Origin of the sequence: Thalassospira sp. GB04J01 (assembly GCF_000751115.1) — a bacterium.
In the GTDB taxonomy this organism is placed as follows: Bacteria; Pseudomonadota; Alphaproteobacteria; order Rhodospirillales; family Thalassospiraceae; genus Thalassospira; species Thalassospira lucentensis.
In genome coordinates, this window is record NZ_CCDX020000008.1 from 1 (window position 1) to 230,686 (window position 230,686).

A 230,686-nucleotide genomic window follows, 5' to 3' on the forward strand; every position below is an offset into this window, starting at 1 on the left:
GATCCAGTTCGGCCATTTAAACCCTTTGCATTAATCTGATCCATTTTGAAGGGGTCGCTTTCTGCGCGGCAAGGAATAGAACTTGCGCGCCACGGGGCTAAGGGCGCTCACTCCTAGGGCAGAAGAACTCTATCCGAAGGACTTTTTTGGCAGCGTTACAGCGTTTGATCGAAACGCCACACCGCTCTTCACGCTACTCGCTGCCAAAGGAAAACTCAAAAAAAGAAAAATGAACTGGATGTAATGTAATAGGACTTATTGGTGGCCCCAAGACGCACATTATTCAAACAGTATAAGAATTTTGCTCTGTACCTTATGCGCTTAGAAAGTTAGTTATTCAGCCTTCTGCATAAATTTATGTGTCTCGACTAAAGTTACAAAAGTGGGCACCATTATCCAATGAAAAACATACTTGTTACCGGTGGCGCAGGTTACATCGGTTCACATATTTGCTTGAGATTACTGGAACATGGATATTGCCCGGTCGTTCTCGACAATCTTACAAATGGTCATAGGGACTCGGTCCCGATCGAAGCTTCATTTGTTCGTGGAGACATACGTGATCGCGCAACGTTAGATCATATTTTTATAGATTATAAACCGATTGCCGTAATTCATTTAGCCGGGTTAATCGAAGCAGGTTTGTCGATGAGGACACCTGAGGACTTTTACAATGTTAATGTAACAGGATCACAAGTTCTGTTTGCGTCAATGCGCGCCAACGAATGCTATAGTATAGTATTTTCTTCAACCGCAGCCGTTTATGGAAATTGCTCCCAACAATTGATAGACGAGGAGCAACAGATAAGACCAACCAACCCTTATGGACGCTCCAAAGCCATCGTAGAAACAATCTTGCAAGACTACAGCGAAATATATGGCTTCAAAGCACTTGCACTTCGTTATTTCAACGCTGCGGGTGCCGACCCCAATGCACGTGCAGGAGAAAGACACACTCCAGAAACGCATCTGATTCCTCTAGCGCTTCAAGCGGCCGCTGGCATTACTTCTGGGATGCAAGTATTTGGAACGGATTATAACACCTTGGACGGAACCTGTATCCGGGACTATATTCATGTCGATGACCTTGCTAAAGCACATATTGATGCTCTCAATTTTGTTACCAACCAGCATCAACCAAATTTTGACTACATAAACATTGGCACGGAGTCAGGTGCATCCGTGCTGCAAGTTTTAGAACTATGCCAACAGATAACTGGGAAAAGTTTCGAGATTAACTATCAAAAACGTCGAGACGGAGATCCTGAACGCTTGGTTGCAAGCGCCCAAAAAGCTAAAAGGTTGCTTAACTGGACGGCAAGGTTCCGAAACCTTGAAGAAATCATTTCCCATGCTTGGAGCTTTTTCGAAAGCCAATCAAAATGACGCAAAAATTTATCCCATATGGCCGACAATCAATTGATCAGGATGATATAGAAGCCATCGTTAAAGTGCTTAAGTCCGATTACCTTACAACCGGCCCAGCTGTGAATGAGTTTGAAGGTCTGCTTGCAGATAAAACGAGCTCCAATTACGCAATTGTATGCAACTCTGGTACGGCCGCACTGCATATGGCAGCTCATGCAATCGGTCTTTCTAAGAACGATGCTGCCATTGTCCCATCAGTAACATTTCTAGCCTCTGCCAACGCAATGACATTTACTGGAGCTAAAGTCATTTTCGCGGACTGCGATCCAGCAACAGGGTTAATGACCAAAGATCACCTAGAAAATGCCATTCTTCGTGCAAAGAAAGCTGGCCTGTGCCCCAAAGTTGTAGTGCCTGTGCATTTAGCCGGGCAACTCTGTGACATGGAAGCAATAAGCAAAGTTGCGCGGCGCGAAGGCATGTTTGTCATCGAAGATGCATGTCACGCGATAGGCACAACTTATGGCCCCAACCTCGAACACGTCGCAGGTGACTGCAAGTGGTCAGACTTGACAGCCTTTTCTTTTCATCCTGTGAAGACCATTGCGATGGGTGAAGGTGGAGCGGTTACGACCAATTCGAGTGACTTTGCAAAGAAGCTTGAGCTTTTTCGGAATCATGGGATCACCCGTAAGCCAGAAGAGTTTATCTCAGAAGATGCAGGCAAGGACCGCTCGGGCGAATGGGGTAGTTGGTACTATGAAATGTCTCAACCAGGCTACAACTACAGGGCATCTGACATTCAGTGCGCTCTTGGCAGCAGCCAGCTTAAAAAGCTCGATATGTTCGCAGCCAAGAGAAGAGAGTTACGGGAAAAATACTATTCTCTAGAGAACAGCCTGCCGGAAGGGATTAGGCTAGCTAATCGCGTTCCCAATTGCTCGCCATGCCCTCACTTAATGATTGCACTCTTTGACAACGATTTTCTAGGTAAAGGGCGTAATCACGTGATGGAAAAACTGAAAAATGATGGAATTGGTACTCAAGTTCACTACATCCCTGTTCATCTTCAGCCTTACTATCGCACACAAACAGTAGGAGTTGATTTTTCAGGCACACTAAGCTTTTACAATTCCTGCCTTTCACTTCCGATCCATACTTCAATGTCCCCAAGAGACATTGAAGCCGTGGTTTCGTCTTTAAAAAGCCTGTAACTCCCTATTTGTCTGGGTACGGGGAAAAAAGATAAACTATTTCTTCTTAAAACGGGCGGAATGCGCTCGAGAGAATAACGTAGAAACCAAAAACCTGAACAGGGTTTTTGGCAGAAGACGATACAGAGCTTCCCAACCGAAATATAAGAACAACGGTCTAGTTGACCCAGAGTGACGCCATATTTTCCACATAGCGAACAGCTCCTTGCCGGAGTAGAGACCTGCATGTTTTTCACGAATAAACATCCACAAGTCGACATGTTTCCGTCGAGATATACTGGCTAGCATCGCCGTTGATTGCACTCGGTAGTGGAATAACGGGCGCTTAATGACCCCCCCCTTATAACCAGCCTTGCCTAACCGGATATTCCACTCCCAGTCTTCATACCCTTTGCGCATCAACTCATCATAGCCCCCCAAATCCTCCCAAATTTTTCTGGGTTGAAGAATGCAGTAGGGAAGTTGATTTAAGAACAACTGTTCAAAAAAGTTATAATGCTTTTCCAAAACTCCAGATGACTCTGCCTCCAGAGACATCCAAGAAAACATGAAGTCGATACCTTCATTCTCAGTAATCAACTTCAAACCCATCTCCAAGAATTCAGGCTCTAACCAATCATCGCAATCAAGGGGAAGAATGTATTCTCCTTTAGCAGCAGCGAACCCTACATTGCGAGCACGCGGCAAACCTTTGTTTTCCTGCCTTATGAGAAGCACCCTACTTGAAATTTCGTCCAGGAACTTGATGGTTTCGGGATTGTCGGAACCATCGTCTACAATGATGATTTCCAAGGGTTTGACTGTCTGGTTGAACACAGACTGAACAACCTGATCCAGGAAAGCGTGCCCATTATAGCAAGGAATAACGACAGAAACTGAAGGCAACATCCCTCATTGTCCCGTTGGTTTATCGGGATGACAAACTGCCCATATTTCGCCCCAAATTGTTTTCAAGCTATCAATTTGAACTCTGGCACGCTGTAACTCACCCTCGAACTCGGCGACAGTATGCTCAACAAAATGAGTCCGATCGTTAAAATAAGTTATCCCAAGTTCCTTTCTAAGTGGAACATGCCACTCACGCTGAAAAGCGGGGACACGGATCAGAATTTCCCCTGGAGACAGGACATCAATAATTCGACTTAGAAAGGCTTGACGATCCTCGATATGCTCCAATACATTTGAGAGAATAACAACATCAGCGGCTCCTTTCGGCAGAACTTGAAACGCATCACCAAATATGAACTCGAGATTTTTAGGGTTATCAGCGGATGCTGCCTGTCTAAAACGGTACTCATCCATCTCGACACCGCAGACTTCACTACCAGGTACATTCAACGCTATAGATCGTGCAACTGCTCCATTTCCACAACCAATGTCAACAACACGACTACCCTGCTGAATGTTTTCGACGAAGAAGTCATGATATCGCATTAAACGATGCTTGGGATGAATTCCCCCCTCGTATGACATTGCCCGCTCAGACAACAATCGCTCCAAGTTATCCTTTATGGGGTACAAACGTCTTAACGCTGCGGCTGGCTGCCCTATACGGGACTCAATCATAAGCAGTCCAAAGATCAGCCCCCCCCTCGCCTTTCCTGGAATTAAACGAAATATCCATGAGACAGCTACGACGATCCACAAGACAAATGAGCGCATTATAAAAATCCAAAAATTGGTGTTTATATAAATCAAATCGAAATTAGGAATCCAAACTGAATGTTAGTACTATCCCAAAAATAAGATTACACTCTTACTAATGAGAAGCTTCCGATCAACATCAAATTTTCCTAGCGGATCAATTGTGATCCAATTGACGAATTCCCGAAAAAGTCACTATGCTTTATGCTTCCCAAACGAGACAAGTGCACTAGCTTTCAAAAATTCGAGCTACAAAACAGGCCTGCAAATGGCATATTGCTAATAGCTAATTCGAGAATTTAGGCTCATTTCTACATAAATTTACACCCATTAATTGGTGATGACTATTGTCGAATTTGTTAATCATTGTTGTGGCTGCACGCATATCTGAGTGGATCACGAAAGGTGAAACACCTTATTCATATCTCAACCCTGGTGGGAAATTCTCCAGAGTAGCAATAATATCTCTTTGCCCAGATGCACCTGATACGGAAGAAATAAAAAAACTTTGCGGAAGTGCATATGCCGAATTCTATACAACTAATCTTATGACTTTCCAAGGAATGCTAACAACATTATTTATCCCACAACTTATTAAAAAGTACATAAACAAACACTTGGACCTAAGCTTTCATGACGTAAAATCTGTATCAGTCAGAGCTTACGGAGATACTTTTGCGGGAACTGTCGCCGCAATCATTGGCAAACAATACGGATACAGAAGTGTTGCCAGCATTCACACCTGCCATTTAACCCTGCCAAAAACTGAAGCCATATCCATAAAACATCGTTTGATCCGATTTTTTGAGTATTTTCTCAGGCGATACACTCATAAAAACATTGATTTTCTGGCGCCAGTTTACAGCCCAGCAGTTAACACCATTTCAATGAAGTACAGAGAAAAAACTGTTCTTATCCCTAATTCGGTTGGCGTTCGGGACTGCGATACAAAGCGTTCCTATGTTCGGAAATCTTCTTTTCGATTAATTACTGTTGGTAGACTTATTGATGGAAAATCAGTATTTCCAATTTTGAACGCAATCAAGAATTGTGAGAATTTTCATCTCACAGTAGTGGGTGATGGTCCGAATAGGTTTCAAGTGGAGCAATGGATAGAAAGATATAACATGTCACAAAGGGTGACTCTAATTCCACGAATACAAAACATTATACTTGTTGAACAATTAAAAAATTTTGACGCCTTCATCGCCTTCACTCTTTTTTCAGAAGTCCCAAAAACAGTAATTGAAGCTGGTTTGGTAGGCCTGCCTATTGTACTGAATGAACTGCAGCAAGGACGTCCAATCGAATACAAGGATGCCTCTATAGTGTGGTGTTCTGGCACCCCGCAAAGCTTCCTGTCTGCTCTCGTTGAACTGGCTAGTGATGAACAAAAATCAGAACTATATGGGCAAAAGACAAAGAACGCTTTTAAACGAATTTTTGCCCCCGCGACTTGCAACGAAAAGATGTATCACTTGCTGACAAATGAGATGGAAAAGACACAAAAAGCTATTCCCCGACATGAAGAGGCCCAGACAAGATGAATAAAATTGCGATTATCGCAGGAACACGCCCAGAATTGATAAAACTAGCTCCAGTTGTTCGGGCCCTCCATATCTTAGTCGGCAAGAACAACGTCACCTTTTACTGCACAGGGCAACATCGAAAACTTCTAGATCAAGCGGTTGATAGCCTGAATATACACGTAAATATCGATTTCAAATTGATGACAAATACGCAATCATCGGGCGATATTCATAAAAGAGTTTTAACTGTACTTGAAAAGGAGTTCGCGCAGAACCGTCCAGAAATTCTAATAGTTCAGGGAGATACCGCATCAGCGTTTGCAGGAGCGATGTCCGGTTTTCTGCTAAACATTCCCGTGGTTCACGTTGAAGCCGGATTACGAACCCATGACTTAACCAACCCCTGGCCCGAAGAGGGGCTAAGGCAAATGATAGCACGCATAACATCCCTACATCTAGCGCCGACAGATCAAGCCAAGGATAACTTAGTCAAAGAGGGCATTCATTCCGACAAAATTCATGTTGTTGGCAACCCCGGTATCGACAGCCTTGTGCTTGCGAGACAAGAACCAAATGCTCAACTTCTCTTAAAGCCAGTCAAGGGCGGCAGTAAGGAAAAGCTTATACTTATAACTATGCATCGCCGAGAAGCTTTGGATGGTCATCTGGATCAGTTTTGCGTCGAATTGGCTAAAACCATAAAGCAACACAGCGACAATAGATTTGTATGGCCACTACATCCAAATCCTAAAGTGCGTGAAACGGTTAGAAGACATTTTCCTGAAGGGGACAAGCATTTAAATTTACAACTTATAGAGCCCTTACCATATCAAGAAATGATCACTATGCTCGACTTTGCAGATTTAGTGATCAGCGATTCTGGTGGAATGCAGGAGGAAGCACCATATTGCGGTGTTCCGATCATCGTGGTCCGAGACGTCACGGAACGCCCCGAAATCATAGACCTTGGACTAGGGTGCCTCATAGGGTCACAAGCTAAAAACCTGAGTGAAGCCGTAACAAATCACCTGAGTGTTCGCCCACAACCGAGCGCCACAGAAAAATGGCAAAAAATACAGGGGCACGGCAAGGCCGCAGACCGTATAGCAGAGCATATCGTCAACTTTGTAAACCAGAGTCAGACAAGTGCTTGTAAACACAATAAACACCGCCATAAAACAGAATAAATAAACATGCCGATCCAACTAAAATTTCGTTGTTTCCGCTTAATTGAAGAATTTGGACCAAATATTTAACTAAGCCGAATACAACAGCGTTGACGGCAAGAATGATGAAGGACGGTAGTGTCTCCCATACGGCACCTGGGAATCCATTTCGGTTGGCCAACACACAATAAGTAAATGCCAAAATCACCTTCCCTGAGAGAACGCCCAGCGCAATTCCTGCTATGCCCATACTCGGGCCAAGATAAATCGCTATTGCAAACCCCAACAATGAACTGATCAGGGTTGAAAACATCAATCTTTTGCCTGAAGAAACGGATACAATGAAGTACTCCCAACCTGTCGCAAGTTGATTTACAAATACTGCAGCACCAAGCAGAAAAACGACGCCTGACATATCCGTTGCATTGCTGTTCACCAACAGGGAAATAGCGGGGTCTGCGATTAAAGCGAGCAAAAATAGTGTAGGTAACCCAAGCTCAACAAAAGTCATGGTGCGCTGCTGAACAATTTCACGACAACGCTGATAATTCGAATGATGTGTTTGCTGAACTATCTCTGGAAACAACAACCACCATAATGGGGCGCCGAGCGCAACAATTACAGAAAGAAGCATTACGGCCGCTGTATACTGCGCAACCACCTCCGCCCCCAAGTAATTCCCTACGATCAAGCGGTCCCCTAAGTTTCCAGCCCATTCAGCAAACCCTGCAAGCATAAAAGGAACACCTGAAATCAATACTCGCCAATTTGGATTCTGACAGCGTCCATTGTCCGATTTTGAGTACAGCAAGAACATTACGATCATTACCACTGCGATCACGCAGAGCTTTGTGAGCACTAAAACTGCAAGTGCAGACCACAATGAAAGACTACCCGCAAGAAAAACAAGAGCTAGAACACATAGATGCAAGGCTAAAGCGCTTAGCTGCACAATCAACGAATAACGCACCCATCTCATCGCCCTAAAGTACTCTTGAACAAGAGCTTCTATTGCGACGACCCATGCTAACGCTGACACTGCGAGAACAACGGAAGAGGATTTAACAGCCATACTTAGGGAAATCAGTGAATTGATTTCTCCAGAAAACACTAACATTACGCCAGCAAGTAACACGCAAAGCAAAGAAACAAAACTGATCGAAAAAACTAGTAAGCCCCACCCCTGTTGCGGCTTTGGTCCGGCAGCAACTTGTCGAATAACCGTATAGCCGAGGCCGGCAGAAATGATTGGCACGAAAGCAAAAGAAAGACTGAGAATTTGAGTGTAGCCACCGAACACTGCTGCCCCTAGCGTCCAAGACAGCAACGGTGTAACAACAAAGCCGCTACCACGTGCTGCAGCCTCTGCTATAAATCTTAAACCAAGATCACTTTTCCAGAACCGCAACAATCGTCTTGCGCAGGGCGTCTTCACTTAGCCGCCTTTCTTTCTCAAAACCAGATAGTAGCGATTTGCAAATATTGGGAGCAATTTACTACATCGTCCATCCAAGTCGGGGTATGCGCCTTTCTTATGTATCCTGTCACGCAATCTTGTGACTTTATCAATATAAGGAAGTAGCAATATCTGACTGAGGATACCCGTTGGTATATCCTCTAAGGTCTGACACCCAAGCGCATGAACCAATTTACCAATTTGGCGCCGCGACATGGGGAAAATGCCAGGAAAACCACGTTTTAGATAAAACCGTCGCCAGTATAACCAACCAAGATTCCAAACATTACCAATATCAAGGATTACAATCCCACCCGGCTTAACAATCCTGACCATTTCTGAAATTGCAGTTTGCTGATCAGGAATCAACAATAGCGTTGCGTAACTCCAGGCAAGGTCGACAGTTTCATCATGAATCGGCAACTCCAGGGCCGATGCCACGACAGGAGTTGGGCGACTTTCTACTTCAGCCAAAAGATAGTCGGGCCGCTGTTTCAGCTGTTTAAGCATGCCCTCACTAATATCCACGCAAATTGTTTCACAGGCAACTTTCAGAGCAGCGTCAAGAGCGTGACGACCGTTTGCTCCACCTATATCAACCACCCGGTCACCATGCTTCGCGTATTTCTCTATGAGATGCCATTTGAGCCACTGCGGATATTCTTCACCAATTTCGGTCTCATATACACTGGCACAGGCATCAAAGTGCTGTTGCTCAACCTTATTCATGTAGCAGCGCCCCCCGATCGAAACTGCCGAAGTATTTCGAGCACGCCCTCCAGGACTGGTTGATAGACGATTTTCCCACGATAGTAGGGATACAGCTCTCCTCCGAATGACTTCTTAAAGTCGTTCAGACCTTTCAGCTTCCCATTTGGCGCTGAAGGAAAGGCCTCCCCGCATTCTAGGTATTCCAAACCAGCCTCACTAAAATGCTGTATTGACTTCCACATTCCATAGTCGTTCGCGCACAACTTAAGAGCGTCCTCGTGACTGGCAACGGTCCAGTAAAGTGCTGTATTTTTATAGATCAAAAAATTTTGGATCGTGAGAAGATTACCATGGTCGCGAACAACACAACTCTTACATAGCCCTGCATCAGCGACTTCTGAAAAAAGAGACTGAAAGTATGCCTTCGGATGCGGAGAGATAGAGTTGCGCATGCAAGTTCTGATATGAAGGTCATAATACTGATCGCAAATATTTGAGTTTGGAACAACAATATCTGCCGTAAGACCATTGCGTTCGGCCTTTTTAATTTGCTTCCTGCTTCGATGCTCAAGACCATTCCATAATCCTTCTAGCGCCCTCTCCCTAATCGATAACACCCAAGACTGTGTCGATGTATCCTTGATACCAAAATAGCACATTGGATTTGGGAATGGACGATCGATGCACAGTAACTGAGGAACAAGCGGAGCATTTGAAAAATCACATCTACGAACCTTCAGAGAAATTGCGAGAGAGCGGATGGTAGCTTGGATTATTTCCTGTACCTTTTTCAAAGAACGTCTTGGTAGTTCCGAAGATAATGCAGGCCCACCTGTACTCTCAAAGTGCCCCCCGACGCATGCGTTAAGAAACCTCGGCCTTACAACAACTAACGGCACTATTGCGACAATCTGGTCCGAACGGGATCTATCCCGCACACAAAAACTGTGATCCTCCGTCCGCAACCACTGACTTCTTGCGTTTAACAATTCTGTTCGGTGCCACGCCCAGGCAGACGTGAATGTATCAGCGGCTGTGTCCCAACATGCCCTGTCACAATCAGAACGTAAGACGACCTCATACATCAGGTTTCAATCCTTCTGCGACATCGACGCTGAAAAGCAGAACTCAGCCCCAGAAGGAAAAAGAGAATTAAATGGATATAATGAAACCTCGTAACGCTCAGATCAAACAACTCAGCAACCAACAGGCCGAACACGACTGCATTCAAACATAACGTTTGCAAATCCTTTGAATGTTCAGCCGTAGTTACCTTATCTCCAGAAATAAGCGGCCTTACCCATAGAGCAGAAATTAAAATTGCACCTAAAAAACCTGTCTCAACTATTGCATTCAGAATGACCGAATGAATTGCCATTACATCTGCTTGTTTTCCAAATACCACCTCAGCACCCAGACCGAAACCACTTCCTATGAACCAGTTCTGCGAGGCTATCTCAATTGCTTTAAGAAAACCATTTCCTCTCTCACCCAAGCTTAGAAATTCTTGTCTACTTCCATCAAACATGTTTGAGATTTCTTGTGAAAACTCAGCCCAAACAAAAATAAGAACAATTGAAAATAAAAAGACTAATATAGCCGAAGGCACGTTGAATATTTTTGTTCTTAAACGTGGAGAAATAATAAAGTATGCGTATGATGAAATTACGAGTAACAACGACATTCTGGACCCAGAAAGCAATAGCCCTAAAACCATCATAACCAAAAGAAACACATAATTTTTAGGCATATCTTTTTTAATTAAAGTCAAAAAAATCAAACAAATTGCAGACATTATTCCAATTCCATTTGGGTTCGGGTAGAAACCAGAAAATCTCTGCAATTCAATCAACTCGTTGTTAAATAAAATGCGCCTCTGACCAAGAGACTGAGAGAATTCGAGCCCAAATAAAAAAAATGTGCCATGTCTTACGTTGGGATCAGTATTCGTAATTTCTGCGATCCAACCGGCCAAAGCGTAAAAAATAGAAATTAGTGTGATCAAACACATCCCAAGAACAAAACCTTTTAATATTTTTCTTGGATCTGCACACGAATACGCCGTGAAGTAAACCAAGCAAGCTGGAACAAGCGCCAGTGTTGCTCTTTTTAGAGAAAGTATAGGGTCCTGCCCCACAAAACTGGAAATTACAGCAACAGCACACCATAAAAGGAAAAGAAGGCAACTTTGGTTTAATGAGAGACATTTAAACTCAGAAAATAATTCAGAAAATCTAAAATTGGCAAAGGCTATCAGCCCCACAAAAAGCCCCACAAACACAATGAATTGCAGTGCACCAGATAACTCAATGTATTCGTAGTTAACGCGAACACGCATAAACGGTAGTAGAGTAATAACCCCAATGAAAGCTCCCAACACAATTGGGGGAGCACTATTATTTTTTAGAAACTTTCTCATCTAGCAAACATCCAACCAAGTCCCGAAATTTTCGCCCGACACAACTAGCTTCGTAGTTAGATAGAGTTAATGCGGATGGCGAATATTGACACTCTCTGGCATTTAACCAATTTCGGATCGCTCCAGAGATACCATATACGTCTGAGGGATCCGCAACTATCCCGTCTGCCTTTCGAGTAATGTCGCACACCACCCCGGAGCGGCAAAGAGATAGGATAGGCGTACCGCTGCCTAAATAATCAACAAGCTTCGAAGGAAGATAAAAACTACTCCCTTTCCCAGGAGCATCCACAACTACGAGTAAATCTGCATCCTGCATCTCGCGCAAAGCATCCAGATGAGGGATTTGGCCCATGTACCTGACATGCTTTTTTTTACGTCCACCATTCTGATCTTCAAGCTCGACATAGGATGGATGCCAAGCACCAAACACTTCAAGAGTGATGTTAATTTGACTTTCGAGGTTCAGTCGATTTATGGCCGAAAATAATGCATCGGGCGTCCTAGCTCCATAGAACGACCCAAACAGCCGAAGCGTGACAGATGAGCCAAAACTTTTTCTTGGGGACTTTTTCCTCGCATAAAGGGAGGCATCGAACGAGTGAGGTAAGATCGAGGACTTCGCATTCAGCGCAAAGTCACCATTTGTAAAGTGATCTCGTAAACCTTCCGTCGGGAAAATAAGGCAATCAGCACATTCTAATACTTTTCGCTCCTGCATTTCGCTCCAATTTGAAAACACCGGAACGCTCACTTGATGATCTGCATTCGACCAAGGATCTGAAAAGCACGCAATCCAAGGAATCTCCGGATTTCTTCGTTTAAGCTTTAATCCAACAAGGTGTGAGGAGTGATATTGTGAGCGCGTCACGAAACAATCATATCTCTCCCGAAGCAAAAGTTTTCGCGCTTTGGAGGAAACGACATTATTAAGTACAATCCAGCGGTCAGGCCGAAACGGCAAGCGCGGAAAATTGCTTATTTTTCGAATTAATGTTGACGCACCAACTCGAATCACTCGGCCGGATATTTTCTCGGCATAATTCCCCATTTCACTGTCAAGAAATGGGCCGATCAAACCATTATCGAGCGTTAAAACATCAATCTTACAATCAGGTACATTTCGCAACAGTTTTGCAGTTACAAAGCCTTCCGGACTGACCGTAGGGGGATAACAATACCCGAGGATAAGCAAACGGGGCATATTAGTAACGGACATCATTTCCCTGTATGAGCCAAAGACAAAAATTCGCAGTCATCTAGAGTCATGCAGCTAAACTCTGAAAAACACGACAACGCATGCAGCACATCGGGCTCATTCACAATATCTGCCGGATCAAAGTAGAGGTTTAAGACTATTGGTAATTCGGCTTCAAACAGCTTCCTGTAACTTTCCAATTCTCTGAGCAGCTTTTGCTTTCCGAGCGCATCCGGTGCCGACAAAAAACCCCAACTATCCATCAACTGTGCTGGTTTACTTAGGCAACCATTCAATGGCAGCTCAACGAGACCTTCTCCACAGTTGTAAACGCTACCGTTCAACATTCCGAACACAGGCTTGGTGGAACTTGAAACACGATACCCCAATGAAGCAAGAAAAGAGTACATCTTAGAAAGTTGCTCTTTCTTGTTAAACTCTCCAAAATGTGGCGTTCTAAAGACTGTGGGCGGAGTGCCTGTCAACTTCGTTAGCACGTCATGCCCAAGCAAAATGTCATTTTTCCAAACATCATCGGGTACGTTGCCATAAGTAAATGTTGAAAACGGCTTTCCTGTCATCTCATTAATATCTGCATGACGTCTATAGCCATGATTTACGAACTGAGCCCCCAAGTCGAGGAGCTTAAAGTATTCCCCCCAATACGTTTCAAGCAGTTCTCCCGGCACAGCATAAAATGCTGTCATGCCAAATTTCTGAAGATACTCTTGAACTCGCACTGCCGCTTCAGCATCACGATCGGTGTCGCAGTCAAAAGAAAGTAAGATTACAGGCCCAGCCAAGCCGGCACGCCGCGCCCAACTCAAGAGCTTCATCCTATAAAACATCGGCCAAACACGGTTTACCGCTCTCAATGCAAGCATATGTGAGTGGTATATCATTTCAGAAAAACCCCAGAAGAACCAAACGGACGGCACACAAAAATACGTTAACAATCACATCATTTTAGAATGACCCAGCGAACGATAAACTGAACGATATCCTTCTGCTGATTGCTCAATAGAAAAACATTCTCGGACACGTTTTTTACCCGCAAGCCCCATTTCCTTAGCAACTCTTGGGTTTTGAAGTAAATAAGCTATCGCCTTTGCAAGTTCTTTTGGTGCTTTCGCGGGGACCACCAAACCTGTTTCTCCATGTACTACAGCTTCTGGATTCCCTCCTACATCAGAAACAATCATAGGCAAGCCTGCCGACATTTCTTCGATTACTGCGTTTGAAAAACCTTCCTCATGAGATACCAGCACTCCAATATCTACAGCCGCAAGGTAATGATTGACGTCAGTTCTTTTGCCAACAAAATGTAACCTTTGATTGACACCCAACCTCACGGCCAGATTTTCTAACTCTTTCTTCATACCAACGCTGTCGTTACCAATTACAATCAAGTGCCAATCCGGTAGCGTTGGGAAACTCTTAGACAGGAAGCCGCATGCCTCAATGAGGTCTTGATAACCCTTGTATGGAAGCAGGTTAGCAACAGCTGCAAGCACAACAGCATCCAATTTTATTCCAAGATCGGCTCTTACGGCAACATCTCGCCTACTGACATTTTCTGTCTCGTCAATACCGTTATATACGAGCCGCAGTTTTTCAGCAGGCACATTTTCCATGTATTCTAACTGCTTAAGGACCGCTCTTGAATTGGCGAGGACGACTGACATCTTTTTGTGCAGAAAGAATTCTACTTTGCGAACCCATTTTGGATACTTTTCGAGATATTTGTTCATACTGCGACGACTCATAATCTTTTTGGAGCCCACATGCAGTAACGAAATAGGGGCCAACATCAGGTATGAAGCTGGTAAGAAAAAATGGACAACATCGGGGCTGCGAAGGAACAGATACCAACAAAAAAAAGCACAGGTCCAAATAGTGGTAAGCGGCTTAAATATAATAGGAATATGTGCGAACCAGCCGCTGATCGGGGGCGTAACAACTTCAATTCCACATCGTCGCATTTCCCCAGATAACTCTCCAGGGCGTTCAAAGCAGAATATCGACATACTAAACTGACTGCCCACAACCATAGGCAGAGTTCTAAGCAAATGAGTTTCAGTCCCCCCCCGCTCTAGAGATCTAATTACAATAGTAATTTTCATAGAATCAGTCATCTGGGTTATTCCGGACAATACATGTCGACATACCTATAATCCGTCATTCATTTTGGCAACCTTAACTGCCTCAAACGAGGCTAACATTAAAAAATGCCGTTTCCCTGCGACTTTCGGTTACTTTACAATCTTTATAGCTCATACAAAAACTTACTTTTGTCATCATCAAGGTTTCACTTCATACCTCCGGTGTGTTTATGATCAAACTCTAATTATATCAATAAGTTTAATGATAGCTTGAATTGTTAGCCAGCTTAGAAATAGCTAACTGTTTGATACTACAAAACTTGGTTAAACATGGACATGGGCTAGACACTTATGATTAATTTATAAAAATCATATCTCCAGTCACCATTCGGTCAATGTTTCCTTCCCCTAAACACACCAAGTAACTGAATTCAGCATTTTATAACCGAACTCGGCGTTAGAGAAATTATGAACTAATATTGATGTTCTTTGCGAAGCTGTCAGATGATCGAAACCAAAGAAATAAAATCATGTTGTGTTATGTTTTGTCCATATATAGATCTCTCATCCTCCATTCGAGACAAAGCTCAAAAAAACTCAATACGAAAAGGCCCGTACAAACTCGATTAAAGTTGACGCGATTAGCGCACTAGTGAGCAGTATGTTAATTTTTCTGGCATTTGATTCTATTGAAAATTTATTGTAGACCCGGCGAAAGTAGAGGTTCATTTCTTAAGTATAATGTCTATTTTCCCATGCAACAAAGATCCACAATCACACGCTGACATTCCTTTTGCTCTATGTCACAGTTCACACTAAAAGTGAGTCCAACACCTTAAACTGATCGAGTATCACAATGCGTGCCGACTATGCAAAAAGAGCTGACTTAGCCTTAAGCGAAGAACAACAATTAGACAATCACTGGACTGAGAACTGGGAGAAGATAGGAAACAAACGCCGGTCTCAATGGAGAATTAAAGTCCGACCTGAGTACAAGATTGTTCGTAAATTCGCTCCGCCGGCAGGAAAGAACATCCACGTACTCGATGGAGGATGCGGCCTTGGGGAATGGTGCCTTTTACTTCGTGACTTGGGATATGAACCTTATGGACTAGATCTGAGTACGCCTACAGTTGAATCCTTGAGGGCTGAGTTCCCTACAATGAATTTTGTGAGAGAAGATATCCGGCATACCTCTTTTGATGATAACTTCTTTGACCTTTATATTTCCTGGGGGACTTTCGAACACTTTGAGAATGGACTCCAAGGATGCTTCAAAGAAGCACACCGCGTATTGAAACCCGGTGGAACTTTGATTATTAGCGTACCATTTTACAATAAACGACTTATGGAAATCGATGCTAAACAAGGTAAACCAGAAAAAAGCGGTGAAAACGAATTTTATCAGTGGCGCCTAGAACCTGATGAACTAAGCGAAGAATTCAAAATTAATGGCTTTGACTGTAAACATGTAGAACCGATTTATACCAGAGAGGGTATCGGACGGCATCTGCATCATAAGTATGGTATCCCGTACGGCAATTTCACGCGATTTACGTCTATGATTCTAAATCCATTTGCTAGTCCAAATAAATTTGCTCATATGCTGATAGGCGTAGCGACCAAAACATAAATCGGCGCTCAAAGAACGAGCCTCGCGTGCTCTTTAGTATCTCTGTCACGATGTAGGTGCGATACCAGACGACGTTTTCGTCAGCATCAAATAGCGTGTCACACAGGGCTGTGTATTCGGCCATGTCTTGCATGTGCAGGATTAGAACGCCGGTGACCTCGCCTGTCACCAGATAGCATTGCCGGACAGCGGCGAGTTCGCGGGTTTTGCGGATGAAATCGCGGCGGTATTGATTGCCGTGGCGGTGGAACTCAAGATTGATCACCGCCGTGAGCGGCCGCCCGACCAAGGCCGGATCGACCACCGCAACGGTTTTCAAAATCACGCCGGTTTCGCGCAGCTTGGCGACGCGCCGCAAACAGGCCGATGGCGACAGGCCGATTTTTCCGGCCAGATCGGCATTGGGAATATCGGCGTTTTCCTGTAACAAACGCAGGATTTTGGTATCGATCTGATCCAGTTCGGCCATTTAAACGCAACTCCAAAGCACAAAATAATTAAACAACGCTGTCACATTGTGGAGAATTGCGCAAATTCGGCGCGAATGCCCGCAGGCAAAGCCCTACTACACCATGCTGCCCCATCACTGGCTGTGCAGGACTCCGTCAGGCATCGATCTTGATTTGGCCGATCGGGTTGGAGCAGCAGGCAAGGATGTAGCCGTCTTCGATGTCTTCGTCCGTGATCCCACCATTATGGACCATATGCACCTGTCCCTCTGTCTTGCGCACTTTGCATGTGCCGCAAATTCCCATCGAACAGCCAGATGGGATGACCAGCCCGGCACTGCGCGCCGCGGCAAGAACCGTATCGGTTTGCGTGCAGTTTGCGGTGATACCTGATGCCAGAAACTCGATCACCGCATCGGTTTTCTCGTCTGGAATCACATCATCGGGGGTTTCTTCTGCGTTGATTTCCGGTGCCTGGAAGCTTTCCTGATGATAGCGATCCATATCGAACCCAAGACCGATCAACACTTCGCGCACGGCCTGCATAAAGGGTTCCGGCCCACAGCAGAACACTTCACGTTCCAGATAATCCTGCGCCATCAAGCCCAGCATCAGCTGATTGAAGGTCCCGAGATAGCCGGTCCACGGCTTGAAAGGATCGGTTTCCTCGACAACCCATTTCAAGTCGATGCCATTAATTCGCGACGCCATATGTTCAAGCGCTTCGCGGAAGATGATATCGGAAGGTCGCCGCCCGCAATTGACAAACACAATGTCAGGATCACGCCCGGAATCATACAGATTTGTGGTCATCGACATCATGGGCGTAATGCCAGACCCCGCAGAAATAAACAGGTATTTTGGCGCCGAATGATGCACCAACGAGAAGTTCCCGGCCGGGCCCTTGGCGCGCAGGCGCATCCCCGAACGCAGGTTATCAAGCATCCAGCGTGTGCCAACCGATCCGGCCTGTGCCTTGACCGTCACAGTCAGTGATGTCGGCCGGGAGGGCGAGGAGGAAATCGTGTATGTCCGATAAAGCGGCCCCCCGGGCACCGGAAGTTCCAGTGTAATGAACTGCCCCGGATCATAGCTGAACAACGCGCCAGAAACCGACTGGAAACAGAACGTCATCACGTTGGGGGCTTCTGGCAGGAAGGAAACACATTCGAGTTCTTCGGAATCAGACCAGAATGCAAGTTTTGGTTTGTCCATTACCGACATCAGATTACTCCGCTGCGATCTGTTCGGCAGCGCCGAGCTTGTCTGTCAAAGTTTTGAGGTACCAGTCAACGAACTGAATAACCCCGCCTTCCTGTGCAACGGAGTAAGGACCGACCTGATACGCCGGTGTCAGGATTCCACGCTGGTTATTCTCGACAACTTCCTGATCCTCGGCATTTGTTGCCAGCCACACCTCGGTCAAGCGTTTCAGATCGTAATCACGCCCTTCCTCGGCATCCTTATGGACCAGCCATTTGGTGCAGACCTCGGTTTGTGTCGGGCTGATCGGGGTGACCCGGAAGACAATCGCATGATCGGCCAAAAAATGATTCCATGTCGTCGGATACAGGTATTTCAGAAGTGACCCGGCATCCTTGAACGGAATGGACGAATTCGGACGGGCCACCGCGGCCTTGGTATCAAGCGTATAGCTTTCAGCCGCCCCGACCAGCGGCACGCGGACAAAACGCCATTCGCCGCCATCTGCTTCCTTAAAGGCCGACGGCACACCGACGGCCTCGCACCGAGTGACGTGGTTATCAAGCTCGGATGCCAGTTCGCCGTCGCCGCTATTGCCGATTTTACGCGCATCCTCGGGGAAAGAGCGGCACAAAGACGGATGGTTACCCCCGCAGTGATAGCATTCGCGATTGTTTTCCCAGACGAGCTTCCAGTTCCCATTTTCAACAATGGTGCTTTCGAACGCGACCTTTGAGTTTTCCAGATCATGGGGTGCCAAGTATTGTCTGGCCATGGTTTCAAATTCCGTCAGGTCCGGTGCCTGGTCTGCCAGACAAATATAGACCAGCCCATGGATCGTCCGACAGTGGACCGGCATCAACCCGAACTTGCCAGCATCAAAATCCGGCCCCATTTCGCGCGCCCATAGCAACGTTCCGTCAAGATCATATGTCCATTGATGATACGGACAGACCAGTTTGGGGTTCCGTCCCTTTTTGGCCTTGCACAGAATGGATCCACGGTGACGACAGGAATTGTGGAAAGCGCGGATGACGCCATCATTGCCGCGCACGATCACAACCGCATAGGCGCCGACCTCATAGGTCACATAATCGCCCGCCCGGGGAACCTCGCAGCTTGGAATGGCGAACAGCCACTCCTTGTAGTGGATATGTTCCAGGTCGAGATCAAAGACCGAACGGGACGTGTAAAAAGGTTGTTCCATGGAATATCCGGGGACATGACGCGCCAAGATATCTTGAATCGAATGCGGGAAAGCCAGCATGGCAAACATCCGTCTGCTAAGGGTTCAAATCAACCAAAAGTGTGGACTTCATGGGTGTTTTTTCAATAGTATTAATTTTCATGCTGGTTTAGCTGAACTAACCTGAGATGCATTTCGGCACGACGTGATGTCATGTGCCCGATTTTGGGAGCCACACGTGCAACGGCCCTATGATCTTTCATCAATCAATGCCTTGATCTGTTTTGAAGCTGCGGCACGCAACCTGAGCTTCAAAACAGCCGCACAGGAAATGAATGTCACGCCTGCGGCCATCAGCCATCAGATCAAGGCCCTTGAAACGGATCTTGGCATCAGTCTGTTCACCCGACGCAATCGCGGCGTTGAGTTGACGGAAAAGGGGGCATATTTACTGTTCGCCCTGCAACGCGGGTTTGAAACGATATCAGACACAGTCACGCAGTTGCGCGATCAACCCGAAACCGTTGACGTCACCATCCGCACCACAACAGCGGTCAGCTCATTGTGGTTAACGCCAAAGATTTCGGCATTCTGGCGGTTTTACCCCAACATCACCGTTTCACAGATCGTCAGTGACGTCCCGGGCATGACGGGACGTTGCGATTTAAGCATCCATTACAGCAACCCAGACGACGGCAGCGACGGTTATCACAAACTGTTTCAGGACAACATCATTGCGGTTGGAACCCCGACCTTGCAGGCCGAACACAATATACAGACCATCGAAGACCTTTTGAACGCGCCGCTTATTCATGTTCACAATGATGAGTCGGGCTGGACAAGCTGGTCAGACTGGTTTGCGCAATTGGGATACCCCGCACCAAAAGGACGCAGCTTTCATCTCAACAATTACATGATCGCCCTGCAAGCCGCCCAGGAAGATGTCGGTGCGATGCTAGGGTGGGACGGGCTTATCGGTCCTTTTTTGGAAGACGGACGGCTTGTCCGGCTTGTTACGCAAAACATGCCATCCCCAATGGAATTTTACTTGCAGGTCCATCCCCGCGCATCGGAAAAAGCCCGTATCTTTGTTGACTGGCTGGTTGAAGCTGCGTGATGTCACACATGCCGGGCATCACCGGTCGCACCAGATTTCTGCTCCATCAGATCAATATAATTAATGTCAACATCGCGGTCCTTACCCCGCGCCTGTGGCCACTGCAATCCCCTTTAAGTTGAAGCCTTTCATTTTGGGACGCTACCACGTTTACGCAATTCAAAAGCGCTATATACTTGTAAAACGCTTAGATATTGTGTGAATTTGCGCAAAATCGCTGCCACGGGGGCATGCCCGTATGGCATCATCTGCGCAGTTAAACCGCCCTCGCCCGCCTACGAAAAAACCGATATACACAGCCCCACACACAGTCGATAGCCCCACCTGCGAAAGCCCCACGCATGACACGTACCCTGCAACGTTATATTTTTGATCTTATCAACCGCAGCCAAAAGCTGTTTGTCACCCTGATGAAGGTGATGTTGCCGGTGATGGTGATTGTCCGTATTGCGCAGGAATTTGGCGCGATTGATGTGGCATCTGAACTGCTGACCCCGGTAATGTCCTTGATTGGCTTGCCACCCGAGGCCGGTTTGATCTGGGCGACCTGTGCACTGGTTAGCATGTATGGCGCTGTCGGCGCCTTTATCGGATTGGCCGGAACCCTTGATATGACGGCCGCACAGCTCAGTGCGCTGTGTGCGATGATGCTGTTTGCCCATGGGTTGCCGGTCGAACAGGCGATTGTCAAACGCGCCGGTGCCAGCTTGATTGCGACCACCGCACTTCGTATCGGGGCGGCGATTGGCTATGGCGCGCTGGTAACATGGATCAGCAATGCGACCGGATGGTTGTCCCAACCAGTTGATTTTTCATGGATGGCCGGGGGCGACGTTGCCAGTGCGGCAACCGGGCTTGCCGGTTGGGGTGAATGGCTTATCCAGACGCTTAAATCACTTGTCGTCAGTTTTGCGGTAATTACCGGGCTTCTGGTGATTTTGGATGCCATGAAGGTCACTGGCCTGACCGATAAATTCACCCTTGCGATGTTGCCCATCCTGCGGGTATCGGGCCTGTCGCGCGATGTTGCGCCGGTGACAACGATTGGGGTGTTGCTGGGCCTGACCTTTGGCGGGGCGCTGATCATTGATGAAGCACGCCGAAACAACTATCCGCCGCGTACTCTTTTCCTGTCGTTAAGCTGGTTGTCGCTGTCGCATTCACTGATTGAGGATACAGCAATCATGTTGGCCCTTGGGGCCGATATCTGGGTCATTCTGGTCGGGCGGGTGATATTGACCCTGATCATTATTGCCCTTCTGGCACGATTGACCCTGCGCTGGGACCGCAAACCCGATCAGCTGGCAACCGATACCGCCTGAGCCGCATCAGGTTTATTGCGCCAGCCATTCGACCAGCGGCTGCCATGTTGATTTTTCCGCCCGTGATCCGACCATCATGCCGATGTGCCCGGCGGAGGGGTGCAGTTCGGAGCGGATGTCTGCGGGCAATGCATCAAACAGTGCCTTGGCACTTTCGGGCGGAACAATCCGGTCACTTTCGGGGATGACGGCAAGCGTTGGACAGCAGATGTCGGCCGGATTGATATCAATGCCGTCAATCTGCCACTGCCCGCTGGCCGGTTTGTTTTCGACATACCAGCCGATCAGACAATCAACCGCCACCCGGCGCGTCAGCGGCACGCCATCATTAAGCCAGTCTTCCAACCCAACGAAATCACGTGCCTTGGCCGATTTGGCGGGCATTTGTTCGAACCGGCGGAACTTTTCGCCAATCATGAACGGATCAAGGCTGGCAAACAGGCTTTGCAGCACATCAACCGGCAAGATGTCGTGAATGGCCAGCATATGGGGCAATGAGGGTGCGAAGGCTGCGGCAATACGCGATTGCGCTGGACCGGCGGCCATGAAATCCCACGGGGTGGCCAGAAGGGCGAGTTTTTTGACCTGTGCCGGATCGAGCAAGGTTGCCGCCAAGGCCAAAACACCGCCCATGCAGTAGCCAATCATCGGCACCGGGCCACCATTCATGTCAGCAACGTCTTGCAGGGCCATGACCAGACGTCCGGCGATATAATCATCAAGCCCGAAATTCACCTCATCCTCGCCGGGATATCCCCATTCGACCAGAAGCGGTCGATAGCCCGATTTGGCCAAGAAGCGCGCGAAGCTGCGTTTTTCATTCAGATCAAGGATATAGCCGCGATTAACCAAGGACGGCACGAGCAAGACAATCCCGTTGGGATTCTTGCTGTTTTTCGGGGCAGTGACGCCGTAATCAAATATCTGCGTTGAGCCGTCTTCCCAGATCACCGGCACATCATCGGCATTACGCCGATAGTCATGACGTTGATAGGCGCGCACCCCGTCATGAAAGGCCGCATGGCGGTCAAAGGCGACACGGTCGAGCGCCTGTGCCACATCATCAGGGTGATAGGCTTCAATCTCGCTCAGAAGGGTCTTTGCCTGTTCCCGAAGGTCGGCCTTCCAGGGCAGCAATTGTTTCTGAAAGATCGGTAATGCGGCGCGCGAGCTGAGCCAGCTCGTCATCTCGACTGCCATGTGCATCGGAAGCGGCCTTGGCCCTGCCCGTCTTTGATTTTCCCGTTTGGGTGGCAGTTTCTTTTGCCGTTGCGGGTTGATCATTTTTTCCCTGCCCCTTTGCCGGTGTTGTGCGGCCTGCTTTTGCGGTTGGTATGGCGTCTGATGTCACATCATCCTGGCTGTCGGTGCCTGACGACGTCTTGGTCGTATTGTCTGTCGTGTCTTCTTCTGGCGTTTTCGGCCCTGTCGTGCCCGGCGATCCGGAACCGGACATGCCGGTCATGTTGGGCGGAAATGGCATTCCCGGAAACGGGACACCGGGAAATGAACCACCGGCAAACGGCGGCACAGGAAGATCGCGCGCGGCTTTGGCCATCTGGTCCATCATTGCCTGCAACGGATTGTCCACCGGCAGTCCCGCGATCGGGTTTGCGGACATGCCGGGCATTGCCCCCCCGAGTTGCTGGCCCATTGCCATCTGACCGATCAGATTGCCCCATGCCTCAAATCCTTCGCCCATGCGCGAGGTATCAGCCCCAAGGGAGGCATAAAGACGCCCAATCGCACTGGCGGCCTGCGTGCCATCGACAGTTGTTGCGACCTGTTGACGCCATAGATCAAGAAAACGCTGTGCCAGTTGATCAAGATGATCATCCCCGTCAAGCTTTTGATCTGGTGATCCGGCAAGCTTTTGATCCGGTGCCGGGTCCGTGTTTGTGCCCGACCGTTCTTTGCGGGTCGCGGTGCCTGTCTGTTTGCTGGTGCTAGCACTTGCTGTGGTACTGACCTTGGTACTGGCGTCGGTACTGGTTGTCTTGTTTGACACCCTTGCCGCCTCCTGATGCTGTGTGGCAGATCTGCTCTACTATAGAAGGATGCGACGCACGGGAAAATGAAATCCCTTGCTGTGCCGCAACAAACTGTATTCGGGGTTGTTTTTCGCAGCGCACTCCACGTTGAAGACTGGACACATTGAAAAAATCACGTCACTGTCATAGTTGCCTGAGCAAATGCAAAATTGAAAATGCTGCGCAACATCGCGATGTGTGCATGCGCAAACCGGGGCAGAAACATGCCCCTAATGAAAATGCCAGGCAGATGTCCGGGAAACAGGGAAGCAGGAATCCTCGCCATGACCAACAAGAAATCAGACGATCAAGACCGCATCGTCATCAAGAAATATGCGAACCGCCGCCTCTATAACACGGCGACGAGTTCCTATGTCACGCTTGATCATCTGTCGCAGATGGTCAAGGAAAACACCGACTTTGTCGTTTACGATGCCAAAACGGGCGATGACATCACGCGCCCGGTCCTGACCCAGATCATTGTCGAAGAAGAAAACAAGGGGCAGAACCTTCTGCCGATCAGTTTCCTGCGTCAATTGATCGGATTTTATGGCGACAGCCTTCAAGGGTTGGTTCCGACCTATCTTGAACAATCGATGCAGGCCTTTGCCCATAATCAGGAACAGATGCGCGAATATATGCAAGGCACGATGCATGGCATTTTCCCGTTTGGCCAGTTAGACGAAATGAACAAGCAAAACATGGCCTTGTTCGAACAGACGATGAAAATGTTCTCGCCATTTGCCAAAGACGGTGAAAACGGACATTCCGGTGGTACGGGCGGCACTGGCGCGGCATCCCCGTCAGCCGCAGCAAGCGGCAAAGCAGACGCATCACTTGATGATCTTAAAAGCCAGCTTGAAGCCATGCAGGCCCAGCTCAATACGCTGGCAAGCGGCAAGACCGACAAGTAAGACCTTTACAGGTTACGACCCCAAATTCCAAAAGGCGGAGCATCGCGATAGGCGGCTCCGCCTTTTTTGTCTTTCCAAACAGCTCTAACCGATATGTCACATCCCAATTATCAGGGTTGCCGGGAAAACAATGCCGTCCCCGCACCGCCTAGCGGGTCATCACGGCCATCTGATCTTCGCGCCATATCCGGCGAGTGTCCGGTGTGCCCCGACTCGCGCGGGTTTACTCGGCACGGCATCAATCCTGCATAAACTTTTTATTAACTCTTTCGAACCGCCCGACAGTGCTGTCAGGCGGCAATTTTTGCCGGGTGCATCACCCAAACATACCAAAAGCACGGAGTCTGCGCACAAACAGTCAAATTTAGTCAAACAACATCAGAAAACATGACAGCCATTACACCGATTTCCATGCTCCCGGCCCGCAGGACGGATTCTGCGAGCAGCGGAACGGATGGTCCTGCCGGGATCGGAACAGTTTCAACTGCGCGTATTTCGCCTGTACGGGAAATTGCGCAGAACGGTGGCGCATGGCTGCAACCCCATGATCTTGTGGGCAGCGCAGCATTCTGGACCCAGCTTTTAGGGCAGCTCTTACCTCAGGAAAACCTTTTACAACCGCCGGTCATTCAGGAAATGCATGCCAGCTATGCACAGCATTCCACACCTTACAGCATAGAAACCCACGACTTTTTTTCGCCTTCTGCACTAGACAAAGACAGCTCAATTGACCTATATAGCTAGCTTCTGGCGGATTGCTGTAACGATTACCTGACCAATGTTCAGATACATTTCAACACATCGCAGGTCAAAAATGATCCTGCGACAAGTTGTTAATTGGGCAAAAACAAATAAGCCCAACAGCGTCCAAAGTGGGGTTAAATAACTGGCGGTTGATAACGGATTATATCATGACTGAGATTATCTCAAAAGAAGAACCAAAACGCGCAAACCGCGCAACTGACACTGACCGTTATGTTGGTCAGCGTATTCGCGAACGTCGCATCATGCTGGGCTTCTCCCAGCAGCAGATGGCTGACCTTATCGGCGTTACCTACCAGCAGGCACATAAGTATGAGCGCGGTATCAACCGTATCTCTGCTGGTCGTCTTTACGAAATCTCCCAGGTCCTGGGTGTTCCTGTCAGCTACTTCTACGAAGGCCTCGACGGTAACCAGGCTTCCGAGCTTAATGCACGTCAGCGCATGTGCCTTGAACTGGCCCGTAACTTTGCCAGCATCAAGCATGAAAAGCATCAGGAAGCTCTGAGCCAGATGGCCCGTGCTCTTGCTGATCAGGCTGCGTAAGTCCGGTTTCCGGATTTAGCGCCACCGAAAAAAAGGCTGCCCCCATCATAGGGGCAGCCTTTTTTTTTGTGCCTTGTGAATTATGCATGTCTCTGTGAAGCTTAGGGTTCAGACCTTAGCCACACCGTCTTTGAAATGATGGAGCGTGACCAAGCGGGCCCCATTCCGGTAAAGCACATGAGCTTGTCGGCATTGCCAAGACGGCGGCAACTGATGAAGACAAAGATGACATGACCCGTAACGGCGATATTTCTTTCTGGCACACGGATATGGGTGGACTGCCGCCCTATCGTCCTGCCTTGCCGGGCGACCGCGCTGTAGATGTTTGCATCATCGGGGCCGGGTACACTGGTCTGTGGACGGCGTGGTACTTGAAAAAAGCAGCCCCCGATCTGTCAATCGCTATCGTCGAGCGCGATTTCGCGGGCTTCGGTGCGTCAGGCAGGAATGGCGGTTGGCTGACCGGTGCGTTTTACTGGAACCGGGATCGGTATGCCAAGTCGGGCTCGCGCGAAGGCGTGATATCGCTTGAGCGGGCCTTACGCGGCACCGTGGATGAGATCATTCGAGTCACAGAATCCGAAGGCATCGACGCTGATATTCACCGCACAGACGAGCTTATCGCGGCCTGCACTCCGGCACAGATGGCCCGGTTGCGCGACGACTACGAGACCGCGATGGATTGGGAGGTACCACAGGAGCGTATGCAACTGATCGGTGCCAGTGACATGACGGATCGGATCCGAGTTCAAAATGCCGTTGGGGCGCTTGTTTTGCATGGCGTGGCGCGGGTTCAACCGGCCAAGCTGGTGCGCGGGTTGGCGCAGATCGTGGAACGGGCGGGCGTTTCCATTTATGAACAGACAACAGTGACGGGGATGTCCAAAGGGCAGGTCACGACGGATCACGGCACCATCCGCGCCGAAAAAATTATTCGTGCGACAGAAGGCTATACCGCCAGCCTGCCGGGACAGGGCCGCGATATGCTCGCAATGAACAGCTCCATAGTCGTAACGGAACCTTTGCCCGATCTGATCTGGGACCAGATCGGCTGGCATGGAGGCGAATTGCTGGGAGATGCCGTGCACGGCTATTGCTATGCGCAGCGTACTGCAGGCAATCGGATTGCAATGGGTGGCAGAGGCGTGCCTTATCGGTTTGGCAACGCGATTGATGATCGCGGACAAACCCAGCAAAAAACCATCGCGATGTTACAGGCGATCATACATCGCTTGTTACCGCAGGTGGCAGATATAAAGCTGGACCATGCGTGGTGCGGGGTTTTGGGCGTGCCACGTGATTGGTGTGCGCGTGTCGATTATGACCCGACCTCTGGCATCGGTGCCGCGGGCGGGTATGTCGGTCTGGGGGTGTCCACGTCGAACTTAGCCGGCCAGACGCTTGCCGATCTGGTGCTGGAGCGCGACACAGAACTGACCAAACTGCCTTGGGTAAACCGGCCTAAACGCACATGGGAACCAGAACCCCTGCGGTGGTTGGGCGTACATGGCATGTATCATCTTTATCACATGGCCGACCGTCGTGAAGCCCAGCGCGATACGCCACAGACCTCACGTCTGGCGCGCATCGCCAACTATTTGTCAGGGCGATGAACAAAGAGAATAACGATGATTGACCTATCTACATTTTTAACCTTGGCGGATATTCCGGAACCCTATTGCAGATGAACGTGGCGCCGTCTTAAAGGGACATGGGCGTGCCGCAGACATCCGGCTTGAAACCCGGACAGGTGATGTCCGGGAATGGCAGCTTTGCGCTGTCAGACATGCGCATGCAGTCGCATTACCATCCGGACGCCAAATAACCCCTAAACGGCTTTGGCCTTAGAGGGTTTTACCCCTCTGCGACCACCAAATCGTCCGAATGGATCACAGCATTTCCGCGGGTAAAGCCAAGGGTGGCTTCGATGTCGGCGGAGGCATGGCCCATCAATAGGCGGGTTTCTTCGGCACTGTAGGACGTGATGCCGCGTGCGACCTCATGACCCTTGTCATCGAGCACGCGCACAGCGTCGCCATGCTTAAAACCGCCATCAACGCCACTGATCCCTGCTGCCAGAAGGTTTTTGCCTGCCCGCATCGCATTGGCCGCCCCGTCATCGACAATGATCGCACCGGGGGCCGAAAGCGACGTTGCGATCCAGTGGCGGCGTGCGGCAAGCGGGCTTTCGCTGGGCAAAAAGACCGTATTGGGTGCGCCTTCAAGCTGGGCTTTGAGCGGATGATAGATCGTGCCGCGCGCGATGATCATGCGACAGCCCGATTTCATGGCGATTTCAGCCGCCTGCAATTTGGTCACCATCCCGCCCGAGCTATACATGGTCGGGGCCGCACCGGCCATGGCCATGATATCCGGGGTCAATTCGCGGACTTCGGGGATCAGTTTTGCGTCCGGGTTCTTGCGCGGGTCGGCGGTATAAAGACCATCGATGTCGGACAACAACACAAGCGTATCGGCCGAGATCATATGGGCGACCTTTGCCCCGAGACGATCATTATCGCCAAAACGGATTTCTTCGGTCGCGACGGTATCGTTTTCATTGATCAGGGGGACAGCACCATGGGCAAGCAGCGCATTTAAGGTGCCGCGCGCATTCAGATAGCGACGGCGGCCTTCCATGTCTTCTAACGTCACAAGCACCTGCGCCATGGTCAGGCCATTGCGGCCAAGGGCCTCCTGCCAGACTTGCGACAGGCTGATTTGCCCGGTGGCTGCGGCGGCCTGTTTATCGGCCAAGCTGATGGTGCGGTGATCAAGCCCCAGCAAGCGTCGGCCCATGGCAATGGCACCACTGGACACAACAATGACCTCAACCCCGCGTTCGCGCAAAAGGGCGATGTCATCGGCCAGGGCTTCGAGCCAGGCACGGCGAAGCTTGCCGGTGGTTTCATCGACCAGAAGGGCCGAGCCAACCTTGATGATCAGACGTTTTGCGTCCGCGAGTGCAGCCTGCATTTTTGAGACCCCGATCTTACGGTTGGTAGACGTTATCCCCGCGACCTTCCATGGCGCGGCGTTCGCGCTCGCCATCGATATAGGCGCGGACTTCGCGGTGGATGTCCGTAACGCCTTGCTGTGTCACACCTGAGACGACATAGACCTTTTTGCCGATGCCTTTTTCAAGGATCTCGCGCTGTTCTTCGACCATTTCGGGCAGAAGCTGATCGGCCTTGGACAGCACGACGATTTCGGGCTTGTCGATTAGGATATCAGCGTAACCTTCGAGCTCTTCACGCACTGTCTGATAGGTTGCGACCGGGTCTTCCTCGGCACAGTCGATCAGGTGCAACAGAACTTCGCAGCGTTCGATATGACCGAGGAAGCGTGTGCCGATCCCCTTGCCTTCGGACGCACCTTCGATCAGACCGGGAATATCGGCCAGAACGAATTCAGTGTCATCGATGCTGACCACACCCAACTGCGGATGCAAGGTGGTAAACGGATAATCGGCAATTTTCGGACGTGCCTGCGACGATGCGGCGAGGAAGGTAGACTTGCCCGCATTGGGCAGACCAACCAGACCGGCATCGGCGATCAGTTTCAGGCGCATCCATATCCACATTTCCTCGGCTGGGAAGCCTTCTTCGGAACGGCGCGGGGCCTGATTGGTGGAGGATTTGAAACGCGCATTACCACGCCCGCCGTCACCGCCCCGACACAGCAGATGGGTTTGGCCAGCTTTGAGCATATCGACAATCAGGGTTTCGCGGTCTTCGGCAAGAATCTGGGTGCCGACCGGGACCTTGATGGTGATGGAATTACCCGAACGACCGGTGCGGTCGCGGCCCATGCCATGCATACCGACTTCGGCCTTGAAATGCTGCTGATAGCGGAAATCAATCAGGGTATTGAGGTTTTCGACTGCCTCTAGAATGACATCGCCACCACGCCCGCCGTCACCACCATCGGGACCGCCAAACTCGATATATTTTTCGCGCCTAAAGCTTACCGCGCCAGCACCGCCGCGGCCACTGCGCACATAAATCTTGGCTTGGTCGAGAAACTTCATAACCGGTCCTTTGGGCAGTGCCCGTTTTTGTATTTGCGATCCCGGCGCGCAAAAGAGGCTGCGCTTCGACGGGAAATCTATATTACATAAAACAAGGGAGGAATGATTGCTCATTCCTCCCTCGAAAATCTTGCTACGTATCGCGCAGCCGACGGGAGGCTTACGCCTCTGCCGGAACGATCGTTACGTAAGTACGACCCTTGTAGCCCGACTTGAACAGGACGGAACCGTTCACAGTCGCAAACAGGGTGTGGTCTTTGGCGAGGCCGACATTGTCACCGGCATGGAACTTGGTGCCACGCTGACGAACGAGGATGTTGCCTGCTACAACTGCCTGACCACCGAATTTTTTCACGCCGAGACGGCGACCTTCGGAGTCGCGACCGTTGCGCGAACTACCACCAGCTTTCTTATGAGCCATGAAACTCTCCTAAAACTGCATCTCAACCTGATAAATCAGGCGTTGATGTCCTTGATGCGCAGAACAGTCAGGTTCTGGCGATGACCATTTTTACGACGGTAGTTATGCCGACGCTTTTTCTTGAAAACGATCACCTTGTCGCCCTTGGCCTGTTCGAGAACTTCTGCGGTAACAGAAGCACCTTTGAGCAACGGAGCACCGACTTTTGGCGCGCCGTCGCCAGCAACCATGAGAACTTCTTCAAGTTTCACAGTGTCACCGGCCTGGGCAGCGATCTTTTCGACTTTGATAACGTCGTTGGCAGCAACTTTATACTGTTTGCCGCCAGTTTTGATGATTGCGTACATCTAAAACTTCCTGAAAAATCATTCTGGAATCAAAACGCGCGCTTCGGTGTCGCTGCTAACTGATACCGAACCGCTGCGAAGAACGGGTGAATTACCGTTTTTGGCCCCAAGAGTCAACTCCAAAGCGTGATGCCGCGCGGGCTTTGCATGGCCTTGGTGCGCATGGCTGCCCGGCAAACCGTGCAGCCATAATCCCGCAGGGGAAATCCACCGCGCACTCAACCCGGCATTTGAGGCGCAAGCCGCCCGGCTTCAGTTAACCAGCGGCATAAGGGCTGGATTGAGACAGCATGCCTAGATTGAGACAGCATGCACCGGCACGAACCCGACGACGATCCAAAAGAGTTGGCCCAAAATGCGTTTTCTCTCTTGCATTCTGGCGCGAGGATGGGTAAACACCGCCTCGAACGCCAAGACCACACATGCGGAGAGGTGCCGGAGTGGTCGAACGGGGCGGTCTCGAAAACCGTTGTACTAGCAATAGTACCGTGGGTTCGAATCCCACCCTCTCCGCCACTCTTCTGATTAACTCCATAGAAAATATTACTTAGCTAGCATAATCACTCACTTCGAGTGCACTGTCTGGTTAGACTAACCGCTGAAATGCTTATTCCCAAAGGGCTATTTCCCTTTGGAAATAAGCTTAAAGACAGTGCGATGACGGCCTATCCAATTCCGAATATCAAAAGCCTTCATCGCATGTTCACGCGCAGCTGATTGACGCCCTGAAAGCCCGCTGAGTATCTCTTTTAAACCCTCCGCAATGGCTTCAACATCAGGCACATCGACCTTGTCATATCCGTTTTCAACAGAAAGACCGACACCCGATTTTTTAGATACTAGTTCCGGCACACCGCCAGAGTCCGAATACAAAACGGGAAGTCCACATGAAAGCGCCTCGATAACAGCGCTTGGACAGGCGTCGTTAAATGTCAGTGTAACATACGCATCCGCAGCGCTATAGACTGATGGGGCGCGGCCTTGATCATAAGGCCCTGTAAACGACACACGGTCTTCCAATGCAAGTTCTGAAAGCAAAACAGTAGCTTTCCTTTGAACATTCAAGTCCATCCAGCCAGCAATCCGCAACTCCGCATCCAACCCCCGACCTCGCGCTAGGGCAAATCCGCGCAGAAGTGCTTCAACACGATAGAACATGTGAGTCACCAACTTTCCAGTATGCAGAAAAACTGGGCGGACATTATTGCGTTTTGGATCAGGTTTAAAGTGCTCTATATCGACAGCATTGAAAAGAACTTCGCCCGGACCGGCGCGCACTCCGAGAAACTTTTCAGCAGTCACCTTACAGAAGTTACTCTGATAGAACACATAATCGGCCAGATGCCATGCCTTGGCCATTTCACGATTTTTGCTTGCACAATCTCCATCAAACCAAGCACGATAATATACGCCATTTTGGTTTAAAATGATCGGGATACCGCGCCATTTTAGCCAACGCAATGCCCAACCAGGAAGATATGGACAGTTTGACAAGAGATAAGCATGGCTAAAAGAAGTTCGACAGTCTGGAAAAAACTCCTTTAACCGCTGGACTTTCACCAATGGCCCACCAATATCACCAGCCCTAGCACCGGCATACCAGACGCGCAGCACGCTGCGGCTTCCAACACTACCGGCGATAGCAATAATTCCTTGAAGCAGTCGGAAAGACGCACGTAAACACCGCTTATAAACAGGATCAATTGCTGACACGAAGTTTCCTTTGGGGTTTTCGATAGGTAGCTTTTAGCACAACGAAAAAGGGAGAGCCTCACTGAGGTTATCGGAGCGGCGCAAAATCAAAAAAGGGAATTACCACTGGAATATTTGCATCCAAGATACGTCACTTGATAACCATCCAAGTCTAACAAAAAATGTATTTCATCAGCTGACAACAAGCTTACTGTACACTTGATCCCAATGAGCTTGAGCCACTCGGCCCCAGTCAACCCGCTCCACTTCCTGCCTGCCTTCCACGCGAACGCGATCAATATGCGATTGATCACTCAGCATACAGAGGGCCGCTTCGACAAAACTATCCGCACTGTAGTTGGCGATCAATCCCCCAGAAAGCCCACCAACCAGCAAATCCGGCGCCATACCGACAGCGGTCGATATTACAGGTACACCTGAGGCCATGCCCTCCGTCAAGCCCATTGGCCCGCCCTCCTCACGCGACGTCATCAAATACAAATCCAACGCCCAATAACATTCGACTAGACCTGTGTGGTCTTTAGGATATTGATGGATGTATTCAATTCCAAGCTTTTCTAGACCGCTCTTAACGTATCCTCTGGCAGGTCCAGTAAGAAAAACTTTCACCGGATACTCTTTAGCCAATCGGAAAACCACATCGACAAAGCGGTCAGGTCCCTTGATAAGTTTGGGTTCCATCCCGTCGCCCCAGCCGACACCATCCTTCTGAAATGAGCCAATGACAATTTCTCCAGGTTTTATCCCAAACTTCTGACGGGCAACTTCTTTCTGCGCTTGTGATGGGGGAACAAACTTTTTGGTATCAACACCAATTGGAATATGGTGGATTTTTGATTGAGGTACCCCCCATTCCACCAATCTCTTCTCGACAATGCTTGCGCCTGTTACGATTTTGTCAAGCGCAGTGCTGCTCTTGACAAAATCTTCAATATGCTGCGCTACATCAGGGCCATCTTCTGGTTTTCCATGAAAGAATGATGTTACATATCGATTTCCGCGTGGCATATGTTTGTGCCATGTAAGCCACATGTATTGAGAACCGAAATGCACCACGCGATTGGTGTCCTTGTATGGTTCTGTTGTCATCTCAAAAACGTTTGGCATCTCATGATTTAGATGCGAACCAATGTTTTCTCCGACCGTTTGGATAGCCCAGTTGATACGCTCTGAGACAAATTTGACCGGTGCCCCGTGGCCTTGCCATATTCCCGTTGCTGCAGCGACCTGCCAAGGCAAAGCTTGTGCAACATTTTTTGTTGATCGAAGTGCATTCTTCATGACCAAAGCCCGAGACCGTTAAAATTCGCTGGATCCTGTATACGTGACAGCTCGGCTCTGACAAGACGTAACGCTACTTCCGACATTTCCACCTTGGCAGACCAGTCAAGAATTTGGTGCGCTTTTCTCGCATCACCAAAGCCACATCGGATTTCCGATGGCCGCAAGAATTGTCCATTGACGCAAACGTGATCACGCCAATCCATACCCAATTCCCCGAACACATGCGCGACAAAGTCTTGAAGGCGAGAAACTTTTCCAGTCGCAATTACGAAATCTTCTGGGCTGTGCAATTGCAGCATTGCCCACATTGCCTCGACATATTCCGGTGCCCATCCCCAGTCACGCATTACAGACAAGTCACCAAGTTCCAATATGCCGCCACCATTTTTGTAAATGCTTACTGCGCCAGCTACAATTTTTCGGGTAACAAAGCGGTGTGGCCGCAAAGGAGACTCATGGTTGAACAGGATGCCCGTACAAGCGAAAAGATTGTAGCTTTCCCGGTAGTTAACGACCTGCCAGAAGGCCGTCGCTTTTGCTACAGCATAAGGGCTTCTGGGATGAAACGGCGTGTCCTCGCTCGCAGGTTTTTCACCTGTATCACCGAAACACTCTGAAGATCCTGCACTGTAGAACTTAGCGTTAACCCCCAGAAATCGAATCACCTCAAGGATATTCAAAGTCGCTGTTGCGATACTCTCAAGCGTCTCCACAGGCTGATGGAACGACAAACCAACGGAGCTCTGCCCCGCAAGATTGTATATTTCATCCGGCGCCACGCGATCAACGGCCTGAAGAACGCTTCGAAAATCAGTCATAACGGTCGAGTGAAGGTGGACTTGTTCTTTAACGCCCAGTACCTTCAACGCATCAAAAGAGCTTGTTTCAGAATCTCTTGATGTTCCATGGACCTCATAACCCTTTTCCACCAAAAGCTTCGCCAGCAAAGAACCATCTTGTCCGGAAACTCCGAAGACAAGGGCTTTTCTTTTGTTAAATGTCATATGTAGCGCTCAAGGTTCACAGTACATAACCCTCTCTACTCTGATCAGGCTTTACAGAGAAAGTTGATTTCTTAACATCAGCCATGGATTACGCCACAACTTCCTGCGCTTTACAATCTCGTCACGTCGAGACACCAGTTCTTCAAAAAGTTTGATATAATCTGCGCACGTCCGAGAAGCCCAATGTGGCCACCTCTTGAGGCTTTCTGCGTGAATGTCATACTCAGCAATCATTTTCTCCAAAGCCTGCTCAAATGTCTCGAACTCGAACTGAATGCCGAATCCATCACAGTATTCTGGTAAACAACCGCTGCTTCGATAGAGAAGGGGCAATCCGCATGCTCCAGCTTCGTTTTGATGGTTTCCGCCGGGCTCGCAAATTGATGCTGTCACATAGGCATGTTTCGACGATAACTCGTCGCAAAGCGCCTCGCCATTGAGGGGCTTAATAACCCTTGCATTCTTGAATTCAAACCCCTCAGGCAGATTACCGATATAAGTGAATTCAATCTTGTATTTCCACTTGGGGTTAACAAGCATTTCGTCGAGCTGTTTATAAACATCGAAGCCCTTCATCCAATTCCCTCCCCAATGATGAGTTACAAGACGGAGAGGCTCTTCATGGTTCCAAGGTACGAAACACGATGAATTGAACGTCTCTGCATCTGCTCCATTTAAGATAACAGAGTAAGGGGTGCGCAGAGACTCTATCCAAGTTGGCAAATCAACCAACCAACTACCTACAAACACAGTATGATCAGCGCAGTAATTTGCACGTCCCAAAAGAGCATTAATGAAATTTGTATTTTTCCGTTCATCGCACTCATTAATTCGATGAACAACCACAGCATTTTTATTCTTGAAGGCTAGGTATCTCAATATTGAACCTGGTCCAAAAGAAACATTCGAAGCACGTGCTCTTGGGTCTGTTAGAAGAACAACGTCAACATCCGAATCCTCTAATGTAAAGACCACTTTGTGGCCTCTTTGTTCCAACGCTTGGGCAAGTGACTTTGCAAAGCGATTCCCCCCGCCCCACGGACCATCCTTTATATGATAACCAATAGCAACTTTCATGCAAACCATCCAACTTTCAACATCAATCTTACATTCAAGTTTCCTCAGCTTGTATATCGATAAACTTGTTCCGGCGACCAGATTTCCAAGATTGAGACAATCAGCTTAGAGAAATAGTGATACAACTCCTGACGAAATATCATCCATTTTCGCACACAATAAAAACATCACTTCCTCAATAAAGAAAAAAACAAAATTCCCTAAGTAGACTTACCAAAACCACAGATATGCAGATCACGATTTTTTTATTATTTAAACTTTTAGTAATTTCACCTATCTTATAATGATATACATCACCCTTACTTGGTTATCTATTTATCCAACACGAGTCATAAAACATTTAAACTGGCAGACACCCTAACGTACATAAAATAATATTTAGACATCCTGGACAATTCCATGAGAAGTGAAAATCAATGGAATTCAGCCGCAAGATGTATCTCAATAAATCGCATCAAACTTTTAGCCATAACTTTACAATTTAAATTTTCAGCAACAACTTCTCTGGCATTTCTGCCTATTTCTTCAAGGTCGCGAGGCCGATCAAGGAATTCAGATACAGTATCTGAAATATCTTTTACGCAGCCAGGCTTACCAATAAAAACGCACGTTTGCCCTGAAATCATAAAGTCCTTGTTCCACAGCCCAGCAAAATCAGTAAGTAAAACTGCCTTACCACATGCCATAGATTGAAGTGCCGTACTTTGCCCGGACGGCTGAACCGTATCCCGTATAGGTAAAATCGTACAGATAGCGTTATTGACCATACGCCGTATCTCAATATCACTCAAAGCTTGCCTGTGCCAATCGCCATGAATGACCTCAACATTAGCTGTTTGCGGCGAGACTTCGAGTTTTGTAACTATTTTTAGCTTAGGAAACCAAGGCCTCCAAGCCTGAACTAGCGAGGAATAGTCTCTGTGCCTGTCGTTGCCTATACTCAGGATGTACTTTTCAACAGTTTCAGTTTGAGCTTCAATTGAAGCCCCCCAAAAATCGAAATCTACTCCAAAAGGTATGTATGGAACTTCTCTACCTATCATTGTCGACAGTGCTTCAGCATCCCTTTGAGCAAGAGCCAGTACTCCACAGTTAGCCAATGCCCAGCGATAAACCACCTGCCATCTCTTTGGTGTACTTGCCTCTACAAGCCCCATAGCGATAAAAATCAGCTTACAAGGCAATAACTTCAAGCGCAGAAGAACAGCCAAGCAAACACCAAACGTGTTTGTTGTAACAACTACAACATCACTCTTTTCAAAGAGTTTCCGCTTTAAGTAAAGACGCCACAAAGACCAGCCAGGTATCCCAACAATCCAATAGAGTAAGGTATTTAAATACCGCTTTAAAAAATTGGGAGAAACGTCTAAGTCGAATTCCCTGTCAGCTAGCATACCCATATCAAGACCCAAGCCTTGCAGTTCTCGATAACCATAAAGAAGCTCACTTGGAGCCTCTGCATCCAACAATCTTGACTGTCTCCCACCTTTGACCAGATAGGTAATTTTTGGTTTTTTTTTCACCACATCAACCACGGGCTTCATCGTATCTAGAAAGGATGAATTCGACCAACTCCAAATCCCACTTAGTATCAATACTTACATGATTGCCCTTAACCACCAACCCTGCTGTATTACTACCTTTAATGGCAAGCTGATTTAACAAACAGTCCCGCGTAATAGCATAAGCTATGCCATTACGGTGATAAACAGGTTGAAGTTGCTGACGAGCAATAATATCTTCTCCCTTGGGATCATAATATTCAAGAGCCCCATTCTCCCCCAAAGTCAGCTGCTTTAATGGGTGCTCTTTTGAATCTGTCTCAGAAACCGTCCAGACTGCATCACGCTTTTCAAGCACAAGTTTTTCGATACAATCAATAACATTGCTAGCGGTTCTTAAGGGAGATGTTGGCTGCAGCATTACGATCACGTCATACGTAGTCGAATCCTGGTTTTCCATTTCATGTAAAGCATGGCTCAACACGTCAAGGTCCCCTATCCTGTCACCAGATAAGTGTTCAGGCCTTTCGAAAGGAACTCTAATGCCCGCAGCTTCCGCAACTGCAGCGATATCTGGGTGATCTGTTGAAACCACTGATCGGTCGAACAATTTTACTTGTTTAATTACATCTCCGACCAACGCAACAAGAGGCACTCCCCGCACTAGTTGCAGATTTTTTAGCGGAATACCTTTACTTCCCCCTCGTGCCGGGACAACTGCGAGAATTCTTTTTCCACCGAACATCAGATTTTCGTTATCTTTCCATGATTACAAAGTCACCAATTGACCTATTCACAATTATTGCACGAAAAGATAGCCCTTAATATTATAATCAGAGAAAACATGAGGCTCATTCGTTACTCGTTTTTCCAGACAATTCTTTGAAAAAATTCTCTATCTCTACATTTAAATTTTCGCGATATCCACCGTCAGAAAATTCGACAAAATACTTTGAAAACACTTCTATTTGAGAGGAAAAATCCGAGACCAACAAATTCCTATTCAACTTTCTAATAGACTCAATTAAGTCAGAATGACTCAAGCAAGTTATCACCATCTTAGATTTAAAGATCTCATCAAAGTGAGGAAGTCTCTTTACATTCTTTTTCCACAGGCTACTCCCTTCCTCTTCCTTCGGGTAAAAGCACATAACTGGCTTTCCATGAAGAGCACCTTCGATAATCACGGTGGAAAGAGGAGAAACAACCATGTCAACCGAAGATAGAATGTCGTGCGTTCTAGCGTATTCGGCCATATAGAATGCACCGCTTTTTCCATCTTTTGCGCAACTTTTCATAAAGTCATACATGGAATTTTCCACCACGACATTCTTCCAGTCCGATGAAAGTATCTTCTGCGCTTGATCTTGTTGAATTCCCCATGGATGCGGTCGATAAACCACCTTCATCATCGGAAGATCACCTTCCTCAATTGCGCGATTTATCCACTCTAAATGTAACGATTCCTGCGTGCCTCTACTTGACCCCGCATATAAAAGCACTATGTCACGGGGGCTTAGACCATGCTCTGACCTAAATTCGGAAGGAGTGATTCGAGGAGCAGATCTGTAGACTTCAAACTGCGCTGCGCCCAGCACAATAATATGGTGCCTAGGGATTCCAGCAAACTTTTGAGTATGCTTGACAGTCTGCTCTCCCCAAACACCAACCCGATCCGGCTCGCCTGACATTGCTCTCTTAGAACTTGGATTGTCCCAAGAGTTCATTATTAGGAACGTTGGAACACTGAGACGCTTTCCCAAGTCGACAAAGTCGTTAACAAAATACCCTCCAAAGGTACTTGGATGTATAACGATATCTGGTTGAGTTTCTTCAACCAATAGATCTAAATCTTTGCACGGGAACTTAAGCAGCTCAGCATGCAATCTTTTTTTAACTACATCACAAATTAAGGGTAAGTTTCCCAAGCTGAAAAGTACCCCCGCCTTCCAGCCAACCACACCCCACCAGCTGAGCCATAGACCAAGCCAATCCAGATCTAGTCGGAAACGCATCTGATTAAGGTGATACAAGCGCTTCCAAATAGCCAATCGTCTTTCTGGTATTCGGACTCTTCGAACAGGAACACCCAACTTAAGGCCTTCCACATCTGCCTTTAGACGCTTGTAATTCTTAGGAGGAAGAACTAGCTCAACATCATGCTTTTCAAATAATAAATTTAGAGAACCGCTATGGAGAAAGTTCCGAACCTCAGGATCGGATTCCATAAAGCAGAGAATTTTCAGCTTCGCCATTAACTAACCTTAACTAGGTATTATTTCGCCTTCAGAACCGCATAAATGCAATCGCTCTTGCCTATCGTTTCTAAATAGCCAACCCAAAAGCTATCCGCCAAATTATCAATTCCCTTCAAAGGCAAGTTCCCAGTCGGCTTTCGGTCTCGCAGCCAACGCAAAGCGTTACTCATTGAATATCGATGAGAGAACTTAATTTCTTCGACCTCATACCCTGCACGCTGTGCACACTCGGCAATCGAAGCTGCATCAAAATACCAACGGTGCACCACCCGATAGAAGAACTTAGGAAAGTCATCCGGCAAAAGATCAAAAAGTATATCTTCTCGGTTTGGCGTACTAATGATCAGGCGGCCATTGCTACTTAGCAAGGGCTTGATATCAGAAAGAAATTGTCGAGGGTCTTCCGTGTGTTCAATGACTTGAATGCTTAATGCCAAGTCTACTTTATTTGACCACTCATCTATAGCATCAACAACATAAGGATATACTTCGTAACCGTTCCTACTTAATTCGGATCGATATAATTCATAAGGTTCAATACCGATCTGCTGCTTTGTCCAGCCCTTTAGATGATCCATTAGGGCGCCGCCGCCGCAGCCGATATCTGCAATTACGGCATCACGAAGGAAACGAGGCCAAATTGCCTTTAAAGTATGAATCTGCAGTATGTCATGCTCGGTAAAGTAGGCGCTGCTATCAAGCCCCTTTGCAAGCTTCTCACGATAATCCTTTGTTTCGTAAAAACTGACATCAGGACATAGGCTTTCATCAAGTTCCTCTACACCACATCCCCCGCACCGATATATCGTAGCCTCTTCTTTTAAAAGACCAAATACACCGTCTCTAATGGGACCGTAGTAAGCGGTTTCGCTTTCGGTAGAACCACAAATTCTGCACGTTTTTGGCTTAGACATAAGACCTTCTCGTTCAGCTTAGGCTAGTGACCTATGATTCCAAATCAAATGTTCAAAATTTGATAAGCTCAACAAACATATCAAACTTCAAAATCGGCCATTCCACAGTCGACAACACTTCAATCAATGCAAACAATTATACAGAATAGTCAGTTGGCTCAAAATGATGCAGATTTTGTTTTATCCAATCTACTGTCTCCTCCAAGCCTTCCCTGAAACTATGTTCTGGGCGCCAGTTTGTCATAGACGTAATACGGGAGTTATCTGCAATTAGCCTATTAACTTCACTATTCTTTGGACGGACCCGTTCGTTGTCGCAGGTAATTGGCGTTTCAACACCAACAATTTCCATAAGAATCCTAGCAGTTTCCTCAATAGACCACTCTAATCCTGTTCCAATATTGACTACTTGCCCTTCTGCAGAGTCGCAGCCAATCAAGCTACACATCGCTCGAGCTGTATCTAATACATATGTAAAGTCCCGCGTAGGTGTTAAGGCTCCCAACTGTATCGAAGAGCACCCCGAAAGCAACTGGCTCGCAATAGTAGGAATTACTGCCCTTGCCGTTTGACGCGGCCCAAACGTATTAAACGGTCGAGCTGTAACCACAGGAAGTGCAAATGAATGATAGTAACTTTCCACTAACTTATCAGCGCCAATTTTTGTCGCCGAGTACGGAGACTGCCCAACCAATGGATGATCTTCTGAGATGGGGACAGTTTGCGCCGTTCCGTACACCTCAGATGTTGAAGTATGCAAGAGCCGCAGAAGAGAGCTTGAGTTTCGGCACCCCTCAAGAACGTTCAGCGCACCCGTAATGTTTGTATCCAAGTAAGAACGTGGCGACGAATACGAATAAGGGATTCCGATAAGGCTTGAAAGGTGAAATACGTATTCACAGTTCCTGATGGCTTTGTGAATGAATTCAGCATCCCGTATATCCCCTCGTAACACCTCTACAGAATTCAAGATTGACTGAGGAATGTTAGAAAGCCAACCGATACTGTTCCAAGAGTTATAGTATGTCAGTGCTTTCACTGAGGCACCTTCTCTTACAAGGCGCTCTACCAAATGACTTCCGATAAAGCCATCCGCCCCAGTTACAAAAACCTGTTTCCCATTGAAATCTGTGCTCATTTAGCGATCTCCAAACATTTTTTGAGCTATAGCGAGATCACTCGGACTGCCAATATCTGTCCAATATTCATGGACCGGAAATACGCAAACTTTTTCCCCAATAGCGATCGCAGCGTCAATTACATCTGTCATATTGAAAAAACCATCCTTTGGGATAAGCTCTAGAGCTTTAGGTGACAAGACATACATCCCAGCATTGCACAGATAACTTTGAGATGGCTTTTCCTGTAAGGCCGTAGCAAAAACCCCTGATGTTTCAATAACACCAAATGGTATTTCAATATGATACTCAATCGCCGCAACAGTCATCAACGCGCTATTGTTATCGTGAAAATCAAGCATTCGTCCATAATCACTCGTGGTTAGGACATCACCATTGATAACCAGTATTGGTCCGTCTGGACGCTCGGGCAACAACGACAACGCCCCTGCAGTACCTAGCTTTTTGTCTTCTTTCAAATACGCAATACGGGCACCTATATCACTTCCATCACCAAAATGATCTTCGATCAAGTGACCAAGATAGTTAGTTGAGATGAATATGCGCTTCAAACCACGCGAGACCATTCCTCTGATCTGCCGCTCCAGAAGAGGTACTCCACCAACAGTCAACATAGGCTTCGGCATATTCTCGGTAAGAGGCCGTAAGCGGCGCCCCTCCCCACCAGCCATTACAACGGCTCCCCAAAAAAGATCTGCGCTGCTAGCAACACTTCTGATTTCCGTCTCATCATTCACTTGAGCAATTCGAACAAAGCGATTGCATTCATCCACTAAAGGTAGGGCTGCAACCCCAAGGTCAAGCATCTTCTTCTGGAGCACCTCGGCGGGATCATCTGCCCGCCCAAGAATTGGCTTTTCAGTCATTGCAACTGTAGCAAAATCATCTAGCGTTTTGTCTGCAAGAAGAGACCTTCTGATGTCCCCATCGGATATAATTCCCAGTAACTTTCCATTGGCGTCTACAACTGCAGCAATGAACCGCCGAGTGTGCTCAATAACGTCAATGGCATCTCGAATAGTACTGGTAGGCAAAAGCATTGGTTCTATCATTGATACCAACCGTCCTTTACATCTCCACGTAATGTCATCTTCTTACGAATAAGACGCTGGTCAATATCGGCTTCAGCAAGGATATTAGCAATTTTGAGCCCCGCGTCTCCCTGCCAGTAAGGGTTGAACGTTGACCTTGCAATTTCGCGAAACTCCGTATCATAACAACAGCGTTTAATGGCATCCGCTATTTCAGTCGCATCGTAGTTCGTATCGATAACATTATTACCCCGTAGCCGTCCCTCTTGACGCGAACCAACGTTAACGGTTGGACAACCAAACGCAGGCGTCTCTTTAATTCCAGATGAAGAATTACCTACACAGACCACTTTGAACTTAGGATTTCGGGAAAGCGCCAATACTCCGTGATACAGATACCGCCCCAAAGAGCTATGAAGCTGCACATTACGATGAGATTTCTTATGCCAATCATTGAGACGTTCAATAATTTGACGGCCTCCAGCATCGTTATTTGGATAGGTGACTAGTATCTGCGCCCCCTCTTGAGCTAGTGCCTTAAGGGCAGTCAATGATGGCTCAAGCTGCGTTACAGAACTATCGAATTCGGTAGTCACTGAGTGCTGAGTGAACAACACAATCGGCTTATCTGCGCTAAGTTTGAGCTTATTCAAAATTTCGTCTGGTTTCGCAAAATTTTGATTTTGAATCAGATCAATGGCAGGAAACCCAACTGTATGGACACGCCAGCTTTCTTCCCCCATCGCCATAACCCGGTTTGAGGCCTGCTGGTTTGTTGTAAAGTGAAGATGTGCCAACTTGGTCATAGCGTGTCGAACAGAATCGTCCAAAGCACCACCTTCCGTCAAATCTCCACCTTCAATATGTGCGGTAGGAATATTCATCTGAGTGCTTGCGATCACGGCAGCGAACCCTTCGAAACGATCCGCGTAAACAACAAGCATATCAGGTTTCAGCTCAGAAAGAGCCTTTGCGATTTCACTAACCCCGGAACCTATCGCAATAGCTGTTGCGAATAGAGAATCAGCAGGCATCTCAATCTCGACCTCACGAGAAACTATGAACCCATCTCCTTCAATTTCTTTCCGAGTGTGACCGAAATTGGGGTCCAAGTGAGCTCCTGATACAATCAATCGATATTCGAGGTCAGGATGTTGATCAATCGCCTTTAGAACAGGAAGCTGCAATCCATATTCAGCGCGATTTCCGGTAAAAACGGCGATTACTTTTTTGGACATATCATACCTGTATTATAGCATCATTCAGAATGCATATTTAGCTTAAAGTTAGCTGCTTTATTTCAGAACAAAGGGCCTGGTTCGTGTTCAAATAAGCCCACGATCTCGCATTAGCATTATAAGACCTTCTTCAATTGAGGTCTGCGGTTCCCATTTCAATTTACTCTGAGAAACCTCGAGTTCCATTTGAAGGCAAGATCGAGCGGCATCCTGATTATTTTCTCTTAAAGTTCGTCCGTTTTGCCCGGAAAGGTTCAGTGCCATTTGACAGAGATCCCGAACACTTACAGCAGGTGCCTGGCCAATGTTAAAAATTCCAGAAGCCGAGTTCAAAACCGCTAGCTTCAAGGCATCCGCGGCATCCTCAACCCAAAGAAAGTTTCGAACTGTCGATAAATTACGCACGGTCAGTGGCCCACTAGAGCGAATTTGACTGAGAATATCAGACAAAACATTATTACTGGACATTCCTGGCCCAAAAATGTTTGAGAACCTAAGAGAAGCCCCACTACAAGATGTTACTAACCCTTCACACGTTTTCTTAATTTTCCCATACAATTGAGTTGGGTTTACGTCATCATCAATCTGATGCAGGCGACAAGATTTATCCTCATATACGGCTGACGAAGATGCATAAACCACGTGAGACCATTCTCTTGCAAGAAGCTCACATGTAGCTGATCGCACTTTGGAAACGTGAGCAACGGGATCGAGACTTTCAGCCTGGCTTAAAGCACGGCTTTCAGCCAGATGCACTAGCCGGGCAGACCGAGGAGGCACAAAGTCTTCGTAAGCTGCAACCTTCTCCAACCGTACATTGCTAGGATAAACACTATGTGGTGGGGCAGATCTATAAAGGCCTATAATATCTAAGTCACAAGCAGAAAGTCTACGGAGTAAGGCCTCCCCAACGAACCCTGCAGCACCTGTAATAACAATTCTTGGGAAAACCTCGTCAATCATATCCGATTACATCAGAGATTTTCACATGAGTTTCCGCGTCGATATCTCGTGACGCTGTTTTACCCACAACCTCATGGTACCTATCCGCATGTATCTCTCCTGTTCCGGGCCGCTTGACCCACGAATTCTCTTTACTAAACACCTCGCCCTTTTTGATAGGCGCAATCGCGACGACTGTTGCGTAAGCAAACTCAATGACAGGTTGCTCTTCTGGTAAAACATCCTTCTCTCCACCTCGAGCTTGCCAAACAGCTTTACTACCGTCGATCAAATCCTTCAGTTCATCAGGTTCGATCGATATTGCTGTATCAGGGCCAGGCCAAGCTCTGGAAATCGTAAAATGCTTCTCTAAAAGAGATGCTCCTAAAGCCGTCGCACCGAGGCAGGTCCATATATTTAACGAATGATCCGACAGCCCAACAGGAACATCAAAGTCCTCGATTAGTTGAGTTATAGCCGCTAATCTTACTTTATCATAAGGTGTTGGGTACATTGAAGTACAGTGCATCAATGCAAACGGAACACGCCCAGCTATCACGGCAACAGTTCGCTTAACTGACTCCAAATCATTCATACCCGTTGAAATTATCATTGGCTTCCCAAAACCGGCTACGTGTTCAAGAAGCGGTAAGTTATTGCATTCTCCAGAGCCGATCTTAAAGGCGGGCACTCCCATATCATTGAGGCGGTCAGCAGCCTCTCGACTGAAGGGAGTTGACAAATAAATTATTCCCTTTTGCTTACAATAGGCTTGAACTTCCCGTTCTTCATCTTCGGTCAATTCGCAGCGTTTAATGATATCCCACAACCGGTCGTTCGATATTTCCCCAGGGGTCATATCTGTAGGGACCATTTCTTTATCAGTAATATGACATTGAAATTTTACAACCTCAGCCCCCGAAGCTACAGCAGCATCAACAAGCCTTTTCGCTTTCTCAACATCCCCTTCGTGGTTGATACCTACTTCAACCAAAACCAACGGAGGGTGGTCGGGCCCTACCTTACGACCCGCAATATCTAACTCGCGCATTTGGAACCTACAATCGACATTTACGGTTGGTAACATTAAGCTTCAAAAATACTTTCGACTTTTTCAAGCGCATCTTTTTTGACTAGTAATCTTTCCCCCGGTAGAGCAAGCACTTCCAAGGCTGACAGAGACAACGTTCTTGCCGCATCTGCAATGCTACAATTCATCGGATCACCATGTAAGTTGAGAGAGGTATTCAGTAACGCTGGCACATCGGTAATCTCTTTGAACGCATGAATCAGCTCCCAGTATTCCGGATTGATCTCCTTACTCACGAACTGCGGTCGCGCAGAGAAATCCCCAGGATGAACCGCCGCAATTAAATCACGTTTTGCGCGATCTGTGGTCTCAAACCCAATTGTCATGAACGGAGATACTACCTTCTTCGGATTTAGAAGATATAGATCGGTATCCTCCTTCAAAATGCTGGGAGTAAAGGGCATCCAGAAGTCACGGTTCTTTATGGCGTCATTTATGCGCTTCAGATTTCCAACGTCGGATGGGTTAGCCAAAATAGATCGGTTACCTAACGCTCTTGCTCCGAATTCCATCGGTCCCACACATCGAGCGACAATAACGTTGTTAGCCAGTAGTTTTGCCAAACCTTTGGCTTCAATATTTTGCAGTTCCAAGTAGTTATCAGGATCATCATTCGCAGCCTGGACACCAAACTGCCACTTATCCTCTTCCCCCATCACACCATTAACATGCCCAAGATAAGCACTTTTGATTGGCGTAATTGTTTCGCCTTCTTCTATCGCTGCGGCAAAACATGCTCCGATGGAGCCACTTTCATCACCACCCGACGCAGGCACACTCATCCAATCAATTTCAGGCAAAGAAAGAAGGTCCCCATTGGACTTTATGTTCATAGACAAGCCACCGGAGAAGCACACATTGCGAGAAGACGTTTTCTCAAGCCAGTACTTCATCCAGTCACCTGTTACGCGTGTGGCCCAATTTTGAACCGCAAATGCTATATTATCAAACCGATGCCCCTCAAGGCGCTCTTTCAAATCAAAGTAACTCTCTTTAAGCGGTTTTGGACTTACAAAAATTCCATTCTCGAAGGTCAGAATTTCATCGAAAATATCTTCAACTGCCCTTGTGTACTTACTGTGGCGACTATAACCTGAGAGGCCCATCACCTTGTATTCATGTTCGTTTGGCTTCATACCTAAAATGAGCGTTACAAATCTGTAGACCCGTGCAACCGAATGATCCTTTCCCCCTCCAATCTTATTAAGTCGACCTTGTTCATCAGACAAATACGCTGACCAATTTTGGCCGTCTCCCCATGAATCTGCGGTTAAAACCAATGTTTCACCTTGGATAACTTGGGGGAGCTTAGAGCCGTAAAGCGCATATGTTGCGTGGCAATAGTGATGATCATAAATAGAACAAGGTCCGCCAAAGCGAAACTTATCACGCAATGTCGCTATACGCAGTTCATCGCTAACGTAACGGGTCAAATCCTCTAACGAGCCAGAAGACTTCATATAATCTGTATCAAGCCCTTGATTTTGATTGAGCTTCTCGCCGTTCACATACATATCCCGCCAGTACTTACCGTCATTAACTGCGGAATCATAGAAAACAGGCTTCCAATATTCTTTGTTCTCGTTGATATGATCCAAGACTGAAAAATCTGAATATCGGGAGATTGCGAGGCCAATGGGATCTACATTTTTAGTAAACATTGCAACATGGTCAAGCAAACTAATGTCACCGCCAAGGTGAGCATCAACAAGATTTCGTATCGATTTCTCGGGAAACGCGACTTGATTTTTACACTTCGTAAATCGCTCTTCCTGAACAGCACCGACAATCACACCATCTTTCATCAGTGCGGCAGATGAGTTATGACCACAATGAAGCCCGAGAATTATCATTTTAAAGTTCCTTTGGGTCACTAAACGTTTGTTAATTGGAAAGATTTTGCATGCATCATCTTAAACGTATGCGAATACATGTGACCTGATAGATACCAGGATTTCAGGCTCTCGCTCTCTTTGTCCATACCCTCTGGATTATCGACAAGCAAAGAAAGAATGTCGCTATACAATTCTTCTTGTCGAGAATCATCCCCGAGTAAAAATTTTCCTTGCCATGAAGGTGCGCAGAACCACCACCCAGCGAAAAGCTCCGCATTTTTCTGAGCTTCCCTTCTACCGTAGTCACTCCACCAAGTGGTCGATAATAGTTCAAGATAGTGCTGGCGATTATTTGCAACTTTGGCGAAACCGCAATCATGATACTTGCCCCTATCTGGTAACAAAACAGGTTTACCTAGCGACGCAAATTCAATGCCTGCGGTACCATGATAAGTAACCATTGCGTCAATGCATTCCATGACCGCCGCATTATTCCAGTTTTTGTCAGCAAGCCCTATGTGAGAACTATTAGGGAGCTCCCTCATGATCTCTTTTAACGAAACACCTCCAAACCACTCTTCGCAAGGATGAGGTTTGAATAACCAGTTGAACTCAGATGTTTGAGATGCAACATCGAACGTTTTCTCTGTCCAATCTAAGAAATCCCTGAACTGAGTCATTCCTAGCTGATGAGGCCAGTCATACCAATTGGACGCATAGAAACCAACTATGGGTTTCACTGGATCCCATCCAAATTTGAGGCAAAGTGATGCTCTATCAATACGCTGAGAGTTTTTATTAAAAGCATACACCGATGCCAAATCGTCAGCACGGCCATCAAGGCGTCCTTTGAGATATTGAACACCGGCTCGCCTCATCTTGTCAGCTGTATCGACAGGCAAGCACTCTATGTCCCGCCTCTTTGGCCGATCGTAAAAGTCAGTCAGGTCTTCTGGATGTTGCATATGTACCATTCTCAGAACACCGAAAAGCCCGAATGGCACTATCACCTTGATACCACGCGTTAAGGCAAACCACGCTATCAAGCCATATTCGAAATTAACTGGATGGCTAACGACCACCAATTTAAAATCCCGCATTCCGATAAGGCGATCTGCTTTAGCAGCAAGCACTAAACCTTCACGGACAATTTGCCAGAAATCACTTCTAAAAATATCAACTGAAGCTAGCCGCTGTCTCTTAAGGATGGCATCATAAAATAGAGAACCAGGTACCTCTCCCTCCAACTTCCATTTTAGAATATCTTCAGACGACTTAGTGATTCTTTTCAGATTGTTCACTTGCTTCAAAACAAGATTTTCATCGTACTCTATGTCCCGAATACGAATTACTTCTTCAATTCCCATTGACTTAAGGGTTCGACTACACTCTGAGTGTTTGAAGCGCCCTGTAACACCTACTTCAAAACCATTTGGCAGACCAAGAGCCTTTCTCAACAGCGTTAACCTAAGCCAATAGTTGGGATTATCCCATTGCCCATCAATTAAAACGTCACCTTTAAATCTGTCGCTATCCCCTTGGCAAAACCGAGCCAGAAGACTCTCAACCTTTCGTCTACGATCACTGTTTACATTCCTTTTCCACCTATACTTCGGCGAACAACGCCTAACCCCCTGCAGAAGTACATTTGCGAGTTCTCTTAGCAACGATTTCAAGTGGAATACTGATAGCAGCCCCATAATTTAGTAACCAAGCCTATCGGATATAAAAGCTAGCAAGCTTTCAGCCAGAATGAAGTCCTCAGGAATATCAATGTCAATGTCGTCAAAAGGTCGACCAGTCAGAAAAGGTAAAACCTTTGTTCCGGAAAGAGATCCATTAAGCAAACACGCGATTGAAGTAAGATAGAGCATCCCATTTTCAAACGTAACCGGATAAGTCAACCTAGATTGCTGACCAAAATCATAGTTGGGGCGGTAGAACCCGTTATCAATATGCCCACACTTAAGTCTCCGCTCGCTCACCGTCAACAGTGAATCACACTCATTTGTTTCGAACATATTGACTGCTTCCCGCAACATGCTAAGTGGCCTGAACGGATTAGTAGGCTGCAGAGTAGCAATACAAGACACATTGTGACGGTTATCTCCCATAGATTCCCATGCGTGGAAGATGGCATCGTATGTCGGGCTATTGTCTTGCGCGAGCTCCGTTGGCCTCATTACAACTTCGGCAGCCGCGCCTTCCGAGACTTCCGCAATGGCATCATCATCCGTTGTTACCAAAACTATGTCGAAGAGCCCGCTCTTTTTTGCCGCTTCGATCGACCAAACAATTAGCGGCCTCTCTCCAAGCAACCGCAAATTCTTACCTGGCAACCTCTTAGAGCCCCCTCGGGCTGGAATCATAGCTACCCGCATCATTGGCCCCCATTCTCGGTGTCCGTCGAAAGCCTTCTAAAAAGCTCACTACGCCTTTGCAGCTCACTATAAGTGCCTACATCACTAATAGCCCCATCCTTTAACAGGATTATCTCGTCACATTCCTTCAAGGCTCGCACACGATGCGACACAACAATAGTCAACCGATCCCCAGAATCTCGATGAAGTTGATTCAGCACCCGTGCTTCTGTTGGCTGATCCAAAGCACTTGTTCCTTCGTCGAGGATCAGCACATCAGGACATCTGTACAAGGCCCTAGCGATGGCAATTCTTTGCTTCTGCCCACCAGAAACCCCTTGACCATCTTCCCCCAACGTAGTGTTAATTCCGTGGGGCAATTTGGCAATAACATCAGCTAAGGCACTGCATCGGAGCACTTCGTCCAGCGCATATTCCCCATTCTCTTGGTCATGACCAAATTCAATATTCTCTTTCACTGTCCCTGCAAGCAGAAACACCTCCTGTGGGACATACGCTAGCCTTTGCAACCAACTCTCGGGATCGAAATTGTCTCTTGACGTACCATCAATCTGTATCTCACCAGAAGTAGGAGAGAAAAGGCCCAAGAATAAATTAATCAACGTACTTTTTCCAGCACCGGACTCTCCGACCAGACCGTAGAACTTTCCTTTCCTCAAAGTAAGGTCAATACCTTTAAGCACGTCACCCTGGCTCGGGTAGGAAAAATTCACATCATTAAAACGAATGCTTTCCCAAGCGGAACACTCCTTCAATCCTGGACCTCCGACACCCTCGATCCATCCTATATATGACCTAGCCCCATTTATGCTATCTCGTATGCTTGCAAGGAAAGGCATTGCTTGGTCTATACTTGTTATTGATGAATTGAATTTATTTGCAGCTGGGAGAACTCTGCTTACCACAACCCCAACCAAAGCAATTTGCGCGGTGATCTCCGCAGCAGAATAATCCAACCCCCACAGCACGACCGCAACACAAATAAATGACACTTGACCACAGGCCGAAAGCGCCGGACCAGGAAGACTAGACATTGACTTTATGAGATAATTTGATCTTGCTGACTTTAAAAAAGTTGTTTTCAACTGGGAGAGAAAATAACTTGACCCACTCTCCACCTTAATATCTCGAACGCCTCGAACGTATTGACTCAATACAAAAAATAAATTCGTTTCGTTTTTTCTCGCCTCTACTGCGCCTTTCTTTAGCGGTTTTCTCACAAAATGCATCATGATTGTAGACACAACACCTAGTGTTATAATAGAGTAAACCCCTTCTAAAGGAGATATTATAATAGCAGAAATACTTGTAAACAGTATAATAATAACGGACTGAATAGCAAGCAACACTGACCTAACTACATCACGACGCCATCTCCTAATATCGTTTCGGAACACGTGTTCAATATCACTGTTTCGTTGACTCACTATCCATGAGTACGGAGATCCACTGAAAATCTCGTAATAATCTAAAGAAAACCTAGCAATAGATACCTCGCTATACTTCTCACTTAAATAAACATACAACGCATTCAGCAATGCACCAAATAAAATAATTGCAACAACACCCCCTCCTAACACAGGAAGAAGACCTTCTACCGATACATTGAAATATGCCAAAAAATCATCCAAATATGGAATTTCTTTGAAATAAAACGGATCCATCATCAAATATACGAAAGGAAAAACAGACGCGACAACTAGGCTTTCCACAAACCCCAATACTATTGAGATAAATAAAATTACAATTAACTGTTTTTTCTCTACTGAATTCAATAAAGAAAATGCATACTTCACATCAGAAAAAATTATTCTTTTAAACAACAAACCCATCCACTATTATCAAAAATTTAGTTCCGAACCATTTATCTTTCGTAGCTGAGCTCGTACCACTCCCCATTTAATGAGTAGATTATAGGTTTATCACCTATTTTCCTCCACACATCAAATTCTCATTCCTGTGTCCCTTGTTTATTGAATGTATTTTCCTGTAACAAGTGACAATATATAAAGTCCTGTGAATTTCCAGCGAGAATAGGGTACTTCACTAGCCATCATTAGCGAGTCAAAAAACATGACACCACACATCGCCCCCGCGGGATTTCCTTTTTTGGAAAAGCAACAGAAAATCAACTTAGGAATCATTGGAATCTCGGAAGGTAACGGTCACCCCTACTCCTGGTCTGCAATTTTGAACGGCTACGACCCGGAGCATATGGTCAAGTGCGGTTTCCCAGCGATCCCGCAATATCTTGCAGAGCAAAACTGGCCCGACGCCAAGCTCAGTGACGCAGAAGTGACCCATATCTGGACACAGAATGAAGAGAGGTCAAGACATATCGCACAAGCTTCTCTAATACCTCACGTCACTAAAAATGCATGCGACATGATAGGGAAAGTAGATGCCATACTTCTAGCCCGTGACGACGCTCAATCGCATTCGGCACTTGCTAAACCGTTTCTAGAAGCAGGCTTACCGATTTATATTGATAAGCCGTTTGCCCTGTCGCGTGACAGTGCAGTTGAGCTTTTTCAGCGGCAGCTGTATGACGGGCAAATATTCACCTGCACGGCCCTAAGGTTTGCGCCCGAACTCCAACTAAGCCCTGCACAGGCACACGATATCGGGCCCATACGATTTATCAATGCAACAACTCCAAAATACTGGGACACTTACGCAGTCCACCTCATTGAGCCAACTTTAAGAATTATCGGTTTTACATCGGAGGTGACTGACAAAAACTTGCTTATATCTAAAGGAGTTCACCAACTTAGTCTGCTTTGGAAAAATGACATAATTACGAGCTTCACCGTTACTGGGAGAATACTGACGCCAGTTTCTATCTCAGTTTTCGGGGAGAAAGATAAGGTAGATTTAGAGTTCCACAATTCATTTAGGTGCTTCCGAAACACTCTAGAAGAGTTTTTAACCTCTATAAGAGAACGAAAACGGAAAATTCCCGAACACGAAACTTTAAAAGTAGTGGAGGTTATAGAAAATGGAAGAAACTAGAAAAACAATATTAATTACCGGCGGGAGCGGACTTATTGGAAAGGAACTAACCCATCACTTCCTTAAATCTGGCTGGAATGTAATTGCAACCACCTATCAAAAAAGATCTGCAGAACAATTACAGAAATACTTTTGCGATTTTGATAGTTTGCGTGTCATTCAATCAGATCTAAATGACAATCAATCTGCCGAGACACTTAGGAATAAAATTGAAGACAGAAGCGATCTTCCATATGCAATCATCAACAATGCTCGCTCTTTAGATCATCTTGAAACCGATAGTAAGGGACAAGTTTCCCGCGAACATTTCGCATCCGAGTTAACGCTTGATGTTATAGTTCCGTACGAAATATCCATGGAATTTGGAATGGCACCAGGAAGCCCATTGAAGAAAATTCTGAACGTTAGCTCAATGTACGGGGTAGTTGCTGCCAATAGAGAGCTATATACCAACTACGAAAGACAATCTCCTCTGCATTATAGCGTATCAAAAGCGGCTGTTATTCATCTTACCAAAGAGTTAGCGGTACGATTTGCCCCATTAGAAATTGACGTAAACTGCATATCTCTTGGAGGCATTGCGGGGAGAGTTGATGATCAATTCATGGAAAGATATAGCAAGCTCTGCCCAAATGGGCGAATGCTTCAGAAAGCCGAAATTAGCCAGCATGTAGATTACTTAGTTTCGCCACAAACATCTGGATTAACTGGGCACAATCTAATTGTTGATGGAGGATGGACGACTTGGTAAGAGTATAGAAAAATGCAAGACGATTGCTCGTTTCATTCGAATATCCATCGACTGGGGTCGAGTAGGTCTTCAGGGACAGAAGGAAGAAATGTTCTGACTTTTTGTGCCTCAGATTGAGTCAAAGGTTTGTTTGTGAATATCTGCAAATTCCTCTTCAATTGATTTTCTGTTTCAATACCTATTACTACGCCGTCTATCCAATCGTGAGATCGAACATAAGCTATCGCAAGGTCATCAATCCCATCACGATTAAGTTGGTCTGAAATTTCACCAAGGCGACCCGCAAGGTACGCTATGTTAAGACCTTTCAACTTTGGCCAATCATCAAAGTTCGTCGAACAAAGTAATCCTTGAAGAAATACACTCCGGACATGAATGGTTATCTTATTTTTTACCGCTTTTATTTGCTCTATCACCCCACTTTTCTCCCAACGAGAATCTAACAAGTTATAGGGTAATTGCAGGTACTTAACTTTCTTGGAATTAATCGCAAGTAATGCCTCTTCTACACTTTGCACAGAGACCCCTACTTTTCGTACTATTCCTGCTTCCAGGTGGTGGCAAACTCTATTCCAGATCAAGCCATCGTATTCAGTCAAGTGACTTGCTCGATGAAGCATCAACACATTGAGTTGGTTCATACCTAATTTAGCGCAAGATTCAAATATACTAGCATCAACCTTTGCAATAACTTCACCCTCCGTAGAACTTGAGCTTAACGTATCGAGAGGTGAAAGTTTAGTAATCGCGGTCATCTCATTGCAGCGACCGCCGGTAAACGCTTCTCCGACGACCTGTTCAGAATCACCGTACGCTCGAGCAGTATCAACCGTCGTTACCCCATACAATGCTGCTGATCTGACTAAGTTCACTGCATCGAAATTACAAAGCTTTCCTGTTTTATTCGCAGCTCCGTAGTTCATTCCAAGTTGCGCGCCACCAAGAATAAAGTCATGATGGCAAGAGCCATGTTCTTTATTTTTGTTTAACGAATATACTTTTCCTTCTAAAAAGTCGTCCCTTAAACGAGCAGCAATGTCTTCCCATGGCGTTCTTACTGGATCGTCGACATTGCGAAAAACTCTCTCTAACCGGCAATAGTCATCAATATTATCAATCGTAGCGCGAATATATGAGAAATGTTCTCGCGAAACGCATTTATCCGAGAATGTCACCCCATATTTACGAATAATTGCAGGTGTTACATGTTCGCGATCATAACTACTTAGCTCCAGAGAATTTATGCTTCTCAGTTCTCCAACATATGTAACTTCTACTCTAACACCATACGGCAGGCCATCATTGGGCCAAAGCGTCGCCATATAACGTAGATCGTTTGTAGAAAATTCGTTAACTATGGATCCGATCAAGTTTGCGTCTGGCAAGATATTGTCACCAGTCAGACGTACGATGATATCGTTATCGTCTAAGCTTTCCACTGCTTTGACGTATCGTGCCAAGGTATCGTCTTCAGGGCCTCGTATAACATCTAACCCGTAAAGCATCGCTGTGTGTGCAATAACATCATCTTGGCTTGAGTCGGATGCCGCAATGCAAAATAAATATCCGCTACGTTGTGCCCTTAATGCAGCTAAAATAACAAGCGGGTACCCTTTTATTTCCAACATAGCTTTTCCCGGCAACCGCGTTGACCCGAGACGGCTTTGAAGTACTATTTTTACAATCTGTTTATTTGGTGTACTCATTAGACCTCAACAAGAAATACCCTTCATACTATTTGAACAGCCCAATCAGTTTCTTCAAAGACACTTCTCGGCAATGTCAGCGTATAGTGACACGTCTTTTTTGGTTATTAATTTGTCAACGGCAACCTGAGACGAAATATCCAACTGAGAGCCAAGTAATGCTTGCCCTGGCTTCCTGTTCAACTGATAGCTCAATGCTGCACTAATAGAAGATCGAACCCCAGTCTGAATCCCCTTAAGTGATTGGAAAAAATGTCTTTTAGGCCCTCTTTCTTTCAGAAATCTATCGATAATTTCTGCAGTGTACCTACAACGACCGCCGTCAATCTCCCCAAAACATTCAGTTGCATAATTTGTTCGCAATGAAATCATATCATCCGATAAGATGACACCTGCCAAACATCGGTCGACAAACTCTATTAGCTGCTCAGATGACGTTGCAATTAAACTTCCCCGCTCCCGGTCTGGCCAAGCCCACTGCGGAATAGCATTCATTTCCATTTCAATTGTGGGCTTATTCCAAATCCATGCTTCAACTGCTGTGGTACATTGACGATGCAACAACACATCCGTCGCGTTTAGCACGTTCCAGATGTAATCCGTAGGGCAGAAGAAGACGTTACTGCATTGATGTTGTTCAATCATTTTGTTGTAAAAGGACAAGTCTTCTATTGGATGAGGTTTTATCAAAAATTGCAGATCAGGACGTGTCGTAACTAGACTGAAGAACGCTTCGGCTGCGGAAGCTCTATCTTCTGAGAAGAGCTGCGGAACGTTTCTAGCTTGAAGCCCTATACGCTCATAGCAAACCTTCGATCCTACATCTTCAATTTCATTAAGCCACTTATCCAATCCTGCTGAGTGTTTTTTCTCGGCAAGGTATGCATATCCATACTGGGTTGCCCAAGTTACAATTTTCTTGTCAGGATTAAGACCATATCTACGGCACAGACTTTCTCGATCAAGAACGGCCGAAGCAAAACTTTCAGAATAGAAATCTGTTCTATTGCAGCCCACTACCGGAGCAAATTCTTCTCCTCTACCCCACCTCTTGCGAATCCCATTGGCTGATGCCTTATTCCAACAGAGAATGATATCCGCGAGGCTAAAGTCAGAGAACTCACCTTCTAGTAAAGATGAGAACTCTGGCCGCATTGCACCCTCGGTCGGCAACACAACGACTGCGACCCCTGAAGTCTTCAGTCCACGAGCAAGGTCCCTATGAGCTTCACTAAAAAGGTGATTAAAAACAACGCAGTCAGGACGATAGACACTTATCATTGCTTCGGCATTTTTGGTCGCACTCACTAGCACGCTGTGTCCAAGCTTCTTCAATCCAACGGACAAAGCTGTCAAGTTTGGCAAGTCTCGCCACTTGTGATCACAAAGGAGATGAATTCGCATCGGATGTATTTCTTTCAAAACTTACGCATTCAGTAAGATACGACTTCCACTATCAAAGACCTCAATCTAGAAGACACGGATCTATAGGCGTACCTCTTGATATCGACTTACTAGCCGCCCGACCAATAATACTTTCCAAATACTTTGGCGCCATTCCGTATCCCGGTCGAATGACACGAATGTTGTCAGTTGTAAAAATTTCTCCTTCGGCAATATCTTTCACAGCGTACACCGAGCGACGGAAAACCACATTAGTCTCTTCACTATTCTTACGATGGAACTGCGGACGCCCTAGCGCTTCCCATGCCGCTCTACAATCTCTCACTAAACTAGTTAACTCACTAGGCTCCAACGAGAACGCGGCATCCGGCCCGCCTTCGGAACGATCCAAAGTGAAATGTTTTTCGACAACACGTGCACCTAATGCTACTGCTGCAACAGAAACCGCTGTTCCAGGCGTATGATCTGAGAACCCGCACACCACCCCAAACTCACGTTCTAAAAGTTGCATTGTGAGAAGGTTCGCATCGTGAATAGGGGTTGGATAACCGGATACACAATAAAGCAAACACAGATGCTGGCACCCAGCATCGCGGATCACCTGAACTGATTCAGAAATCTCCGACTTTGATGCCATACCGGTCGACATAATAACCGGCTTCCCTGTTTGCGCAACTTTTCTGAGCAAAGCATGATCCGTCAACTCGAAAGACGCAACTTTGTAGGTTGAGACGCCAATGTCCTCTAAAAAATCTACGGAAGAATTGTCAAAAGGCGTACTGAAAACTTCCAGCCCCAGACTTCTAGCATGACTAAAAAGTTTCCCGTGCCACTCCCAAGGAGTATGCGCTTCTTCGTACAGTTCGTATAGAGTTCGCCCTTTCCACAAGCCTTCCTTGACCACAAAGTCACTGGCATTGCAGTTGATAGTCATCGTATCTGGCGTGTACGTCTGGAGCTTGATCGCATCAGCCCCTGCATCAGCAGCAGCGTCTATAATTTTAAGCGCTCTTGTCAAATTGCCATTATGGTTTCCGGAGAGTTCCGCGATGATGTAAGGAGAATGCCCCTCGCCTATTTGACGATCACCAATCATAAAAGACTTAGAATTCATAATTAAACTCATTTAGAAATACGTTTGTGGAAGGTCACTTTGGCTTCAACTTTACTATCTCTAAGCTCTGCTGTAGTGAATTCGAGCTTGAAGTCACCGTAATTTATGAATGCCGTAGGGTAGGTTTCCGCATCCAACATTCGGATATGATTGTACAAATCTATTACGCCCGCAACCATCGGCAACTCGCTTTGCTCAGGGGTTCTTCGCGTGAAGAAAACCTTATTTCCTGCTTGCGGAACAGGCGTAATATCTTCTGAGATCATACTTTCGATTATTGACCAGATAACCTCAGCCATCCTTTCGAAAATATCTTGCCCACGTCCCTGTAAGCTCAAGGGTCTTTTTGTATATACAGGCCCTGCGTCCAATTCCTCAACCATTCTGAGCGCTGAAAGATTTGTCTCAGCGAAACCTCTTATAATTAGGTTTTGAACTGGTGACCCTCCGCGACCAAATGGCACATCCGATGCATGGAAGCACACACATTCAGCTAAGTTAAGAATATCGCATCCGACCAATGATGACCAATGAGGGAAAAAGATATACCTTGGCGCCAGCTTCTTGACATACTTTGCTGTCAGAGCTTCAGCCTCTGTCACAAGATGCCAGTTTCCCTGTAGCCTAGGACTATAATGATGAAATGCCTCAATGTTCCAAGGTTTGGTGGTCGCGACCAAATATGTATTCATAGGTCTGTCAACTCTCTCAACAATCGATTTACCCCTTGACCATCACAAACCTCGCCCGCACTAAGAGACATAGATTTCATAATTTCGCGAGATGACGCAAGATCGACAAGTAACTTTGCTAGTAGCGAGACACTCAACTCGGTCCAATCACCTGCATAAACGATTGCTCCTTTATCAGAAAGGGATTGGGCTATTTGTCGTTGGTTATCGGCAATTACAACCGCTATCGCTGGCAAACTTACACTACACCGCTCCCAAGAAGTGACACCACAGGCCCCAATAGCAAGATCGGCCGCAGCCATCAATGCCGACATTTTTGTTGTATCAATGTACAATTTATATTTAGCACCCAAATGAGCTATAAGCGCTTTTACTAAAGATAAATTTGGGGACCCTCCCCCAAGAACGACGTCTACTTCTACGTCAAGTCCCGCTGCATCAATCGCCATAAGGGCGGTTGATGTTATATCTTTAGGATCTGATCCTCCTATTGACACAAGGATTTTGCGAATCTCGCCCTGCCGCTGACCCTTAGAAAGCTTCTCTCGCGCAACAGAAAAATCAGACTTCAACAACGCATATTTTGGCCCCAAGAGCAGGTGAGTATTTATTGGAACAAATCCAAGATACTCCTCAAATCTTCTTCCTAGAGTTTGATCTAATAAAAAATCGCACTCATGTTTACGGGTTGGCATATCTTCAATCACTAAGATGGAATTAGCCCACCTACGTGTATCTTTCTCAAATTCGAAGCCCAACTCATAATGATCTATGACCAACAAGTCTGCTTGTCCAAAAGATAGATCAATTATTGGTTCTAAGCGATTTTCATCTGGCAAGATGACGAGTGAATGCTCAGCTTCACCCAACGCAGGGAAAGCCAAAACACTTTGCTCACTACAGATAAATGTGCACCTCCAATTTCGCTCACTCAACGCATTTCCCAAAGTTAAGCAGCGCGAAATATGCCCCCCACCAATCAAAGAACTCGCATCAGCTCGAAAGACCACATGCTTCTGATTAGACAATTTCCCTTATCACAGCAAATGCCTCAGCTGCTGCGACCCCTGCTTCTGAACCTCTAACCATACTCTTGGCTTTTACTATTTCGACAGAACGAGGATGAGGAAACTCACCCATCTCCATCCCGTATGCAGAAATTGCTGAGAGCTTTGCTTCCATGCTATTTGAAACATCAACGTACCGGTTTGGCTTAAAAGAGAGACCAATTCTATCGGGCTCCCACTCCGTGCTCGACAAAACTTCGACACCATAGATTGCCTTTACGCTTTGATCTCTCATAGGCCTGCATGCCGTCAAAACTGACTGACTAACAATTCTATGGTCAATGTTCAGATCATTGCCATGATGCGTATAAATAATTTGAGGCTTCAACTCTTGGCAGGCTGCCTCAATAGATTTCACAATATCCAACATAGCGACACTGTCGCACCTGTTATCAGGAAATCTCAAAAATCGAATTCCTTTAACACCCAATATGCCTGCAGCACTGCGAGCGGCCTCCTCCCTCGCCAATAACTCTTTCTGTGCGAGCGGATCAGTCAGGTCCGAATAACGTGCAGTGACACCGTCAGAAACTATAACAACGAATACTTCATCACCCTCAGCACTATGCTTAGCCATTGTACCTCCGCACCCCAGCACCTCGTCATCAGCATGCGCTACTACAACCAGAACAGTCTTCATTTTCTGGAACTCTCATCCTCATGACTAGCAGCACCAACTTTCTCTATTTTAAGCTGGTATCGGTGCCCCCTAAAATCAAAAAACGCAGGATATCTCTCATTATCTACAACTCGAAGCAGCTCAAACTGCTCCGCCAAACTTTCAAACACATTTAGTTCACTGTCATTAGGACGTCGACGAGGATAATAAGACGGGTCTCCAGCTTGAGGCTCCGCTAGAGGAACGGCTTCCGCTCTCAAATATTGGAGGCAAAGTTCCAGAGTAGCATTCCCCTGAAACATTCTAAGCTCTTGACATAACTCATGCCCTTGAAAAGCTATTTGACTTCGATAAATAACTGGCCCTGCATCAACTTCACCCGACATTTCCAACAAAGAAACGACGACTTCATTCTCACCTGCAAGCACCTGCCAAGTTAGAGGAGAGAATCCACGCCCCTTTGGCAATTTACTCTCATGCACCACAAGATTCTTCTTATGTAATGAGAGTACATCTTCCGGTGCGATCTTTGTACACCCTAGAAAGAATGCAATATCACCTCGCTGAATATCTTCGTACGACTGATACAAAACGGCATGATCTTCAGTTTGACCAACTGCCGAAACCAGTTGCTTCGCGTAATCGAGGACCCAACTATCGTTGTCAACGATTACCGAAACATTCCGAGGGAACTTCCACCAAACGAGATCTTCTGGTGTACGCACCATTTATTCACTCACATTTTGTTGAGTTCTAATTTGGCTTTTTGCCGGCGCAGATAACGACTACAAAATGCATTTATATCCAACCATTTAAAACACTGAAAAAATCATTTTACTGAATCACACAGTAACAAGGAAAGGGTCCCGTCACTAATCCATTCACCATTTGTATTACTAGCATAGCTATACCCATCCACTACAGGCTTCGCATCACCAGCGCGATAATTACCGCTATCCCAGAACATGAGCTCTGGCTCAATAATAAATCTATCGGACAATTCAACCATGTTTCGCGCATCATCTTCGGTACTCATCGCCTCATGCAGCTTTTCACCAGGTCGAATGCCAATTACCTTTATCGGTAGGTCCGGGGCTAAATATCGCGCTAAGTCAACAACCTTCATACTTGGAATCTTAGGAATAAAGACTTCCCCCCCCTTCATCATCTCCATAGAGGAGAGCACAAACTGAACACCTTGCTTTAAGGTAATCCAAAACCGGGTCATTCGCTCATCTGTAATCGGTAAATAATCAGCACCTCCCTCTATAAGTTTTCTAAAAAAGGGCAAAACACTTCCATTTGAACCAATAACATTCCCATAGCGAACAACTGCAAAACGTGTGCCTTTCTCACCTCTCATATTATTTGCAGCTACAAAAATCTTATCCGAAGCAAGCTTACTAGCTCCATAAAGATTAATTGGGCTACAAGCCTTGTCTGTCGACAACGCGATTACACGTTCAACGCCAGTGGCGAATGCAGCTCTGACAACGTTTTCGGCTCCGTTAACATTGGTACGAATGCATTCGAAAGGGTTGTACTCTGCAGCAGGAACGTGCTTCATCGCTGCAGCGTGTACTACCACATCAATTTCGCGCATTGCCATTTCAAGTCGCTGATAGTCTCTTACATCACCAATAAAATAGCGCATACATGGAAACTTATCCGTTCCGTAATCCTGCGCCATTGTAAAATGCTTTTGCTCATCCCTAGAGAAAACAACAAGCCTCTTGGGCTTGAAATTACTAAGAACATACTTAACAAAAGCTACGCCAAAGGACCCTGTGCCACCGGTCACCAAGACCGATTTATCGTTCAGGTTGAATTGCGGATCAGAAAAGCTGCGTACAATATCATTCAATGTTCAGATCTCTACTTTAGTATGGCTTCGTCAACAAAACGAAACAAGCTGTACTGTTTTTAGAATACAAAAACGCTCTTTTAGATTAGTCGCGTATTAGCATCAACTATAGAGCTCCGACAAAGAAAATCCTTTTGTAATTTCCCCAGCATCGCCATCTGCAGTCACACATTCACACACATTTAGATTTATTAAGCTAAACACCCGCAAAGTCTCCTCACTCACATGGTGCTCGATCCCTTCGGCATCAAACTCTGCCGTATCGGGATCAACGCCAATTGAGACGAGGAAGTTATAGACGATCTGGTGGCGGTCGCGACATTTTTTGGCGAGAGTTTCGCCTTTTTCTGTCAGAAAGATTGAGCGGTATGGGCGGGAGGTGACAAAACCGTCGCGCTCAAGGCGCTTGATGGTGTTGTTGACCGTGGCCGCCGTGACGCCGAAGCGTTCGGCGAGCGCGACAGAGCGTGCTTCACCTTCTTCGGCGATCAAATCGCCAATCATTTCAACATAATCTTCGGTGACCTCGCGGGCATGTGCGTCGCGCAGGCGGGCAAAGACTTCTGCCTTGTTATGTCGCGGGTTTAACGTCGGCTTATCGCCCATCGGTCTCTCCAAACAGTATCTCCGAAATCTTCATAACAACTAAGCGCTCAAAAAGCAATTTAGCCTTGACTAACTTTAAAAGTCCACACATAAACAGTGGATATTCTATTGAATGATTTTAACTTGCTGTCAGGATTCGTCATGACCCTCCGAAATGTTGCACGCCATCTTTTCCTGATCGCCATCCTTGGTGTCTCTGCCCTTGGTGCCACCGCTGGCATGGCCTTTGCCAAGCCGTTGAATGTTGTCGCGACCACATCCATGATCGCAGATGCGGCCCGTCAGGTTGCGGGTGAGCGGGCGGAGGTTACTGCTTTGATGGGTCCCGGGGTTGATCCGCATTCGTATCGTCAGACACGCAGCGACATTGCCGCCATGGCGCGCGCCGATCTTGTTTTGTGGCATGGTCTTTATCTTGAAGCGCAACTCGAAGAGTTTTTCCTTGATCTGGAAAAGCGCCGGAATGTGGTCGCAGTTGGCGAAGCCATCGACAAGAGCAAGCTTTTGAGTCATGCGGATTACAATGGCCGATACGATCCGCATGTCTGGATGGACCCGCAGCTATGGGAAACCGTGGTTGGGGCTGTACGTGATGCACTGATCAAAACCGATCCCGATGGCAAAGCGATCTATACCGCCAATGCCGACAAACACATTGCGGATATTGAAAAGCTGATTGGCTATATGAACTCGGTCACCACCTCTGTTCCGGAAAAAAGCCGTGTGCTGTTGACCGCACATGATGCCTTTAGTTATTTCGGGCGCGGGTATGATTTTGAGGTTCTGGGCATTCAAGGCATTTCAACCGAATCCGAGGCCGGGCTGCGCCGGGTCGAAGAGCTGGTTAACATCATTGTTGATCGCAATATTTCGGCCGTGTTTGTCGAAAGCTCGGTGCCTGAACGCAATGTCCGTGCCCTGATCGAAGGGGCCGAGGCCCGTGGGCAAGACGTCGTCATCGGTGGTACACTGTTTTCCGATGCCATGGGGGAACCGGGCACCTATGAAGGCACCTATATCGGTATGATCGATCATAACACCACCCTGATCACCCGTGCGCTGGGTGGTGATGCGCCTAAAACCGGCATGCAGGGTGAACTTGCACCAAGCTCATAACGTAAAGACCGCAAGTGCCAAGCAGGTAAAACATTGATAAAATCAATGATCAAATGCACACAGTGTCGGACCACGGACAAAGCAACAGGAAAATTTCATGCGTAACGCCGAACTGATTGCCGAGGCCGGAAAGATTGTTGATGTCGCAGGCAAGGACGCACCACTGACGGTGCGCGGCCTGACGGTTTCCTATGGCAATAAACCAGCTGTATTTTCGGTTGATGCCTCCATCCCCGCCGGATCGATGACCGCCATCATCGGCCCGAACGGGGCGGGGAAATCGACCTTCCTGAAAGGTGCGCTTGGTGTGGTGCCGCGTCTGTCGGGTGAAGTGCGCATTTTTGGCAAACCGTTTCACGAGGCCCGCGATCGGGTGGCCTATGTGCCCCAACGCGCCAGTGTTGATTGGGATTTTCCGGCCCGGGTGATTGATGTCGTTCTGATGGGGCTTTATGGATCGGTCGGTTTGTTTCGCCTATGGCGGGCACGCCACCGTGAACAGGCGATGGCCTGCCTTGACCGGGTCGGTATGGCCGATTTCGCCGACCGGCAGATCGGGCAACTTTCAGGCGGGCAGCAGCAACGTGTGTTTCTGGCCCGTGCGCTGGCGCAAAATGCCGAGTTTTATTTGCTTGATGAGCCGTTTGCCGGGGTCGATGCCGCGACCGAACGTGCCATTGTCTCGGTTCTTAAAGACCTTAAATCCGAAGGCCGCACGGTTGTCTGTGTGCATCATGATCTTTCGACCGTGCCGGAATATTTTGACCGCGTGTTGCTGATCAATGTCCGGCGCATCGCCGAAGGCCCGGTAGAGACGACCTTTACCGCCGAGAACCTTCAGGAAACCTATGGCGGGCGTCTTGCCGCCACCCATATCGACGAGTTGCGCCTCGCCTGATTGAGGCAGCCTGAGATAAGCACAGCACGGTAACGCAAAGATCGCACCATGAGTTTTCTCGATTATTTCATAAGCGCCCTGTTGTTGCAGGCCGGATATAACAGCGCCCTTGTCGCAGTTGGTGCCGGGTTGCTTGGCCTGTCGGCGGGTAGTGCCGGGGCGTTTATTTTCCTGCGCAAACGCGCATTGGTGTCCGATGCGATCAGTCACGCCACCCTGCCCGGTGTTGGCTTGGCCTTCATGATCATGGTGGCCTTTGGGTCTGATGGCCGCTGGTTGCCGGGATTGATCATTGGATCGGCGATTTCATCGGCGATTGGCCTGATCCTTGTCGAATGGATCACGCGCAAAACCCGTCTGACCGAGGATGCAGCGATTGGTGCGGTGCTGTCGGTATTTTTCGGATTTGGCATTGTTCTTTTGACGATCATCCAGACCATGTCATCGGGCCGTCAGGCCGGACTTGAAAACTTCCTGTTGGGATCGACGGCCGGCATGCTGATATCCGAGGCGACCACCATTGCGGTTGCTGGGGCCCTTGCCGCTGCATTCGTCTTTTTGCTGCGCCGTCCGATGACGCTGGTGGCGTTTGATCCGGAATATGCCGCGACCACCGGGGTCAATGTGCGCAATATCGACCTTGCCATGATGGGCTTGGCCCTGATCGTTACCGTGATCGGGCTTAAGATCGTCGGACTGATCCTGATTGTTGCGCTTTTGATCATCCCACCGGTCACCGCCCGCTTCTGGACCAATCAGGTCGGCACGATGATTGGCATCTCAGCCGTGGTTGGCGGAGTATCAGGCTATATCGGTGCGGTTCTGTCGGCTGCGGAGGCGTCGCTCCCGACCGGACCGATCATTGTGCTCGTGGCGTTTGGTTTTTTCATAATCTCCGCATTGTTTTCCCCGTTACGTGGCGCACTGGCATCAGCGTTGCGCCATCAACGGTTTCAGCGCCGCGTCCATCGCCGTCAGGGACTTTTGGCCCTGTCGCGGCGTGAACCGATCTATGACGGATTGACCCTGCGCATTTTGCGCCGTTCGGGCATGATCCGGCGCGACGGGGTCGCGACATTGCGCGGACGCACCGCATCGGAAAAGGCATCGCGTGATGAGGCCCGCTGGGCCATGGCGCGCCGTATCCTGCCCGATGACTCAGCGATTGAACGGTATGACGGGCTGACCCCGATTGAACGGATGATGACATCCGACCAGATTGCCGAAATCGACCGCATGCTTGCCGAGAAGCAAGGAGCATCCGCATGATCGACAATCTGATGACCGCCCTTGGGGCCGAGTTTGTCCAACTGAGCTTAACACCGATCCTGATTGGTATTCTGGCCGCTGTTGCCTGCGCGTTGCCGGGCAATTTCCTGTTGCTGCGTCGTCAGGCCCTGATTGGGGATGCGATTAGCCATGTGGTGCTTCCCGGCATTGTCGCGGCCTTTCTTATCACAGGCACCATCACCGCGGTGCCGATGATGCTCGGTGCCGGGGCGGCCGCGATTGTCGCCGTTGTCATGATCGAGATTGTCAAACGTCTGGGTCGGGTTGAACCGGGGGCGGCCATGGGATTGGTGTTTACCACCTTGTTTGCCGCCGGTGTGCTGTTCCTAGAAATAACCGATACCAGTTCGGTGCATATTGATGTGCAGCATGCGCTTTTGGGTAATCTTGAAAGTCTGATCTGGTTTGATGCAGAAGGCTGGCAGTCCCTTGTTGATCCAGCCGCCTTGGCGACCCTGCCACCGCAATTACCGCGTCTGGCGTTGGTTCTGGTCGGGATCGGGTTGTTTATTGTTCTGTTCTGGAAAGAACTTAAAATATCGACCTTTGACGCCGCCTTTGCCGGGGCGATTGGTATTCGCACAGGACTTCTCAGCTTTGCGCTGGTGGTGGCCACCGCGATTGCCGCCGTGGCGGCCTTTGACGCGGTCGGGTCGATCATTGTGATTGCGATGTTTGTCTGCCCACCGGCAAGTGCCCGGTTGATGACCAACCAGCTTGGCCGACAGGTTGGTTGGTCCGTCGTCTTTGCAACGATTTCGGCCATTCTGGGCTATGTCTTTGCCGGATATGGACCGGGATGGTTCGGGTCCCCCTATGCGGTCAGTGCGGCGGGCATGATTGCCACGATTTCCGGAATCATAATGCTGTTGGCTTGCCTGTTTGGGCCGCAACGCAAGCGGGTCGGCCAACAGGCAGAAGCCTAGGGTAATTTTCTCCTCGCCCAACCAAAGCCCATCGCACATACTCGCGCGATGCAAATTGTTCGGATTTTCAATCACCTTGTGATGATGATGTGCATGCTGATGTCTGTCACGACATGGGCACAGGCACAAACGGATGGCACGTCCGAGCCCGTCATTGCAAAGATCAAGGACGACTTGAAATCATATGGCGATCTTGATCTTTATGTATTCGAGGATCGTCAGGCATTTCTTGCGATTTTGGATGACACCCTTGGTCTGGACAATATCGCCAGCCCGGAAAAGGCATTCGCCAAACTGCCCCGGTCGCCCTTTACCATCACCGGACGAAAGAGTGGCAAGCAAATACCGTCCTGCCAGATTTTCGTGCCCGCCAATATCGCACCACAAAGTGGCAACGAGATTTTCGCCCAGTTGATGCGCGGATGGTTTGGACAATCTTTGACCTATCAAAGCAGTGCCGAGCAAACGTTTGAGTGGCTGATCCATCATGAAGCGCGTCACTGTATGCCAGAACATTTCGGGGACGGAGATGCCAAAAGCCATGCCGATGAAGTTGATGCCGATATTTTCGCGTTTAACGCCTTATCCAAAACGATCAAAAACCCAAACGGACTTGCTGCCGATATCATCGCCTTTCGCATGATCACGGCGGCCCTGTTTGCCGATGCCATCCATATGACCGGCCTCTCAGTCAAATACGGGCTTACGGCCATGGCCCCGCAAGAGATGCTGACGGCGGATCAGGAAATCGTGGCGTTCAGGTCGGCACGGAAACTGGTTTTTGCCCGCGCACGGGCCCTGGCAACCGGGGTTAATCCGACAAATCGCGAACTGACACGCGCGGTAACCGAACTGCGCGAAGAAATAGACCAGGGCGGACTTACCCCCCCATCGCCTTTGGTTTCGGAAATCCTGATGGATCTCGATGATGCGATTGCACATCTCGCACCAAAGCTTCATCAGTCGGTTGCCACCCGTTAATCGTTAATTATCCTCGACCGGCCTTGCGCCAGAACGTCATGGCCAGACATTGATCACGCGTTAATCCGATGTCCTTGCGCCAGAAATTGTGGATCGGTTTATAGTCATCCTGCTCCACCCCGGCCCAGCAATAAACACTGAGTGCGTCCTTCGGGATGGAGATGACGCGCACAGCATCCTGAATGAGACTGTGTTCAACATCATCACCACAATCGCGTAACAGCCAGCGGACTTCAATCGCACTGTCGGTGGCGATGTCGATGATGTCATCCTTGCTACCGACCTCGATCATGGCATGGCCTTTGACGTGGGGCGGCATGGCATTAAGGTAGCGGCCAATCGCCGGAAGGGCGGTTTCATCCCCGGCGAACAACATCCAGTCCGCATCAGGCAATTCGTTGCCAAGCGGTCCGGTCATGGCGACCAGATCGCCTGTGCAAGCATGTATGGCAAAGGATGATCCCGGCCCATTATCGCCATGCACGACAAAATCAACATCCATCCAGCCCGCCGCAGCATTGATATCACGGATGGTATAGATGCGCTGTTCGATGGTGTCTTCGCCATGAGGCCAAACCGGCATGCCATTATCGGCAAGCGTTGGCCATTTTGGGGCCACCTGCCCGCGCGGTGGGATCAAAAGACGGATATGGATGCTGTCGGTGTCATAAGCCGCAATATCCGCCCCATGCAGCCTGATCCGGCGCATATGGGGCGAAAGATCGGTCACTTTTCCGACAGTAAGTTCGCGGAAATTGGGCAGCTTGCCGTTGCTTTTCCCGGCCCCCTTCCAGCGGCAATCAAGATTTGCCTCGGGCAAGGCGCCCTGGAGCAACGAAATGATCGCCGATTTCATCTGGATAACGCCAACGTCGCTGGTTGCGCCGACCTCGATATCCAAACCAGCATCGTTGCAGGCAAGGTGAACATGGCCGATGGATACCGAAACCCTGATGGCGTTCGCATCACCCTGCACATCGCAGTCATGGCTTTTGTAATAGTCTGATGCACGCGCGATGATCGCAGCACTGTCAGGAAGGGCTATGCGGGTTTTGGCGGTTAAAACAGGTGATGGCATGGGGCTCTCGACAGGATGAAAATGTATTGATCAACACATACAACATTGAGAATAACACTGATAGTCATTCTTAACAAAATTTCTCATGAAATAGCAACTGCCATGTTAGATATTTAGACAAATTCATAGACCCACGCTGGCGCGCATGTGTATCGCCCGGCAAGCTCCTGAAAGTATAAAGACCCGACCATGATCGATAAAATCCGCCGTCTCAAACCGTCTGAATTCACATTGGCCGTTGAATGGGCTGCCAAAGAAGGCTGGAATCCCGGCCATGCTGACGCCGAGGCATTTTTCAATACTGACCCTGAGGGCTTTTGGGGCGCGTTCGATAAAAAGGGTATGGCGGCGGTGATATCCGCCGTGCAGTACAGTTCCGATTTTGGATTTGTCGGATTTTATATATGCCGCGAAGACCGCCGTGGATCGGGCCTTGGATACAAGTTGTGGCAAACGGTTTTAAAAGACAACCCGCTTAAAACCATCGGACTTGATGGCGTTGTCGATCAGCAAGATAACTATCGCAAATCCGGTTTTGAATTTGCCCACCGCAATGTCCGATATGGCGGCATCGTGAAGGCCCAAAGCCCGGACAATGACGATCTGTTTGATCTGTTGATTGATGACATCGCCGTCATCAATGCGTTTGAGCAAACCTGCAAGCTGTTTGCCGAAAGCCGGATTGAATTCCTGCGCGGCTGGATTGGTGCTGCAAACCACACGGCGATTGCACTACAGGGCCCGATGGGGTTGCGCGGATACGGCGTCATTCGCCCCTGTGAAGAGGGTCACAAGGTCGGTCCGCTTTTTGCCCCAAACCCCAAAGATGCCAAGGTGCTGTTTGACGCCCTTTTGGCACGTCGCGCCGATCAGGGTGGCAAAGTATTTCTCGATGTGCCCGAACCCAATCAGGCGGCAATTGAGCTTGCCAGCAGCCATGGCATGCAGCCTGAATTTGAAACCGCGCGGATGTATAAAGGCACAGCACCGGCACTTGAACTTGACATGACCTTTGGCATTTCATCGTTTGAATTAGGGTAATTATCCTTACGATGGGGTTGAGGCTTGGCTAAAAGTCTGGCAACAAACATTTAATGCCAAAAGTATAGATCGACCTAACCCAATGCCATAGCTTTACAAGCAGTTTGTAGAGTTCCCGGGTCGATCACGGTTACAGGCGTGAAAAGTTGTCAGATTTTTTATGGAAAAAGGACGCCACAGCCCCCAACTCTTTGAAAGGGGGACTAATCGACATTCAGGCCACAATCATAAACCGATGAAGACTTTTCGCCCGACATCTGTGACGCGACGCACCGCCTCGTCTATCCGGGGCACGGATTTATCTGCTGCGGCTGATCAGGTGATACAAAAACAGTCATAACGCTGGACACCAGAAACCGATATGGATATTGCGACACTCATTGGGATCCTTGCCGGATCGGGCGTTATTGTTGGCGCTATTTTGATCGGTGGTAATCTTGGTGCTTTTGTTGATGTGCCGTCTATCATGGTTGTGTTTGGCGGCACAGCGGCCGCAACCCTGATCAAGTTTCCGATGCGCGATGTGATCAAGTCACTCAAGATCGGGATCGGCATCGCCTTTAAGAACCCCAAGGAAGACCCGCTTTCGATCTATGAGAAAGCCATCGAACTTGCCGGTCTTGTCCGCAAAAACGGGTTGCTTGGTCTTGAAACAGCAGAAGTCGACAACGAGATCATGGCACGTGGCATTCGCATGTGTGTCGATGGCCACAGCGGCGAAGTGATCCGAAGTTCGATCTCAAGCGAAGTTGAAAAATCCATTCAAAATGATGAGCTCGGGGAACTGATGTTCCGCGGGATTGGCGATACCGCGCCAGCATTTGGCATGATCGGCACACTGGTTGGTCTGGTGCAGATGCTGGCCAACCTGTCTGATCCTGATGCGATTGGGCCGGCGATGGCGATTGCCATGCTGACAACATTCTATGGCGCGGTTCTTGCCAACCTGATTGCCCTTCCGATTGCCGATAAACTGGCCCTTAAGGTTGATCGTCTGAAAAACACCAAACAATTGATCATTGAGTCTGTCGTTCAAATTCAAGGCAGCCAGAGCCCTATGGTGATGAAGGAAATTCTGGGTCCCTATTTGCCCGGTGGCATCCCCAAAGATGCCGAAGGCGACGGGGAATAATCATGGCATCCTCTTTCATCCGGAACATGGTGTAAGGCCATGGCAAAGAAACCCGCAGCAGGCGCCCCCGCATGGATGGCGACATTCGCCGATTTGATGTCGTTGCTGCTTGTTTTATTCGTTCTGTTGCTGACCTTTGCTGAGATGGATGTCATCCGTTACAAGCAAATCGCAGGGTCGATCAAAGGTGCCTTTGGTTTTTCCAAAGAAGATCAGCTTGCCGGTGTAATTGAAATGGACGGGTCGATTGTTGGCAAGGCCCTAAAGGCACCAACGCCCGATACCCCACGGGTTGTTGCAGAAATTCCAAAGGCCGAAACGCCGAAAGTCGAGATCGATCAGACCGACAGCAAAGAAGAAAAAGCCGAAGCCCTTGAAGAAACACTCAGTACCGTTCTTGAAAACATGGGACTTAGCGATCAAGTCGGGCTGGAACGCATTGATGGTGATGTGATCGTAAGCTTTCCAAATGAGCTGGCCTTTCCGTCGGGTTCTTCGGGCATGACAGAAGAATTCGCCGCCGTCCTGAACCGCGTTACGCCCGTGATCAATCAGACTGACGGTGAAGTTCATATCGCAGGTCACACCGATAATATTCCGGTTTCGTCTTCGTCTCCCTATATATCAAACTGGGACCTTTCCGCAGCACGTGCGACGTCCGTTTTGCATCATATGATTGATCAGAACGGCACAGAACCGTCGCGGATGGTCATTCAGGGATATGGTGACAGCCGTCCGATTGCGACAAATGACACCCCGGAAGGACGATCACAAAACCGTCGGGTTGCGATCACCATCGAAATGGTCGAAAGCAACAAACCAGATGGGACGACAAATGGCAGTGCTGCACCCACCGGTCAGAATGAAGAAGATACTGCCCAAAGTGAAAGCTCGGCCCAAGACGGCCCAACAACGCCCGAAGAAGCCTCGACAACAAGGCGTCGAACCTTCAGCATTCCGGGGAACCAGTGATCGGTATATTTAACCAACTGCGCAGTGAACCGCGTGGCAGGGACGAAATCCGCGCTGCTTAACGCGTTTGGCAACAATAGGAATTCACGCATCATGACGATGCAAGAAAACAACAATAAAACGATCCTGTATGCCGACTACAGCGAACGCAACATTCGTTCCGCCAAGGAAGCGATTGATCCTCTTGGATTTGGCGACTTCATTCGCTGCGATGACCGTGAAAAGACCGTTGAACTTGTGAGTTCCTTAAAGCCCGACATCGTTCTGGTGGGTCTGTACCTTGATGGCATGCGCGGCATTTCGACCATCCGTTCGATCCGCGAAAGCATCACGGCCACCAACCGCCACGGCAAGGATGTCACCATCCTGCTTGGTGCGCCAAAACTTGACCGTCGCGCCATGCGTGAGGCCGTTGATGCCGGCATAGAAGGCATCTTCCGCCAGCCTGTTGATCCGGCACGGTTGCGCAAGATCATTACATCCGTGATGAAAAAGCCGCGCCGGTTTGTTCTTCAAGATGATTACTTCGGTCCCGCACGGCCACAGGACTTAGCCAAAGACGACACCGTACCGTCACCCGAAGACGAAAGTGTTTCAGAAACCAAGCAGCGTCGGCACAGCGACAAGGCCCGCGCACCGGCATCTGCGTCCGTCACGATTAAACCAAATGGCCGACGCCGCAGCGATACTGCTGTGAAACCTGAGCCAACATCTCTGCCAGATAGCACGAACAAACAAACCTTTGATGATGGCGAACTTGCCGGAGTTGCTAATCAAGACAAGGAATCTCTTGATGCCCGCAACATCAAAGCGGCAATTGCCGCGCGCGCGCTTTTAAAACCAGATCCTGTGCCCAAAAAGCCAAAGCCGAAATCAAAACCACAGAAGGTCGCGGCGGAAACCACAGAAGCCGAAGAAGACACAGTCCCCGTTGCAGCAAGTCCAAAAGAACTCGCCAAAGAAGAACCAGTCCCTGCGTCTGTCTCAAAACAGGCCGACGTTGCCGGTGAGCGTGAGGTTGAGGTTGACGCCGAGCCCGAGATTGATGAAGAGGAGCTTGTTGAAATTGATCTGCAAGCAGCCCTTGTGGATCACAAGCTTTGGGTCGATACCGGCGGTAAGGAAGGGTCGGTCATGGCAATTGAACATGCCGATTTGCGCGATGCTGATCTTGAAGGCATTGATCTTAGCCGATGCGGCCTTCGTTTTGCGTCTTTCAGAAACGCCAATTGCAAGAATGCGGTTCTTCGACGGTGTGACCTGACCGCGGCTGACTTTGTTGAAAGTAACCTTGAAAGTGCCAATCTTGCCGCCAGCCGTTTATCCGGCGCACGGTTTAACGAGGCGACGCTGCGCAATACCGTGTTTCTGGGGTCCGATCTATCCAATGCCTGCTTTAAGGGCATGCATCTGATCAATTGTGATCTCAGCGGCACGAACCTTGCCGGGGCGGACTTCAGGGATGCGGATTTAAGCGGTGCCAATGGCTTGTTTGCCGAACAGATCCAGCGCGCCCGCGTCAACACCAACACCCGCCTGCCCCGCAATTTGAAACTGCGCAGCTAATCGCTTAAAGCTCGCAGACCATATGTAAGCTTGGAAACGTAAAGTCAGATGCAAAGGGGGCTTCAAACGTCCCGATGACTTCAAAGCCAAGTTTTTCGTAGAACCTGCGTGCAGACAGGGTTGAATAGCATTCAAACCGGGTTGCTGTATGGGCCGCCTTTGCATCATGTACGCAGCGATCAAAGAGCACCTTTCCCAACCCCTGACGGGTAAACTCCGGATCAACGGCAAAATGGCGTACATGCGCCAGTCCCGGCTGAACTGGCTTTCCCGAAGCTCCGGGGCGTACGGCGGTCCATCCACCTGCCGCGATCACGCGTTTGCCTGTTTCCTTCACCAGATAATAGCTGCCCGACGACATTAACTCTGGCTTGGCAAAAGACAGGAATGGCATGGCGCGGGCGAGAACGTCCGGCGGGTAGTCGTCTTTAAGAAGCTCGGAATAAGACCGGGTAAACAATGCACTAATCGCATCTGCATCTGAAAGGGATGCAATTTCCACAATGCGATCTGCCATTGGTTTTAATCCCTATCTGCGACCAAACATCTTTTCGATGTCATGGAGTTTCAACTCGACATAGGTCGGGCGGCCATGATTGCACTGCCCGGAATGCGGGGTGGCTTCCATCTGGCGCAGCAATGCATTCATTTCATCGGCATTCAGCTTACGCCCCGACCGCACCGAGCCATGACAGGCCATGGTCGCGCAGACATACATCAGCCGGTCTTTCAGCAACATCCCCTGCCCCAGCTCGGCAATTTCGTCGGCCATGTCACGCACCAAGGACGCGACATCAACCTTGCCCAGCATCGCTGGCACTTCGCGAACAACAATCGCACCGGGGCCAAAGGGCTCGATCACCAGACCAAGTTCGGCAAATTCGTCGGCCCGGTCGCCAATGCGATCCGCCGATGCCTCGTCAAGTTCGACCACCTCGGGCAAGAGCAATCCCTGTCGCTTGACCCCGCTTTCGGCCAAGTCGGCCTTCATCCGTTCATAGACAATGCGTTCATGGGCGGCATGTTGATCGACAATCACCAAACCGTCGCGGGTTTGCGCGATGATATAATTGGCATGCACCTGCCCACGCGCCGCCCCCAAGGGATGATCGACAAATTTGGTATCATCGGTCATGTCAACGCGCGCGGATGGTCCCACACCATCATAGCCCCCCGCAAGGGCCGCGGCAGCAGCAACGGCAAAGCCACCATTTGCGTCCGGTGTACCGCCAAAATCACGTCCACGATCAAACAACCCGCCATAGCCCGGCGATTGGGCGGCATAGTTGCGTTCTATTGCCGCGTGACTGGGGGTATTGGCCTGATATTGGCCGATGTTAAAACCACCACCGCCAGATGATCGCGCCCCGCCACCATAGGGTAGACTTGGTCCTTGCCCTTCACGGCGAACGGCCCCCAGTGCCATATCAGCCACGGTCGTCGACGCCCGGTGCCCAGCACCTGCCAGCGCATGTTTAAGTGCGCCTACAATCAGGCCGCGCACCATGCCCGGATCGCGAAAACGCACTTCGGTCTTGCCCGGATGGACGTTAACGTCAACATCACGCGGGCTAAGTTCAAAGAATAATGCAAGTAACGGATGACGATCGCGTGCCAGGAAATCCTGATAGGCGCCACGCACAGCACCTTGCAACAATCTGTCCTTAACCGGACGGCCATTGACGAACAAAAACTGCATCTGCGCATTGCCACGGTTTAAGGTCGGCACCCCGGCATAGCCGGTCAGTTTGATGCCTTCGCGTTCGGCATTAATCTGAAGCGCGTTATCCTGAAATTCGCGGCCCATCACCGCCCCAAGCCGTTTAAGCCGCGCATCAAACAAATCACCTTCGCAGGCAGGATAATTCAGGATCGATTTGTTGTTATCGCCCGACAGGGTAAAGCCAACATCAGGGCGCGCCATCGCCAGACGGTCCATGATTTCACGGGCATACATTTGCTCGGTCCGCGCGGTTTTTAAAAACTTCAGCCGTGCCGGGGTGGCGTAAAACAGATCGCGCACCTCAACCCGCGTACCATATGGATGGGCTGCTGGTTCGGGCTCCCCCTTGGCCCCGCCTTCGATCAAAAGTGTCCATGCATTTTCCGCACCGCGCACCCGGCTGGTCAGGCGCATCCGCGAGACAGAGCCAATCGACGGCAGGGCTTCACCGCGAAACCCCATAAAGCCGATATTGAAAAGATCATCGTCGGGCAGCTTTGACGTCGCGTGGCGTTCTACCGAAAGGGCGAGTTCTTCGGGTGTCATACCCTTGCCGTCATCAGTGATCGACAAAAGCGTGCGCCCCCCATCGCGCAGATTGACGTCCACCCGCGTCGCCCCGGCATCCAGCGCATTTTCCACCAGTTCCTTGAGTGCGGCCGCAGGCCGTTCGACCACCTCACCGGCGGCAATCTGGTTGATCAGGTTCTGGGGCAGGACGCGCAGGGTCATGTGGGCGATGCTCGTAATCTTGATGTGTTGATCTTGGTTGAGATGAACCTATCAAAGCATAGAGCGCGACGAAATCTCTTTCGCCGCGCTCTCCTAGTAAAACAACATTTGCATATCAGGAATTGCGTAACGGTCCGTCGCCAATTGTAGCGGATATGCGATTGGAAAGAGCTTTCCGAAAGCCTTCGAGTTCGCTCGATGACCATCCGATATGATTAAATTGCCGAGTGTCGAAGTGAATTTTGTTCTCCTTCAACAAACTGCCTTCACATGTGGAAATCACCTCTAAACCCAAACCGCGCGCAAACCCGGCTTCGTAGTATACACCGCCTCGCATTCCCTCTTTAGGACCGTGGGTAAAATCTGCGACGACAAAACGAGCTCGACGTATTTCAGCAACAATTTCATCGTCAATTTTATTGTTGTGCTGCTTTTTGTCTATGCGAACGGGCTCATAACCGGCGTCAATGATTCCAGGTGCAATTGCTCCATCATACACATGTTGCATTTCTTCACCGAACCACATTGCTACAAATGCGTTCTTCGAAATTTTTTCTCTTCGAGAATCTTCTTCAATTTTCCGATAACCATCCAAAGTTATCTGGCATTTTTCTCTACCAGTTTTTTTGATGTAACCACTCGCTTCAAGTTGCTCAATCAAAAAACCAATTTCCAAATCATTCAAAGACTCACTGACAGCAGCACAAAAATTTCCCACTTCAGAGAGGCCATCAGTATAAAGGTGCTCCGAGAGCCCTGATATAGCGATATCGATGCTGGCTCCAATGTGAGTTTGCTTCGAAGCAAAGTGGTTCAGAAGTCTAATGACGCGGTCATGCACCGGGAGGGGGAGCGCAACTTGAATAAATTCCAGTACCTTCACCGTCACGTGAGGCATTTCCGAACCCATCCGGCGCTGATCGACTAGCCATGTAGTCAAACGAGCTTTAAAGACATCATCTATGCCTCTGAGGTTTGTCTCTGCATGGCGGGTAATCTCATATACTCCCCCGCACCTCGCAGAGTTAACGCATCTACCGTCCGAACCATCAGACGGCCAAATCTTCGCTTCAGTTCCCCAAATAGGACACTTATCACTTCCAAACATAAGCTTACCCTCAACTTTTATGAGAATAACCTTATCAAAACACAATGCACGGCGAAATCCATTTCACCGTGCATTGCAACTTTTCAAATTGGGCATTTTCGATCAGAAGGCCAGTTCGCCTTCGGGCTTACCAACCACCGTTACAGTAACATTGGCCGGGTCCATCAGTTCACCGGCAACCCGGTTGACGTCATCAAGGGTGACGGCATCGACAAGGCTGTTGCGGCGATCCAGGAAGTCCATGCCAAGGTCTTCTTTTTGCATACCGACCAGCATTCCCGACAGATTGCCAAGGCTGGTGAAGCGCAGCGGAAACGCGCCGGTCAGATAGGATTTGGCGTTATCAAGTTCTTCCTGTGACACGCCGGTGTCCTTCATCTTGGTCCACTCGGTACTGATCAGTGACAGGCTTTGCCCAATCGCGTCATTGCGTGTGGCAACCCCGCCCATCATCATTTCCGCATGATCCAGATCGGCCAAGTAGCTATAGACGCCATAAGCGAGCCCGCGCTTTTCGCGGACTTCCTCGGTCAGGCGTGACGAGAAGCCACCACCTCCGAGGATGTAATTCATCACATAGGCGGCATAGAAATCAGGATCGGTACGTTTGATGCCTTTTTGGCCCCAGATCGCCTGACTTTGCGGGATGTCTTGCTCCACCACATCCACCGCACCAAATGTCGGTGTGACGTCGGCAATAGCCGGAAGATCGGCATGATCGGGCAAACTGCCGAATGCCTCATCCAGCAACGGGCCAAGTTCATCGGCCGTAATATCGCCCGCCACCCCAATGATCAGGTTGTCCTTGGCAAAGGCATGACGGACAAAACCCCGGAAGTCATTGGCGTTAAGCGATGCCACGGTGTCAAAATTGCCTGATACCGGACGGGCATAGGGATGATCGCCAAAGATCGATTTAAAGAACGTCCGGCTGGCAATGTCGCGCGGATCATTTTCCGCACTTTTCAAGCCCGAGACGATCTGCGCACGGATGCGTTCAATTGCTTCATCGTCAAAGCGTGGCTCGGACAACGCCAGACGCAACAGATCAATCGCCGTATCGCGTTCGCGGGTCAAGGTCACCAGCGACCCGGCGAAATCATCGCGCCCGGCATCAAAAGACAGACTGATCGAGCGGTTTTCCATTTCACCGCGGAAGGTCTGGCTGTCCATTTCGCCCGCCCCTTCGTCAATCAGCCCCGACACCATGTTGGCCAGACCAAGCTTACCATCCGGGTCGGTCGACGCCCCAGCACCGGTAAAGGCAATGTCCATGGTCATCAGCGGATTGAGATGATCCTCGATCAACCAGGCCCGAATGCCGCCGTCAGAAACAACTTCTTGTACTTCGACAGCTTTGGCCTGACTTGCCAGACCAAAGGTCGCAAAGGCGGCAACGGTCAGTCCGGCAATGTGTTTTGTAAAATAGTTCATATCAATGTACTCCCCCGCCGGAATCCAGTGGAATAGCGGGGCCACTGCCCGATACAGGCCCGCCTTCGGGTGGCATCAACCAGCCGGTGACAGATTGTTTGTCATTAAAGACGTGCTTGGCGGCTTCGTTGACCTGATCAACCGTGACGGCCGAAATCCGATCTGGCCAGCTTTCGACCTGATCGACGGTTAAACCAACCGCAAGTGACTGCCCCAGCACGCGCGCGCCAGCAGATAGGGAATCACGGGCAAAGACCGCACTATCCAGAAGCTTCTGCTTGGCACGGTCGAGTTCATCCTCGGTCACGCCATCGGTTTTGAGCTTGGCAATCTGCTCATCAACCGCCTTTTCAAGATCGGCCAACTCGCCATCACCGCGTGGCACGGCATAAAGCCCGAAGCTTGCCAGATCGACAGCCACCGGGTCATAGAAGGTCCCGACACTGGACGCAATCGACTGATCGACAACCAATGCCTTGAAGAAACGGCTGGTCGTGCCCGATCCAATGATCTCGCTCAAAAGCTCAAGCGGGGCCGCGTCAGCCGCGTTCTCAGAGTTATAAGATGGTGCCAGGTAATAGCGCGACATGGAGGCCTGACCAACGCGCGGATCACGCATGGTGACCTTGCGCGGGGCATGCTGGACCGGTTCCTTGACCCGGTGACGGGTGGAAACGTCGCCGCGCGGAATGACGCCATAGTATTTTTTGGCCATCGGCAGCAATTCATCCATCGTGATATCGCCAGCCACTACCAGAATGGCGTTATTGGGGGCGTACCATTCGTGGTAGAAATCAAGCGCGTCCTTGGTCGACAGCTGCTCCATTTCATTCATCCAGCCAATGATCGACCGACCATAGGGATGCGCCATATAAAGGGCTGCACGCATCTGCTCGCCCAGAAGGGCGCCGGGATTGTTATCAATCCGCGACCGGCGTTCTTCGATGATGACATCGCGTTCCGGTAGGACAACATCATCAGACAACTGTAAATTCGCCATCCGGTCGGCTTCCATCTTCATCACCAGATCAAGACGGTCACGTGCGATATTCTGGAAATAGCCGGTGTAGTCCCACGAGGTAAATGCATTGTCATTGCCGCCATTGCGCGCAACGATCTTGGAAAAGTCGCCCGGTGCGATGTCATTGGTGCCCTTGAACATCAGGTGTTCAAGAAAATGCGCAATGCCCGAAATCCCGGGCTGTTCGTCAGCAGAACCGACCTTATACCAGACCATCTGGGTGACGACGGGGGCACGGTGGTTTTCCACCAGCACCACCTGCATACCGTTATCAAGGGTTACGGTTTGCGGATTGAAAACCGCCGCCTGTGACAGATGCGGCATCATAACCATCATCACAGCGGCCAGCATCGACGCCGTCACAGGCATGCGTGCAAACATTACGGATAGTGTCGGAATTTTCATTATGTCATCCCATTCCATCAGGCATGGTGGTGCAAACTGGTTGCTTTGCGATCCCGGCACTTTTGGGCTCAGGGATATCGCGACAGGAAGTTCTTAAAAACCGAATATGACAGAACAAGGGCGCGGAAATTCCGCGCCCCTGATGAAATCTCAAAACTGTGGCTTAGTGCGCCCAGATGGCAAGATCGGCTTAGAAGATATCTTCAAGCCAGCCCTTTTGTTTGCGTTCGATCACCGGGGTGTCGCCACCGCCAGCAGCAGAGTCGCCAAGCGCCTGCTGATCGCGGATGCGTTTTGCCTCAGCCGCCGGATCAACCGTGGTGCCATATTCTGGCTTGTCCTGCCAGAAGATCAGGTCATCAACAACGCTGTCGCTTTCCGAAATAAAGATCGAGGTTTCCCGATCCACGGTATTGCGGATATCAGGCGATGCATATTGCGCGCCCGATTGCGACAGCAGTGCGACCTGTCCCTTACTGCGCGTGCCTTCAGAAATGTCACGTTTAACGCCGTTGGGATCTTCGCCAGTCAAAATGCGGCGGGCCTGATCGGTGGTGGTTCCGGTCTGCGGACGTGCCGCACCCGGTTCAGGAACACGCAAGGTAAAATCAGGCGGCAGGCTGAGCGGTGCGCGCGAGACAACCTGAAACTCGTCAGGTGCCTGTTTATTCAGGCCAAAGGTTTCGCGCGTTGACTCGCAACCGGCAACACCAAGGGCGAGCCCACCCAAAAGCGCAATTTTAAACAGATTGGTCGTCAGTTTCCGGGCCATTCCTGCCTCTTATACACATCGTGACCGGGTGGAATTACACCGGTCTTAAATTATCTAACTGATTTTTTACCGCCAAAAAGGGAATCGATCAACAGTAGCGCTGCACCAATTGTAATCGAACTGTCGGCAATATTGAAAACCGGCCAGTGATATCCGGCCACATGCAGGTCGATAAAATCGGTTACCGCACCATGACGCAGACGATCCACAAGGTTGCCAATCGCCCCGCCCACAACCAGCGCAAGTGCCAAACGTAGCATACGATCGCGCGTGCGCCACATCCATATGCAAAAGCCAATCGTGATCGCCGCTGTTGCAGCGATCATCACCCATGGTGCCTGCCCCTGAAACAGGCCAAACGACACGCCCGGGTTCCACGCCAGCACAAAGTTCATGAACGGTGTGACTTCAATCACGCGGAACGGGTTGGACAACCCGTCAATCGCAAGCTGCTTGGTCCATTGGTCCAGCGCAAAAACCACCGCAATGACAATCAGACCAAACACAAAGGCGCGACGCTTCATCAATACTCTTTCACACTTACCGGTCGAGGCCCGCCCAAGGACAAGCCAGCGCCAGAAAACCACATACCTTATTCGGCGGCGGTAATTCCCATTTCATCGACAGCATCCGCACAACGGTTGCAGATGGTTTTATGTTCGGCGTGGCTGCCCACTTCCGGCAGTGTCTGCCAGCAGCGTTCACATTTATCCCCATCGGCCAATCCCGGCACAACGCCAACACCCGCAACATCGTCAAGGGTATAGGCACCTTCCGGTGCATCACCCGTGACTAATTCGATGTCAGATGTGATGGCAATTTCGGCAAGATTAAGGCCGCTGAGTGCTTCGACATAGTCCGCTGTCGCGTAAACCGTTGGTGCGGCATCAAGGCTGGCCCCAATGCGTTTTTCTGCCCGTTCAAGTTCAAGCGCACCGGTGACAACACGGCGCAATTTACGAATTTTCGCCCATTTGGCGGCCAATGCATCGTCTTTCCAGCCATCTGAAACCGTATTGAAGGTTTCAGAATGGACAGAACTGTCCGCGCCATAGCGCGCACGCCATGCCTCATCGGCGGTAAAGCACAGAACCGGTGCCAACCAGCGCACCAGACTGTCAAACACGCGATCCATCACCGTCCGTGCGGCACGGCGGCGCGCACTGCTTGGCGCGTCGCAATACAGCGCGTCTTTGCGGATGTCGAGACAGAAGGCCGACATGTCGAGCGCACAGAAGTTGTGCAGTTCGATGAACATGCTATGGAAATCGTAATCTGCCGTTGTCTTGCGCACCATATCGTCAAGGTGGCTCAGACGATGCAGAACCCAGCGTTCGAGTTCTGGCAGTTCATTGTCAGGAACTTTTTCCGCCTCGGTAAAGCCGTCAAGGTTGCCCAGCAAGAAGCGCAGTGTATTGCGCAAGCGACGATAGACGTCCGAATGACGCTGGATGATTTCATGGCTGATGCGCAGATCGTCATGATAGTCCGAGCTTACCACCCACAAACGCAGGATATCGGCACCAAGCTTGTCGATGATGTCATTTGGCGCAATAACGTTGCCGAGCGATTTCGACATTTTGCGGCCATTGCCATCAAGCACAAAACCATGGGTCAGAACCGCTTCATACGGCGCGCGACCGCGCGTTCCGCACGACTCAAGAAGCGAGCTGTGGAACCAGCCACGATGCTGATCGGACCCTTCAAGATACAAATCCGCCGGCCATTTCAGGTCCTGACGTTCTTCAAGCACAAAGGCATGGGTCGAACCGGAATCAAACCAGACGTCAAGAACGTCGGTGACCTGTTCAAAATCATTGGCATCGTATTTATCGCCAAGGAAATACTGCGCGTCGCGGATGAACCACGCGTCGGCACCTTCGGCACAGAACGCTTCGTAAACACGATCAAGGACTTCCTGATCACGCAACGGCTGACGGGTATTTTTATCAATGAACACCGTGATCGGCACACCCCACGCACGTTGGCGCGATACGCACCAATCGGGACGGTTGGCAATCATGGCATGCAAACGGTTACGACCGCCTTCGGGCACAAAGCGGGTTTCATCAATCGCTTTGAGCGCCTTTTCACGCAGATCGTTGTCCTGCATGGAAATGAACCACTGCGGGGTGGTGCGATAGATCACCGGTGCCTTGGAGCGCCACGAGCACGGATAGGAGTGCTTTAAACGGCCACGCGACAACAAGGCACCAACTTCGATCAGTTTGGTAATGACGGCTTCGTTGGCGTCTGCTTCCTTACCGTTTTCATCATAGATGCGCTTGCCAGCAAACAGCGGCACTGTCGGATAATAGGCACCGTCGCCATCGACCATTTCCGGGATTTCGAGACCATATTTCAAACCGGTCTGGTAATCGTCCGGGCCGTGGGTCGGTGCGGTATGCACGAACCCGGTACCGGTATCGGTCGTGACATAGTCCGCTGCCAGAAGTGGCACATCAAACTCATAGCCCTGCCCGCGGAACGGATGGGCCGCAACCGTGCCTTCAAGCTCGGAACCCTTGAAAGTGCCGACTACCTTATGGCCGGTCACGCGACCATTTTTGCACATGTCTTCAAGAAGATCGGTACAAACCGCCATCTTCTCACCAACCGTCGCCCAGGCTTCTTCGGCGGTTTCGGTAACTTCGATCACCGAATATTCGATATCGTCGCCATAGGAAATCGCACGGTTGCCCGGAATGGTCCATGGCGTCGTGGTCCAGATGACAATCGCGGTGTCTTTAAGCAGATCGACCTTGGTCTCACGCACCGGGAAACGGACATAGATCGTTTTGCTGGTGTGGTCGTGATATTCAACCTCGGCCTCGGCCAGGGCGGTTTTTTCAACCACCGACCACATGACCGGTTTGGAGCCCATATAGAGCGACCCGTTCATCAGGAACTTGCCAAGCTCACGCGCGATGGAGGCTTCAGCTTTGAAGTCCATGGTGACATAGGGGTTATCCCAGTCGCCCATCACGCCAAGACGTTTAAACTCTTCGCGCTGAACATCGAGCCATTTCTCGGCAAACTCGCGGCATTCCTTGCGGAATTCGGCGATTGGCACATCGTCCTTGTTTTTGCCTTTGGCACGGTATTGCTCTTCGATTTTCCATTCGATCGGAAGACCGTGGCAATCCCAGCCCGGAACATAAACCGCGTTCTTGCCCAGCATTTGCTGCGACCGGGTGATCACGTCTTTTAGGATTTTGTTCAGCGCATGACCAATGTGCAGATGGCCGTTGGCATAGGGCGGGCCATCATGAAGGACAAACATTTCACGATCTGCCGAAATACCGCGAATTTTGCCATAGAGATCCTCATCCTTCCACTGCGCGAGCAGGGTGGGCTCCATCTTTGGCAAACCCGCCCGCATCGGGAAATCGGTTTTGGGCAGGATAACGGTTTTCTTGTATTCGACACTCATCGTGACGGTCCTGTGGTCTTGAACAAATTAAAAAGGGCGAACCCCCGGTGATTACGGCTACCCCTTAAAAGGCGCGCGGATCATAGCGGGTTCGTCGATAAATTCAAATCTTGCCGAGAATCTCTTTGGCAGCAACGACATCGGATGCGATTTGGGCCTTTAGCGCATCCAACCCGTCGAACTTCTTTTCGCCCCGGATAAAGCCGTGTAACCGCACACGAACAGGGCGGTCATAGATGTCCTGATCGAAATCAAACAGGTGTGCTTCAAGCCCGGCATCATTATCGCCGCCAAAGCTCGGACGCACACCGATGTTTGCGACTCCGCGCACCCAACGTTCCACCGTTTGACCGTCATCTTGCGAAATCAGGCCAAGTTCGATGGCATAAACACCAAATTTGGGACGTAAATGATTGCCCAAGGCAACATTGGCCGTCGGAAACCCGATGGTGCGACCCCGTGCATCCCCATGCGCAACAATTCCGGCAATTTCCCACGGACGCCCCAACAGATGGGTGGCATCCTGTGGACGGCCATCGCGCAGGGCTTGTCGAATTGCGGTTGAGGAATAAACAATCCCGTTATCATGGGTCACGGCCTCAACCGCCGTCACACCAAACCCGGATGTTTGGCCAATGGAACGCAGCAAATCAACATCACCTGCCCGTCCTTTTCCAAAGCAAAAGTCCCAGCCAACCACGACATGTTTGGCGCCAAGCCCTTTGACCAGAACCCGCTCGATGAATTCTTCTGCGCTCATGGCGGCAAAATCGCGGTTGAACTCCGCTTCATAGAAAAGATCGATATCAATGTTGCTGGCCGCGGTTTCGCGGTCATCTGCCGATGTCAGGCGAAAGGGCGGATCATCGGCACGGAACAGCATGCGGGGATGGGGCTCAAATGTCAGGATTGCCAGCGGCACGCCAAGGTCGCGCGCAATCTCACGCGCCTGATCAAGAAGCGATTGATGCCCCAGATGCAAACCATCGAAATTACCAATCGCAACAACAGCGCCGCGCGCCTCATCGGTCAGGTTTTCAAAAGATCGAAAAACGCGCATTCGCGCTGGTCTCTCTTGCTGCTTGGGTCCATGTCAGCCGACAGCATATCGGCAAATCCAGCAGGCAGCTATAAAGGGCGCAGGCCCAAAGCGTAAAGACTTTTCCACCAAAAAACGCGCAGTCCTTTGGCGGAAACATCTTATAGCCATACCATGTGAGGATTTCGAAAATGTGTTTAAGCCCGGCTGGGCACCATAACAACGGCTTCGCCCACGATCACGCAGCGGTCCCCGACATAGCAGTTGGTTTCAAGGATAGCGCGTTTTTTCGCTGCAATGATTTCGCGGACTTCGACCTTGGCCGTAACCGTATCACCAATGCGTACCGGTGCCTTGAATTGCAGGCTTTGTGAAAGATAAATCGTTCCCGGGCCGGGCAATTTGGTACCCAGCACCGTGGAAATGAAGCCCGCCGACAGCATCCCGTGGGCAATACGCCCTTCGAACATGGTGGTTTCGGCGTATTCCTGATTAAGGTGAACCGGATTGGTATCACCCGACATTCCGGCAAACATGACAATATCGGTTTCCGTTACCGTCTTGCCATAACTCGCGGACTGGCCCACCTCCAGATCTTCGAGATACAGCCCTTCCAGTCCGTTCATTTCTTTCATATCGTCAGTTTCCTTGCCTGTCACAGTCGGTATCGACCTTGCGCTTTACGCGCTTGTAGTTAATTTTTGCATCGCAATATTTTGTAACTTTATTGCGCAAGTTCAAGATTGGGCAATGCCTATTTCGTCGAACATGCTGTTGGATGTATATTGCAATTAGGAAAAAAGACGACACATCAAGGGCTTGGTAATTCGGATACAGGTCTTTATGCCCTCATAAAAATCACCGTGGCATACTGACCCTATTTCAAGGAAACGCACGCTTATGAATTCGACCAGCGCAGATATCTATGAGATTGCCATGGGCCGCTGGAGCCGCCGTTTGTCGCGCAGCTTCCTTGATTTTGTCGCCGCGCCATCGTGTGGTTCCCTGATTGATGTCGGCTGTGGCACGGGCAGTTTGACGTTGGCCGCAGCCACCCGTTACCCCAAGGCAAACATCGTCGGCATCGACCTGATGACCGATTATCTGACCGAGGCGCTGCGCAATACGGCGACCAATGTCCGGTTTGAAACCGGCGATGCATCGGCCCTTCCGTTTGCCGATGACAGTTTTGACACTGCCTTTTCGCAATTGCTGTTGAACGATCTGGATGGTCCGGCCGGTGCCGTTGGCGAAATGGTCCGCGTCACCCGCGCCAAAGGCCGGATTGCCGCCACAGTATGGGACCGCGCGGGCGGGCTGACCTTTATCCGTTTGTTTCTTGATGCGGCCGCCATTCTGGTCGATGGACCGGGAGAAGACCTGCGCAAAAAGGTTTTTGATGTGCCTTATCAGAACGAGGATGCATTATTTGATCTGTGGGCAGACGCCGGACTTCATGATGTTGATACGACAACCATTGCGGTGCGCATGGACTTTCTGGATTTTGATGATTACTGGCAGTCTCTTTTGGGCGCGCACAGCCTGATCCGGGAATTTTTCGCCAACCTGTCGCCCGAACTTGCCCATGATGTGCAGCAGGCAACGATGCGGGCTTTCCTTGGCGGCAAAGCCGATGGTCGGCGGTCTTTGGTGGCATCGGCCCTTGCTGTGCGCGGAATTGTGCCATCTTGACCAATATCCTCATACGTATGAGGATTGTACATCATGGCTGGCGAAATGGAAGCCACAGCACCCCAAGCAAACTTTGGCTTTTGGTATCACGAAATTCATCCAAACCAATCTGCATGTCATGATCATTGGTCTTTGTATGATCAATGTAGCTGACAAACAGGCGATCCCACACTGACAGGATATTTCCATAGTTGCTGTTGGTTTCGGTCGTCACGCTGGAATGATGAACCCGGTGCATATCAGGGGTGACAACTAGCGTCCGCAAGATGCGATCAAACGGTGCGGGAAAATGGACATTGCCATGGTTAAACAGGGCAAAGCCGCTGAGCATGCTTTCATAGACAACCACCGCCCACGGATCGGCCCCAATCAGTAAAACGAAGAACGATTTATAGCCAGCCGATGCAATAATTTCGACGGGGTGGAACCGCACGGCGGTTGAAACATCAAATTCAACATCGCAATGATGCACCCGATGAAACCGCCAGAACAGCGGAACAATATGAGTCAAACGATGCTGCCAATAAACCGCACAATCAAGAACCACAATCGCGATCAGTCCGGCAAGAAAGGGCGGAACCCCGGCCAGATTAAACAAGCCCAAGTCATTTTGCCCGGCCCAGATGGCGGTCGCAATCATGGCCGCCCCGACCGTAAAGCGGGTTAAGGCCGCACTGATCAGCAACAAACCAAAATTGGTCAGCCACCGTACTGGCCGACGCACAGCTTCACGGGGACGATAAGGCGCAACGGCTTCCCACAGGGCCATGACGGCCAATATGGTGGCAAAGATGCCGAGCCGAAGCAATCCGTTCTGATCCATGGGTCCCACTGCCTTAAACTGTGCTGGAAACCTGTTTGACGTTTCCTGAGGTTACAGTTTGACCCTCCATAAGGATGGATCAACTGTGTCACCTTGAATTGATAACGGATAATCACACGTACAAACAATATCTTGCTGGTCGCGACGCGATCACCATTATGTTAGATAATAAGCGTTTCGTGATGCACCACATGTTTAATCCGCTCGACGGAGCACCAAGGAGGGCCTGCATGCCAAACCCAACAGGACGTTTTCGGACACTTATGCTGTGTGTGTTCGCAACCCTGTCATTTGGTGGCATTGCCCACGCAGATGGTCCCCCGTTTGATTTACCCGTCGATTGCCTGAATGGCGAATGCGAGATCGTGCATTATGTCGATCATGATGCAGGCCCGGAAATTCGCGATTATGCGTGTGGTACGACAACCTATAACGGCCACCGCGGAACGGATTTTGCCATCCCGGATGAAGCCACTATGTTATCGGGTGTCGCGGTACGTGCGATTGCAGACGGCACCGTCACAGCCCTTCGCGAAGGGGTCGAGGACATTGATTCCGGTCGTCTGGATAAAGACAACCTTGAGGGCATCGAATGCGGCAATGGCATCCTGATTGACCATGCGAACGGCTGGCAAAGCCAATATTGCCATTTACGCCGCGGATCGGTCGCGGTGAAAAACGGTGACACGGTCAGTCGTGGGCAAGCGATCGCCCAGATCGGCATGTCCGGTCAGGCAACCTTTGCGCATCTGCATTTCAACCTGCGCAAAGACAAACAACTCGTTGATCCGTTCAGTGGCACCGTTATGGGCGCAAGTTCGACCAGTGACTGCACAGCCGAAAACGCAGTTCTTTGGTCGTCAACAGCGCGCCAACAAATGACATACAATGATGTCACGCTGTATGGTCATGGTTTTTCAATGGCGCGACCCAATGCATCGGATTTGAAACGGGGATACGGTAAAGAGCTTGAATTACCGCGTTCAGCCCCTGCTTTGTATTTTTGGGCATATCTGATTGGTGCCAATAATGGCGACGTCATCCGCCTCAGCCTACAAAGTCCGAATGGCAAAGGCGGGCATCGCGATTTTACAATCGACCTGCCCAATGACCAGGGACCACGCGCAAAATGGTTCTTTATCAATATGGATCGCCCGGGCAACTTATGGCCTGCGGGATCCTATCACGGCGAAGTCACCTTTACGCGTCCGGGACAGGCACCGAAAACGATTGGCGAAACCGACCTCACAATTCGTTAGGCCTTAGAAAAGGACCTACCTATTGAGGTATCAAACACCCGAATGTTTTGATGAAGTTACATCCGGTTTGCCATTTCTTACGTAGTGCAATCACGTGAGCTTGGTTACGACCGTCTTTGGGTAAAATAGAACTGCCGCACGATAAAGTGCAAAAACAACCCCATATTCAATCAGAAGCGGCAGTTGTGCAGAACCTTCGGGCTTCACAAAACAAATACGTTTGCTTTGCACCCGGGTTCAGAAATAAAATCATGCGAGTAAATTCGCTTACCACTTGGGAATAAATGATTATTTCCGAATTGATCGGCATGTAGATGTACAGAATATATGATTGCCTTACAACGCAACACGACATCGTTCTGGTGTTGGTTGCTGTATTACTGGGGCTTGGCGGCATTCATACTGCCTTCAATCTGTATGCGCGCGCCTGTATCGGACGTCTTCGCCAAAGGATCGCCTGGCTGTTCCTGACCGGTGTTGTGACCGGCAGTGCAATCTGGGCAACGCATTTCATTGCAATGCTGGCCTATGATCCGATTGTGCCCGTTGGCTACGATCCGGTTTTAACCGCGGTTTCGCTGGTGATTGCCATTGCCGCGACCAGTGTCGGCTTTGCGATTGCGTCGTTCCGTGGCCCGCATCCGGTTTTGTCACGGGTGGTCGGTGGCTTGATTGTCGGGCTTGGTATTTCGGCCATGCATTTCACCGGCATGTCGGCAATGAGCGTTCCGGGCGTGATCAGCTGGCACATGGATATCGTGATCGCAGCCATTCTGTTGGGTGCAGTGTTTGGCATGATATCACTTTGGCTGGCCGGGTCGGCACGCACCACACGCGAGATGTTGTGGGGCAAGACCAACCTGACGATCGCCGTTGCCACCATGCATTTCAGTGCCATGGGGGCCCTGATCATTACGCCTGACCCGACAATGCGGGTGCCAGCACAGTTGATATCAAGCGAATATCTGTCTGTTGGTGTGGCGGTTATTGTCACAATCCTGATTGCCATTGGCTTTATCACTGCCATGGTCGACCGCCAACTGCGTGCCCATGTCAGCAACCGGATGCGCATTCTGGGCGACTCAGCCATCGAAGCACTCGTCCTGACCCAAAATGGTCGGGTGATTGAAACCAACGAGAGCTTTTTGCGGCTGGTAAATGCCAGGCAGGACGAGGTCAATGACAGCGAATTCCTGTCGCACTGGCTGACCGAAGTTCCGCAAGCTTTTCGCGGTGGGAGCATCAATTACGTTGAAACATCCCTTCGCACACGCGATCAGGTCGATGTTCCGGTTGAAGTCATACGCCGTGAAATCCCGGCCGATGACTTTTCCGACAACACTGTGATTTTTGGCCTGCGTGACCTGCGCGAACGTCACGCCGCCGAGAAGCATATCCGGTTCCTCGCAGAACATGACTCACTCACACAGCTTTTAAATAGAACGACCTTTAATGATCGTATTACCGAAGCAATCATTGAAGCCGACGAGACCGGCGTGCCGATGACGGTGATGTGTCTTGATCTTGATCATTTCAAGGAACTCAATGACAGCTTTGGCCACATCGCAGGCGATCATGCGTTGCGTGAACTCGGCGAACGGCTGAGCAAGCTGAACTCAGACAATATTACAATCGCACGGGTTGGCGGTGATGAGTTCGTTGTATTGCTTCATCATCAAAACCGACCCGACGTGGCGCTTGCATCGGCAAATGCGCGCGCAGTCGCGCAAGACATTCTTGATTGCATCGCCATCCCGATCTTTATCAATAATAACCACCGGGCAAAACTGTCTGGCAGCATCGGCATTGCACATTATCCATCCGACGGCGAGGATGCCGAGGCCATCCTGTTCCATGCCGACCTTGCCATGTATCGGGTCAAGCAGTCGGGCGGCAATGATACGGTATTTTATTCGTCGGAAATGGACGAGGAATACCGCTTCAAGCGTCAACTATCATCCAATCTGCGTCAGGCAATGGAAAACGATACGCTGGAAGTCCATTACCAGCCGCAATGCCATGCAGACAGTCATGAAATCATGGCATTTGAGGCCCTTTTGCGCTGGAACGATCCGCAAATGGGCAACATACCGCCCAGTCGTTTTATACCGGTCGCCGAAGAAACCGGTTTGATCAATCAGGTCGGCGAATGGGTGCTGCGCAAGGCATGTCAGGAAGCAGCCAGTTGGCGAAAACCGCTTGGCATTGGCGTCAACCTCTCGGCTGTTCAATTGCAGGACCTTGAACTTCCAAACATCGTTCGCAGAATTGTTGAACAAAGCGGTCTTGATCCGAGACGCCTTGAACTTGAAGTTACCGAGACAGCACTTATTCACAACCCGGCCAGATCAATGAAGATCCTGTCCGAGATCAAGAAACTTGGTGTTCGCATCGCAATGGATGATTTCGGGACGGGGTATTCATCGCTGGCGACGTTGCAAAACTTCCCGGTCGACCGGATCAAAATTGATCAGTCCTTTATTGCCAAACTGATCGGCAATGATCAGGCGGTAGCGATTGTGCGTGCGGTGATAAACCTGAGCCATGATCTTAACCTTTCTGTCATTGCAGAAGGCGTTGAAACTGATGATCAGGCAAGGTTCCTGACCGATAACGACTGCAATGAGGTTCAAGGGTACAAATACGGCTACCCCCGCCCGATCAACGAATATTGGCATGTTGTCCATCCGAACAGCAACGATCAGGATATCTCAACTGATCTGGCGAAAAGCGCGAATCGGGTCTCTGGATCCGAGGCGCGTTAAACCGTTTACCCGAAACTGTCGTCGCCTGATTTGGGCAACACCGCATTTGTGACAAAAACAGCAGGAAAAAAGCGACCTTTTCCATCAGGTTGAAAGTTTTTTGACGTTTTTTGAGTCAGAGCCCTTGTATCGCGCCCTTTTGCCTGCCTATATTCGTTCTGTGCCCTGAGGCACCCCGAAGCTACCTGTCAGAAGACGGAGTGACTATGATGAACAAGCGTAAAGCCGTTGCTATTGCCATTGCCCGCGAACAGCAGATTGCCCGTTCGATGGAAATCCTGTTTGCAGGAACCATTGTGGCCATTATCGCATCGCTACTGATCATTTGATCGAATTCCCGCGTTCATCTTTTCCCGGTTAGCAATTTTGAACCGTGCGGTTCTGAAAATAAATGACTGCAAATTAGCTTCATGACCGATCACCGTATTTTCGTTGCCATCATTACGCGAATTATCAGCCCGGCAGTCTGAGGACGCCGGGACGTGCCTGTTCGCCTATTTGATACAATGAAAACATGTGTGCATCGTCATGACCAATCATGCTTATGCTGCGCTTGATCTAACTGCGCAGCCCAAGAAATCCGTCTATTGCTATTCTGTCCACGCCGCAGCCGAACCGGACGTCATGCCCCGCGTATTGGAACTGTTTGCCAAACGTAACCTGACACCGACCAGCTGGCATTCAACCGTTGCCAGCACCAATAGTGGTTACGACGAACTGCAAATCGACATCCAGATTCAGCAGCTTGAATCCAAAGTGGCCGAGCATATCGCGCGCTGCCTGCGTCAAATCGTGCATGTAAATACGGTGCTGACGTCGGAAAAAGGGTATTCAAACTCGGCACTGAGCGCATAGGGTTATCTTCTGCCTCACCGCATCAAACCAGCGCCATCCCATAAATAAAATGGTGCATGTTTCAAGGCCAATGAACTAGGGTGTCCGGGTCGTGGCACTGTCTTGATCATCTTGATCACAAGGCAGTGCGCCCCAACCGACGGAGTGCCCTTTGTCCTACCTTGACCATATCAAAGCCTGCAACAATGCCAACCTGTCACGCTATGCGCGCTTTCGCATTGGCAATGCACCACTTGGTGCCGTCCGGTCCGATTTTGCCAATGCGCTGATCGGGCTTGGCGGTGACTTCGTGCGCGATGAAAATGGTGAGTTTGGTTTTGCCCGTCATATTCAGACGCCAGCACAACGCAACGACACCTTGCATAGGGCAACGGTTCAGCTTTGCGATACTGGCCATATAAGGCACCTGCACGGCGAAAAGTTTGACGTTCGGGCCTCTCTGTCAGAAGCCCCACTCTGTCAGCTGGACCGTTTTGCCATGCCCCATTTCGGGTTTCGATCCTGGGGGGTGCATATGAACGGTTATGTCCGAAAATCCGATGGTCTTCACATGTGGATTGCCAAAAGGTCACAAGACAAACCAACCTACCCCGGCATGCTCGACAATATGGTGGCTGGTGGGCAGCCCGCAGGACTTGGCTTTCGTGAAAATATGATCAAGGAATGCGCTGAAGAAGCCGACATTCCATCCTCACTTGCCGATGGCCTTCAGGCGGTCGGTACGGTTTCATATCTGTATGAGACTGATGAGGGCCTTAAACCGGATGTCATGGTCAATTATGATCTGGAACTGCCCGAGACATTTGAACCAAGATGTGCCGATGGTGAGGTTGAGCGATTTGACCTTCTGCCAATTGCTGAGGTGGCTGAGATTGTTCGTAGCGGGTTTGACTTCAAATTCAACTGTGCGCTGGTGATCATCGACTTTCTGATCCGGCACGGTTACCTCACCGCAGATAACGAACCAGATTACAATGGTCTGATCACGGGCCTTCATCGCGATATCAATCGCTAGAACCTGTTGTCTGTCGGGTCAATGAGGGTGCTGCGAAAGCAGACTACTGGCGGGTGTTTGGCCCGCCCAGCAATGCACCAACGGCCATAACCGTCAGTTTGGCGCGCAGGTCTGGATCAAGTTTATCAAGATCAACCTGCTTTTTGCGTAAGGCCGACACGGCTTCTGCGATCAGTTCTTCGCGCCGCGCGTCTGCCTTGGTCGGCATTTTGCTTTTCTTTTTGCCCAGTTTGACGTCGGCGGCATCCAATGCCTTGAGGATTGCCGCATGCGGCGCGTCGGCCTGCTCGGTCAAGGTTTCTGCCAAAGCAAGAGCACGGGCTTCTTCAAGCGACATGCCGTCTTCCTGATGGGCCATGGCGCGATCTTCAATACGGCGCGCCTGTCGGGCATTGGTCGCCATCTGTTCGGCGGCTGCCGTATCACGGACTTCGAGGGATTGCGCTTTGTTGTAGGCGTTAATGGCCTCCCGGCCACTTTTGCCGACAAAGACGCGCATCAGCGTTTCCTTGAGCAATCCCATCAATACGTCCTTTGATTAAACATCCCGCTTCCGGGGGCAACTATTATGCACCCGAAAGGGTTTCGAAATCATTGCCTGTTTCATATTAGAAGATTCGACAGCACTTTAAATATGTTGTGCGACACGTCCTTCTTCAACGGCCAAAATGTATTCAATCAAAGCTTCGCAGTCAGTGGTTTTGAGATGATCAAGATCGCACAGGAAATCGACATTGCTTTTCGCCGGGTCATCCGGGTGGCCGACAATGCCAAATTTCACATATTCCCCATCCAGGGCATCTAGCGACGAGATAATGTCTGCGACACTCACCCGGTCGTCCGCAGTCAGTGACGTTCTGATCAGGACGAGCATATCCGCGTCACAATCAATGACCTGACGTGCAATGGATTGTGCATCTGAATGTGCGGGTGCGACATCGACGTCAAAGCCGCCATCAGCAAACAGGGTCGCGACCTTTTTATGGTGCCGTTCCTCATGCGAAGATGCTGTCGCCAACAGAAGTCGTGGATGACGGCCTTCCATTTCAGCGAATTTCGCCAAGCTTGTCGCGAGTTGGGAAGAAGTCATGGTACCTCGCTTTGCGTAACCGGCAGCGGCACAGAATGCATGCGCGGTAAAGATAGTATCCTTATCAAAGGCCGGGCTTGCAAGCACCGTGGTCAAGAACACATCGAAAGACGCATTTAAAACAAAGATCGCTTAGCCACCAAATGCGCCGAGCGCCCCAAGTGGGCTGATGCCAATGACATATCGGTGGGCGATGATCAGGCAGGCATAAATCATCACCCCCAAACCAATTTCACCCAGACCAATCGCACCATGAAGTACTGCACGCGGGGCAAACCGCCGAGTCCCGGCCAAAATCTCAGATATTTCGGCCTTTGACATCTCTTTCATGCGGATTTTTTCCATTCTGGCAAAACCGACCAGAGCAAAAACAGCACTTCCGCCAAAGAATATTACCGCGACCAGATCCCCATTGGGCAGCACATGTCCAAGTCCCCACAAGAATGCCCCAAGCAACAACGGATGCCGACAAAATGCATTAATCCCGGGGCGGTTTGGATCAAAACCATTTTTTCGCCCGATCGACAATGGACAGGGTTGAAGAATGGTCGCAGCCCACAAAATACATGCAGGTAACATCAGGCACAGCGCGACATAGACCTGCCATGGGGCAAACGGCCAAAGGGGTATGAAATCAGCAACAAGCACCTCGTGAATGACCCAAACCAGCAACACCAGCGAAAGCACTGAGAAGCAAACAACGTAAGCCCTTTGCCCCATCCATCCGACGATCTGATTTCGCATCAGACCGGGGATGATGTGGCCTGCCAAGAACACCACAACAGATATGAAAAACCAGATCAAATGACGATCTCCCCTTTACATTACGGCACCAACATGCAAATTGCGCTGTTCGCGCATCTTGGTCGTGGTGCGAATCTCCATGACACTTGCGTTACGCGATATTAGTAGATACGTCTGTATCCCTGTTTGACATCGGACAATAAGCATCTGTCATCGGTAACATACCGTCGGGCAGACAACGGAACACGGAATATACTCGAAATGAGCTGGACGCCGGAAAAGATTGAATTGCTGACTTCGCTCTGGAATCAGGGCTGGACCACGGCACGCATCGGTGAAGAACTGGGCGTTGGCAAGAATGCTGTGGTTGGCAAGGCACACCGCCTGGGACTGCCCAAGCGCCCCTCCCCGATCCAGCGCCGCGCGGAAGAAGCCGAACAGAAAAAGGCTCCTGCGCCGAAACAGCAGAGCAAAGGCATCTCTATCTATGATCTCGGGCCGGGCATGTGCCGCTGGCCGTTTGGTGATCCGGATACGGATGATTTTTATTTCTGCGGTAAGAAAAACATTCCGACCAAACCTTATTGCGACGAACATTGCGCGCAGGCCTATTTGAACGGCAAAAACCCACGTGAAGACAATCCGCCTTCGCAGCAGGGCGGTCCGAACAGAGGCCCACAGCGCCCCGGCGCAAAGAAATAAGTTGATCGGCTTAGATCGACCTCCAGAATTCAAAAAGCCGCCCAGCACATCCGGGCGGCTTTTTTTAGTTTCATATTCTGAACCGGAACACACCAAGCATAGCGCAAGGTAGCTCCGGCCAGACATCAATCATTATTTGGTTTGCAGGACATATTTGGCAAAACCATCCTTATCCTCACCGATAAAACTGATGTCGTCAGGGGCATTGACCGCCGATGATGCCTTTGGACTGGTGACGAACGTCACCTCGGACGCATCCCCAATCGGGGCAAAGCTCCAGTTACCATCCGCTTTCGGATCAATCGTCTTTTCCGACAGAATATAGTTGCCCAGAACGGTGCGGTTTTCATCGGGTGCCTCGACAATGACGGTCGATCCATCCAGCCCCGGGAAATTGCCACCACCACCGGCGCGATAGTTGTTGGTCGCGACAACAAACTGCTGATCGGCGTTCACCGGCTTACCCTCAAATGCCAGATTGACGATGCGGTGACTGTCGGCATTCACCACCTCACCCGCCTTGTTATAGCGGGCTGGTTTGGTGACATTGATCTGATAGGTCACCCCGTCAATCACGTCATAATTGTACGTTGGGAAATCCGGGTTAATAAGCGGCTGTTCTTCGCTACTATTCGGATCAATCTGATTGAACTGGCCGGCCGACATTTCCAGCCATTCGCGAACTTGATCGCCATTCAGCAGTACCGCACGGACTGTGTTGGGATAGATATAAAGGTCCGCAACGTTCTTAAGCGCGATTTTGCCTTCTGCAATATCGGTAAAGTAATCCGGGCCGCCACGACCACCGGCCTTGAACGGAGCCCCGGCTGACAGGATTGGAATGCCGTCATATTCCGAACCGTTCAGCAGTTTTTCCAGATACCATTTCTGGGCATTGGTCACGATCTGGATCGACGGATCATCGGCCACCAAGGCAAAGAAACTGTTGATCGGGGCAGCGGTCGTCCCGACACCTTCGCGCATATAGGCAATGGTGGCTTCGTGTTCTTCTTTTACTGCTGCGACCACATCAGGGTCGGCTTCGACAAGCGGGGTAACGTCACGACCTTCGCGCTGATAAATCGGGCGGGCTTCCGACAGGCTGTCGACCACGCTCCATGTCCCGTCATCTGACACATTCAGTTGCAGGTCAATCACGCCAAGGTGACTGCCCCAAAAGCCCGGCATGACGGCTGCAACACCATTAATCGTGCCCTTGGCAAGATCGACACCTTTGACATCGGCAAAGTCTTCTGAGGGGAACACCGTGTGGGCGTGGCCAAACAGGATGGCATCAATGCCTTCAACTTCGGACAGGTAATAGGTGGCGTTTTCTTCCATGCCATGGCGTTCCATGGTCGAAAAGCCGGAATGGGGCACCGCAATAACGATGTCCGCCCCCTTGGCACGCATTTCCGGCACGTATTTCTTCGCCATATCGACGATGTCTTTGGAAATCACCTTACCGGCGAGGTTGGTCTTGTCCCATTGCATGACTTGCGGCGGAACAAACCCGATCACGCCAACTTTTGCCTTATGGGTTTTACCGTTGTCATCAACGAATTCGCGGTCCAGCAAGACATAAGGCTCGAAATACGGTTTGTCGTTTTCTGCGTTATCATCGCCGTCATCGACAAATATATTGGCACTGACATAGGGGAAATCGGCACCGGCGAGTGACGTGGCAAGGAAGTCGAGACCATAGTTAAACTCATGATTGCCAATGTTGGCGGCGTCATACCCCAGAAGGTTCATTGCCTTATAAACCGGGTGTATTTCACCTTTTTTCAGGCCGCGTTCCTTGGCCATATAATCGCCCAGCGGGTTACCCTGAATAAGGTCGCCATTATCAACAAGGACCATGTTTTCGGCTTCGCCGCGTGCGGTTTTGAGCAATGTCGCAACCTTGGCCAGCCCGACTGTGTCAGACGCCCCATCACGGTAATAATCATAATTGACCAGATGCGTATGAATGTCGGTGGTTTCCAGAATGCGAAGCGAGACCGAACTGTCCGCCAAAGCCGTCCCGCTGGCGAGTGCCAGCGACAGCCCGACGAGTACCGCCCCTGTGTTACGAATGTGCGCCATGTGTCTTTTCCCTGTTCACGTACTTAATCACGAAACATTATTCCCGTTCAGATGGTCAAGATTTTGAAGATTTTGCGAAAAAGATGCGGCAAACACAAATAGAAACGCCTGCGTCATTGCGCAGGCGTTTCTAAAGTCACGTCAATCGACAGTTTAAAAGCTTCTAATCAGGCCGGATGCAGTTGCGCCGATTTATACCCCCGCACCACTTCATTTCCCGGTTCCGGGTCATTCGGCACGTTAAGGGCAAGGACCAGTGACACAGCCGCCATCGCAGCCCCCGCAAGGAAGACCGCACTTGGTGACAACAGCCAAATCAGGCCAAAGGCCGCGGGAATAAACACCGCAGCAATATGGTTGATCGTAAAGCTGACACCTGCAGTCGATGAGATATCAGCCGGATCGGCGATCTTCTGGAAATAGGTTTTGATCGCAATCGCCATCGCAAAGAACAGATGGTCAATCACATAAAGCCCACCGGCGATCTTGTCGTTCTCGACAAAGGCATAGGACATAAAGACGATGAACAAACCGGCATATTCAAATGTCAGTGCCCGTCTCTCGCCCCATTTGGCGATCAGTTTGCCGATTTTGGGTGCCAGCACCATGTTGATCGCATGGTTGAGAAGGAACAACAGCGTGATGGTCGCGGCGTCATAGCCGAATTTCTCAACCATCAGGAAACCGGCAAAGACGGTAAATATCTGACGCCGCGCGCCGCTCATGAAGGTCAGGGCGTAATACAGCCAATAGCGTTTGCGCAGGATCAGTTTTTTGGTTTGCGGATGGGCATCAGAGAATTTGGGGAAAGCGCCCCAGACAAACAGGGCGGCAAGAACGGTCAACGCCCCCCCCAGCAGATAGACATAGCGATACTCGACATTGAACACTTCAAGCATCACCCAGACGATGCCAAACATCACCAGCGACGACACGGACTTTGCTGAAAGCTGCCGGCCCATCACCATTGCCGTGCGTTCCTTTTTCACCCACTGCAGGGACAAGGCCTGCTGCATGGTTTCAAAATAATGGAAGCCAATCGACATCAGGACCGTGGTGCAATACAGCCCGATCACGGTCGGGAAATAACCAGAAATCGCCACCCCGATCCCCAACACCAACAATGAGAGCAAGGCAAAGGTTTGTTCGCGTAAAATCAGTAAAACAAATATCGCGCTAAAGGCCATAAAGCCGGGAATTTCACGCAAAGACTGCAAAATTCCGATTTCACGTCCGGTAAAATCGGCCATCTCGACCGAAAAATTATTTAAAAGCGCCATCCAGGTTGAAAAGGACAACGGCATGGCCGCAGCCATAACAATCAAAAGAACTTCGGGGTTGCGCCAGCCCTTATAGACCGGGCCACCGACATCACCATTTGCCACTTCACCGAGCGGGGCGGCGTGATTACTGGCTTCTGGTATGATTTGTTTGGACATTTTGTCTCCCAGACAGGGCCGCGTTGGTGGCGGGTCCTTTGTCACAACAATGGTTGATTTGGAATGAGACCAAGTTAAACCTGTCGAGATCGTCTGTCTTACGATAATCTGCCAATATATACCGCAAATCAGACAGTTTTATTTGGACGAATGTCATGCCCCACATCATGAACACGTTTGAAGGCCGCCCCATTCATCACAACAACCGTCCCCGGCCAAAAGAATTGCCGCGTGCGGTCTATGTCCGGGTCAGTGACATGCCTGCGGGCTATCACGTTGCCGCCCATAGCCATGACTGGAACCAGCTACTGTACGCCATTGAAGGAACCATGACCGTCCTGACAGAGGCCGGCATGTGGATTGTCCCACCACAGCGAGCTGTCTGGGTGCCTCCCCATACCGATCATGCAGTAACTTGCAGCGGATTAACCCGTGCACGCCACCTTTATATCGGACGTGATGTTTCGGTGAACCTACCCAACCGATGCATGGTTCTTGACGTCAGCCCGCTGTTGCGTGAACTGATCCGTGCGGCGACCGAAATCCCGATTGAGTATGACGAAGACGGCGAAGAAGGGCGTCTTATCCGTGTTTTGCTCGATCAACTAAAGGCCCCGGATCAGGACAATTTGTATTTGCCTGCCCCAAAAGACCCCCGACTTTCAAGGATTTGCGAACATCTGCAAGGGGATCCTGCAGACAACCGTACACTTGATGACTGGGCAAAGGTTTGTGGCGCGTCAAGCCGCACACTTGCCCGCCTGTTTCAACGTGAAACCGGCATGCCGTTTCGTGAGTGGCGGCAAAAGTTAAGGCTGCTGTATGCGTTGGAACGGCTGGCCAATGAACGGCCGGTCACAGAAGTTGCCCTTGATTTGGGATATGAAAACACGTCGGCCTTCATTGCCATGTTCCGCAAGGCAACGGGCAAAACACCCGGTGGCTATTTCCGATAAGCCGTTTGATGCCAGCCCAAGAGACAAGAAGACCCGATGCCGGGTGCAGCACAGATCACAAAAACGACCGCCGATCAGACAAAGTCACCTTCGTCTTTTCGGCGGCGCAATGATTTATCAAAGATCAACTATTTGGTCCGGACACTTTGGGTTTTGTAAAATGCCCCATCCGGATAGCCGTTAATTCGGTTTGTAATAATGCGGGCCGGGTGGGATCACATTATCCGTGCTGTCGTCTTTGTGTTCATACACACCGTTCAACCTCGGTTTCCCGGCAGGCTTTCGACGGCTTTCAGCACACATATTATGCATTTCGATCATGGCATCCGATGACCAGCCGCTGTTGTTTGTCAGCGGTCGCTTGGGCGGAAGCTTTTCCGATGTTCGATGCTGAATGGTTTTGGGATCTCGGTGCTTGGCTTCAAGCCCAGAATTTACTGAAATCAATCGTTCAAGGGCGGGCATGATATCGACAATGGACTTTAGGACCGCAACACTGTCGCCAATAGCACGGATCATTGCTGTGGCGTTTTCAGCGTTGGAATTGTCGAAGTAGGTCGAATCTTCCGCCTCTTGTGCGGAAAATAAGGTGCGCTTGGCCGCAGCAGTCAAACGCATCGAAATGAGATCTTTCCAAACCTCGTGGTTTGGTTCCCCATGCCGACGGCCTGGGTCTAGATGGCAGTTTTCCCCCAGATACCGTCCAGGGTCTGTATGATAGACCTCTCCTTTACGGCGTGCTGGGTGTAATTCAAATGAATTCATCTTCTCCCCCGGAGAAATATGACGGCTCTACCTGATCGCTCGAAGCGGATTGTGCTTTCGAGATTCTATTTTAGTTTTGTCTAGACGGAGATATCACACATTGCGTGAAACCAATGCGCAGAGCGTCCAAAACATTTTACAGAGTGTCCAGAAAAAGCCCGCCAACCCTTGTCATCCGCGCGTTACAGAAATACGGACCAATACTTTGGTGTAGAAATTCAAGAATTTATTATACTAAAGTATTTTCAAATATATAATTAAGTGAATATATAAATATACGGTATGCGAAGTTCGATCTTTCCCGTGGCCCGAGCCTCAAGCTGCAAGACAAAGACAAAAACAGAAAGAAATACAAGTACCTAAAATAAGGGAACCGTAACAAGTAGTACGGAAACTGTTTTCCTAGCTCCTCGGCCTGACAACCAGACGTCGACCTGCAGCACGTGGTCCTTGGCTCGGACATCATGGTCTATTCCGAGAGACATTGTCCCGCACGACGTTGCATTACCATTTTCTCAGTATTCTAATTAACACTTTTAATATGCCTATACATAAGTGATTTTGCACTAATGGTTAATTTAGGCTATCTTACATTAGTGGATAGGCAAGTAAGCCTGACCCAATCCACATTTTAATAATGCATCATCTGATGCGTGCCATGTAGGCCATTTGGGGAAGATAACAATGCAATCGGAACAGGCGTCAGCTGGTTGTTCCAGCTCTTTTTTTACGGTCGATAACCTTCCAATGCATGAACGCTATGGCGTTTGGAAGGACTCAATCAATTGTCTTTTTGGGGTCGAAGCCGATAAAACGGTTCGCGACGAAAACTTTACGTCAAGTATTGAGTCACATCTTTTCGGCTCATTGATGTTGATGGATGTGAAATCGCGGCAACAAAGCTTTGAGCGTGCCTATAGTCAGATTGCTGGCAACGGTATGGACCACTATGGCGTTGGCCTCTACACCAACGGTACGGTTCATTGCGAAACCGGCAAGGGCGGCACGGAAATAAAACGTAATGGGCTTATTGTCTATGACCTGACACAACCATTTATAGCCCAGACAAGTGATTTGCAGACCTTAACACTGGTCATGCCACGTCCCCTTGTTGAAGAATTACTTCATCAACCGAACGATCACTGTATACGGTTTCTTGATCCAGGCGATCCGATGGTCCGAATGCTGCGTGATCAATTGATCTCATTGCACAAAAATGTCCGCACTCTCACTCATCAACAATCAAGTACTGTCGAGAAAATATTCGCCTTGATGTTCGCAAACTGCATCAACACGGCAACCGGCCTCACCCGTGAAACAAGCCATCAGCGAAACGGCATCATGAACATGGTCCGCATGCGCCGGTATTTTCGTGAAAACCTTGGCTCACCGGATCTGAACCCACGTCAGGCGGCACATGATCTTGGGGTCTCTCGGTCCAAGCTGTACAATTACTTTGCGCCTTATGGCGGTGTTTACAATTACATTCGCGACATGCGGTTACGTCAGGCAATATCGCTGTTGAACGATCCTTTAAGGGCGCGTTCTTCGATCTATGACATTGCACTGGAGTGCGGTTTTTCCAGCGACGCCAGTTTTATCCGGGCATTCCGTGAAAAGTACGACACGACACCGGGCGAAGTCCGCAATGGGGCTGTGGTTAGCGAACGCCAAACAACAAACACCAATGACCTTGTCGATAAACGCTATGAAAGCTGGCTTTACGGGCTGACCTAATGGCAAAACGCCCAACCGACGTGGTACGGTTGGGCGTCCTTTTCAGGCTTTCGTTAGACGATCAGGGATATTTGTGCGTTATACCGCCCAAAGCGCTGTATCGTGCGCGGGATGAATGCCCACGACCGCCATAATTTCAATATTCTCGGCCTCGAACATCCGTATCATATGAAGGCCATGATACGGATTGGGCACAAGAATAATATCCCCAAGACCAAGGTATTGCGTAATCGCCTGATCAAGGTTTGCAAGATTTTGTTCAATAATCACCACTGGACGCTGGTGAGGTGGCTGTCTGCACGCGATGACATCATCGCCGCTACAGTACGTCGCGCTTAACATCATCAAAGGCCTTTCCCTACCTGGTTTTCGACCTGCACCATCGCCCGATGACATTTCATCGTATCTGGCAACGGCACCCTTTCTGATGAGCACAACTTTGAAGCAATCTGCCAATGGCACTATGCCGTTTGTCCATATCTATGCACCAAGCGTCCAGATATTTGCCGTAACCCCGCGAAACATCGGCACCTGCGACCAAGTCGCAAATTTTCTTCAGCCCAGATATGAGAATTTGTCATTCATGCAAACCTGACGGGTTCCGGTATTGATAAAAGAGGCATTGTCGGAGGTCAGCAGGAATGAATACATTTTGGTCCGGTGTTGGCTTGCGGTTAGCGGCGACCGGCCTGTTTGCGATTATGAGCCTTTTTGTCCGGCTGGCGTCCTTTGAGGCACCGGTGGGGCAAATCATGTTCTGGCGAAGCTCTGTCGCGCTGATCCCGATTGTGATGTACTTGATGTGGCGACGCCAGTTCCCGCGTGGACTTCGCACCGCGCGCCCGATGGGACATCTTAAACGCAGCACATTTGGCGTCGTATCGATGTTCTTTTCGTTCCTGTCTTTGGCCTATCTACCGCTTGCTCTTGCAACAGCACTTGGCTTCTTGGCACCGCTTCTGGTTTTACCGATTGCCATGGTCATGCTGCGGGAGAAGCCCGGCATTGCCGTGTTTACCGCCACCTTCGCCGGGTTTGGTGGCGTATTCCTGATGCTGTGGCCAACACTTTCAACACCGGGGATTGATACCGGCGTTCTGATCGGCATTGGAGCTGGGCTTGCCATGGCCGTCACCACCGCCTTTGCCAAGATTCAGATCAAGGCCCTGACCAGCACAGAATCAGCTGGTACCATCGCGTTTTATTTTGCTGTGATCTGCTCGCTGGGTGGGTTGCTGACCCTGCCGTTTGGCTGGGCTGATCCATCATTCAAAGTTCTGGCCTGCCTGATCGGAGCGGGGCTGACCGGTGGACTTGCTCATATTTTCATGACCGAAGCATTGGCACGCGCCCCAGCATCGACACTGGCCGCATTCGAATATACCGCAATGATCTGGGCACTGTTGCTAGATGTTACCGTGTTTGGCCTACTACCCGCACCGGTGAGCTTGGTTGGGGCTTTCCTGATCGTGCTTGCCGCCGCGATTGTGATGTTTGGTGACAGAATAGGCGTTCCCATTCCAAAACCGGACATCACAACGCCACCAGCCAAAAAGGTATCACCGTTACAACCGGACTGATCCCACTCGATTTTCCGCGCGCATCATCTGTACTGCTGGCAATGTCATTGCAACTGCCAATAGCAGCAAAAAGACCAACCCCCACAGCATATCTGGCAGCCCGCCCCATGCTGTCAGCGTTGCAATAACCGCCACGCCGATACAGGCCCCGGCCCGCTGCACCAGATTGATCAGGGTAGCCGCATCGCCCATGCGCCCGTTATCCACCGAAACATAGGCGCCAGTCACTGCTGGCATCTGAGTCAATGCCAGACCCGCACCGCGCAACGCCAACAGTATTGCCAGCATAATAAAGCTGCCATTTTCAGAAAACATTAACGCAACGGTATTGATCAAAAGCAAACCCGATCCCGACAACAAGACCGCCCCGGCTCCAAACCGATCGCACAGCATGCCGCAAACCGGCAATGCCAACGCCGCCCCGATCCCCATAGAAAACAACAATCCGCCAATCTGGTCCAATCCCAAGCCGGTTTGCGTCTCGAAAAAAACTGACAAGAACAGCAACCCGCCGTACATATTCATCGCCGTCAGGCCCGACGCGAAGAAACCAGCGCGAAAACATGCCACCTCCATCAAGGATGGATCAACAAGACACCCTCCGCACGACGGTGTTCTTTTAAAAAAGCAGACAAGGGTGACAGTCCCGACCGCAATCATCCCCGCCGCCAAATCCATATGGTTTGGCTCTTGTACAATGATAGCCCCGGTCAGAGCCAAAAGCAGCCCCGTCGCCAATAGCAGATATCCCCGAGCATCAAAGCGAGCATCATAATCTGCCTGCTTAGGTTTATTGGCCGACAGAAGAAATGAACCAACCAGAGCCAGCGCGCCAACCGGCATGTTGAGCCAGAATATCCAGCGCCATGAAAACGTCTCAACCAGCCAGCCACCAATAGCTGGCCCTAGTGCTGGACCGAGTGCGACGGCAAAGCCGACACTTCCCATTATACGCCCTAACTGCCTTGGACCGGCCATCCGCCCAAGAAGTGCCTGTCCCGCCGGGATCATTATTCCCGCCGAAAGCCCCTGCACGATACGTCCGGCAATCAAGACCACTGCGTCGGGTGCAACAGCACACATGATTGAACCGCCTAGAAACGTTACCAGTGTTATCACCCATAAACGTGCATTCCCAAACCGGTTGCCAAGCCATCCAGTCAGCGGCAAAGAAACTGCCATAGCCAGCAAGTAACTCGAAACGGTCAGTGTGCCTGGCGAGAGTTTCGGAAACAGTTCTGACCATAAACCCGAACTGCCGACGCGATCATCAATGGACATGGTGTCTGACCTGAGAGGGAATTTTGAGTCAATTTGCCCAACCGCCAGATTTATGACGGTTGAATCCATCATCGCCAGAAATGCCCCCGCACCGATCACTGAAGCAATCAACCACAAACGTGGTGGGATGTCGCATGCCACACTATTCTTTGACGGCGTTTTTTCCTGATCAGGCATTTGCTCACTCCTGACTTTGCCTGTATTGATTTTTATGGTACAACTGTATCATAAAAATCAGATCAAGAAAATGACGGAACCAGATGCCAAAATTTGTCGATCATGAGGAACGTTGCAACGAGATCATTCATGCCCTGATCAAGCTTGCCACACGCATTGGACTGCATGAGGTTACAATGCGTGCCGTTGCGGCCGAGGCGAATGTTTCCCTGCGTCTGGTACAATATTACTTCACTGACAAAGCGGGCCTGATGCATGCCGCCTTGCTGAAACTCGAAGCAGACAGCCATCAAAGATGGGCTGACCGTCTTTCGGGTGAAATCACCAGTGAAAGTCCGCGCCGTATCCTTGAGATATTTGCTAACGAAGCTATCCCGAATGAACCGGACAGCCGGACTTTCCATCTTGTCTGGTTGTCCTATGCGGTTATTGCCATGACCGATAGTGTTATGGCATCCCACCCTTTTGCCGACGGACCAAAACGATTGGAACGACAACTTTGTAATCTGTTCATGGAATGTCAGCGAGACGGCAGCTTACAAGCACAGGCCAATCCGTCCTTTGAAGCCACTAGGCTGATCGCGCTTGTTCACGGGCTGGGCACATCCGTAATGATTGGCCATGTTGACGCCGCGGCCGCCATCGCTGTCACTCAGCGTCACCTTGACGATGTCTTCAAGCAAACAAAAATGTGAAACTAACCCGCAACGCCCTTAAGTTCGCGTAGCCGGGTGATGGCATGCAGCGCAAGATTGGTCGGGGTGGCAATGCCAAATTCGCGGCCTTTGCGTACGATATAACCATTGAGATAATCGATCTCGCTTGGTTTGCCGCGCGCCAAATCCTGTGCGGTCGATGAAAACTGCGCGGGCATGGTTTCGACAATCTTTTCAATTGCCCCCCAAACGTCACCCGGAACAGTAACGCCGCAGGCCGCCGCAACCGCAAGGCATTCATCCACCGCGTTGCGCATTACATCCCAAATACCGTCCTGCTTCACCAGTTCACCGTACGGGGTTTGGGTAATTGCAGACAATGCGTTATAGGCACAGTTGAGAATCATTTTGGCCCACAATGCACCATCGGCATTTTCGGAAATTTCGACGGGAATGCGCGCCGGACGCAATGTATCTGCGACCACCTGGCTTTGCGACGACATGCCAATGACCAGTTCACCACGACCATGGTGTTTCACATGGCCGGCACCACCCATGCTGGTTGCAACATACACCACCACAGGGATAACCGGCTGACCAAGAACCTGACCGAGGCGTTCAGCGTTATCAACACCGTTTTGCAAGCTCAGGATAATGGTGTCCTTGCCAATAAACGGTTTGATCTGCTGACCCGCATCTTCCGTATCCGTCGACTTTACACAAAACAAAATCAGTTCTGCACCGTCAACGGACGACGCCTCCGTACTACCGGTCACGGCGACATATTCCTGCGATGCTCCCAGATCGAGAAGCAATCCATCACGGTTCATTGCCACAACATGGGTGGGACGTCCGATCAAGGTCACATCATGCCCGGCACGCGCCAGCATGGCGCCATAATAACACCCAACAGCACCTGCACCCATAACTGCAATCTTCATGCGATTTTTGCTCCAAACTTATTTGTATCTTGGTCCATGTCACGCACACAGATGCCCCGTGGCCAGATTCCCCAACCAACATCATCCTTGTCATTTTACCGCAAGGTTCAAGTCGTTATGGCATCTTACTGTTGATTTGCACGTGATTTGCCGTCCAACCACCGGGCCAGACTTCGGCATCGCCACCACGCAACGCACGGACAAGCCCAACCGGGATATCCTTGGCGATCAGCATTTCACCATCGCCGCCATCATCAAATGTTGGTTCGGTCTGGGCAAAAATACCCGTATGGCCAAGCTGCGGCTCGCACGGGGTAAAGACCGAACAGCCGGAATAATTTGTCGGGTTCTGCGTTGTATTGATTGCCGTTCCCGTCGTGCCACACGCCCCAATCACGGTCATCAGTTCAACCGCACGGGCTTTGGCACAGCCAAACACACGGTGATAGCCCGACGGGGTCATTGTCATCGACGGCACCAAAAGAAGATCAATATCAAGCGGGGCGAGCAAGCACGAAAGAGCGGGCATTTCAATATCAAGGCAGATCAGAACTGCAACATTCAAACCGCGCCATTTAAAAACACCAAATTCCTTACCGGGTATGAGGTTCCAGTCATCAGGTTCCTGCTCACCGGGAGTTAGGGAAAGTTTATCCTGAATGATTGCATCGCCTTCTGGCGTAAAGATCATCGCACTGTTTGTTTGCCCCTTGGCCGGGTCCGCCGGATCAAGATGCCAGGGCATGCTTCCGGCGACAAACAGCATGTCATGCTTTTTTGACAGCCGGGCGGCATGTTCACGTGCAGCAGGTGCCTGATCTGCCATCCAGGAAATTTCCTGATTGGGCTGAAGACCTTCTGGCTTAAAGGCCATCCACTGTTCACTGTCATACTCAGGCATGACAAAGACCTTCGCCCCCTGCTTGGCGGCCTTCGCCATTTGTCCATCAACATGATCGGCCCAATCGGCCATGCTGTTGATCGGCTTCCCAAGGTTGGTGGCCCAAAGAGCAATCGTAACGTAATCAGGGAAAGAAGCGGGCGACGTCATGACATGGTTTTCCTGTCGAATGGGGCGATAGTGGCTAGAATCATGAAAAAATGTTTCGGCCCGACAGCACATGCACCGGGCCGAAACAATCAGATTTTCATCATTGAGATCAGCTTTTGAGCTTGGTCCAAACGCGGTTGCGCAGGTCACGCGCCTTGACCGAGCAGTTCTGCCCCGCGATCAAAAGATCGGCATACTCTTCGGGCATATTCACCGCAGGATCCTCGTTCATGGATGGATCCATAAACTCGCCACTTCCTTTGATCGAATTCATGTAACCGGCATAGTTCGATGCCTCGGCGGCATTTTCCGGCTTCATCATCCAGTTCAGGAAGGTTTTGGCATTTTCGAGGTTTGGCGCACCGGTTGGGACAACGAAGTGATCCGACCAATAGGTCAGGCCTTCTTTCGGATAAACAAATACGGCTTCTGGAATGGTTTCCTTGGTCCGGTGTGCGGCACCGTTCCATTGCATATGCATGGAAACTTCACGTGCTGACATCCGATCAATCGTACCTTCGGAGCTATACACCGCGATATAAGGTTTCTGCTTTAACAGAACGTCGAGGACTTTTTGCGCCTCAGCCGGGTCTTCTGTGCATTTTTCCACACCGGCGTAGTAGGACGCTGCATTGAACATCTCGACTTCGTCATTCAGCGCGCCGATCTTGCCGCGAAATTCTTCACGTGGTTCGAAGAACTCTTTCCAGCTGCGTTCCATTTCAGCATCGGTTGCCGATGCGTCATAGGTAAAACCGGTTGTGCCCCAAAGATAGGTCGCGGAGTATTTACGATCAGGATCGTATTTCATGGTGTCGTGTGGCTTGGCGACATTTTTGAAATTCTCAAAGTCTTTGGCATCAATCTCGGTTGCCAAACCTTCCTTGATCATCACATCGACCATGTAATCAGACGCCACGGCAATGTCGTAGCCCGATGCGCCGGCCTGAAGCTTTGCCAGCATGGTTTCGTTGGAATCATAGACATCCAGCGTGACCTTAATGCCGGTTTCCTCTTCGAACTTTTCCATCAGTTCCGGCGGAAAGTAGTTCGACCAGTTATAGAAAAACAGTTCACCATCTGCTTTTGCCGACCCAACGGACAACAAGGCAAGAGCAGATGCTCCTAAAATTACGGAACGAAATTTCATCGTAAGTCTCCCTGTTATGGACGGTGATTTATTGTTTTATGTGTTCGGCCCGCCCAGAAACCGAACACCTGAAAAGAGAGTATCAGTAGCGAATGCGATCTATCAGGAATGACACGCTGACAAAGATAATCGACACCAGCAACATCATCGCCGAAATGGCGTTGACCTCTGGCGTAATGCCAATACGGATCATGCCAAAGATATAGATCGGAAGCGTGGTCGCCCCCGCCCCGCCGACGAAGTATGAAATCACAAAATCATCCAACGAGATGATAAAGGACAACATCGCACCAGACAAAATACCGGGCCACAACAACGGCAAGGTCACACGACGGAACGCCTTCCATTCATTGGCATAAAGATCATTTGCGGCCTCGGTCAAAGACGGGTCCATACCCTCAAGCCGGGCGCGGATCGGCAAATAGGCAAACGGGATGCAAAATACCGTATGGGCAATAATGATGGTCAAAAGGCCAAGCTTGATCCCGATGGCAACAAAGAACAGCAAAGTGGCAATCGCGGTGACAACTTCGGGGACCAGCAACGGCAAGGCCAACATGGCCGATACACCGGTTTCACCACGAAAACGCCCGCGCGACATCCCCATTGCAGCCAAGGTTGCGGCAATCGTCGCAATGACGGTCGCGGAAACCGCCACCACAAGCGAATTTTGTGCCGCGCGCAACATGTCATCATTAGACAATGCCACAACATACCAATCAGTGGTAAAGCCCGTCCAGATGGTGGCCAGCCTGTTTTCGTTAAAGGACAACGCAATCAGGATCACAATCGGCAGATACAAATATGCAAAGAACAACATTGCCGTCGACGTAATCCCGCGAAAACGCCATAGCGGGTTGGAGGCATCGACCTTCATATCTTTTCCTCCGGCAATGATTTGAATTTCAGCGAATAGGCCAACATGGAAATCAAAACCAGCGCCAGCAAGACAAAGCCAAGCCCCGCGCCAAATGGCCAGTTACGCGCTGCCCCAAACTGACTGCCAATCAGGTTGGCAATCATCATGAACTTGCCCCCGCCCAGAAGTTCCGGGGTGACATAGGCACCAAGACACGGAATGAAAACAAGGATACAGCCCGCCGCAATGCCCGGTGCGGCAAGCGGTAAGATAACACGCTTCATGGCGCGCCGCTTATCGGCACCAAGGTCAAACGCGGCCTCAACCAACCTGTGATCAAGCTTTTCAAGGCTGGCATAAATTGGCAGCACCATGAACGGCAAATAGGTGTAGGTCAGGCCGATAGAAACGGCATAAGGCGTATAGAGGATATCAAGCCCGCCGGTTTCAATCCCGGCCCAGTTCAGAAATCCATCAATCAAACCACCATTGCGCAACAACAACATCCACGCATAGTTTCGAACCAGAATGTTGGTCCAGAACGGGATCGTCACCAAAAAGATCAGAAAGTTGCGACGCCCCTGCGACTGCATGGAAATGTAAAACGCGGTTGGAAAACCAAGCAGCAGCGCAAAAACCATGGTCATGGCCGACAGACCAAAGGAACGGACAAAGATTTGGATATAATCGGTGTTGAGCACCAGATTATCCATAAGGTCGCGTTCAAACAGGAAATTGACATAGGCATCGACCGAAAACGCCCCCCAATTAACCCCGCCATAATCGCCGCGTTCCAGGATCGAGACATAGGCCATCTGCATCAGCGGAATGGCCATGAAGAAAGCGATATAAACAACCGCCGGTGCGATCAGCCAAAATCGTTTACTGCGAAACAACTGTGCCATGATCAGTCCACCAGTACGCGGATTGCTTCGGAGGGCATCACAACACCGACACGGTCGCCTTTGCCAAATTGCGCATTTGCCCCGTCCCCATTTTGCATACGGACCGTCACCGGCCCCTGACCATCCAGATCAACGCGATAGGTGGTATCGGTTCCGAAATAGGTCACAAACGTCACCGTCCCGGTAAGCTGGTTACTTTTGGCGGTTTGTACGTCTGTGATGCTCAGCCGTTCTGGACGGATCGAGACGTTCACATCCTTAATCTTGTCGGACTTAACATCCTGCGCCAGATTGATCACCTGACCTTCACCAAAGCTGATTGCATGCCCACCATTTGGTCCGTCAACCAAATCCCCCCGCAGGAAGTTGCTGTCCCCGATAAAGTCAGCAACAAAGCGATGGGTCGGTTGTTCGTAAATTTCACGCGGCGCGCCAACCTGCAAGATTTTACCAGACTGCATCACCGCGATGCGATCAGACATCGCAAGTGCTTCTTCCTGATCGTGGGTGACAAAGACAAAGGTAATGCCGGTTTCGGTTTGCAGACGTTTGAGTTCTATCTGCATTTCCTTACGCAATTTCAGATCAAGGGCCGAAAGCGGCTCATCAAGAAGTAACACCTTTGGTGCGGGGGCAAGGGCGCGTGCAAGTGCGATACGCTGCTGCTGCCCACCGGAAAGTTGACTTGGCGAACGATCCCCGTATTGAGCAAGTTGCACCAACTCCAACATTTCATCAGCCCGCGCATTTGCGTCAGAACGCGATATGGACTTCATTTCCAGGCCAAAGGTAATGTTCTGACGCACCGTCAAATGCGGGAACAGCGCATAGGATTGAAACACGGTATTGATCGGACGTTTGAACGGCGGCAAATCGTTTAACGCCTGCCCTTCGAGCAAAATCTGCCCGGCACTTACCTGCTCAAACCCGCCGATCAGCCGCAGCAAAGTGGTTTTGCCACAGCCTGACGGGCCCAGCATTGTGAAGAATTCATTTTGAAAGATATCAACCGATACGTCGTCAAGGGCGGTAACCTTATCTGCCCCCGCACCAAAGGTTTTACTGACCGACTGAGCAGAAATCACAACTTCTGACATGCACATCCCCGATTTGTATTTTTTAAAAGGATATAAAATATTCAGATAGTTGCAATTCACCTTGAGCAAAAACACGTGAAATTCAAGAAGTTCCGCAACATCCACGCACAATCCTTGATCAGAAAGGCTTTGGTTGCGTTAAATCAGGGGTTTTTAAAATTTTGTGCACCGCACAAATCACCCATTTACCATCTATTCGACGTAAACCAATGCGTCTTTAAACCGAAACAGCCCGTCAAAAGGGCCAATCAGATAATTCCGGCGCTACGAAGTTTTTCGATCTGCTCGTCACTTAGATCGGCAACCTTACGCAGGATTTCATCACTATGTTGCCCCAACATCGGCGCGGCTGTTTCCCCGGAAATCGGCGTTTTGGAAAACTTGATTGGATTTGCAACCGTTGGAACTTTACCAGCTACCGGGTGATCAAGATAGCGGATCATGCCGCGATGCTGAACTTGCGGGTTATCAAACACGCGGTCAAGGGTATTGATCGGCCCGCACGGCACATTGGCCTTTTCAAGCACCGCAATCCATTCATCAGTGGTTTTGGTAACCATGGCGCGACGGATCATCGGCACCAATGTTTCGCGGTTTGCCACCCGCGACCGGTTGGTCGCATACCGTGCGTCAGCCGGAAGATCATTCAAGCCCGCAACTTCGCAGAAACTTTTAAACTGGCTGTCATTACCCACCGCCAAAATAAGATAGCCATCCGCCGACGGAAATGCTTCGTAGGGAACAATATTGGGGTGCGCATTGCCAAGACGTTCTGGGGCCTTGCCGGTGGTTAAATAATTCATCGCCTGATTGGCAAGAACGGCTGTCTGTACATCGAGCAACGCAAGATCGATATATTGCCCCTCGCCGGTGGCATCACGGTGACGCAAAGCGGCAAGAATACCGATGGTGGCATAAAGGCCGGTGAAGATATCGGCCACCGCGACGCCGACTTTCATCGGTTGTCCGCCGGGAGCCTCATCCGGGGCACCGGTAATGCTCATCAACCCGCCCATGCCCTGGATCATGAAATCATATCCCGGACGGTCTTTATACGGCCCATCCTGACCAAACCCGGTGATCGAGCAATAAACCAGCTTGGGATTTATTTTTGCAAGTGACGTGTAATCAAGGCCGTATTTGGCAAGACCGCCAACCTTGAAGTTTTCCAGAACCACGTCACTTTGCGCCGCAAGATTGCGGACGATTTTCTGACCTTCGGGCTTGGTGATATCGACCGTTAGTGACTTTTTGCCACGGTTTGCCGTCAGGTAATAGGCTGCTTCGGTGGTATCGTTTCCGGCTTTGTCCTTTGCAAAGGGCGGGCCCCAGCCACGGGTGTCATCCCCGGAACCGGGACGTTCGATCTTGATGACCTCGGCCCCCAGATCGGCAAGCGTCTGACTGGCCCAAGGTCCTGCCAGCACACGAGAAAGGTCGAGCACACGAATGCCAGAAAGCGCGCCTGTCATCTACTTATCCCGGAAATATCAAAAACAGAAAATACGATCAGGACTCAAAACGGGCGGAAGCTTAACGCAACCGCCCGCCGAGAACTTACTTAGCCTTCAGACGAGAAGGCCTGAATACCGGTCTGAGCACGACCAAGGATTAGGGCATGAATATCATGCGTCCCCTCGTAGGTATTCACAGCTTCAAGGTTCATCGCATGGCGAATAACATGGTATTCGTCAGCAATACCGTTACCGCCGTGCATATCCCGCGACACACGGGCAATATCAAGAGCCTTGCCACAATTGTTACGCTTCATCAGCGAGATCGATTCAGGTGCGGCCGTTCCGGCATCAAGCATACGCCCCAACTGCAAAGCCCCTTGAAGACCCAGCGTGATTTCGGTCTGCATGTTCGCCAGTTTCAGCTGGATCAGCTGGTTTGCAGCCAATGGACGACCGAACTGTTTGCGGTCAAGAGTATATTGACGTGCAGCATGCCAGCAGAATTCAGCTGCCCCCATTGCACCCCATGCAATACCGTAACGTGCCTTATTCAGACAACCAAACGGACCGCCAAGGCCCTTAACATTCGGCAGCATGTTTTCTTCGGGCACAAAGACATTGTCCATAACGATCTCACCGGTGATCGAAGCACGCAGCGAAAACTTGCCTTCGATCTTAGGTGCCGACAGGCCCTTCATACCTTTTTCAAGGATAAAGCCGCGAATGACACCGTCGTCATCCTTGCCCCAAACAACGAATACGTCCGCAATCGGGCTGTTGGTGATCCACATTTTCGCACCCGACAGGGTAAAGCCACCATCGGCCTTGCGGGCACGGGTTTTCATACCACCCGGATCGGAACCGTGGTCCGGCTCGGTCAGACCGAAACAACCAACCCATTCGCCGGTTGCCAGTTTCGGAAGATATTTTTTGCGCTGTTCTTCGCTGCCATAGGCAAAGATCGGATGCATCACAAGCGAGCTTTGTACCGACATTGCCGAACGATAACCCGAGTCCACACGCTCAACTTCGCGCGCCACCAGACCATAGGCCACATGGTTGACACCCGGCCCGCCGTATTCTTCGGGGATCGTCGGGCCAAGCAGGCCAAGTTCGCCCATTTCGGTCATGATTTCGCGGTGGAAAATCTCGTGGCGGTTGGCTTCGAGAACACGGGTCTGAAGATTTTCCTGACAATATGCGCGCGCCGCGTCGCGGATCATGCGCTCTTCTTCGCTCAACTGATCTTCAAGCAGGAGCGGATCTTCCCAGTGAAAAGGTGCGCGGCTGGCCATATGCCTGATCCTCTTATGAAATTAATGAAAACAAAACAGGGGTAACGTCATAGAAGGGCGAGACGACATTACCCCTGAAAGCTTATCGCTTATAGGGGTAAGCTAGGAATTGGCAGATCAAGTTGCAAATGATAAAAGTGATTTAGTTTATGCATAAAACTCATGAACTAGGTTCATGATATTAAAAACAGGACTAAATCGTGAGCCGTCGCATCCCCAGCCTGAAGGCCCTAAGCTGTTTTGAGCAAACAGCCCGTTTTGGCAGTGCATCGCGCGCAGCAGAAGAACTCTATCTGACGCAAAGTGCGATCAGTCGACAGATACAGGGACTTGAAGACTGGCTTGGCTGCAAACTGTTTAACCGTGAAAAGCAGCGACTTGTCCTGACCCCTGAGGGCGAAAATTATCTGCAATCCATCCGCCCGGCCCTTGATCACCTTGAAAGTGCAACATTGACGTTGCTGTCAGGGGGATCGGAAAGCGGTGTTTTGACCGTTGCCGCCCCACCAACATTTGGCTCGCGCTGTCTGATCCCTTTGCTGCCAGCCTTTCGCGCCCAATTCCCCGATATCGTGATCAATTTCATTTCACGTATCGGCATGCCCGATTTTGACCGCGAACAAATCGATATCGCGGTTCTGTTTGGCGACGGCCAGTGGTCCGGGTTAGACGCCCATATTTTGCACGGCGAGGAAATGGTCCCAATCTGTGGACCACAACTGACCAGCAAGCTTGATCATACGCCAACCACCGATGATTTACGCCACTTCCCCCTGCTTCATATCGCAACCCGACCACGCGGCTGGGCTGATTGGCTTGCGGCAAGCGGGTTTACCGATATTGATGGGGAAAACGGTCCAAAGTTCGAGCATTTCACAATGGCCATGCAGGCGGCAGCAGCCGGTCTGGGCGTTGCACTCCTCCCGACATTTGCCATTGAAGACGAGCTCAAGAACGGCCGGATTATTGCCCCGTTCGGCCCGCCACGGGCTAGCCCGTTTCATTATTATGCGACCAGTCCCGCAAGCCGATCACGCCTTCCAAAAATTCGCGCGTTCATGGGGTGGCTAGATCAGCTTGAAGTCACAGCAAAACTCAAGCCTTAAGATCCAAAGTTCCAGCCATCACCCACACTCAAGATATCCGAAAACGGGTTCCTTAACCTGCCTTCTGCCCTTGAAGCGCGCGCAAGGCTGACATGCCGCGTCGACGTAAAACATCAGCATCTTCGGGGCCATCGACGATTTCAAGCAAACGTACCGTCGCCATAAGGTTTCGCTGGGCAACCGGGATTTCTTCCGGGGCCAAGCGCCCCATGCCGTCAACGCCCGCACGACCGATCTGATTGAGCTTTTTCTTAAGCTCCACAACCGCCTTGGCCGCTGAGCTTTGTGCGGCAAGCACATCGGAAATGCGTGCTGTTTCGGCGATGGCTTCTGCCGACTTTTCAGCCGCCAGAACCTTCTCATCATCAAAATCCTGAGCAAAGATTGGCCTTGCCAATCCTTTCGCGCCTGAACCTGGCCCCTGACGCACTTCAAGTTTTGGCAAGGCATCAATTACGCGTTCAGGTGTTGCCCCGAACATTGTATTTGCCAACGCCTTTGACACGCGCCGGCGTGTTTCAAGCAGCTTTTCCCCCCAGCGACCGTCCTTGCGGATTTTAAATTCGCGGGTGATGCGCGTAAACTCAGATGCATACCAACGTGCGAGTGACAGAATATGGGCTTCGTCCTTGCCAGTCCCAACGCCTTCTTCAATCTCGGTTACGGTTTCTGCGAGCAGATCAATGATCAGGTCGCCGGTTTCCGCAAGATTGGTTTTTTCGATGGTACGGTCATCTGCCTTGTTCGACAGAACACGGATCAGCTTGAATAATTCACTTGGCCGCAAAAGCCGGGCCAGCACCGCAAGCAGGAACATCGGCTCCAGCCCCGGTTTGGCTTCGGAAATCTCGACAAACCGGTCCCGCAACCAGGAAACATCATTGGGATCAAGGGCACGTATCGGTGCGGACGGGAACCGGTCTCGAACTTGCGCGATCTCTTCGCCAACATTCAAAATCTGCCCCATCTCGATCAGGGCCTTAAGATGAAGGCGTGACCCAAGCCGGGTTGCAAGGGCACGTTCCTGCTTTACGCCGTTATGAGACGCTTCGACCTCATCTTCGATGCAACGTGCGCCCAGCTTCCAAAGCGTTCTTTCGGCAGCGGCAAGTTTATCAGCATTGCGTGCGGCGGCAGCAACCTCGATATCGCGCATCGCCTTTTGGAATTCGGGTCCGGCGGCACTGCTGACAAAGTTCCAGATCGGCATTAACGACGATCGGCTGATGCGAATGCTTTTGTCACTTGGCATTGCCGACGTCAAAAGGTCTTCGATCGGATCGCAAAACTGGCGCATCGGTGTGGGATAACGTTCCGGTTTGAGAGACGCCAGACGCGGACGCAGGATTTGCAGAATCGTCTCATGCGGAAGGGGAAGCTTCGGATCGACACGGTCGCTTTCGATCGCACGGGTAAACCGGGCGATTTCAGAACCGCTTAGGGATTCAAACAATTGACCGAGCTGCGAAGCACCGAGTTTTCCGGCCTCTTCAATCTTCATGCAGACTGTCTCCTGAAGCGTTCGAGACGATCCACCATATCCGCATCAATTTCACCACTACCCAATTTACGCAATTCACCAGCCCACAACATCTGGTTCACGCGGACATCAATCCAGAATGGCTGTTCTTCAACTGAGATTTCATCGATTGGAAGAACCGGTGTGAAACTTGCGACCTCTTCGATGATTTCGCGTTGGCGCACACGGTCATTTACCGGGCGCTTTTGCCAAAGATCGATCAGTTCCTGCCAGCCATCAAGCAACCACCAAAGATGATCAATCATTTTCGCGATATCATTCTTGGCACGCTCCCAATTGGTCAGGACCTTGCCAAGTTCATTGTTCCACCCATCAACCTGACTGATCAGCTTCATCGCGTGGTCACAGGTTGCCTTGGTCGCACTACTGATACGCCCTGCCATAAATCGGAAATCAGCCTGTTCAGAATTGGACCATTCCTCAACATCTAATGCAAACTTTTTAAGATCCCTGACCAGAACACGCAACGGCCCCTGACACCCATCAAGTGCCAACCCGACCGGTGCCGACATTTTGCTCCACTCGCCAAGACTGTCGATGATAGTGTCATTGGCAACCTTGTGCTCCGAGGAAAAACGATTCAGCGCTTTGCGGGCACGGATCTGCCCTTCCATCGTCAGCAGCTCTTCACGCTTCATGTCCTGAACGGCAGCACCACCGAGCTGAAGCAAGGCCTGATGCAAAACGGCAAGCTGGCCAAGTTCACGAGATGATTTTTCTTCCTGGCCGCGCGCATTGTTCACCCGCGCCAGTTCGATACCACCAACGCCGGTAATCGCAACAGCACGTGCCTGTTCAAGAACCGTGTTCGGGCGTAATGTTTCAAGTTCCAGCAGACGGTCAAACAACATCCTGTCATGAACCGAAAGATCAAAGACTTCACGCAGGGTATCAAGGGGCAACTCATATGTCCCAAGCCCGCCGGCAAGACCTGGCAAATTGACCATGGCGCGTCCACCCTTGCCCTCAGCCACGCGCGCATATCGCAGGCTTTTGCTGGTGAACGGTGTGCGTGCGCCGCGCGAAAGAAAACTTTGCGGCAGACATGCCAATGGATGTTCTGATGCCTGCGGCGCATCAGGAGTTTTATGACTTACGGATTGGACAATCTTCTGTTTGGTCATTATCGGCTTTGGTCAACCTGTTCCGGTAACAATAATTCTTGAGCCGCTTGCACGTTTTGCGAAACCACAACGACCATCTATCGGAACGTCTGGTGTTTGGACTATTTTGACACCATAGGGCCTGTGTCTTGATCAAATCATAAGTTACCGCGACAAGCTGACAAAATCATTAACGTTTTGGCCATCGCCGCGCTCAAATCTCGCGGCGATGACATTGCCACTGCCCGATGATCCCGATCAAGAGCTTATAGCGTTTCCTGAGCTTTTTCCCAAGTTTTCACATAAGCTTTCCATTCAGCACCATCGGGAATCGTTTCATCGACATTAAGGAAAGCTAGACTGTCGATCATAACCGCCACTTCGTCCGTTTCCACCGGGGCTTCTATCATTTTTTCCTGATAGGAACATGGATGGGGTCCATGTGGGAAACCACTGGGGTGGAAGGTTGCCATACCGGCCTTGATGTCACCGCGACTGAAAAACTCGCCGCGATGGTAGAACACGAATTCATCAACGTCCTCGTTGGAATGATAGAATGGTACGCGCAGCATGCCCGATTGCCCCTCACCAACCTTGGGCACAAAAGTGCTGACCGACATGTTATTGGTGACAAAGGTGCAATGGGCCGCAGGCGGAACCTTTTGCCCCGGTGCGCGACGTTGCGCCAAATCGCGCCAGTTCAGCTTCACAACACATAAATCCCCCTCCCAGCCCGCAGCATCAAGCGGGTTATAGGGATATGTCAGTGTTGAAATCGCCCCACGGCGTTTGATATGGATTTCCCAAAAGGCATCATCTTGCTGGGCGCGAAACGCATCATCAATGCTGGGTAAGGTAAAGCGCATCGGATCCACAGAAACGCCGCCGGGCACATTGTTTGGATCCGGCAGACCAAATGCATCCCCCGTTGCTTCTATCATCATGAATTCGCAAGTGCCTTCTGGCTCAACCCGCCATGCCGTTCCACGAGGCAACAGGATATAATCCCCATCGCGATAGGACAGATGTCCGTAATCACAAAACAGTTCCCCAGCACCTTCGTGTACGAACAAAAGCATATCACCGTCAGCATTGCGTGCTAACGCATGCATTCTGCTATCGGTTTTCCAGTACCGAACTTCCATCGCATCATTAAACAAAACACGTCGCGCCTGAAGCGGACATGCTGGCCCCGCGGCAAGCTTGCCAAGCGTAAATGCCCGTGGACGCAACGGCCCTTCAAAAGTCGACCAACCCGCAGGTGGATGCTTGTGGTAAATTTGGGCAGATGGCCCCCGAAAACCGGATCGGCCAACTTCTCGCTGATACAGTTTTTGTCCAGAGCCACCATCCAGTGTTGAAATGCAGTTTCCTTCGCTATTTGGAAGTCTGATCCAGTTCTTCACGATACCCTCCCGACCGATATGCAATAGCGGTCCTGTTTGGCGGTTTTATGCGTGCCGCACCTATTACGGATATGTGAAGAATGGACCTTCTTTTCAAGCCGAGCAAAGTTTTATCCCCGCACACTCATAAGATGTAGAGATTACCGCCTACCCTTACCTAAACACAAAACCATGCTTAGCAAGCCCGAAACGTGCCGACTTTAATGTACTTTATGGGGATATATATTAAGGGAAAATAGGAATTTGGCGCGCCCGGCGGGATTCGAACCCACGGCCCCCAGATTAGGAATCTGGTGCTCTATCCTGCTGAGCTACGGGCGCGCGGCACAAAGGCAGCCTTGACTTAGCAGCAAATCAAAGTGTGATCAATCAGCAGCTTTGCTGATCACAAGGCGTTAGACTGTCTCGATTTCACTTAATCATTGCTCACCGCAATAAAGTCATAAAATCAACGAACTGTGACAGCATCAAAAGATAACCGATTTGCCCTTCGATACCCTGTAACGTAACCCTATAGTCGGGCAGGCCACATCATACACTTAGGCAAATCGGTCAAGTTGAATGTTTGATCGCTAAAAGCGACTATTCAAAAATACGTTCGATCGGGAACGAATAAGTCAGCGACAGAATTTCCGTCCCCGGATTTTCATCGCCGATGCTAGCATTTGAGATATGCGCAATGCCAAGGCTCAGACGTTCGTGGCTGTCAAAGCGGAAACCAAGCTCAAGACCAGAGCGAAACTCGATCCAATGACCAAGGTCTTCACCGTTCCCCTGATGATATGCCCCGACAGAGGTATAGACACTCGAGACGAAGTGATCCCCCCAGAGCACATCAACAGCCAAACCACCATATCCGTGAACCGCACCTTCCGACGTTACCATCACACCGCCAATCGGTCGGGTCACATCAAACATTGCGTGCTGGGCGCGGTAATCAAGACGAAACTCGGCAGCTTCTTCATCCTGAGTGATATCGACCATACCGGTCGAGAACTCAAGCAGCCCCGAATCGTTGTTATTACCCAAAATCTGCTGCGCGTGCGCAGTACCCAAAAAACCAAAAAAGACACAAACTGCAAGCAGTTTCCCCAAGCCCAGTTTCATCAATCACGTCCCCATGAGATCAATCAATAAGATATTCTAGCCAAGGATTTAACAGACACAATCAAACATTGGAACGAAAATCCTACTTTCCCGCAAACCGAGAGCCATCAAATCTGTCAGTTGCCCGAACCAGTTCACGAACAATCCCAGGTTCGCTTGCTGCGTGACCAGCATCATCAACCACAAACATCTCAGAACCCGGCCAAGCCGCATGCAATGAAAATGCTGAGGTCGGCGGACAAACAACGTCATAGCGCCCCTGAACAATGATCGCAGGCAAATGCGAAATGCGTCCTATATTGCGCAAAAGCTGATCTGGTTCAAAAAAGCCCCGATTTACAAAATAATGATGTTCAAGTTTTGCCAAGGCCAATGCGATCTGATCACCCTCGAAGACTTCGACCAAGCCATCATCGGGCAAAAGGGTACAGCAGGTTGCCTCGAATGCAGACCAGACTCGGGCTGCTTCTATTGCGATATCTTCACCTTCTTTGCCTGCAAAAATATCGTCATAGCGATCAAGTAATTTCTGCCAACCCGGATTTTTCTGGAATCCAGCAATCTCGATAAATTTGCGCTCTGCTTCCGGGAAGAAACGCCCCATGCCGTCCATAAACCAGGCAATTTCCATTTCCCGGCACAGAAAAATCCCACGCAAAACGAACCCAAGAACGTTCTCGGGATGGGACTGCCCATATGCCAGCGCCAATGTAGATCCCCATGACCCGCCAAACACCAGCCAACGGTCAATGCCACGATCTTCGCGCAGGGCTTCAATATCCCCAATCAAATGATCTGTGGTGTTGTTTTCAAGGCTGCCGAACGGTTTTGATTTTCCCGCACCACGCTGATCAAACAAAATCACCCGGTATCTGGCAGGGTCAAAAAAGCGGCGGCTCTTGGCCGAAATCCCCCCCCCTGGTCCACCATGCAGGAAAACAACTGGAATGCCATCCGGATTTCCGACCTCTTCCCAGTAGATTTCATGACCACCGTCACGGGCAAGCCAGCCGGTTGCGTGGGGAGTAACGTCTGGATAAAGCACGTGGGGACCTCATTCATTGAGTTTGGTAAACGCCAGAAATTAGCTTTCTCATGATTTTGACGGCAATAACAAGCACCTATTGTGCCTCAACGCACAACCAATTGAGGTTTTGAAGTGCAATATAGGGACCGCCACGGTTTTCTATGACACCTCGAACCCGAACTTTCCGACCAATCCAGTCATCAAGAGCTTCTTTAGAGCCGATCAATACATCACGAAGATCAGAACCAATCGCGATGGTGAAGTCATGTCGCCAGTTCTGCCCGAAATTGAGGTAGCTGCGCCATTCCTGATGCTCGACACTAACAAGAACAGCATCAACCACGACAAACCGGCCAATCGCATCTTTTACATCCGCAAGGTTTGACCGTCCCCACAAGGTTTTGTCTGAGGCACCTGCAACGACATAAGGAGGCTCATGCATCGCATCATCGCGCCACATACCCAACCCACTGGAAATGGCGGTATCTTCTGCTGCAATCAATCGGGCCATATCATCGGAAGTTTCAGGCATCAGCAATGCCAACCCCTTTGACAACAGCGCTTCCTGCCAGATCAGAAAGGAGTTTGGAGAACCACTGCGAATGCGGACAGGAAGACGATCAAAGTAATCTGCCTTTGCGGTAATCTTGGCAATTTCCACTGGCTCCTGACTGGCTTTTTTCAGCCAATTAAATGCTGCGGCCTCGAACTGCGGTACAAACGCGACGTCAGACAATCGAAGCGGTTGTTTTGCAAAATCAGGCGCAAAAAGCTGGTCAACCGCAACAGGAGGCAACAACTGATACGTACTCCATGACGATGACCTTTTCCCGGCAGCCATACTGTCAGCACCATCAGAATTCACACCGGCACCACAGCGCCAATCGCTTGCTTGAGCGCTCCTGACTGGCATCAAAGAAACCAGTAAAACCAACATCACTTTGAAAACGCGCACCACCTTGGCCGTAAAATTTCCCAATTTCACCGCGTAGGATAAAGACTGCGAATGTGTTGATCGGTTCTGCAACACGCGTTACCAATTCTCATGAAATTCTGCCTGGCGTTTGATTCAAACTTACGCGGCAAAGCGACAAGAGGAAAGACATCAATGGGTTGGCTGCATTCCATACACAAACGACACGTGGCGGCATTGTTTGCGGCGGCCACTCTTACGGTTGGCCTTGCCGGGTGTTCGACCAATCGCGCAACCGGTGAAGACAGCTTTACCGCCTTTATGTCGCCGGACGAAGAACGCAAGATCGGGGCACAGGAACACCCGAAAATGGTCAAGGAATTTGGCGGGAAATACGATGAGAAGGACCTGCCAGCCTATGTCACTAAAATCGGTGAAAAACTGGTCGCCGTGTCAGAAACGCCCGATGAGAAGTTTACATTCACAGTTCTTGATTCCCCGGTTATCAACGCCTTTGCGCTTCCGGGCGGATATGTCTACATCACGCGCGGGCTTACTGCACTTGCCTCAAACGAGGCAGAACTTGCTGGCGTTCTTGCCCATGAAATCGGCCATGTGGTTGCCCGCCATTCAGCTCAGCGATATAGCCGGGGCATGATTACCCAAATTTTGGCTGGGGGGCTTTCGGTTGCCATAGGCAATGGCGCTGGGGAAATTATTGGCACCGGTGCGAACGCTTATTTGAAATCCTTCTCGCGTGAGCATGAACTGGAAGCAGACATGCTGGGTGTGCGCTATATCACGCGAGCCGGATACGATCCCGATGCCATGGCAACCTTCCTTGAAAAGCTGCGCGCGCATTCGCGCCTTCAGGCCGTGCTTGCGGGACGTTCGCCCGATGACGTCGATCAGTTTGATTTCATGGCAACACACCCGCGCACACTTGACCGCATCCAACAAGCCCATGCGCAGGCCAATGTCACCCCGGTTGCCAACCCGGAACTGGGCACCGTGCGATACATGACTGCCATTGATGGCATCCTGTATGGCGACGGCCCGGACCAGGGTTATATTCATGGTTCAGAATTCGTTCATGTCCCGCTTAACTTCCAGTTTGAAGTTCCCGATGATTTTTCCATGATTAATCAGCCAACGGCCGTGGTCGCGCGCGACAAACAAGGGGCGCAAATCGTATTTGAAGGAGCGCCCGAAGCGCGAGACATGCGCCTCGATAACTATCTTAAAAGCGCATTTTCAAAACAGATAACACTTCAGAATATCGAAATGCTTGATATTAACGGTCAGGAAGCCGCGACCGGAAGTGCTGATGTTTCACTAAGCTCTGGCGCTGCGCGGTTGCGCGTGGTCGTTATCCGACATGAGGACTCGACCTATCAGTTCCTGTTCATCATGCCCTTGGACAAGGCAGACTCGTATAACGTCGCATTACGCCGCACGACATACAGCTTCCGTCCATTGACCACTCAGGAACAACAGGTCAACACGCCGCTTCGCATTAAAGTGCGGGCAGCAAACCCGGAATATACCTTGCAGACGTTTATTGATGACATGCAGGTTGACCGTGAGCCCGCCGCAACATTTGCGACCATTAACGGCCTGGCCGCAGGCGAGGCCCCTGCCCCCAACGCTTTGGTCAAAGTCGTCAGGCATTAGCAATACCAAGACCACCAGCGGACAAAACATCAAAAGGCAGCATAATCACATGCTGCCTTTTTTCGTATTCATGTCACGTCCTGAAATACGTTGTCACCTACAGGAGATGACAATGTCTACTTCAGGCAAAGTGCATCAAAAAGCCAGCGGACGATATCCGCTGGCTCCTTGAAAACCGTCAACGTATTTTAGGACGGCACATCAAATGACCGTCCCGACCAACCGACGGCAAGGCCAAGGTATTTAAATGCTTTCGATGCGATCAGAAACCTTACCCTGACCATCAAGAGCCAGTGCCAAAAGCGACCCACCACGCCCCGCACCATGGTCAAGTGATAGGGTGAATTCACGTTCAATCAATCCGGTTTGGCTGCCTGATGCACCACGCACAATACGCGCACAATCGTAGTACCGGTCGGTGATGCTTTCGAACATCGACCCGCCCCACCAGAACGTATCAGTCTGTCCGGTCAAAGGACGCGATCCGTCAAGGCCCGCATGGACAAAGATCAGCCGACCGTCTGTGGTATAGGCCGCATGTTTAAGATCGGCCAAAAGGGCACTGTGCCCGCTGTGACGACGCAGCGCATCGGCAAATTGTGAGGTCCATTGCGAAATAGCGTGCGCGCCTTGACGCATAATCGACTGCACATTGACCGGATCAAAACCATAGGCCCGGATCGTACCAGCAACACCGCGCGTCAACATCCAGTCAAAAACTTCACCCGGGTTAGGAGCAAACTGGATTTGTTGCAACTTGGTGACCATTTCTTCTGATGCACCACGTAGAAAAACGATGTCAGCGATATCAATGCCTTCAATCGCAATAAAATAGCGACGAAACAACAGAAGCTCATTGATGGTGGCGATGACAGTTTCACCCGATCCATCGCCCCAGTAGTTCCCAAGATAGACCAGCCGGTCGCCCGGGGTGATGCGCGGGGCAAGCTTTTGATGAACTGCCCGCAACGCGTCATGATCACCATTGATCGCGCCGACAACCCAGATTCTTTCTGCCGGCTTAATCGGCGCCAGAACTGCACTCATCGCTGTAACCTGCCTAAAACAAAAACAAAACCGGCCCCGAGGATATCAAGGATACCTTGTGGGCCGGTTTTTATAAATAGGTGTGTAAGGAGACGTCTGCAATCAGGCAGCTTTGTACAAAAGCTTTTCAAGTTTGCCAGATGCCTTGTCCTTATCGATTTTTTCAATCGCAGCCAGTTCGTCAACGAGGCGCTCAAAGGCTGCTTCGTAAATCTGACGTTCAGAGAACGACTGTTCCGGCTGGGTTGCGCTGCGATGAAGATCGCGCACGACTTCTGCGATGGAAACAGGGTCGCCTGAATTGATTTTTGCTTCGTATTCCTGTGCACGGCGCGACCACATGGTGCGTTTTACACGTGCACGCCCCTTAAGGGTAATAAGTGCGGAGTCCATCTGCTTTTTAGAGGAAAGCTTACGAAGACCCGAGTTGCCCACCTTATTAACCGGTACACGCAAAGTCATGCGGCTGGATTCAAAGGTAATTACATAAAGGCGCAATTCCTGACCCGCGATTTCCTGGGTTTCCAGGCCGTCGACACAGCCAACACCGTGCGCGGGGTAAACAACGTAATCGCCAACAGTAAAGGGCAACTTATCCGACATCAAGCATCCTTCCGGCCGTATGAGACCTGGTCATTCAACTGTAACACTATAGACCCAGTGACGCGAAGAGCGGCACACGACCAAGCTTTTGGCAAAGTCGCGGTTTCAGACAGGGGATATTAAACGGGGATCCGGTAAATTCGGAACGAGCCTGTCGAGCCCTTAAACGCGAGTTGGAGACAATAACACAAAGAGCCGGTGTTTCACAGAATTTTTCCGTGTCACCAGCTCAATGCAGCCATGCAAAGGACCAAACGCCGACACAGGATTGACCCAAATATGGTTTAATTCTTGATGGTTATGCGACTTGATCAGTCACCTTTACCAGGTGCTTCACTGAGCATTTCGGTTTTACCCGTTTTGCCATTCCACTCGTCCGCATCAGCTGGCGCATCCCCTTTACGGGTAATATTTGGCCAGACTTCAGCGAATTTCCGGTTGATTTCCAACCAGTTGTCCAAGTTCGGTTCCGTATCAGGAATAATCGCCTCTGCGGGGCACTCCGGCTCACAGACACCACAATCAATGCATTCGTCAGGATGAATAACCAAAAAGTTATCACCTTCATAGAAGCAATCGACGGGGCAAACCTCGACGCAGTCCTGATACTTACACTTGATGCAGTTTTCCGTCACCACATAGGTCATGGTGTAACTCCGTACAGGTTGCTGGACCAGATTGCGGCTGCACCCGCGCTTGGCCTTGTTCTCTCTCGGGCATTGGGTTATCACGCACGGCCCTTGTGTGCAACTCCATTAAAACCCCATTTTTTTGCGTAGTATTGCCAGTTTGATGCAGTGCAGAAACATCGGCCAGCAAGATATAGGATATTTACCTTTGAAATTCTGCGCAGACCATACAGATTTCTTTGCTCTTTTCCAGTTCTTAGGGCCTTGGGACAATTGCTTTTAACAACACAACGCCATAGTGTGCTTTTAACTGATTGGGAAAAGTGAATATTTGGGGTTCGGGGTGTCTGACGAAAACCTTGATCAGCAACAACTTAAGTGGCTGGATCGCCTGTCTGTAAAACAGGCACGTATTGCGGTCGCCATTACCCTGCTTATTGGCCTGCTGCTCAGTGCTATTCAAATCACCCTTGATCTTCGCGAAGAACAAACCCTGATTGACCGTACTGTTAATCAGGTCCTTGCGACCTTGCGCGAATCCGCGACACAGGCGGCGTACGGTCTTGATGAAAATCTGGCCTCGCGCGTTATTGCCGGCTTGTTTGAATATGAGCCTGTCTATGAAGCGGTCTTGCGCGACAATTTCGATAATGTCCTTGCCCGCCATTCAGAGCCACCAAGCAGTTCCAGCCGTTCCCTGCTGACCAGACTAATGTTTGGTGACAATCAGGAATATGATGTTCGCCTTGAAACAGGTCCGACCAGGGAACTGGTCGGATATTTAAGTGTTCAAATCGATACTAACCTGATTGCCGAGGGTTTTATCAATCGTGCGACGCGCATCCTGGCATCAGGCATTTTACGAAATCTGCTTTTGGGGCTGGTATTGGTTGCGTTTTTCTATGCGACACTGACCAAACCGCTCTTGCGCATTTCGGCCACACTGCGCAAGATTAACCCGCAACACCCCGATCCCCAGAGCATCGTCGTCCCGGCCAAACATGACCGCGATGAGCTCGGTATGATTTTGCATACCACACGCAATCTGATCAACAGCATTTCGACAAACCTTACCAAGCTGCGCGTTACCGAACAGCAAGTCCGAGACCGTGAATCGCAACTTAACGCCATTGTTCAAAATGTTGCTGACGGGATTCTGACGATTTCACCGACAGGTCGTATCGTCGAATACAATGCTGCCATCCGGCCCCTACTGGGGTTGATGCGTGATGAAACACCCCAAGGACGCGCCTTGCAGGAATTTATCGCCCCGCGATCAATTCCGACACTTGAACACACCCTTGAAGAACTCGCCGCATATGATCCGAGCATTGAGATAACAGAAAAACGCATCATCTTACCCATCATTCGGATAGACCAACGCGAGATTGACGTTTCTTTTGCCTTCCGACCGATCCCTGATGCGGCAACCCCGCTCATTACAGCTGTTCTAAACGACATAACCGTCCGCAAACGCTATGAAGAACAGCTGGTCTATATGGCCAACCACGACACGCTGACCAACCTGCCGAACCGCAGCATGCTTGAACACAGCCTGTCAAATGCACTGGCGGTACACCAAGATGACAAAGACCGACGCCACGGCGCAACCGCGGTTGTCTTTATCGACCTTGATCGTTTCAAGGTAATCAATGACAGCTTAGGACATCATGTCGGGGACCTATTGCTCAAGGCTGTGGCGCTGCGACTGCAAAAGGTCATTGGCCGTCAGGAAATTGTCGGACGTCTTGGCGGGGATGAGTTCCTGATCATTATTCCCGATCTAAAGGAAATGCAGGATGCCGCCAATTTGTCGCAAGCTGTCCTTGACGCACTGACACCAGCCTTCGATATCAAGGGACGCATTCTGTTTGTCACCCCATCCATTGGCATTGCGCTTTATCCATCCGATGGTGAAGATTTCCCAACATTGATGCGCAACGCCGATACTGCGATGTATAGCGCGAAATCGGGGGGTGGCGGCACCTATCACTTCTTTACCAAGACGATGAACGAAAGTGCGATGGCGCGCCTTGTGATCGAAAATGATCTCCGGGAAGCCCTCGCAAAAAATCAATTTGAACTGCATTACCAGCCCAAGGTCGACCTTAAAACCGATCAGATTTGCGGGCTTGAAGCACTTATCCGCTGGAAACATCCGGGGCGCGGCTATATCTCGCCGATGCAGTTCATCCCGGTGGCAGAAGAAACCGGACTGATCGGCAAGATCGGCGAGTGGGTTTTCGAGGAAGTCTGCCGTCAGATCGGGGAGTGGGACGCTGCGAATGTCCCGCCGGTTCCGATTGCGATTAATGTGTCACCACGACAATTGATGGAAGGCCGGATCACGCAAACCATTGCGCGTATTCTTGAACAAACCAATACACCTGCTGCACGCATCGTGCTTGAAGTTACCGAAACCGTGATGATGCAGGAAATCAAGAAATCGGCTACAATCCTTGAAGAACTGCGCCACCTTGGGCTGCAAATCGCGGTTGATGACTTTGGCACGGGCTATTCATCCTTGGCGTATCTTAAACGCCTGCCGATCAACTCCATCAAGATTGACCGGTCGTTTGTCCGCGACATCACAGTCGATAGCGATGATGCCGCGATCACGCGCGCGATTATCATCATGGGCCATAATCTTGGCCTGCAAGTGGTTGCCGAAGGTGTTGAAACCATAGAACAAATGGACTTTCTACGCGACAGTGGGTGTGACGAAGTTCAGGGCTTCCTGATTGCAACACCGCTGCCTGCACATGAGGCTGTTCACCATATTATACGTCTGTCCGCCAAGGCCGATATTGAACCATAAGTCGCCAATACCAACGAAGAAGCGCAACCTGCGCACCACATTTAAACGTCTGGTTATCCGAGAAGCAAAATGGCCCCACAAAAATCCGTCCTGCTCATAGATGACAGCAAATTCGCCCGGCTGCTGGTCAAGGCGTTCATATCCAGCAATTTTGCGGGATGGGAAATTGACGAGGCCGAAGATGCGGCAAAAGCATTGGCGATGGTCGCGGAAAAATCCTACGATTATCTGCTGGTCGATTTCAATATGCCCGGCATGAATGGCCTTGAGCTTTGCGAGAAGTTACGTGCGCAGTTTCCTGATACCGTGATTGCCCTTCTGACGGCCAATATTCAAAAAGAAATCCAGAACAAAGCCGAAAGCATCGGTGTTGATTTTCTGGCAAAGCCACCGACCGAAGAAAAAATTCGTGACTACATCGCGGCCAAGGAAGCGGGTCGATGATAGATCTGACAGAACTTGAACATGATACCATCAGTGAACTGATCAACATCGGTGTTGGTCGGGCCGCATCATCCTTGTCCGAAATGGTCGAGCAACCGGTTGAACTAACCGTTCCGCGCATTACTTTCGTCGAGCGGTTCTCTGATACTGACCTTGCCAAGGCGCCAACTGAAATTGTTTCTGCCGTAAGCCAGACATTCGACGGCCCTTTTAAAGGCGAGGCCATGCTGGTCTTTCCCGAAGAACGCAGCCTGGAACTGGTACGCAGCCTTTTGAAAGTCGACGTTCCGCTTGAGGCTTTGACCGATCTTGAGCAAGAAGCCCTGATGGAAGTTGGCAATATCATTTTGAATGCCTGCCTTGGCAGCATTTCAAATGTGCTTGGTGAACCGATAAATTGCTCAATGCCCTCATTTCGCAAACGCGAAAGTCGGTCGTTGCTGGATCAAGATGACGCAAGTAGCCAAACTGGCAAAAAACCCGTTTTGATGATCTTGCATGTGCAATTCATGCTGCGTCAAAATGACATTGATGGATATGTCCTGTTTGTTATGGATCTGGATTCAATCCAGATGCTAAGGGAACTGGTCCGTCGTTTTCTGGCCAATTCACTTGGTTAACTGGGTCGAGGTGAATGAAAAAAACGACGCCAACATCGTTGGACCACAGAACGCTATCGGGCAGCCTCAATAGATCAGATAAAGCTGCCGAACTTTATGCCGCGTTGCTTGATACGGCAGATACCGGATCGCTGGCGATTTCGCAGGATGGCGCGATTTGCCATTGGAACAGATGGATGCAGAACCGATCTGATCTTGCACCGCATCAAGTTCTTGGCAAACAACTTGTTGACGTTTTTCCTGAAACTAAATTGGGCCGGGTCAGTCAGGCGATTGAAGACTGCCTGAAATTTGGCATGCCCGCCGTTATATCCCCATCACTTAATCAAGGGGCCCTGCCGTTAAAGCCCCTGCCGCAATTTGCTGCAAGCTTTGATCGCATGGAGCAATCAATCCGCATCCATCCAATCAAGACCAGCAACAACGGCACGCTGTGTTCGTTGACCATTCGCGATGTTACTCTTGCCGTTCAACGCGACCGACTGCTTCGACAGCAGGCCGCCGAATTGGCTGACCTTGTTACCCAAACCAGACGCAGCGAAGGCCGGACCCGGGCGATTTTGCAAAATACCATTGATGCCATTCTGGTGGCGTCAGATGATGGCAATATTGAACCCCTAAACGCACGCGCGCAGGAACTTTGCGGCCCCGAAGGCGACCCGGAACTGCGCAACATCATTCGCTTCCTTTTACCTGACAGCGAACACATCACCCCCTCGCCACCGCCAAAGGATCGGCTTTTGACCGATCTTGGTACCGGGGTGATCGAGGTTCTCGCCTGCACGTCGAGCGGGCGCAACATACCTCTGGAAGTCGCGATCAGTCATTTTTCCGCTGATGAACGCTATCATTACATTATTACCCTGCGTGATATTTCCCAACGCAAACGCCATGAGATGGAAATTCAGCGCACCATGGCTGAACTAGAACGTTCCAACAGCGAACTTGAACAGTTTGCCTATGCCGCGTCCCATGACTTGCAAGAACCACTGCGCATGGTGTCAAGCTATACCCAGCTCATCGCCCGACGGTATGAAGGCCAGCTTGACGATACAGCCGATGAATTCATTCATTATGCTGTTGACGGCACGCAACGCATGCAGCGCATGATTGATGACCTTCTGACCCTGTCGCGGGTTGGGCGGCATGGTAAGCCGTTCCACGCGGTTTCTTTGCAAGCCTTGTTTGATGCGCTTGTGACCAACTTCAAACGTGCAGGGTCCGCACCCGAAGGCAATATCATCCGCGAAGGAACCCTTCCCACCATCACCGGCGATGCCAGTCAATTACTGCTGCTGTTCCAGAACTTGGTATCCAACGGCCTGAAATATAGTGACCCCGAAGATGGCAAGGTACAGGTATTTGCCAAGGAAACCCCAAACAGCTACCGCGTTTTTGTCGCCGATAACGGGATCGGGATTGAAGAGCAATATCACGAAACCATTTTTGAGGTTTTCAAACGTCTGCATGGCTATGGTGATTATGCCGGGACAGGAATTGGCCTGGCAATTTGCAAAAAGATCGTCGATCGGCACGGTGGATCGCTGGTCGTCACCAGCACGCCGGGCGAAGGCAGCACATTTTGCGTCGAGTTTCCAAAACAATTGCCGATTGTCGCAGCATCGGAAAGCATGTAGCTTTCAGTTTACGTAAGCGTAAACTTCAACAGCATTGAGCCCCCATGAGCGACAGCTACTCCATTACTGATCTTGCCCGCGAGTTTGACGTAACCACCCGGACCATCCGCTTTTACGAAGATCAGGAACTGATCGAGCCCGAACGTCAGGGACAAACCCGCATTTACAGCCAGCGTGACCGGGTGCGTTTGCGCCTGATCATGCGCGGCAAGCGGCTTGGTTTTTCACTGAAGGAAATACGTGATCTTCTTGATCTGTATGATGGCGACCGCAGCGAAATCACCCAGTTGACCATCCTTGTGTCCAAAATCAACGAACGCCGCGATGCGCTTCGCACACAGCGTGAGGACATTGATGCGACACTTGATGAACTTGATAAACTTGAAGAATCCTGCCAAGGCGAACTCAACCGCAAGAAGACCGGCTAAGATCAAGTGCCCCCAGATTGATCCGCTTTATGGGTTGCCCGCCGTTGGATTTGTGACTTTCACAATCCGGGGTTCTGATGGCCGCGACAGGATAAACAAACTGACCGGAACAGCGACCAGCACCTGAACCATCACGACCCAACGGCTTTCGACAAAAATCAGCGACACCGCAATCACAACAAAGAATGCCAACATCGCCATATATTTGGCCCGCCGACTGATGACACCATGATTGTTCCAGTCACGAATTGGGCCGCCAAACCGGGGATGATTGCAAATCCAGTCGTGCAGTCTTGGCGATCCCTTGGCAAAAAGCCAAGCGGCCAACAACATAAACGGCGTCGTTGGTAAAAGTGGCAGGAAAACACCTACAACACCCAATCCAATTGCAAGCCAGCCAAGACCAATATAAATATGCGAAAAGCGCACCGTCGATTTCCTGTTTACAGCTCGTCACGCCCCTGACAGGCTAGATCCACGTCAATGTAGGCGCAGTAATTGCGAAATTCAATTAATAGCCGACTACTACACTCAGTTATGTTAACCGCCCCGGTTACGCCCTGAAAATCTTTTACGGTTGCCCATGCTTGAGATCGAAAAAGGCCTTTATCTGGATGAACGCCATCTGAATTTTCAGTTCGTGCGCGCATCGGGGCCCGGCGGACAAAACGTCAACAAGGTATCGAGTGCAGTTCACATGCGCGTGCGTATTGATGACCTGACCGAACTTCCTTTGCGCGTACGCAACCGCCTGCGTGAACTTGCTGGAAGCAAACTGACCAACGATGGCGAGATCATCTTTGACGCCCAGCGTCACCGCACACAGGAGCGTAACAAACAGGATGCGATAGAACGATTTCTCGCCCTGTTGCGCAAAGCCGCCGAGCGCAAGAAATATCGCGTAAAAACACGTCCCAGCATGTCGGCAAAACGCAAACGCACTGATAACAAGAAAAAGCGCGGCGACACGAAAAAAATGCGTCAAACTCCATCATATTGATGAACGTATCTGCTCAGCAAAATTCCATTACACGGTTAACTTAGGGGGCAATGCCGCACCCAGTCTTCCATCAGTGCCGCAATCTCGACCGTATCAAGTTCACTGGCCGTCAGGCTCTGCCAGGTTGAGAACTGTACGCTGTGACGAACAACGGCCCTGCAAAGAGCATTGTCACGTCGTGCCGCAGGAAGATGACGCATGATATCATCTTGGATAACGGCAAGATGTTTATCGGCGCGGATCAATGCCTTGTCCAGATCATCAAGCTTTCCACGGTCTGACTGCAAACCCACCCATACATGACTGGTTTCTCTGTAATAATGATACAGCATGCTCAAAATTGCGATGGGCCAGTCTTGCGGGTTAACGCCGTCGCGCCAGTCTGCCGGGTCAGGCATAGGGCTGCTTTCAAACCATGCCTTTAGCGCGCCTGCCATCAAATCAGCTTCCTTGGGGAAGTGGCGATAGACTGTGAGGCGCTGCACAGATGCTTTGGTTGCAACCGCACTGATTGTCGTTGCCGCGGGACCAACACCCCCATAGAGCAACAATGCCGCATCAATGATCTTTTGATGGGTATCTTGTTCCTTATCTGCGCGTTTGGTCTTGGTGTATGTCCGCGTCGCCATGTTTCCCCCAGCGTGTCTGCATCTCCGCCAGACCCCAAATCCAGCACAGAAAGCAAAAAGATAACATGCCTTCGGTTTTTCAATGAACGGTTTTGCTTACCGGGCATCGACGATGCCCAAACAACTCACTTTATTTGCCAACAGGCTATCATCATCCATATAAAGGTCCATCGTATTAAAAGGACTGCCCGATGACGATTGACTGGAATCATATTGCCAATGCCCCCTTGCCCGCAAATTGCGGTTGGCGCGGGACATATCGGGTCCGCTATTCCGAGATTGGCGACAATGGCAAAGTCATGCTCCCTGCCCTTGCCGATTACATGCAAGATGCGGCTGGTTGGGGTGCCCGGATACTAAAACTGGCCTATGACGACACGGTTGATCAGGGGATCGCATGGGTATTGTCGCGCATGGTCATTCATATTCGCGACTATCCCGGCAATGGCGAAGACATCACGGTTGAAACATGGCCTTCAGGGGTATCGCGCCGGGTTGCCACCCGTGATTTTCGCCTGACCAATGCCAAGGGCGATGTAATTGGTGTCGCGCAAAGTTTCTGGGTGATGTTTGATTTGCGTGAACGCCGTGCTGCACAATGGCCCGACTGGATTTCCGACCGCCTGCCGAACCCGCCCGGCCCAAAATTGATTGATGCGCCGCTGCGCGCTCCCTTTACCACCGATCCGCTATCCCCGTGCGACACCATCAAGGCACGCCCGTCGGACCTTGATCTGTATGGGCACGTCAATAATGTGCGGCTGATGCAGTGGGTTCTGGGGATTGCCGGAAGAAACAATCGACCAGACTTTCATCCCGAAAGCCTCGATATTCAGTTCCGAACCGAATGCCGCGTGCATGAACGGGTTGAAATCAGATATTGCGATGGATTTGCCGCGATTACCCTTGACGAAGACGGCACCGATTTGGTTCGTGCCCAAATCACACCGCGTAATCGCATCGCACTGGCTTAGGAACGATCCGGATAGCCATCAGTGACGGCCACACTCTTAACGACCGTCCATCATTGCATCGAACAAATTAGCAATCGGTTTAAAGCTGCGGCGATGGTGCGGGGTTGGCCCCACATCACCAAGACCTGCCATGTGCTTTTTCACACCATAACCCGCATTGCCTTCCCAGCCAAAAAACGGATAGCGCACAGCAAGGCGCGCCATGGCACGATCACGCACCACCTTGGCAACAATCGATGCCGCCGCAATCGAAAGCGATTTACTGTCGCCCTTAACCACGGTTTCAACCGCACAAGGCAACCCCGGGTCACGATTGCCATCAACCAGTGCCTGATCGGGAAGGGTTGATAAATGGGCAACGGCACGGCGCATCGCAACATAAGTTGCCTGCAGGATATTGATCTGATCGATCTCGCGCACGGATGCGGCACCAACGCCAACCTCGGCACAGCTCATGATGATGTCATGAAGCTGATCACGCTTTTTGACTGACAGCTTTTTGGAATCATTAAGTTCGTTCAAAAGAACAGCGGGTAACAGATCATCACGTGGCAGGATAACCGCGGCGGCAACAACCGGTCCGGCCAGTGGCCCTCGACCAACTTCGTCAATCCCGGCAATGCGTCCGCAATACTGATCTTCAATGGAAAAATCAGGCATGATGATAAAGGCTCCCTCTTGCCTTTTGTCTAGCAGTCACGGCTCTGTCAGACAACTGATCACGCATCAGACCGTTGTGGGTTTTCGATCACATACACATCATATCCATCCGGTTTTGATCGGCACGTCATCCCGATTTTACGGGCAACACCAATGGACCCATGATTACGTTGATCAATCCCGGCCACAATACGCGGCAAGTTTAGCGTTTCAAACGCGTATGGCACCAGTGCAAGGGCCGCCTCAGACGCAAAGCCGTTTCCCCAATAATCGGGATGCAGCCGCCAACCGATTTCAACATCCGGCCCAACGCCATCCTCGGGGATTAAAAGTACCCAGCCCATAAAGGTGTTTGGTGCAGATTTGGCAAAGACCGACCAGTATCCCAACCCGTCACTATAGTGCGCATTGATCCGGGTTCGGACAAACGCTCTGTGTTCGCCGTCCTCATCCCAAGGCCCGGGAATGAAATCGACAACACCGGGCGCCTTGTCCATGACAATACAGTCGTCAAAATCATCCATGGTTCGGGGACGCAATATCAGGCGGTTGGTTTCAAAAATCATGGCGAATCTTCCACGCAATGCTGTCATGGGGGTATCCTAACAAAAACGGCACCGAATGACGGTGCCGTTCTTAAAGTTACGCCAGAAAGTCAGAAGCCGGAAAAATCAGTTTTCCTTTTCCTGATATTCCTCGCTGGGATCGTAGCCTTCGGGCCCGACCGGATCAAAAGTCGCCCAACCTTCATTCTGCTTACTGGGTGGCAAATCCGAATGTGGATCAACATTCAACAGCATGTAAGCCTTGGCGATCAGGTTGGCTGTAATCGGTGCGGTCAGGAATATGAACAGCGTGATCAGCAATTCATGAATGGTGAAATGCCCGCGTTCAACCCAGAAATACAGCATAGAGGCAATCAAAACACCCCCGACGCCAACGGTACTGGCCTTGGTCGGCGCATGCAGGCGCGGCAACAAATCACGCAGCTTGAGCATCCCAAATGACCCGACCAGCAGGAACAATCCACCAATCACAATCAGAAGCGAGATAATGAGTTCGACGATAAATGGCATCACAACGCTCCCTTATTCGATGATGTCGCCACGCAAGATGAACTTGCAGTAGGCCACGGTTGAAACAAACCCGAACATGGCGAACAAAAGCGCGCCTTCGAAATACATCGCGGTTCCCTTGGCGATACCATACATCACCAGAAGGGCAATGGCGTTAATCGCCATGGTATCGACCGCCAAAATGCGGTCTGCCGTTGTCGGCCCCATGGTCAGACGCCATAAATTCATCAGCAATGCCAATGACACACAGACGAAGCCGAAATTCAGTGCATATTCGATCATTCGAAAATCTCCTTCAGGCGGCGTTCGTAGCGGTCCTTGATATCATCAATCACACCCTGTGCATCCGGGGCGTGAAGACAATGCACCAGAAGGCTTTTGGCATCGGCACTCAGATCAATTGTGACCGTACCCGGCGTCATGGTGATGGTGCCGGCCAGTGTGGTGATTGCCTCGGGCGATGTCAGTTCTAACGGCACGACAACACATTTTGTTTCAAGGCTTTCGGTTTTGCGAAACAGGATCAGCCCGGCGACAACCACATTGGCCACCAGAATATCCCAAAGAACCACAAGACCATATTCACAGATCGCATACGCATTGCGAATCTTGGGTCGGGCAGGCCAGAAACTTGCGGTGATCAAGGGGATAATCACCGCAAGGATTGCACCGAAAACAACGGCACCTGCCGAAACTTCGTTCGCCAGAAGCACCCAGACGACCAGCAAAGCCAGCGACAGCAGCGGGTGGGGAAGATAACGTTTCATCATCATGATCCTTTCAACACCACTTACTGGCCAAACTGCGCAAGGGCACCATCGCCCAGCACTGCTCGAATATATTGCGACGTATCAAATATCTGATCAGCAGTCCCGTTGAGGTAACTACTAATCGGACCGGCAAACACTGTTAAGGCAACCAAGCCACCAAGCATACCGCATGCGGCAATGATCGGCAGAACCGGCCATTTCGCACCTTCGACAACGATCTCGCCTTCGAGCGATGAACTTTTCCAGAACAGCACACTGCCTGCACGGCCAAACCCGATAATGCACATCAAAGACGTCACCAGAATAACCGACCAAATCCAGACCATGGCATCACTGTCGCGCGAAGCGTCAAGAATCTGCAATTTACCGATAAATCCGCTCAGCGGCGGCATACCGGCCATGCCAATCGCCCCGATAAAGAACAGAACGGCAAGGAACCCAGACTGATGGAAAACCGGGGCGGTGTTCAGGCTGTCGCCAAACTGCCCCCGGCGAGATACCACCAGATCGGCAATCAGGAACAAGGCGGCGGCCGAAAACGTCGAATGCAGCAAATAGTAAAGGCCTGCTGAAATGCTTTCAGGGGTGAACAGCCCAATCGCTGTCAAAAGCGTCCCCATCGAGCCAATCACCGCAAAGGCAATCAGGTTGTTGAGGCGTTTTGCAGCCAGAACACCGATCATGCCAACGGCAATGGTAATCAGGGCAGCGGGCAGGATATAGGGTTGTGCCAGCCATGCCATATCACCAGCAGTGTCGCCAAAGGCCAGCGAATAGACACGCAGCACCGAATAGGCCCCGACCTTGGTCATGATCGCAAACAGGGCCGCGACCGGTGCAGGCGCATTAGCGTAGGTTCCCGGAAGCCAGAAATGGATCGGCACCATTGCCGCCTTCACACAGAAAACAAGCAATAAAACCAACGCCCCGGCGCGCAGCAACGCGGCATCTCCCGGTGCTATGTTTGCAACCTGAATGGCCAAGTCTGCCATATTCAGCGTCCCGGTCACTGAATATATCATGCCAACCCCAACCAGGAACAAGGCTGATCCGGTCAGATTGACGACAACATATTGCATGCCCGCCTTAAGACGGTCGGCCCCAGCACCATGAAGCATAAGCCCATAAGACGCGATCAGCAGAACCTCAAAGAAGACAAAGAGGTTAAACAAGTCCCCCGTCAGGAACGCACCATTCACCCCCATCAGCTGGAACTGGAAAAGAGCATGGAAATGCTTGCCGCGCTGATCCCATTCACTTGAGGCAAACAGGACAACGCCAAGCCCCAGAAGCGATGTCAGAAAAATCATCATCGCCGACAACCGGTCCAGAACCAGCACAATCCCGAAGGGTGCTGGCCAGTCGGACAGGGCATACATTTCCGGCCCATTGCCATTGGCGAAAATCAGCAGCGACAAGGTCACTGCGACAAGGGCCATGGTTGCCGTTATCGAAAATACGCGCTGCAACAAAATATCATGACGAACCGCCAAAACAATCAGGGCGGCCATCACAGCGGGCAGCACTATGGGAATAACAATCCAGTCACCCATCAGTTTTTATCTCCTGCTTCGGATGGCTCGCCAAGCGGTTGACCGTCAACATGATCATTCCCGATTTCAAGAAAGGTCCGGATCGACAGCACAACGATCAATGCCGTCATCCCAAACGAAATCACAATCGCCGTTAGCACAAGTGCCTGTGGCAATGGATCGGTGTATTCCGTCACACCTTCACGCAGGATCGGCGGCATATTGATGGTAAGCCGTCCCATGGCGAACAGAAATACGTTCACCGCATAGGACAGAAGCGCCAAACCAATTACCACCGGGAACGTCCGCCCACGCAGCAAAAGGTATGTTCCGCACGTTGTCAGAAGCCCAATACTGCTTGCTACAAGAAATTCCATATCAGGCCTCCTTCTCTGGCGTTGCTATCCGAACAGATGGATCGTGATCCATCGGATCAAGATTGACATCGACATGTTCTGCCATGCGTTCGACCTGTGACAGTTTGGCAAGAGCCAGCATTACCGCCCCAACCACCGTCAGGAACACACCAAGGTCAAAGCCCATGGCGGATGCCAGTTCAAATTCACCAACAATCGGCAGATGAACGTGGACAAACCCACTGGTCAGGAACGGCAAGCCCGCCACCCAGGCCGAAGCCCCGGTAATCGCTGCTGCAATAACCCCCAAACCAATCATGCCGTGGTAATTGACTTTCATGCGGTTCTGGGTCCAGCCAAAGCCTGAAGCCATATACTGCATGACCAAAGCGACCGAAACGACCAACCCGGCAATGAAGCCTCCGCCTGGCTCATTATGACCGCGCAGGAAGATGTAAACACCGACCATCAGCGACAAGGGCAACATCACACGCGTCGCGACCACCATCATCATCGGATGGCGATCCGCCGACCGGCGATTGCTGACGACCCAGCTTGCCAGACGTTTAGCCGCTTCGCCCTGGGTCACGGTTTCGATCAAGGCAAAGATCGAAAGGGCCGCAATGCCCAGCACAATGATTTCACCAAAGGTATCAAACCCACGGAAGTCGACGAGGATGACGTTCACAACGTTCGTGCCGCCACCTTCGATCTTTGAGTTGGCCAGATGATAGGCCGAGATCGAGTTTGGCAGATCACGCGTCATGATCGCCCATATTGCCCCGCCGATGCCAAGGCCAGCCGCAATCGAAACCACCCCGTCACGCAATTTGCGCCCCGGAAGGCTTTCCTTTGGCGTTTCCTTTGGCAGGATATTAAGGGCCAGCAACATCAGGATGACAGTCACCACCTCGACCGAGATTTGCGTCAAAGCAAGATCAGGTGCCGACAGATAGATAAAGCCAAGCGAGACAATCAGACCAATCACACCGACCAAGAGCAAACTTAGAAGTCGATTATGATGCATCACGACCGCGGCGATACAGGTTACAACCAGCAATACCCAGCCAATCGCCGCCGCAGGTGAAACATCAAGCAATTCCCGCGTGCCCGCAGTATGATCCGGCTCGGCATAAAATCCAGAAACCCCGATCGCAACGGACGCAACAATCATCACCGACAGGTAACGCTGCAACGATCCATTGTGTAGATTGTCCGAGATAACCCGGCTTAAAGCAACAAGCTTGGCAATCGCACAATCAAACATCGCCTTGGCATCAGGCCGCGACAGGTTTGCGGTCGCCGAAATCAACGTCCCGTGGCGCATCAGCAACAGCGCACCAACAACAATCGCGATGACGCTCATGCCAAGGGCTGGCGTCAGCCCATGCCAAAGTGCCAGATGATATTCCGGCAGTTCCCCACCGATAACCGCACTGGACGTCGCAGCAACCAGCGGCCCGGCAATCACCGCCGGGAACAGGCCGATCAGAACCACCAGAACCGTCAGCAATGCAGGCGGGCCCCACATGCCAAAGGGTGGATCATGTGGATGATGCGGCAAGTTCTCATCGCGTGGCTTGCCCAGCCAGACGTGGAAGATAAAGCGGAAGGAGTACGCCACCGAGAAGATTGCCCCAACGGTGGCCAGAAGTGGCACAACCCAGCCCTGATCCAGCCACATGGTATGCCATGCTTCTTCGAGCATCATTTCCTTGGACAGGAACCCGTTAAGCGGAATTATCCCGGCCATCGATGCCGCCGAGATAATGCCAATGGTCCCGGCAATCGGCATCAGGTTGAGCAACCCACCCAGACGACGAATATCGCGGGTTCCGGTTTCATGATCGATAATACCGGCGGTCATGAACAGGGCGGCCTTAAACGTTGCATGGTTGATGATGTGAAACACACCAGCCACGGCAGCAATCGGCGTTCCAAACCCAAGCAGCATGGTAATAAGACCAAGGTGGCTGACCGTCGAATAGGCCAGAAGTCCCTTTAGGTCATGTTTGAAAATCGCAATCCATGCGCCGAGCACCATGGTTACAAGACCAGCGGTTGCAACGATATAGAACCATTCCGGTGTCCCCGACAAAACCGGCCACATGCGGGCCATCAGGAAGATACCGGCCTTCACCATGGTTGCCGAATGCAAATAGGCCGAAACTGGCGTTGGCGCGGCCATCGCATGGGGCAGCCAGAAATGGAACGGGAATTGAGCCGATTTGGTAAAGCACCCCAGCAGGATCAAAACCAGTGCCGGAACATACATCGGGGACGCTTGAATTAAATCTGCGTTCTGAAGGATCACGGTCAAATCATAGGACCCGACAATATCACCCAGAATCAACATCCCGGCAATCATTGCAAGCCCGCCTGCCCCGGTAACGGCCAGGGCCATACGCGCGCCCTGACGCCCTTCGGGCAGATGTTTCCAGTACCCGATCAGCAAGAACGACGACAGCGACGTCAGCTCCCAGAACACCAGCAAAAGCAGGATATTGTCCGACAGGACAATCCCGACCATAGCCCCCTGGAACAACAACAGGAACGCATAGAAGCGCCCCATCGGATCGTCCTTGGATAGATAGAACCGCGCATAGATAATGATCAGCAACCCGATCCCAAGGATCAGGGTCGCAAACAGCAAGCCCAGCCCATCAAGGAAGAAGGTCACATTAAGACCCAGTTCCGGAAGCCAGCTATAACTGACCTGAAACACCTCGCCAGAAATCACGGCAGGTGCCTTTGCCATCAGTAAAATCAGGGCAAGCAGCGTGACAGAACCAGTCGCAGTCGCGCATGCGTTGCGCCCGGCCCTGATCATTATGGCGGGCAGTACCGCCCCAATGAAGGGAAGCAAAACAATGAGGGTGAGACTCATGAAAGACCCTTATTTTTGGAAGTCGCCGTATCGCCCCCAACGCGAGACAGCAAGAAAATCCCGCAGAAGGTAATATTTGTACAGAAAATGGTCAAGAAAACCCAACCCTTACCGTTTTTTACTTTCGGCCTGTCAAGTGATACCGATCACCAAAAAGTACAACCCTGACGTTGAAATACTTACCGTTTACCACCTGCAAGACGAATTGCCTCGGGCATCAGGCGCAAACGCACCATTGCAATCGTGCCCAAAACCGGCCCGATCGACAGCATGGCAAACGCCCCCCACCATCCAAAATGATCCGCAACAACCGGCACAAGATGGATCGACACAAGGGCAATGAGAAAACCAATCGCATTTTGTAAGGTCAGAGCCGTGCCAACCTGATGGGGATCAGCCAGTTCGATCACACAGGATGAGAACTGGGCAGAATCCGCAACCACTGAAATACCCCAGATGATGCAAACGGCAAGCAGGATCGCAAAAGGCGCACCACCGAAAGTCCCGACAACAAGCGCACATGCCCCACTGACCACCATTGCAGCAATGGTAACAGTGGTGCGTCCGATGCGGTCGGCGAAATACCCTCCGGCAAGGGATCCGAACGCACCAACCCCGACAATGGCAAATGTCGACAAAGCCGACCACACCCCGGGATTTTCAATCAAACGATCCGAAAAACTTCCATACAGAAACAAACCGATCCAGCCCCACATGGCATAAAGTTCCCACATGTGGCCAAAATAGCCGTAACAGGCATGCCGCAGCGGTTTGTTGGCCCAAATTTGGCCGACCATACGCGGATCAAAGCGCAGTGATTTTCCCGGTGTCCCACCCAGTTGAACAAACAGAACCGCAATCCCCGCGACATAGGCCGACATACTGGCCGCAACAATCACCAGCCGCCAATCAAGCGGGACGGCCACGGAAAACAGATGCGGCAATGCCGACCCCATGGTCAGCGCCCCAACCAGAAGACCGACCAGAAACCCGGTATCCCCGCGCGCCCATGTCGCGACCATTTTCATGCCAATCGGGTAAATTCCGGCCATGCAGACACCGGTAACCAGACGCAGGACAATGACCAAAACCCCGTCAACCGGAACCGTCAGGATCAGGATATTGGCCGTTGCGGCAATGATTGCCGATGCAGCCCAGAACCGACGCGGTTCAATCCGGTCGGCCAGACCAAAAACCGCACTGGTAACCGTGCCCAAAACAAAGCCGAGCACAACCGAACTGGTAAAAAGGGACGACTGGACAGCACCAAGATCAAACTCTGCGCGCAACTGTGGTAGAACCGCCGTTGCCGAAAACCAAAGAGCAAGCGCCATCAACTGGCACACCGTAATCATTGAAACGGCAAAGCTTTTTCCCGTGCGTGCCATGCCTTCTCCGACCGATTTGTACGCGTTCGGGCCATAATACACAGAAGGCCAAGAATGACTATCTTGGAACTGTTTGGGGTTTCAACCGTTCAGAAATACTAGGAAATGCAACCTTGCAATAGAACCGGAGCGCCCTATGCCCCTCCTGGATCAATATGCAAACGGTGTCATCACCGCCATTGGCTTCTTCTGGAACGCATTATGGGCCTTTGTCCTTGGTTACGCCATTAGTGCCGCCATTCAGGTTTTCGTCCCCAAGAAACGTCTGACCAACCAGATGGGAGATGCCAATCTTCGAAGTGTGTCTCTTGCGGGCCTGTTTGGTGCGGTTTCAAGTTCGTGCTCATTCGCAGCCCTTTCGGCAGCACGGTCGCTTTTTCAGAAAGGTGCTCATTTCATTGCCACCGTCGCATTCATGTTTGCATCAACCAATCTGGTGATTGAGCTTGGCGTTCTGATTTTCCTATTTTTGGGGTGGGAATACCTTGCCGCCGAACTTGTCGGTGGCATTCTGATGATTGCCATCTCCGCCCTTTTGATCCGCTTGACGTATCCTGAGAAATTAATCAATGCGGCCAAAAAGCATGCCGACGATGCAAGCAATCAAGACGAAGAAGATTTTGACTGGAAAAAACGCATTAAGTCACTCAAGGGCTGGCAACAGGTTGGCACCCGGTTTGCCATGGAATGGCAGATGGTTTGGCGCGAAATCCTGATCGGTTTCACGATTGCGGGCTTTATTGCCGTATTCGTCCCAAATCAGGTTTGGCAAACATTGTTTATGGCCGACGCTGCTTCGGGTGATCAGGCAAATATGCCGTTTCTGGTCGTTCTGGAAAATGCTCTGATTGCACCATTTGTCGCCGCAGCTACCTTTATCGGATCCATGGGCAACATCCCGCTTGCAACTGTACTGAGTGCCGGGGGTGTCAGTTTTGCCGGTATTATGGGCTTTATATACTCTGACCTGATGGTACCACCGCTGGTGAAGGTGAACGCACGCTACTATGGCTGGAAAGCAGCGCTTTATATCGCTGCGATCATGTATGCCAGTATTGTCGTAACCGCCCTGACCCTGCATTATGCCTATGCTGTAATTGGCATCATTCCTGAAGGCAGTCGCGACATCGCAGAGGTTAGCGCCTTTGGCATCAACTACACCTTTTTCCTCAACATTGCGGCATTCGCCTTGGGTGGTTTGTTGCTGTGGTTAAGGTATCGCGACCAACACGCGGCGTCTGAGACATCAGACCATAATGATCATGAGCACGACCATCATTCGGGTCATCAGCATCACGACCACGGAACTTCATCCCTATGGTCCTTCAAAAACATCCTCATTTTGGCCGTCCTGATTGCGCTGACTGCCGGTTTGATCGTCAAGGCCGCCTTGACCCTCTGAATCAAAAAAAGATGCCGCTGGTCGAAACCGGGCGGCATCAAGGTTCCCGAGCGGGAATAAAATAATATTTTAATGAGTTAGTTAACTTACTTATTAAAGCGCCCGTTTATCATCAATCACCTTACCGTCATTGGGAAGGCTGCCGGTAGCAGCGCCTTCAACAATCCCGCGAAGCTTGCACACGCTGGCAAGAGTTTCACCAATGGCATCGATGTGCCCGGTATCCACGCCTTCACACAACAGGGTCATGACGTCATTATCGCTTTCACGCGTCACAACAAGGCGCGCCTTGGTAATTGCGTCATGGCGTTTGATGATTTCGGCAATTTGCTGTGGGTGCACAAACATGCCTTTGACCTTGGTCGTTTGATCGGCACGGCCCATCCATCCCTTGATCCGGTCATTGGTGCGGCCACATGGGCTTTGTCCCGATGCAATCGCCGACAGATCACCGGTCGCAAAGCGGATCAACGGATAATCCATGTTCAGCGACGTCACGACAACTTCACCAACTTCACCCTCGGCCACCGGATCGCCAGTGCCCGGACGAACGATTTCAAGAATGATGTCTTCGGCAACGATCATGCCGTTCTTGGCGTCACTTTCGTACGCAATCAAACCAAGGTCTGCACTGGCGTAACATTGCAACATCGCGATTCCGCGATCGGCAAACCAGTCGCGTAACGTTTCGGGCAAGGCTTCGCCCGACACCAGTGCGCGCTTGATCGACGAAATGTCCGCCCCGAGCTCCTCAGCCTTTTCGATCAGTATTTTCAAAAACGACGGTGTGCCGCAATAGCCCGTCGGTTTCAAATCGCTGATGGCCTTGACCTGAGCTTCGCTTTGTCCAACCCCGGCCGGGATCACAACACAACCACATGCGCGTGCACCACTGTCAAAGATGAAGCCACCCGGCGTCAAATGATAGGACAGGCAATTATGGACGATGTCGCCGGGGCGGAACCCGGCAGCAAAAAACGCACGTCCCATCCGCCACCAATCATCACCTTTTCCCTGCGGATCATAAATCGGCCCCGGGCTTTGGAAAATACGCGCAAGCGCTGGAACCGGCGTCGCATTCAATCCGGCAAAAGGCGGTTCTTTCGCATGAGCATCGATCAAATCGGATTTGCGCGTGACCGGTAATGACGCCAGAGCCTCGCGGCTGGTGATGGCTTTTGGATCAACATCAACAAGAACCCGGCCAAACCCCACAGACTGCGATTTTGCATGGTGAATGATTCGCGGCAATGCTGCCATCAACCCGACTTCGCGATCAGCAGGTTTGCGCGTTTCTCTTCCGTCGTAAAAGGTCTTTAGCATTTTGCCCGTCTTTCATCCAATTTCGTCAACCATCATGATATGGTTGTTATAGCCAACGTTTGCGCCGTTTATATGACTTGATGTTCTTAAAGCTTTTGCGGTCTTCCGACCCACCGCCAAGATAGAACTCCTTAACGTCTTCATTATTGAGAAGTTCGTCACGCGTGCCATCAAGCACCACCTTGCCACTTTCCATGATGTAGCCGTAATCGGCGACTTTCAGCGCAAAGTTGGCGTTCTGCTCGACAATCAACATGGTAATGCCTTGATCGCGATTGATCTTTTCAATGATCCCGAACACTTCCTTGACCAGAAGCGGCGACAACCCCATCGATGGTTCGTCAAGCAGGATCATTTTCGGGCGCGCCATCAAGGAGCGACCAATTGCGAGCATTTGTTGTTCCCCACCCGAAAGATATCCGGCAAGACCGGTGCGTTCTCTCAAGCGCGGGAAGTAGTCAAAAACCATCTCGATGTCATCTTTGACCCCCTTATCCTTGCGGGTATAAGCGCCAAGTCGCAGGTTTTCGATACAGGTCATATCTTCGATAATGCGACGGCCTTCCATTACCTGAAACAGGCCGGACCGCACGATATCTTCGGGATTGCCATTCGCGATCTGTTTTCCCATGAAATTGATATCGCCACGGGTCACTTCGCCGTCTTCGGTTTTAAGCAAGCCCGAGATCGCCTTAAGCGTCGTCGATTTCCCCGCCCCGTTCGGACCAAGAAGGGTAACAATTTTGCCTTGCGGAACCTCGAGAGATACCCCACGCAGGACAAGGATCACCTCGTCATAAACAACTTCGATATTGTTGACCGACAGCATCGGTTCGGCATTTTCGATTTTACGGGCGGGCTCTGCCATGGTGTCCCCTTCGATCACATCCGTGTTTCGTTCCCATGTATCGGGGACGGAGCATAAAGCCCGTCCCCGATCACCACGGGAGACATTCGTCTTCAGACCAACTCAGACGTAGGCCTTAGTAACCAAGCCAATCGTCACGGCGCGGCAAGGTCACAGTGGTCAGCTTCTCAACAGACGCTTCGCCACCTTTTGCCGAACCTTTATAGATATTAACGGTGTTGATGCCACGATGGTCTTCGGCGGTCCAGGTTGCTTCCATGCAAACGCCTTCAAGACCTTTTGGCACCCACATCTCGCGGGCATACATGCCTGCCTTGATGTTTTCACCGGTGATGCCGCCATTTGCCTTTGCCCATTCCATGGCTTCTTTCATGTAATAAGCAGAGCAAATGCCACGGATGTAATGGTGGGTGCGGAATTCCTCGCCCGAGCTATCGGACATTTTTGAAATTTCGCGCACCAAATCCATCCCCGGAACACCTTCATCGCTCCAGAAGCTGGTCATCGCCGGGAAGATGTAGTTATCAACATCCCCAATGGTTTTGAGCGTTTCGTAATCGCCTGCCCAGATATTGGCGAGCCATTTCGGGGTCGCACCAACCGTGTCACAGGATTTCACCAGCGACACAACCGATGGGCCGAGGTTACCGAGATAGCCATAGTTGGTGCCAGCTTCCTTAAGCGTCAGGCACTGTGCCTTGAAATCACCCGGCTTCATCGAAACGACGACTGGTGCGGTGACTTCAAAACCAAGTTCGGTTGCATATTCAGCGCAAGCTTCTTTTGGTGCATTCGGATACGGATGGTTGTCCCCGATGTGCGAGAAGATCGGCTTGCCGCTGTTGCCAGATGATTTCCAGTCTTCGGCGGCCCACTGAGCCATTGCACGGCAGGCATCGGAATAGGATGCACCGTAGAAGAAGTTATAAGGGGCCGGCTTGGCTGTTTTCGGGTTTTTTGCGGTCGGGTCGGTCAGGTGCCCGGAATAGGATGCGGAATAGACCGGCACCTTGTCCTTGGCAACAAAACTGATCAGGGCCTCGGTATCGCCTGTGCCCCAGCCCTGCATCGCGACCATATCATTGCGCGAACGCCATTTTTTGTAGTTCGCAATTGCCTGCGGAACTTTATACGCATAATCAACGGATTCTGAATCCAGAACCGTGCCATCAATCCCGCCATGGGTATTGATATAGGACAGCGCGTCACGCACACCATCAGCATAGAACTTGCCGATGAAGCCGGTTGCACCGGTGATATCCATCAGATGACCGACAAATACCATGTCGTCATCTGCCTTGGCTGCCGTCATCGACAAGCTGGTCGCAACCATCGCGGTTGCAGCAATCAATCGTTTCATCACGACGTCTCCCTTGGACGTTTTACTAAACAAAGTAGCCTCCCGGTCTTCACCGATTTTGATCCCGTTTCTTTTTTGGTTTTTAGCGAAACGGGCTTCGGCGGTATTTATCAGTACGAGAAGGGATAAAGCTTCCAGTACGCCCTGATCTGTTGCCAGCGATGGGCAAGCCCATCCGGCTCAAAGATCAGGAAAAGGATAATGGCCAGACCGATCGCCATCTCCTTGATATAGGCCAGCCCGTCGGTCACATCCGTCGAACTTGCCCAGTCGAAAACACTGAGTGCGCTAACACCGCTTTCCATCACCTCGGGCAACAGCACCATAAAGACAGTGCCCATAAGCGTCCCCTTGACCGAGCCAAGACCACCAATAATGATCATGCCAAGGAACTGGATCGACAGCAGGATGGTGAAACCCTCAGCCGAGACAAAGCCAAGATAATGGCCATACATTGCCCCACCGACCCCGGCATAAAACGATGAAATCGCAAAACTCATCAGACGGTATTTCGTCAGATTGATGCCCATGATCTCAGCCGACAGATAGTGATCACGCACCGCAACAAACGCACGACCATCACGGGTGCGCATCAGGTTGGTGCCCAGCAAATACATCACCACCAGGAAGAACAGACAGACATAGAAGAAGCTAAAATCATCATAGATTTCATAGCCAAACACATTCACCGGATTGGCCGCGGCCCCATAGGACCCACCGGTAAACCATTCCGCACGGGCAAAGAAATCTTCGAGGATGAATTGGGCGGCAAGGGTGGCAATTGCCAGATACAGCCCCTTAATCCGCGCGGCAGGAAGACCAAATAAGAGCCCCACTGCCGCAGTCATCAAACCAGCCAAGGGGATCGACAGCAACACCGGAATGCCGGTGGTGTTGTTGATCCAGGCCGATGCAAACGCACCAAATCCAAAGAAGGCCGCATGCCCCAGTGAAATCTGACCGGTAAAGCCAACCAGAATATTCAGCCCCAATGCGGCAATCGCAAAATAGGAAATCTGAATGAACAGGTTGACGTAATAGCCATCCAGAACAAACGGGATCAATGCCACGGCAATGATGCCAAGAATGGCGGCATTGCGCACAACCGTCGTATCGAAAATGCGGGTATCCTGACGATATGTCGTTCGGAAATCACCGCAGGGACGCATCGAAAATCCAGCCATCGTTTCTTTCCTCGTCCCTTAGATACGTTCGATATCTTTGGTGCCAAACAGGCCATACGGCTTGATGCACAAAATTATGATCAGCACATAGAACGGTGCGATCGAGAACAGGTTGCCCCAATGCAGGTACTGGCCATCGACAAACTCGGCCGTATTTTCAAGCAAGCCAATAATTACCCCGCCAACAATCGCGCCGACAATCGAATCAAGCCCGCCCAGAATAACCGCCGGGAACACCTTGATCCCAATGACCGACAATGCCGACGACACACCATTGACCATCCCGATCACGATCCCCGCGACCCCCGATACAAGGGCCGAAATCGCCCATGACATGGCAAATACGGTTTTGACGGAAATCCCCAGACTTTGGGCGACCTGCTGATCAAAGGCTGTGGCGCGCATCGCAAGGCCAAGCTTGGAATATTTAAAGAACCAATAGAACCCGGCCATGATGAACAATGAGATCACAAAGCTCATGATATAGGCCGTCTCGATCTGCATCCCGAGCACGTTCAAAGAACGGGTTTCAAACACTTGCGGATAGGTGGCGGTGGTCGCCCCGAAAATCCACTTGGTCGCCGCCTGGAAAAAGATTGAAAGCCCGATGGTCACCATGATCACGGAAATGATCGGTTCGCCAATCATCGGGCGCAGGACGACCATTTGCAAAACGATGCCAAACACCATCATGAACAGCAGCGTAAACAGGAACCCCATCCAGAACGGCATGTGCATTTCAACAAGGAATGCGTAACAGACCCACGCCCCGATCAAAAGGAACTCGCCCTGAGCAAAATTGACGATCTGGGTCGATTTATAAATCAGCACAAAACACATGGCGACGACGCCATACAATGTTCCGACGATCAACCCATTCAGCAGCAGCTGGAACAGAAGTTCGAAATTCATGTTGCCATCCCTGTAATGGCGGCCCCGGCAAAGCGGTGGGACCACAGTTTATTTGCGGCCTTATTCGGCTGCTTTCGGGGCCGTCTGTGCGGCCTTGGCTTCTTCGAGATCAACGACCCTGACACTTGTCTGGATGCGGGTTTTCGACCCATCCTGGAAAGTGATCATGGTGTCGATATCAACCTTGTCATTTCCGGCATAAACCGCATCAATGATATCGGCATATTTCTCGGCAACCACACTGCGGCGCACCTTGCGGGTCCGGGTCAGTTCGCCGTCATCGGCATCAAGTTCCTTGTAAAGCAGCAGGAACCGTTTGATGCGCTGTGCTTCGGGCAAGGTTTCGTTCACCTGACGCACTTCATCGACAATCATGTCGTAGACTTGGGGCTGGGCCGAAAGGTTGGTGTAGTTGGTGAAGGCAATACCGCGCTGCTCGGCCCATTTGGCCATGATCGAATAGCGGATACAGATCATCGTCGACAGGAACGGCAGGTCCTTGCCCAGGATCACCGCCTCGGCAATAAATGGCGAGAATTTCAGTTTGTTTTCAATAAACTGCGGCGAATAGCGCACCCCAGTCGAGGTTTCCGCCAGATCCTTCATCCGGTCGATCACCACAAGGTGCTTGTTGGCTTCCTTGAAGTATCCGGCATCCCCGGTATGCATCCAGCCATCATGGACATCCTCGTCATAGGCCGCCTGATTTTTATAGTAGCTGGTGAACATGCCCGATGTCCGGGCAACGATTTCACCAACCCCGTTTTCATCCGAGTTGATGACCTTGATCTCGGAATTATCAAAGGCAACACCAACCGTATCAAAATCAATGTCACCGGGCTGATGAATGGTATAGGCGCCGCACAGCTCGGTCTGACCATAAAGCTGGCGTAGCGGAACGCCCATCGCGTGGAAGAACTTGAAGGTTTCCGGCCCAATCGCCGCTCCACCGGTGGCTGCTGACCGCAAATTGGTAAAGCCCAACCGGTCTTTCAGCGCACTCATCAGGATGATGTCAGCCAGTTTGGAATGCCCACCGTTGTCCAAGGCGGTGCGCGCCAGCGCCATGCCAACATCGTACATTTTCTGTTTGAACGGGGTTGAGTCCATCATGCGCGCCCGCACGTCAGCGGCAATGGTTTCCCAAACACGCGGCGCAAGCAGCACAAAGTTCGGACCAATCTCACGCAGGTCCTCCATCATGGTTTCCTGCTCTTCGACGAAATTGACGATCTGACGGCTGATCAGTGACTGACCAACAACATAGACCTGCTCCATAATCCATGGCAGTGGCAAAACCGAAACATAATCATCCCCCGGATACTTCGGATCAGCCCGCAGATACGCCGCACAATGATCAAGGAAATCGCCGGAGTTCAACATCGCCATTTTCGGCTTGGACGTCGTCCCAGATGTGGTGCAAAGGATCGCGCATTCATCGCCGCGCGTATCGACAACCATCTTATCATATAGACCGGGGTCTTGCGCTTCGAGCGCGCGCCCCATTTCATAGAGCTTTTCAACATCCAAAAGACGCGGATCGTCATATTTGCGCATGCCACGCGGGTCGCAATAGACAATATGATCAACTGTTGGGATGTCATCGCCAAGCTCTATCAGCTTGTCACATTGCTCTTCGTCTTCGGCAATCAGGATGCGCGCGCCGGAATAGGTAATCAGATAAGCAACTTCTTCATGCAGGCTGTCCTGATAAAGGCCGACCGACATGCCGCGTAACGCGTGGGCCGAAATTTCTGCCCATACCCATTCAGGCCGGTTTTCACCGATAATACCAACAACGTCGCCCTGTCCAACGCCAAGGGCGCGCATGCCAAGCGTCATCCATTTGACGCGGTCGTTGTAGTCTTTCCAGGTGAATTCCTGCCAGATGCCGAATTCTTTTTCGCGCATGGCAACGTCGTTGCCCCAATTGCGCGCGTTATAGGCCAGCACCTTGGGGAACGTGTCCATCGCCTGGACATCTGCATAATCGGGAATATTGCTGCTCATGCTCAGGCCACCTGCTCGTCTTCGTCTGTGTCATCGTCTTCTTCGCCGAGATAGGCTTTCTTGACGTGCTTGTTGGCCATCACTTCGTCGGGTTCGCCTTCGGCAATCTTGCGACCGAAATCAAGAACCATCACACGGTTGGAGATATCCATCACCACCCCCATGTCGTGTTCGATCATCACCACCGTCATCCCCCATTCTTCGTTGAGGTCGATGATGAAGCGTGCCATGTCCTCTTTTTCTTCGAGGTTCATGCCCGCCATCGGCTCATCCAAAAGAATCAAATCAGGGCGAAGCGCCACTGCACGTGCAAGCTCAACACGTTTGCGCAACCCATATGACAGGGTGCCAGCTGTGGCTTTGCGAATATGGGAGATCTCAAGAAAATCAATCACGTCTTCACAGAAGCGTCGATGTTCGAGCTCTTCTTTCTGAGCGCCCCCCAACCAGTACAGCGGACCGTTCATGACGTTGTTCTTCAGAAGGTGGTGCCGCCCGACCATGATATTATCAAGCACATTCATGTGCCCAAAAAGAGCAAGGTTCTGGAAGGTTCGACCAATGCCGAGCTCGGCACGATCATTTGGCTTAAGCCCGGTGACATCCTGCCCGTTAAAGGATACGGACCCTGTGGTCGGTGCATATCGCCCCGACACACAGTTAAGCATCGACGTCTTACCTGCACCATTTGGGCCGATAATTGAAAAAAGCTCGCCTGGCTGCACGGAAAAGCTGACATCACTCAGCGCACGCACACCGCCAAACACAAGCGACACGTCGCTAATCTGCAAAATGGGACCTTGTGACGTCATAACGTCGCTTATCCTCCCTGACTTGGGCCGCAAATTCCGCAGAACCGTATTTCCGGTTCATGTCGGTAAATATTGCTAACCGCTTTTCAGTTTCCCTGATGATGTGTCGGATTTTTATGTGACCCTTACCTTACGGAAACCGGGCCTGACACATTTAATAAGCATTTAAGTACCAATTTCAGCATATTGCGTCAATGCAATGATCCACAAGGGATTGAACCTTTTCTACAAATTCGCACCGCACAATTTAATTGCGTGTCGCATAGATGATCTTTCTACCCTTGATTACGTAACGTTATCTCAACGCTACTCGCTCCCGATGGGCCGAAAAATCACTGCAGTGCAAAAAATCTTCCCCATCGTGCAGCGCACAATTTTAGGGCGCATGTCGGGATAAAAGCTGCCGCAAGTCGATTACGTGAAAGATAATCCCCTTCCCGATTCGCATCGTTAAGCTGTGCGTCCGCCTCGTCGGTCTGGTCAAAAACCCGGCTTGAGATCGCGTCGCGATGACAAGGCCCGAGGGTAAAGTGAGCAGATAGACTCGAAGCATCCTTATCCCACCATTGAAAGGCGAATGACCACCTCACATATCGACTATAGGTTTTTGAATGCTTGTTGTGCTTTGCCAATATGCTGCGATCAGGGCGTTTTCCCGAATACCCCTTTTCCGGGTCTGGACTTTCATGGGGATTTGTGGTGTAACGCCGTTGCACATACATATGTAGCCGTGACCCGCGTCACGAGATACAGATAGCCCACCGCTCGGCGCACCGACGGTCGGGGTGTCTTGTCACGACAAGCCCTTTTAACCACCTTGAGGAGGGTCTGATGTCCATTTGTGGCAAAGACAACCTGAATACGCGCCGCACGCTTAAAGTCGGGGATAAGTCCTTCGACTATTACAGCCTGAAAGCTGCTTCCGAAAAATTCGGCGACGTTTCCAAACTTCCGTTCACGCTGAAGGTCGTTCTTGAGAACCTTCTGCGCTACGAAGACGATTTCACTGTTAAAACCGACGATGTCAAAGCTGTTGTCGACTGGCTGAAAGCCCGCAAAAGCAGCCACGAAATCAACTACCGTCCGGCCCGCGTCCTGATGCAGGACTTCACGGGTGTTCCGGCTGTTGTTGACCTTGCTGCGATGCGCGATGCCGTTGTCAACATGGGCGGTGACGCCCAGAAGGTGAACCCGCTTTCACCGGTTGACCTTGTCATTGACCACTCGGTCATGATCGATTTCTTTGGTACCGACGACGCACTCGACAAAAACATGGAAGTCGAGTTCGAACGTAACGGCGAACGTTATGGCTTCCTGCGTTGGGGCCAGAATGCATTCAACAACTTCCGCATCGTCCCACCCGGAGCAGGCATCTGCCACCAGGTGAACGTTGAGCATCTTGCCAAGGTCGTCTGGACCGGCGAAGACGCAGACGGAAAAACCGTTGCTTATCCTGATACACTGGTTGGCACAGACTCACACACCACCATGGTCAACGGCCTTGCCGTTCTGGGTTGGGGTGTTGGTGGTCTTGAAGCCGAAGCCGCGATGCTCGGTCAGCCGATCTCGATGCTGATCCCGGAAGTTGTCGGCTTTAAGCTGACCGGTTCCATGAAAGAAGGCATCACCGCAACTGACCTTGTTCTGCGTGTCGTTCAGATGCTGCGTGAAAAAGGCGTTGTTGGCAAATTCGTCGAATTCTATGGCGATGCGCTGGCAAACATGAGCCTGCCGGACCGTGCGACCATTGGTAACATGGCTCCGGAATATGGTGCGACCTGTGGTTTCTTCCCGATCGATGACGAAACGCTGAACTACATGCGTTCGACCGGCCGTGACGAAGACCAGATTGCACTGGTCGAAGCATATGCCAAAGAACAGGGCATGTGGGGCGACCCGGCGCATGAAGCTGAATACACCGCAACGCTTGAACTTGACATTTCAACTGTCGAGCCGGCCCTTTCAGGTCCGAAGCGTCCGCAGGACCGTGTTCTGCTAAAAGATGCCGTGACGAGCTTCAAAGACACCTTTGCCGACATGGCGCCGGGTGTTGATGCCGACCGCTCCGTTCCGGTTTCGAATGAAAACTTCGACATGAAAGACGGTAACGTCGTTATCGCTGCGATCACGTCCTGCACCAACACCTCGAACCCGAGTGTTTTGATTGCAGCAGGTCTTCTGGCGAAAAAAGCTGTCGAACTTGGCCTGACGAGCAAACCTTGGGTGAAAACCTCGCTCGCACCGGGGTCGCTGGTTGTTGCCGACTACCTCGAAAAAGCAGGCCTTCAGGATTATCTTGATCAGCTAGGCTTTAACGTTGCTGGTTTTGGTTGCACCACCTGTATTGGTAACTCCGGTCCGCTGTCCGCACCGATTGCCGGTGCGATTGAAGACAAGGACATGCTGGTAACGGCAGTTCTGTCTGGTAACCGTAACTTCGAAGGCCGCATCAGCCCGCACGTTAAGGCAAACTACCTTGCCTCACCGCCGCTGGTTGTTGCCTATGCCCTTGCCGGTAACCTGAAGATCGATCTGAACAACGATCCGCTGGGCACCGACAAAAATGGCAAAGACGTCTTTATGAAAGACATCTGGCCAACCAACAAAGAGATCGCAGACACCATTGCAACCTCGATCTCGGCTTCGATGTACAAAGATCGTTATGACAACATCTTTGCCGGTCCGAAGCCTTGGCAGGCAATTGAAGTTACCGAAGGCGAAACCTTCCTCTGGGACAACAATTCCACCTACGTCCAGAACCCGCCTTACTTCGTCAACATGGCGAAAGAACCGGGTGACTTTGCCGAAGTACACGGCGCACGTCCGCTCCTAATCCTCGGTGACTCTGTCACCACCGACCACATTTCTCCGGCCGGCTCGATCAAGGAAGAAAGCCCTGCAGGTGAATACCTCAAGGACAATGGCGTTGCCGTTCGCGACTTCAACTCTTACGGCGCACGTCGTGGCAACCACGAAGTCATGATGCGCGGTACCTTTGCCAACATTCGTATCCGTAACGAGATGGCACCGGGCACCGAAGGTGGTGTTTCGGTTCACTATCCATCCGGGGATCAAGGCTGGGTCTATGACGTTGCAATGCGTTATCAGGCCGAAGGCACCCCGCTGGTCGTCGTTGCCGGTAAAGAATACGGTACCGGTTCGTCACGTGACTGGGCCGCAAAAGGCACCAACCTTCTTGGCGTCAAAGCTGTGATCGCGGAAAGCTTCGAGCGTATCCACCGCACCAACCTGGTCTGCATGGGCGTTCTGCCGCTGCAGTTCAAAAACGGTGAAGGTCGTGAGACCTATAAACTGGATGGTTCGGAAACCTTCGACGTACTGGGCATTGCCGATGGCATTACCCCGCTTCAGGACGTCACGGTTCGCATCACGCGCAAAGATGGCAGCACCGAAGAGTGCATCGCCACCTGCCGTATCGATACAGAGAACGAAGTTCTCTACTACCAGAACGGCGGCATTCTGCAGTTCGTTCTGCGTAACATGATGAAAGCTGCCTGATTTCAATTTGAAATCAATAGCCTGATCGTCTTGCACCCCGCCGGTTTTCCGGCGGGGTGTTTTCGTTGAAATATCTTTTATCTTTTCAAAACACTTCCACAGTGCGGCGTTGATCCAGAACAATTCTCAGAAGCACCTACTCTGATAGATAGTGACAATGGTTGAGTTAGCCACCACACCACAACCAAAGGTTCACAACGCACATTTGCAGGTTCAAATGACACGCCCCCACCTTGATGACAGTCAAAGTGATCCTTTGACCGTTGGAACGCTGTCGCCCGGAAAGGTCCTAAGCTGCGCCCCTGACCTGCCTCTGGGTCGGGCCGTTGCACTTATGAAAGACAACAACTGCAGTTCGATTGTGGTTGTAAGGTCGAACAAGCCCGTCGGGATCATCACCGAAAAAGACATCCTGTCGCTTCCCGCTGACAGCCACTCAGCCCTTATCGCCCCAATTGAACACCGCATGTCGCGCCCGGCCCACACCATTTCCGTTCACGCCAGCCAGAAAACTGCAATTGTTCGGATGCGTGATCTTAATGTCCGTCACCTCATCACGGTCGATGAACAGGGTCATTTGGCTGGTATCATCAGCCAAACCGACCTTATCCGTCAGGTTGCGGTCAGTAAGGCTCTTAGTGCCAACGATGTCGAAACGGCTATTCGAAGTTCAACGCTTTTTGTTGATGCGCAGATCCCCGTCCAAGACTTGCGGCTAAAGATGCATCTAGAAAAATGCGACAATGCAATCGTCACGGGCTTCAACCCGGATCTTCCGTCCGCGCAGCAAACCGGCATCATCACAGAACGCGATATCTTGCGTCATTTGGTTGAGGGGCGTGACGCACAAACAGCTGGTGACATTGCAACGCGTCCCGTCAAAATGGTCACGCACGACGTTAACCTCAACGATGCACGTAACATCATGCTGCGTGACAAAATCCGCCATCTTGTCGTGCGCAATCGTCATAAGGAAGTGATCGGCGTTTTATCTTTTGCCGACTTGCTACAATTCATTGAACAGGACTATTTTTCACATCTGCGCGCACTCACCGAAGACAGAAACAGTGACGGCGCCAAAGCCAGACGTTCACTCTTGCTGGCGCGCAAACTTATCGAAACATCACCAGACTGTGTGATGGTGTGCAATGCACTTGGCGCTATAGAGGCCATCAACCCGGCCTTTACCCGCGTCACCGGTTATCAGGCCGAAGAAGTTATCGGCCAAAATCCGCGTTTTTTGCAATCGGGGCGTCAAAACAAGGCCTTCTACAAAAAGCTTTGGACTGATGTTCTGCGCACGGGAAAATGGGAAGGCGAAATTTGGAACCGCCGAAAGTCGGGCGAAGTCTATCCCGAATGGTTATCGATCATGGCCATTCGCGATGCAGATGGCACCACAAGTCACTATGCATCAATCTTCACCGACATCAGTGGCCGGGAAAAAAATCGCGAAGATATCCTGCGTCTGGCACACACCGACGAACTAACCGGAATGCCAAACCGTCGGCGGTTTTCAGAACTCCTATCACATCATATCGGCCGTTCACGCCATCACGGCATGCGCCTGACCGTGATCATGCTTGATATCGACAACTTCCAACGGGTCAACAGTGCGCTTGGCCATACGGACGGCGACGATGTCCTGATTGAAGTTGCACGCCGTATCGGTCGCGAACTTGGTCCGGACGCTGTTGTCGCGCGGGTCGGCGCAGATGAATACGCCGCCATCTTACCTGATATCGATACAGCCAACGAAGCACGCATGCTGTCGGAACGTCTGCTTGGTCGGTTGGGCGAACCGCACCTGACTCGAAAGGGAACTGATCTGTATCTTTCAGCAAGCATCGGCATTGCCTGCTTCCCCGAAGACGCCAACGACACCAGTACTTTGCTGCGTAATGCAGAACTGGCAATGATGCAGGCTAAGGAACAGGGACGCAACCGTGTCAGCCGATACAGCCGTGGCCTGCACGCCAAAAAAGGCGAAGCCCTTGCCTTGGAAACGGCCTTGCGCCACGCACTCGACAATCAGGAATTTTATCTGGCCTATCAGCCACAATTTGATGCCTGCTCCCAAGAACTTTGTGGCGTTGAAGCCCTGCTAAGATGGACGACGCCAGACGGCACAATCATTCCGCCCTCCACCTTCATTCCAATCGCCGAAGAGATCGGTGTCATCGGTGAATTGGGACGCTGGGTCATGCGAACAGCCTGCCGCCAACTGGTCAACTGGCGCAAACAAGGACTGCTGAACCTGCGGCTTGCCGTCAATGTATCGGTGCAGCAATTCTATGGCACAGTTGATTTTGCCGAACAGCTACGCGCCATCTTGCTTGATAAGGGGCTTGCGGCAAACCGTCTTGAAATAGAGATCACCGAAAGCCTGTTCATGCGCAACATCGACGATATGCGCGCCAAACTGCAACGCGTTCACGACCTTGGCGTCAAGATTTCGCTCGATGATTTCGGCACTGGATTTTCAAGTCTGAGCTATCTGCGAAGCCTGCCTTTTGACAGCATCAAACTTGATCGCAGCTTTGTCCTTGATATCGATGATGGCAAAGACGGTCAGGCACTGGCACTCACCATCATCAATATGGCCAAGAACCTTGACAAGACCTGCGTTGCCGAAGGAGTGGAAAACCATCACCAGTTGTCATTCCTGCGCAATGCAGGCTGCGACTTGATCCAGGGGTACCTTCTGGGCAAACCAATGTCGGCGGAAGACATCAGTGCATTGGCCAAAAATCAGCACTCCTTGGCACCGTAAATCGAAAAGGGCGGGATTACCCCGCCCTTTTCAGAAAGATCACCGATATCCAGGTTTCTTTGGCTTAGAAAACACCAAGTCCCTTGAGCAGGATGAAGGCAATTGCAATCGGTGCGATGAATTTGACAATCACACCCCATGCGCCGACCCATATTGGAATGATGCCATTATGCGCCGCAATTTCTTCCTGCGCCTTGCCCCAGACAACCCAGCCAACAAACAGCGAAATAAACAGGCCGCCAATTGGCAGAAGCAGGCTGGAACTGATGAAGTCCATCAGATCGAAGAAGTTCTTGCCCGCAATGATTTTCACATCTCCCATAACCCCCATCGACAGCGACGAAGGAATGCCCAGCAGGAAAATCACAAACCCGATGATGACGGCTGCTGACTTACGGCTGACCCCACGGTCATCGACGAAATAAGCAACGACCACTTCAAGGATCGAAACCGCTGATGTCAGTGCCGCGATTGCCAAAAGAAGGAAGAACAGGAAGGCAAAGAACGCGCCAAAAGGCATCTGCGCAAACACAGCCGGTAGCGTGATGAAGGTAAGCCCCGGACCGGCACTCGGATCAAAGCCAAAGGCAAAAACAGCGGGCAGAATCAAAAGACCCGCCATCACCGCAACCGCAGAATCAAGCAGTGTTACCCACCCTGCCGATCCCGGCAGATTTTCCTTCTTTGACAGGTACGACCCATACGTGATCATCGCCCCCATACCAAGCGAGAGTGAGAAGAAGGCCTGCGACAATGCGTCGGAAACCGTCGACCATGTGACTTTTGAGAAGTCCGGCGACAGCAAAAACGCAACACCTTCCATGCCACCCGGCAACGTCACCGAACGCACGATCAATACAATCAGCAACGCAAACAATGCCGGCATCAAGATTTTTGACGCACGTTCAATACCGCTGCCAACACCGGCCAAAACAACAAAGACGGTCAAGGCCATAAAGACCGCATGGAAAATCAGCGGTGAAGTCGTATCGGCAATAAAGGTACCAAAAATGTCGCCAAGTGCCGCCGGGTCTTCGACCGCCAGTGCGCCGGTCACAGATTTGATCATGTAAGAAATCGTCCAGCCAGCGACAACGCTGTAGAACGACAGAATGATAAAGGCCGCAGCCACACCAAACACACCAATGATCGGCCACAGCCCACCCTTGAGTTTGGCAAATGCGCCAATTGCATTCTTTTCTGACATACGGCCAATAACAAATTCAGCCAGCATGACCGAAAGGCCAACCGTAAAGACCAGCCCAAGATAGATCACCAAAAAGGCGCCACCACCATTGGCACCTGCCATATACGGGAACTTCCAGATGTTCCCAAGACCGACAGCTGACCCCGCAGCCGCCAGAATAAATCCAAGGCGAGAGCCCCAGTGTTCACGTTTAATCATGTACCTGCAAACCTTGTTTCGGACCGATCTTGCCGGAATGATGCTCCCGCCGACAGACCGGTTCCTGATTTTTTAACGTAAAGGCGATTTCCCCGCCTCACGACGTAACCATGCATCCGCAATGGTCCCGATTGGTCCGCAGCTGATAGCATCAATCTTTGGAAATCTCCTTTCGAAATTCCACCCAAAAGCGCAAAAATCTGTCTCAAATCCCTTCAAACAGCTTTCAAGGTCTTGTGATTAGGGGTTGATGCCGCTTTTGGGGCATCATCAGGCTCATGAAACACACTCGCCCCCTCATATTTGCGCTTACACTTGCCATTGTCGGGTTTTCCACCCCCCTGATGGCCAGCGAAAGCATTACCCCGCGCGCCGTTGTCGAGCTTTACACCTCGGAAGGGTGCAGCTCCTGCCCGCCTGCCGACCGTGTTCTTTATGAGTTAAATCAGGAACGTAGCGATCTTCTGGTGCTGTCGTACCATGTCGATTACTGGAACTATCTTGGCTGGACCGACCCATTTTCCGACAGCATGTTTAGCGAACGTCAACGTGAATATGCCCAGCATATGCGCGAAAGATACGTCTATACGCCGCAAGCTATCATTAATGGGGAACATGTCGTTCGCGCCACCCAAAAGCAGCGAATCGGTGACACCAGCAACAGCGCAGAACCACTGCACGATATTGCTACCTTAATGGTCGAAAATCACGACCAACAGCGCCCCGCGACCGGGACCATAACCCTGCAAACCTTGAGCACGTCTGAGCGCACATCAAGCCTCAAGCTGTGGTTGGTCGGGTTTGACCGTGAACATGCCCGTGATGTTCGATCTGGCGAAAATGCCGGCAAACGTTTGGTACACGCCAATGTCGTACGTGAAATGATCGATCTGGGAACCTGGAACGGTTCTGCGGATGAACGCACCTTTGCCATGAAAACGGCTGGTGACGGCGGCGTTGCCCTTCTGGTGCAACAAGGGCGGGGCGGCCCCATCATTGCGGCCTCGATGGTGCGGTTCTGACATCGCGCAATCTGGCGATCACTCCCAGCGCACCCTAAACACCCGTAAATTACCCAATCCCACGATTGGAATGTGCTTACCCGTCTGTGATACACCGCTTGATGTCCTGCTCAAGAGTCTCAATCCCCTCAAACACAACTGTCTCTTTGATTGATTTGAAACAATGTCATTGCCGTCAATGTCGGTTAAAGCATGAACATTACGCCCTAACACGTTATAGAATGACGTGATGCGATGCGACTTCCGACAATAGAACGGGTTATATGGCAGTTTTTAGCGGTTCTGATCTGACCTGCCTTCGTGGTGAGCGACTGGTTTTTGGCAAGCTTTCCTTTGCGGCCAATCCCGGTGACGCGATCATGCTGCGCGGACGCAATGGTGCTGGAAAATCAAGCCTGTTGCGCCTGATGGCGGGGCTTCTTATCCCACGCTCAGGCCAGATCACCTGGAATGATGAACCCATCCATAGTGACCGTATCGCCCACCATGCCCGATTGCAGTATCTCGGCCATCAGGACGCGATTAAGCCCGTACTGTCCGTTCGCGACAATTTGCACCTTTGGGGGCAATTACGCGGTGTGGATGATATTGACCGCGAGATCGACACCGCCTTACATGCGCTTGATATTCATCATCTTTCACGTACGGCGGGCCGCTATCTTTCCAGTGGTCAGAAACGCCGCACAGCTCTTGCCCGTATTCTGATCGGCCACGCTGATTTATGGCTTCTTGATGAGCCAACCGTTGGCCTTGACCGCGAAAGCAGCAATGAACTTGCCCATCTGATCGCCGACTTCCGTGCCAAGGGTGGCATTGTGATTTATTCCACCCACATTGATCTGGCGGTCAAAGAACCAGTCCTACTTGATCTTGATGAATTTGCCATCCCGATGATTGAGTGGCTCAAAGATCACGATGCCCCGGCTGACGATGGTATGCGATCTGATCCCAAAGGGGCTGCGCAATGAACGGATTTACTGCAATATTGCGGCGTGATTTGCAGCTTGCCATGCGTCAGGGTGCGGATTCCGTTATGGTGGTTGCGTTTTTCATCGTCACCACAACATTGTTTCCATTCGGTGTCGGCCCGGAAGCCAACATTCTTGCGCGCATTGCTTCGGGTGTTATTTGGGTTTCGGCCCTGTTGGCTGCAATGTTATCGCTCGAACGGGTTTTTCAAACCGATTATGAGGATGGCACATTAGAACTGCTGACATTGTCGCCGGTCTCGCTGGAGGTTGTTGTCTTGGGCAAGGTTGTTGCCCATTGGCTGACCACCGGGCTGCCGTTGATTGTCGCAGCCCCCTTGATGGCGGTGATGTTGAACATGGACCCGGACGGCTTTGTCGTCCTGATGATCGCAATGTTGCTGGGCACACCGGCCCTTAGTTTAATCGGCGCGATTGGCGCAGCCCTGATATTGGGCGCACGACGCGGCGGGGTCTTGGTATCCTTGCTGGTTTTACCGCTTTATATTCCTATCCTGATTTTTGGGGCCGGTGCGGTTGAGGCTGCTTTGCTTGGCATGTCGGCCACCGCACAGTTACAAATAATGGGCGCAATATTGTTGCTTGCACTTGCGGCAACACCATTTGCCACCGCACATGCCCTGCGTCAGGCTATGGAATAACCGCAACACCAAACAAACGACTTCTGCGGCACCCCGCACATCGGACAAGAGAAAATGCATCGCTTCGCCAAACCAAGTGTGTTCTTAAAACTAACAGCGCCAATCCTGCCGTGGTTGGCGGGTGCGACGGCAATTTTGATTGCCGCTGGGCTTTATTTTGCCCTGCTTGCATCACCCATTGATTATCAGCAGGGCGATACTGTCCGGATCATGTATCTGCATGTACCGTCGGCATGGATGGGGCTTTTTTGCTATGTCGGGATGGCCATTTGTGGCGCGATGAGCCTGATCTGGAAACATCCACTTGCCGATATTTGTGCGCGTGCCACCGCACCAATTGGCGCCACCTTTACCGCCTTATGCCTGATCACCGGGTCGTTATGGGGGGAACCGATGTGGGGCACATGGTGGGTTTGGGACGCACGTCTGACATCCATGCTGATCTTGTTGTTCCTGTATCTTGGCTATATCGCCCTTGTGAATGCGTTTGATGATCCTGATCGTGGCTCAAAGGCCGGATCGGCACTGGCATTGGTTGGGGCGGTCAATGTGCCAATTGTCAAATTCTCGGTCGATTGGTGGAACACCTTGCATCAACCAGCATCGATTGTACGCATGGATGGGCCAGCCGTTGATCCAAGCATGCAATTGCCACTGGCTTTGATGATCCTTGGGTTTACCGGATATTATTTCGTGGTTCTCATTTTACGTGTCCGGCTGGAGCTCAACGAGCGGCGCATTCGCGCCCTGCATCTGAGCGGCATGTTTGATGACAATGCCCAAGACGCAGAACCCTATGATCCGGGTCACAACGCGGAGGCAAGCCAATGAGTGAGTTCTTCTCGATGGGGGGATATGGCAGCTATATCTGGTCAAGTTATGGTGTCACTGCGATTGCGATGATTGTGCTCCTGCTTGCCACCTTGCGTGGGTTACGCAATAGCCGCCGTGAACTTGACCAACTTGAAACGGTGCTGCACACCAAACGCCAGCGTCGCAACAGAAAACGCCGCAAGGCAACCTGATCGGAGATCAAACGTGTCCCTTTCCCGCGCCAAGTCCCGCAAACGCCAGCGGATGTATATCATCGGTGCCGTGCTGCTTGCCGTTGCCGGGGCAGCGGCCCTTGCGCTGACGGCGTTTGAAGATTCTGTTGTGTTCTTCTTCAGCCCGTCCGAAATTGTCGAAAAATCACCAATTGATCCGGATCAGCGTTTGCGGATCGGTGGATTGGTCGAAGAAGGCACTGTCACCAAACTTCAGGATGGCAAAACCATTGCCTTTGTCGTCACCGATATGGCGCAATCGGTAACCGTTGCCTATAGCGGCATCCTGCCCGATCTTTTCCGCGAAGGTCAGGGCATTGTTGCCGAAGGACACATGAACGCCAACGGAACGTTTGTCGCGTCAGAGGTCCTTGCAAAGCATGATGAAAACTATATGCCGCCAGAGGTTGCAGAATCCCTTAAAAAAAGCGGATACTGGGAAGAGATCGAAGCAAAGAACGCAAAGAAAATGCGCAATTAAGCCACATTCTGCCATCATAAAATCCTGCTTCGTGCATAAGGAAAACATTGCATCCATCATCACACCCGCAAATCAATTCATTGCGGGCGGGCAGAACCACGGTGGTTGCAAATTAAATTCGGGGAAGCCTTAACCGCAGATGCTTGCAGAGTTCGGACATTTTGCCCTGCTTCTGATTCTGGTGGCCGGCTTCAGCCAGGCCCTGCTGTTTAGCCCCCTTAGGCTGCACGCAGGCAGAATTGTTGCATCCTTGTCATTCGGGACCAAAACCGTCACAGCCGTTTCAGGAAATTCTGGGAACGAAGCATTGTCTGACGTCCACGAACCCGATACCACACCTCATTCGTCGGCACTCCCAACCCCGTTTCCCAACAACCTGATTGCCCTGCCGCTGGTTATTCTGGCCTTGGGTATCCTGTCGCAGGCGGCACTGATCCATGCGTTTGTTGTCAGTGACTTCAGCCTGCCGATTGTTGCCGATGTCAGCCATTCTTCCACCCCCTTACTGTTTCGAGTTGGTGCGGCCTTCACCCCCGATGGCGGGGCAATGTTGCTTTGGGTCTTAGCAACGACACTGGCAAATATTGTCTTTGCCCTGCAGGTTTTTCGCCGGGCATCACACACGCCGACCACTGCCAGCAGCGATACTCTTTTTATCTCCAACGCGCTTTCAATCCTTGGGCTTGTCATAGCGCTCCTCGCCCTTGTGACCTTGATTGATGCTGATCCGTTTTTGCGGGTCGCTGTCGCACCGTTGGATGGCCGTGGTATGAGCCCGCAAAGTCAGGATGTTTTACGCATCTTGCGTGAACCGGTTCTTTATCTTGGTCTGGCCGGATTAACCGTCATTTTCACGGTGAGTATTGCCGGGCTTCTAACCCATAAAATTGATCGCAGCTTTGCCGAAACACTGCGCCCGTGGGTAATTGGCACATGGTTGTTTCTTGGCCTGGCAATCGCGATCAACGCCTACCGATCCTATAGCCAGCAGGCATGGGGGAATTGGTGGTATTGGGATACAGCTGAAAACAGTCTTCTGATCCCCTGGCTTCTGACCACCGCACTTGTCCATTGCCGGGCTGTGCTTGAAAAGACCGACACCTTAAAAAGCTGGACAGCCTTCCTTGGCGTGTCTGCGTTCGCTGTTGGATGGTTCGGGGTTTACCTGACCCGCTCGGACCTTTTGGGTCCGTTGACCGAAACACTGTCGCAGTCAGCAGATAGTACCGCTTTGCTGGTTGGTTTCTGTCTATTGTTCAGTGCAGCCTATTTTCTGTTCTGGCGGCAAGCAGATCGCATGGCAGAACAAAAGGCTTTTGGCTTTGTTTCGCGCGAAAGTGGCATGTTCCTGAACAGCGTCACACTGTCGCTGATTGCTGCCGTCATTCTGATTGGCACGATCTATCCGCTCGTCCTGCGCTGGGTTGACGGCGAGAAAATTACCGTTGGTGCGCCCTTCTACGTCGAAGCTCTTTTACCGGTTGTCTTACCGCTTATGTTCATCATGGGGTTTGCCCCCGTTTTGCGCTGGCGGCAGGATGAATTGTGGTTGATCGGACGGCGGATGAAGCTGGCCGTCATGCTTTCGCTCATCATTGTGCTGTTTGTGTCGATCCGCTTTATCGATCTTTCACCTTTGCCGTTAATTGGCATTGGCCTTGCTGGCTGGATACTGGCTGCGGCCTTAAGTGACCTTTGGGCGCGCCTGTGGCATCAACCCGATCACGGCGAAAGCAAATACCGCAATCTGCAGCTTCTTGGTCCGCGTTATATCAGCATGACACTGGCCCATATCGGACTTGCCATTCTGATTGCCGGCGGGTCGGCCAGTGCAGTCTGGGAAGAACAGGTTGTGTTGTCAGCCCGTGCGGGGCAAAGCATTGAGGTTGGCCCCTATAACCTGCAATACGAAGGCGTTGCCCTGCTTGCAGGTGAAAACTATGCCACGCGTCAGGCAACCTTTATCCTCTATCGTCATTCACTGCCGGTGGCCGAACTGTTTCCTGAAATCCGCTACTACCCGATCCGGGGAACGGAAACCCGCGAAGCCGACATTTTTCATGGACGTGACGGCGACGTCCATGTTTCGGTTGGCGACCGTTCCGAAGACGGCGGGCGCATTGTAACGGTACGCTTTTTGCCCATGATGCCGTGGGTTTGGACTGGCATGATTTTGATGTTGATTGGTGGCAGTATCAGCATCCTGACGCGCATGTTCCTGCGCATTCGGAAGAACGGAGTTCCCGCTTCATGAGATTCTCGCTTGCTGTGATCCCGCTGGTTTTGTTTGCGGCATTGGCCGGAATATTCCTGATCAATATCGACAAGGATTCTTCGGTTGTTCCGTCTGTCCTGATTGACAAACCAGCCCCTGATTTCTCGCTGCCGCCGTTACCGGGTGCCGATAAGGGCCTGTCGCGCGCCGATCTTACCAAAGGCAAAGTTTCCGTGCTGAACGTCTTTGCCAGCTGGTGCATCCCGTGTCGAGCGGAACATCCAATGATCCAACGACTATCAAGCGAAGCAGACGTTCCGGTCTTTGGACTGAACTATAAGGAAAAAGACCCGCAGGACGGGGTTAAGTGGCTTGAAGAACTTGGCAATCCCTATCAGGCTGTCGGCATGGACTTATCGGGTCGCACCGGCATTGATTTTGGGGTTTACGGGGTTCCTGAAACCTTCATCATCGATGGGCAGGGACAAATCAAATACAAGCACATTGGCCCGGTCACCGCAGAAGTCCTTGAAAACGTTCTGCTGCCGAAAATCGCGGAGTTAAAAGGATGAACAGACCTTTCCTGATATTACTCGGCGTCATCGGGCTTGTCGTTCCCTTGCTGCTCAGCAGCCCGGCTCATGCCGTCAATCCCGATGAAATGTTGTCTAACACTGTGCTCGAAGAACGGGCGCGCGACATCAGTCAGGAACTGCGGTGCCTTGTCTGTCAGAACCAGTCAATTGACGATTCTGACGCCGAACTGGCGCGCGATCTACGTGTTCTTGTCCGCGAACGATTGGTTGCCGGTGATACAGATCAGCAAGTCATCGATTACATCGTTGCAAGGTACGGCGACTATGTCTTGCTGAACCCGCCGCTTAAACCCGAAACATATGTTTTGTGGGCAAGTCCGATTGTGCTGGCAATCCTTGCATTGATTGCGGTTGCCGCCTTCTATCGCCGTAAACAGCGCGAAGCCGGTGCCAAACCGGATAAATTGTCCAAGGACGAACAAACGCGCCTGAATGAAATCCTCGAAACAGCACAAAAAGACGGCTCGAAATGATGCGACCTTTCTGTCTGGTACATCCTAAAATGTCCATCGGAGGCCGTCTGTGATCTGGCTTGGCTTACTTGTTCTGGCATGCATGGTCAGCTTTGCGATCTATGTCAGCGTGCCCAAAACAGATGACCACCCCAAACGGTCGCTTGGACGCGTGGGCGTCGCGGTTGTGCCGGTGATTGGTGCCATGGGCCTATACGTATTTTTGGGCAACCCGACCCTCCCCGCACAGCCATATGCAGATCGCGACGGCGAACGCAATCTGGCGGCGGCGGCCGCCGCGGCCGGTAATGTGACCGATCCGAACTACAAAACCGATCAGCAAATTCGAAAATTGCTCAACCAGATCGTCCTGTCGTTAGAAGTTAATCCACGTAACTTGCAAGGCTGGATCGTTCTGGCACGTGGATCGCTGCGTCTGGGGAATGTCGAACGCGCAGTTGCGGCCTTTGCCCGGGCATATGCCCTTTCGGGGCATAATCCACTTCTGGCGATTGAATATGCCGATACCCGGATTACCGCGCAAAACGGCGAAATCGATAGCACATCACGCGATCTGGTGCTGCATGCCCTTGGGCAGATGCCAAACCATCTTCTGGCGCGCTACTACTATGGCATGATGCTTAAACAGGATGACAAATCCGAACAGGCGCTGCGCGTCCTGAGCGATCTTCATCGTGACATCCCCAAGGATGATCCGCTGGGCAATGCCACTGAGAGCGAGATCAAGGCGCTTCAGAAAAAAGTCGATCAAAAGGTTGAGGCTGAATAGCTTCATTCGGCAGGGTGCTGATGCAGCACGCACGCCCCAACGACATTAGATCAAGCGCTTCTTAACACCCAATCAGATACAAAACACCTATCAACACGCCGACTATCAATCCCAATGTGCCAATAAGCGCCAACAGACGCATGACGGGATGAAGTTGCGACAGCTCACTTTGAGGTGTCATGCGCGTGCCATATTCCTGATCAGAAGACCGTTGCTCATCAAACCGGCGAAGGGCTTCTTCACCGCTCATCGGCGGCATGGGAATCCGATCAAGCACGGTTCCCCGATCCGTTCTATGCGAACCATCCGAACCGGGCTTGTTGGTGTTTTCAGCCATGATTTAAATTGATGCCGGTTAACGCTCTGCGGTGAGGCCACGCTGGGGGGCACTGTCCTGGGGCTGATAGGTCGGCCAGCTTCCTGCCGCCAACAGATCAAGTGACGGTGCTTCCTGACCGAACCGCGAACGATACATCCAGAAATTGGCCATAACCCGCTCAACAAACAGACGGGTTTCGCGCGACGGGATGCTTTCGATGAAGTAAAGCGGATCGACGTTATCCTTAAGCGCCTTCTGCCAGCGACCAAGATTGCCGATGCCACCGTTATACGCCGCCATCAACTGCAAAACGCCATTATCAACGCCGTTCTGTTCAAGCAGATGATCAACATATTTCTGCCCAAGCGACAGGTTGATTTCCGGCTGATACAGCTCCGCACGTTTGGCACCACGATAACGGGTGTTGCCGATATAGCTTGCCGTTGCGGGCATCAACTGCATCAATCCGCGTGCACCGGCATGACTGCGCGCATCGGTATTGAAACCCGATTCCTGACGCATGAACGCATAAATCAGTGCCCGGTCAACTTCATAGCCGCCTTCCGGCGCCCATGGCGGGACCGGATACAACGCGTTTACGATCACTTCGCCGGTTTTCTGCGCGATATAGCTGCCCAACCGCATGGTCAGGGATGCGAAATTCGCCGTATCAGTCAAAGACAAAACCGCACGACGCAGCGCATCATCATCCGAGGCCGCGGCTTTGCGCAATTCGCGTTCGGCTTCATCGCGCTGGTCAATCTGCAACAACGCAAGTGCACGACGCCCGTGCGGATCAAGCTTCAGCTTGTTCGCACGGTTTTCATCAAGCTCAAGACTATCCCAGTCAAACACATCGTCGCGTCCAAGGGCACGCATCGCCAACAGGCCATAGAACGAGCGCGGATATTCCGCCGCCCGGTTTAGCATCGTGTCAGCTTCTTCAAAGCGCCCTGCGGCCAAATCAATACGTGCGGCCCAGAATGCACCGGCAGTCCGGGTCCAGCTTGATGCGTATTCATTGGAGCTCAGAGCCACAAAGTGCTGATGGGATGTATCCATCTTGCCCAGACGCCATGCGGTCAGGCCAGCAGTCCAATGCGCCTGCGGCAGGTATTTTCCAGACCGTTTTGCGGCTTCACCGGCAAATTTCAAGGCAAGGTCTGGCTTTCCGAAATAATAGTATCCCGACGCAATCGCCGTACGTGCCTGATCCTGTTCATAGGCATCAAACAGGCGCTTTGCTTCCTGGCTTTCAAGAACCTGCAACGCCCCGGTCGGCCAGCCACTGCCGATGCGATGACGGATACGACGCTTAAGCGTCGAAAGACGCGAACGCTGCTTGGACGACAGGCTTTTGGTGGATTTGTGATAATACGGGCGGATGTCTTCGTAATCGTATCCGGCTCCCGAAACATAGCCGCCAACCGGCTTTTTCGGATAGGTTGCCGAACCACGGCGGGTCAGGGCCAGTTTATAAATGCGTGGTGCCTGCGGAAGATCGGCATATTTCGCCAACCAGTCCTTAAGTTCCTTGTAACGCGAACGGTAGGCCGTCGGATGCAGATATCGCTGCGCCATCACATGCCCCATCAGGACATCATCATTCAGGCGCGAAATCAGGCGGTCCGCATCTTTCCAGCGGCCCTGCTCCTGCACGGCAAAAATCTGTTCGTAAAGTTCTGCGTCACGCTCGGAAAGTGGTTCTGGGAGTGAAACCGAAAGCGCATCACCAAGATCGGGATTGCCCAAAGCCGCCTGTTCCTGCGTCTCGGCGACAGCAGGTGACGGTACAACCATGGCAAATGACATGGCACCGAAAACAGCGATGATAAGACCCCGTCCCAGTGCACGTTGCGCACCAAGCAGGTTCGTTCTTATTGCTTCGATCAAAATCAGTATCTTCCCCAACGCGGCTTTATAGTAAAGCCGCGTATTTATCCCGAAGCAGTTTGATGTCGCAACCCGTTGCTTGCGGTGTTCCCCCCGCGTGATGGGGCCTGTTATAGCAGGAAACACCAAAACAGCGAAATGATTTATCCAGAATCAATCACTTGGCGAGGAACCGCAAGGACACACCGTTAGCCTGCATATCTCCTATGCAAGGGCGCCAAAACGCGAAATCATCAAAGCTTTTGCGCCGTCGCGCGCAAATCGCGCCACGCCAAACGTTTTTGCTCTGGCGTGCGCAACAGATAAGCGGGATGGAACATTGCCGTCAAATCGGCCTTGCCCCCATCCGCAAAGATCAATTCTTTCCACGTTCCGCGCAAACGGGTAATGCCGCGATCTTCTTCCATCAGGGCCTTGGCCGAACTTCCACCAAGACAGATCACGACTTTGGGCGCGATCAGCTCAATATGGCGCCGAACAAACGGCTCGCACACGGCCGTTTCGGCTGTGGTGGGCTGGCGATTTCCCGGTGGCCGCCACGGCAGGATATTGGTGATGTAAACCTCTTCGCGCGACAGTCCGATGGACCGCAGCATCGCATCAAGAAGCTTGCCACTTGGCCCAACAAACGGAAGTCCCTGACGATCCTCTTCGGCACCGGGAGCTTCACCGACCAAAACAAGCTTGGCTTCGGGGTTTCCCGTGCCAAATACCGTGTTGCTGGCTGATTTCTTGAGCGCGCAGCCTTCAAACTTCTCGATCGCATCCTTAAGCTCATCAAGCGTCTTGGCCGCCGCGGCCGCATCACGGGCGGACTGGCGTGCTTCATGGGGCGTATCGGATAAAAGGAACCCGCCATCAACCGGGGTGGATTGCGCACCAGCACCGCCTGCCCCAACACCACCCGACGGAACGTTTGCCGGTCGCGCTGCTGCGGGCGATGAACCACGCGCAGGTCGACTGGCCGCCGCCGCAGGGGCAAAGCCCGGACGGTTTGCAGCATTACGGCTCAGGCTTTCCGACGCCTTGAAACGATCAAGCGGCTCGTCAGCAATCGCCTCGTCGACACCCATTTCATACTGCCAAATCAGCGCCTGAAATGGATCGAGATTATTTACATCAAAATCTGTAATTGGTTTGCTCATCTACACAAAGACGGTGTATGTTGCGGCGCACCTGTATATGGCGCACTGATATTTGGACGAACTTTAACGATTTTGATCCACTTGTACCATATACAAACGCGCCTCAAATCGGTATAGCTTTACCGATTAAAAGGCTAAATGTGAGAAATCAGGGCTTGGGCGAGACCCTGATCGGTGAATACCGGCTTGCAACCAAACGGACGGAAACAGTCTGATATGGTTGGCAACCAAAGGAGAGAGGCCAAATGGAACGCGAATCCATGGAATTTGACGTGGTTGTCGTCGGCGCTGGTGTATCCGGTCTGTCGGCTGCCATCAAGCTGATGCAACTCGCCCAGGAACAGGAAAAAGAAATCACCGTTTGTGTGGTGGAAAAAGGTTCCGAAGTTGGCGCACACACCCTTTCGGGTGCTGTGATGGAGCCCCGCTCCATGAATGAACTGTTCCCGGACTGGAAAGAACGCGGCGCGCCGCTGAACGTTCCGGCGGGCAAAGACCAGTTCATGATGTTGAGCGAGACGGGCGCACAAAAGATGCCGACCCCGCCCCAGATGCACAACAAGGGCAACTATATTGTCAGCCTTGGCAACGTCTGTCGCTGGATGGGCGAACAGGCCGAAGCCCTTGGCGTTGAAGTTTATCCCGGTTTTGCTGCTGCCGAAGTTCTGTTTAACGAAGACGGCTCGGTCAAGGGTATTGCGACTGGCGACATGGGCCTTCAACGCGATGGCACACCGGGCCCGAACCACGAACCGGGCATGGAATTGCATGCCAAATACACCTTCTTTGCCGAAGGGTGCCGCGGGTCATTGTCCGAACAGTTGATCAAGAAGTTTGATCTGCGCAAAAATTCCGATCCGCAAACCTATGGCATCGGCATCAAGGAACTTTGGGAAGTTGATCCGGAAGTCCACAAGGAAGGCCTGATCCAGCATACGATCGGCTGGCCACTTGATAAGGACACCTATGGCGGGTCATTCCTCTATCATCTTGATAACAATCAGGTGGTTGTCGGCTTCGTCATCGGTCTGGATTATGAAAATCCGCACTTAAGCCCGTTTGACGAATTTCAGCGGTTCAAAACCCACCCGACGGTCCGCAAGATTTTCGAAAACGGTCGCCGTATTTCCTATGGCGCACGTGCGCTCAACGAAGGCGGCTTCCAGTCGATCCCGGATCTGGTTTTCCCGGGAGGATGCCTGATCGGGTGCTCGGCAGGCTTCATGAATGTGCCCAAGATCAAAGGGTCCCATACCGCAATGAAGACCGGCATGCTTGCCGCCGAAGCCGCATTTGAAGCATTGACCGCTGACGAAGTTCCGGCATCAATGGAAAGCTATCCGGCACGTTTAAAAGACAGCTGGGTGTATCCCGAACTGCACAAAGTGCGCAACATCCGCCCAAGCTTTGCCAAATGGGGCTTCTGGGGTGGCATGGCCTACAGTGCGGTTGATACATATCTGTTTGGCGGCAAGGCACCGTGGACCTTTAAAAACCATGCGGATCATTCCTGCCTGAAGCCTGCCAGTGAAATGCCAAAGATCGACTATCCGAAACCCGATGGCAAAATCACCTTTGACAAACTGTCGTCTGTCTTCCTGTCAAACACCAACCACAGCGAAGATCAACCGATCCACCTGACATTGAAAGATGCCAGTGTTCCGGTCAGCACCAACCTTGCGGTATATGACGGGCCCGAGGCCCGTTTCTGCCCGGCGGGTGTCTATGAGTTTGTCGAAGACGAAGAAAACGGTGGCAGCCGCCTCCAGATCAATGCGCAAAACTGTGTGCATTGTAAAACCTGCGACATCAAGGACCCCACCCAGAACATCGTCTGGGTCGTGCCAGAAGGTGGCGGCGGTCCGAACTACCCGAATATGTAAATAGAAGTTCCTCGGGATTTCCTCACACAAATAAGGGCCGCAGATTGTGGCCCTTATTATTTTGTCTGTCGATCAGAAAAGCTGTCCTATTCCGGGGCGTAGCCAAATCCGGCAGGCGGGTTTGCAGCAGTTTCGGCCCAGATGCTTTTGGGCTGCACATATTCCATCAACCCTTCCTTGCCGCTGGACCGGCCATAACCGCTGTGACCAAACCCACCAAAGGGCGACATGACATTGATCGTCTTGTAACTGTTGATCCAAAATGTTCCGGCACGGACATTCGCAGCAACCCGGTGCGCACGATCAACCCTATTGGTCCAAACCGCACCGGCCAGTCCGAATTTACTGTCATTGGCGATTGCAACTGCCTCTGCCTCGTCGTCAAACGGAATAACAGAAACAACCGGTCCAAAGATTTCCTCACGGGCGATCGACATATCGTTGTGCACATTGCCAAGAACGGTCGGGCGCAGGAAATACCCGTTGGCACAAACATCCCCTTCCGGACGTTCACCACCGGCCAGAATCTTGGCACCTTCTTTACAACCTGATGCGATCAACTCACGAATTGTCTGATATTGCGCCACATTGTTGATCGGCCCGATCTGGGTTGCCACATCCATCGGATCGCCTACCGGAATTCTGTTTGCACCATCCACCAGCGTTTCAAGGAACCGGTCGATCACAGAACGCTGAACCAACAGCCGTGATCCAGCAACACAGCTTTGCCCGGCCCCGCTAAAGATTGCCGCCTGTGCGCCCAGTACTGCGCGTTTCAAATCGGCATCTTCGAAGACAATATTGGCCGATTTACCGCCAAGCTCCAGAACACAGGGCACAATATTCGCGGCTGCCTGAGCCGCAATCCCAGCGCCTGTTTTGGGCGACCCAACAAAAACAACCTTGCGGGTAACATCATGGGTGGTCGCAGCAACACCTGTGGTCATGCCAAGCCCAGTCAAAATCGTGACCACCCCATCGGGAAGACCTGCTTTTTTGCTCAGAACACCAAGCGCAAGCGAGGTCAAAGGCGTCATTTCCGAGGATTTAAGAACAGCAGCATTCCCCGCACAAAGTGCAGGTGCAAGCTGCCACCCCGCGGTAAAGACAGGGGCGTTCCATGGCGTAATCTGGGTGATAACCCCGTATGGCTCAGGACGGGTGTAATTCAGATGACTGGTTGGTACCGGGATGACATCCCCATGAATCTTGTCAGCCCAACCAGCATAATATTCAAACATTTCGGCAACTTTAAGCACCTCAACCCGCGTGTCGCGGATTGGCTTTCCGGCCGATACAGTCTCAAGCAAGGCCAGTTGTTCAAGATGGTCACGCACCTCCTGCCCAATCCGCCACAGGATGCGACCCCGTTCTGCGGCGGTTAGCCCCCACCAGACACGTTGGCCAGCTGCAGCGGCTTTCATTGCGGCATCGACAACCTCTGGCCCCGCATCGTTGAGTTCAAAAAATGCCTTACCGGTTGCCGGATCGGTTAACGCGAACGCATCGCCACGCCCGGGCATCATTGCACCATTCACCCAACTGCCGATTTCACCCTCACCAAAGAATGGCAATAACGCCGCCTTGTAATCGCGATCCATCAGGGTTTCATTTGTTGCGCTCATTGTTATTCTCCTGCCTTGATCGGATGTATGGCTGCTACATCTTTTACGATCTCAATCTCGGTAATCCGGTTGAAATCAGCGTCATCGGCTAAGGCATCAGCACTTTTAGCCCAAAGCGCGCCAACTAACTCGGAAACAGGCATCGCGACAGATTTTTGCTCCGCCAGTGCCATGGCAAGGCGCATGTCCTTGCGCATCAGCCCCATGGTAAATCCACTGTCAAAGGCGCCGTTCATCACCCATTTGGGATAGTTGACCTCGCTAATGGCACTCCGACCGGAACCGGCATTCAGCGCACTGATCAGATGCTCGGCCTCAACACCCGCTGCAGTGCCAAGACGGATGGCCTCGCTCATGGTCAAAAGATGGGCCGCCACCAGCATATTATTGACGATCTTCACCGCGTGGCCTGCCCCTACCGGCCCAACATGGGTAATCTTACCGCCAAGCGCTGTCAGAATGGGCATAGCCCTTGCAAAGTCAGCATCCGATCCGCCAACCATCATGGTCAATTGGCCTGAATTTGCACCGGCAGGACCACCGCTGACCGGTGCATCAATCAGAATATGGCCAAGCGGACGAAGGATCTGATCAAGATTGCGCGTCACATCGGGTTCAGATGTCGTGGTATCAATCACCAGACGTGGCGTGCAGTCATATTCGACCACTCCCCCTTCTCCGGTCAGAACCGCGGTGACATGGGCGACCGTTGGCAGCGACAAAATGATGGTGTCACACGCTGTAAAAAGCTCTTTCTGGCTGGTAACAATTTCTGCACCAGCACGTGCGGCTTCGACCTGTCGCTCGTCAGACAGATCAAATCCAATCACGGCAAAACCTTCGCGCAACAAAGTACGCACCATGCCAAGCCCCATATTGCCCAAGCCAACCACACCAATAGCGCCGTTCACACCGGTATTCGAATTCGTCACGATAGATGCCTCTCTGTTCGTTCGGATGCACGCGTACGTTCGGGAGGAAACACTTATTTCATCCCGTTAGTCACGCTCAAAAATCCGATCACATTTTTTGACTTACCAACCAACTTTCCGGTGGAACTCCATCACATTCAAGATCAATTGCCGGAACATGTTGTTGCCGAAACAGCAACAGATATGCTCTGATAAAGTCATCACCTTCCAAATTGATGTTTCGCACATGAAGATTGACGACAAACCGCTCCGCTATTTCCTCGCTGTGTTCGAAGCAGGCTCAATCCGCACAGCGGCCGAAACGTTGCGCATCGCACCTTCGGCCATCAGCCGTCAGATTTCCGGTCTCGAAGCTCATCTTGATACGCTTTTGATGGAACGCACCAAACGCGGGATCATCTTTACCGATTCTGGACACATGGTCGCAGCCCATGCCCGCAGGCGTATCGAGCTTGACGAAAGTTTTGCCGTTGATTTGGCGACCGCACGCGGGGCCATTGCAGGAACCGTACGCATTGCCACTGGCGAAGGCTTTGTTGTTGATCTAGTCAACCATGTGGTACGCCCACTGCGCGATGAATTCCCTGATATCCGACTTGAAATTGATGTCGCGGGTACGGAAAAGATCACCCACGGCATTTTGCGCGATGACTATGATATGGGGCTTGTTTTCAACCCACCGCGCACAGCTGACTTGGAATTGCTCGCCGAAGACCACGCCCCCCTCTGTGCGCTGGTCCCGCCACAATTCCCATTAGCGAAGAAGAAAGCCTGCAGTTTCTCAGAGACACTGGGTTACCCGCTTGCCCTTTTGAACCCACATTTCGGAGTTGCCAAATTATTGGCCAACACAGATCAAGGTGATCGGGCAGCAAGAGATGCCTTTCTGACCGCCGATTCGATCAATGTCGCAATTCACTTTGTTCTTTCTGGTGGGGGAATCACCTATCTCCCGGCCTTTGCTGTGTCGCGACAATTACGCCGCGGCGAGATCGTTGCCATTCCCATGACAGACGATTTTCTTAACCGTGTTCCGTCACATCTTTTGGTCCGCAAAGGTCGGCCCAAAACCGCAGCAGTTCGGGCCGTTACTGGGGTGATCCGCGACCGGATGGAAGCATTTGGCGCCGCTTGGTATCCCGACGAACATAATTGAGGCCCCGACACCTGTTGCCGAAACGGCAACAGCAAGATCCCAAAATGGCACTTGCCCCTTTTTCCGCAACTTTTCATTGTCGGATAAAATTCCGGCTTCGAAAAATGGCAAAACTGTGAAATTTGCTGCCGCCGGGAATTTTCAGGGATTACATGGCGCGTTTAGCTCAGACCTCTTGCGAATGCGCCCTACATCGTCGGTGCCACTGTATTGTCAAGGAGACAGGGAAATGAATGCGCTTCGGGGGCAAATGGAGCTATGGAAGCTTCATCTGGCCGTTATTATCATCGGCGTGATTGCCGAACTTATTGGTATTCGTAAAATTCCGCTTGGAATTGGTGCGATCCTTCTTCTGCCGCTGCTTTATGCCTTTGTCATGGCAGCCCTTATGAATCCGAATGTGATGCCGAAATTCGGCAAATTCATTCGCGAAAAAGAAGTGAAGGCAGCCTCTCCACTGATCGTTATTGCGATCATGCCGTTCATTGCAAAATTTGGCACAACGATTGGCCCGGCAATTGAAACCATCATAGAAGCTGGCCCCGCACTTCTGCTGCAGGAACTTGGCAATCTGGGCACCATCGTTCTGGCCTTCCCGCTTGCGGTTTGGGGCCTAAAAATGGGCCGTGAAGCAATTGGCGCGACCTTCTCGATTGCGCGTGAGCCGAACCTTGCCATCATTGCGGATCGTTATACGCTCAAAAGCCCAGAAGGTACGGGCGTGATGGGCGTTTATGTCATTGGCACGCTGTTTGGGACATTCATCTTTGCCATTCTGGCGTCGCTTTTTGCCAGCAGCGGATTGTTCGACCCCCGCGCCCTTGCCATGGCATGTGGTATCGGCAGTGGCTCCATGATGGCGGCCTGTACCGGTGCGCTAAGCGAAGCTGTTCCGGCCATGAAGGATGAAATCCTTGCCCTTGCCGGCGCCAGCAACCTTCTGACTTATGCGACAGGGCTGTATGCCGGGCTATTCATCGCCCTGCCAATTGTTGAGAAACTCTATAACGCAACCGCGGGCAAACGTGATCTTGCCTCCGCCCAAAAGAAGGAGGCTTGATCATGGCTGATAGCGTCGTTGCAAAACAAACCACACGTCCGAATATCAACCTTGTTGATCATGCCGCCACTCTTTTCATTGTCTGCCTTGTTGGCCTGATCATGAACACGGTTGGCCCGGCTATCCCGCTTGCTGATGGGTTTGCAGGCATGATCGTGATCTATCTGATTTCGATGGTCGGTCTGATCCTAACCCGGTTCTCACCGTTCTATCTGCCAAGCGTTGCTTGGATTTCTCTGGTTGGCATTGTCGCCACCCTGCCGTGGACGCCGGGTTCGGAATGGATTGTTGAACAAGCAAAATCAGTTAACTTCCTTGCCCTTGCAACCCCGGCTCTTGCCTATGCTGGCTTTGCAATTGCCAAGAAGGAAATTGAGGTTGCCAAGCATTCCGGCTGGAAGCTGGTCATTATTGCCTGCCTTGTTTTCTTTGGCACCTATGCCGGTTCCGTGCTGGTTGCCGAGGGCATCCTGCGCCTGCAAGGCATCTAATGCTGATCTGATCTAACCTATCCTTTCACCGGGGTGTTTCAGTCTCTTGGATGCCCCGGTGAAGATTGCCTTAGATTTTTCGTACCTGTTTCAAAGATCGAGTATGCAGATGACTGTTACCTCGCCTGCCCTTCATCCTCGTGCCACCGAACTTGTCGATGAGTTTATTGCGTGGCGACATCATCTGCATGCCCACCCTGAGACGGCCTTTGAAGAAAATCTGACCAGCGCCTTTGTTGCCGATAAATTGAAATCCTTTGGCTTGGATGTCACCAGAGGTATCGCCAGAACCGGTGTTGTTGCAACACTTCATGGCAAGAAAGGTTCAGGCAAACGTATTGGTCTTCGTGCTGACATGGATGCGCTTGATATCCATGAAACCACCAACCTTCCCTATGCCTCGAAACACCCGGGTAAAATGCATGCCTGTGGCCATGACGGCCACATGGCCATGTTGCTGGGGGCTGCAAAAATTCTGGCCGAGAACCCCGATTTTACCGGCACGGTTGACTTCATATTCCAACCCGCCGAAGAAAACGAAGGCGGCGGCCGCGAGATGGTCAATGAAGGCCTGTTTGATCGTTATCCGTGCGATGCGGTCTATGGCATGCATAACTGGCCGGGACGCGATGTCGGAACCATGGCGATGAAGCCCGGTCCAATGATGGCAAGCTATGATGTGTTTGAAATTGTCGTCGAAGGCAAAGGCTGCCATGCCGCCATGCCCCATCTGGGTCGCGATCCGATCACAGCAGCGGGGCAGGTTTTGCTTGCCTTGCAAACCATCGTGGCGCGCAACGTCAATCCGTTGCAAAGTGCGGTCATTTCCCCGACCCAGATTTTTGGCGGTGACACTTGGAATGTGATTCCTGATACCGCAACCATTCGCGGGACAGTACGCACATTCGATCCCGCCATTCAGGACATGATCGAAAAACGCCTTGCGACAGTGGCTAAATCGACCGCAAACGCGTTTGACTGTCAGGCACGCGTCTCCTATCAACGGCGTTATCCGGCAACCATTAACAGCGAAGCCCAAACCGGCATCGCGCAGGCCGCCGCAGCCAAGGTGATTGGTCTACAAAATATTGACACCAATCCCGAACCATCAATGGCAAGCGAAGATTTTGCCTTTATGCTCAAGACAAAGCCGGGCAGCTATGTCTGGTTGGGCAACGGCCCGACCGATGGTAACTGCCTGCTACACAATGCGGCCTATAACTTCAATGACGATGCCATTCCATATGGCGTGACTTTTTGGATTGCACTGACCGAAGAATATCTTTCGGCTTGACGCCAAAGAAGATTTCCCTTGCCCAAGACACAATCTGAGCGTTCAATACATGCCCTTTTTTAGCAGCGGTCAGAACGCCATGAAGATTGCAATCGTTACACTCGATGGTTTTAACGAGCTTGACAGTTTTGTCGCCCTGTCGATTTTGAACCGGGCAAAGGCCGATGGTGTTTGCGCTGAAATCACCGGCACGGGTGAAACCGTTACGTCGATGAACGGTGTGACCGTTACCGTTCAACAACCGCTTTCTTTTGTTGCTAAGGCTGACGCTGTTTTGTTTGGCAGTGGCATTCACACCCGCGATCAGATCAATACGCCTGAATTGATGGCAAAGCTTTCACTTGATCCGTCACGTCAATTGATCGGCGCACAATGCTCCGGGGTTTTGTTCCTGCATCGTCTTGGAATTCTGCCCGCCACCATTACGACTGACACCAAAACCCGCCCCGTTCTGGCCCGCACCGATGCCGTCATAGAAGACCGCCCGCTTGTCGCACAGGGCAATATCGTGACCAGTGGGGGTTGTTTGTCGTCAAGCTATCTGGCCGGCTGGATGTTGGCCAAACACGTCGGGATCGATAAAGCCATCTCGATATTGGAATATGTCGCACCGGTTGGTCAGAAATCACAATTTGCCAAACAGGCGCGCGACATCATCAGCAAACAGCTTGATATCCCTGCAAAACGCCCGCTTTACTGCTAGTCACAGCATATCGGCACCGGCTATCGGTTAAGAACGTTGCCAAAGACAGCTTTACGTTGTTGCAAATGCTTTGCCTTATAATTGCCGACTGAGTAGGCTACCCCTGAGATTCAATATGGCACTTGTTAGAATGTAGCGATGCCAAACCCGAATTGCGGATGCAGGATAAGCCTTTGAAACGTCAATTGTTACACATCATCATTCCGATGACGGCCCTTGCACTGTCGGCCTGTGGCACCATGCCAAAGGATAGCGGGCAGGTAGAATTCGAATATCCGCAAAGCGATGGTTTCTCGGGTAACTTCCTTGCTGGCAAGGCCGCACAGATTGAAAACAGCACCGATTACGCCGCAAAATATCTTTTGCGTGCGCATGAGCTGAACACCGACAACAAGGAACTGCGTCGTCGTGCGTTCCTTGCGCTGATTTCAGATGGTCGCATTGCCGATGCCGAAGACATCGCACGTCAGCTTTACGCCGAAAATCCGGAAGACCTGTTTGCCGTCATGGCAGTCATGGATGCCGACATTCAAAATAATGACTTTCAGGCAGCACTGGATGTTGTATCGGGCTTGCCGCAGCGTGGCATCAACGCCCTGATCTCCCCGCTTGCCAAAGCATGGCTATATACCGGGCTTGATGCCAAGGAGCCCGCACTTGCAGCGCTAAATGAAATAGAAGGCAATGGCGCGCTTAACCCGCTTTCGGAATACCACCGCGGCCTGATATTGGCATATTTCGATGATCTCGACGCTGCCGAACGCGCGCTTGCCAGTGCATATGGTGATCCGGCCGACGCCCCTTTGCGCGCAGCCGAGGCACTTGGTGCTGTTTATGAACGCAAGGGCCAGACACAAAAAGCCGCCCTTCTATATGCAAGTTATATGGATCGTCATCCACAATCGCTGGCGATGCCCTACCACCTCAAACGTCTCGAACGCGGTGACCCACCGCTTGCGACCGTTTTGACACCGGCATCGGGTCTGGCAGAAGCTTACTTGGATATTGCAACCCTGCTCAGTCAGGAAAATGCCGTTGATCCATCGCTTTTGCTGGCACGCTATTCCCTGTCGTTGCGACCGGGGGATGACATCACCCGTTTGCTCGTCGGTGAGGTCATGGAAATTCAGGGACGCTTTGACGCCGCCGTTTCGGTCTATGGCTCAATCCCCGATACATCCCCGCACAGCTGGAACGCAAAACTGCGTATCGCGTCCAGCCTCGAACAGATTGGTCAGGCCGATAAGGCTGTCGATCTGCTTAAGAACATGGTCAATGAACGCGACAGCCGCCCGGACGCCCTTATTCAGCTTGGCGATATCCTGCGCATTCAACAGGACTTTGCCGGGGCGGCTAGCGCCTATGACAAGGCAATTGCACGACTTGGTGGTGACAGTCAGGTCGGCTGGCGCCTGTTGTATCGTCGCGGCATCGCACATGAACGTGCAGGCTTCTGGAAAAAGGCGGAGTATGATTTCCTGCTAGCGCTCGAACTTGAACCCGAACAGCCATACGTTTTGAATTATCTCGGCTATAGCTGGGTTGATATGGGCATGAATTTCGATCAGGCCGAAGACATGCTCAAACGCGCGGTCGAATTGCAGCCTGATGACGGCTACATCGTCGATAGCCTCGGCTGGGTTTACTATAAACTTGGCCGCTTTGATGATGCAGTGACGCAACTCGAAAAAGCAGTCGAACTTAAACCCGATGATCCGACCATCAATGATCACCTTGGCGACGCCTACTGGCAGACAGGACGCTATCACGAGGCCCGCTTCCAATGGCATCGTGCGCTGTCTTTCAACCCGACAGAAGAACTGCGCACCACAGTAGAAGCCAAGCTCAACGGCCAGGTGCCAAGCACAGACCCGATTGTCGTAAACTGACCGTTTGGGAAGAAACACCCGATGTCCGCGACCTATAGCCAGCAGGCTCCAGCCAAGATCAATCTGTTCCTGCATGTCACCGGCAAAAGAGACGACGGCTACCACCTTCTGGAAAGCCTCGTCTGCTTTACAGCCACAGGGGACGTTGTAAGCGGTGAGCTTCGTAATGACGGCAAGATTACCCTTGCCGTCACTGGCCCGATGGCTGACGCCCTTTCAAACGACCACACCAATGACAACCTTGTCGTTAGGGCTGCACGTCTTTTACAGGAAGAAGCCAATACCGAACTTGGTGCGGATTTGATCCTTGATAAACGCCTGCCTGTTGCATCTGGCATCGGTGGGGGCTCTGCCGATGCGGCCGCAGCCATACGCCTTCTGTATGAGATGTGGAACCTTGATCTGGATGGCGACCGGCTTTCTGCGATTGCCTTATCGCTTGGTGCGGATGTTCCAGTTTGTCTTCATGGCAAAGCGACCCTGATGTCGGGGATTGGCGAAAAACTGACCGAACTTCCAGATTTACCCCCCTTGCCGATTGTCCTGATCAATCCGGGAAAGCCCGTTTCAACACCGGCTATTTTCAAAGCACGCGAGGAAGACGGATTTAGTGACGAAGGCCTGTGGAACATTCACACGCGTTATGAAAGTGGTGCCGCCCTTGCGGCGGATCTTCAGGAATGCGGAAATGACCTCACACTTGCCGCGACATCAATCCTGCCTGACATCTGTGATGTCTTAAATGCCATGGCACGCGAAGAAGGCTGTTTACTGGCGCGCATGTCAGGATCGGGGGCAACCTGCTTTGCCATTTATGACACCGCTACACAGGCAGAAAAGGCGGCAAACGCCATCGCGTCGCAGCACGAAAACTGGTGGATTGTTCCCACCGAAATCCGTTGTGAACAGTCCCAGATTTTGTCAAATATCGGCGCATCCTTTCCAGACTGAGATATAGATAAAAAAACCTTCAAATAGAGGGTTGCGCTCTGGCGACGGGAACGCTATTTTCCGCGCCACACACGCTGATGGGGCGTGGCCAAGTGGTAAGGCATCGGTTTTTGGTATCGTGTACCGTAGGTTCGAATCCTACCGCCCCAGCCAAGACAAACCGCTTTGAGGTTTTCCTCAAAGCGGTTTTCTTTTTGTCTGTTGGCCGAGCACCTGCGCACAAAGTATCGAAATGCGCGTGACAGGCCCCATATCAACACTGTAGCGTTTAACATCTTACCGACTTGATCTGTCACCTCATGCAACCCGCGTGAGCCTTAAGCCTTTGCGCAAAATCGATATTTTCCAGGAAAACCGAATGACAAACGGGGAACAAGATACGCAGACAGGCCGGCCCCTATTGCTGCGCCCGCGAGACGTAATTGTCCCTTTTCGTCGCCGTATCATCGTTGCCACGGTTTTGATGCTTGCCGTGATCATTGGCGATGGCTTTGTTGAATATTACACGCAAAACACCCGCAATGAGGCAGCCCTTCAAATCAACATGAGCGGCCGCCAGCGCATGCTCAGTCAGCGCATTAGCGGGTTCACCCAATCACTGGCACGCTACGATTCGGTCCCGGCAACAGAAGAAAGCGAAATCCGATCAGCCTTGGCGGACGCCATTGATCTGATGGGGCGCGCCCATCTGGCTCTCACCCATGGCAGCGAAGAACTTGGTCTTGCCGCCCCATATGGTGAAATTCGACAGCATTACTTTGATGGAAACCCATCACTGGACATGGAAATTCGGGATTTTCTGGATGCTGCTACCCGGGTCCTCACGCATACGGAAAATCAGCCGGGGATTTCAGACGATGTCGAAGCCATTCGCAAAGCCGCCTTCAAACCGCTTTTAAGCAAACTCGACAAAGCCGTTCAAATTTATCAACGGGATGCGGAACACCACTTAAAGATAAGTCAGCAGGTCTCGCTTTTCATGGGATTCTTGTTGGTTGCCAGCATCCTTGTTGTGATGTTCGCAATCGTCTGGCCAATGATCGCCGTCATCCGCACAAGTCTGCATCAGTTTGCTGACGAACGGAATCGTGCGAACGCCGCCAGTCAGGCAAAATCGGAATTTCTGGCAACGGTAAGCCACGAAATCCGAACCCCGATGAACAGCATCCTTGGCCTTTCGGACCTTCTGGCAAAGGGTAAAATGTCGGGCAACTTGCAACGGTATGCCGTGCTGGTGAATGAGTCGGCAAAATCGCTGATGGCTATTCTGAATGATGTTCTTGATTTCAGTAAAATCGAAGCGGGGCACCTTGGCGTTGAAACCATCACATTTTCCCCGCGTGACGTTGTCTACGACACAGTTGGCAGCTTTGGCAGCACAGCAGCGGAAAAGAAATTGTCGTTAAAAACCGTAATTGCCGAAGACACCCCGCAGCTTATTCAGGGCGATCCGACAAGATTGCGACAGATCCTGACAAACTTTATCGGCAACGCCCTTAAATTCACCGAGGAAGGATCCGTTACCGTCACCCTGCAACGCAGTGACCGTTTATCCGAAAACTGGGCCGAACGCGTTGTCTTAAGGTTTGAAGTTGCCGACACCGGCATTGGCTTCGCCCCCGACAAGAAGCAATACCTGTTTGAAGCGTTCAGCCAGGCCGATCAAAGCACGACACGGCAATTTGGCGGCACAGGACTGGGGCTTGCAATTGCCAAACGCCTGACAAACGCCATGGGTGGCGAAATCGATGCCACATCATCACCGGGCAAAGGGGCAACCTTTTGGGTGGATTTACCTTTCTCCCCTGTGGAAACCGCTCTTAAATCCGATCCTGACCTTAACGAGTTTGGTCCGGGGTTGGATAAAGCTGTGCATTCACAATCCAAGTCGGAACCTGTGTCAGACGACCTGATCAAGGTTCTTGTCGTCGATGACAAGGAACTCAACCGTATTGTGTTGGGCGCCTTTCTGGACACCAGCCAGTATCAGGTAAGTTATGCCACCAATGGCAAGGAGGCGGTTGATATGGCGATCAACAACGCCTTCCACCTGATCCTGATGGACGCACAGATGCCGGTGATGGATGGTACAGAGGCGATGAATGCCATCCGTCTGTCGGCTGGTCCATCCCAAAATGCGCGGATTATTGTTGTCACCGCCGATGCACTTGAACAGGCACGCGAACGCTATATCTCAGCAGGATTTGACGGCTACCTTGCCAAACCAATCACACAGGAAACTCTGGCAAAAACAATCAAGGATGCAGGTTAACGGCAGTTCCTAACGATCATTTTGCAACTTGGTTACGTTACGTCCGGCCTGTTTTGCCTCATACATCGCAATATCAGCGCGTGAAACAAGACTGTCCAACGTATCGTCGGCCTCGGCAATCCCCAACCCAATGCTCATCGTCAGCTCAACACGGGCATCTTCTGCCTGAAAATCACTTTCACGCACCCGGTCACTCAGACGCTGAAGGTATTTAAGCGCCCCGGCGGCACCGGTTTCCGGCATCAGGATCAGGAATTCTTCATCGCCCCAACGCGCAATGACGTCGGTTTCGCGCATCATGTCCGAGGATACCTTGGCAAACAGCCGGAGTGCTGCATCACCAGTGGTATGACCGTAATTGTCATTGAGCTCTTTGAAGTCATCGAAATCCAACAATCCGATGATAAGCGACTTACCATATCGCTTAGCCCGTTCGAGTTCCTTGGTCAGACAATTTTCCATATAACGACGGTTATAAAGTCCGGTCAGCGGATCGGTCGTGGCCAGACGTTCAAGCTCGGTTCGGGCGACTTCAAGTTCGCGAAGATCACGACGTCTTGCGATTTCATTGCCAACCCAGGCTGCGAACAACCGTACCAGTTCGATGTCCTGACCGGTGAATGGTCGGGTTGGCTCCGGGCTTGAAAAGTTCAATGTGCCAAAACGTACCCCGTCAGCAATGATCGGCGCGCCAAGATACGCTTCGAGTGCAAAGTTTTTATAACAGGGATGGGTTTGAATTTCGCTGTCGGCAACATGGTGAAAACCGCGTACGTCATCGGCTTTAACCACATGACTGCAATAGGTATTCTCAAGCTCAAAGCTCATACCGGGTTTAAGGGCATCTTCGGGGTGAATGGCCTGTTGAACTTCGTATGTTTCATCGTCGATCTTGCTGAAAATCGCAATCGGCAACCCGAAATGCTCAGCCCCAAGACGCAATATCGCATCCACACGCTGTTCAAAATCAAGTTCACCAGACGACGTGATACGATGCAACCGACTAAGCGCTTGTTCAGCAGCGACCTGACCGGCTGCATGTGTGTCGGTTGACATGACTATATCCACTCCAAAATAAGATGCCGTTTCCACCGAAAGCGCCTTACATGAAGGCAAACCCTATACGCTGTACTGGCAGTGTTTTGTTCACAATTTTCGCACGATCTATACCATAGCATAAACCAATACATTTCAATGCGAATAGCTTTATATCGACGCCATGACAAACTTGGTGGATGGCTAACCCAAACGACCTTCGGCGCGACCATTCATGACGTTGCGCAACGTGGAAACCCGCACAACATCCACGCACGTTCGGCCATCATCTAGCATATCCGTCGTCACCGTCTTACAGGATGCGTGTAGCTCCGTCGCACCTGTAACTTCAAGTATTTCGGTGGCATTTGACGCACTGACACCAGCTCCCGGCAATATGACAATCCGTCCGGCGGCATCCTTGATCAACGCAGCGATCTGTTTTGCACCCGATTTTGCATCGGGTTTCCCCCCACTTGTCAAAATACGATCAAAGCCAATTTCAATCGCCTGCTCTAGGGCGTACCGCTGATTGGGCACATCGTCAAACACGCGGTGCAAGGTGGTTTGCAAACCTGCACATTCTGACATCAAGTCGGAAAGAACCGACACATCAAGGTGCGCATTCCGATCACAGGCACCAAACACCACCCCCGCAGCCCCACTGTCGCGCGCAATCGCAATTTCGCGCTTCATGATCGCAACGTCTTCGGGTTCGCACCAAAACCCGCCCGGCCGTGGCCGGATCATAACCATACAAGGTGCTGGAATGTCGTTCAGCCGTGCTAACGCACCCGGTGTTGGCGTTAACCCGCCAAGGGCCAGTGCGGAACAATATTCGATCCGGTCTGCACCGGCCTCGACCGCACGCATCGCATCGGTGAAGCTTTCAACACACACTTCAAGCAACGGCGCATGTGCCTGTTTTTCCTTGTTTGTCGAACGCATGCTATTGGCTGCCTTGCGCATTGGCGATCACGTGCAGCATTGCCGCCCCGCGAAGGCCCCCGTCGCGGCTGTAACGGCCCGGAACAACCAGCGGCGCATCATAGCGCCCCAGCACGCGCTGACGGACCATGGTATCGATTTTGGCAATCAGGCTTTCTTCTGACGCGATCCCACCCCCAACCGGCACGCAATCGGGATCAAGAACATTGACCATCAAGGCCAACTCACGCGAAACAAGATCGCAATAGATTTCAAGACTGCGCGTTGCATGATCGTCACCGGTCCGCCACGCATCGGTAATCTCGAAACTGGTGGTGCGGTTGCCACTGATTTGTGCGTGGATGTTTTCCAGTCCCCGCGCCCCGCCCCAGGCATCAAGACAGCCGGTATTGCCGCAGCCACAGGCTACCGGCGCCAATCCATTGCGGATCAACCCACCGGTGACATCATTCCCATGTCCCCACTCGCCGCGAATGCCGCTGCGCCCACCAATAAAATGCCCATCAACGACAATGCCGCCGCCAACCCCGGTCCCAAGGATGATGGCAAATACTGTCCGGGCATTCTTTGCCACCCCGGTTCGCGCTTCGGCCAAAGCAAAACAATCGGCATCGTTTGCCACCAATACATCGCGGTTAAGAATTGCCGAAAGCTCCACCGCCAGCAACCAGCCCTTGATCGCAGGGATATTGGCCGAAATCACAGCACCCGTTTGAGGATCAAGTCCGCCGGCAAAACTGATCCCGATGTTGGGGCGTTCGCCAAATTCGCCGTCCGCCTCATCAATCAACCCAGAAACAGCCGCAACGAATGCATCCCGGTCATGGGCCGGCGTCGGCGTTTTGCTGTGCGACAGGATGTCCCCGGCATCATCAAAGACACCGAATTCAATTTTCGATCCGCCAATATCAAACGCGTATTGCATCATTTCGGTATCCCGTTGCCATGGTCATACCGGAATACACGACCCGGCACGGGGCCGCAAAAAGAAACGGCACCTGCCCGTCAGGACAAGTGCCGTTATCTTCAATATCAATTCCGATGTGACTAGCCGCGAAGACGGGCTGTCAGCGTATCATATTCCGGCATTTTATCGACCGGACCAAGGGCGGTGATGGTCGGCTTGCCATCCAAAAGCGCCTTGCCTGCACGGCGAACACTTTCAAGGTCAACCGCATCGACCTTGGCAACGATTTCTTCCATACTTTGCGGACGACCGAAAATCTGGATCTGACGGGCCAAGGTTTCACAGCGACCGGAATTGCTTTCCATCGCCATGACCACTGACGCCTTAAGCTGCGCACGCGCACGTGTGACTTCTTCTTCGCTGAGGTCCTCGGTCGCGCGCACCAGTTCGTCACACATCACCGGCATCAGTTCGCCAATGTCATTGGCCCCGGTTCCAGCGTAGATCGAAAACAGGCCGCCATCGACGTAATGCGATGAGAAACTATAAACCGAATAGACCAAGCCACGCTTTTCACGGATTTCCTGGAACAGGCGCGATGACATGCCCCCACCCAGAAGCGTGTTAAACACCTGCAGGTCAAAGAAGCTGTCATGCGTATAGGACACCGTCGGCAGGCCCATGATCACATGCACCTGTTCAAGCTTACGGTTCTCGATCCGGCTGCCACCTTCGTATTTCAGCGGCTCGATCTCGTGTTCTTCATGTGCCGGAAGGCTGTCGAACTTTTCGGCCACCATATCGACAACACGTTGATGCTCAACCTTGCCAGATGCCGAAAACACCATGTTTTTCGGGCTATAGCGCCGTGACATGAAATCAAACAAATGATCGCGTGACAGCGACGACACATTTTCCGGACTGCCAAGAATGGACCGGCCCAGTGACTGGTTTGGCAGGGCTGTTTCCTGAAAATGATCGAAAATGATGTCGTCTGGCGTGTCGTTGGCCTGACCGATTTCCTGCAAGATTACCTGACGTTCGCGTTCCAGTTCCTTGGCATCAAGGGTGGAATGCTGAAGGATATCGGCAATCACATCGATCGCCAGTTCCTGATCTTCGTGCAGGACCTTACAGTAGTAAGCGGTGTTTTCGCGCGACGTATAGGCATTCATCTGTCCACCGACAGACTCGATTTCCTCGGAAATCTGCAATGCAGAACGACGACGGGTGCCTTTAAAGGCCATATGTTCAAGCATATGAGAGATGCCGTTAATGTCTGGCGTCTCGTGACGCGCACCAACATCAACCCAACTTCCCAAGGCCACTGACTCAACATGGTCAAGGCGGTCCGTTGCGACAATCATCCCATTGTCAAGCTGGGTAAGCTCGACTGTCATATAGCAGTACTCCTGTTTTTCATATCATGCCCCATGCTAATGGATTTTCAGGCCGCACGCCGATTACGACGGACATGCGCCATCAATGTTGCAACATCATTGGACATCGGTTCGACTTTTTCTGGTCGGTCATATAGATCAGAAAGACGCGGTGGCAAGTCCGGATAGATCCCCGACGCCTGCTTAACCGCATCAGGGAATTTCGCCGGATGTGCTGTTGCCAGTGCCACCATCGGCACGGATTTATCGCGATTGCATTCACGCCCCGAAACAATCCCGATCACGGAATGCGGATCCACCAGCTCACCGCTGGTTTCCAGCACATCCTTAATCGCCGCACGGGTTTGTGCGTCATCAAGACGATAACCGTCAAAATGTTCGCGTGCCCGGCCAAACTGCCCCTGCGACATTTCCATAACGCCAGTTTCACGAAATTTGGTCAACATCTCGGCCACGGCCAAACCATCGCGGTCATACAGATCAAACATCAAACGTTCGAAGTTTGAACTGACCTGAATGTCCATCGACGGGCTGAGCGACGGCTCAACGCCTTCCATCTTCATAACGCCACTTTCGAAAAAGCGCGCAAGAATATCATTGCGGTTGGCCCCAACCACAAACTGTTTGATCGGAAGCCCCATCTGCATGGCGGCATAACCGGCATAGACATTGCCAAAGTTGCCCGACGGCACAGAGAAGGAAATTTCACGGTCCGGCGATCCAAGCTGCGCGCCCGCCCAGAAGTAATAGGCGATCTGGCACATGATCCGCGCCCAGTTGATCGAGTTAACCGCCGACAGCCCGACCTCATCGCGGAACCCGTGATCATTAAACAGGGCCTTGACCAGATCCTGACAATCGTCAAACGATCCCTCAACCGCAAGGTTATGCACATTGTCCGACAGGACCGTGGTCATCTGGCGACGTTGGACTTCCGAAACGCGGCCTTTGGGATGCAGGATGAAGATGTCGATGTTTTCACGATCACGACAGGCCTCAATGGCTGCAGACCCGGTATCGCCGGATGTCGCACCAACAATCGTAATGCGCTCGCCACGTTTGGCCAGAACATAGTCAAACAACCGGCCAACGACCTGAAGCGCATAATCCTTAAACGCCAGTGTCGGCCCGTGGAACAGTTCCATCACCCAGTCGTTCGCACCAAGCTGCTTAAGCGGTGCGACCGCCGCGTGATCAAACCCGTTATAGGTATCGTCAAGAATGGCCATAAGCGCGTCATCCTCGACAGTGCCCGCGACAAAGGGCTGGATCACTTTAAAGGCAACCTCGGCATATGTCAGAGTGCGCAGGCTACGAATGTCATCCTTGGAAAAAGTTGGCCAGGTTTCGGGGACATAAAGACCACCGTCACGGGCCAGACCTGCAAGAAGAACTTCATCAAACTGCAAAACGGGGGCGCTTCCCCGCGTACTGACATAGCGCACTATACCTGCTCCTGAATTGGGCAATTACCAGTTCCGTGTATCCTCGCATCCTTGACGCAAAAATACACTCCAACGCCTGAGTTAGTGAGGGGAAGTTAGGGTATAGTCAAGGGGCAATCAAGCAGATCAGCCGTGCTGTGCGTGTTAATGCGCAAAGCCCCGTAAATCATCGTCAATCATTCGATTGAGATGCCATGTTCCTTGAGCTTTGCCTCGGCAATTGCCGCCCGGCGGACGACCGCACGATAATTGCCCAGCAGGATTCGCAAGATCGCCCGGATAAAGCGATCTGACGACGACATTTTCTTTTCAAAGGTTTGCCGGCTGATGGCAATTAGAACAGTCCGCTCTGTCGCACGGGCCGATGCCATACGCGGCTGATTATCGACAAGGGCCAACTCCCCGAACAAGCCGCCCTCCTCGATCGTGCCCAGAACGACTTCTTCATCGCCATTGATGGTTTTAAAGATTTCGACCTTGCCTTCCTGCACAACAAAGGCGGCACTGCCATGCTTTCCTTCGCGAAAGATGACCTGATCCATGGCAAAAACTTGCCGATCCATAACCTTCTTATTGCCGTCGGTTATTCCCATCTTGCGATCACATCCATGATATTGGCACCCTCGTAATATGAGGACACGCATCAAAGACCGGAACGGGGAAAGCTATTCTAACCGGTCTATCGAATATAGGCTGCTCTTGGTCAGCAAAGCATACAACACATGGACATAACCCGCAGGTTCAATCGCTGTTACTGACCGTAACGATTAATTATATGCGACTTAAAGGCATCAATACCAAGAACTTTTCCCGTTGCCGCGTCCAGAATATCATCAGTTGAACGGCTTGACGCCTGGCTATGGATGTTCTGGCCAAGCCAGCCCATCAACGGACCGAAGTTTCCTTGCGCAAGGGCACCGGGGATGTCCGGGCAGGCTTCTTTGGCAGCGGCGAAAATCTGTGCGGCGGCCATCGCACCCAGCGTATAGGTCGGGAAATATCCCCATGCCCCGGACGGCCAGTGAATATCCTGCAAACAGCCATTCCGGTCATCGGGTGGTGTGATCCCCAAAAGCTTCTGCATCATCTCGTTCCACGCCCCCGGCAAATCGGCAAGCTTCATATCCCCTTCGATTAGGGCGCGCTCAAGACGATACCGCAAAATAACGTGCGCGGGATAGGTTACCTCGTCGGCATCAACGCGAATAAGGCCGGGCTCAACCCGGGTGTAAAGACGATGCAGATTGGCCGCGTCCCATGCTTTTGCATTACCGCCAAACGCCTTTTCAAACATTGGCCCCGCATAGGTCAGGAATTCCTCAGACCGACAGGCCTGCATTTCAACCAGCAAAGACTGGCTTTCATGCATGGTCATACCGCGCGCCTTGCCAACCAGTTGTCCGCGCCAATCAGACGGCAATCCGCGCTCATACATGGCATGGCCGGTTTCATGCAGAACGCCCATGATCGCGGATGTGAAATCGTTTTCGTCATACCGGGTCGTAATACGCACGTCATCGGGAATGCCGCCACAGAACGGATGATGAGAAATATCAAGCCGTCCGTGGTCGAAATCAAATCCGACCGCTTTCATCAAATCGAGACCGACACTGTTTTGAATCTCAACCGGGAAAGGACCAGTTGGGGCGACGGGGGCATCTTCGGATTTCTGACGTTCAATGATCTCGGCGGTATAGGCCGGCAGGAAATCTTCAAGATCGGAAAACAGGCTATCAATGCGCTCTGAACGCATCATCGGATCATATTGATCGAGCAACGCATCATAGACCGAGGTCCCCAGTGCCGCTGCCTTGGCGTGACCTGCCTCAATCGACAGATCAAGCACTTCCTGTAATTTTGGCAGCAACCCTTTAAAGTCGTTATCTGCCCGCGCACTGCGCCATGCGACTTCGCACCGCGTTTCCGCCAGTGACATTTTCTCGACCAGTTCGGCCGGAACGGCTGTGCCATGAACCCAGGCGCGTTTCATTTCGCCAAGGTTGGCCTGCTGCCACTCATCAAGCCCCTCGTTGCCCGCATCTTCGATCAGATCACCAAGATCAGCTGCATTGATCAGCTCATTTTCCATGACATCAAGGGTCGCAAGCTGCTCAGATCGCGCGTCCGCCCCACCATCTGGCATGATCGCCGCCATGTCCCAATGCAACATACTGCCAATGTCAGACAGTACATTCATCCGGCGAAAACGGGTTTCGAGGGTTTTATAGGCTTTGGTCATCACGGACTCCTGTGCGGCGGCACTTGGCAACCGCTGGCACAAAATGATGTTTGGGGCGATACCGCCAGCCGGGAAAGATAAGCAGTCTTAATCCTTCTCGGCGGCTATATTCTAACGGCATGCTGACACCGAGGATCAGGCGGCGTCTTTGGGGTCTGTTGTGTCTTTGTCGTCTTCCGGGCGTCGATGGTAAATCACAAAAACCACAATCAGCGACAGCGCAAGGCTGTACCACGTGATGGCATACTGCAGGTGATTATTGGGCAACTGCACTTTTGCCTGCCCGCCAATCGGAAGACCGCCGGGCACCGGATTGTCATCAAGCTCAAGATAATACGGGCTGGCAAGATCCGCACCACTGTCTTCTGCCATATGGTCGACGTCGACATAGAACCACTGGTTTGCCAGCGCATCATTTTCCGGCTGCGCCCAATGTTTTTCTCTTGGCAGACGCAAGACACCCGTTACATGCACAGGTGTTTCGATCAGACTTTCCGGACGGGTTGCCGGATCGCGGTTATCGGTCGGCACCCAACCACGATTAACCAGAATGATCCGTCCGTCTTCCTGTTCAAGCGGTGTGATCAGCTGAAACCCGACATTCCCCCGAAGGGTCCGCGCCATCAGATACTTTTCCTGATCATTTAGGAAATGTCCCTCGGCAAAGGCGGCGCGAAATGCCATCGCAGGATCAAGTTCAACATCAACAGGCACGGCAATCGGCGGCAAGGTTGCCTGCGTTTCACGTTGTTCAATCAGGTTCTGCTTCCAGAACAACCGGTCAACCTGCCAGCTGCCCAGTCCCATAAGAATGACCAGAGACAATCCGACACAAATTTTCATCGCCATACTGGGGCGCGTATTTAATAGGGGCATGAAGTGAAATCAGTCCTGTTCGGAAGTCGTTCGATGGCGATATTGCAATGCGACCATGAGACCTTTTAACGGTCGAAGCAAGGCCAGTGTCACACCAATGATGGTAGGGCCCCACATCACCGCATGCAGCCAAAGCGGCGGTCGATAGGTCATTTCAACCCATAACGCCACAGGCACGATGATAAAGCCAAGAATAAAAATAATGAAAACGGCCGGGCCGTCACCCGCATCATGACCACGCAGGTCAAGACCGCACACATCACAAGATGCACGAACGGTCAAATAGCCTTCAAAAAGTTTCCCCCTTCCGCAGCGGGGGCATTTACATGCCAGCCCGGCGCGAAAGGGGGAAAGATTTGGATAATACTCATCCATATTGCAGGACCCGTTTAATGGTCGGGTCGGCGCGGCTTATTCGCCGCCCCAGATGTATACGGCAAAGAACAGGAACAGCCAGACGACATCGACAAAGTGCCAATACCATGCCGCAGCTTCCAGGCCGAAATGCTGTTTGGCATCAAAGCCGTCCTTCATCGCGCGCACAAGGCATACCGCAAGGAACACCGTCCCGACGAACACATGGAAGCCGTGGAAACCGGTCGCCATATAGAAGGTCGAAGAATAGATGTTATCGGCAAAGCCAAATGCAGCGTGGCTGTACTCGTACATCTGCAAGGCAAGGAAGATAATGCCAAGCCCCACGGTAAGGGCAAGCCCCTGTACCAGGTCCTTCTTCTTGCCTTCAAGACAGCCGTGATGCGCCCACGTCAGGGTACAACCCGACAAAAGCAGGATCAGGGTATTGAGGAACGGCAAGTCCCACGGATCAAGAACTTCGACACCAGCAGGCGGCCATTCGGTCACGCCGGGGCTAAAGATCACAAACGCGTTGTGGAAGAAGGCCCAGAAGAAGGCGACAAAGAACATCACCTCGGATGCGATGAACAGCGACATGCCATAGCGCAGGCCGATCTGAACGACCTTGTTATGGTAAATCTTTGACTCGCTGATCACGTTGCCCCACCAGCGGAACATCACAAACAGGATGCCTGCAATCCCAAGCGCCGCCAGCCAGAAATCAGCCGGTGTACGATCCGAATGCATGAACATAACCATACCACCAGTAAACATACCGGCCGCAGTTGCCGCCACCAGCGGCCACGGGCTTGGGTCTACCAGATGGAATGGATGTTTCTGAGCATGATCACTCATTCCGTGCCCCCCTCAATCCTTACAAAAGAAACTCAATTTCAATTTGTTAAACAGAGACAACAGACCGCTTCACTGCGTTCTGTCAGCCCCCCTGATCTTCGTTCCCGTCCGGCGCTTCGACCGATGACTCGGCCTTATAGAAAGTGTAGGACAGGGTTATTGTCTTCACGTCTTGGGTATTAATGTCTTCAGCAATGGCTGGATCAACATAGAAGCTGACCGGCATGTCGACGCGCTGTCCCGGTTCAAGGGTCTGCTCATCAAAACAAAAACATGCGATCTTGCTAAAATATTGCCCTGCCTTAAGCGGTGTTACGTTGTAAACGGCCTGCCCGGTGATCGGGTGAACCGACATATTTTCAGCCGTATAATGGGCAAGATTATCCTGCCCAAGCTTAACCGTCATTTCGCGCTGGTCGGGTTTGAACTGCCAATGCAGCCCGGAATTCACATCCGCATTAAACCGGACTTTGATGGTTTTCTCGGACACGTCAGCCGGCGCTTCATGTGCGACCTGGGTCGTGCCTCCAAAACCGGTAACCCGGCAAAACAGCGCGTAAAGAGGAACAGAAGCATAGGTAAGACCAACCATGCCGCCGACAATAACAACACAGCCAAGCATTAAACGCTTGTTGCGGGCCTTTATCGTATCTGCATGTTTCTGATCAGCCATGGCGTCCTAGCTCATCTTCAAAATCGTTATGGCGAAAAACAAAACGGCCAACCCGCCCAGAATGGCAAGAAACGCCCAGTTCTTTTTCTTGCGCTTGGCAAGAAACGCATCAAGTTCGGCCTTGTTGGGATTTGGCTTCTCACTCATGCGATAAATCCATTCAGGAATACATCTGCCACCATCGCCCCGAACAGGACGAAAAGATACAGGATAGAATAACCAAACATCTTGTGTGGTGCGCGTTCTTCGACATTGCGTAAAACACGAACCGCATGGCGCAGGAACCACAGACCGGTCAGGGCCGCCGTCGCGCCATAGATGACACCAAGCAATCCGGTCGCAACCGGGATGAAGGTCACCGGCAGAAGCAGGATGGTATAAATCAGCATCTGCTTTTTGGTGGCCGCTTCACCGGCAACAACCGGCATCATCGGCACGCCGACCTTGGCATAATCGCCACAACGGAAAAGGGCCAGCGCCCAGAAATGCGGTGGTGTCCACATAAAGATAATCAAGAACAGCGCGATTGAATTGATATCAATCCCGCCGGTCACCGACGCCCAGCCGATCATCGGGGGAAACGCCCCGGCGGCACCGCCAATAACAATATTCTGTGGTGTGCTGCGCTTAAGCCACATGGTGTAAATAAAAACGTAAAACGCAATCGACACCGCCAGCAAAGCCGCCGCCACAAGATTGATCGCAACCGCCATCACGGTGACAGAAACAATCGACAATGCGATGCCAAGTGACAGCGCCTCGTCGGCTTCAACACGCCCCGCCGGAATAGGCCGGTTCTGGGTGCGTTTCATGTGCTGATCAATATCGCGATCATACCACATGTTAATGGATGCCGCGGCACCACTGGCCACAGCAATACAGGCAATTGCGACAAGGCCGAGGAACGGATGAATTGATCCTGGCGCAATCAACAGTCCCACAGCACCGGTAAAGACCACAAGGGTCATTACACCGGGTTTGAGCAAAGCAATGTAGTCGCGCACCTCCGAAATGGGGAGCGGCACAGTACTAAGCGCAAGGGTCTGATCGGCAACCTGCTTGGTCATGAAACTCTGGTCTTCTCTTCTCTGGGCGGTAGGGTATCCCCCGCAAGACAGGCCTGCGGGGGACTTAAACCAGGATCACTTACTTGATACGTGGCAATTCGTCAAAGGTATGGAACGGCGGCGGTGAGCTGACGGTCCATTCCAGTGTATCGGCACCTTCGCCATATGGGTTGGCTTCGGCCTTCTTGCCACGGATGAAGGCATGCGCCACCACACCAAGGAAGAAGATCGTTGCCGCGAACGAAATATACGCACCATACGACGATACAAGGTTCCAGCCCGCAAACGCATCAGGATAGTCGGCATAACGACGCGGCATGCCAGCCAGCCCAAGGAAATGCTGCGGGAAGAAGGTCAGGTTGACGCCGATAAAGAAGAGCCAGAAGTGGATCTTCGCGCCGAGATCGGAAATCTCGTACCCCGACATTTTGCTGAACCAGTAATAGAAACCAGCAAAGATCGAGAACAGCGCGCCAAGTGACAGCACATAGTGGAAGTGCGCCACAACAAAGTAGGTGTCATGCAGCGGCAGATCCATGCCCGAGTTCGCCAAAATCACACCTGTCACACCGCCCACAGTGAACAGGAAGATAAAGCCGATTGCCCAAAGCATCGGAGCACGCAAGGAGATGGAACCACCCCACATGGTCGCAATCCATGAGAAAATCTTAACCCCGGTCGGCACCGCAATCACCATCGTCGCCGCGGTGAAATAGGCCCGGGTGTCAACATCCATCCCGACGGTATACATGTGGTGCGCCCACACGATAAAGCCGACAACACCGATTGCCACCATCGCATAGGCCATCCCGAGATAGCCAAACACCGGCTTGCGCGAGAAGGTCGAAATGATGTGACTGATAATGCCAAAGCCCGGCAGGATCATGATGTAAACTTCGGGATGACCAAAGAACCAGAACAGATGCTGATACAGGATCGGGTCACCGCCACCGGCCGGATTAAAGAAGTCCGTGCCAAAGTTACGGTCGGTCAAAAGCATGGTGATCGCACCACCAAGAACCGGCACAGCCAACAGTAGCAGGAACGCCGTTACCAGCATTGCCCACGCAAACAGCGGCATCTTGTGCAGGGTCATGCCCGGCGCGCGCATGTTAAAGATCGTCGTGATGAAGTTTACCGCACCCAGGATCGAGCTGGCACCTGCTAGATGCAGAGCAAAGATCGCCATATCAACCGAAGCATCCGGATGACCCAGAACACTTGAAAGCGGCGGATAAACAGTCCAACCGGTACCTGCACCACTGCCAACAACTGCTGACAGCATCAACAGGGTGAAAGCCGGAACAAGCAGCCAGAACGAAATGTTGTTGAGCCGCGGAAACGCCATGTCAGGCGCGCCAATCATGATCGGCACGAACCAGTTGCCAAAACCGCCAATCATGGCGGGCATGACAACAAAGAAGACCATGATCATGCCGTGCGCGGTGATGAGCACGTTAAAGAACTGGTGATCTTCGATGATCTGGGTGCCCGGATGGGCCAGCTCCATACGGAACCAGACCGAAAAAGCACCACCGATCAAACCGGCAATCACTGAGAAAATAAGATAAAGCGTCCCGATATCTTTGTGGTTGGTCGACAGGAACCAACGGGTAAAGAAGCCGGGGGTATGATCGTGATCATGTGTGTCAGCGTGAGCCATCAATCTCTCCCTCACTCTGCCGATGCCACGGAAACCGAAGACGGCAAGTCAACAGATGCGAACTGTTCTTGCGCCTTGGCGACCCAGGCTTCGTATTCTTCCATGGTAACAGCTTTAACAGCAATCGGCATATAGGCGTGGTTCACACCACACAATTCCGAACACTGGCCATAGAAGGTTGTACCGGCATATTCACCTGGAATGCGGGTCCAGGTTTCATTCAGTCGGCCCGGCACTGCATCAAGCTTGATGAACAGCGATGGCATGGCCCAGTTATGGATCACATCATCGGACGTCATGATCAGGCGAATGTTCTGGTCAACCGGCAGGACAACGGGATTGTCCACATCCAGAAGACGTTTTTTGCCTTCGGCAACGGCTGTTTCCTCATCGATCATCAAAGAATCAAAGGTGAAATTGCCATTGTCTGGATATTCATATGTCCAGTACCACTGCTTGCCGATGATCTTAAGGGTAAGATCGGCATCCTCGACACGGTCTGCAAAATATAGCAGGCGGAACGACGGGATCGCAATAATAAGAAGAATAAGTACCGGAACAACCGTCCAGACCACTTCAAGAAGGGTATGGTGGGTCGTCTTCGACGGTACCGGGTTGCGTTTCGCGCTGAAGCGATACAGCACGTAAAGCAGCAACACCAAAACGATCACGGTAATGATCGTCATCAACCACGTCACTAGAACAAAGAAATTATGGCCTTCAACAGCCACAGGCGAAACCGGATCCTGCAGCCCAAGCTGCCAAGGTTCGGCCTGACCAACGGCAGCAACTGCCGCACTATCAAGCCCGGTAATTACCGCCAATCCCAACAAAAGAATGGGAAATAGCTTCTTGATCGACATGCGAATCTGCCCCCTCGCATTACATCTCAAGGCGATATGCCTCAATCGTCTCCGTCCCTGACCTTCGTCAACAGTTTCTCAGACAAGCTACGGGTCCACCTTTAAACGGTGGTCTTGCCGTCTCAACCAAAGATTGGCTCAATCATCAGCCCGGAGTATTTCCTCTGACATATCTTATTCTTAATAACCCTGCACCCGAAAGTACATCGGTAACGCAGGCAAATAGCGTATCTTAGGCACCTGTTCCAGAAAAAACCTCGCTGCGATGCACAAAAAATGTAATTTTACCTTTGTGACTTTGTCGCTTTGGTTTTGCGTGAAATGGCTCTAAATACCCACGTCCTGATAGAAATACCGCCATTCTGGTCAGCGTTCTTTGGTCTCCCACGCCCTTATTGCTGTGCAACATAACCACAGAATGATCTTCAAATCACTTCAACCAATGGATAAAGCCAGCCCCGCCGCATTTTTTGCCCCGCCAGCATCCATTTCAGGAAAACGCCGTTACGGTATCCTGAGCCTTGCCATTCTCGGCAACAGTGTGATCAAGAATCAGCCCCGCACGGTCAGCCCAAAATGGCGATTCGCACCTCGCCTGATATAATTTGTCCTATCCGATGATAAATTCCGGTCTCGAAGCCTTTAATTCTTCGGTATTTTCCCCAATATCACGGATAGGAATTCGGTTGGCGAGACGACGTTTGCAGATTACTCTATCCTAAAGTATGAATGCCACTGCCCTTCAGGGAAGTGACGCCAAGGTCTCTTGCGAGATACCGATTGTTAAATTCAGAGGTTCGTTAATGGCACGCCACGGAAGCAAAAAGCTCTTCACCGCAGAATTGCGGTTGCTTAACAAACTCGAAAACATGAGCGACATGGTCGCCTTGCCAACCGAGATGCCCACCGAACCACATCAAGCGGGTGTTGGCGGCCCGGATCTGTCGGCCGTTCATACCGCGATTGAAGACCTCAAGCTTGAGCTGCTGTCTGACATCCGCATCATGATCGAAGAGCAGAAGAAACTCACCGCACAGCCCGAAGAGGACGATGAGGAAGACGCACGTGCTGAACTGCGTCTGCTAAAAACCGAAATTCGGGCATTGGCAAATTCCATTCAGGAAACCAAAAAAGAAATCGCCGCCCTGTATACCGCCCCTGAAGATGACAGCGGCACGCGTATCAATATCGTCAAGGGCGAGTTGGACTCTGTCGTTGCCGCGACCGAGGATGCAACGGCAAGCATTCTCGACACTGTCGAAAAAATTGATGCTGTTGCCCACAACATCCGTTCGGCCGCCACAGATGACTACACTCAGGGGCTGGCCGACGATATTGTCGAACTTGTCGTCAAGGTCTTTGAAAGCTGCAACTTCCAGGATTTGACCGGTCAACGGATTACCAAAGTCGTCAACACCATGAAATATATCGAGGAACGCGTAAATCGCGTGATCGAAATCTGGGGTGATGATGACTTCGGTGACTTCGAAGTTCCAGCCGACCCCAAAGGGCTCGACAACCTTGATAAAACGGTCACCAAGGCGCCGCAAAACGCGCAACGTGTCGATCAGGATGAAGTCGATCAGATCTTCTCACAGGCCGAAATCGACGCCTTGTTTGATTAATGCCGGTGTGGCCCGCATGAAACGCAAAAGCCTGCCAGTCGGCAGGCTTTTTCAATTGCAGCAATACAAGAACCTTCTGATCAGGCGTGACCAGCTTCCCCCGATAGCAATTCCGGGGCAAAACCAAGTTTGGTAAACGCCTGTTCCCATTTGTCTTCGCAATCAATGTCGAACAACAAATCGGCATCCGCATCAAGATGCAACCAGCCATTGGCCAGAATTTCGTTTTCCAGCTGCCCGCTGCGCCATCCGGCATAGCCAAGCGCAAGAATGCGGTTTTCCGGCCCCTCACCCAAGGCAATCTGTTCAAGGATATCAACCGTGGCTGTCACCGAAACGCCGGTATCAACATGCAGAGTTGCCTCGTTGGAAAAGTCGGTGGAATGCAATACGAACCCGCGACTGCTTTCGACCGGGCCACCAAAATGCACCTGAATGTCTCGGATGGTCGGTGCCGGGCGCGCAATACCAAGCTGCTCAAGAAGCTCGGGGAAGGTGATGCTATCAATCACACGATTGATCACAAGCCCCATTGCACCATCTTCATTATGGGCACAGACATAGACAACACTTTGTGAAAAGCGCGGATCGCGCATGCCCGGCATTGCGATCAACAACTTTCCACCAAGATATTCGCCTGTGTCTCCACGCACGCCCATTTTACGTCTCTTTCTGTGTCTGTTTGACCAAGCCTAGCGCGATTAGCGGTCTATTTCCATCAAGAACCCGGAAAAACCCGATAAAACATCGCCCCGCAACGATCAAAACTTGATATTCTAAATGTAGGGTCACCCTCCGCCCAGTGCTACGGTTTTCGGTGATTATTTACCGATAGTGGCTCAAAAAACGCCCTGACAGAGACCCCGGTCACACAGTCGTGGCTTGATTTGATCGCGGCTGGGGACTACGCCTTCGATAGATGAAAAACTGCCTGAATTGTGCCATACCTCAATGGCATGAGCGCCCCACTGCCAAATACCATGACGCACACCGTTTTAAGGACATTGACGTGCTCCGCCACCTGATCGCCCGTTTTGTGTTTTTGCTTGCTGCCATTTGCGCCCCGGTTCTAGCCACACCGGCGACGGCTGCCACCGATGTATCCACCCCATGGACCGACGAAGATTTCGCGTCTCTTCGGCTCATCAGCGCGCAAACCCAGATCGGTTCATCAGACACGCTGCGTCTTGGCCTTGAATTCGAACTTCAGCCTGATTGGAAAATCTATTGGCGCAGCGCAGGCGACGCCGGTTTTCCCCCGCAACTAGATTGGACGGGGTCACAAAACGTCGGGGATGCCAATATCCTGTGGCCTGCCCCGCACCGGTTCTCGATCTTTGGTCTGGAAACATTTGGCTACAAGAACCATGTCATCCTGCCGATTGACGTCGCGATCCCCGATCGCACACAGTCCGTCGCGATCAATTTGGATGTCGACTACCTTGTCTGTAGCGACATCTGCATTCCTGCTGCCGCGACCTTCGCCCTTGATATCCCCGCAGGCGGATACTCCGACACCCCAACCTCCGGCGCATCAACAGTCAGCACCCACGCACACGAAATTGAAAAGTTCGTCTCAAAGGTTCCGCTAACTGGCGACAACCTGCCAATACAGGTCAGCAACGTTTTTGCCACCAAGGACGGTGACGCGACACAATTGCACCTATCGGTTGACGGGCTGTCTAATGCCGGTGTGACTGTGGATGATATTCTGGTGGAAAGCCCGCTTCGCATTGGCTTTGGCGCACCTGTTGCGGTGAACAAAGACGGCGAAAGCAATAACCGACACTTCACTGTCCCGGTTTTTGGCCTCAACGCCGATCAGGATCTTGCATCTGAAACAGTGACCGTCACTGTCATTGCTGGACCATTGGCCATTGAACAAAGCCGGACCGTCGCAAATGGTCCAAGCGATGCTTCCGCCCAAGGCGAACGTCTTGGCGCAGATACCATGGCGTCTGCAACCGGGGCCGGTGCAAACATCTGGCTTATCGGCCTTTTTGCACTGCTTGGTGGCCTGATCCTCAATGTCATGCCCTGTGTCTTGCCGGTCTTGTCGATCAAGGTCATGTCGGCGATCAACGCCCGCGAAGGCGAAATCAGCCGGGTCCGCAGTGGTTTTCTCGCCAGTGCGGCGGGCATCATCACATCGTTCTGGCTGATTGCCGCAGTTCTGATCGCGATCAAGCTGGCCGGGGGATCGATTGGCTGGGGCATACAGTTCCAGCAACCTCTTTTCCTGACTGTGATGACCATCATTCTTGCGCTGTTTGCCCTCAATATGTGGGGCCTGTTTGAAATTAACGGCTCCGACAATCTGGGGACCGCTGCCAATGACGTGATCAACCAGCAGGAAAAAGGTGGCCGTCACCTCAGCAGCCATTTCATGACCGGCATGTTCGCGACCTTGCTCGCAACGCCCTGTTCTGCCCCGTTCCTTGGAACGGCGGTTGGCTTTGCCTTGGCAGGCAGCAGCTTTGACATCATCTGGATTTTCACGTTGCTGGGCGTTGGCCTTGCCATTCCGTATCTGGCAATCGCCCTTCAGCCAAGACTGGCCCATGCGCTGCCCAAGCCCGGACGCTGGATGAGTGTTGTGAAGGCCGTTCTTGGTCTGGCACTGGTTGGCACCGCCATATGGCTTCTGAGCATTCTGGCGGTTCAAATCGGCCTTGGCGGCGCGATTGCCGTTGGGGTCGGTCTTGTCCTTGGTGCCGTATTTGTCTGGGCCCGCAGGCGCAGTCAAAACCTGCGCCCACGATTTGTCTTTACCGCCCTTGCCGTTACCGGTTTTCTGGTCGCCCTATTTGCGCCGGGCTTCTCGAAGCCGCCCGCACCGTCAAACGTATCCAATGCGGCCACTGGCCCCCTTGACTGGCAGACGTTTGCACCTGAGACCATTCCGGCATTGATTGCAGATGGCAAAACCGTCTTTGTCGACGTTACGGCGGAATGGTGTGTCAGTTGTCAGGTCAATAAGAAACTGGTGCTTGAAACCGCCGATCTTGCAGAATTTTTTGCCAATGACGACATTATTCTGATGCAGGCCGACTGGACCCGCCCGGACCCGGAAATTGCCGACTATCTGGCATCCTATGGACGGTATGGCATCCCATTTAACGCGGTGTTTGGCCCGAATGCACCCAAGGGGGTTTTGCTGTCTGAATTGCTCAGCCGTGATGCGGTTCTTGATGCCATCAAGGATGCAAGATCGACGGCCGGGCTTGCCAGCAACTAATTTCACCCACATCTGAGCCTAACCGGAACAATTCCAGAATAATCGCGTACAAATAATGACACTTGATAAAACGGATGCGGATACCATTGAACATCCAGTGATTTTGTAGTTTGCTTCCAAGCCATGCGATCCATGACGTAATCAACGGGATTACGTAACCAAACGGAGATATCCATGACCATTTCAGTCGGCACCGAAGTCCCGGATGTAACCCTGTTCCGCGCAACGAGCGACGGTCCGGAAGCTGTGAATACCAAAGAATTCTTTGCGGACCGCAAAATCGTTCTTTTCGCTGTTCCAGGTGCTTTCACCCCGACCTGTTCAGCCAAACATCTCCCCGGCTTCATCGCCAAGGCTGACGAAATCAAGGCAAAGGGCGTTGATGAAATCGCCTGCCTCGCATCCAACGACGCATTTGTCATGCAGGAATGGGCCAAAAGCCAGAATGCCGATGGCATCACCATGCTGTCTGACGGCGATCTTGCCTTTGTTGATGCAACCGGCCTTGAGCTTGATCTGACCGGCCGTGGCCTTGGCAAACGCGCCAACCGCTTTGCCATGGTTGTTGAAAACGGCAAGGTCACCCATCTCGCCGTCGAAGAACCCGGCGCATTTGAAGTATCCAGTGCTGAATCCGTGCTGACAAAGCTCTAAGCTGACATCCTGACTTTTACGCAAAAAACAAAGCTCCGCAGGAACCTGCGGAGCTTTTGTTCGTTAAGAGCCATCAAGCTAAATAGTTAGCGCGGCAGCAAAACCGGAATAGGGTCTTCACGACTGTCGTAATCGCATTCAAAGGTCGGATTGGTGTGTTTTGCAATGAAATGCACCACACCCTCACGGAAGCTGCCTTTGATCGGCGACCAGCTCATGTAAACGCCACCCCGGCCATCGTATTCACGAATGTCAGGATCACGCATCAATTCTGCAAAACTATGGCCAAGATCTTCGGTTGCACCCGCAACCAGCCATGATGGTTTTAAACCGCCATGCCACAAAAGATATACGCCACCGACACCATTCAGCTTGAGTTCCGCAATGTCGTCAATCATGAACAGACGATAGTATTCACCACGCGGACTCTTGCGCCACTTAATGTCTTGTGCCTTTGGCTGGCGAATACCACCAAGAGACCAAAATCCCATCTTATCCTCCAAGCACGGCAAAACACGTGCAAACGCATGTTACACGCATCCCAACATCGCTTCTTATTCTTATAGGTATGAACCTACCCCAGCATATGTAAACGATTAGTTGACAAAAAACGCCGCATGGGCGGATTGCCACCCTATTTCAAGCCAGATTTCAAAGCCTTCTAGCCTAAATATAGAAAAAACCGCAACATTTAGAACACCTAATCGAACAATTTGTCGATGTCATCCTGGCTGATACCTTCGCCTTGCAGCTGGGGACCATTCAGAAGCTCGGAGTCTTCCGGCTTCTCTTCGGCGTCGTCCTTGTCTGAAACTGGCAGGTCGGAAAATGCGTCCTCCCCCCAGATCGAAATCATGTTGTGAACCCGTTCCTCAACGAATGCGAGGGTGCTCACAACCTTGTTGATCCGCTGACCGGTAATGTCCTGAAAGTTACAGGATTCAAATATTTTCGTGACGATAAAGGCAATCTGCTCAACGTGATCGGCGACAAAATCACTCGGCGCCGAATTTTTCAACGTCATTGCCAAATCGTCGATCTGCTCCGCAGACTCAAGGATCGTATGAGTTGCCATCTCCGTATCCTTGACGATGGCGTCAAGCTCGGTCGCGGCACTCATGAACCGGTCATCCTGCGCCTTTGGATGGCGAAGTGACGCAATCTGAACCTTGGCCTTGTGGATATGCTCGTTCATTTCCTCGATCTGGGTCCGGATCAGTTCCAGATCGTCACTATCGGGTTCAGATGCACCCGGCCGGTTTGAATGGCTGAAGTTACTTGAAACCGGCTCAGGCAACACATCCATTGGCGCATCGTTTGAGGCAACCGGTGCTGCCATGCCGCCTGCGTCCGGGGAGCCTGCCAATTGCCCGCCATTTCCAACAACATCGCGCAACTGCCCGACTTCCGCACGCAACGCCCGGATTTCATCAAGAACGGCCTGATTGATCCCCGACGTATCCTCAGGGACATGTGATGGTGATGGTGATGGTGACGGCAATGCTTCACCCGCCCCGATACCGCTTTCAAGAGTAGGGTCAAAAAACGAATCCGACCAGTCTTCGCCCCCCCCACCCGAACGTTCTTTTAACCGGCGTTCGGCGGTAAACACTTTTTGTACGCGACGCGACATGATTGAATTCAAACCTCCGGCAATGGGCATTCGCCCTATCGCACTATCCCCAAACTTAACCCACCGGGCTCCGTTCATTACAATTCGAACAAGTATAAGGGTTGAGATTGCGACAAGTCCAATGAGTTTCAAGAACAAGTCCTTGAAAAAGAACACCCCGACCATCTGGCCGGGGTGCTTTTAACTGCCGCTCTGCGTTGTGTATCAAGCCGTTTCCGGCATCCAGCGCAAAACAGGTTTTCTTGCTGCTGCCGTTTCGTCAAGGCGACGACGCGGCGTCAAATACGGCGCATTCTTAAAGAATTCCGCATCTCCGGCCTGTGCTTTGGCCACCAAAGACAGAACAGCATCACAGAACTGATCAATCGATTCTTTGGTTTCCGTTTCGGTCGGTTCGACCAAAAGTGCACCATGCACCACGAGCGGGAAATACATCGTCATCGGGTGGAAGCCCTCGTCGATGATTGCCTTGGCAAGATCAAGGGTCGAAACCCCGGTATCCTTGAGGAACCCATCGTCAAACAGCGCTTCGTGCATGCAATATCCCGGGTATGCGACGCTGAGCTTGTCTTTCAGACGGGCCAGCAGATAGTTCGCATTGAGAACCGCATCACCAGACGCCTGACGCAGGCCATCAGAACCATGGCTTTTCATATAGGCCAGTGCCCGGATGAACATGCCCATCTGCCCGTGGAACCCTTTCAGGCGACCAAACGGCTTGGTGCCGTCATTTTCGTCGGCAGTTTCCACTAGACGGAACCCGTCCTCGGTGCGCACAACATAGGGGATCGGGGCAAAGGGTGCGAGTGCATCCGAAAATACAACCGGCCCTGAACCCGGACCACCACCGCCATGCGGGGTCGAGAAGGTTTTATGCAGATTGATATGCATGGCATCAATGCCAAGATCAGCCGGGCGGACACGGCCAACAATGGCGTTGAAATTCGCACCATCGCAATAAAAATAGCCACCCTCAGCATGGACCAGATCGGCAATCTTGCGCACATCACGCTCAAACAACCCACAGGTATTCGGGTTGGTCAGCATGATGCCGGCAACATCATCACCAAGCTTGGCTTCGAATGCGGCCAGATCCACACGGCCGTCTTCGGTTGCCGGAATGGAATCAACCGTAAAGCCACAGGCCGCAGCCGTTGCCGGGTTGGTACCATGTGCGGATTCGGGCACAAGAACACGACGGCGGTTTTCCCCGCGCGCATCAAGGGCGGCACGAATGGCCATCATGCCACACAGTTCCCCTTGCGCACCGGCTGCCGGGGACATGGCAACCGCTGGCATTCCGGTCAGAACCAGCAACCAATGCGCACATTGGTCAATCAGCTCAAGCGCTCCTTGAACCGTGCTTTCAGGCTGCATCGGGTGCAAATCGGCAAGACCGGGCAGACGGGCAACTTTTTCGTTGATGCGCGGGTTATGCTTCATGGTGCATGAGCCCAGCGGGAAGAACCCGGAATCAATCCCGAAATTCTTCTGCGACAATCGGGTAAAGTGACGCACCACTTGCGGTTCCGACAGGCCCGGAAGACCGACATTGCTGTCGCGGTCCAAACCGCCAAGACGCGATTTGGTTCCTTTTGGTTCGGGCAGATCAACGCCGGTACGGCCCGCTTGGCCCTGTTCAAAAATCAGTTTTTCTTCAAGAACAAGTCCACGGTTACCGGTATGAGTTGTGAAGGTCATGCCAGCGCCTCCTTCAATGCGTCCGCAAGGGCCGCGATGTCTTCGTCTGTGTTGGTTTCCGTCACCGCCACCAGAAGGTAGTTGTCCAAATCCGAACGGTTCGGATACAGACGCGACAGCGGAACGCCGCCAAGAACGCCCTTATCAACCAGAACCTCAAGCACGTCTGCGGCTGGCTTGCTCAGCTTCACGGTAAACTCGTTAAAGAAGCTGTCATTAACCACCGTAACACCGTCAACCGCATCAAGTGCATCGGCGGCCTTGCAGGCATTTTCGTGGTTCAGGGTCGCCAAACGGCGATAACCATCTTCACCCAGAAGGCTCATATGCACCGTAAAGGCCAACGAACACAGACCCGCATTGGTACAAATGTTCGATGTCGCCTTTTCACGACGGATATGCTGTTCACGGGTCGAAAGGGTCAGAACAAAACCGCGCTTGCCGTCCTGATCGACCGTTTCACCACACAGACGACCGGGCATCTGACGCACCAGTTTCTGGGTTGTGGCAAACAGACCAACATAAGGACCACCATAGCTCAGCGCATTGCCGATCGACTGGCCTTCGCCGCACACGATGTCCGCCCCAAAGCTGCCCGGTGATTTGATCGCACCAAAGGCAACCGCCTCAGTAAAGACAACCACCAGAAGCGCACCCTTGGCATGGCACACTTCGGCAAGCTTGGTATGGTCCTGAACCCGTCCGAACACATCGGGGTACTGAACCACAACGCAGGCCGTCTGATCATCAATCAGGTCGTCGAGTTCTTCGACCGTTGCCTGCTGTTCGGGATTGCCATCGCGTCCGGCAACTTCGGTATCGCTGAACTGGCAATAGGTTTCCGTCACTTCGCGGTAATGCGGATGCACCCCGCCCGACAAAACGGCCTTTTTGCGACGTGTCGCACGGCATGCCATCAAGACCGCCTCGGCACAGGACGTTGCCCCGTCCCACATCGATGCGTTGGCCACATCCATGCCGGTGATCGAGGCCACCTGTGTCTGGAATTCAAACAGATACTGCAACGTGCCTTGGGCGATTTCCGGCTGATACGGGGTATAGGCCGTCAGAAACTCGCCACGCTGGATCACGTAATCAACAGTCGCCGGCACGTGATGGCGATAGGCACCTGCACCCAAGAAGCTTGGCACACTCGACGCACCAGTATTCTTGGCCGCCAAAGCCATCATGTCGCGTTCGACCTGCATTTCGCCAAGGTGGCCGGGCAGATCAACCGGGGCATCAAGCAACGCACCGTCAGGAACGTCATGATAAAGTTCTTCGACCGACGCTGCCCCGATGGTTTCAAGCATCGACGCGCGATCAGCGCGGGTTAAGGGAAGATAACGCATGCTTACAGACCTTCAACGAAGTCTTTATAGGCTGCTTCATCCATCAGCTCATCAAGCTGGGACTCGTCAGTCAGCGACATTCTGAAAAACCAGCCATCCGTTTCCGGGGCTTCATTGACCAGTGCCGGGTTAACATCAAGGTCTTCGTTAATCTCGACAATCTCGCCATCAAGCGGCGCATAAACGTCACTGGCAGCTTTCACAGACTCAACCACTGCCGCATCGCCATCTTTGGTCAGTTTCTTACCAATTTCCGGCAGTTCGACATAAACAATGTCACCAAGCGACTGTTGCGCATAATCGGTAATCCCGATCGTTGCGATGCCGTCTTCAAGTTCAATCCACTCATGTTCCTGCGAGAATTTCTTAGCCATTTTAATTTGTCCCTGTTGATCGATTGTCTGCCAACGCGGCGATCAGCCGCACATTCAAGAAAGAGTACAGCACTTAGCCGCGGAAATAACGATGCGGTGCGAACGGGAGTTCAACAACCTCGGCCGGACGGGCCTTGCCGCGCACCATAAGATCGACCTTGGTACCCGGTGCGGCAAATTCAATTGCCACATAGCCCATGGCAATCGGTGCATCGACCGTCGGACCAAAGCCGCCACTGGTGATTTCACCGATTTCTTCCCCGTCCGTATTAAGGATGGGGGTATGTTCACGCGCCGGTGCCTTGCCTTCGGGTTTGATGCCAACACGTTTGCGGTCTGCACCATGTTCAAGCTGATCAAGGATGACATCCGCCCCCTTGAACCCGCCTTCGGCCCGGCGGCGTTTGTTAATGATCCAGTTCAGATCACCCTCGACCGGGGTCGTGGTGGTGTCGATGTCATTGCCATACAGGCAAAGGCCTGCCTCAAGACGGAGCGAATCACGCGCGCCAAGACCAATCGCCTCAACCTCATCTTCGCCCAGAAGCTTGCGCGCAAGTTCTTCGGCGCGATCATTGGGTACGGAAATTTCATAGCCATCTTCGCCGGTATAGCCCGACCGGGTGACAAAGCAGGCAATACCCGTAATATCAAGTTCGGCAAAACTCATGAATTTAAGCTCGGCCACGGCCGGGGCAAAACGCGCCAATACGTTTGCGGCTTCTGGCCCCTGCAACGCCATAAGCGCCCGGTCATCAATTTCTTCAAGCGACACGCCATCCCCAAGGTTGGCGCGCATGTGCACGATATCGTCATCCTTGCACGCCGCATTGATCACCAAAAACAGGCTGTCGCCCGCATTGGTAATCATAAGGTCATCAAGGATGGTACCGTCATCATTGGTAAAGGCGGAATAGCGGGTACGACCGGGTTTAAGGATCGCAATATCACCGGGCACAAGCTTTTCAAGCTCGGCCACGCGGTGTTCACCAGTCAGGCGAACCTGCCCCATGTGTGAAACGTCAAAAAGTCCGGCTTTGGCACGGGTATGAAGATGTTCGCCTTTCACACCCAGCGGGAATTGAACAGGCATGTCATAGCCCGCAAACGGCACCATTTTGCCGCCAAGCTCTACATGCAGGTCGTGAAGGGCAGTTTTAAGCAGTTCTGTCTGATCATCGGCCATCAAGGTCTCCGGAACAGTGGTTGCGAAATATAGCCGACCAATGGCCAACCACATTCCCCCTCTGTCTTGGAGCCTGAAAGAATCACAGCCGATTCAGATCATCGGTCTGCTTACATCTTCGGCGAGGCACACATCATAATAAGATGCCACCTACTTTCCAGAGTCCCATCTCCCCGCGGTCCGTTTGCCTGAGAGTTTCCGGGGTGGTTGCTCCTTCGGCGTCCGCGCAATCCGTTATGGACCGTGGCACTCTCCCACGGGGATCACTTGGGTATGCGTTCTTATACGGATTTCATCCCAAACCGACCAGCCCCTAATTTCGGGCAATCACGGACGGAGGTTTTCAACCCTGATCGGTTATTCTGACCCGAAACGACGGTTATAGTCGAGCTGATCTGAATTGAGCTGGAAGCCCAGGTAAATTTCATATTCCGGCCCGGCCCACACATCGGAAAGCGGCACCGTCAGGGTCACCTGCTCGTCGCGATAGCGCGCAAGATTGAGGTTTTCGGGGAACGGCATGTTCACATCAAAAACCGACTTTTCAACAAAATTTCCGTCCGGATCGCGCAAGGCAACGAAATACTGGAATGTTGCGCCACGGCTTTGCGCTGCGGGTCCAAGTTCGGCGGTGATGATCGGGCTGATGATCACATCAAGCGTCTTGTCATCAAGGTCATAGCCGCAATCGCCCAGATACCCGTTAAACTCGGCTTCGAACATGACATCAGTCAAATCCTTCCCTGCACCATTAAACTGGGTCAGCTTTGCCGTATCCTTTGGCAAATAGGCCGATGGACATACCGGAACCGGAACTTCTTCGAACGGATTACTCCCGCACGCGGCCAAAAGCCCCGCAAGCGAGACCATTCCAAATGCACATGTACGTCGCAATCCGTTACCGATCGTCATCCAAGCCTCTATTATACCGTCTGTTTTATGACCATACCCGGTTTCGGGCGGCCCGCGCGCAGTCTATTCTTTCGCCGTGCCGCACACAACCCGCTTCAAACACAGGTCGACAAACAAAACAGGAAACCCGCACGTCGAAAGCTATACTCTAATCGTTGCTCAGACATTGCACCGCAAGATCAGGCGGGTTATGTAACGAGAACGTTTAAACAACTGTGCTGAGCGTACCAGCACACATGGAAACCCGGACAGTATCATGTCAGACAAAGCCGAACTTCGGATCGTTCTTGCCAACCCGCGCGGATTTTGTGCCGGTGTTGATCGCGCGATTGAGATTGTGGAAAAGGCGCTCGTAAAATATGGCGCGCCTGTCTATGTCCGACACGAAATCGTTCACAACAAATTCGTCGTTGATCGCCTGCGCGACATGGGCGCTGTTTTCGTTGATGAACTTGATGCGGTTCCCGACGGTGTTCCCGTCATCTTTTCGGCGCACGGCGTTCCCAAATCGGTTCCCGAAGCCGCCGAAAGCCGCAAACTGGAATATCTCGATGCGACCTGTCCGCTGGTGTCCAAAGTCCACCGTGGTGCTGAACGTCATCATGCCGACGGCAAACATATTCTTTTGATCGGTCACGCGGGCCACCCGGAAGTCATCGGCACCATGGGTCAATTGCCACCGGGCAGCATGACCTTGATCGAAACCGAGGAAGACGCCGAAAATCTGGAATATCACACCCCGGAAAACCTTGCCTTTGTCACCCAGACCACGCTGTCGCTCGATGACACCGCGAAAATCATCGAAATTCTTCAACGGCGTTTCCCGTCCATTTCAGTGCCGAAAAAAGAAGACATTTGCTATGCGACGACCAATCGTCAGCATGCTGTCAAACTGATTGCTGAAAAAACCGAAGCCATTCTGGTACTTGGCGCCCCGAACTCGTCAAACTCAAACCGTCTGGTCGAAGTTGCCAAACGCGAAGGATGTGACAAATCGGTTCTGGTTGAACGGGCCAAAGATATCGACTGGTCAACCCTTGAAGGCATCTCATCCCTTGGCATCACAGCCGGGGCATCCGCACCAGAAGTCCTGGTCGAGGAAGTCATTGATGCCTGTCGTGAACGCTATAACGTCACAATTGAAACCATCACATTGACCGACGAAAATGTGACCTTCAAACTACCCCGTCAGCTCGCAAGCTGATCTGGTTTCAAACCTAATTCAGGAATATTAAAGACCCAATGGCCGTCTATACCGACGTTTCAGACGAAGATATCTCTCGTTTTGTCGCCGAATACGATATCGGTGATGTCGTTTCGTTCAAGGGCATCGCAGAAGGCGTGGAAAATACCAATTTCCTGCTTCAGACGACCAAGGCACCTTTTATCCTGACCCTGTATGAAAAACGGGTAAATCCGGATGACCTGCCGTTCTATCTGGGGCTGATGGATCATCTGTCTGCCACGGGGCTTAATTGCCCGACCCCGATCCACGGTAAGGATGGTGTTGCGCTGCGTCGCCTGTGCGGTCGTCCGGCTGCCATCACATCCTTCTTGCAGGGCATGTCACCGCGCCGCATCCAGCCGCACCATTGCGCCGGACTTGGCACCGCACTGGCACAGCTCCATACTGCGGGTCTGGGCTTTGAAATGCACTTGCCCAACGCGCTGAGCGTCAAAGGCTGGCGACCGCTGTTTGAAAGCTGCCAGGAACACGCCGATGATGTTGAACCCGGTTTGGGCAAAATGATCGGTGATGAGCTTGATTATCTTGAAGCCAACTGGCCGCATGCCCTGCCCAAAGGCGTCATTCATGCCGACCTTTTTCCTGACAACGTGTTTTTCTTCCCCGGCAAGGAAGATGTGTCGGGCCTGATTGATTTCTATTTCGCCTGCAATGACCTTCTGGCCTATGACATCGCCATTTGTATGAATGCGTGGTGCTTTGAACCAGACAGCAGCTTTAACGTCACCAAGGCAAAAAACCTTCTGTCGTATTATGGCAAGGTACGCGGACTTTCCGATGCGGAATTGGCCGCCCTTCCCGTTCTGGCACGCGGGGCCAGCTTGCGGTTCTTGCTGACCCGTCTTTATGACTGGGTCAACACCCCCAAGGACGCATTGGTCACGCCCAAAAATCCCCGCGAATACATCACCAAACTGCGGTTCCATCAACGGGTGGAAAATGCATCGGCCTATGGTCTTGATTAAGGACGTGACGAGATGACTTCAGACGCAACAGACGACAACCACGTCGAGATCTATACCGATGGTGCATGTAGCGGAAATCCCGGCCCCGGTGGCTGGGGCGCAATCCTGCGCTTTAAGGGTGTCGAAAAAGAACTGTCGGGTGGTGACCCGGAAACCACCAACAACCGCATGGAAATGATGGCCGCGATCAGCGCGCTTGAAGCCCTGAAACGTCCTTGCATCATCAATGTCTATACCGACAGCAGCTATGTCCGCGATGGCATTACCAAATGGATTTTTGGCTGGCAGAAACGCGGTTGGAAAACAGCAGACAAGAAGCCGGTCAAGAACGTCGAACTGTGGCAACGCATGCTCGAAGCCTTAAAACCCCATCAGGTCGAATGGCACTGGGTTAAGGGTCACGCGGGCCACCCGGAAAATGAACGCTGCGATGAACTCGCCCGGCTGGCTGTGCCTAGGGTCTGAACCCTAAATAGTGACAAATCCTTACAATTGATGACAAATACTTGAAGCTGAACCACTTCGCTCCAAAATAGATGGGGTTGGAGAACTTAAGACGTTTATTTATAAGAAAATCAAAATCAAACTTGCGTTTCGACAAGCTTCCGGGTTCATTCAACCCTGACGTAAGGGGTATTGGCCCCCATACAAAGGTCGAGTAATGTAGAGCTTGGCTAGTCGAAAGTGGGTGCCTAGGAGAATACGTTTGTCGCGCGGATCGTACGGCTTTTTACAAAGCAAGTCGCTTAGCAGCCGGTTGCTATTCATAGCATTGCCGCTGGTTTCGATGTTTTCGCTCGCGCTGTTTGTCGTGTTCGGGTACGTCAGCTACAAGGTTCTGCGCGATGATTTGAACGGCAAAGTTGAGCAAACCGCCGACATCAACGCGCGCGTGCTTGCCACACCGTTCTGGTATCTTGACGTCGATAATATCGAATCCGCACTGAACGCCATGGCGCGTGATAGCGACATCGTTGCTGTGCAGGCCCTTGGCGCCGACGGAACCGAATTTGCCCATACTGGCATTTCCCAATCCGAACTGGCCGATACGCTCCGCCTGTCGCGCCGAGTCTATTTTGAACGCAATAATGTTCGCCACGACGTTGGCGAACTGGTGATCTACTTCACAGAAGAACGTGTCCAGAACCTTCTTCTCCGACGCATCGCGATTGACATGGTCCTGTTTGGCCTGCTGATCGCTGTCGTTGCCGCCAGTTTGCTGATTGCCAACAAACGCTCGATCAAGGAACCGCTTAACCGCCTGTTGCATTCCATCCGGATGACCAAGCATGGCCGTTTGCGCCGCCCGGTTGAATGGAACAGTGCCGACGAACTGGGTCTTTTGATCCGCGAATATAACGAAATGGTCGCCCTGCAGGGGCAATCGCAGGAAGAAGCCCAGCGTAAGCAGGCCCTGCTTGAAGCAACCCTTCATAATATTGGTCAGGGCATCTGCCTGTTCGATCAGGACCTTAATCTGATGGTCTGGAACGAACGCTATATCGAACTGCTTAACCTGCCGCGTGATCTGGTCAAGGAAGGCACTCCGCTTTCCGATATCCTGCGTTTTAACGGCGAACGCGGCGAATATGGCGATGTCAGTATTCAGGCCCTGATTTCCGACCGTGTGGCGATTGCGCGTCGGCGCGAACCCTATCGCATGGAACGTACCCGCCCGAACGGCCGTGTTATTCAGGTCGATCACAACCCGATGCCGGGCGGCGGCTATGTTGCGACCTATACCGACATTACCGAACGTAAACAGACCGAAGCCCGCATGCGCCATCTTGCCGTGCATGATGTGCTGACCAGCCTGCCAAACCGCACCCTGTTCCTTGACCGTCTGCGACAGGCCTTACTTTCGGCACGCCGGTTCCAACGCGGAGTTACGGTTCTGTTTGTCGACCTTGACCGGTTCAAGGACATCAATGACCACTTTGGCCATGATGTCGGCGATCTGATGATTCAGGAAATGGGACAACGTCTATCCCGGATCATTCGCGATTCCGATACCGCCGCCCGTCTTGGCGGCGACGAATTCGCAATTATTCAGACCGACGTTCAAAACATCGAAGACACCATTGTCCTTGCCCAGCGCATCATCGATGAACTGTGCCAACCATTTGATTGCCGTGGCATCCGCCTGCATTCAACCGCCAGCGTCGGTATCACCCTGTTCCCCGAGGACGGTGAAAATCCAGAACAGCTGGTCAAAAATGCCGATATGGCGATGTATGCCGCCAAGGCCGAAGGCCGCAACAATTACCGCTTCTTCCTGCCCTCCATGCACGAACGGGTCAAAGAACGCAAAACCATCGAAGAAGATCTGCGCAACGCGCTTGAGCACGATCAGCTTGAACTTTATTACCAGCCCAAAATCGACTGCCGGACCGAACGGGTCGTGGGCGCCGAAGCTCTTGTGCGCTGGCACCATCCTGATCGCGGCCTCATCATGCCGGGCGAATTCATCTCGGTGGCTGAAGAATGCGGTCTGATCAACCGTCTCGGCGCATGGGTTCTTGAAAAAGCCTGCAAACAAACGCAGATCTGGCGTGATACCACCTTGCCGGGTCTCCGCATTGCCGTAAACCTGTCGCCCGCACAGTTCCAGGATGCTGAACTGGTATCGAGTGTCACCCGGATCGTCAAAGATACAGCAATGCCAGAAGGCACGCTCGAACTCGAAATTACCGAGTCGATCCTGATGAACAATCCGGAAAAAGCCGTCTCGACGCTAAAAGAACTCAAGGCACTTGGCGTGATGATCGCCATTGACGATTTTGGCACCGGCTATTCGTCGCTCAACTACCTCAAACGGTTCCCCGTCAGCTCAATCAAGATCGACCAGTCCTTTGTCAATGACATCCATGTCGATATGGATGACAAGGCGATTGTTGATGCGGTGATTGGCTTGGGCCACAGCCTCAATCTTGAAGTTGTTGCCGAGGGTGTGGAAGAAGTCGAACAGCTCGATTACCTTCGTGAAAAGGGCTGCGACTTCATTCAGGGCTACCTCTATTCCAAACCTCTGCCGGCCGACACATTCGTCACCTGGGTCACCGAACGTCAGGCGCAGGAACCCAAACGGATAGCTGCCAAAACCTGATTGAGGAAAAACAGCCCAAGCGCGGGCTTGGGCTGTTTTTTTAGTTTGGCAGAAACTCATTCGAAAATCATCTGTGGACGGTAAAACCGCCCGCCCGGCAATCTGGTTCCGTCAGATACTGCCGTTATCGGCGGGCTGAAGACCAGCCCGCCGAAGTTACATTTAACGTGCGCGTAACTGCGCCTGTATTACGCGTTCATGCCGCTATCGACGGTAAATTCCGAGCCCGTGACGACCTTTGCCTCTGGCCCGGCAAGCCACGCGACAAGGCCGGCTGTATCATTGGCATCACTGTAATCTGGGATGGCCATGATGCGGCGCGCTGCATCGGCGATGTCGCCCTCTGCCGGGTTCATGTCGGTTTCGGTTGGCCCCGGGTGAATAACATTGACGGTGATTTTGCGCGGGCCTAAATCCCGGGCCACCCCACGGGTAAAGCCGATAAGCGCCGATTTTGACAGGGCATAAAGGCTTAACCCCGGCCATGGCACCTGATGTGCCAGATTACTGCCCGTCGTAATGATCCGACCACCATCAGGCATATGGGCAAGTGCGGCCTTGGTCGCGACGAAAACCGCACGCACATTGACATCAACCGTGCGGTCAAACTGCTCGATACTCAATTCGTCAATCGGTGCGAATTCGATAATCCCGGCATTGTTCACCAGAATATCGATCTGCCCAAATTGCGCCGCTGCCTGATGAATTGCGGCCTCGATCTCGTTAGCATTGCGGTTATCGGCCTTTATCGCCAAGGCCGTACCGCCCGCCGCCTCAATCTCGCCGACGACATCGCGTGCCCGGTCCGGGCTACTGACATAGGTAAGCGCAACTGTGGCCCCGTCGCGGGCCAGACGTTTTGCGATGGCGGCCCCAATGCCACGGCTTCCACCGGTAACAAAGGCGACTTTTCCAGTAAGGTTCTGCATAGGAAACTCCGATTATGTAATGATCACTACATAATTGATCGCAGCCTTGCATTTTGACGTCAAGTCATTTATTTAGTGATCATTACATAATTGGAAAGACAAACCATGGCGACACGCGGCAGACCACCCGCATTTGACCGGGACGATGCATTGGATAAGGCCCTTGGCCTGTTCTGGGAACGGGGCTATGACAATACATCCATGGCCGATCTCAGCACGGCAATGGAACTCCGCCCGCCCAGCATCTACGCCGCCTTTGGCAGTAAGGAAACGCTGTTTGATGAGGTTATCATCCATTACAGCAAGCTTCACGGCACAGAAATCTGGGGCAATCTGGAACGGTTCAAACACCCCAAAGACGCCACCCACCACGTGCTGGTCGCCTCGGCCAACGCCTTTACCCGTGACGATACACCGCATGGCTGTCTGGTTGTGCTGGCCGCACCACAGGCGGAGTCAAACCACGCAACCGTCAATCAGACCCTGCGCGGTTATCGCCGTAAAGTGACTGAAATCTTGCGAAATCTATATGTCGAAGGACAACGGCGCGGTCACATTCCAAGCATCGCCAACATCGATACCATGGCGGCCTATTACGCGACTGTGCAGCATGGCATGTCCATACAGGCACGCGATGGCGCAACACGCGCCGAGATGATCGCCGTGGCCGATGCCGCCATGACGACATGGCCCAACCTGATCAGTTCATCGCAAACCAGACGCTAGGGGGCAGAACGCGTCTCCGCGCCCCCAATCAATAAATCGCCGTCCCCGCCCCGTCCGATGTGCGGTTGCCCGACTGTGGCACAGGCGGTTCTGAAGATGTGCGATCCACCAGATCGACAATTTCGGAAATTACCCGCACCAGTTGGTAATCCTTGGGCGTATAAACCGCCGCCACACCCATCTGGCGTAAAATAAGCATATCGGCATCGGGGATGATGCCACCGACAACCACGGGAATATGCCCCGCCCCACGCGCCCGCAATCCATTGACCACCTCACGCACCAACGGCACATGCGACCCCGACAGGATCGAAAGCCCGATCACATGCGCCCCTTCGTCAATCGCATTGCGCACCAGCTCATCCGGTGTCCAGCGAATGCCGTCATACAAAACCTCAATCCCGGCTTCACCGGCCTTGACCGCAATCTGCTCGGCCCCGTTGGAATGCCCATCGAGCCCCGGCTTGCCGACCAGCATTTTCATGCGTTCACCAAGCTTGTCCGAGACCTCATCCACCCGTGACCGCAACGTTTGAATATCAGCCGCATCGCCGGTCACGATCATCGATGTAATGCCGGTTGGCGCACGATATTCGCCAAATACTTCGCGCAGGGTTTCCGACCATTCGCCGGTGGTCACCCCGGCATGGGCACAGGCAATCGAACTTTCCATAATATTGCGGCCTTCACGGGCCGCCTGTTCCAGGGTCGATAATGTGTCCCTAACCTTGGCCTGATCACGATCAGATCGCCAGGCTTTCAGTTTTTCGATCTGTTCCTGCTCGGCCATCTCATCAACCGTCATGATCGATTTCTCCCCCGACGTCAGCGGTGAAGGCTCGGTTTCGGTGAAGGCATTGACCCCAATAACCTTGGTCACCCCGTTTTCAATATCGGCCAAGCGCATGGCGTTGGATTTGACCAGTTCCTGTTTCATATATCCGGCATCCACCGCCGCAATCGCCCCACCCATGGCATCAAGCCGGGCCAGTTCGGCACGTGCACCTTCCTTAAGGGCGCCGACCTTACGGTCAATCGCCGGGTTGCCATCAAACAGGTCCTCATATTCCAGAAGATCGGTTTCATAGGCCATGATTTGCTGAAGCCGCAGCGACCATTGCTGATCCCAGGGCCGGGGCAGACCAAGCGCCTCGTTCCACGCCGGAAGCTGCACCGCACGTGCCCGGGCATTTTTCGATAAAACCACCGACAGCATTTCGATCAGGATGCGATACACATTGTTTTCGGGCTGCTGTTCGGTCAGGCCCAGCGAATTGACCTGCACCCCATAGCGGAACCGGCGGTATTTGGCGTCTTCGATGCCATATCGGTCGCGGGTGATTTCATCCCACAGCTCGCAAAATGCCCGCATCTTGCAGATTTCCGTAACAAACCGGATACCGGCATTGACGAAAAATGAAATCCGCCCGACCACCTTGGCAAAGTCTTCTTCGGGCACCTGCCCCGAATCGCGCACCGCATCCAGAACCGCAATCGCCGTGCCCAACGCATAGGCCAATTCCTGCTCCGCCGTCGCACCGGCTTCTTGCAAATGGTACGAACAGACATTCATCGGGTTCCATTTTGGCACCTCGCGGTACGTAAATGCCGCAACATCGGTGATCAGTTTCAAACTCGGTGCCGGGGGAAAGATATAGGTCCCGCGTGACAGATATTCCTTGATGATATCGTTCTGGGTCGTGCCCTGAAGGCTGGCACGTGGCGTTCCCTGCTTTTCCGCCACCGCGATATAAAGCGATAACAACCATGCGGCGGGCGCATTGATCGTCATCGATGTGTTCATCTGATCAAGTGGGATACCGTCAAACAAGGTCATCATGTCGCCGATATGCCCAACCGGCACCCCGACCTTGCCGACTTCACCGCGTGCCAGAACATGATCCGAATCGTAGCCCGTCTGGGTTGGCAGGTCGAAGGCCACCGAAAGCCCGGTTTGCCCTTTCGCCAGATTCTGCCGATACAGTGCGTTCGACGCCGCCGCCGAACTGTGCCCGGCATAGGTCCGGATCAACCATGGGCGATCCCGTTTCGCATTTACTGCGCTGCGCTGGTTTTCCATCGGCATCACGACCTCGCGTACTTTTATTGCTGAAACGCTTACGTTTTATTACACGAAAACGTTATTAAATTATCCACTAGACATCATTTGGATAATTATATAACAATTTGTGCAACGCGATAAAAGCGAAAACAAACTAATCCCGGAAAACCGTCGCGTAATATCGGCTGAAAACCGGGGAATTGTCAGGGAAATAAAAACAAATTCCGTGGCTTGGAGGATTCGTCGACCGCAGCGCAACACAGGGTAATTTTATTACACGACACCCCGGCGCGATTCGGATCGACCCCGAACAAGGAGTGAAGGCCATGAATACCACTGCAGAAGTGCTGCCTTTCCGTGGCGGTCAGGACATCAAAGACCTGTATGAGATTGGCGAAATCCCGCCATTGGGTCATGTGCCCAAAAACATGTATGGCTGGGCCATTCGCCGTGAACGCCACGGCGAACCTGATACCGCCATGCAATGCGAAGTCCTGCCGGTAACACAGCCTGACAGCCACGAAGTCCTCGTACTCGTGATGGCGGCGGGCGTGAATTATAACGGCGTCTGGGCGTCCCTCGGCCAACCGATCTCGGTCTTCGATGTTCATGACCTGCCCTATCATATCGCCGGGTCCGATGCGTCGGGCATCGTATGGGCGGTTGGGTCAAAAGTCACGCGCTGGAAAGTCGGCGATGAAGTCGTCATTCACTGTAATCAGGATGATGGCGATGACGAGGAATGCAACGGCGGTGATCCGATGTTGTCCCCGACCCAGCGGATTTGGGGCTATGAAACCCCCGACGGCTCATTTGCCCAGTTCACCTGTGTTCAGTCTCAGCAACTCATGCCGCGTCCCAAACATCTGACGTGGGAAGAAAGTGCCTGTTACACCCTGACCCTTGCCACCGCCTATCGCATGCTGTTTGGCCATCGTCCGCACATCCTGCGTCCGGGGCATAATGTTCTGGTCTGGGGGGCGTCTGGCGGCCTTGGGTCAATGGCGATCCAGTTGATCACCACCGCCGGGGCCAATGCCATTGGCGTCATATCCGATGAAAGCAAACGCGACTTTGTGCTTGGCCTTGGGGCCAAGGCCGTCATCAACCGTAAGGATTTCAATTGCTGGGGCCAGTTGCCCACGGTCAATGGCCCGGAATTTGGCGATTACATGAAAGAAGTCCGCAAATTCGGCAAAGCCATCTGGGACATCACCGGCAAGGGCAATGACGTTGATATCGTCTTTGAACATCCCGGTGAACAAACCTTCCCGGTATCGTGCAATGTGGTTAAACGCGGCGGCATGGTTGTATTCTGTGCCGGGACCACCGGCTTTAACCTGACATTCGATGCGCGCTTCGTCTGGATGCGCCAGAAACGCATTCAGGGCAGCCACTTTGCCAACCTGAAACAGGCAGCACAGGCCAACAAGCTGATGATCGAACGCCGTATTGATCCCAGCATGTCCGAAGTGTTCAGTTGGGATGATATCCCGCGTTCGCACATGAAAATGATGCGCAACGAACACAAACCGGGAAATATGGCTGTACTGGTACAGGCAAAACGCCCCGGCATGCGCACACTTGAAGAAGCAGTCGAAAGCTGAACCCACATAAGGCTTTCGACTGACCGTTGGCACCCCGCGCGCGTTCTCGCCCGATCGGCGTACGGGGTGCCACCACCCTTTTCGGGCAGTTAGCTCCGATACCTAAATTCTGTTGCGCAATCGCCCCACATGATTGCCGATCCGAGGACCAGAACCATGACCGAGACCGCCCTGCTTGCTGATTTGAACCGTCTGTGTGACGACGCTATGTCGGCATTGGCACCTGTGTATGATGCCGCCGAAAATGCCCTGCGCACGGCGGTCACCATCGACGGCAAGGTTGATGCCGCCGCATTCGATGAAAACCAGTTTGCCGCGCATGGTTTTGCCTGGTTCACGACCTATGTCACCGCCCTTCAACAAATGAAGGCATGGTCCGAACGGCTGAATACACAGGGCAAATACGGCACACTTGAAAAGCTTATCCTGCAAGCCGCCTTTGGCGAATATCTAGCCCAGATACAGGGCGGCATTGCCATGTCGCAGGGCGAGTTTATCCGCCTTTCGACCCTTGGCGTTCCGACCAATATCATTGACGCATTCTCGGCCAACCCATCGGTTATGATGCTGGCGACCCATGGCAACTCGGATGCCACGCGGCGCGCCATTGCCCATCAAATTCAAGACAGCCTGGATACCGGCCAGTTTGGCGAAACCGGCCTCGAAGACGAAACGCTTGATATGGTGCGCAACCAGTTTCGCCGCTTTGTCGATGAAAAGGTCACCCCCCATGCCCATGGCTGGCACGAACGCGATGAGTTAATCCCGATTGAGATCGTCAATGAGATGTCCGAACTTGGTGTGTTTGGCCTGACCATCCCCGAAGAATTCGGCGGACTTGGCATGGGCAAAACCGCCATGTGCGTCGTGACCGAGGAACTGTCGCGTGGCTATATCGGGGTGGGCTCGCTTGGCACCCGGTCGGAAATTGCCGCCGAACTGATCCGCCTTGGCGGGACGGACGCGCAAAAACAACATTACCTGCCCAAACTGGCATCGGGTGAAATCCTGCCGACCGCAGTCTTTACCGAACCAAACAATGGTTCCGATCTGGCCCATCTGCGCACCCGTGCCGTCAAGGATGGCGATACATACAAGGTCACCGGCAACAAAACCTGGATCACCCATGCCGCCCGGTCCGACCTGATGACGCTTTTGGCGCGCACCAACCCGGATGAAACTGGCTATCGCGGGCTTTCGATGCTTTTGGCGGAAAAACCACGCGGCACGGACAATGATCCCTTCCCGGCCAACGGCATGACCGGCGGCGAGATTGAGGTTCTTGGCTATCGCGGGATGAAAGAATACGAACTGTCGTTTGACGGGTTCGAGGTGCCTAGCGAAAACCTTTTGGGCGGCGACGAAGGACAGGGGTTCAAGCAACTGATGGCAACGTTCGAGTCTGCGCGCATTCAAACCGCGGCCCGCGCGGTTGGTGTGGCGCAAAACGCGCTTGAAATCGGTATGCGCTATGCCAAGGACCGCGTGCAGTTTTCCAAACCGCTTTATGCCTTCCCGCGTGTGTACGGCAAGGTCGCATGGATGGTCGTGGAAACCATGATTGCCCGTCAGTTGACCTATTTCTCGGCCCTTGAAAAGGATCAGGATATCCGCTGCGACATTGAGGCGGGCATGGCAAAGCTTCTGGGCGCGCGCGTCGCATGGTCAAATGCCGACAATGCGCTTCAGATTCACGGCGGCAACGGCTATGCGCTGGAATATCAAATCAGCCGGGTCCTCTGTGACGCCCGTATTTTGAATATTTTTGAAGGCGCTGCTGAAATTCAGGCACAGGTCGTGACCCGCGGCATTCTGGGCCGTTGACCCGCTAACAGATTGAAACCTGACACAAATTTACATCTCGAACCGTGGCCCCTGTAACCAACGAGGGCAAACTTGGCCCGTCAGTCTTGACGGGCCACTTTTTCGTATCAACCTAAAGTATGATATCTCGTCCCCCGACGGGTAGTGGTAGACTTCAAAGACATGAACGCAGAGTATTAAGAATCTGCGCAAAACCGGCCAATGCGCCGCTAGGGGAAAAGGGAGAGACGTAAAAATGAATCACGCCTCTGCAACGTCTGAAAACACAATCTATGCGCGCATAGGTGAAACAAAGGACCTTTTTGAGCAACATGCCACCCAACTGGCAGAAGGCTTGATTGGCCAATTGTTTGGCACCGGCCAAAGCAGCGCCGATCCCGGCGATCCGCGAAGCTTTGTTGACGGTCTTGCCAATCGTTTCCGCGCCATGGCCAATGCCACTTCTGCCAGCGCGTTTAACCAGTGTTTCGAAGAGCACCTGCTCGCCGACGCCGCAACCGATATTTCGCCCGACCGTCTGGTGCAGGCCTATCACACCACAGCGGCAAGCTGTGCGTCACTGGCCTCGGGCACAAAACGCACACGCAACACCCCTGCCTTTATCGATGCGGCCCAATGCCTTTTGATGGCCGATATGGCAAGCCTGATGTCCGCCATTCAGGCAAAGAAAATGCAGCGCCGTTCGGCATCCGAAGTCCAGTCGATGTCCGAAATCATCGAACGTGAAACCGACAACATTATTTCCGAAGTCGGTTTTCAGGCAGGCCGAACCAATGACGTGGCCCAGGCCATGGAAAACGACGCCAACGACCTTTCCAGTCTGGTGGAACGGATCACCTCAACCACCGCAATCGCCAGCAACAATGTCTCAACCGTGGCATCCGCGACCGAAGAACTTCAGGCATCCAGCCATGAAATCGCCGACCGCATTCACAAAACCAATGACATTGCCGGTCAGGCCGTAACCCGCGCGCGCGAAACATCGCAAACGATGAACAGCCTGTCAGACACCGCAAGCGAGATCGGCAAGGTTGTTGATATCGTCAAACGCATTTCCGATCAGACCAAGATGCTCGCACTTAACGCCACCATCGAGGCCGCCCGTGCCGGGGATGCTGGCAAGGGTTTTGCCGTGGTTGCCAACGAGGTGAAAAACCTCGCAACCCAGACCGAAAAAGCCATCCTCGACATCAATTCGCAAATCACCGCCATTCAGGGGGCAACGTCTGAGGCCGTGACCGCGATTGAAGGCATCGGTGGCGCGATTGACGAAGTCAGCCAGCTTTCATCGGATATTTCCGCGTCGGTCGAACAACAAACCGCCGCGATTGCCGAAATTTCATCGAGCGCGCAGGAAGTCTCGACCCACATGCAGGGGATTTCAAGCGACATCGCACTGGCCAGTGACAAATCCCAAAATGCCAGTGAAACCGCTGAAAACCTGCGCATTCTGGCCTCCAACATCCGCAACGACATCAACGAAATGGAAAGCCGTTTCCGCGGTGTCTTGCGCAGTGCCGATAATACCAACCGCCGCAACGAAGAACGCGCACCGATTGCCGTCGACATCAAGGTTGATTTTGGCGGCGGCGATGTCCGCTCCGGGGTGACGGCGGACATGTCACCTTCCGGACTGCTGGCCCGTATTGATGCCAGTGACAAGGACCGGGCCAAACCAATCATCATCACCATGGCCGATGGCACGGTTCTGCATGGGATTGTTAAGGCTGTTTCGAACCTTGGAACCCATGTTCAGTTCACCGAAGTCGACGATCAGGCCTATGAGGTCATTCTCGACCATCTGCGTAAAACCCACGAACATGACGGCAAGATCGCCGATATCGGGATGAAACTGGCCGGTGAACTTGGCAAGGTTCTTGAAACAGGACTGCGCAACAAGGAAGTCGAGCACGACGATCTGTTCAGCCCGCGTTACGAGTCAATTGCGGGCAGTGATCCCAAACAGTTCATGACGCCCTATATCGCGTTCACCGACCGCAACTTCACCCCGCTTCAGGAAGCCGTCCTTGAAAAGGACAAGCACATCGTCTTTGCCGCCGGGGTGGATTTCAACGGCTATCTTCCGACCCACAACAAGATTTACAGCCAGCCACAACGTCCCGGCGAACCGGCATGGAACATGGGCAACTGTCGCAACCGGCGCATCTTTGATGACCGGGCCGGTTTGATGGCGGCGCGCAACACCAAACCGCACCTTCTGCAAACCTATTTCCGCGATATGGGCGACAGCGTCGTCTTCATGAAGGAATGCGATGTGCCGATCATGGTTAACGGCGAACAATGGGGCAATCTGCGCATTGGCTATCGCGCCTGACCGGATCGTCAAAATCCGCACACACAAAAACACCCCGGTCA

204 protein-coding genes, 3 tRNA genes and 2 riboswitches are annotated in these 230,686 nt (G+C 51.4%); of the genes, 76 read left to right on the forward strand and 131 right to left on the reverse strand.

Annotation, left to right across the window (positions count from 1 at the left end; genetic code table 11):
• Positions 1 to 399 precede the first annotated feature (399 nt).
• Positions 400 to 1,386 (forward strand): UDP-glucose 4-epimerase GalE, encoded by a 987-nt coding sequence (gene galE / locus AMM48_RS05190; RefSeq protein WP_102783198.1) that lies wholly within the window; start codon positions 400 to 402, stop codon positions 1,384 to 1,386.
• Complete coding sequence (gene pseC / locus AMM48_RS05195; protein ID WP_102783199.1) at positions 1,383 to 2,582, forward strand: UDP-4-amino-4,6-dideoxy-N-acetyl-beta-L-altrosamine transaminase; 1,200 nt, start codon at positions 1,383 to 1,385, stop codon at positions 2,580 to 2,582. The genes galE and pseC overlap by 4 nt, the downstream gene beginning before the upstream one ends.
• Positions 2,583 to 2,618: 36 nt before the next feature.
• Here the strand turns inward: pseC and AMM48_RS05200 are convergent, their stop codons facing one another.
• Together AMM48_RS05200 and AMM48_RS05205 are read right to left on the reverse strand one after the other, a co-directional pair.
• Positions 2,619 to 3,470: a glycosyltransferase family A protein gene (locus tag AMM48_RS05200; protein WP_102783200.1), complete on the reverse strand. Its 852-nt coding sequence runs from the start codon at positions 3,468 to 3,470 to the stop codon at positions 2,619 to 2,621.
• A 3-nt stretch (positions 3,471 to 3,473) separates the two neighbouring features.
• Entirely contained in the window at positions 3,474 to 4,244 is a 771-nt protein-coding gene (locus AMM48_RS05205; protein ID WP_102783201.1) for a class I SAM-dependent methyltransferase, read from the reverse strand.
• Positions 4,245 to 4,573: 329 nt separating this feature from the next.
• On the opposite strand from AMM48_RS05205, the gene AMM48_RS05210 reads away from it, so the two are divergent.
• Both AMM48_RS05210 and wecB read left to right on the forward strand, forming a co-directional pair.
• Entirely contained in the window at positions 4,574 to 5,773 is a 1,200-nt protein-coding gene (locus tag AMM48_RS05210) for a glycosyltransferase (protein ID WP_146030377.1), read from the forward strand.
• A complete protein-coding gene (wecB, locus tag AMM48_RS05215) occupies positions 5,770 to 6,942 on the forward strand; it encodes a UDP-N-acetylglucosamine 2-epimerase (non-hydrolyzing) (RefSeq protein ID WP_102783203.1) in 1,173 nt (390 codons plus the stop codon). The genes AMM48_RS05210 and wecB overlap by 4 nt, the downstream gene beginning before the upstream one ends.
• Here the strand turns inward: wecB and AMM48_RS05220 are convergent.
• From AMM48_RS05220 to AMM48_RS05250, 7 genes are all read right to left on the reverse strand, one after another.
• Positions 6,875 to 8,356 carry a lipopolysaccharide biosynthesis protein gene (locus AMM48_RS05220; protein ID WP_102783204.1) on the reverse strand — a complete coding sequence of 494 codons (1,482 nt, stop codon included), beginning with the start codon at positions 8,354 to 8,356 and terminating at the stop codon, positions 6,875 to 6,877. The genes wecB and AMM48_RS05220 overlap by 68 nt on opposite strands.
• On the reverse strand, positions 8,357 to 9,106 hold the full coding sequence (locus AMM48_RS05225; protein ID WP_102783205.1) for a class I SAM-dependent methyltransferase: 750 nt from the start codon (positions 9,104 to 9,106) through the stop codon (positions 8,357 to 8,359).
• Positions 9,103 to 9,882 carry a GNAT family N-acetyltransferase gene (locus AMM48_RS05230; RefSeq protein WP_158246427.1) on the reverse strand — a complete coding sequence of 260 codons (780 nt, stop codon included), beginning with the start codon at positions 9,880 to 9,882 and terminating at the stop codon, positions 9,103 to 9,105. Before AMM48_RS05230 ends, AMM48_RS05225 begins: the two co-directional genes overlap by 4 nt.
• A gap of 290 nt (positions 9,883 to 10,172) precedes the next feature.
• Positions 10,173 to 11,507, reverse strand: a complete 1,335-nt coding sequence (locus AMM48_RS05235) for an O-antigen ligase family protein (RefSeq protein WP_102783207.1) — start codon at positions 11,505 to 11,507, stop codon at positions 10,173 to 10,175.
• Positions 11,485 to 12,711, reverse strand: a complete 1,227-nt coding sequence (locus AMM48_RS22065; protein WP_146030378.1) for a glycosyltransferase — start codon at positions 12,709 to 12,711, stop codon at positions 11,485 to 11,487. Before AMM48_RS22065 ends, AMM48_RS05235 begins: the two co-directional genes overlap by 23 nt.
• 14 nt (positions 12,712 to 12,725) lie before the next feature.
• Positions 12,726 to 13,532: a polysaccharide deacetylase family protein gene (locus AMM48_RS05245; RefSeq protein WP_158246428.1), complete on the reverse strand. Its 807-nt coding sequence runs from the start codon at positions 13,530 to 13,532 to the stop codon at positions 12,726 to 12,728.
• A 129-nt stretch (positions 13,533 to 13,661) separates the two neighbouring features.
• Positions 13,662 to 14,840, reverse strand: a complete 1,179-nt coding sequence (locus AMM48_RS05250; protein ID WP_102783210.1) for a glycosyltransferase — start codon at positions 14,838 to 14,840, stop codon at positions 13,662 to 13,664.
• A gap of 823 nt (positions 14,841 to 15,663) precedes the next feature.
• Here AMM48_RS05250 and AMM48_RS05255 point away from each other — a divergent pair.
• Positions 15,664 to 16,440 (forward strand): class I SAM-dependent methyltransferase, encoded by a 777-nt coding sequence (locus tag AMM48_RS05255; protein WP_102783211.1) that lies wholly within the window; start codon positions 15,664 to 15,666, stop codon positions 16,438 to 16,440.
• On the opposite strand, the gene AMM48_RS05260 is transcribed toward AMM48_RS05255, so the two are convergent.
• From AMM48_RS05260 to AMM48_RS05270, 3 genes are all read right to left on the reverse strand, one after another.
• Positions 16,388 to 16,909: an Lrp/AsnC family transcriptional regulator gene (locus AMM48_RS05260; protein WP_102783212.1), complete on the reverse strand. Its 522-nt coding sequence runs from the start codon at positions 16,907 to 16,909 to the stop codon at positions 16,388 to 16,390. The two genes, AMM48_RS05255 and AMM48_RS05260, sit on opposite strands and share 53 nt — an antisense overlap.
• Positions 16,910 to 17,045: 136 nt before the next feature.
• Positions 17,046 to 18,113 (reverse strand): hybrid-cluster NAD(P)-dependent oxidoreductase, encoded by a 1,068-nt coding sequence (locus tag AMM48_RS05265; RefSeq protein ID WP_102783213.1) that lies wholly within the window; start codon positions 18,111 to 18,113, stop codon positions 17,046 to 17,048.
• A 4-nt stretch (positions 18,114 to 18,117) separates the two neighbouring features.
• Positions 18,118 to 19,299, reverse strand: a complete 1,182-nt coding sequence (locus AMM48_RS05270) for an aromatic ring-hydroxylating dioxygenase subunit alpha (protein WP_244271123.1) — start codon at positions 19,297 to 19,299, stop codon at positions 18,118 to 18,120.
• A 217-nt stretch (positions 19,300 to 19,516) separates the two neighbouring features.
• Between AMM48_RS05270 and AMM48_RS05275 the strand changes: the two genes are divergently transcribed.
• Entirely contained in the window at positions 19,517 to 20,395 is an 879-nt protein-coding gene (locus AMM48_RS05275; RefSeq protein WP_102783215.1) for a LysR substrate-binding domain-containing protein, read from the forward strand.
• A gap of 341 nt (positions 20,396 to 20,736) precedes the next feature.
• Positions 20,737 to 21,717: a nucleoside recognition domain-containing protein gene (locus tag AMM48_RS05280; protein ID WP_181951550.1), complete on the forward strand. Its 981-nt coding sequence runs from the start codon at positions 20,737 to 20,739 to the stop codon at positions 21,715 to 21,717.
• Positions 21,718 to 21,729: 12 nt separating this feature from the next.
• On the opposite strand, the gene AMM48_RS05285 is transcribed toward AMM48_RS05280, so the two are convergent.
• Both AMM48_RS05285 and AMM48_RS05290 read right to left on the reverse strand, forming a co-directional pair.
• Positions 21,730 to 22,905 carry an alpha/beta fold hydrolase gene (locus AMM48_RS05285; protein WP_244271124.1) on the reverse strand — a complete coding sequence of 392 codons (1,176 nt, stop codon included), beginning with the start codon at positions 22,903 to 22,905 and terminating at the stop codon, positions 21,730 to 21,732.
• A complete protein-coding gene (locus tag AMM48_RS05290; RefSeq protein ID WP_102783216.1) occupies positions 22,796 to 23,725 on the reverse strand; it encodes a hypothetical protein in 930 nt (309 codons plus the stop codon). The genes AMM48_RS05285 and AMM48_RS05290 overlap by 110 nt, the downstream gene beginning before the upstream one ends.
• Positions 23,726 to 24,031: 306 nt before the next feature.
• On the opposite strand from AMM48_RS05290, the gene phaR reads away from it, so the two are divergent.
• The 4 genes from phaR (at position 24,032) to AMM48_RS05305 (ending at position 27,581) form a co-directional block, all read left to right on the forward strand.
• Positions 24,032 to 24,661 carry a polyhydroxyalkanoate synthesis repressor PhaR gene (gene phaR, locus AMM48_RS05295; protein ID WP_022731163.1) on the forward strand — a complete coding sequence of 210 codons (630 nt, stop codon included), beginning with the start codon at positions 24,032 to 24,034 and terminating at the stop codon, positions 24,659 to 24,661.
• Positions 24,662 to 25,048: 387 nt separating this feature from the next.
• A complete protein-coding gene (locus tag AMM48_RS22070) occupies positions 25,049 to 25,405 on the forward strand; it encodes a hypothetical protein (RefSeq protein WP_022731162.1) in 357 nt (118 codons plus the stop codon).
• A 167-nt stretch (positions 25,406 to 25,572) separates the two neighbouring features.
• Positions 25,573 to 25,968 (forward strand): helix-turn-helix transcriptional regulator, encoded by a 396-nt coding sequence (locus tag AMM48_RS05300; RefSeq protein WP_022731161.1) that lies wholly within the window; start codon positions 25,573 to 25,575, stop codon positions 25,966 to 25,968.
• A 230-nt stretch (positions 25,969 to 26,198) separates the two neighbouring features.
• Positions 26,199 to 27,581: an FAD-binding oxidoreductase gene (locus AMM48_RS05305; protein WP_102783217.1), complete on the forward strand. Its 1,383-nt coding sequence runs from the start codon at positions 26,199 to 26,201 to the stop codon at positions 27,579 to 27,581.
• A gap of 241 nt (positions 27,582 to 27,822) precedes the next feature.
• Here the strand turns inward: AMM48_RS05305 and proB are convergent, their stop codons facing one another.
• From proB to rplU, 4 genes are all read right to left on the reverse strand, one after another.
• Positions 27,823 to 28,944 (reverse strand): glutamate 5-kinase, encoded by a 1,122-nt coding sequence (proB, locus tag AMM48_RS05310; RefSeq protein WP_102783218.1) that lies wholly within the window; start codon positions 28,942 to 28,944, stop codon positions 27,823 to 27,825.
• A gap of 16 nt (positions 28,945 to 28,960) precedes the next feature.
• On the reverse strand, positions 28,961 to 29,998 hold the full coding sequence (obgE, locus tag AMM48_RS05315) for a GTPase ObgE (protein WP_102783219.1): 1,038 nt from the start codon (positions 29,996 to 29,998) through the stop codon (positions 28,961 to 28,963).
• 160 nt (positions 29,999 to 30,158) lie between these two features.
• Positions 30,159 to 30,419 (reverse strand): 50S ribosomal protein L27, encoded by a 261-nt coding sequence (rpmA, locus tag AMM48_RS05320; RefSeq protein WP_022731156.1) that lies wholly within the window; start codon positions 30,417 to 30,419, stop codon positions 30,159 to 30,161.
• A 35-nt stretch (positions 30,420 to 30,454) separates the two neighbouring features.
• Entirely contained in the window at positions 30,455 to 30,766 is a 312-nt protein-coding gene (rplU, locus tag AMM48_RS05325; RefSeq protein ID WP_022731155.1) for a 50S ribosomal protein L21, read from the reverse strand.
• A gap of 426 nt (positions 30,767 to 31,192) precedes the next feature.
• On the opposite strand from rplU, the gene AMM48_RS05330 reads away from it, so the two are divergent.
• Positions 31,193 to 31,282, forward strand: a tRNA-Ser gene (locus AMM48_RS05330).
• 105 nt (positions 31,283 to 31,387) lie between these two features.
• Here the strand turns inward: AMM48_RS05330 and AMM48_RS05335 are convergent.
• From AMM48_RS05335 to AMM48_RS05415, 17 genes are all read right to left on the reverse strand, one after another.
• Positions 31,388 to 32,479 (reverse strand): glycosyltransferase family 4 protein, encoded by a 1,092-nt coding sequence (locus AMM48_RS05335; RefSeq protein ID WP_146030380.1) that lies wholly within the window; start codon positions 32,477 to 32,479, stop codon positions 31,388 to 31,390.
• Between the two features lie 171 nt (positions 32,480 to 32,650).
• On the reverse strand, positions 32,651 to 33,760 hold the full coding sequence (locus AMM48_RS05340; protein ID WP_102783221.1) for a glycosyltransferase family 4 protein: 1,110 nt from the start codon (positions 33,758 to 33,760) through the stop codon (positions 32,651 to 32,653).
• Positions 33,757 to 34,767 (reverse strand): GDP-mannose 4,6-dehydratase, encoded by a 1,011-nt coding sequence (locus tag AMM48_RS05345; protein WP_102783222.1) that lies wholly within the window; start codon positions 34,765 to 34,767, stop codon positions 33,757 to 33,759. The genes AMM48_RS05340 and AMM48_RS05345 overlap by 4 nt, the downstream gene beginning before the upstream one ends.
• Before the next feature lie 51 nt (positions 34,768 to 34,818).
• Complete coding sequence (locus AMM48_RS05350) at positions 34,819 to 35,844, reverse strand: hypothetical protein (RefSeq protein ID WP_102783223.1); 1,026 nt, start codon at positions 35,842 to 35,844, stop codon at positions 34,819 to 34,821.
• A gap of 413 nt (positions 35,845 to 36,257) precedes the next feature.
• Positions 36,258 to 37,379: a glycosyltransferase gene (locus AMM48_RS05355; RefSeq protein WP_146030381.1), complete on the reverse strand. Its 1,122-nt coding sequence runs from the start codon at positions 37,377 to 37,379 to the stop codon at positions 36,258 to 36,260.
• Entirely contained in the window at positions 37,372 to 38,091 is a 720-nt protein-coding gene (locus AMM48_RS05360) for an acylneuraminate cytidylyltransferase family protein (protein ID WP_102783225.1), read from the reverse strand. Before AMM48_RS05360 ends, AMM48_RS05355 begins: the two co-directional genes overlap by 8 nt.
• A 106-nt stretch (positions 38,092 to 38,197) precedes the next feature.
• Complete coding sequence (locus tag AMM48_RS05365) at positions 38,198 to 39,601, reverse strand: hypothetical protein (protein WP_102783226.1); 1,404 nt, start codon at positions 39,599 to 39,601, stop codon at positions 38,198 to 38,200.
• Between the two features lie 20 nt (positions 39,602 to 39,621).
• Complete coding sequence (locus tag AMM48_RS05370) at positions 39,622 to 40,518, reverse strand: class I SAM-dependent methyltransferase (protein ID WP_102783227.1); 897 nt, start codon at positions 40,516 to 40,518, stop codon at positions 39,622 to 39,624.
• 136 nt (positions 40,519 to 40,654) lie between these two features.
• Positions 40,655 to 41,656 (reverse strand): SDR family NAD(P)-dependent oxidoreductase, encoded by a 1,002-nt coding sequence (locus tag AMM48_RS05375; RefSeq protein ID WP_102783228.1) that lies wholly within the window; start codon positions 41,654 to 41,656, stop codon positions 40,655 to 40,657.
• Positions 41,657 to 42,697 carry a nucleotidyltransferase family protein gene (locus AMM48_RS05380; protein WP_158246429.1) on the reverse strand — a complete coding sequence of 347 codons (1,041 nt, stop codon included), beginning with the start codon at positions 42,695 to 42,697 and terminating at the stop codon, positions 41,657 to 41,659. It lies immediately after the preceding gene.
• Between the two features lie 8 nt (positions 42,698 to 42,705).
• The gene (gene neuC, locus AMM48_RS05385; protein ID WP_102783230.1) at positions 42,706 to 43,926 is read right to left on the reverse strand and encodes a UDP-N-acetylglucosamine 2-epimerase; all 1,221 of its coding nucleotides are present in this window, start codon (positions 43,924 to 43,926) and stop codon (positions 42,706 to 42,708) included.
• An 87-nt stretch (positions 43,927 to 44,013) separates the two neighbouring features.
• A complete protein-coding gene (locus AMM48_RS05390; RefSeq protein ID WP_102783231.1) occupies positions 44,014 to 44,889 on the reverse strand; it encodes an NAD(P)-dependent oxidoreductase in 876 nt (291 codons plus the stop codon).
• On the reverse strand, positions 44,882 to 45,919 hold the full coding sequence (locus tag AMM48_RS05395; RefSeq protein WP_102783493.1) for an N-acetylneuraminate synthase family protein: 1,038 nt from the start codon (positions 45,917 to 45,919) through the stop codon (positions 44,882 to 44,884). Before AMM48_RS05395 ends, AMM48_RS05390 begins: the two co-directional genes overlap by 8 nt.
• Before the next feature lie 35 nt (positions 45,920 to 45,954).
• Positions 45,955 to 47,811 carry a carbamoyltransferase C-terminal domain-containing protein gene (locus AMM48_RS05400; protein WP_102783232.1) on the reverse strand — a complete coding sequence of 619 codons (1,857 nt, stop codon included), beginning with the start codon at positions 47,809 to 47,811 and terminating at the stop codon, positions 45,955 to 45,957.
• A gap of 20 nt (positions 47,812 to 47,831) precedes the next feature.
• A complete protein-coding gene (locus AMM48_RS05405; protein ID WP_146030382.1) occupies positions 47,832 to 49,250 on the reverse strand; it encodes a hypothetical protein in 1,419 nt (472 codons plus the stop codon).
• 246 nt (positions 49,251 to 49,496) lie between these two features.
• The gene (locus tag AMM48_RS05410) at positions 49,497 to 50,177 is read right to left on the reverse strand and encodes an acylneuraminate cytidylyltransferase family protein (protein WP_102783234.1); all 681 of its coding nucleotides are present in this window, start codon (positions 50,175 to 50,177) and stop codon (positions 49,497 to 49,499) included.
• Positions 50,174 to 52,006: an ABC transporter ATP-binding protein gene (locus AMM48_RS05415; protein ID WP_102783235.1), complete on the reverse strand. Its 1,833-nt coding sequence runs from the start codon at positions 52,004 to 52,006 to the stop codon at positions 50,174 to 50,176. The genes AMM48_RS05410 and AMM48_RS05415 overlap by 4 nt, the downstream gene beginning before the upstream one ends.
• Positions 52,007 to 52,247: 241 nt before the next feature.
• Between AMM48_RS05415 and AMM48_RS05420 the strand changes: the two genes are divergently transcribed.
• Both AMM48_RS05420 and AMM48_RS05425 read left to right on the forward strand, forming a co-directional pair.
• Entirely contained in the window at positions 52,248 to 53,186 is a 939-nt protein-coding gene (locus tag AMM48_RS05420) for a Gfo/Idh/MocA family oxidoreductase (RefSeq protein WP_102783236.1), read from the forward strand.
• Entirely contained in the window at positions 53,173 to 53,937 is a 765-nt protein-coding gene (locus AMM48_RS05425; RefSeq protein WP_102783237.1) for an SDR family oxidoreductase, read from the forward strand. The genes AMM48_RS05420 and AMM48_RS05425 overlap by 14 nt, the downstream gene beginning before the upstream one ends.
• A 32-nt stretch (positions 53,938 to 53,969) precedes the next feature.
• Here AMM48_RS05425 and AMM48_RS05430 read toward each other — a convergent pair whose 3' ends face one another.
• From AMM48_RS05430 to mntR, 9 genes are all read right to left on the reverse strand, one after another.
• A complete protein-coding gene (locus AMM48_RS05430) occupies positions 53,970 to 55,643 on the reverse strand; it encodes an aldo/keto reductase (protein WP_102783238.1) in 1,674 nt (557 codons plus the stop codon).
• Positions 55,644 to 55,697: 54 nt separating this feature from the next.
• Positions 55,698 to 57,047: a surface carbohydrate biosynthesis protein gene (locus tag AMM48_RS05435; RefSeq protein WP_102783239.1), complete on the reverse strand. Its 1,350-nt coding sequence runs from the start codon at positions 57,045 to 57,047 to the stop codon at positions 55,698 to 55,700.
• A gap of 61 nt (positions 57,048 to 57,108) precedes the next feature.
• Positions 57,109 to 58,161 carry a pseudaminic acid synthase gene (pseI, locus tag AMM48_RS05440; RefSeq protein WP_102783240.1) on the reverse strand — a complete coding sequence of 351 codons (1,053 nt, stop codon included), beginning with the start codon at positions 58,159 to 58,161 and terminating at the stop codon, positions 57,109 to 57,111.
• An 8-nt stretch (positions 58,162 to 58,169) separates the two neighbouring features.
• Complete coding sequence (locus tag AMM48_RS05445) at positions 58,170 to 58,763, reverse strand: hypothetical protein (protein WP_198413504.1); 594 nt, start codon at positions 58,761 to 58,763, stop codon at positions 58,170 to 58,172.
• Positions 58,764 to 58,849: 86 nt separating this feature from the next.
• Entirely contained in the window at positions 58,850 to 59,881 is a 1,032-nt protein-coding gene (gene pseG / locus AMM48_RS05450) for a UDP-2,4-diacetamido-2,4,6-trideoxy-beta-L-altropyranose hydrolase (protein ID WP_102783242.1), read from the reverse strand.
• Positions 59,874 to 60,560, reverse strand: a complete 687-nt coding sequence (locus tag AMM48_RS05455) for a PIG-L deacetylase family protein (RefSeq protein ID WP_102783243.1) — start codon at positions 60,558 to 60,560, stop codon at positions 59,874 to 59,876. The genes pseG and AMM48_RS05455 overlap by 8 nt, the downstream gene beginning before the upstream one ends.
• Entirely contained in the window at positions 60,557 to 61,267 is a 711-nt protein-coding gene (locus tag AMM48_RS05460) for a formyltransferase family protein (protein ID WP_102783244.1), read from the reverse strand. The genes AMM48_RS05455 and AMM48_RS05460 overlap by 4 nt, the downstream gene beginning before the upstream one ends.
• Before the next feature lie 101 nt (positions 61,268 to 61,368).
• Positions 61,369 to 62,403 carry a UDP-N-acetylglucosamine 4,6-dehydratase (inverting) gene (gene pseB, locus AMM48_RS05465; RefSeq protein ID WP_102783245.1) on the reverse strand — a complete coding sequence of 345 codons (1,035 nt, stop codon included), beginning with the start codon at positions 62,401 to 62,403 and terminating at the stop codon, positions 61,369 to 61,371.
• A 102-nt stretch (positions 62,404 to 62,505) separates the two neighbouring features.
• Positions 62,506 to 63,009, reverse strand: coding sequence for a manganese-binding transcriptional regulator MntR (mntR, locus tag AMM48_RS05470; RefSeq protein ID WP_244271125.1), 504 nt, complete (start codon positions 63,007 to 63,009; stop codon positions 62,506 to 62,508).
• A 141-nt stretch (positions 63,010 to 63,150) separates the two neighbouring features.
• On the opposite strand from mntR, the gene AMM48_RS05475 reads away from it, so the two are divergent.
• The 5 genes from AMM48_RS05475 to AMM48_RS05495 all read left to right on the forward strand — a co-directional run bounded on the left by AMM48_RS05475 (position 63,151) and on the right by AMM48_RS05495 (position 68,220).
• Entirely contained in the window at positions 63,151 to 64,125 is a 975-nt protein-coding gene (locus AMM48_RS05475; protein ID WP_102783246.1) for a zinc ABC transporter substrate-binding protein, read from the forward strand.
• Positions 64,126 to 64,222: 97 nt separating this feature from the next.
• Positions 64,223 to 65,023, forward strand: coding sequence for a metal ABC transporter ATP-binding protein (locus tag AMM48_RS05480; protein WP_022731120.1), 801 nt, complete (start codon positions 64,223 to 64,225; stop codon positions 65,021 to 65,023).
• A 48-nt stretch (positions 65,024 to 65,071) separates the two neighbouring features.
• Complete coding sequence (locus AMM48_RS05485) at positions 65,072 to 66,292, forward strand: metal ABC transporter permease (protein WP_102783247.1); 1,221 nt, start codon at positions 65,072 to 65,074, stop codon at positions 66,290 to 66,292.
• Positions 66,289 to 67,239 (forward strand): metal ABC transporter permease, encoded by a 951-nt coding sequence (locus AMM48_RS05490; protein WP_181951551.1) that lies wholly within the window; start codon positions 66,289 to 66,291, stop codon positions 67,237 to 67,239. The genes AMM48_RS05485 and AMM48_RS05490 overlap by 4 nt, the downstream gene beginning before the upstream one ends.
• A gap of 93 nt (positions 67,240 to 67,332) precedes the next feature.
• Positions 67,333 to 68,220, forward strand: a complete 888-nt coding sequence (locus tag AMM48_RS05495; RefSeq protein WP_146030383.1) for a hypothetical protein — start codon at positions 67,333 to 67,335, stop codon at positions 68,218 to 68,220.
• A gap of 7 nt (positions 68,221 to 68,227) precedes the next feature.
• On the opposite strand, the gene AMM48_RS05500 is transcribed toward AMM48_RS05495, so the two are convergent.
• Positions 68,228 to 69,298: a siderophore-interacting protein gene (locus AMM48_RS05500; protein WP_102783249.1), complete on the reverse strand. Its 1,071-nt coding sequence runs from the start codon at positions 69,296 to 69,298 to the stop codon at positions 68,228 to 68,230.
• Between the two features lie 189 nt (positions 69,299 to 69,487).
• Here AMM48_RS05500 and AMM48_RS05505 point away from each other — a divergent pair, with 189 nt between their 5' ends.
• The 4 genes from AMM48_RS05505 (at position 69,488) to AMM48_RS05520 (ending at position 74,009) form a co-directional block, all read left to right on the forward strand.
• The gene (locus tag AMM48_RS05505) at positions 69,488 to 70,339 is read left to right on the forward strand and encodes a GNAT family N-acetyltransferase (protein WP_102783250.1); all 852 of its coding nucleotides are present in this window, start codon (positions 69,488 to 69,490) and stop codon (positions 70,337 to 70,339) included.
• Positions 70,340 to 70,700: 361 nt separating this feature from the next.
• A complete protein-coding gene (locus AMM48_RS05510; protein ID WP_102783251.1) occupies positions 70,701 to 71,471 on the forward strand; it encodes a MotA/TolQ/ExbB proton channel family protein in 771 nt (256 codons plus the stop codon).
• A 39-nt stretch (positions 71,472 to 71,510) separates the two neighbouring features.
• Entirely contained in the window at positions 71,511 to 72,443 is a 933-nt protein-coding gene (locus tag AMM48_RS05515; RefSeq protein WP_102783252.1) for an OmpA family protein, read from the forward strand.
• 93 nt (positions 72,444 to 72,536) lie between these two features.
• Positions 72,537 to 74,009 carry a pentapeptide repeat-containing protein gene (locus AMM48_RS05520; protein WP_102783253.1) on the forward strand — a complete coding sequence of 491 codons (1,473 nt, stop codon included), beginning with the start codon at positions 72,537 to 72,539 and terminating at the stop codon, positions 74,007 to 74,009.
• Between the two features lie 4 nt (positions 74,010 to 74,013).
• Here the strand turns inward: AMM48_RS05520 and AMM48_RS05525 are convergent, their stop codons facing one another.
• From AMM48_RS05525 to AMM48_RS05570, 10 genes are all read right to left on the reverse strand, one after another.
• Positions 74,014 to 74,526, reverse strand: coding sequence for a GNAT family N-acetyltransferase (locus AMM48_RS05525; RefSeq protein ID WP_102783254.1), 513 nt, complete (start codon positions 74,524 to 74,526; stop codon positions 74,014 to 74,016).
• Between the two features lie 12 nt (positions 74,527 to 74,538).
• Entirely contained in the window at positions 74,539 to 76,464 is a 1,926-nt protein-coding gene (gene mutL / locus AMM48_RS05530; RefSeq protein ID WP_102783255.1) for a DNA mismatch repair endonuclease MutL, read from the reverse strand.
• A gap of 115 nt (positions 76,465 to 76,579) precedes the next feature.
• Positions 76,580 to 77,572 (reverse strand): hypothetical protein, encoded by a 993-nt coding sequence (locus AMM48_RS05535; protein ID WP_146030384.1) that lies wholly within the window; start codon positions 77,570 to 77,572, stop codon positions 76,580 to 76,582.
• A 102-nt stretch (positions 77,573 to 77,674) separates the two neighbouring features.
• Positions 77,675 to 79,006 (reverse strand): pitrilysin family protein, encoded by a 1,332-nt coding sequence (locus AMM48_RS05540; RefSeq protein WP_102783257.1) that lies wholly within the window; start codon positions 79,004 to 79,006, stop codon positions 77,675 to 77,677.
• A 1-nt stretch (position 79,007) separates the two neighbouring features.
• Positions 79,008 to 80,432 carry a pitrilysin family protein gene (locus AMM48_RS05545; RefSeq protein WP_102783258.1) on the reverse strand — a complete coding sequence of 475 codons (1,425 nt, stop codon included), beginning with the start codon at positions 80,430 to 80,432 and terminating at the stop codon, positions 79,008 to 79,010.
• A 190-nt stretch (positions 80,433 to 80,622) separates the two neighbouring features.
• Entirely contained in the window at positions 80,623 to 81,204 is a 582-nt protein-coding gene (locus AMM48_RS05550) for a DUF3035 domain-containing protein (protein ID WP_102783259.1), read from the reverse strand.
• A gap of 50 nt (positions 81,205 to 81,254) precedes the next feature.
• Positions 81,255 to 81,728, reverse strand: coding sequence for a signal peptidase II (gene lspA / locus AMM48_RS05555; protein ID WP_102783260.1), 474 nt, complete (start codon positions 81,726 to 81,728; stop codon positions 81,255 to 81,257).
• A 68-nt stretch (positions 81,729 to 81,796) separates the two neighbouring features.
• A complete protein-coding gene (gene ileS, locus AMM48_RS05560; protein ID WP_102783261.1) occupies positions 81,797 to 84,637 on the reverse strand; it encodes an isoleucine--tRNA ligase in 2,841 nt (946 codons plus the stop codon).
• 103 nt (positions 84,638 to 84,740) lie between these two features.
• A complete protein-coding gene (locus AMM48_RS05565) occupies positions 84,741 to 85,697 on the reverse strand; it encodes a bifunctional riboflavin kinase/FAD synthetase (protein ID WP_102783262.1) in 957 nt (318 codons plus the stop codon).
• Between the two features lie 176 nt (positions 85,698 to 85,873).
• Positions 85,874 to 86,302, reverse strand: coding sequence for a MaoC family dehydratase (locus tag AMM48_RS05570; RefSeq protein ID WP_102783495.1), 429 nt, complete (start codon positions 86,300 to 86,302; stop codon positions 85,874 to 85,876).
• Positions 86,303 to 86,576: 274 nt separating this feature from the next.
• Here AMM48_RS05570 and AMM48_RS05575 point away from each other — a divergent pair, with 274 nt between their 5' ends.
• Positions 86,577 to 87,368 carry a class I SAM-dependent methyltransferase gene (locus AMM48_RS05575; protein WP_022731102.1) on the forward strand — a complete coding sequence of 264 codons (792 nt, stop codon included), beginning with the start codon at positions 86,577 to 86,579 and terminating at the stop codon, positions 87,366 to 87,368.
• A 31-nt stretch (positions 87,369 to 87,399) separates the two neighbouring features.
• Here AMM48_RS05575 and AMM48_RS05580 read toward each other — a convergent pair whose 3' ends face one another.
• Positions 87,400 to 88,191 (reverse strand): sterol desaturase family protein, encoded by a 792-nt coding sequence (locus tag AMM48_RS05580; protein WP_102783263.1) that lies wholly within the window; start codon positions 88,189 to 88,191, stop codon positions 87,400 to 87,402.
• Positions 88,192 to 88,421: 230 nt separating this feature from the next.
• On the opposite strand from AMM48_RS05580, the gene AMM48_RS05585 reads away from it, so the two are divergent.
• The 4 genes from AMM48_RS05585 (at position 88,422) to AMM48_RS05600 (ending at position 94,085) form a co-directional block, all read left to right on the forward strand.
• A complete protein-coding gene (locus AMM48_RS05585; protein WP_102783264.1) occupies positions 88,422 to 89,450 on the forward strand; it encodes a M23 family metallopeptidase in 1,029 nt (342 codons plus the stop codon).
• 314 nt (positions 89,451 to 89,764) lie between these two features.
• On the forward strand, positions 89,765 to 92,215 hold the full coding sequence (locus tag AMM48_RS05590) for a bifunctional diguanylate cyclase/phosphodiesterase (protein ID WP_102783265.1): 2,451 nt from the start codon (positions 89,765 to 89,767) through the stop codon (positions 92,213 to 92,215).
• Between the two features lie 528 nt (positions 92,216 to 92,743).
• Entirely contained in the window at positions 92,744 to 93,070 is a 327-nt protein-coding gene (locus AMM48_RS05595) for a hypothetical protein (protein ID WP_102783266.1), read from the forward strand.
• A 151-nt stretch (positions 93,071 to 93,221) separates the two neighbouring features.
• Entirely contained in the window at positions 93,222 to 94,085 is an 864-nt protein-coding gene (locus AMM48_RS05600; RefSeq protein WP_102783267.1) for a DUF4743 domain-containing protein, read from the forward strand.
• A 43-nt stretch (positions 94,086 to 94,128) separates the two neighbouring features.
• Here AMM48_RS05600 and AMM48_RS05605 read toward each other — a convergent pair whose 3' ends face one another.
• From AMM48_RS05605 to AMM48_RS05615, 3 genes are all read right to left on the reverse strand, one after another.
• Positions 94,129 to 94,608: a hypothetical protein gene (locus AMM48_RS05605; RefSeq protein WP_101299157.1), complete on the reverse strand. Its 480-nt coding sequence runs from the start codon at positions 94,606 to 94,608 to the stop codon at positions 94,129 to 94,131.
• A 105-nt stretch (positions 94,609 to 94,713) separates the two neighbouring features.
• Complete coding sequence (locus AMM48_RS05610) at positions 94,714 to 95,175, reverse strand: methylmalonyl-CoA mutase (RefSeq protein ID WP_102783496.1); 462 nt, start codon at positions 95,173 to 95,175, stop codon at positions 94,714 to 94,716.
• 132 nt (positions 95,176 to 95,307) lie between these two features.
• On the reverse strand, positions 95,308 to 95,979 hold the full coding sequence (locus AMM48_RS05615) for an NnrU family protein (protein WP_102783268.1): 672 nt from the start codon (positions 95,977 to 95,979) through the stop codon (positions 95,308 to 95,310).
• A 201-nt stretch (positions 95,980 to 96,180) separates the two neighbouring features.
• Between AMM48_RS05615 and AMM48_RS05620 the strand changes: the two genes are divergently transcribed.
• Positions 96,181 to 96,621 carry a GcrA family cell cycle regulator gene (locus AMM48_RS05620; protein WP_022731092.1) on the forward strand — a complete coding sequence of 147 codons (441 nt, stop codon included), beginning with the start codon at positions 96,181 to 96,183 and terminating at the stop codon, positions 96,619 to 96,621.
• A gap of 132 nt (positions 96,622 to 96,753) precedes the next feature.
• On the opposite strand, the gene AMM48_RS05625 is transcribed toward AMM48_RS05620, so the two are convergent.
• Positions 96,754 to 98,709, reverse strand: a complete 1,956-nt coding sequence (locus AMM48_RS05625; protein ID WP_102783269.1) for a bifunctional 2',3'-cyclic-nucleotide 2'-phosphodiesterase/3'-nucleotidase — start codon at positions 98,707 to 98,709, stop codon at positions 96,754 to 96,756.
• 167 nt (positions 98,710 to 98,876) lie between these two features.
• Entirely contained in the window at positions 98,877 to 100,148 is a 1,272-nt protein-coding gene (locus AMM48_RS05630; protein WP_102783270.1) for an MFS transporter, read from the reverse strand.
• Between the two features lie 155 nt (positions 100,149 to 100,303).
• Here AMM48_RS05630 and AMM48_RS05635 point away from each other — a divergent pair, with 155 nt between their 5' ends.
• The gene (locus AMM48_RS05635) at positions 100,304 to 101,104 is read left to right on the forward strand and encodes a helix-turn-helix transcriptional regulator (protein ID WP_102783271.1); all 801 of its coding nucleotides are present in this window, start codon (positions 100,304 to 100,306) and stop codon (positions 101,102 to 101,104) included.
• Positions 101,105 to 101,284: 180 nt separating this feature from the next.
• Here the strand turns inward: AMM48_RS05635 and AMM48_RS05640 are convergent, their stop codons facing one another.
• Positions 101,285 to 101,722, reverse strand: a complete 438-nt coding sequence (locus tag AMM48_RS05640; RefSeq protein ID WP_102783272.1) for a hypothetical protein — start codon at positions 101,720 to 101,722, stop codon at positions 101,285 to 101,287.
• An 894-nt stretch (positions 101,723 to 102,616) separates the two neighbouring features.
• Between AMM48_RS05640 and AMM48_RS05645 the strand changes: the two genes are divergently transcribed.
• Positions 102,617 to 103,606 (forward strand): AraC family transcriptional regulator, encoded by a 990-nt coding sequence (locus AMM48_RS05645; protein ID WP_158246431.1) that lies wholly within the window; start codon positions 102,617 to 102,619, stop codon positions 103,604 to 103,606.
• Between the two features lie 78 nt (positions 103,607 to 103,684).
• Here AMM48_RS05645 and AMM48_RS05650 read toward each other — a convergent pair whose 3' ends face one another.
• Positions 103,685 to 104,068 (reverse strand): hypothetical protein, encoded by a 384-nt coding sequence (locus tag AMM48_RS05650; protein WP_146030385.1) that lies wholly within the window; start codon positions 104,066 to 104,068, stop codon positions 103,685 to 103,687.
• Positions 104,069 to 104,247: 179 nt separating this feature from the next.
• On the opposite strand from AMM48_RS05650, the gene AMM48_RS05655 reads away from it, so the two are divergent.
• The gene (locus AMM48_RS05655; RefSeq protein WP_102783275.1) at positions 104,248 to 105,186 is read left to right on the forward strand and encodes a DMT family transporter; all 939 of its coding nucleotides are present in this window, start codon (positions 104,248 to 104,250) and stop codon (positions 105,184 to 105,186) included.
• Here the strand turns inward: AMM48_RS05655 and AMM48_RS05660 are convergent.
• Positions 105,172 to 106,644, reverse strand: coding sequence for an MFS transporter (locus tag AMM48_RS05660; RefSeq protein WP_102783276.1), 1,473 nt, complete (start codon positions 106,642 to 106,644; stop codon positions 105,172 to 105,174). The two genes, AMM48_RS05655 and AMM48_RS05660, sit on opposite strands and share 15 nt — an antisense overlap.
• Positions 106,645 to 106,727: 83 nt before the next feature.
• Between AMM48_RS05660 and AMM48_RS05665 the strand changes: the two genes are divergently transcribed.
• The gene (locus tag AMM48_RS05665; RefSeq protein ID WP_102783277.1) at positions 106,728 to 107,339 is read left to right on the forward strand and encodes a TetR/AcrR family transcriptional regulator; all 612 of its coding nucleotides are present in this window, start codon (positions 106,728 to 106,730) and stop codon (positions 107,337 to 107,339) included.
• 2 nt (positions 107,340 to 107,341) lie between these two features.
• Here AMM48_RS05665 and AMM48_RS05670 read toward each other — a convergent pair whose 3' ends face one another.
• The 8 genes from AMM48_RS05670 to AMM48_RS05705 form a co-directional block, all read right to left on the reverse strand.
• A complete protein-coding gene (locus AMM48_RS05670; RefSeq protein ID WP_102783278.1) occupies positions 107,342 to 108,241 on the reverse strand; it encodes a 2-dehydropantoate 2-reductase in 900 nt (299 codons plus the stop codon).
• Positions 108,242 to 108,356: 115 nt separating this feature from the next.
• Positions 108,357 to 109,292 (reverse strand): nitrilase-related carbon-nitrogen hydrolase, encoded by a 936-nt coding sequence (locus AMM48_RS05675; protein WP_102783279.1) that lies wholly within the window; start codon positions 109,290 to 109,292, stop codon positions 108,357 to 108,359.
• A 109-nt stretch (positions 109,293 to 109,401) separates the two neighbouring features.
• Complete coding sequence (locus AMM48_RS05680; RefSeq protein WP_102783280.1) at positions 109,402 to 110,442, reverse strand: extracellular solute-binding protein; 1,041 nt, start codon at positions 110,440 to 110,442, stop codon at positions 109,402 to 109,404.
• 82 nt (positions 110,443 to 110,524) lie between these two features.
• Positions 110,525 to 111,319: an ABC transporter permease gene (locus AMM48_RS05685; RefSeq protein ID WP_022731080.1), complete on the reverse strand. Its 795-nt coding sequence runs from the start codon at positions 111,317 to 111,319 to the stop codon at positions 110,525 to 110,527.
• Positions 111,316 to 112,206 (reverse strand): ABC transporter permease, encoded by an 891-nt coding sequence (locus AMM48_RS05690; RefSeq protein ID WP_101299133.1) that lies wholly within the window; start codon positions 112,204 to 112,206, stop codon positions 111,316 to 111,318. Before AMM48_RS05690 ends, AMM48_RS05685 begins: the two co-directional genes overlap by 4 nt.
• A gap of 2 nt (positions 112,207 to 112,208) precedes the next feature.
• Positions 112,209 to 113,303: an ABC transporter ATP-binding protein gene (locus tag AMM48_RS05695; RefSeq protein ID WP_102783497.1), complete on the reverse strand. Its 1,095-nt coding sequence runs from the start codon at positions 113,301 to 113,303 to the stop codon at positions 112,209 to 112,211.
• 248 nt (positions 113,304 to 113,551) lie between these two features.
• Positions 113,552 to 114,775, reverse strand: coding sequence for a CaiB/BaiF CoA-transferase family protein (locus AMM48_RS05700; protein WP_102783281.1), 1,224 nt, complete (start codon positions 114,773 to 114,775; stop codon positions 113,552 to 113,554).
• An 89-nt stretch (positions 114,776 to 114,864) separates the two neighbouring features.
• Positions 114,865 to 116,055 carry an acyl-CoA dehydrogenase gene (locus AMM48_RS05705; RefSeq protein ID WP_022731076.1) on the reverse strand — a complete coding sequence of 397 codons (1,191 nt, stop codon included), beginning with the start codon at positions 116,053 to 116,055 and terminating at the stop codon, positions 114,865 to 114,867.
• Positions 116,056 to 116,255: 200 nt separating this feature from the next.
• Between AMM48_RS05705 and AMM48_RS05710 the strand changes: the two genes are divergently transcribed.
• Complete coding sequence (locus AMM48_RS05710; protein WP_102783282.1) at positions 116,256 to 117,161, forward strand: LysR substrate-binding domain-containing protein; 906 nt, start codon at positions 116,256 to 116,258, stop codon at positions 117,159 to 117,161.
• A gap of 52 nt (positions 117,162 to 117,213) precedes the next feature.
• Here the strand turns inward: AMM48_RS05710 and AMM48_RS05715 are convergent, their stop codons facing one another.
• From AMM48_RS05715 to AMM48_RS05745, 7 genes are all read right to left on the reverse strand, one after another.
• Positions 117,214 to 118,662 carry a hypothetical protein gene (locus tag AMM48_RS05715; protein ID WP_102783283.1) on the reverse strand — a complete coding sequence of 483 codons (1,449 nt, stop codon included), beginning with the start codon at positions 118,660 to 118,662 and terminating at the stop codon, positions 117,214 to 117,216.
• Entirely contained in the window at positions 118,659 to 119,825 is a 1,167-nt protein-coding gene (locus AMM48_RS05720; protein WP_022731073.1) for a hypothetical protein, read from the reverse strand. Before AMM48_RS05720 ends, AMM48_RS05715 begins: the two co-directional genes overlap by 4 nt.
• Before the next feature lie 245 nt (positions 119,826 to 120,070).
• The gene (locus tag AMM48_RS05725; protein WP_102783284.1) at positions 120,071 to 121,210 is read right to left on the reverse strand and encodes a homogentisate 1,2-dioxygenase; all 1,140 of its coding nucleotides are present in this window, start codon (positions 121,208 to 121,210) and stop codon (positions 120,071 to 120,073) included.
• Positions 121,211 to 121,454: 244 nt separating this feature from the next.
• Positions 121,455 to 121,531 (reverse strand) — tRNA-Arg (locus AMM48_RS05730).
• Positions 121,532 to 121,792: 261 nt separating this feature from the next.
• Positions 121,793 to 122,317, reverse strand: a complete 525-nt coding sequence (locus tag AMM48_RS05735; protein WP_101299122.1) for an acyloxyacyl hydrolase — start codon at positions 122,315 to 122,317, stop codon at positions 121,793 to 121,795.
• Between the two features lie 82 nt (positions 122,318 to 122,399).
• Complete coding sequence (pip, locus tag AMM48_RS05740; protein WP_102783285.1) at positions 122,400 to 123,362, reverse strand: prolyl aminopeptidase; 963 nt, start codon at positions 123,360 to 123,362, stop codon at positions 122,400 to 122,402.
• A 76-nt stretch (positions 123,363 to 123,438) separates the two neighbouring features.
• Entirely contained in the window at positions 123,439 to 124,143 is a 705-nt protein-coding gene (locus AMM48_RS05745) for a hypothetical protein (protein ID WP_102783286.1), read from the reverse strand.
• Positions 124,144 to 124,452: 309 nt separating this feature from the next.
• Between AMM48_RS05745 and AMM48_RS05755 the strand changes: the two genes are divergently transcribed.
• Positions 124,453 to 125,931, forward strand: a complete 1,479-nt coding sequence (locus AMM48_RS05755; RefSeq protein ID WP_102783288.1) for a M48 family metalloprotease — start codon at positions 124,453 to 124,455, stop codon at positions 125,929 to 125,931.
• A gap of 243 nt (positions 125,932 to 126,174) precedes the next feature.
• Here the strand turns inward: AMM48_RS05755 and AMM48_RS05760 are convergent, their stop codons facing one another.
• From AMM48_RS05760 to fdxA, 3 genes are all read right to left on the reverse strand, one after another.
• Positions 126,175 to 126,978, reverse strand: coding sequence for a hypothetical protein (locus AMM48_RS05760; protein WP_102783289.1), 804 nt, complete (start codon positions 126,976 to 126,978; stop codon positions 126,175 to 126,177).
• A gap of 102 nt (positions 126,979 to 127,080) precedes the next feature.
• Entirely contained in the window at positions 127,081 to 127,581 is a 501-nt protein-coding gene (locus AMM48_RS05765) for a CarD family transcriptional regulator (protein WP_022731066.1), read from the reverse strand.
• A 311-nt stretch (positions 127,582 to 127,892) separates the two neighbouring features.
• Positions 127,893 to 128,228: a ferredoxin FdxA gene (gene fdxA / locus AMM48_RS05770; RefSeq protein ID WP_022731065.1), complete on the reverse strand. Its 336-nt coding sequence runs from the start codon at positions 128,226 to 128,228 to the stop codon at positions 127,893 to 127,895.
• Between the two features lie 325 nt (positions 128,229 to 128,553).
• Here fdxA and AMM48_RS05775 point away from each other — a divergent pair, with 325 nt between their 5' ends.
• From AMM48_RS05775 to AMM48_RS05795, 5 genes are all read left to right on the forward strand, one after another.
• Positions 128,554 to 131,028: an EAL domain-containing protein gene (locus AMM48_RS05775; protein WP_244271126.1), complete on the forward strand. Its 2,475-nt coding sequence runs from the start codon at positions 128,554 to 128,556 to the stop codon at positions 131,026 to 131,028.
• A 69-nt stretch (positions 131,029 to 131,097) separates the two neighbouring features.
• Positions 131,098 to 131,472, forward strand: a complete 375-nt coding sequence (locus tag AMM48_RS05780) for a response regulator (RefSeq protein ID WP_102783291.1) — start codon at positions 131,098 to 131,100, stop codon at positions 131,470 to 131,472.
• On the forward strand, positions 131,469 to 132,092 hold the full coding sequence (locus AMM48_RS05785) for a chemotaxis protein CheC (RefSeq protein ID WP_101299107.1): 624 nt from the start codon (positions 131,469 to 131,471) through the stop codon (positions 132,090 to 132,092). Before AMM48_RS05780 ends, AMM48_RS05785 begins: the two co-directional genes overlap by 4 nt.
• 14 nt (positions 132,093 to 132,106) lie before the next feature.
• Positions 132,107 to 133,729 (forward strand): ATP-binding protein, encoded by a 1,623-nt coding sequence (locus tag AMM48_RS05790; protein WP_102783292.1) that lies wholly within the window; start codon positions 132,107 to 132,109, stop codon positions 133,727 to 133,729.
• Positions 133,730 to 133,773: 44 nt separating this feature from the next.
• Positions 133,774 to 134,157, forward strand: a complete 384-nt coding sequence (locus AMM48_RS05795) for a MerR family DNA-binding transcriptional regulator (RefSeq protein ID WP_102783293.1) — start codon at positions 133,774 to 133,776, stop codon at positions 134,155 to 134,157.
• A gap of 27 nt (positions 134,158 to 134,184) precedes the next feature.
• On the opposite strand, the gene AMM48_RS05800 is transcribed toward AMM48_RS05795, so the two are convergent.
• Positions 134,185 to 134,586: a YbaN family protein gene (locus tag AMM48_RS05800; RefSeq protein WP_102783294.1), complete on the reverse strand. Its 402-nt coding sequence runs from the start codon at positions 134,584 to 134,586 to the stop codon at positions 134,185 to 134,187.
• A gap of 154 nt (positions 134,587 to 134,740) precedes the next feature.
• On the opposite strand from AMM48_RS05800, the gene arfB reads away from it, so the two are divergent.
• Positions 134,741 to 135,157, forward strand: coding sequence for an alternative ribosome rescue aminoacyl-tRNA hydrolase ArfB (gene arfB / locus AMM48_RS05805; protein WP_102783295.1), 417 nt, complete (start codon positions 134,741 to 134,743; stop codon positions 135,155 to 135,157).
• A gap of 35 nt (positions 135,158 to 135,192) precedes the next feature.
• Here arfB and AMM48_RS05810 read toward each other — a convergent pair whose 3' ends face one another.
• Positions 135,193 to 135,786, reverse strand: a complete 594-nt coding sequence (locus tag AMM48_RS05810) for a TetR family transcriptional regulator (RefSeq protein WP_102783296.1) — start codon at positions 135,784 to 135,786, stop codon at positions 135,193 to 135,195.
• 191 nt (positions 135,787 to 135,977) lie between these two features.
• Here AMM48_RS05810 and AMM48_RS05815 point away from each other — a divergent pair, with 191 nt between their 5' ends.
• Entirely contained in the window at positions 135,978 to 136,760 is a 783-nt protein-coding gene (locus AMM48_RS05815) for an acyl-ACP thioesterase domain-containing protein (protein WP_102783297.1), read from the forward strand.
• 36 nt (positions 136,761 to 136,796) lie between these two features.
• Here the strand turns inward: AMM48_RS05815 and AMM48_RS05820 are convergent, their stop codons facing one another.
• The 9 genes from AMM48_RS05820 to AMM48_RS05860 form a co-directional block, all read right to left on the reverse strand.
• Entirely contained in the window at positions 136,797 to 137,420 is a 624-nt protein-coding gene (locus AMM48_RS05820) for a ribonuclease HII (protein ID WP_102783298.1), read from the reverse strand.
• A 59-nt stretch (positions 137,421 to 137,479) separates the two neighbouring features.
• Positions 137,480 to 138,013, reverse strand: coding sequence for a GNAT family N-acetyltransferase (locus AMM48_RS05825; protein ID WP_102783299.1), 534 nt, complete (start codon positions 138,011 to 138,013; stop codon positions 137,480 to 137,482).
• Between the two features lie 78 nt (positions 138,014 to 138,091).
• Positions 138,092 to 138,496 (reverse strand): Na+/H+ antiporter subunit G, encoded by a 405-nt coding sequence (locus AMM48_RS05830; RefSeq protein ID WP_022731053.1) that lies wholly within the window; start codon positions 138,494 to 138,496, stop codon positions 138,092 to 138,094.
• Between the two features lie 12 nt (positions 138,497 to 138,508).
• On the reverse strand, positions 138,509 to 138,778 hold the full coding sequence (locus tag AMM48_RS05835; protein WP_022731052.1) for a K+/H+ antiporter subunit F: 270 nt from the start codon (positions 138,776 to 138,778) through the stop codon (positions 138,509 to 138,511).
• Positions 138,775 to 139,263: a Na+/H+ antiporter subunit E gene (locus AMM48_RS05840; protein WP_244271127.1), complete on the reverse strand. Its 489-nt coding sequence runs from the start codon at positions 139,261 to 139,263 to the stop codon at positions 138,775 to 138,777. Before AMM48_RS05840 ends, AMM48_RS05835 begins: the two co-directional genes overlap by 4 nt.
• A gap of 23 nt (positions 139,264 to 139,286) precedes the next feature.
• The gene (locus AMM48_RS05845) at positions 139,287 to 140,819 is read right to left on the reverse strand and encodes a monovalent cation/H+ antiporter subunit D (RefSeq protein WP_102783300.1); all 1,533 of its coding nucleotides are present in this window, start codon (positions 140,817 to 140,819) and stop codon (positions 139,287 to 139,289) included.
• Positions 140,819 to 141,175: a Na+/H+ antiporter subunit C gene (locus tag AMM48_RS05850; protein WP_102783301.1), complete on the reverse strand. Its 357-nt coding sequence runs from the start codon at positions 141,173 to 141,175 to the stop codon at positions 140,819 to 140,821. Before AMM48_RS05850 ends, AMM48_RS05845 begins: the two co-directional genes overlap by 1 nt.
• Position 141,176: 1 nt before the next feature.
• Positions 141,177 to 144,041: a monovalent cation/H+ antiporter subunit A gene (locus AMM48_RS05855; protein ID WP_102783302.1), complete on the reverse strand. Its 2,865-nt coding sequence runs from the start codon at positions 144,039 to 144,041 to the stop codon at positions 141,177 to 141,179.
• A 179-nt stretch (positions 144,042 to 144,220) separates the two neighbouring features.
• Positions 144,221 to 145,429: an MFS transporter gene (locus AMM48_RS05860; RefSeq protein WP_102783303.1), complete on the reverse strand. Its 1,209-nt coding sequence runs from the start codon at positions 145,427 to 145,429 to the stop codon at positions 144,221 to 144,223.
• Between the two features lie 136 nt (positions 145,430 to 145,565).
• Here AMM48_RS05860 and AMM48_RS05865 point away from each other — a divergent pair, with 136 nt between their 5' ends.
• A complete protein-coding gene (locus AMM48_RS05865; RefSeq protein WP_102783304.1) occupies positions 145,566 to 146,831 on the forward strand; it encodes a permease in 1,266 nt (421 codons plus the stop codon).
• A gap of 93 nt (positions 146,832 to 146,924) precedes the next feature.
• On the opposite strand, the gene AMM48_RS05870 is transcribed toward AMM48_RS05865, so the two are convergent.
• From AMM48_RS05870 to AMM48_RS05900, 7 genes are all read right to left on the reverse strand, one after another.
• A complete protein-coding gene (locus tag AMM48_RS05870) occupies positions 146,925 to 148,154 on the reverse strand; it encodes an AMP-binding protein (RefSeq protein WP_102783305.1) in 1,230 nt (409 codons plus the stop codon).
• A gap of 46 nt (positions 148,155 to 148,200) precedes the next feature.
• Positions 148,201 to 148,983 carry an ABC transporter ATP-binding protein gene (locus AMM48_RS05875; protein WP_033368604.1) on the reverse strand — a complete coding sequence of 261 codons (783 nt, stop codon included), beginning with the start codon at positions 148,981 to 148,983 and terminating at the stop codon, positions 148,201 to 148,203.
• Positions 148,984 to 149,137: 154 nt separating this feature from the next.
• Positions 149,138 to 150,382, reverse strand: a complete 1,245-nt coding sequence (locus AMM48_RS05880) for an ABC transporter substrate-binding protein (RefSeq protein ID WP_102783306.1) — start codon at positions 150,380 to 150,382, stop codon at positions 149,138 to 149,140.
• Positions 150,383 to 150,492: 110 nt separating this feature from the next.
• On the reverse strand, positions 150,493 to 151,566 hold the full coding sequence (locus tag AMM48_RS05885; RefSeq protein WP_102783307.1) for a branched-chain amino acid ABC transporter permease: 1,074 nt from the start codon (positions 151,564 to 151,566) through the stop codon (positions 150,493 to 150,495).
• 18 nt (positions 151,567 to 151,584) lie between these two features.
• Positions 151,585 to 152,478, reverse strand: coding sequence for a branched-chain amino acid ABC transporter permease (locus AMM48_RS05890; protein WP_022731041.1), 894 nt, complete (start codon positions 152,476 to 152,478; stop codon positions 151,585 to 151,587).
• 60 nt (positions 152,479 to 152,538) lie between these two features.
• Positions 152,539 to 154,488, reverse strand: a complete 1,950-nt coding sequence (locus AMM48_RS05895) for a long-chain fatty acid--CoA ligase (RefSeq protein WP_102783308.1) — start codon at positions 154,486 to 154,488, stop codon at positions 152,539 to 152,541.
• Between the two features lie 2 nt (positions 154,489 to 154,490).
• Positions 154,491 to 155,300: an ABC transporter ATP-binding protein gene (locus tag AMM48_RS05900; RefSeq protein ID WP_102783309.1), complete on the reverse strand. Its 810-nt coding sequence runs from the start codon at positions 155,298 to 155,300 to the stop codon at positions 154,491 to 154,493.
• Positions 155,301 to 156,131: 831 nt separating this feature from the next.
• On the opposite strand from AMM48_RS05900, the gene acnA reads away from it, so the two are divergent.
• Positions 156,132 to 158,819 carry an aconitate hydratase AcnA gene (gene acnA / locus AMM48_RS05905; protein WP_102783310.1) on the forward strand — a complete coding sequence of 896 codons (2,688 nt, stop codon included), beginning with the start codon at positions 156,132 to 156,134 and terminating at the stop codon, positions 158,817 to 158,819.
• A gap of 217 nt (positions 158,820 to 159,036) precedes the next feature.
• The gene (locus AMM48_RS05910; protein ID WP_102783499.1) at positions 159,037 to 161,592 is read left to right on the forward strand and encodes an EAL domain-containing protein; all 2,556 of its coding nucleotides are present in this window, start codon (positions 159,037 to 159,039) and stop codon (positions 161,590 to 161,592) included.
• A gap of 64 nt (positions 161,593 to 161,656) precedes the next feature.
• On the opposite strand, the gene AMM48_RS05915 is transcribed toward AMM48_RS05910, so the two are convergent.
• Positions 161,657 to 162,997, reverse strand: a complete 1,341-nt coding sequence (locus AMM48_RS05915; protein WP_102783311.1) for a sodium-dependent transporter — start codon at positions 162,995 to 162,997, stop codon at positions 161,657 to 161,659.
• 278 nt (positions 162,998 to 163,275) lie between these two features.
• On the opposite strand from AMM48_RS05915, the gene AMM48_RS05920 reads away from it, so the two are divergent.
• The 10 genes from AMM48_RS05920 to AMM48_RS05965 all read left to right on the forward strand — a co-directional run bounded on the left by AMM48_RS05920 (position 163,276) and on the right by AMM48_RS05965 (position 171,229).
• Positions 163,276 to 164,019, forward strand: a complete 744-nt coding sequence (locus AMM48_RS05920) for a DUF1223 domain-containing protein (protein WP_102783312.1) — start codon at positions 163,276 to 163,278, stop codon at positions 164,017 to 164,019.
• A gap of 263 nt (positions 164,020 to 164,282) precedes the next feature.
• Entirely contained in the window at positions 164,283 to 164,987 is a 705-nt protein-coding gene (ccmA, locus tag AMM48_RS05925) for a heme ABC exporter ATP-binding protein CcmA (RefSeq protein WP_102783313.1), read from the forward strand.
• A complete protein-coding gene (gene ccmB, locus AMM48_RS05930) occupies positions 164,984 to 165,649 on the forward strand; it encodes a heme exporter protein CcmB (RefSeq protein WP_102783314.1) in 666 nt (221 codons plus the stop codon). Before ccmA ends, ccmB begins: the two co-directional genes overlap by 4 nt.
• Before the next feature lie 54 nt (positions 165,650 to 165,703).
• Positions 165,704 to 166,480 (forward strand): heme ABC transporter permease, encoded by a 777-nt coding sequence (locus AMM48_RS05935; protein WP_102783315.1) that lies wholly within the window; start codon positions 165,704 to 165,706, stop codon positions 166,478 to 166,480.
• On the forward strand, positions 166,477 to 166,674 hold the full coding sequence (gene ccmD, locus AMM48_RS05940) for a heme exporter protein CcmD (protein ID WP_102783316.1): 198 nt from the start codon (positions 166,477 to 166,479) through the stop codon (positions 166,672 to 166,674). The genes AMM48_RS05935 and ccmD overlap by 4 nt, the downstream gene beginning before the upstream one ends.
• Positions 166,675 to 166,687: 13 nt before the next feature.
• Positions 166,688 to 167,176 (forward strand): cytochrome c maturation protein CcmE, encoded by a 489-nt coding sequence (gene ccmE / locus AMM48_RS05945; RefSeq protein WP_102783317.1) that lies wholly within the window; start codon positions 166,688 to 166,690, stop codon positions 167,174 to 167,176.
• Between the two features lie 307 nt (positions 167,177 to 167,483).
• Entirely contained in the window at positions 167,484 to 169,430 is a 1,947-nt protein-coding gene (locus AMM48_RS05950) for a cytochrome c-type biogenesis CcmF C-terminal domain-containing protein (RefSeq protein WP_244271128.1), read from the forward strand.
• Entirely contained in the window at positions 169,427 to 169,963 is a 537-nt protein-coding gene (locus AMM48_RS05955) for a DsbE family thiol:disulfide interchange protein (protein WP_102783319.1), read from the forward strand. The genes AMM48_RS05950 and AMM48_RS05955 overlap by 4 nt, the downstream gene beginning before the upstream one ends.
• Entirely contained in the window at positions 169,960 to 170,460 is a 501-nt protein-coding gene (locus AMM48_RS05960) for a cytochrome c-type biogenesis protein (RefSeq protein ID WP_102783320.1), read from the forward strand. Before AMM48_RS05955 ends, AMM48_RS05960 begins: the two co-directional genes overlap by 4 nt.
• A gap of 49 nt (positions 170,461 to 170,509) precedes the next feature.
• The gene (locus AMM48_RS05965) at positions 170,510 to 171,229 is read left to right on the forward strand and encodes a cytochrome C biogenesis protein CcmI (protein ID WP_102783321.1); all 720 of its coding nucleotides are present in this window, start codon (positions 170,510 to 170,512) and stop codon (positions 171,227 to 171,229) included.
• Between the two features lie 61 nt (positions 171,230 to 171,290).
• On the opposite strand, the gene AMM48_RS05970 is transcribed toward AMM48_RS05965, so the two are convergent.
• The 3 genes from AMM48_RS05970 to AMM48_RS05980 all read right to left on the reverse strand — a co-directional run bounded on the left by AMM48_RS05970 (position 171,291) and on the right by AMM48_RS05980 (position 174,586).
• Positions 171,291 to 171,566 carry a hypothetical protein gene (locus tag AMM48_RS05970; RefSeq protein WP_102783322.1) on the reverse strand — a complete coding sequence of 92 codons (276 nt, stop codon included), beginning with the start codon at positions 171,564 to 171,566 and terminating at the stop codon, positions 171,291 to 171,293.
• An 18-nt stretch (positions 171,567 to 171,584) separates the two neighbouring features.
• Entirely contained in the window at positions 171,585 to 173,441 is a 1,857-nt protein-coding gene (locus AMM48_RS05975) for a lytic transglycosylase domain-containing protein (protein WP_102783500.1), read from the reverse strand.
• A 233-nt stretch (positions 173,442 to 173,674) separates the two neighbouring features.
• Positions 173,675 to 174,586: a uracil-DNA glycosylase gene (locus tag AMM48_RS05980; protein WP_102783323.1), complete on the reverse strand. Its 912-nt coding sequence runs from the start codon at positions 174,584 to 174,586 to the stop codon at positions 173,675 to 173,677.
• A 245-nt stretch (positions 174,587 to 174,831) separates the two neighbouring features.
• On the opposite strand from AMM48_RS05980, the gene AMM48_RS05985 reads away from it, so the two are divergent.
• Positions 174,832 to 176,469 (forward strand): electron transfer flavoprotein-ubiquinone oxidoreductase, encoded by a 1,638-nt coding sequence (locus AMM48_RS05985; RefSeq protein WP_102783324.1) that lies wholly within the window; start codon positions 174,832 to 174,834, stop codon positions 176,467 to 176,469.
• A gap of 86 nt (positions 176,470 to 176,555) precedes the next feature.
• Here the strand turns inward: AMM48_RS05985 and AMM48_RS05990 are convergent, their stop codons facing one another.
• Entirely contained in the window at positions 176,556 to 178,094 is a 1,539-nt protein-coding gene (locus tag AMM48_RS05990) for an aldehyde dehydrogenase family protein (protein ID WP_102783325.1), read from the reverse strand.
• Positions 178,095 to 178,096: 2 nt separating this feature from the next.
• On the reverse strand, positions 178,097 to 179,026 hold the full coding sequence (locus AMM48_RS05995; protein WP_102783326.1) for an NAD(P)-dependent oxidoreductase: 930 nt from the start codon (positions 179,024 to 179,026) through the stop codon (positions 178,097 to 178,099).
• A gap of 226 nt (positions 179,027 to 179,252) precedes the next feature.
• Between AMM48_RS05995 and AMM48_RS06000 the strand changes: the two genes are divergently transcribed.
• From AMM48_RS06000 to AMM48_RS06040, 9 genes are all read left to right on the forward strand, one after another.
• A complete protein-coding gene (locus AMM48_RS06000) occupies positions 179,253 to 180,182 on the forward strand; it encodes a LysR family transcriptional regulator (protein ID WP_102783501.1) in 930 nt (309 codons plus the stop codon).
• Between the two features lie 229 nt (positions 180,183 to 180,411).
• Entirely contained in the window at positions 180,412 to 181,242 is an 831-nt protein-coding gene (locus AMM48_RS06005; RefSeq protein WP_102783327.1) for a DUF3100 domain-containing protein, read from the forward strand.
• Positions 181,243 to 181,244: 2 nt separating this feature from the next.
• On the forward strand, positions 181,245 to 181,733 hold the full coding sequence (locus AMM48_RS06010) for a hypothetical protein (protein WP_102783328.1): 489 nt from the start codon (positions 181,245 to 181,247) through the stop codon (positions 181,731 to 181,733).
• 109 nt (positions 181,734 to 181,842) lie between these two features.
• A complete protein-coding gene (locus AMM48_RS06015) occupies positions 181,843 to 183,027 on the forward strand; it encodes a M20 aminoacylase family protein (protein ID WP_102783502.1) in 1,185 nt (394 codons plus the stop codon).
• 79 nt (positions 183,028 to 183,106) lie between these two features.
• On the forward strand, positions 183,107 to 183,730 hold the full coding sequence (locus tag AMM48_RS06020; protein WP_102783503.1) for a DJ-1/PfpI family protein: 624 nt from the start codon (positions 183,107 to 183,109) through the stop codon (positions 183,728 to 183,730).
• A 173-nt stretch (positions 183,731 to 183,903) separates the two neighbouring features.
• Complete coding sequence (locus tag AMM48_RS06025; protein WP_102783329.1) at positions 183,904 to 185,619, forward strand: tetratricopeptide repeat protein; 1,716 nt, start codon at positions 183,904 to 183,906, stop codon at positions 185,617 to 185,619.
• A 21-nt stretch (positions 185,620 to 185,640) separates the two neighbouring features.
• Positions 185,641 to 186,570 carry a 4-(cytidine 5'-diphospho)-2-C-methyl-D-erythritol kinase gene (locus AMM48_RS06030; RefSeq protein WP_102783330.1) on the forward strand — a complete coding sequence of 310 codons (930 nt, stop codon included), beginning with the start codon at positions 185,641 to 185,643 and terminating at the stop codon, positions 186,568 to 186,570.
• Between the two features lie 78 nt (positions 186,571 to 186,648).
• A tRNA-Gln gene (locus tag AMM48_RS06035) sits at positions 186,649 to 186,723 on the forward strand.
• A gap of 205 nt (positions 186,724 to 186,928) precedes the next feature.
• The gene (locus tag AMM48_RS06040; protein WP_102783331.1) at positions 186,929 to 188,842 is read left to right on the forward strand and encodes an ATP-binding protein; all 1,914 of its coding nucleotides are present in this window, start codon (positions 186,929 to 186,931) and stop codon (positions 188,840 to 188,842) included.
• 9 nt (positions 188,843 to 188,851) lie between these two features.
• On the opposite strand, the gene AMM48_RS06045 is transcribed toward AMM48_RS06040, so the two are convergent.
• The 15 genes from AMM48_RS06045 to coxB form a co-directional block, all read right to left on the reverse strand.
• The gene (locus tag AMM48_RS06045) at positions 188,852 to 189,898 is read right to left on the reverse strand and encodes a sensor domain-containing diguanylate cyclase (protein WP_102783332.1); all 1,047 of its coding nucleotides are present in this window, start codon (positions 189,896 to 189,898) and stop codon (positions 188,852 to 188,854) included.
• Positions 189,899 to 190,081: 183 nt separating this feature from the next.
• Complete coding sequence (locus AMM48_RS06050) at positions 190,082 to 190,825, reverse strand: copper homeostasis protein CutC (RefSeq protein ID WP_102783333.1); 744 nt, start codon at positions 190,823 to 190,825, stop codon at positions 190,082 to 190,084.
• A gap of 1 nt (position 190,826) precedes the next feature.
• Positions 190,827 to 191,753 (reverse strand): ROK family protein, encoded by a 927-nt coding sequence (locus tag AMM48_RS06055; RefSeq protein ID WP_244271129.1) that lies wholly within the window; start codon positions 191,751 to 191,753, stop codon positions 190,827 to 190,829.
• A 119-nt stretch (positions 191,754 to 191,872) separates the two neighbouring features.
• On the reverse strand, positions 191,873 to 193,132 hold the full coding sequence (locus AMM48_RS06060) for a pitrilysin family protein (RefSeq protein WP_102783334.1): 1,260 nt from the start codon (positions 193,130 to 193,132) through the stop codon (positions 191,873 to 191,875).
• Positions 193,133 to 193,179: 47 nt separating this feature from the next.
• Positions 193,180 to 194,577, reverse strand: coding sequence for a threonine synthase (thrC, locus tag AMM48_RS06065; protein WP_102783335.1), 1,398 nt, complete (start codon positions 194,575 to 194,577; stop codon positions 193,180 to 193,182).
• A gap of 176 nt (positions 194,578 to 194,753) precedes the next feature.
• Entirely contained in the window at positions 194,754 to 195,170 is a 417-nt protein-coding gene (locus AMM48_RS06070) for a cyclic nucleotide-binding domain-containing protein (protein WP_022731007.1), read from the reverse strand.
• Between the two features lie 158 nt (positions 195,171 to 195,328).
• A complete protein-coding gene (locus AMM48_RS06075) occupies positions 195,329 to 196,816 on the reverse strand; it encodes a carboxypeptidase M32 (protein WP_102783336.1) in 1,488 nt (495 codons plus the stop codon).
• 135 nt (positions 196,817 to 196,951) lie between these two features.
• Positions 196,952 to 197,665 carry an SURF1 family protein gene (locus AMM48_RS06080; RefSeq protein ID WP_244271130.1) on the reverse strand — a complete coding sequence of 238 codons (714 nt, stop codon included), beginning with the start codon at positions 197,663 to 197,665 and terminating at the stop codon, positions 196,952 to 196,954.
• A gap of 36 nt (positions 197,666 to 197,701) precedes the next feature.
• Positions 197,702 to 197,974 (reverse strand): DUF983 domain-containing protein, encoded by a 273-nt coding sequence (locus AMM48_RS06085; protein ID WP_338063601.1) that lies wholly within the window; start codon positions 197,972 to 197,974, stop codon positions 197,702 to 197,704.
• A 129-nt stretch (positions 197,975 to 198,103) separates the two neighbouring features.
• On the reverse strand, positions 198,104 to 198,904 hold the full coding sequence (locus AMM48_RS06090; protein ID WP_022731003.1) for a cytochrome c oxidase subunit 3: 801 nt from the start codon (positions 198,902 to 198,904) through the stop codon (positions 198,104 to 198,106).
• 82 nt (positions 198,905 to 198,986) lie between these two features.
• Positions 198,987 to 199,577, reverse strand: coding sequence for a cytochrome c oxidase assembly protein (locus AMM48_RS06095; protein WP_022731002.1), 591 nt, complete (start codon positions 199,575 to 199,577; stop codon positions 198,987 to 198,989).
• Positions 199,578 to 199,583: 6 nt separating this feature from the next.
• Positions 199,584 to 199,724 carry a hypothetical protein gene (locus AMM48_RS22275; RefSeq protein WP_022731001.1) on the reverse strand — a complete coding sequence of 47 codons (141 nt, stop codon included), beginning with the start codon at positions 199,722 to 199,724 and terminating at the stop codon, positions 199,584 to 199,586.
• Positions 199,721 to 200,644, reverse strand: coding sequence for a heme o synthase (locus AMM48_RS06100; RefSeq protein WP_022731000.1), 924 nt, complete (start codon positions 200,642 to 200,644; stop codon positions 199,721 to 199,723). Before AMM48_RS06100 ends, AMM48_RS22275 begins: the two co-directional genes overlap by 4 nt.
• A gap of 79 nt (positions 200,645 to 200,723) precedes the next feature.
• Positions 200,724 to 202,307, reverse strand: a complete 1,584-nt coding sequence (gene ctaD / locus AMM48_RS06105) for a cytochrome c oxidase subunit I (RefSeq protein ID WP_022730999.1) — start codon at positions 202,305 to 202,307, stop codon at positions 200,724 to 200,726.
• A gap of 11 nt (positions 202,308 to 202,318) precedes the next feature.
• Entirely contained in the window at positions 202,319 to 203,170 is an 852-nt protein-coding gene (gene coxB, locus AMM48_RS06110; RefSeq protein ID WP_022730998.1) for a cytochrome c oxidase subunit II, read from the reverse strand.
• An 803-nt stretch (positions 203,171 to 203,973) separates the two neighbouring features.
• On the opposite strand from coxB, the gene AMM48_RS06115 reads away from it, so the two are divergent.
• Positions 203,974 to 204,795, forward strand: a complete 822-nt coding sequence (locus tag AMM48_RS06115; RefSeq protein ID WP_022730997.1) for a hypothetical protein — start codon at positions 203,974 to 203,976, stop codon at positions 204,793 to 204,795.
• An 80-nt stretch (positions 204,796 to 204,875) separates the two neighbouring features.
• Here the strand turns inward: AMM48_RS06115 and AMM48_RS06120 are convergent, their stop codons facing one another.
• Entirely contained in the window at positions 204,876 to 205,454 is a 579-nt protein-coding gene (locus AMM48_RS06120) for a YqgE/AlgH family protein (protein ID WP_102783338.1), read from the reverse strand.
• Between the two features lie 350 nt (positions 205,455 to 205,804).
• Between AMM48_RS06120 and AMM48_RS06125 the strand changes: the two genes are divergently transcribed.
• Positions 205,805 to 208,033 (forward strand): protein-disulfide reductase DsbD domain-containing protein, encoded by a 2,229-nt coding sequence (locus AMM48_RS06125; protein WP_102783339.1) that lies wholly within the window; start codon positions 205,805 to 205,807, stop codon positions 208,031 to 208,033.
• Positions 208,034 to 208,207: 174 nt separating this feature from the next.
• Positions 208,208 to 208,687, forward strand: a complete 480-nt coding sequence (locus tag AMM48_RS06130; protein WP_101299001.1) for a peroxiredoxin — start codon at positions 208,208 to 208,210, stop codon at positions 208,685 to 208,687.
• 86 nt (positions 208,688 to 208,773) lie between these two features.
• On the opposite strand, the gene AMM48_RS06135 is transcribed toward AMM48_RS06130, so the two are convergent.
• The 7 genes from AMM48_RS06135 to AMM48_RS06165 form a co-directional block, all read right to left on the reverse strand.
• Positions 208,774 to 209,178: a hypothetical protein gene (locus AMM48_RS06135; RefSeq protein WP_022730993.1), complete on the reverse strand. Its 405-nt coding sequence runs from the start codon at positions 209,176 to 209,178 to the stop codon at positions 208,774 to 208,776.
• 209 nt (positions 209,179 to 209,387) lie between these two features.
• Positions 209,388 to 210,320 carry a protein phosphatase CheZ gene (locus tag AMM48_RS06140; RefSeq protein ID WP_102783340.1) on the reverse strand — a complete coding sequence of 311 codons (933 nt, stop codon included), beginning with the start codon at positions 210,318 to 210,320 and terminating at the stop codon, positions 209,388 to 209,390.
• Between the two features lie 204 nt (positions 210,321 to 210,524).
• Complete coding sequence (gene gcvPB, locus AMM48_RS06145) at positions 210,525 to 212,021, reverse strand: aminomethyl-transferring glycine dehydrogenase subunit GcvPB (protein WP_102783341.1); 1,497 nt, start codon at positions 212,019 to 212,021, stop codon at positions 210,525 to 210,527.
• Positions 212,018 to 213,373: an aminomethyl-transferring glycine dehydrogenase subunit GcvPA gene (gene gcvPA / locus AMM48_RS06150; RefSeq protein WP_102783342.1), complete on the reverse strand. Its 1,356-nt coding sequence runs from the start codon at positions 213,371 to 213,373 to the stop codon at positions 212,018 to 212,020. The genes gcvPB and gcvPA overlap by 4 nt, the downstream gene beginning before the upstream one ends.
• Before the next feature lie 2 nt (positions 213,374 to 213,375).
• Positions 213,376 to 213,747, reverse strand: a complete 372-nt coding sequence (gene gcvH / locus AMM48_RS06155) for a glycine cleavage system protein GcvH (RefSeq protein ID WP_102783343.1) — start codon at positions 213,745 to 213,747, stop codon at positions 213,376 to 213,378.
• Positions 213,748 to 213,820: 73 nt separating this feature from the next.
• Complete coding sequence (gene gcvT, locus AMM48_RS06160; RefSeq protein WP_102783505.1) at positions 213,821 to 214,933, reverse strand: glycine cleavage system aminomethyltransferase GcvT; 1,113 nt, start codon at positions 214,931 to 214,933, stop codon at positions 213,821 to 213,823.
• A 59-nt stretch (positions 214,934 to 214,992) separates the two neighbouring features.
• Positions 214,993 to 215,096: riboswitch (glycine riboswitch) on the reverse strand.
• Between the two features lie 3 nt (positions 215,097 to 215,099).
• A riboswitch (glycine riboswitch) is annotated at positions 215,100 to 215,200 on the reverse strand.
• Between the two features lie 90 nt (positions 215,201 to 215,290).
• Positions 215,291 to 215,845, reverse strand: coding sequence for a hypothetical protein (locus AMM48_RS06165; protein WP_102783344.1), 555 nt, complete (start codon positions 215,843 to 215,845; stop codon positions 215,291 to 215,293).
• A gap of 256 nt (positions 215,846 to 216,101) precedes the next feature.
• Here AMM48_RS06165 and ispH point away from each other — a divergent pair, with 256 nt between their 5' ends.
• The 4 genes from ispH to AMM48_RS06185 all read left to right on the forward strand — a co-directional run bounded on the left by ispH (position 216,102) and on the right by AMM48_RS06185 (position 221,162).
• Entirely contained in the window at positions 216,102 to 217,049 is a 948-nt protein-coding gene (gene ispH, locus AMM48_RS06170) for a 4-hydroxy-3-methylbut-2-enyl diphosphate reductase (protein ID WP_102783345.1), read from the forward strand.
• Positions 217,050 to 217,087: 38 nt separating this feature from the next.
• Positions 217,088 to 218,056 (forward strand): homoserine kinase, encoded by a 969-nt coding sequence (locus tag AMM48_RS06175; RefSeq protein WP_102783346.1) that lies wholly within the window; start codon positions 217,088 to 217,090, stop codon positions 218,054 to 218,056.
• 12 nt (positions 218,057 to 218,068) lie between these two features.
• Entirely contained in the window at positions 218,069 to 218,521 is a 453-nt protein-coding gene (rnhA, locus tag AMM48_RS06180; RefSeq protein WP_101298987.1) for a ribonuclease HI, read from the forward strand.
• A gap of 241 nt (positions 218,522 to 218,762) precedes the next feature.
• Positions 218,763 to 221,162, forward strand: a complete 2,400-nt coding sequence (locus AMM48_RS06185; protein ID WP_244271131.1) for an EAL domain-containing protein — start codon at positions 218,763 to 218,765, stop codon at positions 221,160 to 221,162.
• 188 nt (positions 221,163 to 221,350) lie between these two features.
• Here AMM48_RS06185 and AMM48_RS06190 read toward each other — a convergent pair whose 3' ends face one another.
• Positions 221,351 to 222,091 (reverse strand): 3-oxoacyl-ACP reductase family protein, encoded by a 741-nt coding sequence (locus tag AMM48_RS06190; RefSeq protein ID WP_102783347.1) that lies wholly within the window; start codon positions 222,089 to 222,091, stop codon positions 221,351 to 221,353.
• 105 nt (positions 222,092 to 222,196) lie between these two features.
• Here AMM48_RS06190 and AMM48_RS06195 point away from each other — a divergent pair, with 105 nt between their 5' ends.
• The gene (locus AMM48_RS06195; RefSeq protein WP_102783348.1) at positions 222,197 to 222,817 is read left to right on the forward strand and encodes a TetR/AcrR family transcriptional regulator; all 621 of its coding nucleotides are present in this window, start codon (positions 222,197 to 222,199) and stop codon (positions 222,815 to 222,817) included.
• Between the two features lie 28 nt (positions 222,818 to 222,845).
• On the opposite strand, the gene AMM48_RS06200 is transcribed toward AMM48_RS06195, so the two are convergent.
• Complete coding sequence (locus AMM48_RS06200) at positions 222,846 to 224,903, reverse strand: protein meaA (RefSeq protein WP_102783349.1); 2,058 nt, start codon at positions 224,901 to 224,903, stop codon at positions 222,846 to 222,848.
• Between the two features lie 302 nt (positions 224,904 to 225,205).
• Between AMM48_RS06200 and ccrA the strand changes: the two genes are divergently transcribed.
• The 3 genes from ccrA to AMM48_RS06215 all read left to right on the forward strand — a co-directional run bounded on the left by ccrA (position 225,206) and on the right by AMM48_RS06215 (position 230,645).
• Positions 225,206 to 226,486 carry a crotonyl-CoA carboxylase/reductase gene (ccrA, locus tag AMM48_RS06205; RefSeq protein WP_102783350.1) on the forward strand — a complete coding sequence of 427 codons (1,281 nt, stop codon included), beginning with the start codon at positions 225,206 to 225,208 and terminating at the stop codon, positions 226,484 to 226,486.
• A gap of 156 nt (positions 226,487 to 226,642) precedes the next feature.
• Entirely contained in the window at positions 226,643 to 228,310 is a 1,668-nt protein-coding gene (locus AMM48_RS06210; protein WP_102783351.1) for an acyl-CoA dehydrogenase family protein, read from the forward strand.
• Between the two features lie 235 nt (positions 228,311 to 228,545).
• Positions 228,546 to 230,645, forward strand: a complete 2,100-nt coding sequence (locus AMM48_RS06215; protein ID WP_102783352.1) for a methyl-accepting chemotaxis protein — start codon at positions 228,546 to 228,548, stop codon at positions 230,643 to 230,645.
• Positions 230,646 to 230,686: the final 41 nt, after the last annotated feature.

Excerpts from the sequence above, each read along its gene's own strand:
- AMM48_RS05870 (WP_102783305.1), bottom strand. The coding sequence starts at position 148,154 with ATGCTAAAGACCTTTTACGACGGAAGAGAAACGCGCAAACCTGCTGAT.
- AMM48_RS06030 (WP_102783330.1), top strand. The coding sequence starts at position 185,641 with ATGTCCGCGACCTATAGCCAGCAGGCTCCAGCCAAGATCAATCTGTTC.
- AMM48_RS05720 (WP_022731073.1), bottom strand. The coding sequence starts at position 119,825 with ATGACCAAACAGAAGATTGTCCAATCCGTAAGTCATAAAACTCCTGAT.
- AMM48_RS06120 (WP_102783338.1), bottom strand. The coding sequence starts at position 205,454 with ATGGGCGTGCGTGGAGACACAGGCGAATATCTTGGTGGAAAGTTGTTG.
- AMM48_RS05680 (WP_102783280.1), bottom strand. The coding sequence starts at position 110,442 with ATGAAATTTCGTTCCGTAATTTTAGGAGCATCTGCTCTTGCCTTGTTG.
- AMM48_RS05480 (WP_022731120.1), top strand. The coding sequence starts at position 64,223 with ATGCGTAACGCCGAACTGATTGCCGAGGCCGGAAAGATTGTTGATGTC.
- rpmA (WP_022731156.1), bottom strand. The coding sequence starts at position 30,419 with ATGGCTCATAAGAAAGCTGGTGGTAGTTCGCGCAACGGTCGCGACTCC.
- AMM48_RS05595 (WP_102783266.1), top strand. The coding sequence starts at position 92,744 with ATGACCAATCATGCTTATGCTGCGCTTGATCTAACTGCGCAGCCCAAG.
- AMM48_RS05890 (WP_022731041.1), bottom strand. The coding sequence starts at position 152,478 with ATGAATTTCGAACTTCTGTTCCAGCTGCTGCTGAATGGGTTGATCGTC.
- AMM48_RS05880 (WP_102783306.1), bottom strand. The coding sequence starts at position 150,382 with ATGAAACGATTGATTGCTGCAACCGCGATGGTTGCGACCAGCTTGTCG.
- AMM48_RS05590 (WP_102783265.1), top strand. The coding sequence starts at position 89,765 with ATGTACAGAATATATGATTGCCTTACAACGCAACACGACATCGTTCTG.
- AMM48_RS05810 (WP_102783296.1), bottom strand. The coding sequence starts at position 135,786 with ATGGCGACGCGGACATACACCAAGACCAAACGCGCAGATAAGGAACAA.
- ctaD (WP_022730999.1), bottom strand. The coding sequence starts at position 202,307 with ATGGCTCACGCTGACACACATGATCACGATCATACCCCCGGCTTCTTT.
- AMM48_RS05200 (WP_102783200.1), bottom strand. The coding sequence starts at position 3,470 with ATGTTGCCTTCAGTTTCTGTCGTTATTCCTTGCTATAATGGGCACGCT.
- AMM48_RS06100 (WP_022731000.1), bottom strand. The coding sequence starts at position 200,644 with ATGACCAAGCAGGTTGCCGATCAGACCCTTGCGCTTAGTACTGTGCCG.
- AMM48_RS05915 (WP_102783311.1), bottom strand. The coding sequence starts at position 162,997 with ATGATTAAACGTGAACACTGGGGCTCTCGCCTTGGATTTATTCTGGCG.
- AMM48_RS06140 (WP_102783340.1), bottom strand. The coding sequence starts at position 210,320 with ATGTCGCGTCGCGTACAAAAAGTGTTTACCGCCGAACGCCGGTTAAAA.
- AMM48_RS05345 (WP_102783222.1), bottom strand. The coding sequence starts at position 34,767 with ATGACATTTAACAAAAGAAAAGCCCTTGTCTTCGGAGTTTCCGGACAA.
- wecB (WP_102783203.1), top strand. The coding sequence starts at position 5,770 with ATGAATAAAATTGCGATTATCGCAGGAACACGCCCAGAATTGATAAAA.
- AMM48_RS05715 (WP_102783283.1), bottom strand. The coding sequence starts at position 118,662 with ATGAAGATTGAAGAGGCCGGAAAACTCGGTGCTTCGCAGCTCGGTCAA.
- AMM48_RS06055 (WP_244271129.1), bottom strand. The coding sequence starts at position 191,753 with ATGATGCAATACGCGTTTGATATTGGCGGATCGAAAATTGAATTCGGT.
- AMM48_RS05285 (WP_244271124.1), bottom strand. The coding sequence starts at position 22,905 with ATGACGAGCTGGCTCAGCTCGCGCGCCGCATTACCGATCTTTCAGAAA.
- AMM48_RS06000 (WP_102783501.1), top strand. The coding sequence starts at position 179,253 with ATGAAGATTGACGACAAACCGCTCCGCTATTTCCTCGCTGTGTTCGAA.
- rplU (WP_022731155.1), bottom strand. The coding sequence starts at position 30,766 with ATGTACGCAATCATCAAAACTGGCGGCAAACAGTATAAAGTTGCTGCC.
- ccmB (WP_102783314.1), top strand. The coding sequence starts at position 164,984 with ATGAACGGATTTACTGCAATATTGCGGCGTGATTTGCAGCTTGCCATG.
- AMM48_RS05700 (WP_102783281.1), bottom strand. The coding sequence starts at position 114,775 with ATGACAGGCGCGCTTTCTGGCATTCGTGTGCTCGACCTTTCTCGTGTG.
- AMM48_RS06050 (WP_102783333.1), bottom strand. The coding sequence starts at position 190,825 with ATGCGTTCGACAAACAAGGAAAAACAGGCACATGCGCCGTTGCTTGAA.
- AMM48_RS05575 (WP_022731102.1), top strand. The coding sequence starts at position 86,577 with ATGAATTCGACCAGCGCAGATATCTATGAGATTGCCATGGGCCGCTGG.
- AMM48_RS05340 (WP_102783221.1), bottom strand. The coding sequence starts at position 33,760 with ATGAAGAATGCACTTCGATCAACAAAAAATGTTGCACAAGCTTTGCCT.
- AMM48_RS05525 (WP_102783254.1), bottom strand. The coding sequence starts at position 74,526 with ATGGCAGATCGCATTGTGGAAATTGCATCCCTTTCAGATGCAGATGCG.
- AMM48_RS05655 (WP_102783275.1), top strand. The coding sequence starts at position 104,248 with ATGAATACATTTTGGTCCGGTGTTGGCTTGCGGTTAGCGGCGACCGGC.
- AMM48_RS06020 (WP_102783503.1), top strand. The coding sequence starts at position 183,107 with ATGAAGATTGCAATCGTTACACTCGATGGTTTTAACGAGCTTGACAGT.
- AMM48_RS06045 (WP_102783332.1), bottom strand. The coding sequence starts at position 189,898 with ATGTCAACCGACACACATGCAGCCGGTCAGGTCGCTGCTGAACAAGCG.
- AMM48_RS05580 (WP_102783263.1), bottom strand. The coding sequence starts at position 88,191 with ATGGATCAGAACGGATTGCTTCGGCTCGGCATCTTTGCCACCATATTG.
- AMM48_RS05850 (WP_102783301.1), bottom strand. The coding sequence starts at position 141,175 with ATGGAATTTCTTGTAGCAAGCAGTATTGGGCTTCTGACAACGTGCGGA.
- AMM48_RS05515 (WP_102783252.1), top strand. The coding sequence starts at position 71,511 with ATGGCAAAGAAACCCGCAGCAGGCGCCCCCGCATGGATGGCGACATTC.
- AMM48_RS05540 (WP_102783257.1), bottom strand. The coding sequence starts at position 79,006 with ATGAACTATTTTACAAAACACATTGCCGGACTGACCGTTGCCGCCTTT.
- AMM48_RS05565 (WP_102783262.1), bottom strand. The coding sequence starts at position 85,697 with ATGCGCGTTTTTCGATCTTTTGAAAACCTGACCGATGAGGCGCGCGGC.
- AMM48_RS05375 (WP_102783228.1), bottom strand. The coding sequence starts at position 41,656 with ATGAGCACAGATTTCAATGGGAAACAGGTTTTTGTAACTGGGGCGGAT.
- galE (WP_102783198.1), top strand. The coding sequence starts at position 400 with ATGAAAAACATACTTGTTACCGGTGGCGCAGGTTACATCGGTTCACAT.
- AMM48_RS05300 (WP_022731161.1), top strand. The coding sequence starts at position 25,573 with ATGACTGAGATTATCTCAAAAGAAGAACCAAAACGCGCAAACCGCGCA.
- AMM48_RS05485 (WP_102783247.1), top strand. The coding sequence starts at position 65,072 with ATGAGTTTTCTCGATTATTTCATAAGCGCCCTGTTGTTGCAGGCCGGA.
- AMM48_RS05955 (WP_102783319.1), top strand. The coding sequence starts at position 169,427 with ATGAGATTCTCGCTTGCTGTGATCCCGCTGGTTTTGTTTGCGGCATTG.
- AMM48_RS05860 (WP_102783303.1), bottom strand. The coding sequence starts at position 145,429 with ATGGCACGCACGGGAAAAAGCTTTGCCGTTTCAATGATTACGGTGTGC.
- AMM48_RS05430 (WP_102783238.1), bottom strand. The coding sequence starts at position 55,643 with ATGAGTACACCAAATAAACAGATTGTAAAAATAGTACTTCAAAGCCGT.
- AMM48_RS05935 (WP_102783315.1), top strand. The coding sequence starts at position 165,704 with ATGCATCGCTTCGCCAAACCAAGTGTGTTCTTAAAACTAACAGCGCCA.
- acnA (WP_102783310.1), top strand. The coding sequence starts at position 156,132 with ATGTCCATTTGTGGCAAAGACAACCTGAATACGCGCCGCACGCTTAAA.
- AMM48_RS05455 (WP_102783243.1), bottom strand. The coding sequence starts at position 60,560 with ATGAAGACTGTTCTGGTTGTAGTAGCGCATGCTGATGACGAGGTGCTG.
- AMM48_RS05630 (WP_102783270.1), bottom strand. The coding sequence starts at position 100,148 with ATGTCCAAACAAATCATACCAGAAGCCAGTAATCACGCCGCCCCGCTC.
- AMM48_RS05845 (WP_102783300.1), bottom strand. The coding sequence starts at position 140,819 with ATGGGTGACTGGATTGTTATTCCCATAGTGCTGCCCGCTGTGATGGCC.
- AMM48_RS05250 (WP_102783210.1), bottom strand. The coding sequence starts at position 14,840 with ATGACTGATTCTATGAAAATTACTATTGTAATTAGATCTCTAGAGCGG.
- AMM48_RS05425 (WP_102783237.1), top strand. The coding sequence starts at position 53,173 with ATGGAAGAAACTAGAAAAACAATATTAATTACCGGCGGGAGCGGACTT.
- AMM48_RS05305 (WP_102783217.1), top strand. The coding sequence starts at position 26,199 with ATGACCCGTAACGGCGATATTTCTTTCTGGCACACGGATATGGGTGGA.
- phaR (WP_022731163.1), top strand. The coding sequence starts at position 24,032 with ATGACCAACAAGAAATCAGACGATCAAGACCGCATCGTCATCAAGAAA.
- AMM48_RS05225 (WP_102783205.1), bottom strand. The coding sequence starts at position 9,106 with ATGAATAAGGTTGAGCAACAGCACTTTGATGCCTGTGCCAGTGTATAT.
- ccmD (WP_102783316.1), top strand. The coding sequence starts at position 166,477 with ATGAGTGAGTTCTTCTCGATGGGGGGATATGGCAGCTATATCTGGTCA.
- AMM48_RS05970 (WP_102783322.1), bottom strand. The coding sequence starts at position 171,566 with ATGGCTGAAAACACCAACAAGCCCGGTTCGGATGGTTCGCATAGAACG.
- AMM48_RS05675 (WP_102783279.1), bottom strand. The coding sequence starts at position 109,292 with ATGACGTCGCCCGCTTCTTTCCCTGATTACGTTACGATTGCTCTTTGG.
- AMM48_RS05570 (WP_102783495.1), bottom strand. The coding sequence starts at position 86,302 with ATGAACGGACTGGAAGGGCTGTATCTCGAAGATCTGGAGGTGGGCCAG.
- AMM48_RS05695 (WP_102783497.1), bottom strand. The coding sequence starts at position 113,303 with ATGTCAGAAGTTGTGATTTCTGCTCAGTCGGTCAGTAAAACCTTTGGT.
- AMM48_RS06130 (WP_101299001.1), top strand. The coding sequence starts at position 208,208 with ATGACCATTTCAGTCGGCACCGAAGTCCCGGATGTAACCCTGTTCCGC.
- AMM48_RS06015 (WP_102783502.1), top strand. The coding sequence starts at position 181,843 with ATGACTGTTACCTCGCCTGCCCTTCATCCTCGTGCCACCGAACTTGTC.
- AMM48_RS05545 (WP_102783258.1), bottom strand. The coding sequence starts at position 80,432 with ATGAAAATTCCGACACTATCCGTAATGTTTGCACGCATGCCTGTGACG.
- AMM48_RS05360 (WP_102783225.1), bottom strand. The coding sequence starts at position 38,091 with ATGTTCGGTGGAAAAAGAATTCTCGCAGTTGTCCCGGCACGAGGGGGA.
- AMM48_RS05660 (WP_102783276.1), bottom strand. The coding sequence starts at position 106,644 with ATGCCTGATCAGGAAAAAACGCCGTCAAAGAATAGTGTGGCATGCGAC.
- AMM48_RS06165 (WP_102783344.1), bottom strand. The coding sequence starts at position 215,845 with ATGACGATCGGTAACGGATTGCGACGTACATGTGCATTTGGAATGGTC.
- AMM48_RS22275 (WP_022731001.1), bottom strand. The coding sequence starts at position 199,724 with ATGAGTGAGAAGCCAAATCCCAACAAGGCCGAACTTGATGCGTTTCTT.
- ispH (WP_102783345.1), top strand. The coding sequence starts at position 216,102 with ATGTCAGACAAAGCCGAACTTCGGATCGTTCTTGCCAACCCGCGCGGA.
- mntR (WP_244271125.1), bottom strand. The coding sequence starts at position 63,009 with ATGGGCGATAAGCCGACGTTAAACCCGCGACATAACAAGGCAGAAGTC.
- AMM48_RS05390 (WP_102783231.1), bottom strand. The coding sequence starts at position 44,889 with ATGATTGACGAGGTTTTCCCAAGAATTGTTATTACAGGTGCTGCAGGG.
- AMM48_RS06005 (WP_102783327.1), top strand. The coding sequence starts at position 180,412 with ATGAATGCGCTTCGGGGGCAAATGGAGCTATGGAAGCTTCATCTGGCC.
- pseC (WP_102783199.1), top strand. The coding sequence starts at position 1,383 with ATGACGCAAAAATTTATCCCATATGGCCGACAATCAATTGATCAGGAT.
- rnhA (WP_101298987.1), top strand. The coding sequence starts at position 218,069 with ATGACTTCAGACGCAACAGACGACAACCACGTCGAGATCTATACCGAT.
- AMM48_RS05380 (WP_158246429.1), bottom strand. The coding sequence starts at position 42,697 with ATGCTTTTGCCTACCAGTACTATTCGAGATGCCATTGACGTTATTGAG.
- AMM48_RS06060 (WP_102783334.1), bottom strand. The coding sequence starts at position 193,132 with ATGACAGTCGAGCTTACCCAGCTTGACAATGGGATGATTGTCGCAACG.
- gcvH (WP_102783343.1), bottom strand. The coding sequence starts at position 213,747 with ATGGCTAAGAAATTCTCGCAGGAACATGAGTGGATTGAACTTGAAGAC.
- AMM48_RS05825 (WP_102783299.1), bottom strand. The coding sequence starts at position 138,013 with ATGACAGCATTGCGTGGAAGATTCGCCATGATTTTTGAAACCAACCGC.
- AMM48_RS05665 (WP_102783277.1), top strand. The coding sequence starts at position 106,728 with ATGCCAAAATTTGTCGATCATGAGGAACGTTGCAACGAGATCATTCAT.
- AMM48_RS06195 (WP_102783348.1), top strand. The coding sequence starts at position 222,197 with ATGGCGACACGCGGCAGACCACCCGCATTTGACCGGGACGATGCATTG.
- AMM48_RS05980 (WP_102783323.1), bottom strand. The coding sequence starts at position 174,586 with ATGAGCAAACCAATTACAGATTTTGATGTAAATAATCTCGATCCATTT.
- AMM48_RS05670 (WP_102783278.1), bottom strand. The coding sequence starts at position 108,241 with ATGAAGATTGCAGTTATGGGTGCAGGTGCTGTTGGGTGTTATTATGGC.
- AMM48_RS05635 (WP_102783271.1), top strand. The coding sequence starts at position 100,304 with ATGCCCCACATCATGAACACGTTTGAAGGCCGCCCCATTCATCACAAC.
- AMM48_RS05830 (WP_022731053.1), bottom strand. The coding sequence starts at position 138,496 with ATGCCATTTATCGTCGAACTCATTATCTCGCTTCTGATTGTGATTGGT.
- ccrA (WP_102783350.1), top strand. The coding sequence starts at position 225,206 with ATGAATACCACTGCAGAAGTGCTGCCTTTCCGTGGCGGTCAGGACATC.
- AMM48_RS06135 (WP_022730993.1), bottom strand. The coding sequence starts at position 209,178 with ATGGGATTTTGGTCTCTTGGTGGTATTCGCCAGCCAAAGGCACAAGAC.
- AMM48_RS05855 (WP_102783302.1), bottom strand. The coding sequence starts at position 144,041 with ATGAGTCTCACCCTCATTGTTTTGCTTCCCTTCATTGGGGCGGTACTG.
- AMM48_RS05645 (WP_158246431.1), top strand. The coding sequence starts at position 102,617 with ATGCATGAACGCTATGGCGTTTGGAAGGACTCAATCAATTGTCTTTTT.
- AMM48_RS05815 (WP_102783297.1), top strand. The coding sequence starts at position 135,978 with ATGACGATTGACTGGAATCATATTGCCAATGCCCCCTTGCCCGCAAAT.
- AMM48_RS05510 (WP_102783251.1), top strand. The coding sequence starts at position 70,701 with ATGGATATTGCGACACTCATTGGGATCCTTGCCGGATCGGGCGTTATT.
- AMM48_RS06090 (WP_022731003.1), bottom strand. The coding sequence starts at position 198,904 with ATGAGTGATCATGCTCAGAAACATCCATTCCATCTGGTAGACCCAAGC.
- proB (WP_102783218.1), bottom strand. The coding sequence starts at position 28,944 with ATGCAGGCTGCACTCGCGGACGCAAAACGTCTGATCATCAAGGTTGGC.
- AMM48_RS05760 (WP_102783289.1), bottom strand. The coding sequence starts at position 126,978 with ATGAGTGCAGTTCTGGCGCCGATTAAGCCGGCAGAAAGAATCTGGGTT.
- ccmA (WP_102783313.1), top strand. The coding sequence starts at position 164,283 with ATGGCAGTTTTTAGCGGTTCTGATCTGACCTGCCTTCGTGGTGAGCGA.
- AMM48_RS06070 (WP_022731007.1), bottom strand. The coding sequence starts at position 195,170 with ATGGGAATAACCGACGGCAATAAGAAGGTTATGGATCGGCAAGTTTTT.
- AMM48_RS05920 (WP_102783312.1), top strand. The coding sequence starts at position 163,276 with ATGAAACACACTCGCCCCCTCATATTTGCGCTTACACTTGCCATTGTC.
- AMM48_RS05705 (WP_022731076.1), bottom strand. The coding sequence starts at position 116,055 with ATGGCCAGCCGCGCACCTTTTCACTGGGAAGATCCGCTCCTGCTTGAA.
- AMM48_RS06075 (WP_102783336.1), bottom strand. The coding sequence starts at position 196,816 with ATGACCAAAGCCTATAAAACCCTCGAAACCCGTTTTCGCCGGATGAAT.
- AMM48_RS05835 (WP_022731052.1), bottom strand. The coding sequence starts at position 138,778 with ATGATCGAATATGCACTGAATTTCGGCTTCGTCTGTGTGTCATTGGCA.
- AMM48_RS05625 (WP_102783269.1), bottom strand. The coding sequence starts at position 98,709 with ATGGCGCACATTCGTAACACAGGGGCGGTACTCGTCGGGCTGTCGCTG.
- AMM48_RS06115 (WP_022730997.1), top strand. The coding sequence starts at position 203,974 with ATGGCACGCCACGGAAGCAAAAAGCTCTTCACCGCAGAATTGCGGTTG.
- AMM48_RS05415 (WP_102783235.1), bottom strand. The coding sequence starts at position 52,006 with ATGGGTTTGTTGTTTAAAAGAATAATTTTTTCTGATGTGAAGTATGCA.
- AMM48_RS05585 (WP_102783264.1), top strand. The coding sequence starts at position 88,422 with ATGCCAAACCCAACAGGACGTTTTCGGACACTTATGCTGTGTGTGTTC.
- AMM48_RS05875 (WP_033368604.1), bottom strand. The coding sequence starts at position 148,983 with ATGCTGTCGGTCAACAATATCGAAGTTGTTTATGACGAGGTGATCCTT.
- AMM48_RS05620 (WP_022731092.1), top strand. The coding sequence starts at position 96,181 with ATGAGCTGGACGCCGGAAAAGATTGAATTGCTGACTTCGCTCTGGAAT.
- AMM48_RS05755 (WP_102783288.1), top strand. The coding sequence starts at position 124,453 with ATGGGTTGGCTGCATTCCATACACAAACGACACGTGGCGGCATTGTTT.
- AMM48_RS05985 (WP_102783324.1), top strand. The coding sequence starts at position 174,832 with ATGGAACGCGAATCCATGGAATTTGACGTGGTTGTCGTCGGCGCTGGT.
- AMM48_RS05895 (WP_102783308.1), bottom strand. The coding sequence starts at position 154,488 with ATGAGCAGCAATATTCCCGATTATGCAGATGTCCAGGCGATGGACACG.
- AMM48_RS05790 (WP_102783292.1), top strand. The coding sequence starts at position 132,107 with ATGAAAAAAACGACGCCAACATCGTTGGACCACAGAACGCTATCGGGC.
- AMM48_RS05820 (WP_102783298.1), bottom strand. The coding sequence starts at position 137,420 with ATGCCTGATTTTTCCATTGAAGATCAGTATTGCGGACGCATTGCCGGG.
- AMM48_RS05795 (WP_102783293.1), top strand. The coding sequence starts at position 133,774 with ATGAGCGACAGCTACTCCATTACTGATCTTGCCCGCGAGTTTGACGTA.
- gcvT (WP_102783505.1), bottom strand. The coding sequence starts at position 214,933 with ATGGCCGATGATCAGACAGAACTGCTTAAAACTGCCCTTCACGACCTG.
- AMM48_RS05365 (WP_102783226.1), bottom strand. The coding sequence starts at position 39,601 with ATGGCGAAGCTGAAAATTCTCTGCTTTATGGAATCCGATCCTGAGGTT.
- AMM48_RS05865 (WP_102783304.1), top strand. The coding sequence starts at position 145,566 with ATGCCCCTCCTGGATCAATATGCAAACGGTGTCATCACCGCCATTGGC.
- AMM48_RS05990 (WP_102783325.1), bottom strand. The coding sequence starts at position 178,094 with ATGAGCGCAACAAATGAAACCCTGATGGATCGCGATTACAAGGCGGCG.
- gcvPB (WP_102783341.1), bottom strand. The coding sequence starts at position 212,021 with ATGACCTTCACAACTCATACCGGTAACCGTGGACTTGTTCTTGAAGAA.
- AMM48_RS05260 (WP_102783212.1), bottom strand. The coding sequence starts at position 16,909 with ATGGCCGAACTGGATCAGATCGATACCAAAATCCTGCGTTTGTTACAG.
- AMM48_RS22070 (WP_022731162.1), top strand. The coding sequence starts at position 25,049 with ATGACAGCCATTACACCGATTTCCATGCTCCCGGCCCGCAGGACGGAT.
- AMM48_RS05500 (WP_102783249.1), bottom strand. The coding sequence starts at position 69,298 with ATGCCATCACCTGTTTTAACCGCCAAAACCCGCATAGCCCTTCCTGAC.
- AMM48_RS05690 (WP_101299133.1), bottom strand. The coding sequence starts at position 112,206 with ATGGCACAGTTGTTTCGCAGTAAACGATTTTGGCTGATCGCACCGGCG.
- AMM48_RS05460 (WP_102783244.1), bottom strand. The coding sequence starts at position 61,267 with ATGGTGCGTACACCAGAAGATCTCGTTTGGTGGAAGTTCCCTCGGAAT.
- AMM48_RS05535 (WP_146030384.1), bottom strand. The coding sequence starts at position 77,572 with ATGTTTGGAAGTGATAAGTGTCCTATTTGGGGAACTGAAGCGAAGATT.
- fdxA (WP_022731065.1), bottom strand. The coding sequence starts at position 128,228 with ATGACCTATGTGGTGACGGAAAACTGCATCAAGTGTAAGTATCAGGAC.
- AMM48_RS05490 (WP_181951551.1), top strand. The coding sequence starts at position 66,289 with ATGATCGACAATCTGATGACCGCCCTTGGGGCCGAGTTTGTCCAACTG.
- AMM48_RS06215 (WP_102783352.1), top strand. The coding sequence starts at position 228,546 with ATGAATCACGCCTCTGCAACGTCTGAAAACACAATCTATGCGCGCATA.
- AMM48_RS05475 (WP_102783246.1), top strand. The coding sequence starts at position 63,151 with ATGACCCTCCGAAATGTTGCACGCCATCTTTTCCTGATCGCCATCCTT.
- arfB (WP_102783295.1), top strand. The coding sequence starts at position 134,741 with ATGCTTGAGATCGAAAAAGGCCTTTATCTGGATGAACGCCATCTGAAT.
- AMM48_RS06190 (WP_102783347.1), bottom strand. The coding sequence starts at position 222,091 with ATGCAGAACCTTACTGGAAAAGTCGCCTTTGTTACCGGTGGAAGCCGT.
- AMM48_RS05255 (WP_102783211.1), top strand. The coding sequence starts at position 15,664 with ATGCGTGCCGACTATGCAAAAAGAGCTGACTTAGCCTTAAGCGAAGAA.
- AMM48_RS06010 (WP_102783328.1), top strand. The coding sequence starts at position 181,245 with ATGGCTGATAGCGTCGTTGCAAAACAAACCACACGTCCGAATATCAAC.
- AMM48_RS05435 (WP_102783239.1), bottom strand. The coding sequence starts at position 57,047 with ATGCGAATTCATCTCCTTTGTGATCACAAGTGGCGAGACTTGCCAAAC.
- AMM48_RS06080 (WP_244271130.1), bottom strand. The coding sequence starts at position 197,665 with ATGGCGATGAAAATTTGTGTCGGATTGTCTCTGGTCATTCTTATGGGA.
- AMM48_RS05505 (WP_102783250.1), top strand. The coding sequence starts at position 69,488 with ATGATCGATAAAATCCGCCGTCTCAAACCGTCTGAATTCACATTGGCC.
- mutL (WP_102783255.1), bottom strand. The coding sequence starts at position 76,464 with ATGACCCTGCGCGTCCTGCCCCAGAACCTGATCAACCAGATTGCCGCC.
- AMM48_RS05960 (WP_102783320.1), top strand. The coding sequence starts at position 169,960 with ATGAACAGACCTTTCCTGATATTACTCGGCGTCATCGGGCTTGTCGTT.
- AMM48_RS05265 (WP_102783213.1), bottom strand. The coding sequence starts at position 18,113 with ATGTCGGTAATGGACAAACCAAAACTTGCATTCTGGTCTGATTCCGAA.
- lspA (WP_102783260.1), bottom strand. The coding sequence starts at position 81,728 with ATGAAGCGTCGCGCCTTTGTGTTTGGTCTGATTGTCATTGCGGTGGTT.
- AMM48_RS05910 (WP_102783499.1), top strand. The coding sequence starts at position 159,037 with ATGACACGCCCCCACCTTGATGACAGTCAAAGTGATCCTTTGACCGTT.
- AMM48_RS05765 (WP_022731066.1), bottom strand. The coding sequence starts at position 127,581 with ATGTCGGATAAGTTGCCCTTTACTGTTGGCGATTACGTTGTTTACCCC.
- gcvPA (WP_102783342.1), bottom strand. The coding sequence starts at position 213,373 with ATGCGTTATCTTCCCTTAACCCGCGCTGATCGCGCGTCGATGCTTGAA.
- AMM48_RS05420 (WP_102783236.1), top strand. The coding sequence starts at position 52,248 with ATGACACCACACATCGCCCCCGCGGGATTTCCTTTTTTGGAAAAGCAA.
- AMM48_RS06175 (WP_102783346.1), top strand. The coding sequence starts at position 217,088 with ATGGCCGTCTATACCGACGTTTCAGACGAAGATATCTCTCGTTTTGTC.
- ileS (WP_102783261.1), bottom strand. The coding sequence starts at position 84,637 with ATGAGTGTCGAATACAAGAAAACCGTTATCCTGCCCAAAACCGATTTC.
- pseI (WP_102783240.1), bottom strand. The coding sequence starts at position 58,161 with ATGAATTCTAAGTCTTTTATGATTGGTGATCGTCAAATAGGCGAGGGG.
- obgE (WP_102783219.1), bottom strand. The coding sequence starts at position 29,998 with ATGAAGTTTCTCGACCAAGCCAAGATTTATGTGCGCAGTGGCCGCGGC.
- AMM48_RS05280 (WP_181951550.1), top strand. The coding sequence starts at position 20,737 with ATGACACGTACCCTGCAACGTTATATTTTTGATCTTATCAACCGCAGC.
- AMM48_RS05395 (WP_102783493.1), bottom strand. The coding sequence starts at position 45,919 with ATGCGCGAGTTAGATATTGCGGGTCGTAAGGTAGGGCCCGACCACCCT.
- AMM48_RS06210 (WP_102783351.1), top strand. The coding sequence starts at position 226,643 with ATGACCGAGACCGCCCTGCTTGCTGATTTGAACCGTCTGTGTGACGAC.
- AMM48_RS05495 (WP_146030383.1), top strand. The coding sequence starts at position 67,333 with ATGCTGATGTCTGTCACGACATGGGCACAGGCACAAACGGATGGCACG.
- AMM48_RS05610 (WP_102783496.1), bottom strand. The coding sequence starts at position 95,175 with ATGACTTCTTCCCAACTCGCGACAAGCTTGGCGAAATTCGCTGAAATG.
- AMM48_RS05520 (WP_102783253.1), top strand. The coding sequence starts at position 72,537 with ATGACGATGCAAGAAAACAACAATAAAACGATCCTGTATGCCGACTAC.
- AMM48_RS22065 (WP_146030378.1), bottom strand. The coding sequence starts at position 12,711 with ATGCCCCGTTTGCTTATCCTCGGGTATTGTTATCCCCCTACGGTCAGT.
- neuC (WP_102783230.1), bottom strand. The coding sequence starts at position 43,926 with ATGTCCAAAAAAGTAATCGCCGTTTTTACCGGAAATCGCGCTGAATAT.
- AMM48_RS05735 (WP_101299122.1), bottom strand. The coding sequence starts at position 122,317 with ATGAAACTGGGCTTGGGGAAACTGCTTGCAGTTTGTGTCTTTTTTGGT.
- AMM48_RS06095 (WP_022731002.1), bottom strand. The coding sequence starts at position 199,577 with ATGGCTGATCAGAAACATGCAGATACGATAAAGGCCCGCAACAAGCGT.
- AMM48_RS06200 (WP_102783349.1), bottom strand. The coding sequence starts at position 224,903 with ATGCCGATGGAAAACCAGCGCAGCGCAGTAAATGCGAAACGGGATCGC.
- AMM48_RS05840 (WP_244271127.1), bottom strand. The coding sequence starts at position 139,263 with ATGAAACGTTATCTTCCCCACCCGCTGCTGTCGCTGGCTTTGCTGGTC.
- AMM48_RS06040 (WP_102783331.1), top strand. The coding sequence starts at position 186,929 with ATGACAAACGGGGAACAAGATACGCAGACAGGCCGGCCCCTATTGCTG.
- AMM48_RS05400 (WP_102783232.1), bottom strand. The coding sequence starts at position 47,811 with ATGATAATTCTCGGGCTTCATTGTGGTCATAACTCATCTGCCGCACTG.
- coxB (WP_022730998.1), bottom strand. The coding sequence starts at position 203,170 with ATGTCGATCAAGAAGCTATTTCCCATTCTTTTGTTGGGATTGGCGGTA.
- AMM48_RS05900 (WP_102783309.1), bottom strand. The coding sequence starts at position 155,300 with ATGACGTCACAAGGTCCCATTTTGCAGATTAGCGACGTGTCGCTTGTG.
- AMM48_RS05685 (WP_022731080.1), bottom strand. The coding sequence starts at position 111,319 with ATGAAGGTCGATGCCTCCAACCCGCTATGGCGTTTTCGCGGGATTACG.
- AMM48_RS05785 (WP_101299107.1), top strand. The coding sequence starts at position 131,469 with ATGATAGATCTGACAGAACTTGAACATGATACCATCAGTGAACTGATC.
- AMM48_RS05370 (WP_102783227.1), bottom strand. The coding sequence starts at position 40,518 with ATGTCTAAGCCAAAAACGTGCAGAATTTGTGGTTCTACCGAAAGCGAA.
- AMM48_RS05780 (WP_102783291.1), top strand. The coding sequence starts at position 131,098 with ATGGCCCCACAAAAATCCGTCCTGCTCATAGATGACAGCAAATTCGCC.
- AMM48_RS05350 (WP_102783223.1), bottom strand. The coding sequence starts at position 35,844 with ATGAAAGTTGCTATTGGTTATCATATAAAGGATGGTCCGTGGGGCGGG.
- AMM48_RS05640 (WP_102783272.1), bottom strand. The coding sequence starts at position 101,722 with ATGCGTTTGACTGCTGCGGCCAAGCGCACCTTATTTTCCGCACAAGAG.
- AMM48_RS05605 (WP_101299157.1), bottom strand. The coding sequence starts at position 94,608 with ATGGGATTGCTCAAGGAAACGCTGATGCGCGTCTTTGTCGGCAAAAGT.
- AMM48_RS05550 (WP_102783259.1), bottom strand. The coding sequence starts at position 81,204 with ATGGCCCGGAAACTGACGACCAATCTGTTTAAAATTGCGCTTTTGGGT.
- AMM48_RS05885 (WP_102783307.1), bottom strand. The coding sequence starts at position 151,566 with ATGGCTGGATTTTCGATGCGTCCCTGCGGTGATTTCCGAACGACATAT.
- AMM48_RS05410 (WP_102783234.1), bottom strand. The coding sequence starts at position 50,177 with ATGATGCGGGTAGCTATGATTCCAGCCCGAGGGGGCTCTAAGAGGTTG.
- AMM48_RS05205 (WP_102783201.1), bottom strand. The coding sequence starts at position 4,244 with ATGCGCTCATTTGTCTTGTGGATCGTCGTAGCTGTCTCATGGATATTT.
- AMM48_RS05235 (WP_102783207.1), bottom strand. The coding sequence starts at position 11,507 with ATGAGAAAGTTTCTAAAAAATAATAGTGCTCCCCCAATTGTGTTGGGA.
- AMM48_RS05270 (WP_244271123.1), bottom strand. The coding sequence starts at position 19,299 with ATGGAACAACCTTTTTACACGTCCCGTTCGGTCTTTGATCTCGACCTG.